This window comes from Gammaproteobacteria bacterium (assembly GCA_030949385.1).
Classification (GTDB): domain Bacteria; phylum Pseudomonadota; class Gammaproteobacteria; order JAUZRS01; family JAUZRS01; genus JAUZRS01.
Window position 1 is genome coordinate 57,672 of record JAUZSP010000007.1, and the last position, 230,686, is coordinate 288,357.

230 protein-coding genes, 2 tRNA genes, 7 pseudogenes and 1 riboswitch (2 of these 240 only partly in view) are annotated in these 230,686 nt (G+C 49.5%); of the genes and pseudogenes, 81 read left to right on the forward strand and 158 right to left on the reverse strand.

Annotation, left to right across the window (positions count from 1 at the left end; all coding sequences use genetic code 11):
- Positions 1–383 carry the 3' portion of an adenylate/guanylate cyclase domain-containing protein gene (locus Q9O24_09690; GenBank protein MDQ7075401.1) on the forward strand. It extends 1,855 nt beyond the left edge of the window, so only the last 383 of its 2,238 coding nucleotides appear in the window; the start codon falls outside the window, past its left edge; the stop codon is at positions 381–383.
- 2 nt (positions 384–385) lie between these two features.
- On the opposite strand, the gene Q9O24_09695 is transcribed toward Q9O24_09690, so the two are convergent.
- Together Q9O24_09695 and Q9O24_09700 are read right to left on the reverse strand one after the other, a co-directional pair.
- On the reverse strand, positions 386–799 hold the full coding sequence (locus Q9O24_09695; GenBank protein MDQ7075402.1) for a hypothetical protein: 414 nt from the start codon (positions 797–799) through the stop codon (positions 386–388).
- Positions 799–2,070 (reverse strand): DUF1566 domain-containing protein, encoded by a 1,272-nt coding sequence (locus Q9O24_09700; protein ID MDQ7075403.1) that lies wholly within the window; start codon positions 2,068–2,070, stop codon positions 799–801. The genes Q9O24_09695 and Q9O24_09700 overlap by 1 nt, the downstream gene beginning before the upstream one ends.
- Before the next feature lie 334 nt (positions 2,071–2,404).
- Here Q9O24_09700 and Q9O24_09705 point away from each other — a divergent pair, with 334 nt between their 5' ends.
- Together Q9O24_09705 and Q9O24_09710 are read left to right on the forward strand one after the other, a co-directional pair.
- Positions 2,405–3,463, forward strand: a complete 1,059-nt coding sequence (locus tag Q9O24_09705; GenBank protein ID MDQ7075404.1) for a folate-binding protein YgfZ — start codon at positions 2,405–2,407, stop codon at positions 3,461–3,463.
- Between the two features lie 41 nt (positions 3,464–3,504).
- Positions 3,505–4,122, forward strand: coding sequence for a DUF924 family protein (locus tag Q9O24_09710; GenBank protein MDQ7075405.1), 618 nt, complete (start codon positions 3,505–3,507; stop codon positions 4,120–4,122).
- Here the strand turns inward: Q9O24_09710 and Q9O24_09715 are convergent.
- Positions 4,117–4,875 (reverse strand): GGDEF domain-containing protein, encoded by a 759-nt coding sequence (locus tag Q9O24_09715; GenBank protein ID MDQ7075406.1) that lies wholly within the window; start codon positions 4,873–4,875, stop codon positions 4,117–4,119. The genes Q9O24_09710 and Q9O24_09715 overlap by 6 nt on opposite strands.
- Positions 4,876–5,033: 158 nt before the next feature.
- Between Q9O24_09715 and Q9O24_09720 the strand changes: the two genes are divergently transcribed.
- Positions 5,034–5,681, forward strand: a complete 648-nt coding sequence (locus Q9O24_09720; protein ID MDQ7075407.1) for an adenylate kinase — start codon at positions 5,034–5,036, stop codon at positions 5,679–5,681.
- 79 nt (positions 5,682–5,760) lie between these two features.
- Here the strand turns inward: Q9O24_09720 and Q9O24_09725 are convergent, their stop codons facing one another.
- From Q9O24_09725 to Q9O24_09745, 5 genes are all read right to left on the reverse strand, one after another.
- Positions 5,761–7,053: a chloride channel protein gene (locus Q9O24_09725; GenBank protein ID MDQ7075408.1), complete on the reverse strand. Its 1,293-nt coding sequence runs from the start codon at positions 7,051–7,053 to the stop codon at positions 5,761–5,763.
- 5 nt (positions 7,054–7,058) lie between these two features.
- Complete coding sequence (locus Q9O24_09730; GenBank protein ID MDQ7075409.1) at positions 7,059–8,210, reverse strand: FAD-dependent oxidoreductase; 1,152 nt, start codon at positions 8,208–8,210, stop codon at positions 7,059–7,061.
- Positions 8,211–8,213: 3 nt separating this feature from the next.
- Positions 8,214–8,378, reverse strand: coding sequence for a rubredoxin (locus Q9O24_09735; protein MDQ7075410.1), 165 nt, complete (start codon positions 8,376–8,378; stop codon positions 8,214–8,216).
- A 126-nt stretch (positions 8,379–8,504) separates the two neighbouring features.
- The gene (locus Q9O24_09740) at positions 8,505–8,873 is read right to left on the reverse strand and encodes a DoxX family protein (protein ID MDQ7075411.1); all 369 of its coding nucleotides are present in this window, start codon (positions 8,871–8,873) and stop codon (positions 8,505–8,507) included.
- A gap of 43 nt (positions 8,874–8,916) precedes the next feature.
- The gene (locus Q9O24_09745; GenBank protein MDQ7075412.1) at positions 8,917–9,777 is read right to left on the reverse strand and encodes a pirin family protein; all 861 of its coding nucleotides are present in this window, start codon (positions 9,775–9,777) and stop codon (positions 8,917–8,919) included.
- Positions 9,778–9,911: 134 nt separating this feature from the next.
- On the opposite strand from Q9O24_09745, the gene Q9O24_09750 reads away from it, so the two are divergent.
- Positions 9,912–10,817 carry a LysR family transcriptional regulator gene (locus Q9O24_09750; GenBank protein ID MDQ7075413.1) on the forward strand — a complete coding sequence of 302 codons (906 nt, stop codon included), beginning with the start codon at positions 9,912–9,914 and terminating at the stop codon, positions 10,815–10,817.
- A gap of 80 nt (positions 10,818–10,897) precedes the next feature.
- Entirely contained in the window at positions 10,898–12,214 is a 1,317-nt protein-coding gene (locus Q9O24_09755) for a TRZ/ATZ family hydrolase (protein ID MDQ7075414.1), read from the forward strand.
- Positions 12,215–12,305: 91 nt separating this feature from the next.
- On the opposite strand, the gene Q9O24_09760 is transcribed toward Q9O24_09755, so the two are convergent.
- Together Q9O24_09760 and Q9O24_09765 are read right to left on the reverse strand one after the other, a co-directional pair.
- Entirely contained in the window at positions 12,306–12,566 is a 261-nt protein-coding gene (locus Q9O24_09760) for a helix-turn-helix transcriptional regulator (GenBank protein ID MDQ7075415.1), read from the reverse strand.
- A 1-nt stretch (position 12,567) separates the two neighbouring features.
- A complete protein-coding gene (locus Q9O24_09765; protein MDQ7075416.1) occupies positions 12,568–12,849 on the reverse strand; it encodes a type II toxin-antitoxin system mRNA interferase toxin, RelE/StbE family in 282 nt (93 codons plus the stop codon).
- Between the two features lie 153 nt (positions 12,850–13,002).
- On the opposite strand from Q9O24_09765, the gene Q9O24_09770 reads away from it, so the two are divergent.
- The 5 genes and pseudogenes from Q9O24_09770 (at position 13,003) to Q9O24_09790 (ending at position 19,627) form a co-directional block, all read left to right on the forward strand.
- Positions 13,003–14,625, forward strand: coding sequence for a diguanylate cyclase (locus Q9O24_09770; GenBank protein ID MDQ7075417.1), 1,623 nt, complete (start codon positions 13,003–13,005; stop codon positions 14,623–14,625).
- 136 nt (positions 14,626–14,761) lie between these two features.
- The gene (purB, locus tag Q9O24_09775; GenBank protein ID MDQ7075418.1) at positions 14,762–16,132 is read left to right on the forward strand and encodes an adenylosuccinate lyase; all 1,371 of its coding nucleotides are present in this window, start codon (positions 14,762–14,764) and stop codon (positions 16,130–16,132) included.
- A 78-nt stretch (positions 16,133–16,210) separates the two neighbouring features.
- The gene (locus Q9O24_09780) at positions 16,211–17,359 is read left to right on the forward strand and encodes a cupin domain-containing protein (GenBank protein MDQ7075419.1); all 1,149 of its coding nucleotides are present in this window, start codon (positions 16,211–16,213) and stop codon (positions 17,357–17,359) included.
- Positions 17,349–18,326, forward strand: coding sequence for a GNAT family N-acetyltransferase (locus Q9O24_09785; GenBank protein ID MDQ7075420.1), 978 nt, complete (start codon positions 17,349–17,351; stop codon positions 18,324–18,326). Before Q9O24_09780 ends, Q9O24_09785 begins: the two co-directional genes overlap by 11 nt.
- Positions 18,327–18,412: 86 nt before the next feature.
- Positions 18,413–19,627 (forward strand): annotated as a pseudogene (locus tag Q9O24_09790) (S8 family peptidase).
- 794 nt (positions 19,628–20,421) lie between these two features.
- On the opposite strand, the gene Q9O24_09795 reads toward Q9O24_09790, so the two are convergent.
- The 5 genes from Q9O24_09795 to Q9O24_09815 form a co-directional block, all read right to left on the reverse strand.
- The gene (locus tag Q9O24_09795) at positions 20,422–20,904 is read right to left on the reverse strand and encodes an NYN domain-containing protein (GenBank protein ID MDQ7075421.1); all 483 of its coding nucleotides are present in this window, start codon (positions 20,902–20,904) and stop codon (positions 20,422–20,424) included.
- A complete protein-coding gene (gene tsaB, locus Q9O24_09800; protein ID MDQ7075422.1) occupies positions 20,901–21,590 on the reverse strand; it encodes a tRNA (adenosine(37)-N6)-threonylcarbamoyltransferase complex dimerization subunit type 1 TsaB in 690 nt (229 codons plus the stop codon). The genes Q9O24_09795 and tsaB overlap by 4 nt, the downstream gene beginning before the upstream one ends.
- 94 nt (positions 21,591–21,684) lie before the next feature.
- Positions 21,685–22,599 (reverse strand): glutaminase, encoded by a 915-nt coding sequence (locus tag Q9O24_09805; GenBank protein ID MDQ7075423.1) that lies wholly within the window; start codon positions 22,597–22,599, stop codon positions 21,685–21,687.
- 156 nt (positions 22,600–22,755) lie between these two features.
- Positions 22,756–23,802 carry a CAP domain-containing protein gene (locus Q9O24_09810; GenBank protein ID MDQ7075424.1) on the reverse strand — a complete coding sequence of 349 codons (1,047 nt, stop codon included), beginning with the start codon at positions 23,800–23,802 and terminating at the stop codon, positions 22,756–22,758.
- Positions 23,803–23,963: 161 nt separating this feature from the next.
- Entirely contained in the window at positions 23,964–26,747 is a 2,784-nt protein-coding gene (locus tag Q9O24_09815) for a metallophosphoesterase (protein MDQ7075425.1), read from the reverse strand.
- 113 nt (positions 26,748–26,860) lie between these two features.
- Here Q9O24_09815 and Q9O24_09820 point away from each other — a divergent pair, with 113 nt between their 5' ends.
- From Q9O24_09820 to Q9O24_09840, 5 genes are all read left to right on the forward strand, one after another.
- A complete protein-coding gene (locus Q9O24_09820; protein ID MDQ7075426.1) occupies positions 26,861–27,094 on the forward strand; it encodes a hypothetical protein in 234 nt (77 codons plus the stop codon).
- Between the two features lie 66 nt (positions 27,095–27,160).
- The gene (locus tag Q9O24_09825; GenBank protein MDQ7075427.1) at positions 27,161–28,318 is read left to right on the forward strand and encodes a hypothetical protein; all 1,158 of its coding nucleotides are present in this window, start codon (positions 27,161–27,163) and stop codon (positions 28,316–28,318) included.
- Positions 28,315–29,412: a glycosyltransferase gene (locus Q9O24_09830; GenBank protein ID MDQ7075428.1), complete on the forward strand. Its 1,098-nt coding sequence runs from the start codon at positions 28,315–28,317 to the stop codon at positions 29,410–29,412. Before Q9O24_09825 ends, Q9O24_09830 begins: the two co-directional genes overlap by 4 nt.
- A gap of 42 nt (positions 29,413–29,454) precedes the next feature.
- Positions 29,455–30,585 carry a glycosyltransferase gene (locus Q9O24_09835; protein ID MDQ7075429.1) on the forward strand — a complete coding sequence of 377 codons (1,131 nt, stop codon included), beginning with the start codon at positions 29,455–29,457 and terminating at the stop codon, positions 30,583–30,585.
- 14 nt (positions 30,586–30,599) lie between these two features.
- Positions 30,600–31,757 carry a glycosyltransferase family 2 protein gene (locus tag Q9O24_09840; protein ID MDQ7075430.1) on the forward strand — a complete coding sequence of 386 codons (1,158 nt, stop codon included), beginning with the start codon at positions 30,600–30,602 and terminating at the stop codon, positions 31,755–31,757.
- 12 nt (positions 31,758–31,769) lie between these two features.
- On the opposite strand, the gene fliJ is transcribed toward Q9O24_09840, so the two are convergent.
- The 25 genes and pseudogenes from fliJ to Q9O24_09965 form a co-directional block, all read right to left on the reverse strand.
- Positions 31,770–32,201, reverse strand: coding sequence for a flagellar export protein FliJ (fliJ, locus tag Q9O24_09845; GenBank protein ID MDQ7075431.1), 432 nt, complete (start codon positions 32,199–32,201; stop codon positions 31,770–31,772).
- A gap of 43 nt (positions 32,202–32,244) precedes the next feature.
- A complete protein-coding gene (locus tag Q9O24_09850; protein MDQ7075432.1) occupies positions 32,245–32,493 on the reverse strand; it encodes a DUF2442 domain-containing protein in 249 nt (82 codons plus the stop codon).
- A 2-nt stretch (positions 32,494–32,495) separates the two neighbouring features.
- A complete protein-coding gene (locus Q9O24_09855) occupies positions 32,496–32,744 on the reverse strand; it encodes a DUF4160 domain-containing protein (GenBank protein MDQ7075433.1) in 249 nt (82 codons plus the stop codon).
- A 422-nt stretch (positions 32,745–33,166) separates the two neighbouring features.
- Positions 33,167–34,525, reverse strand: a complete 1,359-nt coding sequence (fliI, locus tag Q9O24_09860) for a flagellar protein export ATPase FliI (GenBank protein MDQ7075434.1) — start codon at positions 34,523–34,525, stop codon at positions 33,167–33,169.
- Positions 34,515–35,231, reverse strand: coding sequence for a FliH/SctL family protein (locus Q9O24_09865; protein MDQ7075435.1), 717 nt, complete (start codon positions 35,229–35,231; stop codon positions 34,515–34,517). Before Q9O24_09865 ends, fliI begins: the two co-directional genes overlap by 11 nt.
- A 17-nt stretch (positions 35,232–35,248) precedes the next feature.
- Entirely contained in the window at positions 35,249–36,256 is a 1,008-nt protein-coding gene (gene fliG, locus Q9O24_09870) for a flagellar motor switch protein FliG (protein MDQ7075436.1), read from the reverse strand.
- On the reverse strand, positions 36,246–37,979 hold the full coding sequence (gene fliF / locus Q9O24_09875) for a flagellar basal-body MS-ring/collar protein FliF (protein ID MDQ7075437.1): 1,734 nt from the start codon (positions 37,977–37,979) through the stop codon (positions 36,246–36,248). Before fliF ends, fliG begins: the two co-directional genes overlap by 11 nt.
- A gap of 12 nt (positions 37,980–37,991) precedes the next feature.
- On the reverse strand, positions 37,992–38,294 hold the full coding sequence (gene fliE, locus Q9O24_09880; GenBank protein MDQ7075438.1) for a flagellar hook-basal body complex protein FliE: 303 nt from the start codon (positions 38,292–38,294) through the stop codon (positions 37,992–37,994).
- 201 nt (positions 38,295–38,495) lie between these two features.
- The gene (locus Q9O24_09885) at positions 38,496–39,968 is read right to left on the reverse strand and encodes a sigma-54-dependent Fis family transcriptional regulator (GenBank protein ID MDQ7075439.1); all 1,473 of its coding nucleotides are present in this window, start codon (positions 39,966–39,968) and stop codon (positions 38,496–38,498) included.
- A gap of 213 nt (positions 39,969–40,181) precedes the next feature.
- A complete protein-coding gene (locus Q9O24_09890) occupies positions 40,182–40,517 on the reverse strand; it encodes a hypothetical protein (protein MDQ7075440.1) in 336 nt (111 codons plus the stop codon).
- Positions 40,510–40,884 (reverse strand): flagellar export chaperone FliS, encoded by a 375-nt coding sequence (fliS, locus tag Q9O24_09895; GenBank protein MDQ7075441.1) that lies wholly within the window; start codon positions 40,882–40,884, stop codon positions 40,510–40,512. Before fliS ends, Q9O24_09890 begins: the two co-directional genes overlap by 8 nt.
- Positions 40,885–40,909: 25 nt before the next feature.
- Positions 40,910–42,265, reverse strand: a complete 1,356-nt coding sequence (fliD, locus tag Q9O24_09900; protein ID MDQ7075442.1) for a flagellar filament capping protein FliD — start codon at positions 42,263–42,265, stop codon at positions 40,910–40,912.
- 102 nt (positions 42,266–42,367) lie between these two features.
- Positions 42,368–43,849: a flagellin gene (locus tag Q9O24_09905; GenBank protein MDQ7075443.1), complete on the reverse strand. Its 1,482-nt coding sequence runs from the start codon at positions 43,847–43,849 to the stop codon at positions 42,368–42,370.
- A 107-nt stretch (positions 43,850–43,956) separates the two neighbouring features.
- The gene (flgL, locus tag Q9O24_09910) at positions 43,957–45,168 is read right to left on the reverse strand and encodes a flagellar hook-associated protein FlgL (GenBank protein MDQ7075444.1); all 1,212 of its coding nucleotides are present in this window, start codon (positions 45,166–45,168) and stop codon (positions 43,957–43,959) included.
- Positions 45,169–45,177: 9 nt separating this feature from the next.
- Entirely contained in the window at positions 45,178–47,055 is a 1,878-nt protein-coding gene (gene flgK / locus Q9O24_09915) for a flagellar hook-associated protein FlgK (protein MDQ7075445.1), read from the reverse strand.
- Positions 47,056–47,085: 30 nt separating this feature from the next.
- On the reverse strand, positions 47,086–48,018 hold the full coding sequence (gene flgJ / locus Q9O24_09920) for a flagellar assembly peptidoglycan hydrolase FlgJ (protein MDQ7075446.1): 933 nt from the start codon (positions 48,016–48,018) through the stop codon (positions 47,086–47,088).
- Positions 48,019–48,028: 10 nt separating this feature from the next.
- A pseudogene (locus Q9O24_09925) lies at positions 48,029–49,106 on the reverse strand (flagellar basal body P-ring protein FlgI).
- Positions 49,107–49,151: 45 nt separating this feature from the next.
- Positions 49,152–49,841, reverse strand: a complete 690-nt coding sequence (locus tag Q9O24_09930; protein MDQ7075447.1) for a flagellar basal body L-ring protein FlgH — start codon at positions 49,839–49,841, stop codon at positions 49,152–49,154.
- Positions 49,842–49,873: 32 nt separating this feature from the next.
- Entirely contained in the window at positions 49,874–50,659 is a 786-nt protein-coding gene (gene flgG, locus Q9O24_09935) for a flagellar basal-body rod protein FlgG (GenBank protein MDQ7075448.1), read from the reverse strand.
- A gap of 23 nt (positions 50,660–50,682) precedes the next feature.
- Positions 50,683–51,423, reverse strand: a complete 741-nt coding sequence (flgF, locus tag Q9O24_09940; GenBank protein MDQ7075449.1) for a flagellar basal-body rod protein FlgF — start codon at positions 51,421–51,423, stop codon at positions 50,683–50,685.
- A 13-nt stretch (positions 51,424–51,436) separates the two neighbouring features.
- Positions 51,437–52,666 (reverse strand): flagellar hook protein FlgE, encoded by a 1,230-nt coding sequence (gene flgE / locus Q9O24_09945; protein ID MDQ7075450.1) that lies wholly within the window; start codon positions 52,664–52,666, stop codon positions 51,437–51,439.
- Between the two features lie 18 nt (positions 52,667–52,684).
- A complete protein-coding gene (locus tag Q9O24_09950; protein MDQ7075451.1) occupies positions 52,685–53,365 on the reverse strand; it encodes a flagellar hook assembly protein FlgD in 681 nt (226 codons plus the stop codon).
- Between the two features lie 18 nt (positions 53,366–53,383).
- Positions 53,384–53,794: a flagellar basal body rod protein FlgC gene (flgC, locus tag Q9O24_09955; protein ID MDQ7075452.1), complete on the reverse strand. Its 411-nt coding sequence runs from the start codon at positions 53,792–53,794 to the stop codon at positions 53,384–53,386.
- Positions 53,795–53,796: 2 nt separating this feature from the next.
- Positions 53,797–54,192 (reverse strand): flagellar basal body rod protein FlgB, encoded by a 396-nt coding sequence (flgB, locus tag Q9O24_09960; protein MDQ7075453.1) that lies wholly within the window; start codon positions 54,190–54,192, stop codon positions 53,797–53,799.
- Positions 54,193–54,250: 58 nt separating this feature from the next.
- Complete coding sequence (locus Q9O24_09965; GenBank protein ID MDQ7075454.1) at positions 54,251–55,192, reverse strand: chemotaxis protein; 942 nt, start codon at positions 55,190–55,192, stop codon at positions 54,251–54,253.
- A 192-nt stretch (positions 55,193–55,384) separates the two neighbouring features.
- Between Q9O24_09965 and flgA the strand changes: the two genes are divergently transcribed.
- From flgA to Q9O24_09980, 3 genes are all read left to right on the forward strand, one after another.
- Positions 55,385–56,131: a flagellar basal body P-ring formation chaperone FlgA gene (gene flgA / locus Q9O24_09970; protein ID MDQ7075455.1), complete on the forward strand. Its 747-nt coding sequence runs from the start codon at positions 55,385–55,387 to the stop codon at positions 56,129–56,131.
- Positions 56,132–56,225: 94 nt separating this feature from the next.
- On the forward strand, positions 56,226–56,543 hold the full coding sequence (flgM, locus tag Q9O24_09975; protein ID MDQ7075456.1) for a flagellar biosynthesis anti-sigma factor FlgM: 318 nt from the start codon (positions 56,226–56,228) through the stop codon (positions 56,541–56,543).
- A complete protein-coding gene (locus Q9O24_09980; GenBank protein MDQ7075457.1) occupies positions 56,543–57,040 on the forward strand; it encodes a flagellar protein FlgN in 498 nt (165 codons plus the stop codon). Before flgM ends, Q9O24_09980 begins: the two co-directional genes overlap by 1 nt.
- On the opposite strand, the gene Q9O24_09985 is transcribed toward Q9O24_09980, so the two are convergent.
- The 12 genes from Q9O24_09985 to Q9O24_10040 all read right to left on the reverse strand — a co-directional run bounded on the left by Q9O24_09985 (position 57,041) and on the right by Q9O24_10040 (position 67,538).
- The gene (locus Q9O24_09985; protein MDQ7075458.1) at positions 57,041–57,256 is read right to left on the reverse strand and encodes a hypothetical protein; all 216 of its coding nucleotides are present in this window, start codon (positions 57,254–57,256) and stop codon (positions 57,041–57,043) included. It lies immediately after the preceding gene.
- A gap of 21 nt (positions 57,257–57,277) precedes the next feature.
- Positions 57,278–57,353, reverse strand: a tRNA-Ala gene (locus tag Q9O24_09990).
- 23 nt (positions 57,354–57,376) lie between these two features.
- Entirely contained in the window at positions 57,377–58,168 is a 792-nt protein-coding gene (kdsB, locus tag Q9O24_09995; GenBank protein ID MDQ7075459.1) for a 3-deoxy-manno-octulosonate cytidylyltransferase, read from the reverse strand.
- Between the two features lie 4 nt (positions 58,169–58,172).
- Positions 58,173–58,364, reverse strand: coding sequence for a Trm112 family protein (locus tag Q9O24_10000; protein ID MDQ7075460.1), 192 nt, complete (start codon positions 58,362–58,364; stop codon positions 58,173–58,175).
- On the reverse strand, positions 58,357–59,241 hold the full coding sequence (gene lpxK, locus Q9O24_10005; GenBank protein MDQ7075461.1) for a tetraacyldisaccharide 4'-kinase: 885 nt from the start codon (positions 59,239–59,241) through the stop codon (positions 58,357–58,359). Before lpxK ends, Q9O24_10000 begins: the two co-directional genes overlap by 8 nt.
- Before the next feature lie 98 nt (positions 59,242–59,339).
- Positions 59,340–61,106, reverse strand: a complete 1,767-nt coding sequence (gene msbA / locus Q9O24_10010; GenBank protein MDQ7075462.1) for a lipid A export permease/ATP-binding protein MsbA — start codon at positions 61,104–61,106, stop codon at positions 59,340–59,342.
- Positions 61,107–61,111: 5 nt separating this feature from the next.
- Positions 61,112–61,525 carry a biopolymer transporter ExbD gene (locus tag Q9O24_10015; protein MDQ7075463.1) on the reverse strand — a complete coding sequence of 138 codons (414 nt, stop codon included), beginning with the start codon at positions 61,523–61,525 and terminating at the stop codon, positions 61,112–61,114.
- On the reverse strand, positions 61,522–62,157 hold the full coding sequence (locus tag Q9O24_10020; protein ID MDQ7075464.1) for a MotA/TolQ/ExbB proton channel family protein: 636 nt from the start codon (positions 62,155–62,157) through the stop codon (positions 61,522–61,524). The genes Q9O24_10015 and Q9O24_10020 overlap by 4 nt, the downstream gene beginning before the upstream one ends.
- A gap of 65 nt (positions 62,158–62,222) precedes the next feature.
- Complete coding sequence (locus Q9O24_10025) at positions 62,223–64,787, reverse strand: methyl-accepting chemotaxis protein (GenBank protein ID MDQ7075465.1); 2,565 nt, start codon at positions 64,785–64,787, stop codon at positions 62,223–62,225.
- Positions 64,788–64,839: 52 nt separating this feature from the next.
- Positions 64,840–65,748: a hypothetical protein gene (locus Q9O24_10030; GenBank protein ID MDQ7075466.1), complete on the reverse strand. Its 909-nt coding sequence runs from the start codon at positions 65,746–65,748 to the stop codon at positions 64,840–64,842.
- 87 nt (positions 65,749–65,835) lie between these two features.
- Complete coding sequence (rnhB, locus tag Q9O24_10035; GenBank protein MDQ7075467.1) at positions 65,836–66,405, reverse strand: ribonuclease HII; 570 nt, start codon at positions 66,403–66,405, stop codon at positions 65,836–65,838.
- The gene (locus tag Q9O24_10040; GenBank protein ID MDQ7075468.1) at positions 66,402–67,538 is read right to left on the reverse strand and encodes a diguanylate cyclase; all 1,137 of its coding nucleotides are present in this window, start codon (positions 67,536–67,538) and stop codon (positions 66,402–66,404) included. Before Q9O24_10040 ends, rnhB begins: the two co-directional genes overlap by 4 nt.
- A gap of 167 nt (positions 67,539–67,705) precedes the next feature.
- On the opposite strand from Q9O24_10040, the gene thrC reads away from it, so the two are divergent.
- The gene (thrC, locus tag Q9O24_10045) at positions 67,706–69,175 is read left to right on the forward strand and encodes a threonine synthase (protein MDQ7075469.1); all 1,470 of its coding nucleotides are present in this window, start codon (positions 67,706–67,708) and stop codon (positions 69,173–69,175) included.
- Between the two features lie 38 nt (positions 69,176–69,213).
- On the opposite strand, the gene Q9O24_10050 is transcribed toward thrC, so the two are convergent.
- The 10 genes from Q9O24_10050 to Q9O24_10095 form a co-directional block, all read right to left on the reverse strand.
- On the reverse strand, positions 69,214–70,098 hold the full coding sequence (locus tag Q9O24_10050; GenBank protein ID MDQ7075470.1) for a hypothetical protein: 885 nt from the start codon (positions 70,096–70,098) through the stop codon (positions 69,214–69,216).
- An 83-nt stretch (positions 70,099–70,181) separates the two neighbouring features.
- Complete coding sequence (locus Q9O24_10055; protein ID MDQ7075471.1) at positions 70,182–71,474, reverse strand: NAD(P)/FAD-dependent oxidoreductase; 1,293 nt, start codon at positions 71,472–71,474, stop codon at positions 70,182–70,184.
- A gap of 14 nt (positions 71,475–71,488) precedes the next feature.
- Positions 71,489–72,079: a c-type cytochrome gene (locus tag Q9O24_10060; protein MDQ7075472.1), complete on the reverse strand. Its 591-nt coding sequence runs from the start codon at positions 72,077–72,079 to the stop codon at positions 71,489–71,491.
- Positions 72,080–72,150: 71 nt separating this feature from the next.
- Entirely contained in the window at positions 72,151–72,693 is a 543-nt protein-coding gene (locus Q9O24_10065; GenBank protein MDQ7075473.1) for a NapC/NirT family cytochrome c, read from the reverse strand.
- A gap of 224 nt (positions 72,694–72,917) precedes the next feature.
- Positions 72,918–76,187, reverse strand: a complete 3,270-nt coding sequence (locus Q9O24_10070; GenBank protein MDQ7075474.1) for an efflux RND transporter permease subunit — start codon at positions 76,185–76,187, stop codon at positions 72,918–72,920.
- Between the two features lie 91 nt (positions 76,188–76,278).
- Entirely contained in the window at positions 76,279–77,463 is a 1,185-nt protein-coding gene (locus Q9O24_10075) for an efflux RND transporter periplasmic adaptor subunit (GenBank protein MDQ7075475.1), read from the reverse strand.
- Between the two features lie 135 nt (positions 77,464–77,598).
- Positions 77,599–78,783, reverse strand: a complete 1,185-nt coding sequence (locus Q9O24_10080) for an MFS transporter (protein MDQ7075476.1) — start codon at positions 78,781–78,783, stop codon at positions 77,599–77,601.
- A gap of 27 nt (positions 78,784–78,810) precedes the next feature.
- Positions 78,811–79,908 carry a chorismate synthase gene (aroC, locus tag Q9O24_10085; GenBank protein ID MDQ7075477.1) on the reverse strand — a complete coding sequence of 366 codons (1,098 nt, stop codon included), beginning with the start codon at positions 79,906–79,908 and terminating at the stop codon, positions 78,811–78,813.
- A 54-nt stretch (positions 79,909–79,962) separates the two neighbouring features.
- Entirely contained in the window at positions 79,963–80,256 is a 294-nt protein-coding gene (locus tag Q9O24_10090) for a hypothetical protein (protein MDQ7075478.1), read from the reverse strand.
- Positions 80,210–80,623, reverse strand: a complete 414-nt coding sequence (locus Q9O24_10095) for a hypothetical protein (GenBank protein ID MDQ7075479.1) — start codon at positions 80,621–80,623, stop codon at positions 80,210–80,212. Before Q9O24_10095 ends, Q9O24_10090 begins: the two co-directional genes overlap by 47 nt.
- Before the next feature lie 196 nt (positions 80,624–80,819).
- Here Q9O24_10095 and fusA point away from each other — a divergent pair, with 196 nt between their 5' ends.
- The gene (fusA, locus tag Q9O24_10100; GenBank protein MDQ7075480.1) at positions 80,820–82,904 is read left to right on the forward strand and encodes an elongation factor G; all 2,085 of its coding nucleotides are present in this window, start codon (positions 80,820–80,822) and stop codon (positions 82,902–82,904) included.
- A 75-nt stretch (positions 82,905–82,979) separates the two neighbouring features.
- Here the strand turns inward: fusA and Q9O24_10105 are convergent, their stop codons facing one another.
- Positions 82,980–83,591 (reverse strand): dUTP diphosphatase, encoded by a 612-nt coding sequence (locus Q9O24_10105; GenBank protein ID MDQ7075481.1) that lies wholly within the window; start codon positions 83,589–83,591, stop codon positions 82,980–82,982.
- Positions 83,592–83,698: 107 nt separating this feature from the next.
- Between Q9O24_10105 and Q9O24_10110 the strand changes: the two genes are divergently transcribed.
- The gene (locus tag Q9O24_10110; GenBank protein ID MDQ7075482.1) at positions 83,699–84,970 is read left to right on the forward strand and encodes a methyl-accepting chemotaxis protein; all 1,272 of its coding nucleotides are present in this window, start codon (positions 83,699–83,701) and stop codon (positions 84,968–84,970) included.
- A gap of 7 nt (positions 84,971–84,977) precedes the next feature.
- On the opposite strand, the gene Q9O24_10115 is transcribed toward Q9O24_10110, so the two are convergent.
- From Q9O24_10115 to rnr, 14 genes and pseudogenes are all read right to left on the reverse strand, one after another.
- A complete protein-coding gene (locus Q9O24_10115; protein ID MDQ7075483.1) occupies positions 84,978–85,799 on the reverse strand; it encodes an SDR family NAD(P)-dependent oxidoreductase in 822 nt (273 codons plus the stop codon).
- A 416-nt stretch (positions 85,800–86,215) separates the two neighbouring features.
- A complete protein-coding gene (locus Q9O24_10120; protein ID MDQ7075484.1) occupies positions 86,216–86,572 on the reverse strand; it encodes a MerR family transcriptional regulator in 357 nt (118 codons plus the stop codon).
- The gene (gene ihfA, locus Q9O24_10125; protein ID MDQ7075485.1) at positions 86,553–86,852 is read right to left on the reverse strand and encodes an integration host factor subunit alpha; all 300 of its coding nucleotides are present in this window, start codon (positions 86,850–86,852) and stop codon (positions 86,553–86,555) included. The genes Q9O24_10120 and ihfA overlap by 20 nt, the downstream gene beginning before the upstream one ends.
- 3 nt (positions 86,853–86,855) lie before the next feature.
- The gene (gene pheT, locus Q9O24_10130) at positions 86,856–89,225 is read right to left on the reverse strand and encodes a phenylalanine--tRNA ligase subunit beta (protein ID MDQ7075486.1); all 2,370 of its coding nucleotides are present in this window, start codon (positions 89,223–89,225) and stop codon (positions 86,856–86,858) included.
- Between the two features lie 47 nt (positions 89,226–89,272).
- A pseudogene (pheS, locus tag Q9O24_10135) lies at positions 89,273–90,273 on the reverse strand (phenylalanine--tRNA ligase subunit alpha).
- A 175-nt stretch (positions 90,274–90,448) separates the two neighbouring features.
- Positions 90,449–90,808 (reverse strand): 50S ribosomal protein L20, encoded by a 360-nt coding sequence (rplT, locus tag Q9O24_10140; GenBank protein MDQ7075487.1) that lies wholly within the window; start codon positions 90,806–90,808, stop codon positions 90,449–90,451.
- Positions 90,809–90,824: 16 nt separating this feature from the next.
- The gene (gene rpmI / locus Q9O24_10145; protein MDQ7075488.1) at positions 90,825–91,022 is read right to left on the reverse strand and encodes a 50S ribosomal protein L35; all 198 of its coding nucleotides are present in this window, start codon (positions 91,020–91,022) and stop codon (positions 90,825–90,827) included.
- A gap of 148 nt (positions 91,023–91,170) precedes the next feature.
- Positions 91,171–91,689, reverse strand: a complete 519-nt coding sequence (gene infC, locus Q9O24_10150; GenBank protein MDQ7075489.1) for a translation initiation factor IF-3 — start codon at positions 91,687–91,689, stop codon at positions 91,171–91,173.
- Positions 91,690–91,692: 3 nt separating this feature from the next.
- Positions 91,693–93,618, reverse strand: coding sequence for a threonine--tRNA ligase (gene thrS, locus Q9O24_10155; GenBank protein ID MDQ7075490.1), 1,926 nt, complete (start codon positions 93,616–93,618; stop codon positions 91,693–91,695).
- 88 nt (positions 93,619–93,706) lie between these two features.
- Entirely contained in the window at positions 93,707–94,873 is a 1,167-nt protein-coding gene (locus Q9O24_10160; GenBank protein ID MDQ7075491.1) for a hypothetical protein, read from the reverse strand.
- A gap of 6 nt (positions 94,874–94,879) precedes the next feature.
- Positions 94,880–95,122, reverse strand: coding sequence for a DUF3565 domain-containing protein (locus Q9O24_10165; GenBank protein ID MDQ7075492.1), 243 nt, complete (start codon positions 95,120–95,122; stop codon positions 94,880–94,882).
- A gap of 2 nt (positions 95,123–95,124) precedes the next feature.
- Positions 95,125–96,537, reverse strand: a complete 1,413-nt coding sequence (locus Q9O24_10170; protein ID MDQ7075493.1) for a diguanylate cyclase — start codon at positions 96,535–96,537, stop codon at positions 95,125–95,127.
- 9 nt (positions 96,538–96,546) lie between these two features.
- Positions 96,547–97,305 (reverse strand): 23S rRNA (guanosine(2251)-2'-O)-methyltransferase RlmB, encoded by a 759-nt coding sequence (gene rlmB, locus Q9O24_10175; protein ID MDQ7075494.1) that lies wholly within the window; start codon positions 97,303–97,305, stop codon positions 96,547–96,549.
- The gene (rnr, locus tag Q9O24_10180) at positions 97,305–99,638 is read right to left on the reverse strand and encodes a ribonuclease R (GenBank protein MDQ7075495.1); all 2,334 of its coding nucleotides are present in this window, start codon (positions 99,636–99,638) and stop codon (positions 97,305–97,307) included. Before rnr ends, rlmB begins: the two co-directional genes overlap by 1 nt.
- A 195-nt stretch (positions 99,639–99,833) precedes the next feature.
- Between rnr and Q9O24_10185 the strand changes: the two genes are divergently transcribed.
- Both Q9O24_10185 and Q9O24_10190 read left to right on the forward strand, forming a co-directional pair.
- Positions 99,834–99,920: transfer RNA gene (locus Q9O24_10185), tRNA-Leu, on the forward strand.
- A gap of 158 nt (positions 99,921–100,078) precedes the next feature.
- Positions 100,079–100,789, forward strand: a complete 711-nt coding sequence (locus Q9O24_10190) for an urease accessory protein (protein MDQ7075496.1) — start codon at positions 100,079–100,081, stop codon at positions 100,787–100,789.
- 6 nt (positions 100,790–100,795) lie between these two features.
- Here Q9O24_10190 and Q9O24_10195 read toward each other — a convergent pair.
- Positions 100,796–101,189 (reverse strand): annotated as a pseudogene (locus tag Q9O24_10195) (ribonuclease R).
- Positions 101,190–101,238: 49 nt separating this feature from the next.
- Between Q9O24_10195 and Q9O24_10200 the strand changes: the two are divergent.
- The 3 genes from Q9O24_10200 to Q9O24_10210 are packed head-to-tail and all read left to right on the forward strand — an operon-like array spanning position 101,239 to position 103,572.
- Positions 101,239–102,126 carry an ABC transporter ATP-binding protein gene (locus tag Q9O24_10200; GenBank protein ID MDQ7075497.1) on the forward strand — a complete coding sequence of 296 codons (888 nt, stop codon included), beginning with the start codon at positions 101,239–101,241 and terminating at the stop codon, positions 102,124–102,126.
- Positions 102,123–103,142: an ABC transporter permease gene (locus tag Q9O24_10205; GenBank protein ID MDQ7075498.1), complete on the forward strand. Its 1,020-nt coding sequence runs from the start codon at positions 102,123–102,125 to the stop codon at positions 103,140–103,142. Before Q9O24_10200 ends, Q9O24_10205 begins: the two co-directional genes overlap by 4 nt.
- Positions 103,143–103,200: 58 nt before the next feature.
- A complete protein-coding gene (locus Q9O24_10210) occupies positions 103,201–103,572 on the forward strand; it encodes a helix-turn-helix domain-containing protein (protein ID MDQ7075499.1) in 372 nt (123 codons plus the stop codon).
- Between the two features lie 12 nt (positions 103,573–103,584).
- On the opposite strand, the gene Q9O24_10215 is transcribed toward Q9O24_10210, so the two are convergent.
- From Q9O24_10215 to Q9O24_10365, 31 genes and pseudogenes are all read right to left on the reverse strand, one after another.
- Positions 103,585–103,929: a DUF4144 family protein gene (locus tag Q9O24_10215; GenBank protein ID MDQ7075500.1), complete on the reverse strand. Its 345-nt coding sequence runs from the start codon at positions 103,927–103,929 to the stop codon at positions 103,585–103,587.
- Between the two features lie 3 nt (positions 103,930–103,932).
- The gene (can, locus tag Q9O24_10220) at positions 103,933–104,529 is read right to left on the reverse strand and encodes a carbonate dehydratase (protein MDQ7075501.1); all 597 of its coding nucleotides are present in this window, start codon (positions 104,527–104,529) and stop codon (positions 103,933–103,935) included.
- A gap of 90 nt (positions 104,530–104,619) precedes the next feature.
- Positions 104,620–105,036, reverse strand: coding sequence for an alternative ribosome rescue aminoacyl-tRNA hydrolase ArfB (arfB, locus tag Q9O24_10225; GenBank protein ID MDQ7075502.1), 417 nt, complete (start codon positions 105,034–105,036; stop codon positions 104,620–104,622).
- Between the two features lie 17 nt (positions 105,037–105,053).
- The gene (locus Q9O24_10230) at positions 105,054–106,001 is read right to left on the reverse strand and encodes an AgmX/PglI C-terminal domain-containing protein (protein ID MDQ7075503.1); all 948 of its coding nucleotides are present in this window, start codon (positions 105,999–106,001) and stop codon (positions 105,054–105,056) included.
- 3 nt (positions 106,002–106,004) lie between these two features.
- Positions 106,005–106,502, reverse strand: coding sequence for a biopolymer transporter ExbD (locus tag Q9O24_10235; GenBank protein MDQ7075504.1), 498 nt, complete (start codon positions 106,500–106,502; stop codon positions 106,005–106,007).
- Positions 106,499–106,999, reverse strand: a complete 501-nt coding sequence (locus Q9O24_10240; GenBank protein ID MDQ7075505.1) for a biopolymer transporter ExbD — start codon at positions 106,997–106,999, stop codon at positions 106,499–106,501. The genes Q9O24_10235 and Q9O24_10240 overlap by 4 nt, the downstream gene beginning before the upstream one ends.
- Positions 106,999–107,685 carry a MotA/TolQ/ExbB proton channel family protein gene (locus tag Q9O24_10245; protein MDQ7075506.1) on the reverse strand — a complete coding sequence of 229 codons (687 nt, stop codon included), beginning with the start codon at positions 107,683–107,685 and terminating at the stop codon, positions 106,999–107,001. Before Q9O24_10245 ends, Q9O24_10240 begins: the two co-directional genes overlap by 1 nt.
- A 311-nt stretch (positions 107,686–107,996) precedes the next feature.
- Entirely contained in the window at positions 107,997–108,377 is a 381-nt protein-coding gene (locus tag Q9O24_10250) for an aspartate 1-decarboxylase (GenBank protein ID MDQ7075507.1), read from the reverse strand.
- Between the two features lie 77 nt (positions 108,378–108,454).
- Complete coding sequence (gene panC, locus Q9O24_10255) at positions 108,455–109,333, reverse strand: pantoate--beta-alanine ligase (protein MDQ7075508.1); 879 nt, start codon at positions 109,331–109,333, stop codon at positions 108,455–108,457.
- Positions 109,334–109,338: 5 nt separating this feature from the next.
- Positions 109,339–110,151: a 3-methyl-2-oxobutanoate hydroxymethyltransferase gene (gene panB, locus Q9O24_10260; GenBank protein ID MDQ7075509.1), complete on the reverse strand. Its 813-nt coding sequence runs from the start codon at positions 110,149–110,151 to the stop codon at positions 109,339–109,341.
- Positions 110,148–110,654, reverse strand: coding sequence for a 2-amino-4-hydroxy-6-hydroxymethyldihydropteridine diphosphokinase (folK, locus tag Q9O24_10265; protein MDQ7075510.1), 507 nt, complete (start codon positions 110,652–110,654; stop codon positions 110,148–110,150). The genes panB and folK overlap by 4 nt, the downstream gene beginning before the upstream one ends.
- Positions 110,654–111,019 carry a hypothetical protein gene (locus Q9O24_10270; protein MDQ7075511.1) on the reverse strand — a complete coding sequence of 122 codons (366 nt, stop codon included), beginning with the start codon at positions 111,017–111,019 and terminating at the stop codon, positions 110,654–110,656. The genes folK and Q9O24_10270 overlap by 1 nt, the downstream gene beginning before the upstream one ends.
- A gap of 17 nt (positions 111,020–111,036) precedes the next feature.
- Entirely contained in the window at positions 111,037–112,017 is a 981-nt protein-coding gene (gene pcnB, locus Q9O24_10275; protein ID MDQ7075512.1) for a polynucleotide adenylyltransferase PcnB, read from the reverse strand.
- A gap of 83 nt (positions 112,018–112,100) precedes the next feature.
- Positions 112,101–112,439 carry a P-II family nitrogen regulator gene (locus tag Q9O24_10280; GenBank protein MDQ7075513.1) on the reverse strand — a complete coding sequence of 113 codons (339 nt, stop codon included), beginning with the start codon at positions 112,437–112,439 and terminating at the stop codon, positions 112,101–112,103.
- A 57-nt stretch (positions 112,440–112,496) separates the two neighbouring features.
- Positions 112,497–113,693: an ammonium transporter gene (locus Q9O24_10285; protein ID MDQ7075514.1), complete on the reverse strand. Its 1,197-nt coding sequence runs from the start codon at positions 113,691–113,693 to the stop codon at positions 112,497–112,499.
- A 398-nt stretch (positions 113,694–114,091) separates the two neighbouring features.
- A complete protein-coding gene (locus Q9O24_10290) occupies positions 114,092–114,664 on the reverse strand; it encodes a hypothetical protein (protein ID MDQ7075515.1) in 573 nt (190 codons plus the stop codon).
- Positions 114,665–115,143: 479 nt separating this feature from the next.
- Positions 115,144–116,409 carry a virulence factor BrkB family protein gene (locus Q9O24_10295; GenBank protein MDQ7075516.1) on the reverse strand — a complete coding sequence of 422 codons (1,266 nt, stop codon included), beginning with the start codon at positions 116,407–116,409 and terminating at the stop codon, positions 115,144–115,146.
- Between the two features lie 3 nt (positions 116,410–116,412).
- Positions 116,413–117,795 (reverse strand): leucyl aminopeptidase family protein, encoded by a 1,383-nt coding sequence (locus tag Q9O24_10300; GenBank protein ID MDQ7075517.1) that lies wholly within the window; start codon positions 117,793–117,795, stop codon positions 116,413–116,415.
- Between the two features lie 158 nt (positions 117,796–117,953).
- Positions 117,954–119,756: an Ig-like domain-containing protein gene (locus Q9O24_10305; GenBank protein MDQ7075518.1), complete on the reverse strand. Its 1,803-nt coding sequence runs from the start codon at positions 119,754–119,756 to the stop codon at positions 117,954–117,956.
- 378 nt (positions 119,757–120,134) lie between these two features.
- Positions 120,135–120,803, reverse strand: a complete 669-nt coding sequence (locus Q9O24_10310) for an HAD-IA family hydrolase (GenBank protein ID MDQ7075519.1) — start codon at positions 120,801–120,803, stop codon at positions 120,135–120,137.
- Between the two features lie 39 nt (positions 120,804–120,842).
- Positions 120,843–121,226, reverse strand: a complete 384-nt coding sequence (locus Q9O24_10315) for a YajD family HNH nuclease (GenBank protein ID MDQ7075520.1) — start codon at positions 121,224–121,226, stop codon at positions 120,843–120,845.
- Positions 121,227–121,256: 30 nt separating this feature from the next.
- A complete protein-coding gene (locus Q9O24_10320; protein MDQ7075521.1) occupies positions 121,257–122,171 on the reverse strand; it encodes a hypothetical protein in 915 nt (304 codons plus the stop codon).
- Positions 122,168–123,160 carry a serine/threonine protein kinase gene (locus tag Q9O24_10325; GenBank protein ID MDQ7075522.1) on the reverse strand — a complete coding sequence of 331 codons (993 nt, stop codon included), beginning with the start codon at positions 123,158–123,160 and terminating at the stop codon, positions 122,168–122,170. Before Q9O24_10325 ends, Q9O24_10320 begins: the two co-directional genes overlap by 4 nt.
- A gap of 3 nt (positions 123,161–123,163) precedes the next feature.
- Complete coding sequence (locus Q9O24_10330) at positions 123,164–124,294, reverse strand: FAD-dependent oxidoreductase (GenBank protein ID MDQ7075523.1); 1,131 nt, start codon at positions 124,292–124,294, stop codon at positions 123,164–123,166.
- Positions 124,295–124,317: 23 nt separating this feature from the next.
- Positions 124,318–125,910 (reverse strand): peptide chain release factor 3, encoded by a 1,593-nt coding sequence (locus Q9O24_10335; protein ID MDQ7075524.1) that lies wholly within the window; start codon positions 125,908–125,910, stop codon positions 124,318–124,320.
- Between the two features lie 112 nt (positions 125,911–126,022).
- The gene (locus tag Q9O24_10340; protein MDQ7075525.1) at positions 126,023–127,132 is read right to left on the reverse strand and encodes a hypothetical protein; all 1,110 of its coding nucleotides are present in this window, start codon (positions 127,130–127,132) and stop codon (positions 126,023–126,025) included.
- A gap of 13 nt (positions 127,133–127,145) precedes the next feature.
- The gene (locus tag Q9O24_10345; protein ID MDQ7075526.1) at positions 127,146–127,460 is read right to left on the reverse strand and encodes a DUF2442 domain-containing protein; all 315 of its coding nucleotides are present in this window, start codon (positions 127,458–127,460) and stop codon (positions 127,146–127,148) included.
- Positions 127,426–127,509, reverse strand: a pseudogene (locus Q9O24_10350) (DUF4160 domain-containing protein). Before Q9O24_10350 ends, Q9O24_10345 begins: the two are co-directional and overlap by 35 nt.
- A gap of 13 nt (positions 127,510–127,522) precedes the next feature.
- Entirely contained in the window at positions 127,523–128,803 is a 1,281-nt protein-coding gene (locus Q9O24_10355) for a VWA-like domain-containing protein (protein MDQ7075527.1), read from the reverse strand.
- Between the two features lie 7 nt (positions 128,804–128,810).
- Entirely contained in the window at positions 128,811–129,857 is a 1,047-nt protein-coding gene (locus Q9O24_10360; GenBank protein ID MDQ7075528.1) for a MoxR family ATPase, read from the reverse strand.
- 3 nt (positions 129,858–129,860) lie between these two features.
- The gene (locus Q9O24_10365) at positions 129,861–130,268 is read right to left on the reverse strand and encodes a tetratricopeptide repeat protein (GenBank protein ID MDQ7075529.1); all 408 of its coding nucleotides are present in this window, start codon (positions 130,266–130,268) and stop codon (positions 129,861–129,863) included.
- Between the two features lie 291 nt (positions 130,269–130,559).
- Between Q9O24_10365 and Q9O24_10370 the strand changes: the two genes are divergently transcribed.
- Both Q9O24_10370 and Q9O24_10375 read left to right on the forward strand, forming a co-directional pair.
- Positions 130,560–131,687, forward strand: coding sequence for an anthranilate phosphoribosyltransferase (locus Q9O24_10370; protein ID MDQ7075530.1), 1,128 nt, complete (start codon positions 130,560–130,562; stop codon positions 131,685–131,687).
- 71 nt (positions 131,688–131,758) lie between these two features.
- Positions 131,759–131,941, forward strand: coding sequence for a hypothetical protein (locus Q9O24_10375; protein MDQ7075531.1), 183 nt, complete (start codon positions 131,759–131,761; stop codon positions 131,939–131,941).
- Positions 131,942–132,052: 111 nt separating this feature from the next.
- Here the strand turns inward: Q9O24_10375 and Q9O24_10380 are convergent.
- The 3 genes and pseudogenes from Q9O24_10380 to Q9O24_10390 all read right to left on the reverse strand — a co-directional run bounded on the left by Q9O24_10380 (position 132,053) and on the right by Q9O24_10390 (position 135,055).
- Positions 132,053–133,172: pseudogene (locus Q9O24_10380) on the reverse strand (ISAs1 family transposase).
- A 106-nt stretch (positions 133,173–133,278) separates the two neighbouring features.
- Positions 133,279–134,781 carry a hypothetical protein gene (locus tag Q9O24_10385; GenBank protein MDQ7075532.1) on the reverse strand — a complete coding sequence of 501 codons (1,503 nt, stop codon included), beginning with the start codon at positions 134,779–134,781 and terminating at the stop codon, positions 133,279–133,281.
- An 82-nt stretch (positions 134,782–134,863) separates the two neighbouring features.
- Positions 134,864–135,055 (reverse strand): hypothetical protein, encoded by a 192-nt coding sequence (locus tag Q9O24_10390; protein MDQ7075533.1) that lies wholly within the window; start codon positions 135,053–135,055, stop codon positions 134,864–134,866.
- 269 nt (positions 135,056–135,324) lie between these two features.
- Here Q9O24_10390 and Q9O24_10395 point away from each other — a divergent pair, with 269 nt between their 5' ends.
- The 7 genes from Q9O24_10395 (at position 135,325) to Q9O24_10425 (ending at position 140,738) form a co-directional block, all read left to right on the forward strand.
- The gene (locus Q9O24_10395; GenBank protein MDQ7075534.1) at positions 135,325–135,585 is read left to right on the forward strand and encodes a DUF2282 domain-containing protein; all 261 of its coding nucleotides are present in this window, start codon (positions 135,325–135,327) and stop codon (positions 135,583–135,585) included.
- 84 nt (positions 135,586–135,669) lie between these two features.
- On the forward strand, positions 135,670–136,503 hold the full coding sequence (locus Q9O24_10400; protein ID MDQ7075535.1) for a DUF692 domain-containing protein: 834 nt from the start codon (positions 135,670–135,672) through the stop codon (positions 136,501–136,503).
- Entirely contained in the window at positions 136,500–137,276 is a 777-nt protein-coding gene (locus Q9O24_10405) for a DNA-binding domain-containing protein (protein ID MDQ7075536.1), read from the forward strand. Before Q9O24_10400 ends, Q9O24_10405 begins: the two co-directional genes overlap by 4 nt.
- A 12-nt stretch (positions 137,277–137,288) precedes the next feature.
- Positions 137,289–137,756, forward strand: a complete 468-nt coding sequence (locus Q9O24_10410) for a DoxX family protein (protein ID MDQ7075537.1) — start codon at positions 137,289–137,291, stop codon at positions 137,754–137,756.
- Positions 137,743–139,287, forward strand: coding sequence for an ATP-binding protein (locus tag Q9O24_10415; protein ID MDQ7075538.1), 1,545 nt, complete (start codon positions 137,743–137,745; stop codon positions 139,285–139,287). Before Q9O24_10410 ends, Q9O24_10415 begins: the two co-directional genes overlap by 14 nt.
- Positions 139,265–140,014, forward strand: a complete 750-nt coding sequence (locus Q9O24_10420; protein ID MDQ7075539.1) for a response regulator transcription factor — start codon at positions 139,265–139,267, stop codon at positions 140,012–140,014. The genes Q9O24_10415 and Q9O24_10420 overlap by 23 nt, the downstream gene beginning before the upstream one ends.
- A gap of 55 nt (positions 140,015–140,069) precedes the next feature.
- The gene (locus Q9O24_10425; protein MDQ7075540.1) at positions 140,070–140,738 is read left to right on the forward strand and encodes an OmpA family protein; all 669 of its coding nucleotides are present in this window, start codon (positions 140,070–140,072) and stop codon (positions 140,736–140,738) included.
- Between the two features lie 34 nt (positions 140,739–140,772).
- Here Q9O24_10425 and Q9O24_10430 read toward each other — a convergent pair whose 3' ends face one another.
- The gene (locus Q9O24_10430; GenBank protein ID MDQ7075541.1) at positions 140,773–141,294 is read right to left on the reverse strand and encodes a Slp family lipoprotein; all 522 of its coding nucleotides are present in this window, start codon (positions 141,292–141,294) and stop codon (positions 140,773–140,775) included.
- Positions 141,295–141,447: 153 nt separating this feature from the next.
- Here Q9O24_10430 and Q9O24_10435 point away from each other — a divergent pair, with 153 nt between their 5' ends.
- Genes Q9O24_10435 through Q9O24_10445 form a run of 3 tightly spaced genes read left to right on the forward strand, consistent with a single transcriptional unit; the run spans position 141,448 to position 142,873 of the window.
- Positions 141,448–141,996 carry a hypothetical protein gene (locus Q9O24_10435; GenBank protein MDQ7075542.1) on the forward strand — a complete coding sequence of 183 codons (549 nt, stop codon included), beginning with the start codon at positions 141,448–141,450 and terminating at the stop codon, positions 141,994–141,996.
- A 23-nt stretch (positions 141,997–142,019) separates the two neighbouring features.
- Entirely contained in the window at positions 142,020–142,571 is a 552-nt protein-coding gene (locus Q9O24_10440) for a hypothetical protein (GenBank protein MDQ7075543.1), read from the forward strand.
- A gap of 47 nt (positions 142,572–142,618) precedes the next feature.
- A complete protein-coding gene (locus tag Q9O24_10445) occupies positions 142,619–142,873 on the forward strand; it encodes a YebG family protein (protein ID MDQ7075544.1) in 255 nt (84 codons plus the stop codon).
- A gap of 44 nt (positions 142,874–142,917) precedes the next feature.
- On the opposite strand, the gene Q9O24_10450 is transcribed toward Q9O24_10445, so the two are convergent.
- Positions 142,918–145,215, reverse strand: a complete 2,298-nt coding sequence (locus Q9O24_10450; protein ID MDQ7075545.1) for a Tex family protein — start codon at positions 145,213–145,215, stop codon at positions 142,918–142,920.
- A gap of 194 nt (positions 145,216–145,409) precedes the next feature.
- On the opposite strand from Q9O24_10450, the gene Q9O24_10455 reads away from it, so the two are divergent.
- Together Q9O24_10455 and Q9O24_10460 are read left to right on the forward strand one after the other, a co-directional pair.
- Positions 145,410–146,132, forward strand: a complete 723-nt coding sequence (locus Q9O24_10455) for a DUF4395 domain-containing protein (protein MDQ7075546.1) — start codon at positions 145,410–145,412, stop codon at positions 146,130–146,132.
- Positions 146,133–146,172: 40 nt separating this feature from the next.
- Positions 146,173–147,147: a YncE family protein gene (locus Q9O24_10460; GenBank protein MDQ7075547.1), complete on the forward strand. Its 975-nt coding sequence runs from the start codon at positions 146,173–146,175 to the stop codon at positions 147,145–147,147.
- Between the two features lie 4 nt (positions 147,148–147,151).
- Here the strand turns inward: Q9O24_10460 and Q9O24_10465 are convergent, their stop codons facing one another.
- Positions 147,152–147,697: a hypothetical protein gene (locus tag Q9O24_10465; GenBank protein ID MDQ7075548.1), complete on the reverse strand. Its 546-nt coding sequence runs from the start codon at positions 147,695–147,697 to the stop codon at positions 147,152–147,154.
- Between the two features lie 113 nt (positions 147,698–147,810).
- On the opposite strand from Q9O24_10465, the gene Q9O24_10470 reads away from it, so the two are divergent.
- A complete protein-coding gene (locus Q9O24_10470; protein ID MDQ7075549.1) occupies positions 147,811–148,191 on the forward strand; it encodes a hypothetical protein in 381 nt (126 codons plus the stop codon).
- Here Q9O24_10470 and Q9O24_10475 read toward each other — a convergent pair whose 3' ends face one another.
- Positions 148,192–148,512 (reverse strand): hypothetical protein, encoded by a 321-nt coding sequence (locus tag Q9O24_10475; GenBank protein MDQ7075550.1) that lies wholly within the window; start codon positions 148,510–148,512, stop codon positions 148,192–148,194.
- 120 nt (positions 148,513–148,632) lie between these two features.
- On the opposite strand from Q9O24_10475, the gene Q9O24_10480 reads away from it, so the two are divergent.
- Positions 148,633–149,307, forward strand: coding sequence for a Fe2+-dependent dioxygenase (locus tag Q9O24_10480; protein ID MDQ7075551.1), 675 nt, complete (start codon positions 148,633–148,635; stop codon positions 149,305–149,307).
- Positions 149,308–149,381: 74 nt separating this feature from the next.
- On the opposite strand, the gene Q9O24_10485 is transcribed toward Q9O24_10480, so the two are convergent.
- The 6 genes from Q9O24_10485 to Q9O24_10510 all read right to left on the reverse strand — a co-directional run bounded on the left by Q9O24_10485 (position 149,382) and on the right by Q9O24_10510 (position 152,383).
- A complete protein-coding gene (locus Q9O24_10485) occupies positions 149,382–149,717 on the reverse strand; it encodes a TusE/DsrC/DsvC family sulfur relay protein (protein ID MDQ7075552.1) in 336 nt (111 codons plus the stop codon).
- 176 nt (positions 149,718–149,893) lie between these two features.
- Positions 149,894–150,097, reverse strand: a complete 204-nt coding sequence (locus Q9O24_10490; protein ID MDQ7075553.1) for a hypothetical protein — start codon at positions 150,095–150,097, stop codon at positions 149,894–149,896.
- A gap of 84 nt (positions 150,098–150,181) precedes the next feature.
- Positions 150,182–150,520 (reverse strand): TusE/DsrC/DsvC family sulfur relay protein, encoded by a 339-nt coding sequence (locus Q9O24_10495; GenBank protein ID MDQ7075554.1) that lies wholly within the window; start codon positions 150,518–150,520, stop codon positions 150,182–150,184.
- Between the two features lie 66 nt (positions 150,521–150,586).
- Positions 150,587–151,276 (reverse strand): type I-MYXAN CRISPR-associated protein Cas6/Cmx6, encoded by a 690-nt coding sequence (gene cas6 / locus Q9O24_10500; GenBank protein MDQ7075555.1) that lies wholly within the window; start codon positions 151,274–151,276, stop codon positions 150,587–150,589.
- Between the two features lie 9 nt (positions 151,277–151,285).
- Positions 151,286–151,477 carry a sulfur relay protein DsrC gene (locus Q9O24_10505; GenBank protein ID MDQ7075556.1) on the reverse strand — a complete coding sequence of 64 codons (192 nt, stop codon included), beginning with the start codon at positions 151,475–151,477 and terminating at the stop codon, positions 151,286–151,288.
- Between the two features lie 21 nt (positions 151,478–151,498).
- Positions 151,499–152,383 carry a TauD/TfdA family dioxygenase gene (locus Q9O24_10510; GenBank protein MDQ7075557.1) on the reverse strand — a complete coding sequence of 295 codons (885 nt, stop codon included), beginning with the start codon at positions 152,381–152,383 and terminating at the stop codon, positions 151,499–151,501.
- Between the two features lie 549 nt (positions 152,384–152,932).
- On the opposite strand from Q9O24_10510, the gene dsrA reads away from it, so the two are divergent.
- The 20 genes from dsrA to Q9O24_10610 all read left to right on the forward strand — a co-directional run bounded on the left by dsrA (position 152,933) and on the right by Q9O24_10610 (position 172,393).
- Positions 152,933–154,189 carry a dissimilatory-type sulfite reductase subunit alpha gene (gene dsrA / locus Q9O24_10515; GenBank protein ID MDQ7075558.1) on the forward strand — a complete coding sequence of 419 codons (1,257 nt, stop codon included), beginning with the start codon at positions 152,933–152,935 and terminating at the stop codon, positions 154,187–154,189.
- Positions 154,190–154,274: 85 nt separating this feature from the next.
- Positions 154,275–155,351 carry a dissimilatory-type sulfite reductase subunit beta gene (gene dsrB, locus Q9O24_10520; GenBank protein ID MDQ7075559.1) on the forward strand — a complete coding sequence of 359 codons (1,077 nt, stop codon included), beginning with the start codon at positions 154,275–154,277 and terminating at the stop codon, positions 155,349–155,351.
- A 14-nt stretch (positions 155,352–155,365) separates the two neighbouring features.
- Positions 155,366–155,758, forward strand: a complete 393-nt coding sequence (tusD, locus tag Q9O24_10525) for a sulfurtransferase complex subunit TusD (GenBank protein MDQ7075560.1) — start codon at positions 155,366–155,368, stop codon at positions 155,756–155,758.
- Between the two features lie 11 nt (positions 155,759–155,769).
- On the forward strand, positions 155,770–156,177 hold the full coding sequence (gene tusC / locus Q9O24_10530; GenBank protein MDQ7075561.1) for a sulfurtransferase complex subunit TusC: 408 nt from the start codon (positions 155,770–155,772) through the stop codon (positions 156,175–156,177).
- 13 nt (positions 156,178–156,190) lie between these two features.
- Positions 156,191–156,499, forward strand: coding sequence for a sulfurtransferase complex subunit TusB (gene tusB, locus Q9O24_10535; protein MDQ7075562.1), 309 nt, complete (start codon positions 156,191–156,193; stop codon positions 156,497–156,499).
- A 49-nt stretch (positions 156,500–156,548) separates the two neighbouring features.
- On the forward strand, positions 156,549–156,881 hold the full coding sequence (locus Q9O24_10540; GenBank protein ID MDQ7075563.1) for a TusE/DsrC/DsvC family sulfur relay protein: 333 nt from the start codon (positions 156,549–156,551) through the stop codon (positions 156,879–156,881).
- 84 nt (positions 156,882–156,965) lie between these two features.
- Entirely contained in the window at positions 156,966–157,706 is a 741-nt protein-coding gene (locus tag Q9O24_10545) for a respiratory nitrate reductase subunit gamma (GenBank protein MDQ7075564.1), read from the forward strand.
- A gap of 43 nt (positions 157,707–157,749) precedes the next feature.
- Positions 157,750–159,288, forward strand: a complete 1,539-nt coding sequence (locus tag Q9O24_10550; protein ID MDQ7075565.1) for a (Fe-S)-binding protein — start codon at positions 157,750–157,752, stop codon at positions 159,286–159,288.
- 66 nt (positions 159,289–159,354) lie between these two features.
- Entirely contained in the window at positions 159,355–161,310 is a 1,956-nt protein-coding gene (locus tag Q9O24_10555; protein ID MDQ7075566.1) for an NAD(P)-binding protein, read from the forward strand.
- Between the two features lie 22 nt (positions 161,311–161,332).
- Positions 161,333–161,749, forward strand: a complete 417-nt coding sequence (locus tag Q9O24_10560) for an Hdr-like menaquinol oxidoreductase cytochrome c subunit (protein MDQ7075567.1) — start codon at positions 161,333–161,335, stop codon at positions 161,747–161,749.
- A complete protein-coding gene (locus Q9O24_10565; protein MDQ7075568.1) occupies positions 161,746–162,483 on the forward strand; it encodes a 4Fe-4S dicluster domain-containing protein in 738 nt (245 codons plus the stop codon). Before Q9O24_10560 ends, Q9O24_10565 begins: the two co-directional genes overlap by 4 nt.
- Before the next feature lie 24 nt (positions 162,484–162,507).
- Positions 162,508–163,731, forward strand: a complete 1,224-nt coding sequence (gene nrfD, locus Q9O24_10570) for an NrfD/PsrC family molybdoenzyme membrane anchor subunit (GenBank protein ID MDQ7075569.1) — start codon at positions 162,508–162,510, stop codon at positions 163,729–163,731.
- 75 nt (positions 163,732–163,806) lie between these two features.
- Complete coding sequence (locus Q9O24_10575) at positions 163,807–165,186, forward strand: cobyrinate a,c-diamide synthase (protein ID MDQ7075570.1); 1,380 nt, start codon at positions 163,807–163,809, stop codon at positions 165,184–165,186.
- A 27-nt stretch (positions 165,187–165,213) separates the two neighbouring features.
- Entirely contained in the window at positions 165,214–165,531 is a 318-nt protein-coding gene (locus tag Q9O24_10580; GenBank protein ID MDQ7075571.1) for an iron-sulfur cluster assembly accessory protein, read from the forward strand.
- 201 nt (positions 165,532–165,732) lie between these two features.
- A complete protein-coding gene (locus Q9O24_10585; GenBank protein MDQ7075572.1) occupies positions 165,733–167,250 on the forward strand; it encodes a serine/threonine-protein kinase in 1,518 nt (505 codons plus the stop codon).
- 416 nt (positions 167,251–167,666) lie between these two features.
- Complete coding sequence (locus Q9O24_10590) at positions 167,667–168,314, forward strand: response regulator transcription factor (GenBank protein MDQ7075573.1); 648 nt, start codon at positions 167,667–167,669, stop codon at positions 168,312–168,314.
- Between the two features lie 252 nt (positions 168,315–168,566).
- The gene (locus Q9O24_10595; GenBank protein MDQ7075574.1) at positions 168,567–168,809 is read left to right on the forward strand and encodes a hypothetical protein; all 243 of its coding nucleotides are present in this window, start codon (positions 168,567–168,569) and stop codon (positions 168,807–168,809) included.
- 143 nt (positions 168,810–168,952) lie between these two features.
- On the forward strand, positions 168,953–171,577 hold the full coding sequence (locus tag Q9O24_10600; protein MDQ7075575.1) for an HYR domain-containing protein: 2,625 nt from the start codon (positions 168,953–168,955) through the stop codon (positions 171,575–171,577).
- 134 nt (positions 171,578–171,711) lie between these two features.
- Positions 171,712–172,029, forward strand: coding sequence for a DUF6516 family protein (locus Q9O24_10605; protein ID MDQ7075576.1), 318 nt, complete (start codon positions 171,712–171,714; stop codon positions 172,027–172,029).
- On the forward strand, positions 172,019–172,393 hold the full coding sequence (locus Q9O24_10610; protein MDQ7075577.1) for a transcriptional regulator: 375 nt from the start codon (positions 172,019–172,021) through the stop codon (positions 172,391–172,393). Before Q9O24_10605 ends, Q9O24_10610 begins: the two co-directional genes overlap by 11 nt.
- Positions 172,394–172,655: 262 nt before the next feature.
- Here the strand turns inward: Q9O24_10610 and Q9O24_10615 are convergent, their stop codons facing one another.
- Positions 172,656–172,805, reverse strand: coding sequence for a hypothetical protein (locus tag Q9O24_10615; GenBank protein ID MDQ7075578.1), 150 nt, complete (start codon positions 172,803–172,805; stop codon positions 172,656–172,658).
- Positions 172,806–172,972: 167 nt separating this feature from the next.
- Between Q9O24_10615 and Q9O24_10620 the strand changes: the two genes are divergently transcribed.
- From Q9O24_10620 to Q9O24_10635, 4 genes are all read left to right on the forward strand, one after another.
- A complete protein-coding gene (locus Q9O24_10620) occupies positions 172,973–173,971 on the forward strand; it encodes a hypothetical protein (protein ID MDQ7075579.1) in 999 nt (332 codons plus the stop codon).
- Between the two features lie 80 nt (positions 173,972–174,051).
- On the forward strand, positions 174,052–174,708 hold the full coding sequence (locus Q9O24_10625; protein MDQ7075580.1) for a rhodanese-like domain-containing protein: 657 nt from the start codon (positions 174,052–174,054) through the stop codon (positions 174,706–174,708).
- A 165-nt stretch (positions 174,709–174,873) separates the two neighbouring features.
- Positions 174,874–175,104: a DUF350 domain-containing protein gene (locus tag Q9O24_10630; GenBank protein MDQ7075581.1), complete on the forward strand. Its 231-nt coding sequence runs from the start codon at positions 174,874–174,876 to the stop codon at positions 175,102–175,104.
- Between the two features lie 2 nt (positions 175,105–175,106).
- A complete protein-coding gene (locus Q9O24_10635) occupies positions 175,107–175,709 on the forward strand; it encodes a transglycosylase SLT domain-containing protein (GenBank protein MDQ7075582.1) in 603 nt (200 codons plus the stop codon).
- Here the strand turns inward: Q9O24_10635 and Q9O24_10640 are convergent.
- From Q9O24_10640 to Q9O24_10670, 7 genes are all read right to left on the reverse strand, one after another.
- Complete coding sequence (locus Q9O24_10640) at positions 175,706–176,395, reverse strand: SH3 domain-containing protein (GenBank protein ID MDQ7075583.1); 690 nt, start codon at positions 176,393–176,395, stop codon at positions 175,706–175,708. The genes Q9O24_10635 and Q9O24_10640 overlap by 4 nt on opposite strands.
- Before the next feature lie 190 nt (positions 176,396–176,585).
- A complete protein-coding gene (locus tag Q9O24_10645) occupies positions 176,586–177,380 on the reverse strand; it encodes a class I SAM-dependent methyltransferase (protein MDQ7075584.1) in 795 nt (264 codons plus the stop codon).
- Positions 177,381–178,154, reverse strand: coding sequence for an ABC transporter permease (locus Q9O24_10650; protein MDQ7075585.1), 774 nt, complete (start codon positions 178,152–178,154; stop codon positions 177,381–177,383). It lies immediately after the preceding gene.
- A complete protein-coding gene (locus tag Q9O24_10655; GenBank protein ID MDQ7075586.1) occupies positions 178,151–179,080 on the reverse strand; it encodes an ABC transporter ATP-binding protein in 930 nt (309 codons plus the stop codon). Before Q9O24_10655 ends, Q9O24_10650 begins: the two co-directional genes overlap by 4 nt.
- 73 nt (positions 179,081–179,153) lie before the next feature.
- Complete coding sequence (locus Q9O24_10660) at positions 179,154–179,492, reverse strand: SaoD/DsrE family protein (protein ID MDQ7075587.1); 339 nt, start codon at positions 179,490–179,492, stop codon at positions 179,154–179,156.
- Between the two features lie 92 nt (positions 179,493–179,584).
- The gene (locus tag Q9O24_10665; protein MDQ7075588.1) at positions 179,585–179,782 is read right to left on the reverse strand and encodes a hypothetical protein; all 198 of its coding nucleotides are present in this window, start codon (positions 179,780–179,782) and stop codon (positions 179,585–179,587) included.
- 125 nt (positions 179,783–179,907) lie between these two features.
- On the reverse strand, positions 179,908–180,378 hold the full coding sequence (locus Q9O24_10670; GenBank protein MDQ7075589.1) for a hypothetical protein: 471 nt from the start codon (positions 180,376–180,378) through the stop codon (positions 179,908–179,910).
- 256 nt (positions 180,379–180,634) lie between these two features.
- Here Q9O24_10670 and Q9O24_10675 point away from each other — a divergent pair, with 256 nt between their 5' ends.
- From Q9O24_10675 to Q9O24_10685, 3 genes are all read left to right on the forward strand, one after another.
- Positions 180,635–183,238 (forward strand): efflux RND transporter permease subunit, encoded by a 2,604-nt coding sequence (locus tag Q9O24_10675; protein ID MDQ7075590.1) that lies wholly within the window; start codon positions 180,635–180,637, stop codon positions 183,236–183,238.
- Entirely contained in the window at positions 183,238–184,110 is an 873-nt protein-coding gene (locus Q9O24_10680) for an outer membrane lipoprotein-sorting protein (GenBank protein ID MDQ7075591.1), read from the forward strand. The genes Q9O24_10675 and Q9O24_10680 overlap by 1 nt, the downstream gene beginning before the upstream one ends.
- A 188-nt stretch (positions 184,111–184,298) precedes the next feature.
- Positions 184,299–185,612, forward strand: coding sequence for a hypothetical protein (locus Q9O24_10685; GenBank protein ID MDQ7075592.1), 1,314 nt, complete (start codon positions 184,299–184,301; stop codon positions 185,610–185,612).
- Between the two features lie 327 nt (positions 185,613–185,939).
- On the opposite strand, the gene Q9O24_10690 is transcribed toward Q9O24_10685, so the two are convergent.
- The 6 genes from Q9O24_10690 to hrpB all read right to left on the reverse strand — a co-directional run bounded on the left by Q9O24_10690 (position 185,940) and on the right by hrpB (position 193,266).
- Entirely contained in the window at positions 185,940–187,070 is a 1,131-nt protein-coding gene (locus Q9O24_10690) for a hypothetical protein (GenBank protein MDQ7075593.1), read from the reverse strand.
- A 69-nt stretch (positions 187,071–187,139) separates the two neighbouring features.
- The gene (gene cobO / locus Q9O24_10695; GenBank protein ID MDQ7075594.1) at positions 187,140–187,730 is read right to left on the reverse strand and encodes a cob(I)yrinic acid a,c-diamide adenosyltransferase; all 591 of its coding nucleotides are present in this window, start codon (positions 187,728–187,730) and stop codon (positions 187,140–187,142) included.
- A 57-nt stretch (positions 187,731–187,787) separates the two neighbouring features.
- Positions 187,788–189,413 (reverse strand): ATP-binding protein, encoded by a 1,626-nt coding sequence (locus Q9O24_10700; GenBank protein MDQ7075595.1) that lies wholly within the window; start codon positions 189,411–189,413, stop codon positions 187,788–187,790.
- A gap of 25 nt (positions 189,414–189,438) precedes the next feature.
- Complete coding sequence (locus Q9O24_10705; protein MDQ7075596.1) at positions 189,439–190,170, reverse strand: CbtA family protein; 732 nt, start codon at positions 190,168–190,170, stop codon at positions 189,439–189,441.
- A 132-nt stretch (positions 190,171–190,302) separates the two neighbouring features.
- The gene (locus tag Q9O24_10710) at positions 190,303–190,482 is read right to left on the reverse strand and encodes a CbtB-domain containing protein (protein MDQ7075597.1); all 180 of its coding nucleotides are present in this window, start codon (positions 190,480–190,482) and stop codon (positions 190,303–190,305) included.
- A 32-nt stretch (positions 190,483–190,514) separates the two neighbouring features.
- A riboswitch (cobalamin riboswitch) is annotated at positions 190,515–190,652 on the reverse strand.
- 67 nt (positions 190,653–190,719) lie between these two features.
- Complete coding sequence (hrpB, locus tag Q9O24_10715) at positions 190,720–193,266, reverse strand: ATP-dependent helicase HrpB (protein ID MDQ7075598.1); 2,547 nt, start codon at positions 193,264–193,266, stop codon at positions 190,720–190,722.
- Positions 193,267–193,286: 20 nt separating this feature from the next.
- Between hrpB and Q9O24_10720 the strand changes: the two genes are divergently transcribed.
- A complete protein-coding gene (locus Q9O24_10720; GenBank protein MDQ7075599.1) occupies positions 193,287–193,676 on the forward strand; it encodes a TlpA disulfide reductase family protein in 390 nt (129 codons plus the stop codon).
- Between the two features lie 375 nt (positions 193,677–194,051).
- Positions 194,052–194,252: a hypothetical protein gene (locus Q9O24_10725; GenBank protein MDQ7075600.1), complete on the forward strand. Its 201-nt coding sequence runs from the start codon at positions 194,052–194,054 to the stop codon at positions 194,250–194,252.
- A 196-nt stretch (positions 194,253–194,448) separates the two neighbouring features.
- On the opposite strand, the gene Q9O24_10730 is transcribed toward Q9O24_10725, so the two are convergent.
- The 4 genes from Q9O24_10730 to Q9O24_10745 form a co-directional block, all read right to left on the reverse strand.
- The gene (locus tag Q9O24_10730; GenBank protein MDQ7075601.1) at positions 194,449–194,658 is read right to left on the reverse strand and encodes a BrnA antitoxin family protein; all 210 of its coding nucleotides are present in this window, start codon (positions 194,656–194,658) and stop codon (positions 194,449–194,451) included.
- A 4-nt stretch (positions 194,659–194,662) separates the two neighbouring features.
- The gene (locus Q9O24_10735; protein ID MDQ7075602.1) at positions 194,663–194,944 is read right to left on the reverse strand and encodes a BrnT family toxin; all 282 of its coding nucleotides are present in this window, start codon (positions 194,942–194,944) and stop codon (positions 194,663–194,665) included.
- Between the two features lie 150 nt (positions 194,945–195,094).
- Positions 195,095–196,126, reverse strand: a complete 1,032-nt coding sequence (locus Q9O24_10740; GenBank protein MDQ7075603.1) for a restriction endonuclease — start codon at positions 196,124–196,126, stop codon at positions 195,095–195,097.
- 7 nt (positions 196,127–196,133) lie between these two features.
- Positions 196,134–197,411: a DNA cytosine methyltransferase gene (locus tag Q9O24_10745; GenBank protein ID MDQ7075604.1), complete on the reverse strand. Its 1,278-nt coding sequence runs from the start codon at positions 197,409–197,411 to the stop codon at positions 196,134–196,136.
- Positions 197,412–197,519: 108 nt separating this feature from the next.
- Between Q9O24_10745 and Q9O24_10750 the strand changes: the two genes are divergently transcribed.
- Positions 197,520–197,741 (forward strand): hypothetical protein, encoded by a 222-nt coding sequence (locus Q9O24_10750; GenBank protein MDQ7075605.1) that lies wholly within the window; start codon positions 197,520–197,522, stop codon positions 197,739–197,741.
- On the opposite strand, the gene Q9O24_10755 is transcribed toward Q9O24_10750, so the two are convergent.
- The 9 genes from Q9O24_10755 to Q9O24_10795 all read right to left on the reverse strand — a co-directional run bounded on the left by Q9O24_10755 (position 197,727) and on the right by Q9O24_10795 (position 208,132).
- Positions 197,727–198,512 carry a hypothetical protein gene (locus Q9O24_10755; protein ID MDQ7075606.1) on the reverse strand — a complete coding sequence of 262 codons (786 nt, stop codon included), beginning with the start codon at positions 198,510–198,512 and terminating at the stop codon, positions 197,727–197,729. The two genes, Q9O24_10750 and Q9O24_10755, sit on opposite strands and share 15 nt — an antisense overlap.
- Position 198,513: 1 nt before the next feature.
- Positions 198,514–199,554: a DNA (cytosine-5-)-methyltransferase gene (gene dcm / locus Q9O24_10760; protein MDQ7075607.1), complete on the reverse strand. Its 1,041-nt coding sequence runs from the start codon at positions 199,552–199,554 to the stop codon at positions 198,514–198,516.
- Positions 199,555–200,533: 979 nt separating this feature from the next.
- On the reverse strand, positions 200,534–200,974 hold the full coding sequence (locus Q9O24_10765; GenBank protein MDQ7075608.1) for a hypothetical protein: 441 nt from the start codon (positions 200,972–200,974) through the stop codon (positions 200,534–200,536).
- A gap of 115 nt (positions 200,975–201,089) precedes the next feature.
- Positions 201,090–201,776: a GTPase gene (locus tag Q9O24_10770; GenBank protein ID MDQ7075609.1), complete on the reverse strand. Its 687-nt coding sequence runs from the start codon at positions 201,774–201,776 to the stop codon at positions 201,090–201,092.
- A gap of 1 nt (position 201,777) precedes the next feature.
- Positions 201,778–202,734 carry a GTPase gene (locus Q9O24_10775; GenBank protein MDQ7075610.1) on the reverse strand — a complete coding sequence of 319 codons (957 nt, stop codon included), beginning with the start codon at positions 202,732–202,734 and terminating at the stop codon, positions 201,778–201,780.
- 399 nt (positions 202,735–203,133) lie between these two features.
- Positions 203,134–204,075 carry an MBL fold metallo-hydrolase gene (locus Q9O24_10780; GenBank protein MDQ7075611.1) on the reverse strand — a complete coding sequence of 314 codons (942 nt, stop codon included), beginning with the start codon at positions 204,073–204,075 and terminating at the stop codon, positions 203,134–203,136.
- 86 nt (positions 204,076–204,161) lie between these two features.
- Positions 204,162–204,827 carry a hypothetical protein gene (locus Q9O24_10785; protein ID MDQ7075612.1) on the reverse strand — a complete coding sequence of 222 codons (666 nt, stop codon included), beginning with the start codon at positions 204,825–204,827 and terminating at the stop codon, positions 204,162–204,164.
- Positions 204,828–204,897: 70 nt separating this feature from the next.
- Positions 204,898–206,742 (reverse strand): exodeoxyribonuclease V subunit gamma, encoded by a 1,845-nt coding sequence (locus Q9O24_10790; GenBank protein ID MDQ7075613.1) that lies wholly within the window; start codon positions 206,740–206,742, stop codon positions 204,898–204,900.
- The gene (locus Q9O24_10795; protein MDQ7075614.1) at positions 206,639–208,132 is read right to left on the reverse strand and encodes an exodeoxyribonuclease V subunit gamma; all 1,494 of its coding nucleotides are present in this window, start codon (positions 208,130–208,132) and stop codon (positions 206,639–206,641) included. The genes Q9O24_10790 and Q9O24_10795 overlap by 104 nt, the downstream gene beginning before the upstream one ends.
- Positions 208,133–208,281: 149 nt before the next feature.
- Between Q9O24_10795 and Q9O24_10800 the strand changes: the two genes are divergently transcribed.
- From Q9O24_10800 to serS, 4 genes and pseudogenes are all read left to right on the forward strand, one after another.
- Entirely contained in the window at positions 208,282–209,778 is a 1,497-nt protein-coding gene (locus Q9O24_10800; protein MDQ7075615.1) for a hypothetical protein, read from the forward strand.
- Positions 209,779–210,040: 262 nt separating this feature from the next.
- Positions 210,041–211,492, forward strand: coding sequence for a hypothetical protein (locus Q9O24_10805; protein MDQ7075616.1), 1,452 nt, complete (start codon positions 210,041–210,043; stop codon positions 211,490–211,492).
- 65 nt (positions 211,493–211,557) lie between these two features.
- Positions 211,558–211,929, forward strand: a complete 372-nt coding sequence (gene crcB, locus Q9O24_10810) for a fluoride efflux transporter CrcB (GenBank protein MDQ7075617.1) — start codon at positions 211,558–211,560, stop codon at positions 211,927–211,929.
- Between the two features lie 72 nt (positions 211,930–212,001).
- A pseudogene (gene serS, locus Q9O24_10815) lies at positions 212,002–213,258 on the forward strand (serine--tRNA ligase).
- Between the two features lie 72 nt (positions 213,259–213,330).
- Here the strand turns inward: serS and Q9O24_10820 are convergent.
- Together Q9O24_10820 and Q9O24_10825 are read right to left on the reverse strand one after the other, a co-directional pair.
- On the reverse strand, positions 213,331–215,337 hold the full coding sequence (locus tag Q9O24_10820) for an ankyrin repeat domain-containing protein (protein ID MDQ7075618.1): 2,007 nt from the start codon (positions 215,335–215,337) through the stop codon (positions 213,331–213,333).
- Positions 215,324–216,655, reverse strand: a complete 1,332-nt coding sequence (locus Q9O24_10825) for an NAD(P)-binding domain-containing protein (protein MDQ7075619.1) — start codon at positions 216,653–216,655, stop codon at positions 215,324–215,326. The genes Q9O24_10820 and Q9O24_10825 overlap by 14 nt, the downstream gene beginning before the upstream one ends.
- Positions 216,656–216,914: 259 nt before the next feature.
- On the opposite strand from Q9O24_10825, the gene Q9O24_10830 reads away from it, so the two are divergent.
- The 4 genes from Q9O24_10830 to Q9O24_10845 are packed head-to-tail and all read left to right on the forward strand — an operon-like array spanning position 216,915 to position 222,958.
- On the forward strand, positions 216,915–217,790 hold the full coding sequence (locus Q9O24_10830; GenBank protein MDQ7075620.1) for a hypothetical protein: 876 nt from the start codon (positions 216,915–216,917) through the stop codon (positions 217,788–217,790).
- A 37-nt stretch (positions 217,791–217,827) separates the two neighbouring features.
- A complete protein-coding gene (locus tag Q9O24_10835) occupies positions 217,828–219,411 on the forward strand; it encodes a cytochrome C (protein MDQ7075621.1) in 1,584 nt (527 codons plus the stop codon).
- 56 nt (positions 219,412–219,467) lie between these two features.
- Positions 219,468–220,883: a hypothetical protein gene (locus Q9O24_10840; GenBank protein MDQ7075622.1), complete on the forward strand. Its 1,416-nt coding sequence runs from the start codon at positions 219,468–219,470 to the stop codon at positions 220,881–220,883.
- Positions 220,883–222,958 (forward strand): SPOR domain-containing protein, encoded by a 2,076-nt coding sequence (locus Q9O24_10845; GenBank protein MDQ7075623.1) that lies wholly within the window; start codon positions 220,883–220,885, stop codon positions 222,956–222,958. Before Q9O24_10840 ends, Q9O24_10845 begins: the two co-directional genes overlap by 1 nt.
- 88 nt (positions 222,959–223,046) lie before the next feature.
- Here the strand turns inward: Q9O24_10845 and lpxA are convergent, their stop codons facing one another.
- The 7 genes in view from lpxA to ispC are tightly spaced (at most 34 nt apart) and all read right to left on the reverse strand, a layout consistent with a single transcriptional unit that may run on beyond the window.
- Complete coding sequence (gene lpxA / locus Q9O24_10850) at positions 223,047–223,817, reverse strand: acyl-ACP--UDP-N-acetylglucosamine O-acyltransferase (protein ID MDQ7075624.1); 771 nt, start codon at positions 223,815–223,817, stop codon at positions 223,047–223,049.
- A complete protein-coding gene (fabZ, locus tag Q9O24_10855) occupies positions 223,814–224,254 on the reverse strand; it encodes a 3-hydroxyacyl-ACP dehydratase FabZ (GenBank protein MDQ7075625.1) in 441 nt (146 codons plus the stop codon). Before fabZ ends, lpxA begins: the two co-directional genes overlap by 4 nt.
- A gap of 34 nt (positions 224,255–224,288) precedes the next feature.
- Positions 224,289–225,296, reverse strand: coding sequence for a UDP-3-O-(3-hydroxymyristoyl)glucosamine N-acyltransferase (lpxD, locus tag Q9O24_10860; GenBank protein MDQ7075626.1), 1,008 nt, complete (start codon positions 225,294–225,296; stop codon positions 224,289–224,291).
- A 29-nt stretch (positions 225,297–225,325) separates the two neighbouring features.
- Complete coding sequence (locus Q9O24_10865; protein ID MDQ7075627.1) at positions 225,326–225,853, reverse strand: OmpH family outer membrane protein; 528 nt, start codon at positions 225,851–225,853, stop codon at positions 225,326–225,328.
- A gap of 27 nt (positions 225,854–225,880) precedes the next feature.
- Positions 225,881–228,181, reverse strand: coding sequence for an outer membrane protein assembly factor BamA (gene bamA, locus Q9O24_10870; GenBank protein MDQ7075628.1), 2,301 nt, complete (start codon positions 228,179–228,181; stop codon positions 225,881–225,883).
- Between the two features lie 9 nt (positions 228,182–228,190).
- Positions 228,191–229,555 (reverse strand): sigma E protease regulator RseP, encoded by a 1,365-nt coding sequence (rseP, locus tag Q9O24_10875; protein MDQ7075629.1) that lies wholly within the window; start codon positions 229,553–229,555, stop codon positions 228,191–228,193.
- Positions 229,556–229,557: 2 nt separating this feature from the next.
- Positions 229,558–230,686, reverse strand: the 3' portion of a protein-coding gene (gene ispC / locus Q9O24_10880) for a 1-deoxy-D-xylulose-5-phosphate reductoisomerase (GenBank protein ID MDQ7075630.1). It continues 77 nt past the right edge of the window; 1,129 of the gene's 1,206 nt are visible here — the last part of the coding sequence; its start codon lies off the right edge, out of view — the gene reads right to left on this strand; its stop codon occupies positions 229,558–229,560.

A 230,686-nucleotide genomic window follows, 5' to 3' on the forward strand; every position in this document is an offset into this window, starting at 1 on the left:
CACGACTGGAAGGATTAACCAAGGTCTACGGTGTCAACATCATTGTCAGCGACACCACCCGTCACTCGGTACACGGCTACCTCTACCGAAAACTGGATCATGTGCGAGTCAAAGGCAAACAACAGCCCGTGGCGATCTACGAACCACTGGGGCGCAAAGAACAGGTGCGCCCTTCGATAAAAAGTGAACTCTCTCGTTATCACAAAGCCCTGCGGCTCTATCAACGCCAACAGTGGGATCTGGCCGAACGTGAATTTTTTGCCCTCACCCAGCAAAACTCAGCGTGTTACGTCTATCAACTCTATCTTGACCGTGTGATCTATTTCAAAACCCGCCCTCCAGAGCCGGATTGGGATGGGGTGTTTACCCACCACCACAAATAACCTCACCACGTACTTTTTAACAGCGTTAATTTGACCCGCAAACGACGCAGCTGCTGCGCATCGGCACTGTCTGCCCATAAAACTAGAGAGCACCGTTTGCCATTTTCGCCAACAAAAGACAACAACAGCAACGCTCCCAACATGACACCGCCACTCAACTGCACGGATTGACGTAGCCCCTTTTTATCCGTCAAAGCCCACTGCCGTTCATGCAGACAAGAAAGCGAGCGATAACCCGCCAATGACCGCCAAGAAAAAAACAGACTGACCCACAATAATAAGCCGATCCCAAACAGCCAAAGAGGCTCAAGCACAAACACAAGCGCCAAAAAGGCGCTCAGATGCAACAACAATAAAAACAGAGAAAGACCATAGGAAGGCGAGAGATCCAGACAAAGAGGCTCTGCTGTTTGCATTAACTTAAACCGTCACGCACACAACGCACAAACGCCACCGTACCTGACCACGGCAACAGAGCCCCCACCGAAGATTGCTCATAAGGAACCGTCAAAACACCATAATAAGCGCCATCCAGCGCCACCGAAATCGTCGCCGGACACCAGCTGGGAGCCGAATAATCGAACTGAATGCCCTCATCTGCGTTCACTTTTCTAACGATCTGACTCAGCTCAGCTGGGCGCGGCAAACGCCAATCGGAATAACCGGCGGAAACCAAATTATCGCAATACACTGGGGCATTATGAAAATCACCAATGTTCTTATTCCAACTGGAAATCGATGCATCGGCGTTATCCAACCAAGTCAAATTACTGCCACTGTCCTCAATAACACCGCGATTAAAATCCGCCACCAACTCCGCCGAGACATTCAAACCACGAGGGTAAAAGGGTGCCGGTGTTCCCGCCATCACCGGCACACGTTGAGTCAAGCGGTAATCCCAGTTGGCATTAGCATCAAACGCGTTCAGCACCACCACCGCCGCAAAACGATAACGATGCCCATTGATACTAAACGACCCCTTCGCCACTCCCAATCCCATCACACCCTCCTCGCCTTGCAGAGCCGTGTTGTCGTTATAACCGGTATAAAGGATAAAGTGGCGATGCTGCCAACCTTCACCAGCGTCATTATAGAGCCAGTTAAACAGAGACCGCTCCACCAACATCTCTGGCAAAACCGAATCACTGGCAAAATAAGCCAAGTTTTCGCCAAAATGAATCTTCTCACGTCCGCGTTTAATCTCGTCATTTCTGTCCATACGCAACCAAGGCGTCTGGCCATCGGCACTGTGTCCCTGCTGATCCCTACTCTGTAAAAACTCGGCATACTGTTGCGACACCTGATTCAAACGTGAATCAAATCCAGCCAAAACCGCTTGACCGCGATCCAGGCGTTCACTGTTGATTAAATACAACATTTTCTCAACGGGCGTGTATGAATCCCACACACTTTGTGCAGGCAACTGCATGTCTTTAATAACCGAACTGTCTTTACGACGCGCTTTATTAAAGGCATTGGCAATCTCCAGAACCGAACGGCTCTTGGCTTGCCAAGGCACATCATTTTTAGGGTCGTCAGGATAAAGGCATTGACAACGTTGAGCGTAATCCGAGCTGCTCTGTTCAGCGCTAAGCAGTGGATTATAAGAGACTTCTAAACCCTCACAGGCCAGAACCAACAGTGCTGAGCCAACAATAAAAACCACGCGACTTATTTTTGAAATCATGACAAACGTTCCCAACGTTGCCACATCCTTGTGTGAATAGTAACCCTAAATGGCAGCTTAACGCTGCTCTAATGAACGGCAGCTTAACGCTGCTCTAATAGAATCTATGCTAAATGAAACAGAGCACTAAGAATGCCAACCCCATCCCACTTTTGCCAAAACACAACAACAACGTACCATAAAGACAACCAATTACCAATAAATAACAACAACAGTTGCTAAAAAGATACAACACACGATCTTTAAACCGAATTTAGCACTAAAATCCCTACTGACAGAGTCAGGAATATTCACTAAACTCCAGTTTTCTCTAACAAAAATAGCCACACACCTTATGAAGACTCACACCCACACTGACTGGTACGACTTTCTAACTGATCTGGGCGCTGTTGTAACAGACGATCACGTTCAACACTACGGCTCTGCGACCGACGAGCAACAGGCCGCACTTAACGGCGCGGTGCTCTGCGATCTCAGCCATGAAGCGGTTATTTGTGCCAGCGGCGAAGAGGCCGAAACCTTTTTACAAGGCCAACTCAGCAACGACACCCGCTTGATTGATGCACAGCACAGTCAACTGAGCGCCTACTCCACCCCCAAAGGTCGCATGTTGGCACTGCTGCGCCTCTTTCGGCACACTGACAGCCTTCATCTGCGTCTGCCTCACTCATTGTTGGAGAGCACCCTCAAACGCCTGCGCATGTTTGTTATGAGATCCAAAGTCACATTGGAAGACCACAGCACGCAGTTGATTCGTTTTGGCCTCAGCGGCGCGCAAACAGAAGCGTGGTTAAACACGCACTTGGGGTCGGTGGCCAAAAACAATGATGACGTAGTGACAAGCAACGGCATCACTCAGATTCGAGTTGCCGGAGCCGTACCGCGCTTTGAACTCTACGGCGAGCCAGAGGCGATGATCGCCCTCTGGAAAAAACTGCAACAACACGGTGCCCTGCCCGCAGGCGCAGACGTTTGGGCGCTGCTGGAAATTCAAGCGGGCATTCCCAGCATTCACCCCGCAACCCAAGAAGCCTTTGTGGCGCAAATGACCAACCTGCAATTTCTCAACGGCATCAGCTTTAAAAAAGGCTGTTACACCGGCCAAGAAATCATTGCGCGGATGCAATATTTAGGTAAAGTCAAACGCCGCATGTACCGCATTCATATGGATACCGACAGCGCCAAAGCGGGCGACGGACTGTTCAGCCCGACAGAAAAATCAGCGCAAGGCACCGGTAAAATCGTTGATGCGCGACCTCACCCCGACGGCGGTATGCACGCCTTAGCGGTCATTGCCATCGCCAGCGCAGAAAACCAGAGCGTGCATCTGCACAGTATTGAAGGCCCCAAAGTAACTATTTTAGATCTGCCTTACTCACTGGAGGAACAGTGAGATAAAGCGTTACAGTTCTCTTTTGAGTTGAGGTGAAGGTGATGGAAAACAGCGCAGCAACAGAGATCAATTCCGTCTTACATTTTTGGTTTGGTAAGCTGGAAAAACCAGCAGACTACCATCCGGCTAAAATGGACATGTGGTTTAAAAGCGGTGCCGAGTACGACCATGAAATCAGCACTCGCTTTGGCCAACTGCACGCCGCCGCTGTTGCCGGTGAATTGAATCACTGGTGCGACCACGCTCAAGGCAGATTGGCGCTGATCATCCTGCTCGATCAATTTTCACGACACATTTATCGAGGCAGCTCACAAGCCTTTAGCCAAGACCACAATGCACAAGAATGGGTGATTACGGGTTTGGAAAAACAACATGACTTAGAGTTGCGTTTTATCGAACGCAGCTTTTTTTATCTGCCACTGGAACACGCCGAGAACATCACCCTGCAAAATCTCGCCGTGGAACGCTACGCCCATTTGCTGGAAGCGGTACCTGAACCCCTCAAAGAATATTATCAAGGCACCTTGGAGTACGCCGAAGCACATCATAAAGTGATTGAACTGTTTGGCCGCTTTCCAGAACTGAATCAAATCCTAAATCGCCCCAGCTACCCTGAAGAGGAGCAGTTCCTGCACAACCACAAATACCACTTTTTATGAAATGCTCACCACCCGATCCAAACGCTGACGCACCCGATTTCGACCGGCTTTTTTAGCCAATACCAGCGCGTCACTGGCCAACTGAATCATGGCATCCACACTGGAACCTTGCGGGTAACGACAGATCCCCACCCCGACGCTGACGGTCATCTCTAGCTCAAACCCAATTTTAGGGCAGACCACTTGCTCCGCCACACAGCGACGAAAACGATCACCCAGTGCCAACATCTCTCGATCATTGCCCGCCGACAGCACCACCAAAAACTTACCGCCCGAATAACACCCCACACTGTCCTCTTTGCGACAGACTTTCAACAACCGCTGAGCCACGGTTTTCAAAACCTCATCGCCCATCTGATGACCGTAATAATCATTAACCCGTTTTAGGTCATCCACATCCACCATCACCACCGCAAAACTGCGCTGCTCACGAACGGTGCGCGCCAACTCTTTGGCCAACAGCTCCTGAATGCTGCCTCGACACCACAAACCGGTCAAAGCATCGCGGGTGGACTGTCGCTGCAAACGCACATCCGTCTCACGCAACTGACGCTGCAACTCTGCAATACGCAGCTGAATGGGCTTGATCAACAACAACAGTGGCTCTAACTCTTCAGCAGCCAAACCCGACTTCTGCAATAGCAATTGCAACTGTCGGGTCAGATCAAGCAACACCCCTTGATTTTCATCAACACACTCAGTCGCCAACATCGACTCCAGACCATCCACTTCGGCATTCTCCCAAATCAGCACAACAAGGGATTCAAAGGAGCAAACATTACGCCAGTTAAATCAGTGCATGAACCATAAAAAAACTAATAGACCCATAGGTTAATTCAAACGGACTCTGAAAGAAAAAACGGGTATATTTCCCCCTGACTAAAATTCTCACCCACTTAAGGTAAATCACCATGAGACTGATTCTGTTAGGCGCACCAGGCGCTGGTAAAGGCACCGTTGCCAAGCTGTTGACCGCCGTTGACGGTTCCGTACAAATTTCCACAGGCGACATCCTGCGTGCCGCAGTGAAAGCCGGTACCGAACTGGGTAAAAAAGCCGAAGCAGCCATGAAAGCCGGTGAACTGGTCTCTGATGATCTGATCATGGGCATTATGGGTGAGCGCCTGCTGGAAGACGATTGCAAAGCGGGCTTCTTACTCGACGGCTTCCCTCGCACCATTCCCCAAGCGGAAGCACTAAAAGTGTTGCTGACCAAACTGAACATCGAACTTGATGCAGCGGTCAACCTTGACGTGCCTCGTGACGTGATTTTGGATCGCCTCACCACCCGTCGTACCTGTGTTGATTGCGGCGCGATCTACAACGTCAAATCCAGCCCTTGCAAAGTCGAAGGTGTGTGTGACGTAGAGGGATGTGGCGGTAGCGTAGTACAACGTGACGATGAGACCGAAGAAGCGATTTCCAAACGCCTCGACGTTTTCAACGAACAGACCGCACCTCTGGTGGGTTTCTACAAAGGCGAAGACATGCTGCTCGACATCAACGCCACCTCCAGTGATGCCGTTGTTGATGCGATCAAAACCAAAGTGGGCATCTAAACTCTTCTGCTCGCAGTTGATTGATGCAAAAAAAGGCGGCCAAATTGGCCGCCTTTTTTATTGCCCTCTCAATCAAAAATCAACTGTGAAATTTCTTTCCTTCCGGCAAAAAGTTATCCGCCAAGGTGCTGTAAATCGGCGTGTGACAGATCATTTTAGAGAATGCGGTACCAATAAATGCCGCCACCATCAACGGCAAAATCAACTCATGTTTGTCGGTCATCTCCATCACAATCACAAACGCGGTAATCGGCGCTTGCACCACCCCAGAAAAATAAGCCACCATGCCAAACAGAACCAAAGCTCCGTGTGGATACATGCTCAACCAATCGGCAATCAGAGCCCCCACACCCGCTCCGGTGGCCAACGACGGCGCAAAAATGCCACCAGGAATGCCACTGAGATAAGAGATCACTGTAGCCAAAAATTTCATCAAGGCAAATTCAGCTCCCAAAGAGTCATCATTGGTGACCAGATGAGTCGCCTCCAAATAACCTGTTCCATAGGTCAAATGACCTGAAAAATAGCCCACAACCGCAATCCCTAAACCGCACACCCCCGCCACCAAATAGGGTTTTTTAAGGCGAATGGGGGCCACCCAGCGATTGCCTCGAATCAACAACAGACTGAACAAGCCACCTAAAATACCGCCAATCACACCACAAATCAGCACCGGCACAATCGCCTCTTGCAGCTCAATCAACGCCGATGTTTGGCCAAAATAGGTATAATTTCCCTGAATGCCCAGCGCCATAATGGAAGCCGCCATCACCCCCGTCAGCATCAGCGCACGGGTGTGAACCTCAAAGGAGCGACTCAGCTCCTCAATGGCAAAGACAATGCCCGCCAACGGGGTGTTAAACGCCGCCGAAACCCCCGCTGCGCCACCAGTCAAAATCAAGACCCGATCTATGTCGTAACGGCGCATGGAGATCCAACCCCGCAAGGAGTACATTACCGCCGCCCCCACATGCACCGTCGGCCCTTCACGACCAATAGAGGCCCCGCTCAAGAGCCCCAAAATACAGAGAAAGATCTTACCAAATGCGATCCTCAACGACAGCAACGCTCCGCGCTGCTCCGCGTGTTCCAGAGAAGCCATCACCTGTGGAATACCGCTGCCTTCGGAACCAGGAAAATACTTACGGGTCAGCCACAACACCAAAATCAGCCCCAGAGGCGAGACCACAAAGGGCATCCAAGAGTAATGTTCCACACCGGTTAAAAACAGCTCATTCGCCCACTCGCTGCTCCACGCCATAAACACCGCCAGCAGCCCCACCACCGTGCCGCCAAAGGCAAAGGTAAAATGAGCACGCCAATCCTTATGCTTGCGTAACCAACGGCCACAACGCTTTATCGGTTGCAACATAGACGTTACTCCTGAGCCAGCCAAGCGGGCAGCACTCGTACCCATTTTTGCTTTTCAGCCACACAGCTGCCGCTCAAGACAAACCCTTGCAACACCCTGTTTTGGTCCCAATAAAGGGCACGTTGGCCATCCGGCAACGTCTCTAACTCCAACACGCATTTCTCAACCTGAGGCGGCGAAACCACCAGCGGCACACTTTTGGTTTTCACTGCCACCGGCATTGCCGGATAAACCACCTCTGTGGAAGTGCCAGCCAAAGTGTTGGCCAAGACTTGAGCTGATTTCATTAAGGGCAGCACAAAAGGCAGATGCAAACCGTCCACCTGAGCACAATCTCCCAAAGCATAAACAGAGTCCTGGCTGCTGCACAGCAGTCGATCCACACAGATGGCACGCTCGGTCTGCAAACCGGCCTGTTCTGCCAACGTCGTATTGGCGCGCAAACCCAGCGCAGAAAGAATGAGATCCACTTGTAAAGAAGTACCGTCCGCCAACCGCACCGCATAACCTTGAGCGGCTCTATTAATGCTCGTCACCTGATTGGATAATCGCCAGACAACACCGACCTGTGCCAATTTTTGTTGCAGATGCGTTGCAATGGCCGCAGGCAAAAGACGCTTCAATGGCCTTTCAGCTCGACCGACCAACGTCACTTGTTTGCCACCCAACGCCAAATCATTGGCAAACTCACAACCCACCAAACCACTGCCAATCACCAGCACCGATTTTGCGGTCTGTAAACGCACAAAAAAGCGCTGATAATCATCCAAATTATTGACCTGTAACACCTCGCCAACGGCATCACCGGCACACTCCAATTTCAGCGGCGAAGCCCCCAAGGCCAGCACCAGCTTGTCATAAACCACCTCCTGACCATCCAACAACAACTGCCGTCGATGAAGATCAATGGCGCGCACAGAGGTTTCAGTCAACACGGTCGCATTGAGCTTTTCCGCCATCTGCACTGCCGATGCCATGCCCAAAGCGTGTTTATCTTTGCCTGCACTGAAGGCATTGGAGAGCATCGGTTTTGAGTAAGACTCACCCCCATCGGCGGTGATCATCAACAGCGGCTGGTCGGAGTTTAATTTACGAAACTCCCGTGCCACGGTGTAACCCGCCAAACCGCTACCCACAATCACCAGGGGTTTTGTCACTCGTTAAAACTCCATCATCTCAAAATCAGACTTGGAAACACCGCAATCGGGACACTGCCAATCTTCAGGAATGTCATCCCAACGGGTACCGGCTGGAATACCTTCACTGGGCAACCCCTGCTCTTCATCGTAAACAAAACCGCATACGGCACAGATGTACTGTTTCATTGTCATCTCCTTTATCAAAAAAAAGACCTTACACAATTTATTCCCTTCCACCAAGCACAAAAAGCCCAAGAACGCCTTTAAATCGGCACTCTTGGGCTTTTTGTGATGCAAACCTCGCTTTGAGCGTTAACGCTTATCGAGGCTAAACGCTCCCGCACCGTGAACCACCACCAGCAACAACCCTCCTGTAATAGAAAGGTTTTTCATAAACATAATCATTTGCATTTTATCTGCAAAATCGTTGTGAAACAGAGCTGCTGCCACCAAGGTAAAAATCGCCAGAGCCCCAGCCATACATTTGGTTTGCCAACCGACAATAACGGCCAAACCCGCACCCGCTTCCAACAAAATCACAAAAGGCAGTAGCATCCCTGGTACACCCACCGAATCCATATACGCCTGTGTAGCAGCGTAATCAGCAATCTTACCCAAACCAGCCAGTAAAAAAATATGCCCCAAAAACAGACGTGCGACCAACTGTGTTACTTTTTCCATCTTCAATCCCCTTACTTAAAACTCAGCATTCAATAAAAACAGACTAGCGCGTTTTTATCCACGCGCGCTGACGAACAAAATTATTCTCTTGAAAATCCAATAGCGCTTGATCAATCTCTTCACGGTTGTTCATCACAAACGGACCGTATTGCACCACCGGTTCATTAATCGCCTGACCTGACACCAAAATAAACCTCGCCCCCTCTTCTGAGGCAATCAACTCAATGGATTCCTCATCGGAATCCAACACCGCCAAGGTATTCAAACCCAAATAACGGTCATCCAGACGCGCCTCACCCTCAAACAGGTAAACCAACTGCTGACGTTGATCGGACAGAGAAATTTGAAAATGCTGTCCTGCTTTGAGTTGCAGGTCGAAATAACGCACCTGAGTAATCTCATCCACAATCGGTGCATCTTGACCGGCAAACGAGCCGATCAACACCTTAAGCCGGTAGGCATCGGTTTCAATCAGCGGAAAAGAAGAGGCTGCGTATTCTTGATACTCAGGCTGCTCCATTTTGTGCCGTGCAGGCAAGTTAATCCAAAGTTGAAAACCACGCATCAAACCCTCTTTCTGCTGCGGCATCTCCGAATGAATTACACCGCTGCCCGCTTTCATCCACTGCGCATCGCCAGAGGAAATTTTGCCCCGATTGCCCATACTGTCTTCATGCTGCATCTGACCATCAATCATGTAAGTAAAGGTGACAAAACCTCGATGCGGATGAGAAGGGAAACCGGCCAGATATTCATCGGGTTTATCGCTGCTAAAATAGTCCAACATCATAAACGGGTCTCGGTTACGCAGTGCTGGAATACCGATGCTGCGATAGACCTTCACCCCTGAACCCTCCTGCACTTCCATCGCGGGAAGCAAACGTATTCGATCCGCTGTTGCCATTGGCTTCGCTCCTCAATCTGTGAAACAGAATCAAACCGACTCTGGATAGGGAGCAGTATCACTGTTGCAAAAAAGAAGATAAACAGCGAATATAAAAACTGTTTGTTCTCAAAATAGCAACAATTGGTCAGATTATGAACCGTTTCGAAAATATGGAACACTTCGTCAAAGTGGTGGAAACAGGCAGCATCACCGCCGCTGCCGAGCGACTGGAGGTAGCAAAATCAGCCGTCAGCCGTCGCCTAAAAGAGTTAGAAACCCATTTGGGCGCAGAGCTGTTTCATCGCACCACCCGCCGCATGACCCTCACCGACACAGGGCGTACCTTTTATCACCAATCGGTACACATTCTGGAACAACTGCTGGAAGCAGAACAGAGCACCACCCAAGCCCACGGCATTTTAGAGGGTCGGCTAAAGATCGCCCTGCCCTCCAGTTTTGGCCTGCTGCACATGGGCACTGCAATTGATGATTTTTTAAAGCTGCATCCGCAGATTACGTTTGAATTGGATTTTAACGACCGAGAAGTCAATCTGGTGCATGAAGGTTTTGATCTGGCGCTGCGCATCGCCAACCTACCCGACTCCAGTTTGATCGCACGCCGCTTAGCCAACATCAAACTGCACATCTGTGCCACTCCGACCTACCTCAAAAAAAGAGGCACACCCCATACCTTGGCGGATCTGGCACAGCATCAGTGCCTGCTCTACAGTTTGATGCGCGACGGCGATGTCTGGCAATTTGATGATCAAGAAGGCAACACCGAACGAGTCAAACTGAACGCGGCGATGCGCGCCAACAGCGGTGATTTTCTCAAAGAAGCGGCACTGGCAGACAGAGGCGTTGTTTTTCTGCCTACCTTTATGACCTATACAGAAATTCAAGCAGGCCGCTTAGTGCCTCTGCTAACCCACTACAAACCGTTTCGCTTATCCGCCTACGCCCTCTACCCACAAACCCATCATCTCTCAAAACGGGTGCGTGCTTTTGTGGACTTTTTGGCCAAACGCTTTGCGGGGATCCCTTATTGGGATCAATAAACACGTTACCCTAGACCTTCTCCAAAGATCGTCGTATCGTTCCCGCTTTCAATTTCCAGCTCATCAAGGCTCATTACATTATGAAACAGGTGGATCAACTGCTGCACGCACGTTGGATTGTCACAGTCAATAAAAACAACGAGCTGTTGCAACAGCACACTCTGGTCGTTGATCAAGGCAAGATCATCGACATTCTGCCCACCGAGTTGGCCAAACAGAGCTACCACGCCACACAGGTTGACGATCTGGGCGAGCAACTGCTGATGCCCGGCTTGATCAACGCCCACACCCATCTGGCGATGAATCTGTTGCGCGGTTTTGCCGACGATCTGCCCTTGATGGAGTGGTTGGAACAACAGATCTGGCCTGCCGAAGGGCGCTGGGTCGATGAACAGTTTGTCGCCGACGGCAGCGAACTGGCGATGGCAGAGCTGATCCGCAGCGGCACCTCCTGTTTTAACGACATGTATTTTTTCCCCGAAATCACCGCTCAGGTCGCGCAGCAAGTCGGGCTGCGTGCCAGCATTGGCCTGATGATGATCGACTTCCCCACCGCGTGGGGCAGCGGCCCTGAGGAGTATCTGCAAAAAGGCCTCGCCCTCCAGCAGCAGTACCAAGATCACCCGCTGATCCGCACCGCTTTTGCCCCTCATGCCACCTACACCGTCTCCGATGAACCTCTGTTGCAGCTCAAACAGGCGGCGCAACAACACAACAGCGCCATCCACATTCATCTGCACGAAACCGCCGCTGAAATCGCCCTACACCAAAAACAGCACGGCTGCCGTCCACTGGCACGGTTGGATAAGCTGGGGATGCTGAACGCCAACCTGCAAGCGGTTCACATGACCCAACTCAGCGACGAGGAGATTCAGCAACTGGCCGACAACGGGGTGCAGGTGATTCACTGCCCTGAATCCAACCTCAAATTGGCCAGCGGTTTTGCCCCCATCGCCAAGCTGCTGGCAGCCGGAGTCAATGTGGCGCTGGGTACAGACGGAGCCGCATCCAATAACGATCTGGATCTGTTTGCTGAGATGCGCACCGCTGCGCTGTTGGCCAAAGGCGTGGCGGGCGATGCCAGCGTCGTGCCGACCACCACCGCTCTGCGCATGGCCACCATCAACGGCGCTGAGGCTTTGGGTATTGCCGATCAGACCGGTTCACTGGAAGTTGGCAAAGCCGCCGATGTGATCGCCATTGACCTCAATACCATCGAGACTCAACCGCTCTACGATCCTGTTTCACAGCTGGTTTATGCCAGCAGCAGAAATCAGATCACCCACCTCTGGGTAGCCGGTAAACAGCTGCTCAAAGAGCGTCAATTGACCACTCTGGATGAGACGGAGATCATCAGAAAAGCGCAACTTTGGCAGAAGAAAATTGGCGGTCAATGATTTAAAGGGGGTTTGTTGGGGTGGTTACTCCCTGAACAATGAGTTTACTGATTCAACTCACCTGACAACGACACAAACGGTGTTTAGATCGTTATGCCGCTATTTCATGATCAACATCCCAACCAGGAAAGACTAAAACTGCTGGGTGACATTTTAATGCTCTGGCCAATACTTTCGCTCTTTCCACGCCTAGTTTTATTTTATCGTGCTCGATGGCTGAAAGCGTTGATTGCGGTATGCCCGTTATTGAAGATAAATCGTTTTGACTTAACTCCTGTAGCTCACGGATAATTTTTACAGACTCGCCAATAGAAACATCTGTTCTTTTTTTTGCTTCTTTATAGTCTGTCATGTTATTTCCTCTGGTAGTCATGTGCTGTGACCTTGATTACGTTTACAAACAGTTGATCATTTTCAATTTTGTAGATAATGCGATATTGAATATTCAGGCGTGAAGATCGATAGCCTTTCCATTCACCGCGCAATGCTTCATCTTTAAAACCCTTAATCTGTTTAAGACCTGAAGGGCCTGATATTATTACGATATCTTTCCATTTCTCATATCGTTTAAGGATGTCGATAGGTAACGATCTTAGTCCTTTCAATGCACTTTTGTGCTCATATATTTTCCACATACTAAATAGTAGCATATATACCATATATGGTATGTCAAATTTTATTACGTTAGTGTCGCCCTACGAAGTCCATTCCATTTTTTTAAGAAAAAGACAAGCGATTCGCGCTAGGATGGGAACCACATCACCTGTCCCACCTTCAAGGACGATTCCATGCAACAGGCATCCGCAGACAACCACTACCGACAACAACTCACCCTGTTACAGCAAAACTATCAAAAACAACTGCCCGAACAACTGACTCAACTGGAATCCGCTTGGCAAGCCTTTCGCCTGAATAACTTCGACCAACAAGCAAAACATCATTTAGAACAAACCCTTAGAAAACTCACCCCCTCCAATCTTGCTCACCTTTTGCCCGACATCAACCTCAGCATCAGCCAGCTACAAACGCTGTTTCACGACTTTCTACAAGGTAAAAAGAACGACAGCAACCAAAAAAAAATTCAACTGATTCTAAACACACTGCGACATCAGGTTGAACAGCAACACCCACTGGAAAAAAGCCCTCCAGCCAAAACCCACATTCCCCACAACCCCACCACCCTGCTGCTGGCACTCGATCCCCTCAGCGAAGCGGCACTCTGGGAACCGCTGCAACAGCAGGGCTATCGACTCAAACGAATGCAGCACGACACCCCCTTATTGGAGCAGATCGAACAGCAGAACATCGACCTGCTGTTGCTCAACGTTGACCTCCACCACGATCGCCTACCTGCACCGCATAATTTACAAAAACTCTTGCCCCAATTGCCGGTTAAAACCCTGCTGATCTCCGACGACGACAGCATGAAAAACCGTTTGTCAGCGGTTAAAGCGGGCGGTTCGGCTTTTTTTGCCACCCCCATCGAAGTGCCCACGCTGCTGGATAAAATAGCCTCGCTCTGCGGCAGCAACAGCACCCACCCCTACCGTGTAATGATCATTGAGGATGCCATCGAACAAGTGCAGTTCTATACCAGCCTGTTAAAAGCCTACGATTTTGACGTGACCGTCTGCACAAAACCCTTGGAGATCAATCGCTATCTGGCCAAATACGACCCAGAGTTGATTCTAATGGACCTCTATATGCCCGACGTTAACGGCTACGAATTGGCGCAGACCCTTCGACAACAAGACGCACTCTTCAGTCTGCCGATTGTATTCCTCTCCAGTGAACACGACCCACAATTACAGCTGCAAGCGTTGCAGTCCGGTGGCGATGATTTTCTCAGCAAGCCCGTTCACCCGCGCCAGCTCTGCCTCACGCTGGCAGGGCACATTGAACGCTACCGGAAAATGTGCCGTCACAGCGAAATTGACTCCATGACAGGGCTATTAAAACGGGATAAATTTCAGCAACGTCTGGAAAGTGAACTGCTCAGAGCCTATCGCTACACACAGTCGGTTTCACTGCTGCTGATTGATACGGATCATTTTAGAGAGATTAATCGAATTTACGGCTTCAGCATCGGTGATCAGGTCATAAAAACCCTCGCCAATTTACTCCGACAACGGCTACGCTCCACAGACATCATCGCCCGCTACAGCGGCGAAAAATTTGCCGTTATTCTGCCCGAAACAGATAAGCAGAGCGCCGAACAGTTAAGCAACCACCTGCGCGACAGTTTTGCCACCACCCCTTTTCAAGGTCAGCAACAGAGCTTTTTCACCAGCTTCAGTGCAGGGGTCAGCGATAATCACGGCAACCACTCTTACCAACAACTGCTGGAGAGCGCCGAAGAAGCGCTGAATAAAGCCAAGCAGAGTGGGCGAAATCGGGTTGCTATGCAGTAAAGGAGTTGCGGGTACCACAAAAACAGCCTTAATCTGCACTGACGGATCAATCCAGTGGGCTTTATTGAGCGCTCAGCAACCCTGTATACTCCCCACTTTTTGACCAATCCCAAAATCGCGGAGTTTTTGTATGAGCTTGGAACTTTCATCCCTCAGTGCCGTTTCCCCTATTGACGGTCGTTACGGCAGTAAAACCGCAGATCTGCGGGAAATTTTCAGTGAATATGGCCTGATCCGCTATCGGGTGCGGGTCGAAGTGCGCTGGCTGCTGGCATTGGCCGATGATGTCGCCATCACCGAAGTGCCTCCCCTAAGCGACTCTGCACGGAAATTCTGGACAAGCATCGACAGCAACTTTAGCTTGAATGATGCCGAACGGGTCAAAACCATCGAGGCCACCACCAACCACGACGTTAAAGCGGTGGAGTACTTCCTTAAAGAGAAGATCAAAGGCAACGCTGAACTGGAGGCCGTCTCCGAATTCATTCACTTCGCCTGCACCTCCGAGGACATCAACAACCTCTCCTACGCCTTGATGCTCGCCGATGCTCGCGAACAGATTTTGCTGCCTCAAAGCCAACAAACCATCGACGCACTGACGCAGAAAGCCCAAGAACTGGCCGAGGTTCCGATGTTGGCGCGCACCCACGGTCAACCCGCCTCTCCCACCACTTTGGGCAAAGAGATGGCCAACGTCGCCTACCGTCTGCAACGCCAGCGCCAACAGATGGAAAACATCGAAATCCTCGGCAAAATCAACGGTGCCGTAGGCAACTACAACGCCCACTACAGCGCCTACCCCGATCTGGATTGGCCTGCGTTTGCACAAAAATTCGTCGAAGATTTGGGTTTGGCTTTCAACCCCTACACCACCCAGATCGAGCCTCACGACTACATCGCCGAGCTGTTTGATGCCAATGCGCGCCTCAACACCATCTTGATCGACATCAGCCGTGATATTTGGGGTTACATCTCACAAGGCTATTTCAAACAGAAGACCATCAAAGGCGAAGTCGGCTCCTCCACCATGCCGCACAAGGTCAACCCCATCGACTTTGAAAACGCCGAGGGAAATCTGGGGCTGGCCAATGCCCTATTCGGACATCTGGCCAGCAAACTGCCCATCTCTCGATGGCAGCGGGATCTGACCGACTCCACCGTACTGCGTAATCTGGGCGTAGGCGTGGGTCACTCCGTGATCGCTTACAGCTCCTTCCTACGCGGCATGAGCAAATTGGAGGTCAATCACACCGTACTAGCCGCCGATCTGGAGAACAACTGGGAAGTGCTGGCAGAACCAATTCAAACGGTGATGCGCCGTTACGGGGTAGAAAACCCCTATGAAAAACTCAAGGAGATGACCCGAGGTCAGCGCGTTGATGCCGCTGCCATGAGTGCCTTTGTGGAAAGCTTGGATATTCCTGCTGCTGCCAAAGTGGAGCTGCAAAAACTAACCCCCGCCAATTACATTGGCAATGCGGTTAAACAGGCTAGGAACATTTCTTAAGCCCAATATTTTCGCCAATTTTATGTTGGGTTTCCGCTGCGCTGTAACCCAACCTACACCTCACGGGTCCCCTCTCTCATGCAGATCCAATTTCCGCCTCATCTGAATATCGACCTCTTTCTGCGCGACTACTGGCAAAAAAAGCCGCTGCTGATTCGCAATGCCTTCCCCGACTTTATCAACCCCATCGAGGCCGATGAGCTGGCGGGTTTAGCCTGTGAAGAAGAGATCCCCTCACGGATTATTCAGCAACACAGCCCAACAGATTGGCGCTGCCGCATGGGGTCTTTTGAAGCATCGGATTTTGCTCAACTGCCCGAAAGCGATTGGTCGCTGCTGATCAGCGATGTGGAAACACATCTGCCAGAGTTTCAAGCCTACCTTGAACCGTTTCGGTTTATCCCCGACTGGCGCATTGATGACTTGATGATCAGCTACGCGCCCGAAGGCGGTTCCGTCGGCCCCCACAGCGATCAGTACGATGTTTTTTTGCTGCAAACCTCTGGGCGAAGACGATGGTCGATTCACAGCCAACCTCTGAGCGAGGCCGATTTTCTGCCTGATCTGGAGTTGAAAATTCTGCGTGAATTTGAAACCGAGCAGAGTTGGATCACCGAGCCGGGCGATCTGCTCTATCTGCCTCCAGGAGTGGCACACTTTGGCGTGGCACTGGAACCCTGCATGACGTGGTCGGTGGGCTTTCGTGCCCCCAGCCAGCGCGATCTGGTCAGCGCCTATCTGGACGATTTAATCCCGAGCCTAAAAGAACAGCGCTACAGCGACCCAGAACTCAGCCAACAGCCCCACCCCAGCGAAATCACCCCTCACGCACGGCAAAAACTGCGTGACACCCTGCGCCAACAATTGAGCCAAAATGACGATCAACTGGATCTTTTTTTAGGTCGCTACCTGAGCGAAGCTGGGCGTGAATATGCGCTTGAGGTATTCGACGAGCTGTCTCCTGAACAGATTAAAATCGAGTTGGAACAAGGCAATACACTGCAAAAAGTCGCCGGAATTCGCTGCTCTTATATGCAGTTTGAACAGGAAGCTCAGCTCTTTATCGGCGGTGAAAACATCCAAATATCCCTTGAATTGGCACAACTGATCGGAAAAGCAGCAAAAATAGACAAAAAAGCCCTGACAACGGGTCACACTCCCTCTACCCTTAGGCTTCTGAGCCAACTTTACAATTTTGGTTTTTTGGAGTTCTGCGATGACCTTTGATGTACAGATTCGCCACGCCGACTGGCACGATACCGACGATCACAAACAACTGAGTCACCTACGCCGCACCGTCTTTATCGACGAGCAGCAAGTACCGGAAAAACTGGAATGGGATGACGATGACGAAGAGGCACTGCATCTGATCGCCTTCCTCGACCAAGAGCCCGTCGCTTGCGCTCGGCTGCTGTCCACAGGACGGGTAGGACGCATGGCGGTGCTCAAACATCTGCGCGGCAACGGCATTGGCCACCAACTCATGAGCGAATTATTAAACCAAGCCGACCATCAAGGCCTATTAAGGCTGACGCTGCACGCCCAAACTCATGCCGCTGATTTTTATCTTAAACACGGTTTTATCAGTGAAGGCGAACCTTTTTCAGAGGCGGATATCCCGCATCAGAAAATGAGCTTAGAATTGCAAAATCGGCGCTCAAAAACGATCCTGCCTTTTGACCAGCTCAATCCCAAACAGCATCAATTGGGTATCACCGGCCTCACCTTTCAAGTGGACTCGCTCAAGGATTCACAACAAGCCGCTCTCTTTCTCGCACAGCAGGCCAAACGCACGATACGCATTTTGACCCGCACCATGGATCCCATGCTGCTCAGCAACGAAGCCTTTGTGGATGCCCTCTCACAGATGATTCGCAGTGGCCAACGCGCCAATGTACAAATCTTGATCAGCGACCCAAGTAACGCCATTAAAGCCGGTCATCGTCTGACCCAACTCTGCCAACGTCTCTCCAGCTTTATCCAAGTGCGACGGCTGCAAAAAGAGCACAACGACCTGAACCGCGCCTTTATTATGGCCGATGACACCGGTTTACTGCTGCGCAATCAAGGAGAGCAACCACAGGGGTTACTCAAACTGCACGCCGGAGCCGAAGCCAAAGAGATGAACCACTTCTTTTTACAAGCGTGGGAGATGAGCAGCCCCGACCCCGAGTTTCGCCAGCTCTCTATCTGAAGCCAATTAAGATAGGTAAATACCATTTTGTGAAGCAGTGAACATCCCAGAAACACCCTTTCCGTTAGGATTTTAGAATGGAATGCATGGCAAGACTATCGAACAGTCTACTGCTGATCGCCCTGATCAGCCCCCTCGCTAGCGCCAAAAATCTCATTTCACAACCGCTTTACGAGGGTGTTTTAGTTCAATATAAAAACCAACCCAACGCACGCCAACTGCAACAATCTCTACCGAAAAACGTCACCCACCAACCCCGTCGCCTCAGCGCTACAGGCAAGACCTTTCACATTGCCACCGAAACCACCAAACAGGCGAGGCAACTGATCCAACAGCTGGCACAACAACACAATATCCGCTACGTCGAACCCAACTACCGCCGCTCTCTACGCCAACTGCCCAATGATCCACGACTTGATCAACAATGGGCGCTGGAAAACAGCGGCCAATCGCTCTCAACCCAAATAAGCCAGAGCGCACTGGCCGGTGCCGATCTCAATCTGCGCGCCGCTTGGGATCTCACCACCGGCAGCTCAGAAGTGGTGGTGGCCATTATCGACGACGGCTTTTTTCTCGATCACCCCGACCTGCAAGAGAACATCTGGATCAACACTGGTGAAATTGCCGACAACGGCATTGATGACGACGGCAACGGTTACATCGACGATCTTCACGGCTGGAATTTCAGCGCCAACACGCCCGACCCCAGCGCCAGCCCAAACACGTTTGAAGGCCACGGCAATCGTGTCGCAGGAGCCTTGGGCGCGGTGGGTAATAACGGCATCGGCATCAGCGGTGTCGCTTGGAAGGTAAAACTGATGCTGCTCAAATCATCACAGTTGAGCCTTGATGAACTGATTCCCGCTATGGAATACGCACGCAACAACGGTGCTCACATCATCAACGCCAGTTACGGCGGACCTGGTTTCTCCAGAATCGAAGCGGACACCATTGAAGCGTTGCAAAAAGCAGGCATTTTACTGGTGGCCGCAGCGGGCAATAACGGCTACGACAACGATCTATTGAAAGACTATCCTTCGGGCTACGCACACGACGCCATTCTGGCCGTAGCCGGTTCTGATAACCAAGACCGACTCAGCCGCTGGTCACAATACGGGGCTTTGAGTGTCGATGTGGCCGCACCGGGGGACAACATTCTGAGCTTAGATGGCACACTCGATTACCGCTTTCAAACGGGCAGCTCCTTCTCTGCTCCTCTGGTCAGCGGCGTGGCCGCTCTGCTCAAAGCCTACGACCCCAGCCTTGATGCCCTGGCCATCAAAGCGCGCATTCTGAGCAGCAGTCAAACCCTGCAAACAGAACAGAATCTCATCGTTGCCGGTCGGGTCGATGCCCACAACGCCCTGATTGTAGCCGAACAACCGCTGCTGTTAATCGAATCAGTGCAGATCAACGATACCAGCAACGGCGACCGTTACAACGATCTGGATGCTGGCGAGCGGCTGACGTTGAACATCACCTTGAAAAACCTTTGGCAGTCGGTCACCTCGCTGCAAGCCACGCTCAGCAGCGATAGTTCATTTGTCACCGTCCTCAGCAACAATGACAATTTGGAACAGCTGACAGAACAAAACAGCAAGGTGGTGAGCTTTGAGATTCAGCTTGCAGAAACCATGCAAGAGCAGCAAACGCTGAAGTTTAGTCTGGACCTACGGGCAGGCAGTCATCAAGTCAGACGCAGTTTTTCACTGCACTTTGGCAGCCTTGAAAACAATCAAACCTACAGCGGTACTTTGCAACGCCACGACCGCGACCAATTTCAGCTCTTCTACATCAATGTACCTCCCAACAGCGGTACATTGACCTTCCGCAGCAACGCCGTAGAAGACATCGACCTCTACGCTACTTACGGCAAACCCGCCAGCCTCATCAGTGAATTTGCCAGCAATGCAGAAGGCGGCAACGAAGAGATATTTTTCCGTTTCACTCGTGCCGGTACTTATTACGTTACCGTACACAACTTCAACAATAAAAAACAGAACGTCGAGTTTAATCTCACCGCCAGCTACAGCGCCAAAGAAGTTATCAGTGGTGGTAGCCTCTCCTTTTTTACTCTGTTTCTGCTCGGCTGCGGCTATCTTTTACGGTGCATCAACAGTCGTTCATCAATGGGCACAAAGCGTGTCGCTTCATTTATCAATGAGTTGGCGGTCAATTCTGCTACACCGTACACCTCTGCTTCAATGCCGTATTTGGTACGAACTTTGTGCAGCAGAAGGTCAAAATCACCGTCCCCCGAAAGTAGAACCACGCGATCCACATAGGGCGCTTCTTCTAGCACATCAATGGTCAAACCCACGTCCCAATCGCCTTTGGCCGAGCCGTCACTGCGCTGGATATAGGGTTTGAGTTTGATCTCAAAGCCAATCTGCCTAAGGATATTTTGAAACTGCTGCTGTTTATTGTCACTGCGATGAATCGCATACGCAAAAGCGTTGACGATCTCACCTTGAGCGGCAATTTCAGCCCAAAAAGCGTTGTAGTTAAACTGGTTCTGATAGGCTTGACGGGTGGTGTAGTAGATGTTCTGCACATCAACAAAAATAGCGATCTTCATGTTTTTGGCTTCGGTTTCTGAGCAACGTTATCGCGTAAATAAACGGGCAAGGCGTTCTCTGCACTAACCCCTTTACCCGCCCGTAGATCCACCACAGCCAACGCCGCCAGATCTTGCGCATGGGGCAATAACGCCCCTAAAACCCGATCCAAACAACCTTCCAGCGGAGCCGACAAAACAGCTTCATAAGTCCCCCAACCGGTACCGGCACCACACCAGAGACCCTCTTTGGGCATCTGGAGAGCTTCCGGCTTCATTACCACCTCGGTAGCAACAGAACGCATCACCGCAAACTCATCCAGCACATAAGCGCCCCAATAGACCTCTTGCATCCGTGCATCAATGGCACTCAAGACCTGTTTTGCACCCGACTCACGATAAGCACGCTGCGCCAAGGTGGCCAGCGTGGAGACCGCCACCACCGGCAGATCCACCCCATACGCGATGCCCTGCACCACACTCGTGGCAATACGCACCCCAGTAAACGCGCCCGGTCCACGAGCAAAGGCAAGCCCATCAAGCTGCTTTAGCGTCACACCCGCTTCGGCCAACAGTTGATCTAACATGGCTAAAATCAAGTTGCCGTGCTCCCGTGGAGCCACTTGATAACGAAAAATAACCTCACCGTCCAGCCAGAGGGCGGCAGAACAGGCTTCGGTGGTGGTGTCGATGGCAAGCAGTTTCATTTAAACTCCAGACACAAAAAAGGCGCTGCTAAGAGCAATCTGGCATTGTAAATTTATTCGCTTTCCCTGTCATCACATCCTACAAAATCAAGCTCTAAAAGATCGAGGATTGCGTTTTTGTGGTCATTAACTCAAGTGCCTTAACACCTTTATAAGAGTTGCCTTTTTTATTTAATTTAGGGCTCCACACCGCAACACTGTATTCACCTGGATGAATCGCAATGATGCCACCTCCAACGCCGCTCTTCCCTGGCAGGCCTACTTTGAAAGAAAACTCCCCCGCTTCATCGTAAAAACCACACAACTGCATAATGGAATTTATCCGCTTGGTTTTACTTTTACTCAACACCTCTTCTTTTGTGAAGGGGTTCACCCCATCAGAAGCCAAAAATAGGAAGGATTCCGCCAGCTCTTTACACGACATTTCAAGCGAGCACAAACAAAAATAGAGGTCTAAAACCGCATCAATGTCGTTATGTATATTGCCAAAATCCTTCATAAAATGAATCAGGGCGTGGTTTCTAAACCCCGTTCTTTGCTCTGATGCTGCCATTTTATCGTTATAGAGCAGGTGATGATTTCCAGAAACGGTTCTGGTGAACTCTAATATTTCGCGTTTAGGGTCTGAAAAACAGCTCAACAACACATCGCACACCACAATGGCACCGGCATTAATGAAGGGGTTGCGTGGGATGCCTTTTTCGTACTCAAGCTGCACCAAAGAGTTAAACGCCGAGCCAGAGGGTTCAACCCCGACGCGCCGCCAGAGCTTATCTCCCTCGGCCTGAAACGCCAGCACCAAAGAGAGTACTTTTGCGATACTTTGAATGGAAAACGTGTCGCTGGCATCACCGGCTGAATAATGGCTTCGATCAACGGTGATCAGATGAATCCCCAGTTTATTGGGGTCAATGCGCTTCAGCTCGGGAATATAATCAGCAACCTCACCTTTGTCAGGTGTCTCTTTTTGCAGCCGTACGATCTCTTCAAGAAGCCGTTGATAATCCATCTTGTTTGTCCGCTGTTTAGTTTACCTATCAATACAGTTGCTTTAATTCATCGGCGCGCCGAATGGTCTCCTCCAGCATACATTGCGGCTCATCTACTATTCCACTACAACCAAACCCACAGTGCTCATGGTAATAAAAAATACACTGCATCAAACTCACAACGGCAACGTCCGAAAACGCCACTGCACACTCTCCTGCACACCCCGATCTTCAAACACCACCTCAGCCACATAATCCGCTCGCTCTTGCAGCAACGCCAAGGGAAACAGGGCGTACTCATAAACGCTGAATTTGCCGTTCACATCCGTGGCTTGCGAAATCAAGCGGGTGTTCGTCACCTCGCCTTGATCATCAAAGAGGCGAAACGAGATCAGTTTCACCTGCTCGCTAACATAGTAGGGGTTAAATTGAATCGAAAGTGGGTTGCCCGCCTGTTGATAATCGGGCAGCGGATTAGGCACTTCATTGCCCCAAAAGGCCGGATAAACATCGGTGGCTTGATCCATTGGCCAAAGCACGTAACGTGGGTTTTGGCTCGCTACGCCATCCAAGGCGGCTTGATAATCGGCGGTGGCTATTTTCAAATTTTCATCGGCACAAACAGCATAATAATAGCCGCCAGAAACAAACGTGCTGTTCAGACACACATTATTTAACCCACTGCTGCCGCCGTTATGCACAAAACTGTAGAGGCAATTATTCTCCTGTGCGGTAAAACCAATCCCCACCTCATCCCGATAAAAATCCAAAATAGCAAAACGGTGATAAATGGCCGTCATCAAACCATCAATGGACGCCACCACCGTACTGCCCTGCCCCACCACCCCTTCGTTGACATTGGTACTGCGATAACCAAACCGAAGCGCCCGCGCAGCGGCATCCACCCCACTAAAACCAACCCCAGTTTGCACCTCAGCATGACCGGCCTGCTGATTGAGTTTTAAATAACCCGCATGGCTGCCCGCCGCCCCTTGCAAGGCATCACTGACCGTCACCGCAATCAAACCCGTCTGTTGACGCACGTCATTAAAATACCGATACGCCCGCGCTAAAGAGGGAGCCGTACAGCTGCGGCTGTCAATAACAGGGGGTTTTAAGACTAAATTTTCAGCAGAGGGCGACACATCCGTGCCGGAATCGGAGGAACAGGCCACTAAAAAAGAGACCACGAATAAAATAAAAAACCTTCGGAACAGACCCATTTTAAGACTCCTTGTATCGCTGCATCCCTAGGCAACAGACTAAACAAAAAGATTAAAAAGGCACAGCGACCGCTTCACACTCTTTTGGCCGATCCTGTGACCTCGATCTAAAAAAGCCAAAACAGTCGGGTTTTTATCCGAAAAAACCGAGTTACGCCGCCTCAACGCCGCAACACAAACTCATCCATCACCTCGTGCAAATAGTTGTACGCCACCACCTTAAGCTCATCGCCCTGCACTTGAATGTGAGTGAATCCCCAACGTTTTTCAGGCGCTTTTGGCTCATCATCGCCTTTATTGGCGTTATCAAACAGCACCGGCTGGCCATCGGCACGACGGGCAATAAAGTCATAACCAATGCCCCACTTGCGTTTCTGCTCAAGCCACAACTCGCTTTCATACTCGCTCGGTTGTGTGGAACGGTTGTGCAGATCCGCACCGCCGTTACCGATGCCAATGTAGGTGATGCCCTCTTGAGTATCAATTTTACCGCCCGAAATACGGATGATCTGACCATCAGCATCAAACTTCAGCGGCTGCGTACGCTGGTACATGTGATCGTGACCAAAAAGAACAAACTGCACCCCCAATTTTTGCAAACGGGGGAACAATTTCTGTCGCATACGTCGATTTTCGCTGCGATCCCCATAGGTGCCGTGGGGCTCGAACGAAAGCGGCGAATGGTGAAACAAAACCAATTTCCACGGCTGCTGGCTCGCTTTCAGATCCGCCTCCATCCACGCCAACATCTGTGGCAGACGCGCCCGCTCACTGTTTTTGCTGGCAAACTTCATCGAATCCAACACCACAAAATGCACCGGCCCTGAATCAAAACTAAAGTAACGCTCCCGGTCCTCCTCTGGCATCCCAGTGGAGCTGGGATAGGCAAACGAGGCCAAATACCCCTTGGGCAGATTCTGCTCTTTATTGGCGTATTCGTGATTGCCCAGAGAGCTGAAAAAAGGCCGGTGCATTAAAATACCGCGTTCCGGCTGCTTTTTACCCTTACCGCTGAGTTGATCAAAAAACTTCTGATCAAACTGCTTGTAGCTGCCGCTGGAATAGGCAATGTCCCCCACCCCAATGCTAAAGTCATGCGGGTATTTCCAGATGCCGTTCTCGCGGCTGGAAATGGCATCGCGCACCTTGCGCGGCTGACTGTATTTGGTACCCGAATCACCAAAGGCGATAAAATTAACTGCTTTACTGCTCGCATCGGGCAAGGTCTTAAAAGAGACCGCACTGGCCAGCAGCAAGCCGTTGTGCAACAGATCAAAACGGTATTCCGTATCCGGCTCCAGATCAAACAGCTGCACCAAATGCTGCTCAAAATCCTGTTTTAGCCCCGTCTCCTGCTTGGCAAAATGCTGCTGACGGGAAGGGAAATCACGCCATGTGGTTTCGCCTTTTTTCCAAAGCCGCAACAGACCGTGACCGGCAGCGTAACTGCCCCAGAGAATCTTTACCTCCGTGGCCGACTGCGCTTGCAAGTAGGGGTAACGAAACAAAATGCCTTTGGCCTCTTTACGCGGCATCACCTCTTTTTGTTGGCTGGGCTGCAACTCGCCAATTCGATGCTCTCGTTCATGCGCCCCCAGATCTGGGTGTTGGCGATCAAAGCGCGACACCCCCGAGAAATCGGTCAACAGACCGTCCATCCCCTCCGCCCTCTCCAGCGCGGGGCTGCCTTGCTTCAGTTTCAATACGTTCAAATCCGCAAACAACGGGTCTTTAATCTCACTGTTTAAATCAAAGCCGGTTTTTTGCTGCCAACGTTTTAGGGAGACCTTCTCTAAACCGTGCTGCTCCCAATTGAAACGGAGTTTTGCACCTTTATCCGTCCAATAAAGATTGTTATCCAACTCTAGGGTTTTGGGATCGACCAAAGCATTACTGGAGATTTTCACCGCTGGGCGGCCTTTTGCCGAGGAGACATGCACAATGTTATTTTTGATTGTGATGTTCTCACCCGCCTGCCCCACTTCCGACTCATTGGAGAGAAAAATCGCCCCGTGCGCCCGCGTAGAAGCGTTGTAACAACTGTTGTTGTAAATCAACACCCCAGAAGAGGAGGCGCTGGCCAAACAGGCCTCGCCTGTGTTGATAATGACGTTGTTGCGAATGATGCCATCGTAACTCTCGAAATTGCCATCCCGCAGACGCTCTGCGTCTGTGGATTGACCCAACATAATGCCGCGTTCGTAAATGTTGCGCAGCAGATTGCCTTCAAACACCGTGTCACGGGCGTTACCCTTGGCGTACATACCGATGGAGGGGATGTCATGCACAACATTGCGTGCCACCCAAGTGCGCGCTGCACCCACGATGTCCACCCCTTGCGCGTTGGCACCGAGCTTGGCATCAGGGGAATAAATCTCATTTCCGTAGATCACCACATCGTCAGCGGTATGAACCAGCTTGACGATGTCGCGCTTGGAGCCGTGCAGTTTGTTGCGAATCAGATGCACAAACGGCGTGTCGATCTTCACCACATAATGCTTGCCGCCCACCACCTCCAGACCCTCCACACTCCAGTACATCGGCTTGAAGTCGTCGTTGTAAAAATAGAGGGCTTGTGTGCGTCCCTGCGCTTCGATAACCACCGATTCATTGCCAAAAGCACGCAAATTGATCCACGCATCAGCGCGACCTGGGCGTTTAATGCTCACCCCTTTGTAACGACCTTCGCGCAAAAAGATCGTCTCGCCTGGCAGCACTCGTGACACCGCTTCTTTGAGGCTGCGCAAGGGAGTTTGCAACGTGCGCCCCTCGTTGTCATCGTCACCCTTAGGTGAAACGTAATACCGACGAGGCTGCGGTATTTTGATCCTTCCCAACGACGGCGAGACCTGCAAAGGAGACTGCTCTTTGGCAACCGCCACCTCGCTGAACGGCGCAAGCGGCGGCAACTCACCACACGCAACCAAAGACAGCAACAGCGACATCCACATCAACCCCACCCATTGAAACGTGCTCCGACCTACTCTCAACCCGCCCATTCGCATTCGTTCTGCCCCCTCAAGTGAAACCGCAGTGTATCAATTAAACACTTGTTTAGATGAAAACAGCCGTGCAAACAAAACACCAATCAACAATAAATCCAACAATTATCCGATATTCCCTTAAGCTTCTGCGCAAAGTAGACGAATCTAGACAAAAGCTCGCCTTTATCGGCTACCGCAACGGTTTGAAATCTTCTAGAATGCAGGGCACCAAGGAAGGGAAATTAATGGCTATCACTGCCGATGAGTCTAAAATTCGCACTCATAAAAGCAACAATTTTATCTCTTAATTACACACAGCATGTCAGTAGACGTCCAACCTGTGACGCAGCTGATAGACCACAGAGGGAAGAACGATGCTCAAACTGTTACCTCGTAATGCCGGTATTTGGGTTGGCGACTATCTGCGCCAACGTCTTAGCTGTCCCACACCCAAACCGACCCCAGAGAACCCGACACACATTCTCTTCTGTTTGGTCGATCATTACGAACCGCGCTGGGGCACCCCCCCCCGCGAGCAAGAGTTCGCCCGAGTGGATTACTGGCTGGAACAGTACCCAAAAATGGCCGCTCAGTTCACCGACAGCGACGGTTTTAACCCGCGCCACAGCTACTTTTTCCCCTACGACGAATACGAAGCGGAACACATCGAATCCCTCGCTCAGCTCTGCGAACAGGGCTACGGCGAGATCGAAGTACACCTGCACCATCGTCACGATACAGACGCCGGTTTTCGCCAGAAAATGAACGACTTCGTCGAAATTCTGCACCAGCAACACAACGCCTTGGGCATCAACAAAGAGGACGGCAAGCCCAAATACGCCTTTATTCACGGCAACTGGGCGCTGAACAACTCACGCCCCGATGGCGATTGGTGTGGGGTCGATAACGAGAGTCAAATTTTAGTCGAGACCGGCTGTTTTGTGGACATGACCATGCCCTCCGCTCCCAGCGACACCCAGACCCAAAAGGTCAACAGCATCTATTACGGCAACGAATTTAATGGCAAAGCCAAATGCCACGACTTTGGCGATGACATTCGAGTCGGCACCCCACAGCAAGAAAAACTCATGCTGATTCAAGGTCCCTTAATGCTGAACTGGAAAAACCGCAGCAAAGGCCTGATTCCCAAAATCGAAAACGCCGAATTGGACGCCGACAACCCACCCACTCTGGATCGGGTCAAACTCTGGCCAAAAGCCAACGTGCATGTGATGGGGAGACTCGACTGGCAGTTCATCAAACTGCACACCCACGGAGCGGGTGAAGCCAACGCCACCACCCTACTGGAAAAAGAGGGCGTGGAGATGCACCAACATCTGGCCACACTCTACAAAGACGACCCCTGTTATCGCCTCCACTACGTCACCGCTCGTGAAATGAGCAACATCGCGCTGGCGGCGCAAGACGGCAAAAGCGGCAACCCCAATCAATACCGTGACTACAAAATATTGCCTTCAAGCCGCTGGACGCAGCAGAGTGCCAAACCCACGAAAAAAGTCTCCGGCTTATGAGTGAACAGCCCAAAATACGGGTGATGCTGATGAACGATTCGCTCAATATGGGCGGCGCTGAAACCATGATTTTCAGCCTCATCTGTGATCTGGATGCCCAACGCATCACACCCTACGCCCTCTCCATGTCCGTTGATGATGCCCTCAAACAGACCTTTTTAGACACAGGCATCCCCGTCTATGAGTGCCCGAAAGGATCCGGCTTAGATTGGAAACTGCCGCTGCGCATCGCCAAAATTTTACGCCGCGAAAAAATCGAAATCCTACACACCCACAACTTTGCCTCATGGCTCTGGGGCGGGCTGGCCAGCCTCTTTGCCCCACGTTGTAAATTGGTACATACACAGCACTCCAACATCGTCCTCAACCGCCTACCACCCAAACCGCTGCGCGCCTTGCTGGCACGGATCAGCAAAAAAGTGGTGACGGTCAGCGACCCCGTGGCCGAGCATCTGCAACGGGACGGTTTTGCCCCCGCCAACAAACTGCAAGTGATCTACAACGGCATCCCTCTCAAACCCGAGCAGCACGCCAAAGACCCTGATTATCGTCATCTGGCCATAGTGGCGCGTTTGGTGCCAGTGAAAAACCACGAATTATTGATTCGCAGCTTTGCCCAAGCCTGCCAACTGCAAAACAACATCAAACTGGACATTCTTGGCGATGGCCCCTTGCGAGATGAACTACAGCACCTCAGCAACAGCCTCGGCATGGACAGCAAAATCAAGTTTTGGGGCGAAGTCCCCAACGCCCGCGCTCTGATGACCAGCTTTGATGCCTTTGTGCTTAGCTCCCTCAGCGAAGGGCTTTCCATCTCCATTTTGGAAGCCCTCGCCGCCGGTCTGCCGGTAATCGCCACCGATGTGGGTGGCAATGGCACCTTGGTACAGCATCAAAAAAATGGCTTACTGGTGCCGTCAGAAGATCAAGATCAACTGGCGGCGGCCATCAATCGCCTCTTAGGTGATAAAAAATTGCGCGAACAGATGAGCAAAAAAAGTCTGCACATCGTCACCGAAGGCTTTTCCAATCAGACCATGGTTGATCATTACCAACAGATTTACGCCCACGCTTTGGGACGAACCACGTTGTAAACCCATGTTGATCTTCATTAAAATAAGAGGCTACCGCCAACCATGCCAACCCCGCTAAAACTGATTCACGTCATCAGTGCCAACGATGTCTTTGGCCCTGAAAAAACCACCATCAACGAATGCCGCGCTCTGATCAAAGAAGGCTGGGATTGCCAGATCATCAACTTCTGGGACACCGACGACATTCCCATTCGCGCCAAAGCCGAGGCAGCCGGTGTCCCTTATCGCTGCATTATCAGCAAAAAACGCTTTGATAACGGCGTGGTCGCGAAGCTGAAAAAGACCTTTAAAGAGACCGGCTGCGATCTGGTTCACAGCCACGGTTACAAATCCGACCTCTACTGCCATTTGGCGGCGCGCAAACTGCCCACCAAAACCGTCACCACCATTCACGGCTGGACCTCTGAAGATTTTAAAGTGCGCCTGTATGAAAAAATGCAGGCCTTTATTTGGCGTTTTTACGACCGTGTGTTTGCCGTCTCGCGTCAGTATCGAGACATTGCAATCAAAAAAGGCGTGCCGCACAACAAATTGCACATTCTTTACAACGGCATCATCTACGACCCCAAAGCGCCCCGCTCCAGCGCAGAAGACAAACAGCACGCCCGCAAAAAATTTGGCCTTAAAGAAGGCGACATCAGCATCGGCATTGTGGGGCGACTCAGCATTGAAAAAGCCCACGATTTTTACCTAGAAGTCGCCGCTCTGGTGGTCAAAGAGCAGCCGCAAGCCAAATTTTTGATCATCGGTGATGGTTTGCAACGAGATGCCTTAGAGCGGCAGGTGCAGAAACTGGGCATCGCTGACAACGTGATTTTTGCCGGTCATGTGGACGACATGCAAAGCGCCTACGACGCGATGGACATCGAGGCCATTTGCTCTCATCGTGAAGGGCTGCCCAACGCCCTACTGGAAGCGATGTTAAACGAAATCCCCGTAGTCTCCGTCGCCGTGGGCGGTGTTCCCGATGTGGTGGAAGGTGAACAGGGCGGGATCATTATCAACACCCGTGATCAGAAAAAGTTTGCCCGCAAACTCAAAAAACTGATCGAAAGCAGCGAACTACGCCAACAACTGGGCAAAAAAGGCCGCCGCCAGATCAAACAGAACTTCACCTTCCAGCGCCGTTTGGAACTGGTAACCCAACACTACCGCGAACTGATTGGCGCTTAATTAAAGGATCTCTTATGCCCATTGCCGCTTACCCGCTGCTGCTGCTGTTTTTTCTGCTCGGCGGCTTTTTCCTCTATCTGCTGTTGCTCGCCTTTTGGGGGATCAAAGTTCGCCCCACAAGCAGTGAACCCCCCGCCTACCGTTTTAAACTGTTAATCGCCGCCCACAACGAAGAGCACAGCCTTGATGGCCTGATGCAGTCGATCAAAAACGCCAACTACCCCAAAGAATTAATCCAAACTCAATTTATTGCCGACCACTGCGACGACGCCACCGTCGAGGTCATTCGTGGGCAAGGCTTTGAGGTCATTGACCGTCAGCAAGGGGCGCGAGGCAAATCCGCCTCCATTGCTGAGGCGATGAATAAGCTGATCCCCGATCTGGATGAAGAGAAAGACGTGGTGCTGATTTTTGATGCAGACAACCTTATTGACCGCGAATTTTTTAATGAAATGGCCAAAGCCTTAGCCAACGGTGCCGAGGTGGTACAAGGCAACACCGGCATTCACAATCGCTACGCCAGCCTCTTTACCAAACTCAATCACGTTAATTTTGCCGTCACCAATCGTTTTAAAGAGCTGGCGCGCAGCCAAGCCGGTCTCACCTGTCGTTTGCGTGGCCACGGCATGGCCTTTCGTCCCTCGTTGATCAAGCAGCTCAACTGGCAAGCGGGTACTTTGGTGGAAGATCAAGAGATGGTGTTGCAGTTGGTGCTCAAAGACCAGCGGGTTCGATGGGCGCATCGAGCTGAAGTCAACAGCGTCATTCCCGACTCACCCAAAGCCGCTGCGGCGCAGCGCAAACGCTGGGCAGGAGGCAAAAGCGAGCTGACCAAAAACGCCACCCGAGTGTTATTCGACAAAGCCCGCACGGATAAAAGCCCGATTGCCTTTGATCTGATGATGGATTATATAATGCCCTCCTACGCCATTCAGCTCGGCCTGATTATGCTCTCGACGCTGGCCGCTTGGTTTTTCCTCGGCAACGAAAACTGCCTAACGCACGGCTTTATTCTGCTCACCGTGGCCTTTTTGAGTTATTACTTTATCGCCAGCCTATTGGAAAAAGTGCCGGTTTTGGTCTTTGCCACCTTTCTGCTCTCGCCCTTTTTCATCTTCTGGCGCGTCTGGATCTTTATCAGCAGCCTACGCGGAGCCAAAAGCTGGGATTGATGCCCTACACGCCTATTCCCGCCTACGCGGGAATTGACGACCGGCCAAATCATCCAACTCCTTCTGCTCTTTTTTATCCGCCTGTTGCCTCTCACCCGCCACTAAATTCTGTTGATAGGTGTCAATCACACTCTGTTTTTGATGAGCTGCTCGCCACAACAACAACTGCTGCTGATATTTTAATTCAAAATCAACAATCACCTGCTGTTGAATCTCAACGGTTTGGCTGATTTTAGCCACAAAACCTTGGTACGACTGAAACTGGTTTACCGAACAATCCGTAGGTCGTTGGGTGACGTATTCATCACGATAATCCAATAATTGTTGTAACTGGGTTTGTTGTTGAAACAGCGCGTTTTTGGCTTCTGCCAACGCACATTCGGCCTGCTTTTCTTTCTGTATATAAATCGACTGAATGCCCTGAATACGCTTTGATGCCTGCACACGTCACTCCATTAGCTTCATTTTGTCCGCGTGTAACACCTTGTTATGAAATTTCTTGCCCATGACTCCATAGCTCATACTCACTAATATCAATACTGTTATTCCAAGCTACGGCATAACCACCCTGCTCTACTTGAACCGCCTTGAATAAAGCTTGATTTTTTAATGGAGAAAACATCTCTTTAGCCAGCAATGGAGTTATATCATATTTTCTTTTATGATTATTATTAAACTCAACGATCAAGGTATGATCATCAATAGCTTTTACCGATTTTATTTTTGGATATGTCATTTTTAATTCAATGGTTGTAGTTTGTGGAATTCCTGACTATCCCACATCTGTTTCAATTCATGCTTGTTAATGGTAGCCCACTCAACAACCAGTTTTTTGGCTCTTTTTGGTAAATCTCCTTCTATCATTTCAAGGGTGTTTATGCTGAACAAGCCAACATACTCACCATAAACCGCATGAAAATGTGGTGGCGGATGATCTCCAAAAAATAACTTTATGACTATTCCGTAAAATCTTGCTATTTCAGGCATGTTGCTTCCTCATATTTTTTTCTGTAACGACTGCAATAATTGGCGTTTTATAAAAATATTTCTGAATGGACGACCCACAGCACCCACTCCGCCTCTGTAATAAATAGCCAATTCTTAAAGGCCAACCACCTCTTCTGTAAGCAGAAACATATACATCAAATAGAACAATATTACCATAAAAAATACGGCCATTGGCCATTATCAGTAAAATCAAAATAATCTATTAAAACCTAATATTGCACCCTGAGTGAAAAAACATGCAAACAATTCCCCTCCCCTGGAGAGGTGACTCAAAAAAGTGGGGGCTAATTTCTGCAACCAAGGGAAATAATGAGGAACGTTCAGCTAAGCCTCACAATTAAGTAGCACGAAAGCCTTGTCAAGGCATAACATCCATTTAGGAGCCTGCACACGTCACTCCGTTATTGTGCCTCCGGCAGGGCTTGTTTTAACTCCGCCAAAGACTCGACCAAGGTTACTTTTTCTGACATATTTTGCGCCAAAAAAGCCATCAACCTTGGATGCTGTTCAATCGCTTCATCAATGCTCGGATCGCTGCCTTTTTGATAAGCCCCCACATTGATTAAATCTTCATTTTGCAGGTATTTTGAGTACATTTTCCGAAACCGCTGCGCGCTCTGCTGATGATCTTGATCGGTAATCGCTGTCATACAACGGCTAATAGAAGCCTCAATGTCAATGGCAGGAAAATGCGCCTGCTCGGCCAGCCTCCTTGCCAACACAATGTGACCATCCAAAATGGCGCGCGCCGAATCGGCAATGGGGTCATTTTGATCATCGCCCTCCACCAGCACGGTATAAAACGCGGTAATCGAACCGCCTTGATCACCGCCGTTACCGGCGCGCTCCACCAACTGCGGCAGTTTGGCAAACACCGACGGCGGATAACCTTTGGTGGCTGGAGGTTCACCAATGGAGAGGGCGATTTCACGCTGCGCTTGGGCAAAACGGGTCAACGAATCCATCAACAACAGCACGTTTTTGCCTTGATCACGAAAATATTCCGCAATGCTGTTGGCCAACAGCGAACCGTGAATGCGCATCAAAGGCGACGTGTCCGCTGGAGCCGCCACCACCACGGCTTTTTTCATCCCTTCGTCGCCTAAAATCTCTTGGACAAACTCTTTTACCTCGCGCCCTCGTTCACCGATCAACCCCACCACCACCACATCGGCGCTGGTATGCCGAGTCATCATGCCAAGCAAAACACTTTTACCCACCCCGCTGCCTGCAAACAACCCCAAACGCTGACCTCTGCCAACGCTGATCAGGCTGTTGATCGCTCGCACGCCCACATCCAATACATCCCGAATCGGTTCACGACTTAAGGGGTTAATGGCCTTGGCATCCAGCGAAACAAACGCCTCTGCTTTGATGCTGCCTTTCAGATCCAGAGGCTGGCCGTGACCGTCCAACACCCGCCCTAAAAGCGATTCACCAACGGCAATTTTATACACCCCCTGATAGGGAATCACGCGCGCATTGGGTACCAAACCTTGCAATGAGGTGGTGGGCATTAAAAACAGTTTGTCGCCACTAAAGCCCACCACCTCCGCTTCAATCGTCACGCCACCAGGAGCCACAACCTGACACCGAGCACCGATGGGGGCATGACAGCCCACCGCCTCCAAGGTCAAACCCACCATGCGGGTTAATATCCCCTCCACTGGCAAGGTCGGCAGCGGCGCTAAATGAGTCCGAATGGCTTTTATCCGCAATGGCCAGCGATAACCATCGGCTAAAACCGATTCATCGACCATCGGCTTCTCTCACACCGCCCAACAATGACGCTGAAAGCGCGGTCAGACGCGCCTCCAAGGTGGCATCAATTTTTGAGGTTTCAGTAAAAATCTTACAGCCACCCCGAGTCAGCATAGGGTCTTCATAGAGATGCCAGTTTTGATTGCCGTCCTCGCTCACCGAGAGCAGTTCTCGCACCAAAAGAGCATCATCGGGGTGCAAATGGATGCGTATTTCAGCGCTGGAAGAGGGCAGCAAAGCAATGGACTCCCGCAACACCGCAATCACCTCCCCTGGCGCTGTTTTAATCTCGCGGCGCACCAACTGTTTGGCCAAGGTCAGCACCAACAACAGCAGCTCTTCTTCCGCCTGCTCAGCCAGCTCATCAAACGGGGCGTTCATCTTATGCAGCAGGCGTTCAAAGGCGACTATTTTTTCCTGCGCGCTGGCTTTTGCCTGACTCAAACCCTCCGCATAACCTTTTTTATAACCCTCTTCGTGCGCTTGACGTTCGATGCTCGCAATCTGCTCCACACTCGGCAAAACACGCCGATCATGGCACGGCTCCAGCGTGACCTCTTGCTCTTCTCCAATAGGCGTTTTTCTCGGCGCTGGTACTGCTGGCTCTCCTTGTTCAAAATCTTCAATCACCACCCCATTAACATTGGGCAGATTCCAAGCCTGAGGCGGCCGATTTTTTTTGGCATAACTTTGATTAAGCACCACGTTAGAACGCCCTCTCGCTAAACAAATTCATCTCCCGCACTCAAAACAATCTCACCGTTTTGCTCTTTTTGCCGCGCAATACCCAAAATTTCTTTTTGCGCCGCCTCCACATCACTCAATTTCATCGGCCCTTTGGCTTCCATGTCTTCCAACAGCAAGGTCGAGGCGCGTTTTGACATATTACTCAAGAATTTATCCCGTAAATTTTCATCCGCGCCCTTTAAAGCACTGACCAACACATCGGTACTGATGTCGCGCATCAAGGCTTGAATAGCGCTGCTGTCCACATCAATTAAATTTTCAAAGACAAACATCAAATCTTCAATGTCATCGCCCAACTCTTGATCCAACTCTTTTACAGATTCAATGATCTCTGACTCCAATGAGGAATCAACCAAGTTTAATATCTCAGCAGCGGATTTAATTCCACCCACATTGGCTGATTTCATCGTACCTTCGGTGGAGAGGTATTTTTCAAAAATAATATCCAGCTCTTTTAAAGCCGAAGGGGGAATGCCATCCAACGTGGCAATTCTCATCAACACATCCGGACGCGTTCTCTCCGGCAGCCACTTAAGCACCTGTGCCGATTGATCACTGTCAAGATAAGAGAGCACGATAGCAATGATTTGCGGGTGCTCCAGACGAATCACTTCCGCCACTTCTCGCGGCTCCATCCATTTTAAGGCTTCCAAACCTTGGCTATTACCACCCAACATAATGCGATCAATGACGTTACCGGCTTTATCCTCACCCAAAGCTTTGGTTAACACGTTTCTCACATAATCATTTGAACCGATGCCTAGAGCGGTCTGATTTTTCAAATCTGTTAAAAATTCATCTAAAACCTTCTCTACTTTATCGCGAGTAATGTTGCTCATTGCACTCATACACGAACCAATACTCTGCACCTCTTTTGGGTTCATGTGAGTTAATACCGCCGAGGCCTCACCCTCACCTAAAATCATCAGCAGAACCGCCGAACGTTCTGCACCGCTTAAGCCTTCACCCTCTTCAGCTTTCATCAACCTCCAACCACCCTTTAACCATATTGGCTACTTTTTTAGGATCTTCTGCCACCAATTCCCGTGCATACTCTATTTTTTTCTCATACCCTTCTTGAGATTTATCCGTCAACAGAGCCGTCAATTTTTCATCGCCACTGAGTATCACCTCACCCTCGGTCAACTCTCCTTCAATGCCCTCAGATTTGGCTTGCTCTCGTGCCTCTACTTGATTTTTCTGCGCGGTGAGTTGCTGCTTCTGCTTTAACTCAGCTAACTTCTGACTGTGAGAAACCGCTTTAATCAGTGGCCGCACGATTAACAACATCACGATTAACAGAAAGAGTCCAGATAAAACCTGTTTAATCAACTCTTGCAACCACACCTCTTGCCAAATAGGCAATTCTGGAATGACTGCAATCTCCTCTTTATGGAAGGCAGAGCTCACCACCAAAACGCTGTCACCACGCTCTTTGCTAAAACCAATCGCCTCTTTAACCAGAGCGGTAAATTTATCCAACTGCGCCTGATCGTAGCTTGAAGGCTGACGATTGCCCTCTTTGTCCAGTAGAGTGGGCTCATCAATAATGACCGCAGCGGTTAAACGGGTCAATGTGCCAGAAGCGTGACGAGTACGACTGATCTGTTTATCCACTTCAAAATTACGCGTCGCACTGTGAGTCTGAGTACCCTCGCCTTGCACTTCATCAAACGCCTTTTTATCAGTGCTTCCCTCTCCGGGGGGCTGATTACTCAACGCCCCAGGAATGCCCATTGGCTGGTTTGCCCCATTACGCTGATCAGACACCTGCTCACTGCGCAGCGCCCGCTGTTTCGGATCAAATTGCTCTTTACTGCTCTCACTGCTGGAAAAATCAACCGCCACGCTCACTTGAGCGCGTACACGCCCCAAACCCACCATCGGTTCCAAAATACCCAGAATCCGTTGTGCAAAAGAGTCCTCGACTTTTTTGCTGTAATCAAACTGTTTGCCCGTTAAAGAGAGGTCGCTGTTGCCGCCGTTGTTGGTTAACAACGTGCCATATTGATCAATCACCGTAACCTGCGACGGTTCCAAATAAGCAATACTGGATGCCACCAGATGCACAATGGCACTCACTTGTGAGGACTCCAGCGAACGCCCCTGATACAGCTTTACTAATACCGAAGCCGTTGGTTTAATTTTTTTTCTAACAAACACCGATTGTTTGTTGATGGCCAAATGCACTCGCGCACTTTCCACCCCCAGCAAGGATGAAACAGAACGAGCCAACTCAATTTCCAAAGCGTGTTTGTAACGTGCTGATTCAATAAATTGACTGGTGCTCAAACTTTGGTCTTTTTGCAACATCTCCAGACCATTGGCTTTTCCTTGCGGTAAACCTTGAGTAGCTAAATTAAGTTTAATCTCTCTAATTTTAGCCGTTGGCACCAAAAGATTACCCGTTGCTGGATCAACCCGATACTCTATTTGGCTGCTTTGCAACGACTGCATAATGGCCGAGGTATCCGCATCGGCCAATTGGGTAAACAGCGCCTGATAACGCGGCTCAACAGTCCATAAAGCCACCACCACCCCGATGGCAATCGCCAGAGCAAGCGCGATCAATAAACCGACTTTTTTAATCGCCACCGATTCTGAAACACGCTCAACCGTCGCAACAAAACCTTTATCTGCTGAACCATGATTGCCAGCAAGAGCCGTCGCACCCTCAAGAACCACCGCTTGATCTAAGGCAGGCATCTATAACAACACTCAGACCGGCATGTTCATAATGTCTTGATAAGCCGATAGGGCTTTATTTCGGACTTGCAACAGTGCCTGAAACGCCACCGTCGATTTTTGTCCCGCCACCATCACTTCAGCCAATTCCACCCCCTCAATACCACGCTCAAATTTATCCGCTAACGAGCCAGACTCTTTCTGCAAATGGTTTACTTGGCCAATCTGCTCTTGCACCAGCTTATAAAAATCGATGCCAGTAGCTTGTTTTGCGGACAGCTCACTGTTGGAATTCAAATTCAGATTAATGCTCTGTATTGGATTAATTTCAGACATGAGTAACCTCGAAAAATATCAAATAACAGCGAAGAAAACCCTCTAGAAAAAAGTTAAAGGGTCGTTAAGGTGATAACAGGAGGAGAAGACAACAACGCTCATCGACCGTTAAACACAATCGATATAAAGCAGAATCAGTGCCAATAAAAAATATACTTATGTAACAGTAGCTTACTTAGACTAGGTGAGCAAACAACCGCTTTATGACGCTTCCTCTCGACGGCTGATGCCGTATTTTCGCATCCGCTCGACCAGTGTGGTGCGCCGCACGGTTAGCAGCTTGGCGGCATGAGCAACCACACCCATTGAATCCTCCAAAGCTTGCTGAATCAGATCTACTTCAATTTTCGCCATGTGCTTTTTCAGATCCATGCCACTGCTCGGCAAGCGCACCGCCTGACTCTCAACCATAACCTGAACCTGTTCTGCCATGTGTGAAGCAGGCTGAATGTCAGGCAACACTGGCAGGCTTTCTATATCCAAATCATCCGGTACGTATTTTTCGGGCAAATCACGCACATCCACCACACCGTAAGGGTGCAAAATGGCCATACGCTCCATTAAATTGGCCAATTCACGCACATTACCAGGCCACGAGTAGTGACATAAGGCCGTCACTGCTGCCGGTGTCAAACGCACTGAGCTATGGAACTCATGCTCCATTCGCGCAATCAACTCCTGAATCAACAGCGGCAGATCATCAATGCGTTCGGCCAAACTGGGCATATCAATGGGGAAAACGTTCAAACGATAATAGAGGTCTTCCCGAAAATGACCCGCTGCAATCAGCTCACTTAAATTACGGTGAGTCGCAGTCACAATGCGCACATTGGTTTTGATGCTTTTATTGCTGCCCACCCGCTCAAAACAACGCTCTTGCAACACCCGTAACAGTTTTACCTGCATATTGAGCGGCATATCCCCAATCTCATCCAAAAACAGAGTGCCGCCTTCGGCCATTTCAAACCGCCCTTGACGAGTGCTGATGGCTCCCGTGAACGCGCCTTTTTCATGGCCAAACAGCTCGCTTTCCAGCAGCTCTGCGGGAATCGCGCCACAGTTGATCGGTACAAAAGGACCACTGCGCCGAGAAGACAGGTAATGGATGTTGCGCGCTGCCACCTCTTTACCGGTACCCGACGCGCCCAAAATCATCACCGTGGCTTCGGTGTCCGCCACCTGTTCGATCATTTTACGCACCGCAACAATGCCACGACTGTTGCCCACCATGCTGCGGAACAGCTCCAAAGAACGCTCTTTTGATCGCTTTTCATCGTCCAATGGCTGCTGCTCTTTGCGACAAAACAGTTCAGCTCGATGCAACAAGTCATTTAAGGCTTCGTATTTCAAACCGTGTTTGGCCTGAGTTAAATAACGTTTCCCCAGTTTTTCTCGTCGCCGCTCCATCTCACCCTCTTCTGCTAACAGAATAAAGGGGGGGCAGCTTTTGTCAGCACTCACTGGTTCCAATTCCTGCAATGAGAATTCATCATAAGCAACAAACACCGCCAAATAATCCTCACCCAGCGCCATATCTTTGACTAATGTGGCATCAGAAATCACTTTCGGCTCGTAGTCTAAAAAGGTTAACACCGTTGCTAACGCAGCAGATCGATCTAAATTTTCGTCTAAAATCAATATCTTGCTTGGGATTGACGCATTTTTTTCAGACATAAAGTACCCATTCCTTCGATAAATGAAGCTTGGTTCACATACGGGAGAGCCTTACAAAGGCTCGAATGACAGACATTATTAACGAATCTCCTAAGAAACACAAATCCTAGGAAATACAACATAGATATTTAAACTCAATCAATTTTCAGGCCAAACGCGCCATCTTAATAAGAAAAGATGATTGAATTCTTAAGAGAAGGGATGGGATAGAAATTATTTTTTACACCTGTCGTACGCCGCTGCTGCGGAACGCGCTTGTTTTGATTTTGAAAATTGCTTCGTCACATGACTTCGTTCTGCCTTAGCTCTTTCGATACCAGACAGCAACACGCCTAAACACGCTTGCAAAGACTCTATCTGCTCTGTTTGCAAGTCCTGATGTAAAGAGCCATCAAAGACTCGCTGGATTAGGCGCAACAACTCTTCATCTCGCACGATAAGCTCTTGCCATGACTGTTTTTCAATCAGGTCACTGACCTCTTGGCTCAAAGAGGCAATGTGCTGCACAAGATCACTGTCAGCCTGACCCTCTACATTACACTCAAGCAATTTGATCCCAAGCCCCCTTGATCTCCAGTAGCAACCCCGTGACCTCATCCAAAATAGCCACATCGTTGGCCAAACTTGCGCTCAACAATCGTCTTTCAATGTAGTCGTACAACGCCTCAAGATGCTGAGAAAGTTCTCCGCCTTTATCCATATCCAAATACGACTTCAAGCTGGCCACAATGGTAATGGCTTGACCTAAAAGCAGCCCCTTTTCCGCAAAGTGCTTTACTTCTAACTCTTTCTTAGCCGTTGCAATCCGCTGCAACACCCCGTCAAACAGCATCGAAATCAACTTATGTGGGCTAGCTTCCTCAATTTCACCGTACAAACCGACCGACTTATACATTTGTGCCGCTGATCCAAGCATCACACCTCCTTTAAGGCATTCATCATCATGCATTATCACTGGCTTGCAAACTTTCTAACTGCTGAGTCAGGAACCCACTTGTGGCTTCCATACCCGCAATCAGCGTATCCAAAGCAGTAAACTGTTTACTCAAGGTGATTTCACGATTCACCAAACGACGTTGCATACTTTCAATGCTGGTATCCATATATTTAATTTGATTACCCAGCCCCGTCGTCACCGAATCAATAAACCCTTCTGAGCGGACATAGAGATCCATCGCGTCTGTTATCTTGGTTGCCAAGCCTTCACGGGGATCGGAAAAAAAATCCAATGCGTTCTTTTTATCCACCACAGAAAGGTCATTAAATTTTGAACCATCGAATGACATCTTGCCATAACGATCAAATTCAATGCCCAGCTTATATGCGTTCATACCATTGGCTGACGAACCCAAAGATGAAAATGAATTTCTTAATTTTTGCTCAATAGAAGAAAGCATGCCTTCCCCCTTCAAACCGTCTGATTTCAAACCCACCATGACATTTTGTAAATTATTATAAGAAGAAACCACATCAGCAATGGAGTTTTTAAAAGCAGAATCATCTGAATTCACCGTTAATACCGACGTACCAATGCTTTTTAAATCAAAGCTGACATCCGGAATGGTATCTGTCAGTGTATTGGAACCTGACGTAACTAAAAAACCATCCACTTTTACTTCGGCATCCAGTGCTGCTGAAATCTCCGTCATATTTTGAGCCCCTAATGGATCAAACACCAATTGTGACAGTCCATTGGTGTCCGTATCATTGCCATCAGCATCACCACTCACCGTTATTTTTATCGCATTATCCACCCCTGTGTTTTGGGTAGAGATCATCAAACGACTGCCACCATCCACATTAACAATGTTAGCGCGCACTCCCTCAGCCAACAACGTATCGTTCAAACGGTCACGCAGGTCTTCTAGTGAGTTAGAACCGGCAACCAAATCAAAATCAAAGGTACTGGTTCCAATGCTGACAGAAAGCCGCCCTTCACCCACAGGATCAGTCGCACTGGCATAAAGTGGCGATGCAATTTTATGGGATTGAGCAAGGGATAACACATCAATACTGTATTTTGAAACCGAAGGAGTGCCGCTAATCGAAGCCGTAAGCACTGTTTTATCTGAACTGTTTACCGAGTGAGATTTAATCTTACTGACATCAGAAAATTTTTCTAAAGTAGAATTAAAATTTGACATCATACTTTTTAACATGCCAAACGAACTTATTTTAGATTGAATATTACCTTGACGATTTTGCAACTTTACCAGTGGTTGCCGCTCCACATTCATCAACTGACCAATAATGGTTGGCACATCCAAGCCTGAACCCACACCTGCCGAACTTAACATAACGAATACCTATTCATAAAATGACCAAGTTACCCCGTAAATAACCATCATCAAAAAAACCAGGCCTAGAAAACGAATTCTAGGCCAATGTTTATCCTGCGCTTAACGCAACAACGCCATCACAGACTGCGGGGCTGAATTCGCCTGTGACACCATCGCCATACCCGCTTGTTGCAAGATCTTTGCCTTACTCATATTGGCGGTCTCCATCGCAAAATCCGTATCCTGAATACGAGAGCGAGCAGAAGAGATGTTCTCTTTGACGTTATCCAAATTACGAATCAGTGATTCAAAGCGGTTCATTTTTGCACCCAACACAGAACGGTCTGTATTCACACTGTCAATCGCTTTTTCGTAAGCCAACATCGCCAGACTGGATTCAGCCGCACTGTTAACGGTCATACCACTGACCGAAGCGTTGGTTAAATTATAAGTAACCGGAGTCGCCAAAACATTCGCCACCCCAGTCATCGCCTCTGAAGCAACACCGGTACTGAAATTAACCGCCGTTGCGTTAAGGTCTTGATTAAGCACCATTAAACCATTAGCACCGGCATCCACCGAAGTCGTACCGGCTGCAAACCCCGTCACCGCTGCCGCATTGACACCGTTGACGTTCATCTCTACCGCTGATCCAGAGGTGTTGTACAACACCAAACGACTTTGATCTGCCGCCAAACCCGTATCAATCATGGCTGTAACGCCATGCTGACCTGATTTTGCATTAATATTAGCAACTAAATCCGTCAACCCTGTAGCACCGTCAATGCTGATACCGTTAACACTCACTTCCCCCGTGGCCACCACCGCACCGGTAGCAGCGACCAAATTGGCATCGGTTACATCCAAACTGCTGATGGCTGCATTACCATAACCGAACGCATCCACACCGTGCGCCGAAGATTGACTGTTAATGGCATTAATTTTAGCAATGGAGTTGGTATTGGTCGCAATGGTTGAGCCTACCGCCACACCGTTAATGGTATCGGTGGACGCTACTGCACCTTGAAACTGATTGCGCATTCGATCAGCCAGTGCCATTGAACTCAAGGAAGAGACATCGGCGTAATTAGACGCCACACCCATCCCAGTAGGAGAGAGATTGGAGACATCCACACTGATGGTTTCACCGGTTTTTGCGCCCACTTGAATATTGGCGCTAAAACCACCGGTCAAAAGCTGCTGACCGTTATAACGTGTTTGACTCGTAATACGACTCAACTCATCTTTCAGCTGCGTCACTTCATGGTTCATTGAATCACGATCATTGCTGTTATTATAACTCGCGCCCTGAACTGAAAGGTCGTGCATTCGATTTAAAATATTACTCATTTCATCCATTGCACCCTCAGCGGTTTGCGCAATGGATATTCCGTCATTGGCATTTCTCATCGCAACAGTCAAACCACCAATTTGGGTGGTCATCCGAGTACTGATTGCCATCCCTGCCGCATCATCTTTTGCACTGTTAATGCGCAGACCCGATGACAAACGCTGAATTGCGGTTGTCATCATGGACTGTGATTTATTCAAATTACGCTGTGCATTCAATGATGCAACATTGGTATTAATTGTTTGAGCCATCTCTACTTCTCCTAAAAAAGAATCACACTACATTCTTTTATGCTATCGGTTTATATCTAAGAATCTTTATAAAAAAGAAGAGAGGTCATGAAGATTGTTGAAAGTTTTTATCTTAGAAAATCAAACAGAGATATTTTCTCTACTTTCATAAAAGCCGCTTGCGATGCTTGCAACACCATGCTCTCTTGAGTTAGCTGAGAAATAGCAGCGGTATAATCAAGATCATGAATTTTTGACAGCGATGTTTTAAGTTGAATCAAGTAAGCATCGTTCTCAATGCTTTGTGAATCCAATGAGCTTAAACGCCCCCCCACTTGGGTCTGAAACTCAATGCTTTTTGAGATTGTCGCATCAAATTCAGCGATGCTCTCTGCCAACACCCCAGACAAACGTGTATTGCTGTTAGAGACCGACGAACTGGCCGCCAACGCATCAATAAACTTATTCATGCTGGTAAACACATCCTGCTTAACAGACGGCTCCAAAATCAATTGATCACCTACTTGAGCCGCACCGTGCAACACCACTTTCAAACCATCAAATTCAATCGCCTGCCCAGCAACATAGGTGCTGTTTACCAATACCGTGGTTGCCGTGGTTGTATCCACAAGATCAAATTGAGTGGGCGTATTGAACGTAATCTGATAGCGATTTTGAGTTTGCAAACTCACATCCGTAACAAAAGCCGTACTGGCTGCCAGCGTACCGCCATTATTCAGACCCGCCGTTACCGCCACTCCAGCGGGAGAGTCCACATTCAAAAACAGATCACTGCCCGAATCCGCATCTTTTACTCGCCGAGAGGGGCTGACCTGAATCTCTCTGATGCCTTGATCGCCTTGAAAAGAGACCCCAGCAAGATCACCACTGCCGCTTTTCGCAAACGCCTGTGTCCGGCCTTTAAAACCAGAAAAAAGAAAATCGCCGTTAGCATCTCGCGTATTCACCAGCGACAACAGCTCCTCTTTACGCTCCACCACCTCCTGAGAAACAGCGCTCATCTCCGCCGATGACAGTGAGCCATTATTCGCTTGCAACGCCAAATCTTTCACCCGTTGCAGCAACGAGGTAACATCTGTTAACACCGTATCTTCCAGCTCCAAACGCCCTTGTGCCTGATTAATGTTGCTCTGATATTGCTGAGTCTGATCCACAACCTGCTGCAAATTCAAACTTCGAGCCGCATCAGCTGGATTATCAGACGGACGTAAATTTTTCTGTCCACTGGCTATTTGATGTTGAATATCCGCCAATTTGGTCTGTTGTGCTTGCATTGAACGTAAACTGTGCTGAAACAACTGCGAGGTAGAGACGCGCATTTTTTTCTCCTATCGAACCGCATTTAACAGAGTTTGAAACAGACTTTGTGATGTCGAAATCACTTGTGCTGCCGCTTGATAGGCTTTTTGATAACGCACCAAATTAGCCGCCTCTTCATCCAAATTAACCCCCGCCACCGATTCTCTACGAGCCGTCACTTGATCAAACAACGCTTGTTGAGCATCACGATTCATCGCCGACTTACGAGTAACCGACCCCACATTAACCACCAATTCGCTGTACGCTTCTTGAAAACTGCTTGCCCCTTGATTTAAAACACCTTGAGACTGCAAGGCCGAAATGGACAACATGGCGCGATTGTCTGCCGTACCCCCAACATTGCTGCCAATATTAAAACGATCTCCAGCGTTGGCTTGCCCCTGTAGATTAACCTGCCAGCCGTTTAAATTAACATTATCATTACCACTGTACGCCTGCGCTGCGACCAACACCGCTCCCGTAGTGCCATCCAACAGAGAATAACGGGTCGGAGGAGCATCAAAAACCAAAGTCACCGGAGCCAAAAGAGCCGCATTACCCACATCATTAATGCTCAAACCCGACAGACGTGCAGTGCCGCCATTATTAATCTCTGCTGAGGTTTTTAGCGGTGAAGCCGCCGCAATCTCATTGCCGTTTTTTAGCACCGTTGTCAGTGAGGAGGCGGCCTGTTCCAATGGGTTAATTTGAAAACGATCACCGGCCACTGCGGCGTTATTCACAATCGAAACTGTCACGCCATTCAAAACCAGATCAGGCCCAACACCACTCACTTGCGATGCGCCATTGTCACTTGCCAGTGACCAGGCTGCCCCATCGTAAGAGAGCTGATAATTTTGCGTCGTAAGCTGACTCACATCACTGATTTGCACCGCAACGTTGGCGTTGCCCTGATTGTTTCTATTCGCAAGGGCGCTTGGTTGTGCTGTGCTAAAAAAATCACCGCCCAAATTGCCTTGCAGATCCATACCTTGACGGTGCAGTTGATTTACACTCTGCTCGATACCAACGGCAACACGGCCTAAATGGTTTTTCGCCACCGACAACACTTCATTGCGAAAATCCATCAAACCACCCATCTCCCCGCCCCGAATTTGACTGCTGATGTCACTGCTGCCACCAACGCCCTCATAAACCACCACCAGCTCTCTGGCATCCTCTGCCGACGGTTTCGTGGTTAATTTAAAACTTTCCACACCACTGACCAAAGTCTGACCATTACCAATAAACACGTTCACTGTGCCATCGCCGTTATTTGAGGTTTTTACCGCCACTTTATCGGCCAACAGGGTCAGGAGGTGATCCCGTTGATCCAACAAATCTGGTGAAGCACCCTCTGCGCTGCCCATTAATTTTCCATTCAAACCCTGAATGCCTTCTGCCAAACCGTTAATTTCATTTACCAATTCAGACACACGACCATTAAGGTATTGGCCTTGGTCGTTAAACTGACGATCCAAACTTTGAAAACGGCTGCTCAACGCCTCAGATTCACTCAATAAAGCAATACGTGTCGAACTGGCACCAGGGTCACTGGCCACATCTTGCAACGCCGAAAAAAAGTTTTGCAACGCGGGCGTCATACCCCCTTGAGGATCAGCCAAAATGTCATCAATCGTACGCGCCATATCGTTAAAGGTCTGCAAACGGCTGCTCTCAGAACCGGACTGCTGTAATTGACTGCTCCAAAACCCTTCATACACTCTCTGTGCATCACCTCCAAAAACCCCTGAGCCGGTATTTTTGCCACTCACAGCGGCCTGTAATTCAACACTCTGACGGCTGTAACCGGCCGTACTCACATTGGCAATGTTATGTCCCGCCGTTGCCAATGCGCTTTGGTTGGCCAGCACACCCGACAAGCCTATTGATAATAAATCACTCATTACAGTCCCACCTTTTTCATTTTATAGGTATTAACTTTTCGTCTGCATCGAATCTGCTGCAATAAAACGTCCGCGCATAATACGAATTATTTTATGATCGTATTCAGGGTCAGTGGCATATCCAGCTTTTTTTAGCTCATGCAAGTAACGTTCTGCATCGTTGCTGTTAGCCAACGCCATTTTGTAACGCGGCTGTCTTTTGACGAACTGAATGTAATCATCAATGGACTCTTTCACCGAGCCATACGCACGAAACGCAGCCTTTTCAGTGACAAAACGATCCCGTTTAAACTCAACGGTGTTTATCACCACCCGTTCACCCTGCCAACGCTGATCGGCTTTGATACCAAACAGATTAAAGCTGCTCTGACCTGAGGCCTTTTTTGGAATCTTCTGCCCCCAACCGGTTTCCAAAGCCGCTTGGGCAATCAAAACATTGGCATCAATGCCTATTTTTTTCGCAGCGGCAACGGCGTAAGGTCGAAGAGAAGCGACAAATTCCGCCGGTGACTCTGCGGAAAAAGGCCGCTTCAACTCAGCCATTTCAGCCATTGGCCGTGTTGTTATGGGCTGTGCCTGAGGCGCTGTTTTTTCAGCTTGGAAATGACCTCTTTCAGGCACAGAAAAAAGCCTTTTAGACTCTTTAGCCTCTGTTTCGGGAGTGGTAGAGAGCTGCTGTTGCAGCAAATTTGAGATACCAAAACTGCCCCGCGAGGCCATTGTTACCGACAATTGATCATCGAACATCTGTTGGTAAAACTGAGTCGCTTGACTGTCAAAAAGACCTTCGCCACTGCTAACACTGGCATCGCGCATACTTTTTAACATGATCTTGATAAAAAAAGCTTCAAACTGCTGTGAGACTTTTTTTAAGGTTTCCTGTTGACCGCCTGCCGCTCTCGCTTGGTATTTCAAACTGCTCAAAGAACGGTTATCAAAATAAAAGTCACCATTCAGACTCACAATACACTCCTTAAATCACAATCAATTGCGCCTTCAACGCACCCACCTGTTTTAAGGCTTCTAAAATCGCCACCAAATCACCTGGAGCCGCCCCGACCTGATTAACCGCTTTCACAATTTCACTCAAGGTCACCCCAGAATCAAACAAAAACATGCGATTGTTCTCTTGAGTCACTTCAATATCCTCTTTAGGCACCACCACCGTTTCACCTTGAGACAACGCACCAGGCTGGCTGACAATGGGGTTGGAAGTAATGCTGACCGTCATGCCGCCGTGGGTCACCGCTGCCGGAGAAACGGTGACGTGGCTGCCAATCACAATGGTTCCGGTGCGGGAATTAATAATGACTTTTGCCGCAGCTTCCCCAGGCACCACCTCTAAATTTTCTAAAAAAAGAGATAAAACCCACCCGCTGACCGCTCTCTTTTGGCGCTGAAACCCGAATGCTGGCCGCATCCAACGCCACGGCGGTCTTGGCTCCCAAGGTACTGTTTAAGGTATCGGTCAAATGTTTGGCGGTGGTAAAATCAGGTGAGTGCAGCAGCAGTTGAATGTAATCAGTTTGATTTAAAGCGGTTAACACCTCGCGTTCCACCATCGCCCCATTAGGAATACGGCCTACACTGGGAATGTTCAACGTCACACTGGAGCCGTCTTTGCCCTCGACACCAAAGCCCCCCACCACCAAACTGCCTTGAGCAATGGCGTAAATATTACCGTCAACGCCTTTTAAAGCGGTCATTAATAAACTGCCGCCACGCAAACTTTTCGCGTTACCCAAAGATGAGACGGTAATATCAATGCTTTGCCCCACCTTAGAAAACGCGGGCAACTCCGCATGCACAATCACCGCCGCAATGTTTTTCACCTGCGCTTTAACATTCGAGGGTAAGGTGACACCGTACTGACTTAACATCGACTTTAAACTTTGCAGCGCAAAAGGCGCTTGGCTGCTTTGATCTCCCGAGCCATCCAAACCCACCACAATGCCATAACCAATCAATGGATTACTGCGCACGCCCGCAATGGAAGCCAGATCTTTAATCCGTTCTGCTGAGCCGATCGAAGGCAGCAGCGCTACACACATAAAACCGAACAAACCCACTCGCTTCAATACACGCATAATCATTCTCTAAAAAAACCAATATTCACTGGATATGAGACGCGATAACCAGCCTTGACTGTTAGCATCGCCAATGGTGCCGTCGCTGCCGTAATAAATTTTGGCATTGGCCACTTTTATCGAAGCGATGGTGTTGTCAGCACTGACGTCTTGCGGACGCAGCACTCCAGAAAAGCGCACCGATTCAGAACCTTGATTAATACGTATCAACTTTTCCCCTCTCACCCTCAAATTGCCATTGTTTAAAATCTGTACTACCGAAACGGTAATATCACCTTTGAGGCTGTTGCTCTGACTGCTGTCGCCGTTGCCTGAAAAACCTCTCTTGGCCTTCACCCCCGCATCCAATACCGGCAGACCACGATAGTTACCGGCACCGCCAAACAGAGTAGCAACGCCAATGTCAATTTGATCGTTCTTCGAGGTGCTGGTGGAAGCCAAAGTTGAAGCGTTGGTTCTTTCACTCAATAAAATGGTTAAAATATCGCCCACCTGATAGGCTTTATTATCTTTAAAGAGCGAAATCGAACTGTTTTGTCGATAAATAGCACCGTTCAGCAGTGTATTTTTTTTACTCTCTGGCGTGCGATCAATGGTTTCAAATTCAGTAGCCGCAAAGCGTTTTTTTTCATGGCTGGCACACGCACCAATGGACAAGATCAAGACGCTAATAAAAGCGCTTCGAATTAAAAACCACATAATCGACTCACTCCATAAGGGTAATGTAAAATTTATACATTATTATTCAAAAACTTCAACATGCCATCTGCTGCCGAAATGGCTTTTGAATTCATCTCATAAGCACGCTGAGTCTCAATCAAATTCACCATCTCTTCCACCACATTCACATTGGACGTTTCGAGTGAGCCTTGGTTTAAACGACCTATGCCATTAAAACCCGGTGTGCCGGTCTGTGCTCCACCACTGGCTGCGGTTTCCAAATAGAGATTTTCACCAATGGATTGCAAACCAACGGGATTAACAAAATCCGCCAACTGAATGTTACCCACTTGAATCGGATCACTGTTACCTGGCAACATCACCGACACCGTACCGTCGTCACCGATGGTGATGCTCTGCGCCCCAGATGGAATGGTTATATTGGGTTGCAAAGCGTAACCGCTGGAGGTCACCATCTGACCTTGGTTGTCCAAATTAAAACTGCCATCACGGGAGTAAGCTAAATTGCCATCGGGCATCGCAATCTGAAAAAACCCCCGACCGTTAATCGCCATATCAAAAGAATTATTGGTCTGAACAATATTACCTTGAGTATGCAGCTTTTCCGTCGCTACCAGACGTACACCGGTGCCAATAGACAACCCTGAAGGCAGTTGCGTATCTTGCGAGCTCTGCCCCCCTGCTTGACGTACATTTTGATACAGCAGGTCTTCAAATACCGCTCGGCTGCGTTTAAAGCCGGTGGTGTTCACATTAGCTAAGTTATTCGACACCACCGACATTTTTGCCTGCTGTGCATCCAAACCTGTTTTTGCCACCCAAAGTGCAGGGTTCATAGGTGCTCCTTTTTTAGTCTCTTTTAGCCCATACGCAACAAGCGAGCCGAAGCAGCGTCGTTATCTTGAGCGGCTTTCATTAATTTAATCTGCGCCTCAAATGCACGAGAATATTCGATTAAATTAACCATCGCTTCAATGGCGTTGACATTACTCGATTCCAACGTGCCACTGCTCAACCGCACGCGGGCATCGGCCTCCAACAACTCCCCTGATCTTGGGTGAAACAGCGCATCATTGCCCTTATACAGCTCACCCTCATTGGGCTGCACCAATTTAATCCGATCAATTAACACCATTGAGGTTGCCGGTTGCCCCAAAGGTTGAATGCTGATACTGCCATCCGCCGCAATCAGCACATTGTCGTGGGGCGGTAAACTGATCGGCCCACCCTCTCCCAATATCAATTCACCAGAACCGTTACGCAACAAGCCATTGCTGTCCAAACGCAGATCACCACGGCGACTGTAGGCCTCTTCACCTTGGTCTGATTCCACTGCCATCCAACCTTTACCCGTAATGGCCACATCCAAAGCCCGCCCTGTGGACTGAAGATCCCCAGCTTGAAAATCAGCACCGGCTCGCTCCGTTTCCGCATAAACACGGCTGGGCTGACCTGGGCCGTAAACGGGCAGCTGTTTAAAATAATCAATATCAGACTTAAAACCGGTGGTATTTAGATTGGCCAAATTATTACTGTTACTGGTCTGCGCTAACATAATATTTTTAGCGCCGCTCATCGCCACATAAAGCACACGATCCATAAATCACTCCAGCCTAAATGTTCATAATCGTTTGCGTCAGCGAACTGGAGGTCTCAATCGCCTTAGCATTGGCCTGAAAATTACGTTGCGCGGTAATCAATTTAACCAATTGCTGGGTTAAATCCACATTGGAAGCCTCCACCGCGCCACCTTTGACCGCACCGAGACGACCGTTATTGGCCTCACCCGCCATCACCGCACCAGAATCAATCGTTTCCACCCAAGCACTGTTACCCACAGACTGCAATCCCTGAGGATTACGAAAATCAGCCAAGGCTACTTTCCCCAAGGGACGACTTTCTCCGTTACTAAAATTGGCCTGCACTAAACCATCCTCAGAAATACTCATACCACTCAATGAACCAGTGGTATTGCCATCTTGCGCCAAACTCAGAACCGCAAATGCAGAAGAAAATTGGGTGCTGCCACTGTAATTGCTGCTCAAAGTCAAAGGGTCGGCACCGTTGGACAAAGGAAAACCGGCAAACGAAACAGCACCGCCTACAGGCGCAGTTAAAGCCCCTGTAGGGTCAAACTGCAAGGTCTCACTGCCATTTGCGGTTAAAGCAGCACCATCCAAAAAACTGCGACTCTCCCAGCTGTTATTTACCGCACTGGTTTTAAAAAAATAATTGGTCATTACATGGGTATTACCCAAAGAGTCATACACCGTCGCCGAAGTTGAGTGGTTATAGGTGGTGGCATTCAATGGATCAAATCCCGCCACAGGCAATACCGGAGCAGTCGCCGGAAAATTAGCCGACAATGAGATAGAAGTCGTCGCCGTTGGCGCACCGAACTCTTCTGGGATCAACAGCGGCCCTGCTGAGGAAAGATTAGAAGAAGAGACCGTGCCATCGGGGTTAACCGGAAAAGCCTGCATAAATTGGCCGGAGCTATTAACCACATAACCGTCCTGATTGACATGAAACCCTCCGGCGCGGGTATACACTCGATCAGCACCATCGGGCGTATTTGATGCCACAAAAAAGCCGCGTCCACTGATGGCCAAGTCCAAACTGTTGTTGGTGAATTCCAAATTACCCTGACTGAAATTTTGATTCACCGCAGCCAGCTGAGCACCGGAGCCAATGTTGCTGGCACCGGTTGCGCTGAACACATCGGAAAATTCCGTACGCGAGCCTTTAAAACCAATCGAACCCACATTGGCAATGTTATTACTGGTTACACTCAGATCTGAGGCAGCAGCATTTAAACCACTCAACGATGTATTAAATGACATTTTTCACGCTCCAAAAAATTACTGAATTCGTTTGGCTTGGCTCAAGGGCAACAGACCCATGCCTTCCAAATCCAACATAACCTCACCACCACCGTTGGCCATCGTCACACTGTTTACCCGTGCGGTGGCAAAGGTTGGGTAACTCTGTGTCAGCCCATTTTGCTGGCCTTCTGCCACCACGCTGTATTCACCCAATGGCGCCGTGGATCCATTTGCGGTGAAACCATCCCAGTGGTATTTCAATAGGCCGCCACCGTCATTAACCACCGATACGCTCTGCACCAACTGACCCGCTGCATCGTAAATATTTACCTTTATGTTCTGCGCTGCACTGCCAGCCCCAATCTCACCGCGCATTCCAACGTCCACTTGCAGACTGTTTCGATCACTGCTGACCAATACATCTCGACCGATCAGGCTGGCCGCTTGCAAGGTCTGATTGGACTGCAAAACCGAACTCACCTCAGAAAAAGAGTCTTGCAAACCTTGAATGCCATTAACCGTACCAAACTGAGCCATCTGCCCCAAAAATGCGCTGTTATCCATCGGTGAAAACGGATCTTGATTTTTCATCTGGGTGGTCATTAACTCTAAAAAAGCATCCTGACCCAGCTCTTTTGCACTGCCATTGTCTGTTTGGGCTGCGCTGCTCAAACCGGCCTGCTCATAAATCGTTGTTGCATTACTTATTGCCACCATCACTCATCTCCTAAACGTTTATTCACCTAACATCAACGTGCGTAACAGCAATTTTTTGGAGGTATCCAAAACATCAATGTTATTTTGATACGAGCGTGAGCTGGAAATCATATTGGCCATCTCCTCCACTCGATTCACATTGCTCGCATAGACATTTCCCTCGCCATCGGCCAAGGGGTGATCCGGAGCGTAACGCACATCAACAGGCGCATGGCTCTCCACCACCCCACGCACCTGTACGGCAACCGAAGGATTATTTTTCACCCCATTTAAAACCGCCTGAAAAATAGGTGCGCGAGCATGATATGCCTCCTTTGCAGAGCCACTGACCGTATCGGCATTGGCCAAATTACTGGCGGTGATGTTCAAGCGCAGAGATTGCGCACTCATGGCGGAACCCGCCACATCAAAAACAGAAAATAGAGACATAATCAATTGCCCTTAATGGCCGTTAACAGGCCTTTGAATTTACCGCCAAGCAATTGCAGAGTGGCTTGATAACGAACCGAATTTTCCGAAAAGGCCGCTTTTTCCAATTGAGGATCCACCGTATTGCCATCCAAAGAGGCCTGATTCGGATTACGATATTGCAACACCGTAGAAAACGAACGGTTGGAAGCAGTGATATGCCGTGGATTGTTGTGCGACAGTGGCAATGGAGACGCCTGCTGTGATTGTGATAATATTGATCTGAAATCAATATCTTTGGCTTTGTAATTCGGTGTGTCCGCATTGGCGATATTAGAAGCTAAGATCACCGTACGCTGCGAACGCAAATAGAGCGCTTTCTCATGCACTCCTAATACTTTATCAAAGTTGAACCCCATTTCAGCTCCTTGTCACTGTAATAACAATGCAGGGGCAGTATGTATGCCAACAAGGAATTCAACTCATCTCTTGCAACGCTTTCATATTTTTAATAATCGATTTAGCCAAGGCATCGGAACTGAATTTAGAGATAAATTCATCAGCGCCCACTTTACTCACCATCGACTGGTTAAATCCGCCACTTAATGAGGTGTGCAAAATGACTTTTAGATGCTTTAGATCGTCGTTTTTACGGATGTTTCGAGTTAAAGTATAACCGTCCATTTTTGGCATTTCGATATCTGAAATAATCATTGCCAAACGTTCAAACTCAGGATCAGCGTTGCTCGCCCAGCCACTCAACAACGTCAGTGCTTCTTCACCGTCCAATGCCAACACCGTTTCACAACCAATTTGCTCTACGGTGCGTTTGATCTGGTTGCGTGCCACCACCGAGTCATCAACGATCAAGATCAGCTTTTTCTCACAGTGATCCAAACAATCCGATTGAATGTACTTATCGGAGAGAGACTCATCTGTACCGATCACCTCGGATAAAACCCGCTCCACATCAATGATCTCAATCATCTCACCGTCAATTTTAGTCACCGCCGTTAAATAACTGGAGTTGATTCCTCCCTTAGGCAAGGGCAAGATATCCTTCCAACTCTGGTTGACAATACGATCCACCGCAGAAACCAAAAAACCCTGCATATTATTATTATATTCAGTAATAATTAGGAAGGATGACTTCTGCTCATCCATATTCATCGCACGTAAACCGATAGAGAAACTCAAATCCATCACTGACATGGTGGTGCCTCGAATGTGCGCCATGCCTCGAATCACTGGATGAGCTTTGGGGATCACAGTCAAAGGTGGGCATTGAATCACCTCCCGCACTTTGAACACGTTGATACCAAAACATTGCTTACCAGAGAGACGAAACAACAGCAGCTCCATTCTGTTTTGCCCTGCCAGCTGCGTACGGGTATCTACAGAAGCGATAAATCCAGCCATATAAAAAATTTCCGTTAATGTCTTGACACCAAAATGATCCTGAGACCTTGAACCTATTATTATTTGAGCAATAAACAATCCAGCTCAAACACAACAACTTGATCTGGAACAGCTATTGCTTGGTAACAATACAAGGCTATTTTAAACAGCCAACCAAAACAAATAAGACATTATTTATCAAGTAGTTAGAAAATGAATTCAATAACCGTCAAATTTTCACCACTCAATATCAAGTCTTTCATAGGCTGGTTAAGGGTCACTCTATTCGCCTCTGTGCTGTTTCACAGTCCCAATATATTTGCGGTTAATCAAACACTATCTTTAGAGATAGAGCACGAAATCATAAAATTTATTCAAAAAAACAGCAGGCTATCTGCAACCAACCTTGAAATCGAAGTCAATACATTAGATCAAAACCTGAAACTAAAACCCTGCGATAAAAAAATAGAAGTTGCCTATGCAGGTAAACAGAACAATACCGGCAGAGTGCTGCTTAAAGTACATTGCTCTGCTCCACATCGCTGGAAAATTTATTTAAGCGCCAAAATAGACTACAAAGTCACAGTCCTCATGACTCGTCGCTCTTTACCTAAAAACAGTATTTTGACTTCAAAAGACATCAACATAACCGAGCAAAAATTATCAAACCTACCTCGCGGTTATTATTCAAGTCTAAGTGAATTGAACGGATTACAAACCAAACGAATCTTACGAAAAAATCAAATCATCTCACCGTATCAACTGACAAAACAGGATCTGATTAAATCAGGAGATACAATTTTACTGATTGCTCAACGGGCGGGAATTAGGGTTAGCATGCAAGGACGTGCGCTAAACAAAGGTGCAAATGGTGATAAAATTCGAGTTAAAAACAGCAGTTCTGGACGTATTATAGAAGCCACGGTGATTCGAAATGGTGTTGCATCGGTTGTTTATTAATATGAACACGATGACTGTTTGCTCAATATGAGCAAATTTCAGCCGTTACAAGACCGTGATTCTTAATTACCCCACTCTATTGGAGCAACCTAACATGTCTTACACAGTCCCCAGCCTTACAAACAACCGTACTGCTACTCTACCCAGCAATTCACAGACCAATAACGAATCCAGCAGTGGCAACAGCAAAATAACCGCCATCCAACCTACCACCAAAACCGATGTGCTTACTCTCAGCCAAACCGCCAAAAGCCTCAACAGCAACGAGCAACTTCTCTCTGCCAAACCAGAAATAGATCTAGAAAAAGTCGCCAGTATCAAACACGCATTGGCCAATGGAACCTACCCCTTGGATGCCGAAAAAGTGGCTGCCAAGTTCATAGAAATAGAAGGTCTTTTAGGAAAACTGTAATGCACAACCACGCAGCCCAAATTCAAGATGAAAACCTATACCGCATTCTTGGCAAAGAGTACGATACCAGTCGGCAATTGCTGAGTTGCCTAGAAAAAGTCTCTGTGGCGCTGAAAAGCGGCGATATGGAGCCGCTTTCCGACCTGATTCAGGCTGAAAATCGCCTCAGCCAACAACTGGAACATCTCTCCGATAAACATCGACGTCTCATCAGCAAAGAAGGTTACGCTTTTAGTAATAAAGGCATGAACGATTATCTGCGTGACAAACAAGCCCCCACAGCAGTCAAAGAGGAGTGGCGCACAACCGTAGAGCTACTGGCAAAATGTGAGCATGAGAACCAACAAAATGCACTCCATACCCATCAACAGAAAAATTTAATCGAAGACGCACTACGCGTGCTGCAAGACAATTCTGATGCACCACACATCATCTACAACGCTCAGGGCAAGTCACAACTGAATGAGTGGAGAAAAAGAACCTTAGGCAATGCCTAATTATTTAGAAGAGGAGTTATTATCGTCATCGGATTTACCGAACAAAAACGAGGTCATGCTGCCCATAAACAACAGCAACATGCCGTACGGAGTTAGAGCAAGGATATTAACACCCCAGCTGTCTGGATAAAGAAACAGAACGCTAAAACCGACAACAAAACCAAAAACCGTCACAAACAAACCGATATAGGTCATTAAACGCCCTATCAGATCCATAACGACGATCTCAAAATGAAGTGGTGGAGCTAGGCGGGATCGAACCGCCGACCTCTTGCGTGCCACGCAAGCGCTCTCCCAGCTGAGCTATAGCCCCACAAATGTGGAAGAGCGCGCAGTCTAAGTGGAGGAGACTTCGCTGTCAATAGGATTTTTCCCCACTGCCAACAGCGCCTCCACTTGACGTAGATCCGCCTCTGTATCAATGCCATGTCCTGGCACCAACAAAGACTCACCGCAATGGATTTTCACCCCATTCCAGAGCGCACGAAGCTGCTCCAAAGACTCCAACTGCTCCAACTCACACAATTCCATATCACGATAGGCATGTAGAAAACCAACCCGATACGCATAGAGACCAATGTGGCGAAAGGCCGTATTCACCGAAGTGCTCTCTAACTCCAGAGCATCCCGCTCCCACGGAATCGGCGCACGACTGAAATAAAGCGCGTAATCCTGACGATCTCGCACCACCTTCACTACATGAGGGTCGTGCAGCTCACTGGCACTGTGAATCGGCCAACAGAGCGTAGCGATGCCTGCTTGCGGATGTTGATGCAGATTAAGCGCCACCTGATTGAGAATCTCCGGCGGAGTCAGAGGTTCATCGCCTTGCAAATTGACCACCAGCGTCTCATCAGGCCAAGCGAGTTGTTGTGCCACCTCCGCAATGCGGTCGGTGCCCGAACGGTGCAGATTCGAAGTCATGCAGACCTTCGCGCCCAATTCCTCGGCCAGCCGATAAATACGCTCATCGTCCGTGGCAATCACCACCTCACTGGCCTCGCTTTTTAGCGCCTGTTCGTAAACGTAGGTCAACATCGGTTTGCCTGCCAACAGCGCCAACGGTTTACCCGGCAGACGGCTAGAAGCGTAACGGGCTGGAATCACAATACGAAAATCACAACTCATGATTCTAACTCCGCAAGCCCTCAACCTCCTCCAGCGTCAATTTGCGCGCCTCCTCTTCCAACATCACCGGCACATCGTCGCGCACCGGATACGCCAACGCATCGGCTTTGCAAATCAACTCCGCCGCTTTTTTATCGTACATCAGCGGGCTTTTGCACAACGGGCAAACCAAAATATCAAGCAGACGTTTATCCATCACATTTCCTTTTCACTGCCGCCAAAAACGACGTTATAAACGGTTGATCCAACTCTGCCGTAACCGGCAGATAATACATGTTCTGTGGTGTTTGCAAAGCCTGACACTTCACCGCGTCTTTTTCCGTCATGATCACCGCGAAATCGTCTTCAAAGTACAGATCCTCCGCTTGCAAAGCGTAATGATCCGGCAGAGGGTGTTCTATCACCTGCAGCCCTACGGCACGCAACTGGGCAAAAAAACGTGCGGGATTACCAATGGCCGCCACCCCATGCACCTGCTGACCGATAAAATCAGCCAACGGGCGAGAAGCCGCATCAGAGAGGCAAACCAATCGCTCACCGCGCAGATCAAAGCCCAGCTCATCACGGTCACGAGCGCCGTTAATCAAAACCCAATCCACCGAATTTAAACGCGCGGGCGACTCTCGCAACGGACCTGATGGCAAGCGCCAACCGTTACCCAAGCGCCGCTCACCGTCCAGCACCGCAATCTCAAAATCTCGCTGCAAAGCGTAATGCTGTAAACCGTCATCGCACAAAATCAGATCACATTCCGCTTGCGCCAACAGATGCAGCCCCACCTCGTAACGCTGCGGCCCCACCGACATCGGGCAACCGCTGCGACGCACAATCAACAGCGGTTCATCCCCCACCCAGCTTGCCTCACTGCCAGCCGAAACGCTCTGTGGCCAACAATCGGCATCACCGCCATAACCACGGCTGATGATCCCCACCCGATAACCGGCTTGTGTAAGCTCTTTAGCCAAAGCCACCACCAGCGGTGTTTTACCCGTGCCACCCACCGAAATATTACCCACCACCACCAGCGGTACCGGCAATCTGTTTGATTTCAACCACCCCCAGCAGAAAAACACTCTGCGCAGCCAAGCCAATAGGGCAAACAACTGCGACAATGGCCACAAAAGAACAGAGAGCCAACTGCGGCGATACCAGTGCGACTCGATAACCAAAACTACAGAGTCTTTTCAGTAGCGAATTGCAATTGGTGCAGCGCCGCGTACGCGCCCTGTTTCGCCAACAGATCGTGATGACTGCCGCGCTCAACGATCTCACCCGCCTCCATCACCATGATCTGATCGGCGTGTTCAATAGTAGAGAGTCGATGAGCGATCACCAAGGTGGTGCGGTTGTGCAACAACGCCTCTAAACCCGCTTGAACATGGCGTTCAGAATGAGTATCCAGTGCTGAGGTGGCCTCATCCAGAATCAAAATCGGCGCGTTTTTCAAAAAGGCACGAGCAATAGCCAAACGTTGCCGCTGCCCACCGGAAAGCAACACACCGTTCTCGCCCACCTGAGTTTGATAACCATCAGGCAACGCTTCGATAAACTCATCGGCGTGTGCCGCCTTGGCCGCCTGCTGAATCGCCTCCAGACTTGATTCCGCCAGTTTTCCATAGGCGATGTTATTGGCAATGCTGTCATTAAACAGGGTCACATCTTGACCCACATAGGCCAACTGATCCCGCAAGCTGGCCAAACTGACCTCGGTAATGGGCTGATCATCGAGTAAAATATCACCCGCTTGCGGTTCATATAAACGGGTCAGCAAATTGGCCAAAGTAGATTTGCCGCTGCCCGAACGCCCCACAAAGGCCACCGTCTGCCCTGCTTGCATCTCAAAACTGATGCCTTTTAGCACCTCGCCTTTGTCCGCTTGGTAGGCAAAACGCACCTCACGAAAAGCCACCTTGCCGGTGACCTTCTGCAACGCCATCTGGCCTTGATCCGGCTCCGACTCTTGATCCAGCAGCTCAAAAATACTCTGCCCCGCTGCGATGCCTTTTTGCAGCTCTTCATTGACCATCGTCAGCCGTTTCAAGGGCGCAAACAGCATCATCATAGCGATCATAAAGGACATAAAAGTGCCAACAGTAACCTCATCAATCATTCTCTCACGGGTAGCTGCAAAAATAATCGACGCCAACGCCAACGCCGCCAAAGACTGCACCAAAGGCACACTGATGGCGCGGGTTTTAATCATCTTCATCTGTTGCGCGCGATTCTCTTCATTGAGTTTTTCAAAGCGCTCATTCTCGTACTCAGTGCCACCGAAGATCTTCACCACCCGATGGCCCTCAATCGCCTCTTCCACCACATGGGTCACCTGCCCCATAGAGCCTTGAATGCGGTGGCTGATGCGGCGAAAACGGCGCGTAATGGTGCCAAAAATCCAGGCCATAAACGGCCCCACCAGCAAAAAGCCGAGGGTCATATAGGCATTGAGGTAAAACATCCAAGCCAGCAGCCCAAAAATGGTCAAGCTGTCACGAATCAAAACCGTCAAAGAGTTGGTGGCCGCCGAAGAGACGCGCTCCACATTGAAGGTCAGTTTGGAGATCATCTCCCCCGCCGAACTGCGGTCGTAGATCGCCGTCGGCAAGGTGATGAGTTTATGAAACATCTGCTGGCGCAACTGCTTAATGATATGCCAACCCACGTAGGCCATAAAATAGGTGGCAAAAAACCCCGCCACACCACGGGCGACAAAGATCCCCATCAGCACCAGTGGCAACCAAAAAATGACCTCGGGATCCCGCTCAACAAAACTGCCATCCAACAGCGGCTTCATCAAGGCTGCAAAAGCCGTATCCGTAGCGGCATAAACCGCCAGACCCAAAACAGAAACGCCAAAATAACGCCAGCGTCCGGCAACATAAGAGAGCAGACGACGATAGGTATTCAGCCCCTGAGAAGAGGCTGTTTCAGAAGAAGCCACCCACCTTACTCCGAGCTGCGGGTCGTGGCGATGGAGAGACGCACCAAACCGAGCTGCGCCGCCGCATCCATCGCCGTGATCACCGCTTGATGCGGTGTCTGCGCATCAGCACGAATCACCAAAGGTAGGTCTTTATTAGCCGAGGAGAGTTTAGCCAACGCCGAAACCAAAGTACTCAGCTGATTGTTCACCAATTCCTGACCGCCAATAAAGTAGTCTCCAGTGGCATTGATGACGATCTGCAACGGCTGCACTTCAACGAGTGTATTGGCTGTGGCTTCGGGTAATGACACCTTCAACTCCGACTCACGCTGAAAAGTAGTGGATACCATAAAGAAGATCAGCAATAGAAACACCACATCAATCAATGGCGCAATATTGACATCCAGTTCCTCTCGTGGCCGAGACTGGAACTTCATCCCGCATCCCCCGCATCACGGCTACGCTCGCCGTGCATCACCTCCACCAGCTTGATCGCCTCTTGCTCCATCTCAATCACCAACTCATCCACTTTGCCACGGAACAAGCGATAGAACATCAAGCTCGGGATGGCCACAGACAGACCTGCAGCAGTAGTAATCAAAGCTTGAGAAATCCCTCCCGCCAATTCACTTGGATTGCCCACACCGGCACTGGTGATGGTGGTAAAAACGCTGATCATGCCCACCACCGTACCGAGCAAACCCAGTAGCGGCGTAATAGCGGCAATGGTGCCGAGCGCATTGAGAAAGCGTTCCAGCTCGTGCGCCACATGCCGCCCCGCTTCTTCAATACTCTCTTTCATTACCTCACGGCTGTGGTGACGGTTTTGCAGCCCAACAGCCATAATACGCCCCAACAAAGAACCTTGTTGTAACTGGCGAGTAGCCGCACCATCCAGGCTGGTGGTACCATTCCAGAGCTTCCAAATCTGTGCTGCACGGTGCTGCGTTGGCAAGACATTACCAAAGCGCAACGCCCAAAAACGCTCCACCACAATCGCCAAAGCGACCACGGAACAGAGCAGTATTGGCAACATCAACCAACCGCCTGCTTTTACCAATTCAAACACAGCTGCACACCCTCGTTGTGATTCTTAAAATAAGGTCAGCAATGATACTCTGTTTCGCTGCCTTTTTAACACACTTCCAAAGAATCTCGGCGCTCTAACTCCGATTGATCAAGCGACCCCTCACCGCTGCGCAGCTGGAAAAAGCCAATCAACTGTTGCAATTGCACCGACTGACCGCGCATCTCTTCCGCCGTTGCCGCCAACTCTTCCGAGGCCGAGGCGTTCTGCTGAGTCACCTGATCCAACTGCCCCATCGTATTGGCAATCTGCCCTACCCCAACAGACTGAGACTGAGACGAGAGGCTGATCTCCTCCACCAACGTGGCGGTTTTATTGATGCTCGGCACCATCTCTTCCAGCACCGCCCCCGCTTGACGGGCAATATCAACGCTCGAACTGGCCAACGCACCGATTTCCGATGCGGCGGTTTGGCTGCGTTCCGCCAGTTGACGCACTTCGGAAGCCACCACCGCAAACCCTTTGCCGTGTTCACCGGCACGTGCCGCTTCAATGGCCGCATTGAGCGCCAAAATATTAGTCTGAAAAGCGATCTCCGCAATCACCGAGATTTTCTCCTCAATCTGACTCATTGCAGTCACGGTCTCTTTGACCGCCTTACCGCCTTTTTTAGCCGATTCAACCGCCAAAGTAGCAATGCCTCCCGTGGTTTTAGCGTTGTCGGCATTCTGTCTAATCGAGTCGTTCATTCGTTCAACACTGGCCGAGGTCTGCTCCATACTGGCCGCCTGCTCACTTGCACCGTGGCTCAAACTCTGTGCCGTGCTGCTGACCTGTTTCGAGGCATTGGAAATCGCATCGGCATTTTCACGCACATTACCGATCACCTGTGAAAGCCGGTCAATGGTGGTATTGGCGTCTTGTTTTAGCTGTGCAAACACGCCTTGATAATCGGCCTCAATGCGCTGGGTCAAATCCCCTTCCGACAACGCTCGCAACACCCGCATCACATCGCCAATGCCGGTTTCGCTGGTCTGTAAAACGTCGTTAATACCCGTTGCCAAACGCTGATAAAAACCCGACTTATCTTGCACATCAATGCGACGGCTGAAATCACCGGCCACTGCGGCATCCACAATCGCGCTGACCTCTTTTTCCACTTCCGCTTCAGCGGTACGATTGTTCCATTCCGCCACAATCCCCACGCGCTGACCGTCATCATCCAACACGGGGCTTACAATCAAATCCAAATCCAACCCCGCCACCTTAATATTCGACTCAGTGCTGCTGTTCAGGCTCGCCAACAGGGAACGCTGATGGCTTGGGTTACGGTGAAACAAGTCGATGTTTTGCCCCAATAAAAAATCGGGGTTAAAGTTTTTAATCACGGTTTTCAGTTGCGGGGCAATCTCTCTCATCAAGGTACTGGCGGCGTCGTTCATATAGATAATATTCAGATCCGCATTGGTTAACATCACATTGGCAGAGGTGCTGTCCAGCGCTGATTTAATCCGCGCATTGGCCGCCGATATTTCGCGTTCCGATTCAATGCGCTGTTTCAAATTATTCTGCATAATTTGAAACGCCTTCAATAATTGACCGGTTTCATCTTTGGATGACACATTAATCGTAGAACTAAAATCATCATTGGCAATACGGTTGGCCACCGAGACGGCGGCTTTAATCGCTTTGGTAATGCCCGAGGTAACAAAGAAGGCCAGTGATAAACCCACCAACAACGAAACAACAATAACAGCCAACAATAACAAATGGGTACTGCTCACCACCGATTCTACCGTTACACCCACATCATCTAATTCATTCCAAGCGATGGCCTGAATGCGCAATGCAGCATCAGCAATCCTCTCACGCAGGGGGTCTAACACAGCAGAAATCAGTCGATCACGCTCTTTAATCGCAATCACCAAATCTTCAAAATCTGTTCCATAATGATGCAGTTCTTTCTCAATCTGCTCTAACCACTCTCGTCGACGCGGATCGGTAATGGCATCGTCCATCTCATAAAAACCGCTTTCTGTGGCCAGCATTTCCATCCGAAATCGCTCTGCATCTTGCCCAAGATGACTCACCACATAATGCTCTAGAAAAACACTGGCGTTCATAAAAGACTTTAGGGACACCAAAGCCGCCTCAGCCACCACCATTTTTTTATCGACAAAGGCCATCTCAGCAATATCAATTAATAATTTTTCCGTTTCAGGGCCGTGTTGCTGCAACAGTTGTTGCAACAGATCACGCTGCTGATTCATCTGTGGCACCACCTGTTGTAAAAAAATACGATTGTATTGCTGATCTTGAGACAACAATAAAGCAACCACTTTTTTCTCTTCGTCACTCTCCACCAACGCGGTTAAACGCTCGCCAATCTCCTCGCTACTCATCTGTAAAACCTCGAAACGCCCCGCATCAAACGGATCACCGGTGCGCAAATACGTCTCTACCACGGTCTCTTTTTTCAATAAATTATGCAACAGCGCCGTGGCCTCATTCGCCTCGGGCACCAACACCGTGGTCAACAGGGATACATCCTCACCTATCGTATTGAGCTTCCACCACGTCACCCCACCCGAGAGCAGCAGAAACAGCGCCACCACAGCAGGCAACGCCATAATTTTGCTGGCCAATTTCATATCCATCATTTTTAACAACATGGTTCAACTCCAAAACCAACATGAATCATCTCATTCACTCGAAAAACCAACCTTAACTTTTCGTCAAAGCCCTGATGTTTTCTGCAATCAACTGCATCTGAGACAACACATCAGCAGGGTGTTTTCCTTCCAACAGTTCAACCTCAGGACGAGGCGTATTGATTTCCAGTGCCACTTTAATGCGCACCAGTTCCGCCAATAAAATATGGGTGGTGTCGTACACATCAGAAGGGGTGATTTTGCCATTGGGGAAGCTCGGTGCGCGCAGTGGCTCGATGTTTAATTTACGCTGCAAACGAGCCAGCAGGTGCATGTTTTTAAAACTCTGTAAATTGACATCTTTGGGCTGCTTATTCGCAACGGATTCAGGTGCTTTTGTTAATACAGAAAACCCCAACTTAGTTGAAATTTGCCCCAGCTCCGCCAAAATCAAGCGACTGTTGCGAAACACAAATGAAGGCTTAATCTCACCGGCTACAGCATCCAAAAGATAAGAGACATTCCACATATTTTCATACGCATCGGAGGGACGTTTACCCGCCACAAATTGCGGCTCTTGAATCTCTTCAGCGATCTCTAGTTTTTTCTTCAAACGACGCAACTCAAGCAAAATACGCTCACTGACGGCAAACACCTCCGTTGGCGATATGTTTCGAATCGGAATACTGCCAACCTCTGTCGGAGTCAGTCCCTGCCGCGTTTGCGCGCGCGCCACTTTCTCCATCACCTCTAAGGCTTTGGCATAGACATGGATCGGTTTTTTCTTTACCTGTACCCCAGAATGACGAGGCGTGTCCTGCGCGCCCAATTTCTGCCGAATTAGGCTGATTTCAGCCATCATACGTTGTGTATTTTGATAGACATGGCTGGGAGAGATCCCCTCCGCAAGCGCCAAATGGGGAAAAAACAGGGAAAAACAAGACAAAAAGAGAGCAACAGCAAGACGTTGTACAGATTTCATAATACACCTCAAAGACAGCACAAATAAAAGACCAGAAAGCCTTATTTGTAGCAATGAGGCAAAACGCTTGCCATAAAGTAAACGTGTTTATTCAGATCTGAGCCGTTGAGCCACCGGACGAAAGCTGCGTCGATGTTCATCAATCACACCAAATTCCAGCAGCGCCTGACGATGGGCTTTGGTGGGGTAGCCTTTGTGCTGGGCAAAACCGTACTGCGGGTATTTTTGATCCAAAACCCGCATCTGACGATCTCGATACACCTTGGCCAAAATCGACGCTGCACTGATCTGTGCCACCAACGCATCGCCTTTCACAATCGCTTCACAAGGCAAATCAATATCAGGACAGCGATTGCCGTCCACTTGCACCAAGTGCGGAATAATCGTCAAACCTTCAACGGCACGCTTCATCGCCAACATCGTCGCCTGCAAAATATTGATTTTATCAATTTCCGCTGCCGTTGCCTCCGCAATGCAAAAGGCCAGCGCCTTGTCCTGAATCTCGGCAAACAGTGCTTCACGTTTTTTTTCACTGAGTTTTTTTGAGTCCATCAAACCCACAATCGGACGATCTGGGTTTAAAATCACCGCCGCTGTCACCACCGAACCCACTAATGGCCCTCTGCCTACTTCATCCACACCGGCCAAATATGTCACGAGGCCAATACCACTCGATTTCGCCCCTCAGACTTGGCCGCATAAAGCGCCTGATCGGCGCGTTTTATCAATTCCGTTGCCGGTATATCAAGACGAGGCACCATTGAAGCCACCCCAATACTGACCGTCACCACCTTGCCCTTAACGTGTGGAATCGCCAACGCTTCGATCAACTCATTGCAACGCATGGCGTCGTTATAAGACTCCACGCTGTTGGGCAAAATAACGGAAAACTCCTCACCGCCAAAACGCGCCACCAAATCTGCCGGTCGTCTAAAGGCACTCGCCAAAGTAGTCGCAATCTTGATCAGGCATTCATCACCGGCCAAATGACCGTAGTGATCATTAAAAGCTTTGAAATAGTCCACATCAATCATCAACACCGAAAGCGGCGACTTTTCCCGAATCGCTCGCTGCCACTCATTTTCAAAACAGTCGTCAAAATGACGACGGTTGGCAATGGCGGTTAAGGCATCCATCATCGACAAGCGTTTTAGAGCATCATTGCTCGCATGAATTTGCGCTAAATTTTTTGCTCGCTCCCGTTCATAACGAAAAAAGAAGCCAAAAACAATCGTCGCCAGCAACAGCAAAAACAAGATCAATAGAATATGCACCAGCTCAAATTGCCTGAGCTTCACATCAACATTGTGTTGTAAACCCGCCTCTAACTGGTCTGCGCTAACCAGCAACCTTTTAAAGAGAGCGTCATAACGTTGATCAATGTCACTGCCAATACCTGAGCTTTTGACGTTTTGAAAACGCTGTAGAGTCATGCTTCTAAACCGTTGCAACTGCACCACAATCTTCTCAGCGTCGTCGATCAACAGAGGATCTTGCAGTGCTAGAAAACGCCCCTCATGATTTTCTCCACCGTGCAACATCGCGTTCGCATACCAAACCGCACGATCAAGGTGAGACAAAACCGTATCAATACTTTCTGCTTCATCGTTGCTGATCAACTCTTCAAACCACAAATGAGCGGAAGCCGCCTCCAATTTGATCACCATCGAAGCGTCCAGCAGCGGCACGTAACGCTCCATGATTCGATAACTAAACGTAAAGCTGATGTTGAGCATTGAGATGATTAACACCGTCGCCAAGGAGATAAGCAACAACAATTTTGACGGCACACGATTACGCCAACCGCCCGTCAATGCTCTTTTTATTCCTAAAAATATTGTAAAACACCCACCAATACAACATAAAATTAATAATAACAGCAACAACGGCCAATATCTGCGCTTTGTAATATCGGGTACAATTGCTCTCATCTTTAAACATCAGATGACCTACAAACATGAATTTTATCGAAACGCGCGGCAACGACGGCCAACAGGCTTCAGAAGTCAGTTTTTCTTCCGCCATTCTCAGCCCCATGTCCTCTTTTGGAGGGATTTACGTCCCCGATAGCCTACCCGATCTAGGCACAACCTTTTTGCAAACCCACCTCAACAGCAGCTACAAAACCTTAGCCAAAGCACTGCTAAATGCCTTTGAGATCGACATCGACCCAGCGGTGATCGATGAAGCCCTCAACACCTACGACGCTTTTGACGATGCCAACAACCCTGTGCCGGTGGTCAAAGTGGACGATGACACGTTTGTCAGCGAGCTCTATCACGGCCCCACTCGCGCCTTTAAAGACATGGCACTGCAACCCTTTGGCGTGGTGCTCTCCCGACTGGCACAACAACGGGGTGAACACTATTTAATTATGGCTGCCACCTCCGGTGACACCGGTCCTGCTGCACTGGAAACCTTTAAAAATCGTGCTAACGTGAAAGTGGCTTGCCTCTATCCCGACGGCGGCACCTCCGATGTGCAGCGTTTGCAAATGGTCACCGAAGACGCAGCCAACCTCAAAGTCATCGGCATTCACGGCGATTTTGATGACGCACAATCGGCACTGAAACAGTTGCTCAATTCAGAAAAATTCGCCGCCAAACTGAAACAGAAAAACACCCGGCTTTCAGCGGCCAATTCGGTCAATTTTGGCCGCATTATTTTCCAGATCATCTACCACATTCACAGCTACTTAGAATTGGTGCGCCAACACGCAATCAAGCTCGGTGATAAGGTTTATCTGGATGTACCCAGCGGCAACTTTGGCAACGCACTCGGCGGTTATTACGCCATGAAAATGGGCTTGCCAGTAGAAAAAATCCTCATCGCCTCCAACAGCAACAACGTACTCACCGAACTGATTCAAGAGGGGCGTTACGACCTGCGTGAACGGGAGGTCATCGGCACCACTTCACCAGCGATGGACATTCTCAAATCTTCCAATGTGGAACGCATTTTATTTGATCTGTTTGGCGCAGAACGCACCAAAAAGTTAATGTTGCAACTGGACAGCGACAACCATTACCAATTAAATCCCGCTGAGCTGGCAAAGCTACAAGCCATTTTCAATGCCGATTTTTGCAGTGATAACGAAGGCAAAGAGGTAATTCAGAACCGTTTTAAACGTGGCTATTTAATGGATCCGCACACCGCCACCTGCTTTAAAACCCAGCAGTCCTACGCCAAAAAGGGCATTAAAACCATCATCTACTCCACTGCTGAGTGGACCAAATTTTCACCCACCATTGCCAACGCCCTCACCGGTGAAGAAGATGCTCACGATCTGGATGCGCTGAAAAGCATCTCCCATGAAGCCAACACGCCAATTCCAGCCACGATCAGCGAACTGTTTAATAAAAACATCGCGCAAAAGAGTGTGATTGATAAAAACAACATCGAAACCGAGGTGCTGGCCTTTTTATAACCGATTTGTAGCGGCTGACCCATGTGTCAGCCCTCGCTTTACCCCCCCACCTTTCTGTGACACGCCACCACAGTGTGCTCGCTGTCCAGCTCAAAACACCAATCCGCTCGCTGCGGCAAGGTCTTTAAACAGTGTTGTGTTAAACGTTCAAAATGTTGTATAAAACGCCGCAGTTCTGTTTCATTCATCAAGCGATTTTTTTTATCAGACTGTTCTGATAGCTTCTGCTCCTGTAATAAACGCCACTGATAAACCCTCTCAAAGGTGGGTGGGTTCAGCAGTGCCAGATAATCTATTTTTTTAAACAACTTCTGATACTCATCCGCCAAACAGTCGTTCACATACGTGCGCCAAACGCTGCTTGAATCCTCATTTTTTTCCAAATCATTTATAGGCAAAGCCACCTCAGCTGCTGTTTGCGCTTCAGCGCCCAAACACCACCCTTCTAAAATAATTAGATCCACTTTTCCCCGCACAAGCGACCATTCAGATTCGGGTAAACGGTCATCAATGCTTTTATCAAAACGGGGAATTAAACAGTCGTCGGTAGGCGCTGTCTGCTGCAATTGTGCCAGCGTCCGCAAGGCCAGTACCACATCGTGGGTTCCCGGCACCCCACGAGTGGCCAACAAAGGATGAACGTGCTGGGCAAGCTCTTGGCGCTGTTGATGGGTTAAATAAAAATCATCAAGCGAAAGCGACACCACCGAGAGTGGTTTTAATAACAGAGCAAGCAACTTTGCTAAAGTGGATTTTCCCGAACCCTGTGAACCTTGCAGACCAATCACAAGAGGTTTATCCGCCTTTTTATACAACAAAAAAACATCGTCAGCCAAGTCCTTAAACCAAGGGAAAACAGTATGGCGATACTGTTCAGGCAGTCGTTCTTGTTTTAAAAAATCATCAATTTTTTTATTATTCACATCCATAGCACCAAATTTTAAGCACAAAAAAAGCGGAGCACAAAGGCTCCGCTTTTTAAGTCAATAAATTGACTTAACTGGCTTTAGCCAAACGTATCAGAGGTGATATTTTTGAACCAGCTGTGTGCATAACCCACTTCACGCTTGCGGAAAGCAGGAGTTGCATCCATAGGTGTCAGGCCACCAGAGCCCTTAACCTTAATGATTTTACCTTCTGCACCGAGACGGTAAACCATTGCAACAGAAATACCCCAATCTTCGCCAGGCACACTGTAACAGGTGTTAACGTAAGAAGGCGTAGGCGCATCATTGCCATTCAACATAGCAACGATGGCTGCTGCACAGACTTTGGCTTCAGAACTGGCCGCATAACCGGATTTCGGCAGAGGGCTAGCAACTGAGGAGTCACCAATGACGTGGACATTTTTGTGAATGGTAGACTCGAACGTCTTCTGATTCACAGGACACCAACCTTTATCGTTGGTCAAGCCCGCAGCAAAGGCGATTTTACCGGCTTTCTGAGCAGGGATAACGTTTAATACGTCAGCCTTATGATCAGTAAACTCAGTAAAGGCCATGCGCTTGTCGGCATCAACACGATTAACCAGACCGTCGTTGGCTTTAGAAACCCACTCGATCATGCTGTTGTCGGTACCGTAACCGTACATTGCTTTCCAAGACTGAACAAACAGGCCTTTCTTGGAGAACTTATCTTTAGAATCCAAAATCAAGATTTTTGATTTTGGTTTGTGTTTCTTCAGATAATGTGCGATTTGACCGGCACGCTCGTATGGCCCAGGAGGACAACGGAAAGGGTTAGGAGGAGGTGCAATAATCACCGTACCGCCGTCTTTCATTGCTTCCAGCTGTTTGCGCAGAATGATGGTTTGTGAACCGGCTTTCCAAGCATGTGGCACTTTTTCAGCAGCAGCCTCATCGTAGCCTTCAATGGTATCCCATTTGAAGTCCACACCAGGAGAAACGATGCAATGATCGTAAGCGAAAGATTTTCCGCTTTTGGTGTTCACTTTTTGTGCTTTAGCATCAATACCGGTTACCCAGTCATTGACCACTTTAACACCGTGAGCTGCTAAACCACTGTAACCGAACTTGATTGAATCCATGCTACGGCCACCGCCCAGCACTTCATTACTCATGAAACAGGTGTAGTAATGTTTGTTGGCTTCGATCAGGGTCACTTCGATTGAAGAATCACCCATGCGAATGTATTTAGCAGCTGTTGCGCCACCCATACCACCACCAATTATCACAACCCGCTTGGTTGCACCCAAACTCAAGCCAGGAGCACCCAGCGCGCCAACGGCGGCGGCAGCACCTGTAACCTTGAGGAAATTACGACGTGTAAATTGACTCATATTAGTCCTCTCCCCTACTTCTCGCTGGCATAAAAGTTCATGAGTTGATCCATACCAGCATCACCCGCTTTTTTATGCATTTTTTCCAGTTTTTTCTTCATTTTTTTCGGCATTTCACGACTGCCGTCCATGAAGTCCTGCATCGTGTAATGCAAGTAAGGTCCCCACTGACCAGCTAGGATACCTGCATCGTCTTCACTGGAAGTACCGCCATCTTCGTGGCATTTTTCACAGTATTTATCGTGCAGTTTTGCACCTTTTTTGGCTTTGCCTTTATCAGACACCTGCATACCGGCTTTGAATTTTTGCTCGGCAAAAAATTTCGCCATCGCTTCAAATTCTTCTTCAGTGTAGCCTTTTGCGATACGACCCATAATGGTTGAGGGGCGTTCGCCACTCTTATAGGCTTTCATTGCATCGACAAAGTAGTCTTTGGAAATACCCGCAATGGTCGGTGTCGCAGGCCCTTGGCTATTGCCATTGGTACCATGACAACCGGCACAGGTGTTGCCCAACATTTCACCACTGGGTGTCGCGGCCCAAGCCGTTGCACTCAATACCAAACCACCAATCAACAAGGCAAGTTGTCTCTTTTTTTGCCTCATAGTCTCCCTCCTCTCGCATTACAGCGTGGGTTAATAAAAACAGCGTTTATCTTACTCTTTGACCTGCAGACCTACTCTGAATCTTCCGGCTCATCCGGCTCTTCATGAGCAATGCCTTTATGACAATCGATACACGTTTTTCCCTTTTCAGTCGCACGACGATGCTTTTTAGCAGCCATCTTATCCTGCTCGTCAAAATCCATATGTTCAACATTATGGCAACTGCGACACTCGCGAGAATCGCTGGCTTCCATTTTTGCCCAAACCCGAGAGGCCATATCCCAACGATGCGCTTCGTATTTTTCCGGCGTATCAATGGTGCCTAAAATTTCATGGTAAACGTCTTTGGCCGCCATGATTTTGGCGTAAAGTTTAGGTCCAAATTCCTTAGGAACGTGGCAATCGGCACAGGTGGCTTGCACACCGGAACGATTTTTAAAATGGGAGGTTTCTTTATACTCGTTGTAATTGGTCTGCATCGTATGACACGAAATACAAAACTCCATACGGTTGGTATAACTGAAAAAAGCATTAACACTGGCCAGTGCTGCTGCACCCGCCAAAAAAATTAAGACACCAATCCAGAGGCCTTTTTTAGCCGCACGATCTACCATAGAACTTCATCCATAGAACAAAAATTATTTATCTAGAAAAATGTTTTCAATAGTCTCCGCTCTGTCTGAAAACCATTTAGCTCGTAATTGCATTTAAACAACGAATTAACCTCTGGGAATTATTTATACCACGGCTTATTCATAGAAACCACAACTTTCAGCTTTTTTTAAGTTACAAGCACCGTTGAGTAAAGGTCTCTACTCAACGGCCTATAAAACCACGTTTAAACGTGGCTCTGCTTCTCAGTGCTGTCATCAGACATGCTTGAACCCACACTGATGCACCCCAGTGGTATCACGATCAAAGTCAAAATCGTCGAGATCATCACCCCAAACAGCAGTGAAACCGCCATACCTTGGAAAATCGGATCACTGAGGATCACACTGGCACCGCCCATCAAAGCCAATGCCGTGATCACAATCGGACGGGTACGGGCTTTACACGCACGCAACACCGCCTCTTCCACGGGAGTACCCATTTTCACTTCGGCAATAGAAAAATCCACCAGCAAAATAGAATTACGCACAATAATGCCCGCCAAAGCAATAAAACCGATCATCGAGGTGGCAGTAAATTCAGCCCCCATAATCCAGTGACCCGGCACAATGCCCAACAGAGTTAAGGGGATCGGAGCCATGATCACCGCTGGCAAGACAAAGTTACCGATCATGCCCACCACCAACATGTAAATAAGGATCAGAGCCACACCAAAAGCAATGCCCATATCACGGAAGGTGACGTAGGTAATCGTCCACTCACCGCCCCACTCAAACGCAGATTCACCGTTATCCTCAGGCGCGCCGGTCATAAAACCGGACATCGTTACCCCATCGGGGGTAGTGTAGTTTTCCAATAAGGTATCAATGTCACTCATCGGATAAATCGGTGCGGCCAAACGCCCCACCGCATCGCCCACCACATACTCCAAGGGACGCAAATCTTTGTGGTAAATCACCGGGTCTTGGGTCACTTGAACAAAACGCCCCAGCTCCGCCAGCGGAATCAGCTTGCCATTGCTGTTGGCAATGGGCAGTTCATTGAGATACTCCGTGCGCGAACGCATAGAAAGCGGTATTTGCAACACAATGTAAGTCGGCTCCAGCGCCGCACCTTGTTTGATATCATCCACACGGTACTCGCCCATGGCCATACTCAGGTTACGAATGATACTCTTCACTGAAATACCCAGACGGCTGGCTTTTTGCGTATCCACCTCAAAATGCCACACCTGATGCTCTTGCTGCATCAAGTTATTCACGTCAGCCAAACCGTCCAAGCTCTCAAACATCTTGGTCATATCCGCCGCTACTTGGCGGCGCGTCTGCGCATCTGGGCCATAAATTTCTGCCACCACCGACTGCATCACCGGAGGGCCTGGAGGCATCTCTGCCACCGTCAAACGCCCACCAGCCGCCTGCACGATGGGCAACAACAGACCCCGCACCTCTTGGGCAATCTCATGACTGGAGCGATCACGTTCGGTTTTGTGCAGCAATTGCACTTGCAACTCACCCTGCCACGGCTCTGAACGCAAATAGTAGTGACGCACCATGCCGTTAAAATCAAAGGGTTTCGCTGTACCGGTGTAGGTTTGCACCGCCGTTACTTCCGGTACCAAACGAATCACTTCCGCCATCTGCAACACCGCATTGGCGGTACTGGCCATGGCGCTGCCCTCGGGCATATCCAAAACAACACTGAACTCTTGTTTGTTGTCGTAAGGCAACATCTTCACCGTTACCGCCGTGGTGTAAAACATTGAACAAACCAAGAAAAACGACACCACCAAACCAATCAAAAAGACCTTACCGTAAAACCGGTTTTCAATCAGAGGCACCAAGACACGACGGTAAAGTGAATCAAGACGTTCCTGCTCGGCGTGTTCTTTGTCTTCCATCTCTCGCAACTGGCTCAGAGAGGGTTTAATCCGCATGATCAACCACGCAGTAAAGGCAAACGCGGCAAACAGAGAGATAATCATCGCCACCGAACCCAGCGCCGGAATCGGCCCCATATACGGCCCCATCAAACCGCTCACAAAGGCCATCGGCAACAGCGCCGCCACCACCGCAAAGGTCGCCACAATCGTCGGGTTGCCCACTTCACGAATCGCATCCACCGCCGTATCCGTGTCCATCGCGCCTTTCATTAACCAACGCCGGTAGACGTTTTCCACCACCACGATGGCATCATCCACCAAAATACCGATAGAGAAGATCAACGCAAACAGACTCACGCGATCAATGCTAAAGCCCATCAAAAAGGCAGCAAACACCGTCATCAAGATCACCACCGGAATCACCAATGTGACCACAATCGCCGGACGGATGCCCAAGGCGTACCAAACCAACAAGGTCACAATGCCCGTTGCGATCACCAGTTTAAACAGCAGTTCATTGACCTTATCCGCCGCGCTGGCACCGTAATTACGGGTCACTTCCACATGCACTTCTGCTGGAATCAAACGCCCTTTCAAGGATTCAACTTTGGCCAAAATTGCATCGGCCACCGTCACCCCATTAGCACCCATTTTTTTCGCAATCGCCACCGTCACTGCTTGCGCGTTGTTTGCCTGATGATTGCTGCCCGTGGCTTGCTGATACGCCACCCCCGTCGAATAGGTCACCAATTGATTTGGCTCCTGCAACGCGCTGGTTACCGTGGCCACATCTTTAATGTAAACCGGCTGACCTTGATGAGTTGCAACCAACAAATTACCCACATCGCTGGCCGAAGCCAAAAATCCACCGGCATAGAGTGCCATGTGATGATTGTTCGACTCCATTGAACCGGTTTTGGCCTCACTGTTGGAAGCACGAATGATCTGCGCCACCTGCTCCAAACTGACCCCAAAGCCCGCCAAACGCTCTGGCAAAACGTCCACCTGAATCTGCTCACTGCGACCGCCCACCACAAAACCCTGGCCGGTATCCGGAATCTGTTTCAAACTTTGCAGTAAATTCAAAGAGAGACGACGCAACCCCCCGCCGTCCACCACATCGGACCACAGAGTCACGGTCACCACCGGCACATCATCAATGCCTTTGGCCTTCACCAACGGCGGGCTGACCCCAGGCGGCATCTGATCCATATTGGACTGCAATTTATCATGCACTTTTACCAGTGAGGCTCCTGCTTCTTCACCGACGATAAAGCGCACCGTCACCACACCTTGGCCGCGTTGACTGGCAGAGTAGACGTGCTTCACACCAGGAATTTCACTCATAATACGTTCGAGTGGTTCAATGGCCAGCGCCGCCACCTGCTCCGAAGAAGCCCCCGGATAGGCCACAAACAGATCCACTATTGGCACCGAGATCTGAGGATCTTCTTGACGTGGAGTAACCATTAAGCCAATCAGCCCCATGGCCATCATGGCTAAAAAGAGCAGAGGTGAAAGAGGAGAGTGAATGAATGCTTGTGCCGTTTTGCCTGCCAGCCCCAGAGGAGCGTGCGTCTCAACCGCGTTTTGAGCTGATGCGTCCTGTGCCATATGAATTGTCTTTATCAAAAAATAGGTGAGCCAAAACAGTGAGCCAAAACATACGCTTGCTCACCGTTACTGATTGTTTTTACAGAAAAAATTATTCTGCTTCAGTCGCTGCTGCTTGAGGCACGACCGTATCGCCACTTTTCATTCCTGGCAAAGGTTGCTTAACAATGGCAGCCCCCTCCTGCAAACCGGAAATCACCACCACAGAATCATCTGTCGTCGCCCCCAAACGCAGCAGGCGCAACATCGCTTGCCCCTTCTCGTCCATCACGAACACCAAGGGCAGGCCGCCTTTAATCACCACCGCCGAACGCGGGATCACCAAATCACCTTGCGCGCCACTGTTTGCTTCTGGAATCATCACTTCGGCGTACATACCGGCAACGGCACTGGTCTTCTCAGGCAGCAACAACTCCAAAGGCACGGTATGACGCACCGAGTCCGCCACCGGGAAAATACGACTGATCACCGCCTGCACCACCGGGCGGCCATTGGCCACATCATCCAAGCGCACGTCCAAAGTCATACCGACTTTTAAAGCCGAACGCAGGCGCACCGGCACTTCGATTTTGACTTCCAAACGCGAGGTGTCCGCAAAAGCCAATAAAGCCTGTCCTGGTTGCACCGTATCACCCAGCTCCACATGGCGTTTGATGATCACGCCATCAAAGGGAGCCACACTTTGACTGTCCCGCAGCGCCGCTTCGATCTGTTGAATTTGCGCCTGAGAGCGCAGCAAATTGCTCTTGGCCTGAGAAAGCGCCACCTGACGTGCCACTAAATCACTGTGGCGTTCCGCACCCGTATCGCGGGTGCCCATCACCGACTGCATGGGATCCGTAAACATCTGATCCATCATCGAGGGCATCGCCATGCCACCGGGGGTTTTGGCCACCACACTCGGGGAGTTAATCTCACGATTCAGTTTTGCTTTTGCATCCTGAATAGCCGCTTGAGCCGAGGAATAGTCCGCTTGAGCCGCTTGTAACTGCGCTCGCAAAGCGGTGTTATCCAAACCCAACAACAACGCGCCTGCTAAGAAACGATCGCCTTCGTTACCGGCAAGGTAACGTACCCGACCTGGCAATTGCGCCGCCAGAGAGACGGTTTTCAAGGCCGTCACACTGCCACCGATGGTACTGGTCAACAGCGATGCGTTCTGACGTTTCACCTGCACAACTTCCAACTGGCTCTCAGCCGCGATTGGCTCGATTTCTGCTGCATTCACAGTACCAAGTAACATTGTGCCAACCAGCACACCCCACGATTTTGTCATAATCCGTACCCAACAGCCCTAGCAAAACGCCAACTGTATTATTCAAAGTGATGAAAACCGCTCAGTATAAACGGTGCTTTTGTGACAAACCCCGCAAAAGCGGCTGAATATGCGGGAATAGTAACCATTTGTCTATTAGGGATTTCCCTTGCTCTTCACGCTTAAAACAAACTCACCCCTGCCAAACAAGCCCCAATACGCAACCAGAGCTGCTAACAAAGCCACTCCTCCCGCCACCGAGAAGGTCAGCGCCGCGCCCCATGACTGCCAAAATTGCCCCGCAAAATAACTGCCCACTGCCCCACCAGCACCAAAACTGACACTGGCATAAATCGCCTGCCCTCGCCCCTGATGACGACCGACAAAAAAGCGGTGAATAAAGGAAATGGCCGCCAAATGATAGAGACCAAAGCTGGCCGCATGCAGCAGTTGAGCAAACAGCAACACAACCTGCACCTCAACAAAATAGGCGATCAACAACCAACGCAAGGCGGTTAAAAACAGACTCAACGCCAACAACGTACCCAAAGGAAAGCGACGCAACAGCTGCGGTGCCCAGATAAAGACCCCAATCTCCGCCACCACCCCCAAAGCCCACAGCAGACCAATCACTGTTGTACTGTAACCGACCTGCTCCAAATAGATGCTGTAAAACACATAATAAGGGCCATGACTGGCCTGCAACAGAAAACAGGCCAGCAACAACGCCAGCACTTTTGGCTGCTTCAACACCGACCAAAGACTGGCCGCAGAAGAGGGGTGCTCAGAGGCCGGAGCTTCCGGCACCAGCAAGGAAGAGAGCCACAGCACCACAAACAGCCACAACACAATCCACGGCAAAGTCTCGACACCAAAACGATCCAACAGCGGCCCCAACACCACCACCAGCAGAATAAAACCCAAGGAACCCCAAAGGCGAATGCGACCGTAAGCGTGGCTGTTTTTGCCCAGATGAGAAAAGGTGACCGCTTCAAATTGCGGCAAAGAGGCGTTCCAAAAAAAACTAAAGAGCGCCATTACCAGCGCCAGCCACAAATAACTGTTGACCCACAACAGCAATGAAAAACTCAGCAACGCCAACAGACTGGTGATGCGCACCACCCACATGCCCTTGCCGGTGTGATCCGCCACCCAGCCCCAAATATTGGGCGCAATCAACTTGGTCAACGCCAAAATGGCAATCAACTCACCAATTTCAGCGGCAGAGAACCCCAACGATTGCAGATAAAGCCCCCAGTAGGGGATCAAAGCACCCAGGGTGGCAAAATAGAACAGATAAAACGAGGAGAGTTTCCAGTACGGCAGATCAGAAGAGGTCACAACAGAGCCGCACCAGAAAAGAAAAAATTACACGCCCGCCGGAATCACCGGAGTATCCACCATCACATCGCCATTTTGCGCTCGATGTCGCAGATAGTGATCCATCAACACCAGAGCCAACATCGCCTCGGCAATTGGGGTGGCACGAATGCCGACACAAGGGTCGTGCCGCCCCTTGGTGACCACCTCAATCGGCTCGCCTTGCAAATTCACACTGCGCCCAGGCAGACGCATACTGGAAGTGGGTTTCATCGCAATGGAAGCCACAATCGCCTGCCCTGAAGAGATCCCCCCCAGCACCCCACCCGCATGATTGGAGAGAAACCCTTCAGGAGTGATCTCATCGCGGTGTTCCGTGCCTTTTTGCGCCACACAATCAAAGCCCGCGCCGATCTCCACCCCTTTGACGGCGTTGATGCTCATCAAGGCATGAGCAATATCCGCATCAAGACGATCAAAAATCGGCTCACCCAAACCTGGTGGAAGACCTTCGGCTACCACGGTCACTTTTGCCCCCACCGAATTGCCCTCTTTACGCAAGGCATCCATATACGCTTCCAGCTCAGGCACCTGCGCGGCGTTCGGCCAGAAAAAGGGGTTATCACCCACCACCGACCAGTCCAAACCTTCGGCTTTAATCGGCCCCAACTGAGAAAGATGACCACGAATCGTCACCCCCAACTGCTGCGCCAGATATTTTTTCGCAATCGCACCAGCCGCCACTCGCATCGCCGTTTCACGCGCAGAAGATCGACCGCCGCCACGGTAATCGCGGAAACCGTATTTTTGTGTATAAGTGTAATCGGCGTGACCGGGACGGAACCGATCCATAATATCTGAATAATCTTTCGAACGTTGATCGACGTTTTCAATGATTAGGGCAATGGGTGTACCGGTGGTTTTACCCTCAAACACCCCTGAGAGAATTTTGACCTGATCCGGTTCGCGGCGCTGGGTGGTGTGACGCGAGGTACCTGGGCGACGACGATCCAGATCTCCTTGCAGATCCGCCTCGCAAAGCGCTAACCCAGGGGGGCAGCCGTCCACAATGCAACCGATGGCGGGGCCGTGACTTTCACCGAAACCGGTGGTCGTAAACAATTTTCCAAAGCTATTTCCTGACATGGTGCGTATTGTAGCGATTCTGCCCTGAAACAACAGGAGAAATTTCCAGCACCGCTATTTTGAACCACGCCATTTATGCGATGGCTGTTCTTGGCAATAACCCCAGTAACCGTCAAAATGGGTGCGCGCATCATCGAAACTAAACAGCACTTTCCCCCAATAAAACGAGCCGTCTTTTTCTACCTCACAACGTTTACGCGACTTCGCTTCGACCCAATAACCATCCAAAACACCGCCGCGATACTGACCCAGTATGCGACCTTGATCACTGCCATACTCGGCCAGATGACCACTAGAGACATCACCTAAAAAAAACCATTTCGCCTTGACTGGTCTGCCATAGATCACTCTTACCGCCAGTAACCGATTTTGAACCCGTATAACTGAGTAATTTTTTACAGGTGGCGTTACTGATACTTTTGCCATCACAGCCACACTGCAACTGACGGTATTGAAAACAGCCACTAAAGTAGGTGTCATCTCGCACTCCATACAAAGCGCACATGCCTGGACCACTCTGATTAACCCAGTCTCCGGTCAAGATTGAAAAAGAGCCATCGGGCATCACATAATAAGGTGTCGGATCACCGCTCACCACATCATTCACGTAGGTCGGTTGCCAATCGTTACCGCGACAGAGGCGCACATCTGAGGCCAACACCCACTGCGGAAACAGCAAAAAAACCAGAGCCATTACGAAACCACGAACCATCACACTCACCTCCAGACAATAAACAATCAGACTTTCTTTGATTCTGTGAGGAATTATCCCTATCCCTCGGCATTTTCTTGTACAATGCCGAACTTTTCGGGGCTGACGGGTCCCGATACTCAGGGCAGAGAGTTTAACCCAAACTCGGATGCCATCGACAAAGACTTTTTTACCCGAAATCAAGATCTAGAGCACACACATGACTGAACTACTGAACTACCGCAACATCGGCATTTTCGCGCACGTGGATGCGGGCAAGACCACCACCACCGAACGCATTCTTAACCTTACCGGTAAGACCCATAAAATCGGTGAAGTCCACGACGGTGAAGCCACCACCGATTTCATGGATCAAGAGCGCGAACGCGGCATCACCATCCAATCTGCGGCCACCACCTGCTACTGGGACGACCATCGTTTCAATATCATTGATACCCCTGGACACGTTGACTTCACCATTGAAGTTTATCGCTCCCTTAAAGTATTAGACGGCGGCGTTGGCGTTTTCTGTGGCTCTGGCGGTGTTGAACCTCAGTCTGAAACCAATTGGCGTTACGCCAATGAGTCTGCTGTGGCTCGGGTCATCTTTGTCAACAAGCTGGATCGCATCGGTGCGGATTTCTACCGTGTGGTGGATCAAGTTACCAAAGTACTGGCTGCCAACCCACTGGTCATGACCCTGCCCATCGGCATCGAAGATGACTTTATCGGTGTAGTCGATGTCCTAACCCGCAAATCGTGGATCTGGGATGACTCTGGTGACCCCCACAACTACCGCATCGAAGACGTGCCTGCGGACATGGTTGATAAAGTGGAAGAGTACCGCGAACAGATGATCGAGACCGCCGTCGAACAAGACGACGATCTGATGGAATCCTATTTGGATGGTACCGAACCTTCCATTGATGAGATTAAACGCTGCATTCGCAAAGGTACCATCGCGCTGGACTTCTTTCCCACCTACTGTGGCTCCGCCTTTAAAAACAAAGGCATTCAGTTGATCCTCGACGGCGTAGTGGACTACCTGCCCAGCCCCACCGAAGTACCACCTCAGCCTGAAGTGGACATGGAAGGCAACGAAACCGGCGAATTCGCCCTTGTTGCGCTGGACAAACCTCTGCGCGCGCTGGCATTCAAAATTATGGATGACCGCTTTGGTGCATTGACCTTTATCCGCATCTACTCCGGCAGACTGGAAAAAGGCACCTCGGTGCTCAACACCTTCACCGGCAAAACCGAACGCATCGGTCGCATCGTTGAGATGCACGCCGACTCTCGTGAAGAGCTGAGTTCAGCCCAAGCCGGTGACATCGTTGCCATCGTCGGCATGAAAAACGTGCAAACCGGTCACACCTTGTGTGATCCTAAATTCCCAGCCACTTTGGAACCCATGGTCTTTCCTGATCCAGTCATCTCCATTGCTGTTGCGCCCAAAGACAAAACCGCCTCGGAAAAATTAGGCGTGGCACTGGGAAAAATGATCGCAGAAGACCCTTCTTTCCGTGTTGAAACCGACGAAGACAGCGGTGAGACCATCCTCAAAGGCATGGGTGAGCTGCATCTGGACATCAAAATCGACATCCTGCGCCGTACCCACGGAGTTGATGTTGAAGTGGGCAAACCACAGGTGGCCTACCGTGAAACCATCACCCAACTGATCGAAGACAGCTACACCCACAAAAAACAGTCCGGTGGTTCTGGTCAATTCGGTAAAATCGACTACACCATCGAGCCTGGCGAAGCGGGCAGTGGTTTTGTCTTTGAATCCAAAGTCACCGGCGGTAATGTTCCTCGTGAATACTGGCCTGCGATTGAAAAAGGCTTTAAAAACAGCATGCACCAAGGTGTCTTGGCTGGCTTCCCGTGTTTGGACTTCAAAGTCACCTTGTTAGACGGTTCATTCCATGCCGTTGACTCCTCTGCCGTTGCGTTTGAAATTGCAGCCAAAGGCGCTTACCGTCAGTCCATGCCCCGAGCCGGTGCTCAGCTGATCGAACCGGTCATGAAAGTGGACGTCTTCACCCCTGACGATCACGTCGGTGATGTCATCGGTGATCTGAACCGTCGCCGTGGCATGATTCAAGGCCAAGATTCCACTCCTACCGGCGTGCGCATCAAAGCCAACGTACCATTGAGTGAAATGTTCGGTTACATCGGTGATCTGCGTACCATGACCTCTGGTCGTGGCCAGTTCTCAATGGAATTTGACAACTACTCACCCTGTCCTAAGAACGTGGCTGAAGCCGTGATCAAGGAGACCAAAGAACGCAACGCCAAAAAATAAGGCGTTTGTTCTTCCAAAAAGACCCGCTTGGCCGTAAGGCCAGCGGGTCTTTTTTATCCCCTCAGAAAAATCAGCTCAAGCCGGATAAACCGCCTCCAACGCCCGATAAACCCCAGCAGCAAACTCATCAGCGTTTGCATCCAAGCGCGTCAAAATATCCACCAAATGTTCGTTATCCTCTCGTCCCTGCCAGACTTTGATGTAATTTCCTTGCTTATAACCGTGATCTTGGCGAAATACATTTAACACATTCTTGCCCACATAAGATTTAAACAGCTCATCAAAATCCATCTTCAACAGCTGCATCAAACGGATAAACACCCCCATATCCACTTCATGAGTCTCAAGCGAACGCTGCGCCAATTTTTCGATCAACAGACGAACATCATCACTCTCATCGGCTTTTTCCAAGGCAAGCACAATCTGCTCGGCTGTCTGTTCCAGTGACAAACCAGCCATCAATTTGGCACTCAGAGCAAAATGCCAAATATCGATCAACTCCAGCTTCACTTGTTCCAGATCCGGCTCCTGATGTTTCCACCACTTCCAACCGTAATGATCCAACATCTCAGCACACTCGGTCCAGATGGCTCGATACCACTCACAACCAGCACTGCGCCACTCGGGATTAACTCTGACATTCATCGACTCTTGCAACGTTAACATGGTGATGATTTTGGCTTGCATACTCAGGCCTCAACTGTAAAAAATTTGCCTATTTTACAAGATCGGAGCCATTTTTGCTTAGCTCCCATTAAGAGATTTTGACAGAGCATAGGGAAGTCAGACAGATCGTGAAAACTCGTTTCTACTCCAGCCTCATCGTAATTGCTCTACTTATGCTGGCTCTCAGCAGCCTCTTAGCACTGCAAGGCATCGCTTCTCTGTGGCAAATCAGCCTCCAAGGCAGCGTCATTGTATTGCTCTTATGGGGCATAATTGGTACAACGCAGCGTTATAAAAAAGCACGCACCACAGATGAAAAACGCTACCAAGACTTGCAAAGCGCCATCCAGAACTACGAAACACTCTCAGGCCAACTCATAAAAGAGAGCAACCAAGAACTCAGCGCACTGCGGGATTCTCTTGCCCAAGTAACCAGCGTCATGAACGACGCGGTCAGCAAACTCAGCAACAGCTTCACCGGCTTGCAAAGCATCTCCATTAACCAACAGCAGCAGCTGGAAACTTTAGTTAATGAACTGGTCGACATCGCCTCATCAGACAAAAAAACCGCCCATAAACAGGGCATTCATCACCTCACACAAGAGACCGAAGTGATGATCAAGCAGTTCATTCAAACCATATCCGAGATGAAAACCTCCAGCGATGCGGTGGGAAAAAAATTCAACCACATGCATCAGCAAATCGACTCCGTGGTAAAACTACTCGACGAGGTCAATGCCATCACCTCTCAAACAGAATTGCTCTCCCTCAATGCCGCCATCGAAGCGGCTCGCGCCGGAGAAGCGGGGCGTGGTTTTGCTGTGGTAGCCGAAGAGGTACGCAACCTCTCACAGCGCACCCATGAATTCAGTGGTGAAATTCGTTCTCGCATGGAAGAAATTGAAAAATCCGTCAGCGAAGTGGACGAATCCATGGAACAAGCCTCTGCCACCGACATGAGCGTTGCTCACCACTCACAAAAAAGTCTGGCCAAAATGTGGCAAGAGGTACAACGCATCAACTCCCGAGCGGGTGATCAGTCAAAAAACATCCACCTGCTCTCCGAACGCATTCATCAATTGATTATGGACGGCGTTATCTCACTGCAATTTGATGACATTGTCAGCCAGCTCATCGTGCAAACCGCCAACCGAACTGAATCTTTAGAAGAGCACCTAAACCACTACCTTGACGCTCAACAAGAAAACCACCCAGGAGATCTGGCCGAACAATTCAATCAGCGCAGTGAAAAGATACAACAGATAATTGAAAGTAAAAACGCATACAATCAACAATTTAATCACGATGCGATTCAACAACATAATGTTGATCAAGGCGACATCGACCTCTTTTTTGATCTAGACGACAGCCCCAACAAAGAATCTGTCGAACTGTTTTAACCCAAAACTACACCTCATCAATCTCATCGGGCAGAACGGGCAGCTCCGGCTGCGGTCGTTTTGGCATATCCATTCGCGCCGTCATGCCACCGTCGGCCACATAGGATTGCCCCGTCGTCCATGCCGACACATCTGAGCTTAAAAACAGGGTCAAATTGGCAATCTCCTCCACCAAACCATAGCGCTGCAAGGGCAGATGAGGTAACCACTGACCTTCAGCCGCCTTAAGCGCCACATGAGTCCGCTCCACTGGCACCACCCCTGGAGCGACTGCATTAACTCGAATGCCATGCTTTGCCCACTCCAGAGCCATCACTTCGGTTAAAGACTCCAATCCTGCTTTGGAAGCAGCGTAAGCCGAAAAATTTTCCACACTCTTTTTTGCGTGAATGCTGCTGTTATTAATGATCACACCGGCAATCTCTGCCGCAATCATACGTTTGACCACCGCTCGGCTGAGCAAATAAGGCGCTCGCAAATTAATGTTCAATACATCATCCCAATAGACCGAACCGGCATCCAACATGCTCGCTTTAAGAACAATACCGGCATTATTGACCAAGATATCAATGCCGTCCCACTTTCGCCAAGCCTCTGACACCAACCGCTCTAATGCCATTTCCGAACGCAAATCAGCGTAAAAGAGTGCGCCTTTGCCACCCGCAGTTTGAATCTGCTGCAACACCCTCTGCGCACCTGCTTCACGACTTCGATAGTGCAACAACACCTTAGCCCCTTGTGCAGCAAACGCCTTGGCCATGCCCGCACCCAAACCACCGGAAGCACCGGTAATCAAAACCCGTTTGCCACGCAGATCATCAAATTGCATTTTTTACTCCCGTTACCGTTCACTATTGGAGCGGCAGTTTAACCGAGAGACAAGCAAATAAAGCATTTCCAAGACATAAAAAAACCCCTGCTGAGCCACGCACAAACAGGGGTTTTAGAAACAAAAGTTCTAGGTCTTACTTGGCCGCAGGTTCAACAGCAGTCACAGTAGAAGAAGTGGTGTCGGTTTTGGTAGCAACGTCGCTGCTGCTTTTAGCAAAAACATCCATGCCAAAGCTCATAGCACCAGCACCGTTTAAAGTTAAAAAGTGTTTATTTAGGTTGTTGGCAGTGCCTACCTAAACGATGAAATAAAGTATATTAGCAAACACTTTTTTACTTATTTTCTAAAATAGACTGAAAAAAGGTTAGATTAAATGAACCGAGAAATCAAAAAAAGAACGTCAAAAAGAAACTTCAACTCTTCAAAATAGTCAAAATCGCTTCCAACTCAATGCGAATTTGCCGCACCATCTGATGAGACTGAGCGCTATCCTCTTTGGCAGCTTCCCCTGAAAGCTGCAAACGCGCACCACCAATGGTGTAGCCTTGCTCGTAGAGCAAGCTGCGAATTTGACGGATCAACATCACATCGTGACGCTGATAATAACGCCGATTACCGCGTCGCTTGACCGGCTTCAGTTCTGGGAACTCTTGCTCCCAATAACGCAAAACATGCGGTTTAACCCCGCACAATTCGCTGACCTCACCAATGGTGAAGTAGCGTTTATTCGGTATCGGTGCCAGTTCGCTGTTATTGCTGATTTCCAGCATACGCTTCAACCCGTGCTTTCAGTTTCTGCCCTGGCCTAAAGGTCACCACCCGCCGTGCGCTGATGGGGATCTCCTGACCGGTTTTGGGATTACGTCCCGGACGTTGATTTTTAGTACGCAGAATAAAGTTGCCAAAACCGGAAAACTTCACATCGTCTCCCGTTTCAAGTGCTTGGCGAATCTCCTCAAAAAACAGCTCCACCAACTCTTTGGCTTCACGTTTATTAAGACCCAATTCCTCAAACAACATCTCCGACATTACTGCCTTCGTCAACGCCATGAATTACTCCCTCAGTGTTGCGCCTAAATTCTCCTGCAGATGCGCCAAGATTTTCGCAACAGCCTCTTCCACGTCATCTTCTTTAAGAGTGCGCGATAATTCCTGTAAAATCAAGCCTAAAGCGAGACTTTTTCGTCCTGTTTCGATGCCCTTACCACGGTAAAGATCAAACAGACGCAACTCAATCAGGTAACTCGGCGCAACCTCATGCACACAAGCCGAGACCTGTGCCATGGAAACTGACTCATCCACCACCAGCGCCAAATCTCGACGAATGGAGGGAAAACGCGACAGCGGTGCAAATTTTGGCAACACCCCTTCCAGCAACAGATCCAGCTCCAACTCAAACAGCAGCGCCGTTTGACTCAACCCCAAAGCCTTTTCAAGCCGTGGGTGCAGCGCACCGATCCAGCCCAGTGGCCGACCGTTTTTATACAGCCGTGCCGATTGCCCAGGATGCAAACTGGGGTGCTCTTCAACTCGGTATTCAACCTGTGCAGCCGAGCGCCCCAACAACACCTCCAGATCACCCTTGAGATCAAAAAAGTCCACCTGCCGAGCCGACTCGCCCCACTGCTCGGTCACAATCGGGCCGCTGATCAAACCGGCCAAACAGCGCGTCTGCTCTAAACCGTCCTTGGTTTGAACAAATTTCAGGCCGCTCTCAAACAGACGCACCCGCGACTGCTGACGGTTCAGGTTGTACTGCAACGTTTTCAACAAACCGGTAAACAGCGTGGTGCGCATCACCGCCAAATCCGCCGACAACGGGTTAGCCAAGGGCAACGGCGTTTTATCCGGCTCCACCAAAGCCTGTAGCTCAGGATCACAAAAGGTGTAACAGACCACCTCTTGATAACCGCGATCCACCAAGGTGTTCTGCAACTGCTCCAGACCCACACTCGCTTCGGGATTGACTTTCATCTGCGGGCGCAAAGAGGGCTGGGTGCGCGGAATGCGGTCGTAACCGTAAATGCGCGCCAACTCCTCCACCAGATCCGCTTCAATGTTCATATCAAAACGGTAGCTGGGGGGCTGAATAGACCAGCCGCCCTCTATTGGCTCCAGTTGCAGACCCAAACAGGTCAACATCTCCTCCACATCCACAGCGGCCAGATCCAGACCGAGAATCCGCTTGATGCGCTCTGCGCGCAAAACAATCGCCGACTTTTTCGGCATGGCCGCGCTCTCCAGCGCCTCGATGACTGGTCCCGCTTGCCCCCCGACGATCTCCAGCAACAGCGCCGTGGCGCGTTCCATTGCGGCACGTTGCAGTTCAGGATCAACACCGCGCTCAAAACGGTGCGAAGAATCGCTGTGCAAACCGTAACGACGCGCTTGACCGGCCAATGTATGCGGCACAAAAAACGCGCTCTCCAAGAAAATATCTTCGCTGCGGGCGGTCACACCAGAGGCCAAACCGCCCATAATGCCCGCCAGCGCCAGCGGCTTGGTCTCATCCGCAATCACCAGACTGTCGCCCTTCAGCGTCACCTCGTTGCCATCCAGTAAGGTCAATTTTTCACCGTTTTCAGCCAGACGTACCACAATGCCGCCACTGACGGTGCTGAGATCAAAGCCGTGCATCGGTTGACCCAGCTCCAACATGACGTAGTTGGTCACATCGACAACGGGCGAAATGGCCCGAATGTCGGAACGGCGCAGACGCTCCACCATCCAGAGCGGCGTTTGTGCCTGCACATCAATGTTACGAATCACGCGGCCAACGTAGTGCGGGCAGCGATCAGAGGCTTGCAGTGAAACCGGCAGCACATCCTCAATCTCAGCCATCACCGCTGGAATTTCAATCTCTTTTAGAGTCAAACGATTGCGAGCGCAGAGATCCCGCGCCACGCCACGAACACTAAGGCAATCGCCACGATTGGGGGTCAGATCCACCTCAATGATCGTATCTTCAAGCTGCAAATAGGTGCGGATGTCTTCGCCCAAAGGCGCATCGCTGGGCAGCGCCAGCAAACCATCGGCACTTTCAGCCAAACCCAACTCTTTCTCTGAGCAGAGCATCCCCATGGACGGCACACCGCGCAGCTTGGCTTTTTTGATCTTAAAACCTGACAGACGTGCGCCCACTTTGGCACAAGGCGCTTTCATCCCCAGATGCACATTGGCTGCACCGCAGACAATCTGCAACAGCGCGTCTTCCCCCACCGCCACCTGACAAATGCGCAACTTGTCCGCATCAGGGTGTTTTTCCAACGAGATCACTTCCCCCACCACCACACCGCTGAACTCTGCCGCAGCGGGCGTAATGCCCTCCACTTCCAGACCCAACATGGTCAGCTGCGCTGCCAATTCAGCGCTCTCAATATCGGGATTTACCCATTCTCTCAACCAGCTTTCGCTTAATTTCATGACTGTTTTTTCACACTAAATCGTTGATTATTCGGGAGCCGTGGCGACTATTTAAACTGCTGCAAAAAGCGCAAATCGTTCTCGAAAAAGAGGCGTAAATCGTTAACGCCATAACGCAACATCGCCAAACGCTCCACCCCCATGCCGAAGGCATAACCGGTATAGACTTCGTTATCAATGCCAACCGACTTAAACACCTCAGGGTGAATCATGCCGCAGCCCAGCACCTCCAGCCAACCGGTGTGGCTACAGACACGACAGCCCTCACCAGAGCAGATCACGCACTCGATGTCCGCCTCAGCGGAAGGCTCGGTAAACGGAAAATAAGAAGGGCGGAAACGAATTTTCAGATCATCACGCTCGAAGTAGAGGTGTAAAAAGGTCTCTAAATGCCCCATTAAATCGGTGAAGGAGACGTTCTTATCCACCATCAAACCCTCGACCTGATGAAACATCGGCGTGTGAGTCACATCGGAGTCACAACGATAGACTCGACCTGGGGCGATGATGCGCAGCGGCGGCTCTTGGTTCTCCATCACCCGCACCTGCACCGGTGAGGTGTGGGTGCGCAACAGACGACCGTCGTCAAAATAGAAGGTGTCGTGCATGGCACGCGCCGGGTGATGCGCCGGAATATTGAGTGCCTCAAAGTTGTGGTAGTCGTCCTCCACCTCCGGGCCCCTCTGCCACCTCAAAACCGAGTTGAGAAAAAAGACTGTGGATACGGCGAATGGTGCGCGTCACAGGATGCAGACCACCGCTGTTAAGACCACGACCTGGCAAACTCACATCTACCGCTTCAGCGGCCAAACGGGCGCTAAGCGCCTCTTGCTCCAGAATCTGCTTGCGCTGCTCCAGTAGATGCGCCAGTTCACGTTTAGCCGCATTAATCGATTGACCGGCCTCACGGCGATCTGCCGCTGGCAGTTTGCCCAAGGCTTTGAGCTGCTCCGTTACCAAGCCTTTTTTACCCAAAAAAATCGACACGAATTTGATCCAGATCTTTGAGCGTACCGACCTGCGCAATCTGTTGTTGCGCGTCCGCCATCAATTCCGACAGTTGAAGAGACACAGTGATAATCCTAACTAAAAACGAGATTTTGACAAAACAGCCTTATTTGAATAACAAGGCCAAGCTACTTTGCCAAAATCTCAACAAAAAGGGGAAAGGTTTCCACCTTTCCCCCAGACGAAGCGATAAAACATCGGCAATAAGCGACGCTTTAATCGTTCAGGCTTGCTTTCGCTTTTTCAGCAATGGCGGCAAACGCAACGGCGTCACGCACGGCCAAATCAGCCAAGACCTTACGATCCACTTCGATGCTGGCTTTTTTCAGGCCATTCATAAAGCGGCTGTAAGAAAGGCCGTTGATGCGAGCGGCGGCGTTGATACGCACAATCCACAACGCACGGAACTGACGTTTTTTCTGACGACGATCACGATACGCGTATTGACCGGCTTTGGTGACCGCTTGTTTGGCAACGCGCAAAACACGACTGCGCGCACCACGATACCCTTTGGCTTTCTTCAGAATCTTTTTATGGCGGGCGTGAGCCGTTACACCACGTTTTACTCTAGGCATTTTCTATTCTCCCAACTTACGCAAAAGGCAACATGCGACGAACCATAGCGGTATCGCAATGAGCAACTTGTGAAGGCGCACGCAAATGACGTTTCCGCTTGGTGCTCTTCTTGGTGAGAATATGACGGCGATGGGATTGACCCCGTTTAAAGCCGCCGCTGGCGGTGCGTTTGAAGCGTTTCGCAGCACCACGGTTGGTTTTCATCTTTGGCATAGTATAACTCCCGTTACTATATATAAAGTTTCTGTCCGGCTCAGTCGGAGTCTACTGAAGCTCGAACGATGTTACCCACACAAAAATCGCCCCAGCCAACCGCAGTTGAGCAGGGACGACGTTTTCAAGGTTCGGTACGTTTTGCTGACTACCTCTTTCGAGCTGCCATCACCATCACCATCTGACGGCCTTCCATTTTAACGTGTTGTTCAATCACCGCCAACTCATCCAAATCTTGGGCAACACGAGCAAGCAGCTTAGCGCCCAAGTCACGATGCGCCATCTCACGACCACGGAAACGCAGGGTGATTTTGGCTTTATCGCCATTTTCCAAGAAGCGAGTCAAATTACGCAGTTTGACCTGATAATCTCCCTCCTCAGTCCCAGGGCGAAACTTGATCTCTTTGAGCTGGATCTGCTTCTGCTTCTGCTTCGACTGGTTGTGTTTCTTGCGTTGCTCAAAACGAAACTTACCGTAGTCCATAATTCGACAAACAGGCGGCTTCGAGTTGGGCACAATCTCAACCAGATCCAATGTAACAGCCGTTGCAGCGGCAAGTGCTTTCTCTATAGAAACCACACCAACTTGTTCACCTTCAGCGTCAATCAAACGCACTTCAGGCGTGGTGATATCACGGTTTCTACGATGCTTTTTTTCAGCAGCGATATTTCAATCCTCCAAAATGGCAAGACCGTGGTTTGCGATTTCGTCCTTCAGACGTTCGGTCAGCGCTTCAACAGTCAAGCTGCCCAGCTCCTGACCGTCTCGCGCACGCACGGCGACGGTATGTGTTTCTACCTCACGATCCCCCACCACCAAAAGATAGGGAACACGTTGCAAGGTATGCTCACGGATTTTAAAGCCGATTTTCTCGTTTCTCAAGTCCACATTGACCTTAAATCCACATTTTCTCAGCTTTTTTTCCACTTTTTTAACGTAATCGGCCTGATTGTCGGTAATGTTCATCACCACCAACTGAATCGGCGACAACCACGTCGGCAATTTACCGGCATGATGTTCAATCAAAATACCAATAAAACGCTCTAAAGACCCCAAAATAGCCCGATGAATCATCACCGGAACCTGTTTTGAACCGTCTTCGGCAACGTATTGCGCGCCTAAACGGCCTGGCATGGAAAAATCGACCTGAATAGTACCACATTGCCAAGCACGACCGATGCAGTCTTTGAGAACAAACTCAATCTTAGGGCCATAAAAAGCCCCTTCACCTGGTTGCAGCTTCCATTTGATACCTTTGTCATCCAGTGCAATCTGCAACGCCTCTTCCGCCCGATCCCAAAGTTCATCGGCACCCACACGCTTTTCAGGCCGAGTTGAGAGCGCCACTTCAATCTCATCAAAACCAAAACTTTTGTAGGTCAGATAGGTGAGATCAATCAGATCCGCCACTTCCGCTTGCAACTGCCCTTCGGTGCAAAAGACATGGGCATCGTCTTGGGTAAAACGACGGGCGCGCATCAAACCGTGCAAGGTACCAGAAGGCTCATTGCGATGCACCACCCCAAACTCGGCGATGCGCAGCGGCAGATCACGGTAGCTTTTCAGACCTTGGTTGAAGATCTGAATGTGACACGGGCAGTTCATCGGCTTGATGGCGTAATCCCGATTCTCCACATGAGTGCTGAAAATCATGTCACCGAACTTATCCCAGTGACCGGATTTTTCCCACAAGCTGCGATCCAGCACCTGCGGCGTGTGTACCTCTTGATAACCAAAATCCTCTAAGGTCTCGCGCATGTGGGTCTCCACATTGCGATAAAGCTGCCAACCCTTCTCATGCCAAAAAACCATACCTGGCGCTTCTTCTTGGAAATGAAACAGATCCAACTGTTTGCCCAGTTTACGGTGATCGCGTTTTTCAGCCTCTTGCAAACGGTGCAAATAACCTTTCAACTCTTTTTTATTCGTCCAAGCGGTGCCGTAAATGCGCTGCAACATCTCGTTCTTAGAGTCACCACGCCAATAGGCCCCCGCCACTTTGGTTAACTTAAAGGCTTTCAAAAAGCCCGTAGAAGGCACATGAGGGCCGCGACAGAGGTCAATAAAGTCACCCTGTTGGTACAAAGAGATCTCTTGCTCACTGGGAATATCAGCGATGATTTTCGCCTTGTACTCTTCACCTAAGCCTTTGAAGAACTCCACCGCTTCATCGCGAGGTTTCAAAGAGCGTTCGATTTTGCTGTTGGCCTTGACCAACTCCTTCATCTTCTTCTCAATCGCACTCAAATCATCGGTGGTAAACGGACGCTCAAAAGCAAAGTCGTAATAAAAACCGTTTTCAATCACCGGTCCGATGGTCACCTGCGCGGAAGGGAACAAAGACTTCACCGCCTGCGCCAACAGATGCGCGCTGGAGTGACGAATCACCTCCAACGCCTCATCGCTTTTATCGGTGACAATGCTCAACCGTGCATCGGCACTCATCACGTGGGAGCTGTCCACCAGCACCCCATCAACCACACCCGCCAAGGTTGCTTTGGCCAATCCTGAGCCAATATCCGCTGCAACATCAAACACCGTCACCGGCTGATCGAACTCGCGTACGCTGTTGTCCGGCAAAGTAATGTTAGGCATCTCTTTAATCCTTTTTTGTTGTGTAGTGACCCATACGAAAGGCCACGGTTTATGTGGCGGCGATACTAGCGCAGCCGTCCAGTGGGAATCAACTGGCATCCCAGTATTTGGTGGCGATGCCCTCACCCAAATCCGCTTCGATCAAACGACTGCGTACGTCCAACAGCTTCTCCAGCAGTGCCGGTTCCGCTTGCTCATAGGCATCGGCATCAGGCACACGCTTGACGACCACACCAAGCAGTTCAGTAATGGCGTTGCCAACGGAGTTCTGACTGATGGTGACAATCAATTTGCCCTCATCGTTGCGATAAATGAGCTGCTTGAAGGCCGGTTGCCAACGAATGGAGTTGGCGTATTTGGCGTCTCTAACACAGTGATCCCGCACTTTTTTCGCCGCTTTCATAAAGTCGTTGTTAAACAACAAAATGCTTTCGACTTCTTTAGGGAAATAGATATCCCGAGGCATGGCCGCATTGCGAGTCGACACCTGCGAGAAAAAAGCCCGATAGAAATCGATAAAGCCCTTTAACACCAGATCATATTCTGCCCAAAAACGCACGTCCTTCAGTGCATCCACCCCACCTTGAACTTCCCAACAAGGCAAACCTTGTGGGTAGCCCGTCAAAGAGAGGTTTGACTCATCGCCGTGCAGCGGTTTTAAAATCTCCAGATGCAAGGCCTGATCAAAAAAGTCCCGATAAACCGCTCGCATGTAGGCCTGAAACAGGCTGTGCTGACCGCCATCAGTCAAATTAGGGTTATCCGCATCCGCCAGCTTGGCCTCACGCAAGCCTTGCATGGGAAAGACAATAAAATGATTGTGCAACATGCGAATGCTCGGCACCCCTGGAGAAGTCAGCGGCCAAGTGGCATCCAAGCTCGCCTCGCCCGCCAACACCAGCGCCTCAGTGGGGTCAGGGTACTGCTCGATCATATATTCGATCATGATCTGATTCATGCGGTTCCAGACCGACTTCACTCCAACGTCAATCTGAGTTCGACGCACAGGCCGCCCCAAGGGGTTCAAAATACTCTGCGAGGTGTTGTAGATGATCGAGGCATCAAAGGCGTTGCTGTGACCCAAGGCTTTGCGATACAGCAGCAGATTTTCAGGGTTGAGCAACAGGCCGTTATTATTGACCAGATCGTTTAGGTTTTCGGTGCTGTTAAAAAATTCATTGGGTTTCATTCCCTCCGGCACATCCAGAGGAATAGGACGAAAAGGCGTAATTATTTCACGTGAGCCGATCTGCATACAACGTTATCCTTGTTCCGTTTTTTGACAATATTTTGCTTTGATCTGCTCATTGGCAGCTTCACCACGATCACAACGAACGCAGTTTAAAACACGATTTAACCTCTTTTTCCGACCAGCGACGGTTACAACCCAAGGACGGTTCACAAACGGCGGTTTATGGCGAACGTGCTGACCGTGATGACAGGCCAACTCTGCGACCCAATCGCCCAATTCATCTTGGTGATAACCGATGATTTTTTGCTGCACGTTTAAGAAGCCGTCTTAATCCGGTTGCGCCCCGAATTTTTTGCTTCATACAAAGCCTTGTCCGCACGCGCCATCAACTGACTCAAATCATCATCGGCATCATTGGGAATCAAGTCAGCCACTCCCGCACTGATGGTGACAGAGATCACCTCCCCATCAGAGAGGCTAATTTTTTCCGCTTCAATCGCACGACGAATGCGCTCAGAAGTTAACCACGCTTCATCAACACTGGTTTTGGGAAAGACAATACAGAACTCTTCACCACCAATGCGAGCGGCAAAATCCGTGTCACGAATCAGCTTCAGCAACAACTGACAAACTGCGATCAAAACACGATCACCCGACTCATGACCGTAACGGTCGTTCACCTGCTTAAAATGATCCAGATCCAAAAGCAACATCGAAAACGGTTGTGAACTGCGTTGCGCAGCGACAATGCATTGTTCCGCACGAGAGTGAAAATAACGGCGATTAAACAACCCTGTCATGGAGTCTGTGACCAATAACGTATGCGTCGTATTACGACTGGCCAATAAAAAATGGCTCAAATAACCGGCCAATAACACCACCAGCAGACCCAAAGACCAAAACAGAGCACGTCCTTGCCACTGCCCACCCCAGCCCGCCAACGGGCGGCCTGCCAGCTGCCACTGACCATTGGGAAAATTCACCGCCAGCAACAATGACTCACTCTTCGGCGCAAACAACTCAGCTTGACCCCAAAAAAGCGCACCCTGTGCGCCTTTACCATCCACTCCGCGCAAAGCGATCTCTATACCCGCCTGTTGCGACTCCAACACGACGTCATTCAATAACCGGTCGAGATCGATCAAAATTACCGCCAACCCCCAATAACCGTCTGCACTAAGATTGCCTACCACAGCAGGGAAAAACAGCGGATAACGAGCAATAATGGCGCGACCGGTTTGACGCAGTTCCACCGGGCCTGAAATCAGCAGCTTTTTTTCGCTTATGGTTTTACGCACCACCTGCGCACGTTTTGGATCAGCCAACAAATTATGGCCGACAGCAGCTTCATTGCCTTTTAAGGGATGGATAAAGGTCACCACCGAACGGGGTGCCAACTGTAAACTGCGAACACCAGGCACCTCTTTCAGCAGCACTTTGGCGTAACGTTCAAAATAGACTTGGTTTAAAACAGGACTGGTACGCACCCAAGCGGCCAGACTGTAGACCAAAAAAATGCGTTTATTGATTGCTTGCTCAAGGTGAATGCGGCTCGCACTCAAATCTCTGTGCAATGTTATTTGCGCCGCTTGCTGAGCCAAGTCGCCCTGTTTTAGATCCCACAGGCGCAACAGAGTTAATAACGCCAACACCGTAACCGCACCGAGAAAAATCGGTAACCACTTACGACACCAACCTTTTTGGTTATGCAGCTGACAGCCAAACACCGTTCTGCATCACCCCAATGAACCCGCATTTTGTTGCCGTTTCACCTCAAACAGGGTGATTCCTGTGGCGACGGAGACGTTCAAACTCTCCACCTGCCCCTGCATTGGAATTTTGACCAGTTGATCGCAACCGTCACGCGTCAATCGGCGCATACCACTGCTTTCTGAACCCATCACCAAAGCCAGCGCGCCTTTTAACTGAACGTCGTATAAGTTCTGTTCAGCCTCACCCGCCAGCCCCACCACCCACAAATCCAAATCCTGCAAGGTTTTCAGGGTACGGGAAATATTGGTCACTTGGAAAAAAGGCACACTCTCCACCGCACCGGCGGCCACTTTGCGCACCACAGGAGTAATGCCCACCGCACGGTCTTTGGGCACCACCACCGCATGTGCGCCCACCGCATCGGCACTGCGCAGACACGCACCCAAATTATGCGGGTCTTGAATGCCGTCTAAAACCAAGACCAAGGCATCTTCTTCGAGCGCCTGAATCAGCTCAAACAACTCCCCCTCACCGCGCATCTGTACGCTGCGGTATTCCGCAACTACCCCTTGATGATTTGGATTGCCAAAACGATCCAATTCTCGTTTTGAACACGAGACCACAGCAACCTGAAGAGAGTCGGCCAATGCCCGTATCTTTTGCAGACGTTGATCACTGCGCGCCTCATCCACCGAGAGCTGCACGACGTTTTTAGGGTCGTTACGCAGCGCCGCTTCCACGGCATGCAGACCGTAAATCAACGGCCTACTGCTTTTGGCCATTAACTGGCACCAGAGGGTTTACGCGCCGGACGTTTGCGACGACGAGGACGACGCGCCGGACGCTCAAACTCAGATTTAGGTTTGGCTTCGACAGTGTCATCGGCCAGCGGCTCAAAATCAATTTTTCGATCATCCAAACTGACTCGCGCCACTTTGACCTTAATCGCATCACCGATGCGATAAATTTTGCCCGAACGCTCACCGATCATACGGTGACCCTTGGGATCAAATTTATAATAATCTTTGCTCAGCGAGGTGACGTGTACCAAACCCTCAACGTAAACGTCATTCAACTCCACAAACAAGCCAAATGAGGTCACCGTGGTGATAATGCCAGGGAATTCTTCACCCACTCGATCCAGCATGTATTCACACTTAAGCCAATCGGTGGCATCACGGGTCGCGTCATCGGCACGGCGCTCCGCCATAGAACACTGCTCACCCAAACGCACCATCTGATCGGCGCTGTAATCGTACGCTCGCACCCGTTTGCCACGCAGTGCCAGCAAGGCCTTTTTCGGCAACGAGGCAACTGTGCGCTGATCACCGCCGTGAATGATGTGGCGAATGGCACGATGCACCAGCAGATCAGGGTAACGACGAATCGGTGAAGTGAAATGAGCGTAGCTGTCCAGTGAAAGACCAAAATGCCCTTGAGAACCATCTGGACTGTAAACCGCTTGACTTAAGGAACGCAATAAAACCGTCTGGAACAGACGCGCATCGGGGCGCTCGGCTACTGCGCGCAGCACTTCGGCGTAATCTTCCGCTGAGGGGCTGTCACCGCCTTTGAGGCTCAAACCGTGCTCTTTTAAGAAGGTGTGCAGATCTTCCAACTTGGCTTTTTTCGGTCCACCGTGAACACGAAACAGACCCGGCACCTTTTTATTTTGCAGGTACTCAGCGGCGGCCACATTGGCCAAAATCATACACTCTTCGATCAAGCGGTGAGCGTCGTTGCGCCCCACCGGCACAATCGCTTCGATCTTTTTATTGGCATCAAAACGAATCACCGTTTCACGACTGTCAAAATCAATCGCGCCCCGCTTCTGGCGACGTTTCAACAGCGCGTGATAAAGGTCGTAAAGACGCTCTAAGTGGGGAATCAAAACTTGGTTTTGTTGGCGCAAGGTCTGATCTTTATCCACCAGCATCGCCGCCACATCGGTGTAGGTCAGACGCGCATGAGAGCACATCAAACCTTCAAAAAAGCGGCTGCGGATCATCTTGCCGCTGGGATCAATGATCATCTCAGCCACCATGCAGAGACGATCCACATGCGGGTTCAATGAACAGAGACCATTGGAGAGCACTTCCGGCAGCATCGGCACCACCCGTCCAGGGAAATAGACCGAGGTGGCACGCAGCTGCGCTTCGTCATCCAGTGGTTCACCGATTTTGACATAATGTGACACATCGGCAATCGCCACCAGCAACCGCCAGTTTTCGCCTTGTTGTTCACAGAAGACCGCATCATCAAAATCTTGTGAATCGGCACCGTCAATGGTCACCAAGGGCATGTTGCGCAGATCTTCACGACCGACCTTATCCGCCTCCAACACCTCTGGCGAAAGGCCGACAATGTCGGCCTCCACCGCATCGGGCCATTTAACCGGAATATTGTGGGCGTTGAGCGCCACCTCAATCTCCATCCCCGGCATCATGTGGTCACCCAGCACTTCGGTAATGTGGCCGATGGGCTGATGACGGCGGTTAGGCTGCTGCACAATGGTGGCCATGACAATCTGGCCGTGCTGAGCTTCACCCCGTTGATCGCTGGGAATAAAGACTTCTTGATGAATGCGTTTGTTGTCGGCAATCACCAACGACAAACCATCTTCACAATAAAAACGCCCCACCACTTGTTTATTGGCGCGCTCCAGCACCTCCACCAAGACCCCTTCACGGCGACCTCGGCGATCAAAACCGGACACACGCACCACGGCACGATCACCGTGCAACAAAGAACGCATCTCTTTCGGCCCTAAAAAAAGGTCATCGCCACCTTCATCGGGTACCAGAAAACCGAAACTGTCGGGATGAGCAATCACTCGTCCTCGCACCATATCTTCATCGTTAACCAACATATGGCCACCACGGCGGTTCTTCACCAGCTGACCGTCACGCACCATGGCAATCAGCCTGCGCCGCAGCGCTTCCAGTGGCTCATCACCGGTCAGCTTTAAGATTTCAATAAAACCATCGTAGGTCAGCGGAGCACCGTGCTTCTCTAAAAGTTCCAGCAACAGCTCTCGGCTGGCAATGGGATTGTCGTAATGGCGCGCTTCACGCTCAGCTTGGGGGTCGCGAGGGGTGTTTTTATTAATACTCATTCCAGATAACTTCAATAACCGATACACCACGATTCATGGCAGGAGACATTATGGCCGAAATTTGCAGCAGGGCATAATATTTCTCTGCTTAATCTGCCATTAAACACTATTTTGCACAAAAACATTGACATATCAGGAGGAGATGGGTAAATTGCGCGCCACTTCGAGTGGCAACACTGAAGTAACCGCACTTTTGCCGAGGTGGCGGAATTGGTAGACGCGCTAGCTTCAGGTGCTAGTGAGCTTTGGCTCGTGGAGGTTCAAGTCCTCTTCTCGGCACCATATTTATAGAATCCTGCCAGATCAACACAAGTCACTTTCAGCATTATTTTACACACTCTGCCTATTTTGTATTCCCCTTCCGCTTTGATTACGCCCTCAGCGCATGTCTGCTCGAAAGCTCTCTTACACCAAAGTTCAAATAAGACAGAAGCAACTTGATTATCAGTCTGTTATTCATGGGATTTCTGATCGGCATGCGCCATGCGCTGGAGGCTGATCACATCGCCGCCATTGCTACCCTTGCAACACGCACGAATTCGCTGCGAGGAGCCCTAAGGCAAGGCGCAGCCTGGGGGCTGGGTCACACCGCCACGCTGTTCTTGTTTGGCTCCGTCGTCATCCTGATGGACTCGGTCGTCCCTGAAACGTTCGCCCTAAAACTCGAATTTGCCGTAGGCTGTTTATTGGTGATTTTAGGTTTAGATGTGATGCGCAAACTGATTCGTGACCGAATCCATTTCCATAGCCATAAACACACCTGCGGCGTACAGCATTTCCATGCTCACTCACACGCCGGTCAACGTAACCACAGTCCTGCGACGCATCAACATCAACATCCTGAAGGATTTCCTGTTCGAGCCTTGTTTATTGGCCTGATCCACGGCATGGCAGGTTCTGCCGCACTTATATTATTAACGCTGGAAACAATTCAGTCTCCTCTGCTTGGCTTAACGTACATGGCCTTGTTTGGCTTAGGTTCCATGCTCGGCATGGCCGTGCTGTCGGTGATCATCGCCATCCCGCTACGCCGATCTGCTCAAGGCCTGACTTGGTTGCATAATAGCCTGCAAGCCATCGTCGGTATCATCACCATTGCGTTAGGCGCTCATCTGATCATGAACATCGGCACTCAAATTATCGTCTTCTGATTTTTTCGCCGAGACCATAAAATGCCGTCGCTTGATCACCACCCGATGAAAGAAAATCACCGACATGGCGTTTTCCAACACCGTAAAGGCCATTGAACTGAAAAACAGCAGCACCACGATCAACAGCCAACCAATCTTCTCACGCTGCGACAACACCACGGCCAACTGTTCCAGCAACGCCTGCGATTCACCCGCCACCACCAAATTCAGATGCTGCCCTAAGGTATAGAGAGTGCCAGCAGGATCAAAATCAACAGAGGAAAATGGATAACAGCGAGTAATAAGCCACCGCTCCCGAAAGCAACATGCCTTGATTGGCACGAAAACCTACTAACACTCGCCAGAGAAACTTAAAGGGATGAGAGATCACCCAACGCAATCGGAAAGAAGAGAGGGCCATGAATTAACAGTAGCCGAAAAAGCGCCAAAAAATCCAGTATGCTACGCCCATGAGAGCCGACCCCATTATCCAAGTGAACAACTTGAAGAAAAAATACCCGCGCGTTTACGCCGTGCAGGGCATCCATTTTGAACTGCACCGTGGTCACTGCCTCGGGCTGCTTGGCCCCAACGGTGCGGGCAAAACCACCACCATTGAAATGCTGGAAGGCATCACTCCGCCCAGCAGCGGTGAGATACTCTACAAAGGTAAGCCGCTGGGGAAAACCTTTCATAATCAAGCGGGGATTCAATTTCAAGCCACTGCCTTGCAAGAGTTCCTCACTGCCAAAGAACATTTAACTCTGTTCCAAAACCTCTACCCACAGAGCCTGCCCCTTTCAGAGGTTGTCGAGCTCTGTTCACTGCACGAATTCCTCAACCAAGATGCCAGTCAACTCTCCGGCGGCCAACGCCAACGTCTGCTGTTGGCCATAGCCATGATCAACGATCCCGAAGTGCTGTTTCTTGACGAACCGACCACCGGCCTCGACCCGCAAGCACGGCGCAATTTTTGGAGCATGATCGACGGCATCAAACAACGCGGCAAAACCGTCTTGCTCACCACCCACTACATGGAAGAGGCCTACCAGCTCTGTGACCAAATTTTAATTATGGATCACGGCAAAATCATCGCCAGCGGCTCCCCAGACGAACTGCTGAAAAGCCATTTCCAAGAGTCCATTATCACTCTACCAAGTGAGGACTTTAAGGTTCAAAACGATTTTCCTCTACAACACCAAAACCTCGGTGACAACATTGAAATTCGCTCCAGCAACATCAACCAAACGCTGCAAACCTTACTGGAACACAAGATTCCACTGCAACATCTACAAATCCGAAAACACACACTGGAAGACCTCTTTTTGGCTCTGACCGGTAAGGAGCTACGCCAATGATGCGCCGCATTGCTGCCCTGTTTCACGCCCGTAACTTAGAATTTATCCGTGACCGCGCCTCCTTGAGCTGGAATTTGCTCTTCCCCGCCCTACTGGTCTTAGGCCTTGCGTTTGTTTTTTCTGGTGATGACAAGAGCCTATTCAAAGTGGCTCAGCTCACCACCGCCACAGAGCAGATTAACCCTCAACAACACCCCTTTTTAAGCACCGAACACATTCAATTTTTTATCCTCGAAGATCGAACAGCCGCACTGAAAAAAGTCGCCACCCATCAAATTGATCTGCTGTTAGAAATACACGATAAACAGATCCATTACTGGGTCAATTCAGAATCGGCCAACGGTTACATCGTAGAAAAATTGCTATTAGCCCGTGATCCAAAGGCACTCAAACAAGTAACGCAGGGGCAGCCCATGCGTTATGTGGATTGGTTACTGCCTGGCATATTAAGCATGAACATTATGTTCAGTTGCCTGTTTGGAGTCGGTTTTATTGTGGTACGTTATCGTAAAAATGGTTATCTGAAACGCCTTAATGCCACCCCAGTTACGGCCATTGAGTTTTTAATTGCCCAAGTTTTGTCGCGTCTGCTGCTGCTGCTCAGCGTCACCGTACTGGTTTATATGGGTACCAATTATTTTCTCGATTTCAGTATGCACGGCAATTATTGGCACCTGCTTCTGCTCACCGCCTTGGGCATTTTTTGCATGATCAGTCTCGCCTTAACGCTGGCCTCACGCACCTCCAGCGAGGAGCTGGCAGGCGGTCTGCTGAACGTCATCAGTTGGCCGATGATGATGCTCTCTGGGGTCTGGTTTTCCCTAGAGGGCAGCCCAGAAGCCATTCAGATATTGGCAAATTTTTTCCCGCTGACGCATTTAATCGACGGCGCACGGGCGATTATGTTGGAAGGGGCTGATCTGAGTGACATTCGTTATTCATTGCTGGCATTGAGCATCATGAGTTTGGTTTTTCTGCTCACCAGCACCAAGCTGTTTCGCTGGAAAGCAGAGTGAATTTATTTTTCTTAAGGAATCAAATCGCCAAATTTTCAGCGGTTATCTGACCCACCCTATGACAAATTACATTTTCGGTGACCGCTGGAGCTTGCTTATCATTCGTGACCTGCTGTTTATGGAAAAACAGTACTACGGGGATTTTTTAAATTCTACAGAAAAAATATCAACCAATATTCTGGCCAATAGGTTAGAAAAATTAGAGGTCGATGGTCTGATTACAAAAAAAGTAGATGCCAAAAATAGATCGAAGAAAATCTACAGATTAACGGAAAAAGGACTTGATTTACTGCCAATGCTGTTAGAGATGATCGTTTGGTCTGCCAAATACGATAAACAGACTCTGGCACCAAAAAAGTTTATCGAACAGATTCAAACAGATCGGGATGATTTTATGCAAGAAATAAGAAGAAAGCTTAATGTACTGTAGTCGCTGGGTCATTCAGATATTAAAATCCGTCACCTCCTGCACAAATAGCATACCCTGTGCAAACGAGCCTAACTGAATTTTTTCCACACAGCATTGATTCAGTGCCACTAAATGGGCTTTTACCAGCCCTTCAAACTCGTGCAGAGAAAGTGACTGCCCAGTGGCAATACACTCAATGAATTTTTTATCCTGACTCGGTTTAAGGGTATAAATTGCCCCCGCTGAATCAACCAAACGATCCTGATCGGAATAACCATAAAAATGCAGATCTGGGTCATTATTCCAGTGCGCTTCATCGGCAATAAAGATCAATTCGTCATCATGTTCGTACTGAATAAAAGCAGGCCAAACAAGCATTGTTTATAACTCCGAGACCGAAGTCTCTAGATCCTTAATAATGCCATTATGAATATCGTAAACCCAACCGTGTACCGCCAGCTCGTAACCTGCCCGCCACGCTTTTTTTACCACTGTGGTATGACAAACGTTTTTCACCTGTTCCATAACGTTCAACTCGCACAGTCGATCCAATTTTTCCTTGCCTTGCAAGCCTTTCAGTTCACCTTCATTAAACCGTGCCACGTCTTGAATGTGACGCAACCAGTTATCAATCAAGCCGTGGTCACAGCTCTCTTGCGAAGCCGCTACCCCACCACAACCGTAGTGACCACAGACGATAATGTGCTTCACTTTTAACACTTCCACTGCGTAGTGAATCACCGACAAGCAGTTCAAATCCGTATGCACCACCACATTGGCAATGTTGCGATGCACAAACACTTCACCCGGTGGCAACGAGACAATTTGATTGGCAGGCACACGGCTGTCCGAACAACCGATCCAAAGGTATTCGGGAGCTTGCTGCTTAGACAGAGTAGAAAAAAAATGGGGATCTTTGTCCGTAACCGAGGTGGCCCATTCAAGGTTGCGGTTCAAGAGGTGCTGTAAGGTGGTCAAAAGAAACTCACTTTCTCTGCTGTAGGTGAGCTATTGAACGTCAAAGGTCACAGAATGGCAAGCACAATTCACACGTCCCGCCACCACACCTCAATACTCCTTCACCTTACCTCGCAGCGTCTTGAGCCGCCCACGCTTGGTTTTGCTCTCCATACGCCGAACTTTTGCACCCTTGCTCGGTTTGGTGGCACGACGTGTTTTTTGCACCACCGTCACCGCTTTAATTAACGTTTGCAAGCGCATCAACGCTTCCGTACGGTTTTTATCTTGGCTGCGATGGATCTGTGCTTTGATCACCACCACACCTTCTTTATTGATGCGATGATCATTTAAATTAAGCAATTTTTCTTTGTAAAACTCAGGCAACGAAGAGGCTCGAATATCAAACCTAAGATGCACCGCCGAGGAGACCTTATTCACATTTTGGCCACCCGCCCCTTGAGCACGAATCGCCTGCAACTCAATTTCAGAGCTGGGAATAACCACATGATGTGAGATAAATAACATAAGAGTTCACATTCAAATTATGCTGGGAAAAAATCAATGGTATGGCTGACCGTTGTCACCGAAACCGGCTCGCGTCCAAAATTGATCATCTTCAAACGCGCCACCAATTTACGCTGCAAACGCCGATCAGACAACTCACTGGAGAGAATTTTACAGCGAATCACCTTACCCGCCGCAGAAATCGTCAACTCAAACACCACCCTGCCCTGCAACGATGGGTCTTTACGGGTGGCACGATTGTAAAGCGACTCCAACGAACCTTTATTTCGATCCAAACTGCGTCGAATCGCATCCACATTGCGCCCACCTTGCCTGCCAGCACGGCTCACCGATGCCCCTTCCGCACGAGCCAAACGGCTGCCGACTCGCCGTACCCCAGCATCACGCAAACTCGAATTTCCGGCCTCACGACTAAAGGAGACGTTTTGCATACCACCACTGCCACGCCCCACCGCAGAAGTAAGCACACCCCGTGACGAACCTCGGCTGCTGCTTATCGCTCCATGGGATAAACGTTGTGGTGAGTTAAGTGAATTCAGCTGAGGCCGTCCAAGATCGTGTAAAGCACGGGCATCAGAAAACAGCCCCACACTGGCCGCCCGTTGACGAGCCGTTTGAACGGGGCGCGTAACACTTTGGCGTGGTTTTACTACACGTTTTATTTTACGGATGGCTTTAGTTTGACGTTTTACAAGCCTCTTTTTGGCTTTAGTTACCTTTTTTAGCACTGGTTTTTTATTGCTAACCACCGGCGGTGTAACTGCACGCTCTTTTAGCAGCATCTGCACCACGACGGGAGGTAACATATTTTTTTTCTCTTGTTTAATTTCGGGCAAGTTAACCAAAGGAATCAATAGACCCAAAAAGAAAAAAACAGCAAAACTGATGCGAACAATTTTTTTAAAGCGCCGCGTCTCTTCTTCAGAATCACTCCACGGCAGATCGGGCGTTGCATAAACACTCATGATTTACCCCCTCGCCTTTTGCAAAACGGGCAGCGAGATTTTACTGAACCCCGCTTGACTGCAACTGCGCATCACTTTTTTCAACAACTTATAGGGAATGTCCTTATCCGCCATAATCATAATCTCTCGTCCCTCTGTTTCACTGTCTTCTTTCAGCACACGTCGTTTTTTTTGGTTCTGCAATGCAAAAACCAACTCAGGAATGGCCTGTTTCCCACTGCGTTTCACCCGCTCAAGCGTGATGATATTTCGATCTTGCAATAAAATCTCTGTCTGCGTCACCATCACACGTAATACCTGACGAGGTTTCTGCTCAGCCACCGATTCTGGCAACTGCAAGACTTTTAAGTTAGGCAAGACCTGTTCACTGGAAGAGTTCACCAGCAGAAAAAAGACCAAAATGGTAAAAATATCCATCAAAGAAACCAAATTGAAACCGACGCTGTTTTTCGCTCGCGTGTGATGCCGCTGCATACGACGCGCCCGACGAGAGAGCTTCATTGACCCATTCCAGCCAGAGGTGCATCACCCAGAGAGATCTGCGGAAACAGCTCCAGCATCACACTGCCCCCCACCTGCACCACTTCGGCTGCCCGAACTTGATCCATCAACGCAACCAAACGCTCATAAGAGACCGATTCGGCCAGCAAAATCGACACGGATTTTTTCTCTGGATAACGAGACTTAACCTGTTGCAACACCCCTGACAAACGCTGCAACACCTTCTCATCAGACCAACGCAACTGTTTGATGATCTGCTGATTTTGGCCAACCACAGTCAAATTGTTGGGTCGCACCACCAACTGCAAAACCCACTCCTTGGCATCTTCTGCCGCCGCTGTTTTACTGGGCAGATTCAATTCCAAAATGGTGATGCGAGAAAAAACAGCGGTAATCAATAAAAAAGGCACCAGCACCACCATCAAATTCATAAACGCGGTAATGTTCAGCTCCTCCGCCTCTTTACGACGCTGAGCTCGACGCTGATGCCGACGCATTAGAGCTGTATTCCTTGGGTCTCATTCGGGCCTGCTTGAGTACGGGTTTTACGTTTACGACCGGCACGCAAGGTAATGACGTTCACCAAGCGCACCGCCGCCATCTCCAAACTGTCCACCAACTCCGTGGTTTTGGTCTGCAAAAAAGCGTGCGCCAACAACAGCGGAATGCCCACCATTAACCCAAGAGCCGTGGTGTTCATGGCCACCGAGATACTGGCCGAAAGCAGGTCGGCTTTTTCCGCCGGATTGGCGTTGGCCACCGCAGTAAAGGCTTCGATCAAACCGATAATCGTACCCAACAGACCCAGCAAAGTCGCAATATTGGCCAGTGTAGCCAGATAATGAGTGCGCCTCTCCAACTGCGGCATCACCTCCATCAAACCCTCTTCCATCGCCAGCTCAATGTCTTCCCGATGCCGTGCTGTGCTAATCCGACTCAGACCGTAACCCAAAATTTTTGCCAAGGCCGTTTGAGAATTGTCCGCCACCTTCAAGGCTTCTTTGTATTTGCCCTGCTCCAAGACCGGTTGCAACAGCCCCCAATCCTGACGATTGCGACCTTTGGCGCGATCCAGATAAAGATAACGCTCTACCGCAATTGCCGTCCCCACCGCCATTACCAGCATGATCGGGTACATAAACAGTCCACCGGTTTGAAAAAAGTGGATAATGACATCAAACATTATTTTCTCCTACACGACCCTAAACCGCCCATCGGTTTAAAAGATCCGCAACGGTTTTTGCTGCATCTTTCGGGCTAGAGTAAAACAAACTTACCGATAAAACTGTGAAGGAAAAGACAAAAGTAGCGAAATAGCAGACGGCACTGCCTGTTTTGTGAAGGCCGTTGACTTAGAATAGCGGGGCGTTATCGATAAGGATGTAAGCCAAACCGGCAACGGGTTGGCCACAAGGAAGAGGAAGGATTCTGATCGCTACCAACGAATTAGCAGGGAGCCTGATTCATTGGTATTTTTATTTTATCCAAAAAAATTCAAGCCACTTGCATCGGAATAGCATTGGCACTGCGTACCATCTCATTGGCTTCATTGACATAAATCAAACGGGGTTTAAAGGCCTTCGCTTCTTGAGTAGACAGCTGTGTATACGCACAGATAATGACCCTGTCATTTGGGTTGGCTTTATGCGCTGCTGCACCGTTCACCGAAATCATCCCCGAACCCGCTTCACCCCGAATCACATAAGTGGTAAAACGCTCGCCATTATCAACGTTGTAAATCTGGATCTGTTCGTATTCCAAAATACCCGACGCATCCAATAAATCCGCATCAATCGCACAAGAGCCTTCATACTCCAGCTCCACTTGAGTAACACGCACTTTGTGCAATTTTGCCTTTAACATCGTGACCTGCATGACTCTTTAACTCTTCTTCAAAGGGGAATAAAACTCAACAACCGAGGTGACAATTATGAAAGATAATGACCACCGCATCAATGCTCTTGATGCATGTCAACCTCAGCTAGAATCAGATTATCAATCAATCGCGTTCGTTCTAATTGCACCGCCACCAACAACACCCAGCTCAATGGGTCGGAACTCAGCGCCACCTCTGATAAATCGGCAGCGCTGCGAACAGCCAAATACTCCACCCGCAAACCAGCCTCATTGAGAGCCTCCACCGTCTGCCGCAAAGCCGTCTCTCGATCCATCTCACACTTAAGTAAGGTCTTCGCCAAACGCGTAAGCTTCTGATACAACAGAGGCGCTCTTGCACGTTCATCCGAGCTTAAATAGCCGTTACGCGAACTCATGGCCAAACCGTCGCTTTCCCGCTGCGTCGGCACCGAAACAACCTCAATGGGATAATTAAGATCGTCACAAAGCCTGCGAATCACCAACAGTTGCTGATAATCCTTCTGGCCAAACAACGCCACCTGCGGCTGCACCAAGTTAAACAGCTTACTCACCACCGTGGCCACACCAACAAAATGGCCAGGCCGATGCACACCACAGAGCTGCTCCGTCAGCCTCTCCGGCACCTGTACTTGTGTGCTTGATTCAGCCCCACGCGGGTAGATCACCTCATTCGTTGGCATAAACACCAGATCCACCCGCGCCTCTTCTAGCCGCTCTAGATCAGCCAACAAGGTTCGAGGATAGGCTGCCAGATCCTCATCCGCGCCAAATTGCAGTGGATTAACAAAAATACTCACCACCACTCGAAACGCCTGTTTTTTTGCCTCGGCCACCAAACTCAGATGCCCCGCGTGCAAATTACCCATCGTCGCCACCAGTGCAATGGACTCCCCATCACTGCGCCACTCCGATACCTGCTCACGCAGATCCTCAATGTCATCGGCGAACGTCATCAGCATCAGGCTAAAACCTGTTCAGGTGCGGGAAAAGAGCCCACTTTGACCGCTGCAACGTAGGCCGCAATCGCAGCTTGAATCGAATCGTGTCCCAAGAGGAAATTTTTACTGAAACGTGGCGCGTTGTGACTCAAACCCAACAAATCGTAAAGCACCAAAATTTGGCCATCCACTCCAACACCGGCTCCGATACCAATCACCGGAATATCCACATTGGCTGTAATTTCGCTGGCCAACAACTCGGGAACACACTCCAATATCAATAGATCCGCACCGGCCTCCGCCAGCAACACCGCGTCTTTTAATAAAATCGCCGCACTCTGATCATCTTTGCCTTGCAGCCGATAACCGCCCAATTTATGCACTGCTTGAGGCTGAAGCCCCAAATGCGCGCAGACCGGAATGCCCTTTTGCGCCAGCAATTTCACGGTCTGCACCTGACTGGCACCGCCTTCCAGCTTCACCATCTGCGCGCCACTCTCTTTCAACAGACGACCGGCGTTGTGCAACGCACTCATTGGATCGACGTAGCTCATAAAGGGCAGATCCACCACCAACAACGCCTGTGACAGCCCTCTGCGCACCGCCTGTGCATGATAAACCGTCTCATCCATCGTCACGGGCAACGTGGTTTCATGACCTTGAATCACCATGCCGAGAGAATCACCGACCAAAACCAGATCCACACCCGCCTGATCCAAAATTTTGGCAAAACTGGCATCATAGGCGGTCAAACAGGCGATTTTTTCACCGGCCTGTTTCATCGCTTGCAGACGAGTTACGCTCATTTTTTGTGGTTTTTTTTCTGCACTCACGCCCTTTGCACCTCATCACTCTCATCTGGCAAACGCCACAACGTCTCTTTTTCTATCTTCAGTAGCAGGTCTGTAAGGCAGCCCTGTTTTGGAATAAACAGCTCATCCACAATCTCAGACAACGGCAACAGCACAAACGCTCGCTGCGCGATACCGACGTGAGGCACCTGCAGACGCGGATGATCAATGATCTGACCTCCATACAACAGCAGATCCAGATCTAAAACCCGTGCTCCCCAGCGTTCGCCCTTCAATCGCCCAAAGTTCACCTCAATGGCTTGCAGCTGATCCAGCAACGCCAGCGGAGCAAGAGCGGTCTCAATATTCACCACGGCATTGACGTAATTCGGTTGATCTTGTGGCCCCATCGGCACACTGCCATAGAAAGAGGATGCGGCAATAAAACGACTCTCTGGCAGCCGCTTTAAAACTTCGATGGCGCGCAATAACTGTTGAGCGGGTTGCTCTAAATTACTGCCCAAGGCAATGTAACACTCAACCATTACTGCTCACTGTCAGACTTTTTAGCGTATTTTCGCCGCCGCTTACGCTTTCGAGGCTGATCCGGTTTGGGAGCCTGACGCGCCATCTCCTCTTGCTGCTCGGCGGGCAACTCTTGAATACGAGTCCACCAATCGCTGCGCTCTTGCAACGAGGAATCCAACTCAGCTCGCAGACAAAGGAAATCGTAACCGGCACGAAAACGAGGCTGCTCCAGCAAACGCAGGGCTCGTTTGCCGGTGTAGGTCAACAAACGTCCTTGCATCATCCAAATTTCCCGCATTGGGAAAGAAAACCGTTTTGGCAATGACGTGTGTGTCAATTGCACCGCCAAAGCGTCATCACCGGCACGCTGCATCGCCACCATTGGCGCTTCACCTTTTGCTAACCAAAGCTCATAACGCTCAGAGACATCAGGCCAAAGAAAAACGGCATATAAAAAGCCGGAGTCACCGATTTGCCTGCACGAATGCGCTGATCGGTGTTATTCAAGCCCCGCTCCAGCAGATCCCAAGTTGACTCATCGTCGTCACCCAGCTTTTTTGCCGCATGGGGAAACAGATAATCCAACAGATAATAGTCGTGCAACAACTCCAAACTCTTCACCGCATGACCGCTGTGAAACAGCTTCAGCACCTCTTCAAACAGACGCGCTGGTGGAATCTCTCCCAATTCAGAAGCAAGATCAGCAATGGGATCGCTGGCTTCAGGGGCAATTTCAAAGTCCAATTTAGCCGCAAAGCGTACCGCGCGTAACATCCGCACGGGATCTTCTTTATAACGGGTCACCGGATCGCCAATCAGACGCAAGAGACGCGCAGACACATCAGCCATGCCACCGGCGTAATCGTGAATAGAATAGTCTTTAATATCGTAATAAAGTGCGTTAACGCTGAAATCTCGGCGCAGGGCATCCTCAGCAATGTCACCAAAGACGTTATCGCGCATGATGCGGCCACCGGCATCGGTACGACCGTCTTCACCGTCACGATGACTGGCACGAAAGGTGGCCACTTCAATCACTTCACGCCCATACAGCACATGCGCCAGACGAAAGCGGCGACCAATCAAACGACAATTGCGAAACAGCGCGCGAACCTCTTCAGGACTGGCGCTGGTGGCAATATCAAAATCTTTAGGTTTCAAGCCGAGCAGCAGATCACGTACTCCGCCGCCGACCAAACAGGCTCGAAAACCCGCATCATTAAGACGATAGAGCACTTTTAACGCATTTTTACTGATGTTATTCCGTGAGACACCGTGCTCTGAACGAGGAATAATAGTTGCCACTGGCGCTTTTTTCACCCTTTCAACCCTCTCCACTGCAACCGTACCCTTTAGTCGCTGCCAAATCCGCGCAATCATACCATTACCGCTCTCTCCCAGGAAAAAAAAAGCCTAGCATTCAGCTAGGCTCTGTTCAATCAAAACGATGCAATCAATTGCATTTAAAGTATCTGATCGCCCTCTTCTCCCGTACGAATGCGTACCGCACGTTCCACACTGTCAACAAATATTTTGCCATCACCAATCTTGCCGGTACGGGCAGCCGTTGAAATCGCCTCGATACAGCCCTCGACATGAGCGTCTTCCACCACCACCTCCAGCTTGATTTTTGGCAGAAAGTCGATCACATACTCTGCTCCACGATAAAGCTCTGTATGCCCCTTCTGGCGACCAAAACCTTTGACCTCCGTCACGGTCATGCCATTAACGCCGTTAGCAGAAAGCGCCTCACGCACATCATCCAGTTTGTACGGTTTTATAATTGCGGTCACTCTTTTCATCAGTTCTACACCTCAAATTTGATCTTCATTGAACTGTCTCACAGAAAGCACGTACCTTCAGCTGTCGTATTTAGGCGAAGCAGAGATCTTATGGATACTCAAATCAGCGCCCTGATGCTCTTCCTCTTCTGACATACGAATACCCATGGTCTTTTTCAGTAAGCCATACACCACAAGCCCACCAGCGAGTGCAATCGTAGCACCAACGACCGTTCCTACCAGCTGAGACATAAAGGTCACACCACCTGCTCCACCTAAGGCCGTTAAACCAAAGATACCAGCGGCAATACCTCCCCAAACACCACACAAACCATGCAGAGGCCAAACACCCAATACATCATCGATTTTCCAACGATTCTGAGTCAAAGTGAAGCTCCAAACAAACAAGCCACCAGCAACGACACCTGTGGCCAAAGCGCCCAGGGGATGCATCAAATCTGAACCTGCACAGACCGCGACCAAACCAGCCAAAGGCCCGTTGTGGACAAAACCCGGATCATTACGACCAGCCACAAGTGCGGCCAAAGTGCCGCCCACCATTGCCATCAAGGAATTCACTGCCACCAAACCACTCACGGCATCAATGGTCTGCGCAGACATCACATTAAAACCAAACCAACCCACGGTAAGTACCCAGTCCCCCAAAGCCAAAAAGGGAATACTGGAAGGGGGGTGAGCCACCACCAGACCCTCCTTGGTGTAACGCCCTTTACGTGCCCCCAACATCAAGACCGCACCAAGGGCAAGCCAGCCCCCCATCGCATGCACCACCACAGAACCGGCAAAATCATGAAACTCGGCTCCAAACGTAGATGCCAACCACGCTTGAAAGCCCAGTTGACCGTTCCAAATCATACCTTCAAACGTAGGATAGATCAGAGCGACAATCACGAAAGAAGCCAGCACTTGTGGATAAAACTTAGCCCTCTCAGCAATACCTCCTGAAATAATCGCTGGAATGGCTGCTGCAAACGTCAGCAGGAAGAAGAACTTAACCAGCTCGTAACCATTTGTTTGGGCTAAAACATCCACCCCAGAAAAGAAGTCGATCCCATAAGCGATGCTGTAACCGATAAAGAAATAAGCAATCGTTGAAACACAAAAATCAATCAAGATCTTAACCAACGCATTGACCTGATTCTTCTCTCTTACTGTCCCCACTTCCAAAAAAGCAAAACCGGCGTGCATCGCCAGCACCATCACAGCACCGATCAAAATAAACAACACATTTGAACCCGACTGCAAAACCTCCACAAACATCCCCTTTCAGTGCCAATAAGCACCAATGTTATAAAAAAAGATCAAGGTAAAAAAATATACCTTGAAAATCAATATCTTAATAAAAAACAAGAGCGCACCATTTTTGATCACAGGCGCACCAAGACACTTTATGTCAAAACCTGTTACAAAAATCAAGGATAAAATAGGAAGTGGGTTAAAAACTCAAGAAAAAAGAAACAAAAGGATTAATAAAGAGTCTGAAACTTCTAGAATAAGATCACAGTATATGGGGAATTATCTGCGTAGAATGACGTTTCTTTAAGCCCAAGCAGTTAAAACAACAAATTGCGGGCAAAAAAAAGGGCACATGATGTGCCCCAAAGTCGCGTGGAAACTGTATCCAATGATGTTTACCCTGTTAACTCACTCCGTCAAGAACGATGCATATTCAGAGCAAGACGATTTACGTCACTTACACCAACCAAATAAATTTGGTCATCAATGGCGTAATTTTGCTCACAACGTCTTGTTAAGGTCAGCTCACCAACATCATCACTGAAACTAAATTTGGCCTTACCCAGTACATCCAACTTCACCAAGTTGCGACGCACTGTTTTGTCACTGACATTCTCTGCAAATGTCCAACTCTGCAACACACTTTGATGACTGGAGCGGCGGGGATCAATGCGCCGCTTGTCAACACGACGATAATCAACTCGGCGTGGATCAAAACGACGCACATCAACTCGGCGCTGATCGAAACGACGTGGGTCACTAAACCGGATCTCACCGTTATGATAACTCGTCATCAAATGCACGCTTGCCACCTTAAGGCTCCGGTCACTGGAAAGAAAAACCGACCATAAAGCAACCAACACCATAATTGCAAAGAGTGGCAAAACAACATTGAGTAATGAGCCGGTTACCGTCTCTTGTGCAGCGTAAGACGGTTGATCTAAATCATTTTCCAAACCAGGAAAAAACCGTGCAGTTAAAACGTCCATAATTTTTCTCAATCTCGCCACTCTGTGGCATAGGAAACTTAGTTCCTGATCGCGATAGTACACGACCAGTCTGATAATTTTCGGATAACCCGACTACTGTGACTTTACTAACAACACAGGTAAAAGCAGGATCTGTGCCTTGCTTGCCAAATATATTAGTAGAAGTAATCCTACATATTTCAAATTCAATGACTTAAGGTATTGTTAAGGCATTTAACCACGATCAGAAAATAGTAAATGCAATGGTTTAGGAGGGAAAACAGCCACACTAAAAAAAAACAAAATAATCATTAAAAACAGTCATTTGAAGCGCTAAAATGCACCTATCATCAGCAGAATTAGGCCTTACATCACTAAAATACCAGCAAAGAAAGATAAAGCCCAGAAACGAAACACATTAAAAATCTCAATAAAAAGAGATAATTAGTATTTAAAAACCTTATTACTTAATTTTTTTAATCTGCTAAACGTGATTGTGGTCACACAACCGTGCAATTTTCAGCATACAAAGTACTCAGTGGGTCACACATCGCTTCACCCAAATAGGGCTGCAAGCTCTGCATACGTAAATAAAAACTTTGATCCCAATCATCATCAACCGATAAAGCTGCCTTTACTTCTGTCTCAGGCAAAACAAAACGGTGCGCTTGGTACAGATCCAACAACGTCACCTGACTCAAATCTCGCGCCAAAAGCCACTCACCCATTTCGGTACGATGCACATACCGGGCTTTTTCCAGCAGCCGTAACAGCACCTCTAAATTCTCATGGCTGATCGCTTCACGCTGCAACAAGGTTTTTTCAGAGAGGCTTTCACCCCTCTTTTGTGCCAACCAAAGGTGACCCAAACAGCGATAAGCCAAATGAAAATCAGCATCATAAGAGGCTTTACCATCAGCAGAGGTATGAAAACTGCTGAACGCCTGCGTCACCTCAGCACCAAACAACGCCACCATCCACGATAAATAAATCCAAACCAAAAAAATCGGTACCGAAGCCATAGCACCGTAAATCGCCTCATAAGTAGGAAAATTGGTCACATAAAACGCAAAGCCTTTTTTTGCCACCTCAAACAGCAACGCCGCCACCACCCCGCCTGCCAACGCATGTTTAAAGGGCACCCGACAGTGCGGCACGATGCTGTAAATCAAGGTAAAGGCCAGCGCCGAGAGCATAAACGGCACCGTTCTCAACAGACCAAAACCTTTGCCCAAATTAGCCGCATCGGAAAACAGCGGCATCGAGACCACATAAGAGCTGAGCGCCAACCCCGCCCCCATCAACATCGGTCCCAAACTCAGCACCGCCCAATAGACCATAAAACTGCCTAAGGTGCTGCGTTTGCGCCGCGTACGCCAGATGTTATTAAACGCCTTATCAATCGCCGCCATTAACAGCAACGCCGTCATCACCAAACCGATGATGCCCACCGCAGTCAAACTCGATGCCTTTTCAGAAAAGGTCTGCAAATAACCCTGCACCACCTCACCCGAAGAAGGCATAAAGTTTTCAAACACAAAACTTTGCAAACCACCACTAAACTGTTCAAAAACAGGAAACGCCGCCAACACGGTAAAAATCACCGCCATTAACGGCACCAAAGAGAGCAGCGATGTGTACGCCAAGGACGAAGCGTACTGCACACAGCGATCTTCGCCAAAACGACAGCCCACAAAAGCAATAAACTGCTTGCTCAGCCGCACTTTTTGGCGCCAACCCACCGCCTGACTCCACCCATTAAACATGGCTCAAACAGCCTTTGTATAACGTTGCTGAAGATAGGCAAACACGGTGCGAATGCCCATCGCCTCACCGCCTTCAGGCCGCCCAGGTCGAGGACGGTTGTTCCACGCCATGACATCAAAGTGCAACCATTCGATTTCATCAGGTACAAACGCCTGCAAAAAGAGCGCAGCGGTAATCGCCCCACCTTGAGGCACCGTAGCCGAATTAAGCAGATCGGTAATTTTGCTCTCAATAAACCCTCGGTACTCCTGATGCAACGGCAAACGCCAAGTAGGGTCTTGCAGCTCAGCAGAGAGACTCATCAACTGCTGGGCAGTATCGTCATTGGTAGCAAAAAAGGCCGCCACCTCCGTCCCCACCGCTACCCGTGCCGCACCGGTCAACGTAGCAAAATCGAGCAACAGCTCCGGCGACTCTTCCGCCGCCAAGGCCAAGGCATCACACAACACCAAACGCCCTTCCGCATCGGTGTTATCAATCTCAATGCCTAAGCCCTTACGAGAAGCCAATACGTCACCAGGCCGAAACGCATTTCCAGAAATAGCATTCTCTACCGCAGGCACCAACACTCGCAATCTCACAGGCACTTTAGCCGCCATAATCATCGAGGCCAGAGCCAGCACATGCGCGCCACCGCCCATGTCCTTTTTCATCCAACGCATAAACTGCCCGGGTTTGATGTTCAGCCCACCGCTGTCAAAACAGACCCCTTTGCCCACCAAGGTCACCTTGGGGTGAGACACATCACCCCAATTCAGATCCAACAGACGCGGTTCAAACACACTCGCCCGACCCACGGCATGAATGGCTGGAAAATTATTCTCCAACAACTGCTCACCCACCACTTCGGAAAATTCAGCACCAAACTGTCCAGCCAACGTGCGCATCACCTCCGATAGGTCAGCAGGCATCATGTCTTGAGCGGGGGTATTGAGCAGATCACGACAGAGACAGGTGGCCTCCACCTGCTGCTGCACTGCGGCCAAATCACCTTGTTTCATTAACAATCGCGCAGGTTGGCGAGCAAATTTACGATACCGATCAAATTGATACGCCCCTAACCCCCAACTCAAGGCCAGCTTTTCTGCCAAAGGTACATTCACACTCGCCTCTAACGCATAAACCCCCTCAGGCAAAGACAACGACAGTGAGCCAAACGCCCAAAAATCAGCATCATCGTTCAAACAGACCAACACCGCTTCCAGCCCACCTTCTGAATCAGACAGCAGAGAAAATTGCCCAGAACGCGGCTCAAAGGCCGAATTAAGCAACCACCGTTGCCGCACTTTGGGCTGTGCCGCCACCCAGCTGTCGTAATCACCAGCAAATACCACATGCAGAGGCACAGTCTGCTCACTGGTTTGACTCAAAAGCACATCAGACATGGAGAATCCTTTTTAATCGGCTCTAAAAATGAAAGCCATTCTAACCCGAGTCATAAAATTCAGGCGAAAAAAAAGACCCTCAACAGAGGGTCTTCTTAGATGAACGTCTTACCTTAAAAGAGGTAAGAGCCGCTGCATCAAACTACAACTTTAAACGATTACTCGTCATCGTCATCGTCATCGTCATCGTCTTCGTCATCGTCTTCGTCTTCGTCATCATCTTCGTCATCATCTTCGTCATCATCTTCGTCTTCGTCTTCGTCTTCGGCGTGACGATCCAACTCAATAACTGGAGCAGCAGTCACAACCGGAGCTGTCACAACTGGAGCTGTCACAACTGGAGCTGTCACAACTGGAGCTGTCACAACTGGAGCTGTCACAACTGGAGCTGCCACAACTGGAGGAGCAATCGTAACCGTAGCTGCCGCAGAAACCGCGCTAAGGTTACCTGCAACATCCGTTGCTGTAGCCGTCACGCTGTAAGTTCCATCAGCCAGTCCCAGCAGATCAGTTGTCCAATTGCCAGCCGCATCAGAGGTCACCAAAGCAGCCGCAAAGGAACCGGCAACCGTTACATACACCGTACTGCCAACTTCGGCACTGCCAGTGATCGTCACAACCGCACCCGAAAGCAGGTTAGCTGCGGTGCTCACAAGCGGTGCCGCAGGAGCCACAGTATCCAATGTGATGCTTGAGGTTACCCGCGAGCTGTTACCAGCCATATCGACCAGAGTCACTGTGACCGTTTGAATGCCTTGAACCGCTGGATCCAACGCACACGCCGCCAAAGTAGTCGGAGCCAAAGCACCCACGGTGCAGGTAAAGGCCGCTGCATCACAACCGCTCTCTGCATCGTTACAGGTCGCTGTTACGTTGATGGTCGTGCTGTTGGTCAGAGTCGCACCTGCATCAACAGTCACGCTGCCGGTAGGTGGCGTAATATCAGCCGGAGCAAAGACATAACTTTGCGCGGCATCAGCAATATGAACCGTACCATCCGCCGCAATATCAAACCCCGTTGCAGTACCCAAAGTTGGTGCAGGATTGGCTAAATTAGGAATTGCTTCCACAACCGTTGCAGCTGCAAATCCAGTAGCTGGATTCATCTGCATTACATCGCCACCACGACTGTAATAAAGGGTGCCCGCATTTAACTCTAGATCTGTATTAGCATCTATTGATGCACCCACTGGTGAAAATGCAATGACTGAAGACCCAGCCGCAGTCACTTTGCGAATAAAAGAAGTATCTGGCGTTGTTTCAACAACATACATATTATTGGCATCATCAATAGCAACACCTGATGGTGCTAATAGCCCTGAAGCTGCCGTAGTTACGACACCAGCCACATCAATTTTAGCAACACAGCCCTCTCGGACATTGGAAACATACAGGTTTCCTGCCGCATCCAAAGCCATATCATTGGCACTGGAGGCATCAAAGATTAAGGAACACATTACAAAACCAGTACGATAATTGGCTATCTGCTGACCTGTCGGCGCATATTTATACACACCATGAAACACAGTAGTAAATGTGGCTGAATCCCAAGACGCACCTGCATCAATAACATACAGATTATCCGCACCATCCAGCATAATGCTTACAGGCACAGCGTTAGCATCAAGCATTACGGTCGATAACACACCCGCTGCATCAATCTTACGCAGCGCCGTTTGACCTGGCGCAGAAGGATCAAGACCCGCCGCAACCGTCTCAATAAAATAGACGTTACCCACCGAATCCACCGCCACATCAATGGGTGCATTAACTGACGCACCTAATGCCACAGCCCCATCAACCGTCTGAATTGCATCACCACTGCCTGCAATTTCTGTCACCGCTGCCGCTGCCGGTTGCGCCGCTGCAACCGCCAAGGTCAAAACACTTATTTTTCCCAACGAATTCAAACCGTTCACCGTTCTACTTATTGCAGAACGCAACATCGAGTGCTCACTCATCCTCAACCCCCTCCTAGAAAAAAAAATCGTATATCCCTACTTTTCATCATTAAACTCATTAAGCTGGGTCTCCCTACCCCATACCGTGATAAAAAAAACAGCTACTGTTACCGCTCCTTCTCTTATTACCACTAATTTCTTACTTTAGTCTTAAGAAATCAGCAACCTAATGATAATCCTAACAATTTAAAAAGTAGGTTTTCTCTCAAGATCCAATATCAAGCGATCAATTTTGCAATCTACAGCACAAAACTTAAGCTACCATTCTAGTATAAATGTTAAGGAATTTAAACGTAAAAGCCAGAAAAAATACCGCGTGTGAGACGATTGCTCTCTATTTTTCCAAAAGCCAAAGCTATGTTTCAACCAAGCCGCCCTTTATCCTAATAAGGCTACCGTTGATAGGCTTTTTTCCAATTCGAACAAGGTTTTTACCGTCAAGGGCTGAGATTCACACCTCGACCACGGGGCTGCAAAACGGTTCATCCACACCGCCTGAAGACCCGCTTGCTGCGCCGCCCAAACGTCTCGCAAAGGATCATCGCCCACATGCAACAGCGACGATGGCGCAAGTTGCAAACGCTCACAGGCCAGATTGAACATCTGCGCATCCGGCTTGCCCAAAGTGACCTCCTCAGCACAAATCGAAACCTGAAACAGGTGATCAATACCGATGCGCTTCAAATTCGCATTGCCATTGGTCAACGCCACCAGCGGATACACCTGCCCCAAAGCGGCCAACACCGGCAACACATCGTCAAACAACGTCACCTCGTTGCGCGCCGCGATGAACACCTCAAACGCCTCACTCACCAACGGCTCCTGAGAATAACCCGCCTCATCGGCGTGTTGACGCAACGAGACTCGGCGCAGCTCACTCAAATCGTGCTGCAAATGAGGCTGCTGCTGAGCCAGTTGAATACGAACCTCACGCATCTGCTCGCTGCTGTAACCCGCACTAATCCGCCCCGCATGATGTTGCAGCCAAGCATACAACGTCGCTTCAGCCCGTTGAATCACCGGCTGACAGCTCCCACAGAGTGTCATCCAGATCAAAAGAGATCGCCCGAATGGCCGCAAAATCGGTCACTTTTTGCCCATCATATCTTTCAAACCCGCAAAGGGATTAAACGTGTCCTCCTCTTTAGCGCCATCGGTATGGCTGCTGTTGCCGTACTGCAACTGCTCTTCCAATTTGGAGTGCTCGTTGTCGTGGCAGAAATGGCAAAGCAACTCCCAGTTGCTGCCATCTTCGGGGTTGTAGTCGTGATCGTGATTGCGATGGTGCACGGTCAGTTCACGCAAATTTTCACGGTTAAATTCGCGGCTGCAACGACCACAAACCCAAGGGTACATTTTCAGCGCCCGATCTCGATAACCGCGCTCTTTCGCCTCTTGACTGACACGGGCATTGGCCACCAAATCGTCTAATCGACCCTGATCCAATTTTTTCTTGGTCACTTTAATCATCGTAATGCTCCTGTTAAACGCGCCGAACCGTCAATTCGGCAACCTGACAAGGTGAATGGATTGATCTTTCGCTTTACAGCGTCTGTTCTGCTTCGATTTTTTGCGCCGATCCGACACCAGCAGCAGACGGGATTTTGATAACCACGCAACCCCTTCAATATTACAGTAGAGCCGTTCTCCTGCCGCGTTTGTTGGTAAACGGTACACCTCACCGTCACCTTTCAACGACCATGAGCGCTTCTTCAAGCGCCCCACCCAGAGCCGCGACGAAGCCTGAGAAGTGATGGCAATGCGATTGTCCTGTACCGCCAGCCCCGAATAATCCACAAACCGCAGCGATTTAGGCAGCTTAATTTTGCGTTCAAAAGACCAGCGACCGGCACGTTTGGCAAACAACAACAGACGCCCTTTGCCCGCCTTACGCCCCTTTTTACCCGACGTGCAGCGATTACCTTCACAGAGCGCCAACAGATACTCTGCTCCGCCACGACTGAAAAAAGCCAAACCCTCCAAGCCTTTGTTGCCACTTGGCAGCTCAAAATCCAACCACTGGCTCTGCAATTCAGTGTCGTTAAGAAGAGTGCCACTGCTCAATTTGGCAAAAAACCCCGCATCCCTTTTGAGCGACTCCTGCAACAAATAAAACCGTTTTTCCGCTGGATCGAAGCTCAGCGCCTCGTAACCCACCCCAGACGTCTCCCCATCCAACAAGTGATTGGACGCTACTTTAGACAATGAAATTGACAGTTGAGCCACCGCAGGGCGATTATCAAACACCACATAAGCCTGCTCAGCCACCACCGTCAGGCCACTGGCTTCAAAACGCTTATCTCCTCCAACATCGGGCAGCAGTTGAACAATTTTGGCCTCTTTCTCCACCAACAGCAGACCCTCTGCCATCAGCGGAGAGAGCCAAAAAAGCCACAACAGTAACAAAAATCTCATGCGTTAAACAATTGCAACGGCGGCTCCATCAAAGCCGAATACTGCTCCCGCAAGGTCAAAATATGTTCTTCCCAATATTTAGCCGTATTGAACCAAGGAAAACTGAAGGGGAAAGCCGGATCAGACCAGCGCCGCGCCAACCATGCTGCGTAATGCATGATGCGCAAGGTACGCAACACCTCGATCAAGGGCAATTCCCGTGGCTCAAAGTGGTGAAACTCATTGTAACCTTCAACAATTTCAGCCAACTGCACCGTTTGGCGCTGACGATCACCGGACAACAGCATCCAAATATCCTGAATCGCCGGAGCCATGCGCGCATCATCAAAATCCACCAAAAAAGGCTTCTCATCGCGCCACAAAATATTACCCAAATGGCAGTCACCGTGAACGCGCAGATGAGTCACCTCCCCCACCTCCGCCAAACGCTGCTCCATCACCTTAAACAGATCCACACAGAGCGTGTCGTAAGCCAACTTTAAATCCGAGGGAATCATCTGTTCGCTGATAAACTCAACACTGTCATAACCAAAGTTTTTAATCGTCAGCGTTGGTCGTACCGCAAACGGCTGGCGTGCGCCAAGGGCGTGCATCCGCCCCAACAGCTTGCCCATAATGTAGAGGTTATCGAGATTATCCAGCTCCGGCGCATGGCCGCCTTGACGAGGATAGAGAGAAAAGAAAAAACCGGCGTGCTGAAAAATAGCCTCGCCATCCTCGCTCCTGAGAGGCGCAATCACCGGCAACTCCGCCTCTTTTAACTCAAAACAGAACGCCTGCTCCTCCTCAATCTGCGCCTCGCTCCAGCGTTCGGGGCGATAAAACTTAGCGATAATCGGCAGCTCACCCTCAATTCCCACCTGATAAACGCGGTTTTCATAGCTGTTTAAGGCCATCACATGACCATCACAACGAAAGCCGTGCGCCTCAATGGCGTCCATCACCGAGTCTGGGGTTAGACGCTCAAAGGGGTGTTGAGAATTGCTCATCAACTAACGGTACTGACGCAGATAGAGCTTCTCAAACAGAATTTTTGCCCAATGCAGCGGTTTCATCGAGGGCAACATAAAATTGCGTTTCGGCGTACGCGTCACCAACATGCCCGAATCCAACGAATCAACAATGCAGGCCAACTCCACTTTAAAGGTGTGGCTGGCGCTCTCACCGTTCAACTCGGCCAAGATGTTTTTCGCCGCTGCCGCCGCTTGCAGATCCGCCATGTGCGCCTGCTTGGGCATCCAAGCCGGTCCTGGGAAGCTGCCACAATCACCCACTGCGTAGATACGCTCTTGGCCTTCCACTTGGCAAAATTCGTTGGCAGGCAACAAACCACCCGCCGATTTAGGCAGATCGCTCTGCATTAACCAAGTGCTGCCGCTCATCCCCGGCATAAAGACGATCAGATCGGCGGCAAATTCACCGCCTTCGGTGACCACCGCGCTGTCACTGAAACGTTTCATCTTATGACCCAGATGGGTTTCAATGTCCCGATCCGCCATCGCTTTGAGCAAACGCCCAACGGCTTTCTCACCAAGACGTTTGCCCGGCTCCGCCGCAGGTGAGAAAAAGACCAGCTTGAACTTATCTCGACGGCCTTCATTTTTAAGCTGAGTGTGAATACCGAAGAGAAACTCAAAAATCGGCCCACCGCGCATGGCGCTCGGTTCATTGGGGTTGCCACCAAAACCACAGGCGATGGTGCCACCGTCCATCTCTTTGAGACGATCTCGAATTTTTTCAGCGGCTTCCATGCCCTCACAAGGAATTGCAGCGTTTTCGATCCCCGGCAATTTGCGCAGGTAGCGCCCACCAGAGGCAATCAACAGCGCATCGTTCTCAATCTCACCGTTTTCTGTCAGCAGCAGACGACCGCCGTTTTTCACCTCTTTGGCCGCACCTTGATGAAACGTGACCTGCATCTTTTTAAAGAAGTTATCCAGATTGACGGTCAGATCTGCCGCCGTACGTCGCCCAGAAGGCACCCAAATCAAGCTGGGGTAATAAAAAAATTCCGCTTTTTTGCCCACCACAGTAATCTCCACTTCAGAGTCCTGTTTACGCAGGGTACGCACGGCGGTCAAAGCACCAAAACCGGTGCCAACGATGGTAATACGTTTTGTCATAATTCAAACTCCAAAAGGGGGTCTCAAATTCCGTTCTGTTCGCGGGTGGCCAAAAACTGCACCTCCGGCCAACGCTCTTCGGTCATCTGTAAATTAATCCGTGTACTGGCCAAATAGACCCATTCACCGGAGTGATCCTGTGCCAAATTGGCCGCCACTTTGTTCTGAAACTGCTGAAATAGCTTGTCGTCGTCGCACTTGACCCAGCGAGCCGTCTGCACCGTCACCGCTTCAAACTGACACTCCACTTTGTATTCGTCTTTGAGCCGTTGCGCCACCACATCAAACTGCAATATTCCCACCGCACCGAGAATCAAATCGTTATTGATGCGCGGTTTAAACAGCTGTGTCGCGCCCTCTTCACAAAGCTGCGCCAAGCCTTTTTGCAACGCTTTCATCTTCAAGGGGTCTTTGAGGCGCGCACGACGAAACAGTTCAGGGGCAAAATTGGGGATGCCGGTAAACACCAACTCCTCATTGATACTAAAACTGTCGCCGATGCGAATGCCACCGTGGTTGTGCAAGCCGATGATGTCGCCCGGATAGGCGGTCTCAATGTGACCGCGATCCGAAGCCATAAAGGTCACCGCATCGGCAAACTTGACCTCCTTTTTGATCCGTACATGACGCGCCTTCATGCCCTTTTTATACATTCCCGAACAGATGCGTAAAAAGGCAATGCGATCCCGGTGCTGCGGATCCATATTGGCCTGAATTTTAAAGACAAAACCGCTGAATTTATCGTCTTCCGGTTTGACTTCACGCAGTGTGGTCTGCCGCGCTTGCGGGGCGGGGGCATGCTGGACAAACTCGTTCAACAGCTCTTCAATGCCGAAGTTATTGATCGCCGAACCAAAAAAAACCGGGGTTAACTCCCCTTTGAGATAGGCCTCTTTATCAAATTCATGACTGGCACCGCGCACCAACTCAACCTCCTCGCGCAGCTCCTCTGCCACCGACTCACCCAACACCTCATCCAAACGCGGGTTATGCAAACCTTGAATCACCTCGCCCTCTTGCATCTTGCCACCGTGAGTGGCACTGAACAGATGCAGGGTTTCGTACCAGAGATGGAACACCCCTTTGAGACGCTTGCCCATGCCAATCGGCCACGTAACGGGGCTGCAACGGATTTTCAACACCTCTTCCACTTCGTCCATCAAATCAATCGGATCACGGCCTTCACGATCCAATTTATTGATAAAGGTCATCACCGGCGTATCACGCAAGCGGCAAACCTCCATCAATTTTTTCGTGCGCGTTTCCACCCCTTTGGCTACATCAATCACCATCAAGGCGGAATCCACTGCGGTCAAAGTGCGATAGGTGTCCTCAGAAAAATCCTCATGCCCCGGAGTGTCGAGCAGATTGATAACACACTCTTTATAAGGAAATTGCATTACAGAGGAGGTGACGGAGATGCCACGCTCTTTCTCCATCGTCATCCAATCGGAGGTGGCATGGCGCGTCGCTTTTCGGCCTTTAACGCTGCCCGCCATCTGAATCGCACCGCCGTAAAGCAGCAGTTTTTCAGTCAGGGTGGTTTTACCCGCATCGGGATGGGAGATGATGGCAAACGTGCGACGACGCTGCATCTGTTGCAGAAAATCACTCATAAAGGGTCACGGCAAACTTGGCAATAGAAAGGCGGCGGATTATAACAGGAATCCGCAGCAGCCCAATGATGGCTGTTAATCGTCGGGCTGAACATGTTCAGCCCTCTCACTCTCAACGCAACAACGCACACACCTGCAACAGAGGCTCCGTCACCGGCTCCAATTTACGCCGCATCAATGAACCGATAGCATCGCTCTGGCCAAAAATGGGGTTGACCAGATACTCACTCACCAAAGAGAGCACCATCACCGCTTTCAACTGCGGCACAAAATCAGCCACATGCCGCAACGCTTCGGACAGATCGGGTTGGCACTGTTTGTCACACAACAGATCCACATCCGCTTGCATGATCTGCAAAGAACGCCGCCGCTCTCCATCTTCATAGGGACGCACATCAGCAAAATAATCACCGATGGCGTTCATCAAAGAGACCACTTCATCCTGATTGGCCGGTTTTTTCATTACCAATTCAACGGTCTTTAAAAAGGCTTGTCCCTGCGCTGAAAGCACCTTTTCTAACAGGGTTAGGTACGGGTTCTCCTGTTCCAACAACGTCTCTTGCAACTCAGACCACCGGCCATGAGCAGCGGCTTCCATCGGCAATTCATGAGGTTGAGCATGCAGAAAACCAACGTAATAGGTGGTTTTACGTTTGGCTTTTTTCCACAGAGTGGCGCGCTGCTCTTCGCTGATCAGATCGGGCTGCAACACCGCGTGAATGGAGTCGATCATCGCCTTTGGCGACTCTTCAAAGGGCAAAAATTCCAATAAGAACTCCGCCAACTCCGTCCCCATTGCCCCTTGTGCCACCGCTGGTTTTTTCAGCATTCGGCGCGCGTTGTCGGCGCTCTGGCCACACCACCAGACCCTTCGTGCCAGCTCATCGCTCAAAGCCGGAGACTGCGCCACCGCCACCACCGCTTCGGGTTCCCCCAGCAGCAGCAGCTTTTCCAAGCTGTCTGCTTTGGCCTGCCCCATGCGCGTCCAGCGTCGCAGATAGACCGGATAGCCGCTCGGTGAACCCAGAAAATGGCTGGAGAACATCTCCCGCACCCATTTGATGTAACGGTCTGGGCGACAGGTGGGCGTTAACGCCACCCGCGCCTCACCCCGTTCGGTGAGGGCGTAGAGCATCGGTTTTGATTCATCAATGCGCACCGCCTGTAGAGGCTGTGCTAACAAGACATTGAGACGTAAACTGTCTTCTGGAGAGAGTTGCATAACTAAAATAACCTTAAAAGATAACTCGCTTTGGTGATTGAATCTGACTTAGGCTCTTTACTACTCTCTCATACAGTGTTTCAGGAGAAACATCCGCACCATTTGGCCAAGATATTGTTCCACCTTCAATCATGGCCTTTTTAAAAAAAGACCTCTTTCTTAAGGGGAAAAAAACGGGCCCTTTATCCAGATACTTAGAGAAATCAATCTCACCAGAAACGCCATTGTCAAATGTGATTTGATAAACATAGTCATTCTTATAATCTATTTCTATCACATCATTCATATTCCACATAATCTGCATGAAAATGCGGTGGATTATGTTCATCGTAGAACATCCTAATTATAATCCCAAAAAACCTCGATATTTCTGGCATCAGTACGCTCCCACTAATTGAGTTGAACCCGCTGCCCCCAAGGCACCCTTTTTTTACCTTTAATCAACCAGATCACCTGATAGGGCGGCGCATATTCAGGAAATTTACCCAACCCATCGGTGAAATAGATCAACAGGTCAGGCTGACGATCCTGTGTTTCCCACCAGGAAAACATCGGTTTAAACGCCGTACCACCGCCACCTTTAAAACTTTTTGGCAACACGATCTCTTCCCACGGCTCAAAACACCACGGGCCCTCTTTTGCCAATTTGGCATCGCAGGCGTGCAACGTGATGCGGGCGCGCATCTGGCCTTTAATCGCGTTGATCTCGGCCAGAAACGTGGCCAGTTCCTTGTCGCCCACGGAACCGCTCACATCCAGCGCCACCGCCAGATTAATCTGCGCGCTGCGCAAACTGGGGTAGATGGCCGGATCACCACGGCGAGTGGAAGGACGGGTGTAGCTGTAATCGTCCCGTGCCGTGGCCGAAACGTAACGCGCCAACATCATTCGCCACGGCAGTTGCGGCTGCAACATAAAATCCACCGTGCGCGCCATGTTGCCGCCCATTTTACCCGCCTGCATCGCCTGTTGAGCCGCACCGGCCAACCGCTGTTGCCACTGCACTGCCAGAGAATCCCGCTCTTCTTGCAGCAGCGGTGGCGGACGTTTGGCCAAACCATCTGAGCCTTGTTCGGGCGAATTGGACTGCCCCTGACCGCCGTTGTTTTGCTCTGTGTCTAACTCCGGCTTTGTCTGCCCACCGTCACCTGCGGAAGGTGAGTTACTGGAGGGTGGTTTATCCCCCACGCCGCCCTGCTGACCGCCACCGTCTTGGTTTTCTTGATCGTAAATATGATCGTCCAGCGGTTTAAGATTCTCCTCCTCTTTGATGCAAGGGTAGATCTCTTCGGCGCTCATGCCTTCAAATTCACGCAGCAGCAAGCTACCAGGTGGCGGCATCAACCCCTCTTTCAACAGCAGTGGGTTGATGGCGTAATCACAGGCCACATCCCAACGGGCTTTGAGCCGATGTTGACGGCGAACAAAATGAGACAAACCGCAGTGCAGCGCCTCATGGCAGAGGACAAACTGCACCTCTTCAGGTCGCAACGCTTCGATGAATTCGGGATTGTAATAGAACGTACGCGCATCGGTGGCGGTGGTTTTACACCACTCTGGCTGCGCGGCCACCATCGGCAGCCGCAGCACCAACGCACCCAAAAAAGGCTTGTCCAAAATAAGACGGGTGCGAGCGGCGCTCAGACGTTGTTCAATCGCTTTCAGATCCATAAACGGCTCAATTGTCAAACAACATCAAATCCGCAATGTCCTTCGCCCAGTCGGCAAACTCCGGCACACTGAACAGTTCAGCACCGATGGCACGGTGCATGTCCGAAACCAACATCACCCCCATCTCTTTTTGACGAAACTGTTTCGCGTACTCCAAAATAGCGCCGAAAACCGCCTGCGCGTGCTCGCTCTCTTTGGCGCGAATCGCGCGCCCCACCAAGGCCGTGGCCACGGCGTATTGCAGATCAATCTCTTCTGGTACCAACACCGCTTCGCCACGCAAAATGGCATCCAGATCAGGCATCTGATCCAAGCTGGCGATAAAGGCATTCAACTCAATGCCCGCCGCCGGGCCGACACAAGCTTGCAGGGAGCCGAGCAACAACTGCGGATGGTGCAGAAATTTCTGCAACGCCCGATGGGTAAATTCCCACGAACGCGGCGAAGGAAAGGCCATCGGGTTGTGTGCTGGATCAAAATCAAACAGCAGTTCAGGACGGAAACGCAAAAAGGCGATCACCCGCTCATCAATGCCCTCTTGGTAAGCCCAAGCGACCCAATCGTCCAGATTGACCTCCACCTCAAAATGAGAAAACCGATTCGCCAAGGGTGCGGGCATGGCGTAAGTCACGCCGCGATCCCCTTGCCGATTGCCCGCCGCCACAATCGCCCAACCTTCCGGCACACGGTAGTTGCCCAGACGACGATCCAAGATCAACTGATAAGCCGCCGCCGACACACTCGGTGGCGCGGAGGTGATCTCATCCAAAAAAAGGATGCCTTTCGGGCCATGAGTTTTTGAGTTGGGCAGCATGGAGGGCACCGCCCATTCCACCTGTTCACCGTCCCGAAAAGGAATGCCACGCAGGTCTGATGGTTCCATCTGCGAAAGACGAATGTCAATCACTGGCACTTGGTGGGATTCCGCCACCTGAACCACGATCTGCGATTTGCCCACTCCAGGCGGACCCCACAACATCACAGGGGTGTGATGACCCGTCGAGGCACCGAGAAACTCTTGATCCAAGACCGAAGCGATAAACGCGGGGCGCATGACTTAAAAGCCCGCCTTTTTGTACCACTCTTTCGCCGCTTCGGGGTTTTTCTCAATCCCATTGCCCTCTTCGTACATCATCGCCAGCGTGGTTTGGGATCCCACCAAACCTTGCTCCGCTGCGAGGGTGAACCATTTCACCGCTTCTGCGCCGTTTTTCACCGCACAGTCGCCCTCCATAAACATAAAACCCAAACCGTGCTGAGCAATGGCCAGACCTTGCTTCGCTGAGGCTGTCATCCAGCGATACGCTTCCGCCTGATTCGGCGGTGTGCCTAAACCGTTCTGATACATGATCGCCACCCGATGCTGTGCATCGGCGTCACCCTGTTCGGCGATGGCGGATAAAAATTGCATCGCACGGGAAAATTCTTTGGCCTCAAATGCGGCCATGCCACTGGCCAGCTCCATATTAATCTCGTTCTCACTCACCGCAGGTACTCCTCAATTTTTGTCAAACGACCCAGTTTCGGTCACAATAGCCAAGTCTTTTACTCGGACATTTGCGCACGGATCATATATAAACCTATCCCTTTTAGGTATATCCCCGAAGGGAGAAAGACAGGATTACTGCCTTCCCCCCTCTATGGGGATATACAGCCTAAGCCTAGGGTTTTGTATGCTTCCTGCCCCAAAATGTGAGTTTGTGGTGTCATTTTCCCATTCACTCAAATTGAAACCCTTTTTTACTGAGGAATCGCCATGTCGGCGCAATTGATCGAAACCAGTGACCTGCAAGCCAATATGCGCACCTGCATCCAAAAAGTCGCTACCGGCCCCGAGTACAGCAAGGACCTCTCCTTTGAAGAAGCTCATGCGGCGCTCACTTTGGTCATGCAAGGCGAAGCCGATCCGGTACAGACCGCCGTATTGCTGATCGCCATGCGCATGAAGCGCGAAGTGAACGAAGAGTACATGGGTACTCTGCAAGCGATCATCGACCACAGCAGCACCGCCATTGCCGAAGTGGACGAAGTGATTGACATCGCTGACCCTTACGATGGCCAAGTACGCGGCCTGTTGATTGCGCCCTTTTTGCCTGCGCTGTTGGCCGCCTGTGGCTATCCGTCGGTTTCTCACGGTGCGCAGAGCATCGGGCCTAAATTTGGTGTCACTCATCGCCAAGTGCTGCACGCGGCTGGTGCCAATGTGGATCTCTCACCAACCGCTGCCGCTCTGCGCCTCAGCGATGAGAACGTCGGCTGGGCCTATGTGGATCAAAGCCATTATTGCCCAGCGATGCACAATTTGGTTGAGCTGCGCCAGCGCATCGTTAAACGCCAAGTGCTGACCACGGTAGAGGTTTTGGTCGGGCCGATTCGCGGTCGCCAAAAGACCCATCTGCTCACCGGCTTTGTGCATAAGGCCTATCCGCCCATCTACGCCCATCTGGCACGGTACGCAGGCTTCAGCAGCGCAGCGATTGTGCGCGGCGTGGAAGGCGGCATCATCCCCTCTTTGCAACAACCCGCCAAAGTACATCACTACCACGATAAAGGCGAAGAACAAGAGTGGCAGATCACGCCACAAAGTATGGGCATTGAGCAAAGCACCCGCGCGGTGCCGCTGCCCAAAGACCTGCCCCCCGCTGTGGCGCAGAGCAACTCCAGTATTAATCTTGATGCGGCAGCGGAAGCCGCCGCAGAGACAGGTGTCGCTGCTCTGCAAGGCACAACAGGTCCCGCTTTTGATGCACTGGTTTACGCCGCTTCGATTATGCTTACCCACCTCAAAAAGTACGACTCACTGGCGGATGCCGGTCAAGCCGTGCGTGAGGTGATCAACTCCGGTGCTGCCATTGCTCGCTTTGAAGCGGGTCTGGCGGACTGATTTTTTTTACTAACCCCTGTGTTTTTAATTTCGTTGACTCAACGAATCCAGACTCTCTAAAGGAGATTACAATGGATCAAGCTTACCGCGACGCAATCACCAAGATGGAAGACAACAACGTGCAAGACGAGTACATCATCGGCTGGCAGGGTGGCTACTTAGGTCACCCCGAACGTGAAGAGCAGCGTGCAAGCGATGCCTACACCGCCGGTTATGAAGCCGGTCAAGAAAAAAAGCACCGACGATATAAGTGAGTGGACCAAATAAGTCGCTGTTTTTGCTGTAGCTAAAAAAGCGGGCTAAGCCCGCTTTTTTGTGCCTGTTTAAACTAGAAGCTAAATATACACCAGGGCAAACGCATCAAATTAAGTGCCATTAAGTACTATTTTCAAATATTCCTCATCCCACCCTGCTCTTAAACGTTTATTTTTTACACCCAACTTTAAGCTCTTTTCCTGTTTAAGAAGGTTTAATGCCATATGCCTCATTACTGCAAAATTTTGTGCTGAATACCCCTTGCGAATTCGAGACTCATCTTCTCGAAAACTCACATCCAACTGCCAATGCAGTGAGTTTTCCACCCCCCCAGTGCTGGCGAAAAGATCGACCAAACAGTTCTGCGTTATTCTCAATGGAGCTAATGTAATAGCGGTGCTCTATCGTCGTTTTTCCCTTTACCGTTCGTTCGGATTCCACTCGGCCGAGGGTGTTTAAGGATGCCCACTGCTTGGCCTCTTCCAATGTCTCATCGCACGACAATGTCCAATGTCGTCGAATCTCCGTGCGATCTCTGGAAACCTCTTTCGTCTCATGATAACTAAAATCGCAACCTTCAAAGCCGTTTGTGTCCGCTTGATCAAACAGGGCTTCCACTGCTTTGGATAGTTTTTCCTGATTGCCTTTCAATGCCAGCAGATAATCCCCTTCTTGATCAATGATTTGCTGAGCAATTGATCGCTGACAACCCATGGCATCAAGGGTGATAATACAGCCTTTGATCGCCAGCATATTGAGCAACTTGGGGATCGCCGTGATCTCATTTGACTTCTCTTCTGTTTTTACTTGCCCCAATACCAACTGATTTTCTACGCTCCACGCACTCACCATGTGGATCGCTTTTTTCCCCAGCCGCCGATCGTGAGAACGTCTCAGCGTCTTACCATCAATGGCAATCACACCTTGAACTAATCCCGCTATATCTCGAACCCACTCTGTAAAAAAACGCTCAAATGCCTCTGGGGAGAGCATGAAAAAAAGACGCCGAAACGTATCGTGCGATGGGATTCCATGGGGCAACTCAAGAAAACTTTCGAACCACGACTGCTTTGTTTGCCCAAACTCTTCAATAGAGTTCCAATCCTCAGCTCCACAGATGATCGCACAGATTGAAATCGCGATGATATCGACCAATTTGTGACTGCATTTGCCTTCGATTCGAGGATCAGGGATTGTACTGATATGCTTTATTAAAGATTGGGTTTGCATGAACGATTCTCGCTTGATTAGCTGAGAAACAATTATAACCCTATACTTTTCCCTTTTAAATCAATACGTTTTCGTGCGTTTGCCCTGAAATATACACCCCTAAATATTACTCAATATCCTGAGGAGTTAAGCTATCTATATAAAGATGCGTCATTGAACTGCTACTAAGATCAAAATAAAATTTTAAATTACCTCCTAGAACAAACTTACCCTTTATTTTTTCAAGATCACTCTCATCCATTTCCAAACGACTCAGAGCCTCGTTTTTATCAAAAGCAATAATAACTCCATCACTTTCCAAACCATCCTTAAATTCAAGATTGTACCTTATTTTTGATGGTTCAATAAATACATATGGACACTCATCTGACACCCCTTTATCCAATGATTCAACACTCCCATCAACACAAACAATATTCTTGTTAACAAGTAACTCTGACATTTCTGGGTATTTCATCGCCAAATTAAATCCTGTTATTTCACAATAGCTGTCCATACAACGATCCAATTCAGAACTACTGGATGCTTCTTGAATATCCAACACAATAGACTCCAGTTTCATGCGTGTATCTTCTTTGTACCTTGAAAGAGAGTCATACCCATAAATATTATGAATATCTTTATCCAACCCAACATCAAACCACCAAACCGATGGAATATTAAGCGACACCTGCTTGTATCTTAGTTTTATTGCAAGCTCACACATAACCAATAAATTAATTTGATCAGAAGACAAAAGGCTAAATTCGCAATCATTCTCAGTCACACCACTATCACCAATCTTGTAGGGGTTAAGCAAAGAAACAATATCAGAACGCCCACTTATTTTATCAAACAATCTCTCTATTTTTCTATATGGGCTTCTTGTATCACTAATATCAAAATCAAACTTATCCAAGAATCCATCAATAGATGCCCTTTGGTATCCTGATAGCTCTCCTCCCTCATTATGAACCCACCCAAGAATATACTCCCTTATTTCATCAGAGATAGATTCCCTATACTCAATATTTTTATACTTATTTCTAATCGAATTAATTTCATCTATAAAATCAATATAAATCCTCCCTATCGGATGATCTTCATTTAAAACACGACCTAGAGACCACCGCGAAGTAACCCACCCATAGGCATCCAATTTAATTGCAAAGTGCTTTTTAATTTCATTCTTAAACTCCTTCTCTTTTTTCAACAGCAAAACCCTATCATCATCTTTTAAAACGGAAATACTGAGCGACCGTTTTGACTTTATATTTACCACACCCTCATCACCTGAATCAGACACCCTTAAATCAGAAATAATTTTTTTAATACCACTTGGGGATACAAAAATACACTGCCTCATTTTGCTTTCATCCAGCGCAAGAAACAACAACTCACTATAGAAGTGAGAATACATTGACTTTCTTATAATATCTTCAACTGAACTTTTCGCCTCACATTTCCCTATCAATTCATTTATATATTCCATGCTCTTTTTTGTTTCAGCAATCGTCAACAAAACACCTGTTTCAATGTTTGACTTCACAGCCCTGTTAGTAAGATTACCAGACCCTAAATAAATACACATACTTTCTTTTGATTTAGCAGCAAACAATTTTGCATGCATCAATGGACTCTTAACGAGAGTGAATTTGAAATATGGCAATGTAGTCATATGAATTATTTCATCCACCACCTCATGAAACGGATTAACCGATTCCATCGAAAAAATAACATTCACCACTGCTTTTTTTATTTCTTTTTTTCATCAAGTCCAGTATGTCTAAAACCAAATCTTTCGAAAAATATGCAAAAGCCAACCATAACTCATCAACATCTTCATCCTTAATTAAACTCTTCAGTTTTTCATAAGGAAAGCCATGCGTATACTCGTAATTCACAAACCACCCCTTTTATAATTTAAAACACTATTCACAAATCACTTAAGCTAATCAACACTTATACCTCAAAGAGAACAAAATTACCATAAAAAAATCACACCCCAAACCCACTCTCCCTTCACACTGTGCAAAAGCACACTCCACTCTGTTTGTTATCATCTGGCCATAGCCCCGCTGATGGAGGAAAGTAAGCCCATCGGAAACGCAGGGTGGCCTTCAGCGGCACTTACGTTTTATCCGATAACCCCAAACACTCTAGGAGCGTAACAATGAAAGCATCAAAAATCATCGCAGCCTCTTCTATGGCAACCGTATTGGCAGTTGGCCTGATGGCCGCTTCTGGCACTGCTCTGGCAGCAAAAGAAGGTTTTGAAAAATGCTCCGGCATCGTCAAAGCAAAACAGAACGATTGCGGCACCAAAAAACACGCCTGCGCCGGTCAAGCCTCCAATGACGGTGCCTCCACTGACTGGATCTACGTACCCACCGGTACCTGTAGCAAAATTGTGAATGGCAAGGTGAAAAGCTAAGCCCTTACGCTTTTTTTAAAACTTGAGGTTCTCTCCGCCTCAAGTTTTATTTTATTCACAAAAAAACTCAATAGGCACAAAAAAATGACTCAATCTCTCAGGGGTGTCGGTGTTGGCCTGCGTGTCGAACACTTCAACGAACTGCTTGAAAGCGCAAGCAACCCCGTGCCTTGGCTGGAAATACTGGCGGATAATTTTCTCTCTGCCGGAGGGCCAAGCATTCGCAATCTTGAGCGCGTGGCACAACGTTACCCACTCAGTTTTCACTGTGTCGGCATGTCTCTCGGTTCCACCGACCCCATTAACAAAGCCTATTTCAAACGCCTAAAAGAGCAAGTAGACCGTTTTCAACCCGCGCTGATCTCTGACCATCTCGCTTGGGTCAGTGTCCACCACCGCTATCTACACGATTTAATCCCCCTGCCCTACACTCAAGAAAGTCTGGCGCACATGGTCAGCCGCGTTCAGCACGCACAAGAGTTATTGGGTCGTACTATTATTATTGAAAATCCATCGGCTTATTTAAGTTTTAAAGAGAGTGAAATCAGCGAAACAGAATTTTTACGCCAATTACACCAACAGACCGACTGCGGCTTATTAATAGACGTTAATAATATCTACGTCAGCGCGGTCAACAACGATTTTTCAGCTCATGATTATTTAAATGACCTTCCCGCCTCAGCGGTGGCCGAACTTCATCTGGCCGGTTACGAAGAGCAAGCCGGTTATCTGTTTGATAGCCACGGACAACGAGTGCATCAACCGGTCTGGGATCTCTATCAACAGGCCTTGCAACGCTTTGGCGACACCCCCACCTTAATCGAATGGGACACCGACATCCCCCCCTTTAGCGTTTTAGCCGAAGAGGTGGCCAAAGCGCAAGCCTACCAACAGCAGTGCCAAGAGGTTGAAGCATGACCTCCCTCGTCGAATTACAAAACGCCTTTGCAGAAGCCGTTTTTGCCCCTGCCGACGATCAGCACCCAATTGTGCAGCAGATCGACAGCAAACATGGCCCCGCTGCCACCGAGCGATTAAACATTTATCGAGACTCCATTTTAAGCAGCTTCAGCCGTGTTTTAGCCAGCACCTATCCGGTCATCGAAACACTCTTGGGGGAGGAGTTTTTTGCTGCAATGGCACGCCACTACGCCTCCCTAAGCCCCTCTTTACAGCCCGATCTGGGTGAATTTGGTCGTCAGTTTGCTGAGTTTTTAACCGAATTTGAGCCGGTAAAAGAATTTGTGTATCTGCCCGACGTGGCGCGCTTAGAGTGGTTATGGGAAGAGGTCTTTTACGCCGCTGACGATGCCGAAGCCAATTTTGCAGCCTTGGCAACCTTAAGCAACGAGGCACTGCAAAAGGTACGTTTTACTCTCTCCGCCTCAGCACGCCTGCTGCACTCCCCTTATCCTGTGCTGGCCATTTGGCAGGCCAACCAAAAAGGTGAAGAGAACGCTGAAATTGATCTTGATAATGGCGGCGATCAACTGCTGCTGCTCAGACAAGGCGACGAGTGCCGCATGGATCGCCTCACCCCAGCGGAGTGGTCACTGCTCAACGCCCTGCATTCGGGTCACTCTTTTGCACAACTGGTCGAGCTTGCCGGTGGTCTTGAAGCACTGAATAAAACATTACCCCTCTACGTGCAACGGGGTTGGATTGTCGGTTTAAATTTAACTCACCTTTAGGAGTAAATTAATATGTCTGCTTTACATCTGATCGCCAAAACCTGCGAAAAAGGCAGCAACGTTACCGCTTTATTAAGCCCCTTATTGGATTTTGGTCTGCGTTTTTGGGTCGCCTACGCCTTTTTTCTCTCAGGTCTGACCAAAATTCAGAGCTGGAGCACCACCGTGATGCTGTTTGAATACGAATACGCCGTGCCACTGCTCTCACCCGTGACCGCCGCTTGGACAGGTGCAGCCACAGAATTAATTTTACCTATTTTTTTACTCTTAGGTTTTTTAGCACGCCCCGTTGCGCTGGCGCTGTTTATCTTTAATGCAATTGCGGTCTACTCCTATGGCTCCTTCCTGTTTGGCGAAGACGGCGGTGCCGGTCTGCAACAACACATCTTGTGGGGCGTAATGCTACTGGTCATATTTGTTCATGGGCTGGGGAAATTATCACTGGATGCACTGGTAGCCAAACGATATGGCGCAGCGTAATTCACTCTTTGTTATTGCCACCTTGGCGCTGGTATTCCTGCTTCTCGCTTGGCAGGGATACAGTCGCTACCAGCAGTTTTCACGTTATCACCAAGGCATGGCAACCCATTCGGTGACGGCGGTGGCCGGTGAAATTTCCAACCTGATTCAAAGTTATCGCCGACTGGCACGACTTTATGCCGTTCAACATCGTCAGACCTTAACCTCTTTATTGGAACAGCCCGACAATCAAACATCAGCCAAGCAACTGGCAACGTCATTGACGCAGTTTTTACCCGAATACAGTGATTTTGCTCTGGCCGATGCCCAAGGAATACCGAACTTCACCCTAAACTCCAAAAACTTAGCTGAACCGTGCCGCTTACAGCTGCTCGATTTTGCCCGCTCTCGCTCCAAACAGCAGCCGATAAAAATTCACAGCAACAAAAAGGGCAGCCACTTTGACATCGTCACCGAGTTTGGCATGCACAATCGCACCGGCCTGTTTTTTATCAGTTTTCATATCGAACGACTGAACACCATTTTAAAAAATGGTCATATTCGTGGCCACAGATTACAACTGCTCACCTATGATAATGCAACACAAGAGCCATCTGAGCAGAGCTTAAAAAAATCACTCAACACGCTTTTCAGTGTCTTTGCTAAAAAGGCACACGCGACCGAAAAAAACAGCCCCACCCCCACCAACCTAAATAAACTGCTCGCGCTGCAAAAAGTATCGAATACCCCGTGGGTATTAATCGACACACCGGACACCACCTTATTTCAACAAGAAAAGTCCAAAATAATCTTTGAAATGAGCCTGATTTTTCTTGTTTTTTCTCTTGTTGCTTTCACCGTGCTGAGATTGAAGCGTCGTGAAATTCGTCAAACCGGTGAAGCCACTCTGACCATTGAACGAATTGAAAGTGAACGAACCCGCATTGCGATGGATCTGCACGATCAGGTCTTGGGCGAAATCACCCATCGAATCCGTGAAACAGACAACTACCTAATTTCATGTGAAAAAAATAACCCTCTGCATCAGCAAGTGTCCGCCCTAACCAACAGCCTCAATACCATGAGTGAAGGCATTCGTGGCATTATTGATGACTTGCACCCGCAAGCACTCAGTATTTTAGGTCTGGAAGCGACCCTTTCTGATGCCCTTGAAAAACGAATTCAAATAATAGATCGACTCACATGGTCACTGACCATTGAAGCTGAAATAGATCAACTTCTGGGCAGCGTAAATCAACTGAATCTGTATCGAATTTTACTGGAATTGAGCCAAAATACAGTACGCCACGCCCAAGCCAGCGCACTCCACATCACGCTAAAAAAACAGAGTGAAGATAACATTCGAGTTTTAGTCTCCGATGATGGCATCGGTTTTAACAAAAGTGACATTGGCATTAATTCACACGGACTGGCCAACATTCGCACCCGCGTCAGAAGCATGAACGCCGACATTCGCTGGCAGTCCAATCCCAACGGCAAAGGCACCTGTGTGCAATTGGACATTCCTTATGAACGGAGGCAAAAAGGATAAAATGGATCATAACAACCCACTCTTAATTGCAGAAGACAACCCGCGTGATCAAGAGTTTTTACGCACCAATCTGAGAGACTTTAACGCCGAGTTAATTCTGTTTGATAACGGCATGGATCTATTAGAGTCACTGTCTAACTTTAACCAGCCCCATATTTTGAGCGACATTCAGATGCCAAAATTAAACGGCATTGCCATGGCCACCGAAGTTTGGCAACGTGCGCCTTTAGCACGGATTGTTTTTTGGTCACAGTATGAAGATGAAATCTACATCCGCTCGCTGAGCAAAATCATTCCTGCCGAAACCGTCTACGGTTACATCCTGAAAAGCAACCCCGCCAAAACGTTACTCAAAGCACTGGCACAGGTCTTTCACGAAGAGCAGTGTTGGATTGATCCCAAACTCAGACCGGTGCAAGCGCGCACCGGCCAATCTCGTGACCTGATTTCCGATGCCGAGTTTGATGTCTTGCTCGACATCGCCTTAGGGTTGACTGACAACCTGATCGCACAGCGCCGCTTTTTATCTCGACGCGGCGTACAGAGCCGTTTAAAATCCCTCTACCAAAAATTGGGCATCGAGCGCATCACCCTAAAAAACGGCTGTGAAACCCTGAACCCTCGTTCACGAGCGGTAAGCGTGGCTTTGCAACGCGGCCTATTAAACCCATTTGAACTGCAACAAGCGGAAACACAATTTGCACTTTGGATGGAAAAACACGGCTGACAGATGAACGCTCTCCCAAACTTTATTTCCATCCCTTTGAGAGAAAAACAACCCCATGAGTAAAAAAACCTTCCTGCTGCCCATCACCCTTCTGAGCAGTTTAATCATCAGCTCCAGCGCGTTTGCCGCCATCAAAGGCAACGCCGGTTACGTTACTGACAGCTCTGGTAACGTTGTCAGAGACCCCTTTGGCGAATGCTGGCACACCGGCAGTTGGAGCCCCAAACTGGCCATTGCCGAATGTGCAGGTGGTAAAGCGGTAAAAATGACCACAAAACCGGCTCCCAGAGCAATACCTGCCCCCGTTACAAGACTCGCTGAAAACACACCCCCACCTGTCACACAGCCCAAAAAACCGGCTTTTGAACCCGTGGTGCTGAAATCCGGTGCGCTGTTCGCCAGTGGTAAAGCCTCTCTGGGCAATGCCGGTCTGAGTGAGCTCGATGCACTGGCCAAGAGAATCAAAGCAACCGACACCCTTCGTTCCATCGAAATTGTTGGTCACACCGACAGCATGGGCAATGCAGAAATGAACCAGAAACTCTCTGAATCACGCGCAGCAGCGGTGAAAACCTATTTGGAAAAACAGGGCATTGCGGCTGCACGTATTACGTCCATCGGCATGGGTGAAAGCAACCCCGTTGCCGATAACGACACCGCCGAAGGTCGTGCGCAAAACCGCCGTGTTGAAGTGATTTTCAAAGGCAAACAGCAGATTAAATAACGAAGCTTAAAACAACACTCAAAAATAACCAACCTCAATGCCAATAGATGTGACGGCGAAAATAAGGCCGATAAAAATAGAACGGATCAACGTAAATTTGCACGTCACTGCGCACCCTCTGAGGCTGTTTCGACCACAGATGCAAAGCTTGTGAATGCAGCAGTACATAACGATAAGGATGCTCTCCTACTTCTCCTTCGCGCTCACCGTCCACCACCCCTTTGATTGTCACCGCTCGCCCTTTGGCGTAAATATCTGGGTCTAAAAAACCTGTAACTCGCACCAAAAAACGGCCATGAGTACGATCACTGCGCCACGGGCGAGCACTCTCTGCCAAAGGCCGTTCTACCACCTCCAGCAGCGTCTCCTTTTCACCGTTTTCAATCGAGGCCACCGTGCCACCCCAACGCACGATGCTGCCGACGTAATGATCCGTCTGCGCCAACACCGCTTTCAGTGACGGGTTCTCCGCTGGCTCCATCTGCAAAGATTTTGGCAACGGACTCACACAACCTGTTAGGAACAACATTAATCCAACAACACCCCAACGACTCATAACCCTCTCCTTTTGTTTAGCGCCTAAACTTATACTCTATCGTTTTACCCTACCACTTTGCAATTAATTCCCATCAATACAATTCATCGCCCCGACGAATAACACGTTTGTTATACTCGGCTCTTCTCGCGTCTAATCCCACAAACAGGTCATATGGAAAACAACAGCAAATTTGAAGAGCTCACCAGCTCCGTTCGCCACTTTGAGCGCATTATTCGCACCATCATCACGGTGCAAGAACATCAAGGAAAGCGGATTCGGCTAAGCATACGCATCGGTATGCTGTTTCTTGGCATCATCGGCATCGGCATGTTTTTGATGCTCTACACCGTCTCCACCCAGATGAACCAAGTGGCCACCGTCATTGCTGAAATGAACCAATCGTTTGAAGTGGTCGATGACCGGATGCACAACATTCGTGACATTATGAAAAAACTGGAAGTCAATGTGGCGCGTTTACCCCACATCAGCCAATCCATGCCCATCATGGAGAGCAATATCAAAGAACTTAACAACAGCATGAAATTAATGCGCGATGAAATTGACGACATCACCGTCGATGTCACCTCGATTCAACAACAGAGCGTCGCCATGCACGAACGTTCACAGCAGATGTCACAGAACATCCAGCGCATGACGAGCGAAGTCAACCACATGGCACAACCGGCTCGCACTCTGAACCGGTTTATGCCCTTTCCATAGCGACGTGATAGAGAGAGCAAAATATGAATGAAAAGCAACAGCGTCGCTTTCAACAGCAATTTAACCTCACCCTCACCAAGCTGGAAAATGAGGCTGAGCGACACCGTGGTGCGCGTTTTTACCACATGCGCCGTACCAATATCTGGGTGCGTTTTGTCACCATCGTGACCTTGGTTCTGACTCTGTTTAACGTCTACTACATCAGCAATCTCTACGACCACTTTCTCTCAATCGTTGATAATGTCTCATCGCTCAACAGCAAAGTGGTCAATATTTCCTCAGACATGATCAGCCTCACCGATACCATGCAACAGTTCGACAATCACCTAACGGTGATGCCCGTTATCGACGACTCCGTTGCCGCCATGGCCGAATACACCGTCGATATGAACGCCAGCGTTGCCGACATGTTGCACGACATGGAAACCATGAATGACGACATGGACTTGATCTACACCGCCATTTATGGGGTCAATCACAACTTTGGCGACATGGTGCAAGGCATCCGTTTAATGAGTGGCAATGTACGCCAGATGTCTCGCCCAATGGGCTTTATGAACCGATTTTTACCCTAAACCGTTTTAAACTCAGGCCAACCGGTCTTTAAAAAAGAGGAAAAAAGATGGCCGTCATCCCCATGTGGAAATGCGACAGAGACAACTCTATGTTTGAAAACAAAAAAGACGCTGATGCGCACGACAAAGAGCTGGAGCTGGGCAGCGCCTTTAGCCAGCTATTGGAACAGATCATCCCCGATGTGGATGAAAAAAAATCAGAAGAATTTGGTCTCTTTTTAGCGCGACATAAAAACCAAATTGTACAAGCCTGCAAAGGCAAACCCGATGCCTTGGAAGCCCTGCTAACAGAACAACACTAGCCCCCACCTAAGCGCTCTCAAGCGGCGCTTAGATTACACCCTGATTAACCGCGTTTTAACGCCCCGCGTAACGCATCCGCCATCGCACTGCCCAGCGCCACATCTTGATTGGCCTGTTTTAAGGCTTTTTTCTGCTGACCACCGTAACGATCACTCTTTTTTTCCACTCGTTCTGCATCACGGGCTTTTTCATTCAACTTCATCGACAAGGCAATACGCTGGCGTTTAATGTCCACCGCCACCACCCGCACGTTAACAATGTCACCGGCTTTGACCACATCCCGTGGGTCTTTAACAAAGCGATCTGCCAACTGAGAGATGTGTACCAACCCGTCTTGATGCACCCCCACATCGACAAACGCACCAAAATTGGTCACATTGGTCACCACCCCTTCAAGACGCATGTCTTCGAGCAGATCTTTCATCGTCTCGACACCCTCTTTAAAGGTGGCGGTTTTAAATTCGGGACGCGGATCACGACCGGGTTTTTCCAGCTCTTTAAAAATATCCACCACCGTTGGCGCACCGAATGTGTCATCGCGGTAGTCATTGACGTTCAAGCTGTTTAAAAAAGCACTCTCACCCAAAATTTGCTCGATTTTACGCCCTGATTTTTGCAGAATTTTTTCCACCAGAGAATAAGCCTCGGGATGCACAGCTGAGGCATCCAGTGGATTTTTCCCTTTAACAATGCGCAGAAAACCCGCTGCTTGCTCGTAGGCTTTTGGCCCAAGGCGAGACACGTTCAGCAGTTGTTTACGCTCTTGATACGCGCCATTTTGATCCCGATAAAGCACAATATTTTTTGCCATATCGCGGCTCAACCCCGCCACTTGAGTCAACAGCGCAGGCGAGGCGGTGTTCACATCCACCCCCACTGCGTTAACACAATCTTCCACCACCGCTTGCAAACCGCGATTCAGTTGCACTTGATTCACGTCGTGCTGATACTGCCCCACACCAATCGCTTTTGGCTCGATCTTCACCAGCTCCGCCAAGGGGTCTTGCAGACGACGAGCAATGGAAACCGCTCCGCGCAAGGAAACGTCCATATCAGGCAGCTCATTGGAGGCCAACTCCGAAGCCGAATAGACCGAAGCCCCCGCTTCAGAAACCACTATCGGGGTCATGTTCAACTCCGGCAGTGCCTCACACAGCTCCCGCGCCAATTTTTCCGTCTCTCTGGAAGCCGTACCGTTGCCTATGCTGATCAAACTGACCTGATGCCTTTTGGCCAGACGTGCCAGTGAGGCGAGCGCCGTATTCCACTTTTTTTGCGGTGCGTGTGGGTAAATGGTATCGGTGTCCAAAACTTTACCGGTGGCATCCACCAGCGCCACTTTGACTCCGGTGCGCAAGCCGGGATCAAGACCTAAGACGGTTTTAGGCCCTGCAGGAGCGGCCAGCAGCAGGTCATTGAGGTTGTTGGCAAAGACCTTAATCGCCTCCGCTTCCGCCTGCTCCTTGAGTTTGAGTTTCATATCCACGTCAATGCGACTAAAAATCTTAATCTTCCAACTCCACTGCACCGTTTTCCACAACCACGGTGAAGCGACTTCAGGATCAATCTTAAACTGCGTTGCTACTTCGTTTTCACACCGACTCTGGCCAACGGCCTCCTCTTCGCTCACCTGCAACTTGAGGTTTAATACGCCTTCGTTACGGCCTCGAAACAGCGCCAAAACACGGTGCGAAGGCATTTTATGCAGCGCTTCACGGTAGTCAAAGTAGTCTTTGAATTTGGCTCCCTCTTCCTCCTTTCCCTTCGCCACCTGCGAAGCCATCACGCCTTCATCCCAGACCAATTGACGTAAGCGCATCACCAGATCGGCATTTTCGGCGAACTGCTCCATTAAAATCTGCCGCGCACCGTCCAGAACCGCAGTCACATCGGCCAGCTCTTTTTCGGCATCGACGTAACCTGCTGCAGCCGCTTCGGCATCCAGATCCTGCTGCGCCAACAATTGATCTGCCAACGGTTGCAAACCTCGCTCACGGGCAATCTGCGCTTTGGTACGCCGCTTGGGTTTGTAAGGCAGATAGAGATCTTCCAGACGGGTTTTGCTGTCGGTTTCGCGGATCGACTTTTCCAGTGCGGGAATCAGTTTTCCTTGCTCAAAAATGGTCTCTAGCACCAGCACACGGCGTTTATCCAGCTCACGCAAGTAAGTCAGACGTTCGTCCAATTGACGCAGATGGGTATCAGTAAGCCCGCCCGTGACCTCTTTACGATAGCGGGAGATAAAAGGCACGGTGTCACCGTCATCCAACAAACCCACAGCCGCAGCCACCTGTTTGCGCTCCACCATCAGCTCATCAGCAAGACGGGAAAAAATATCCATAGACCAATTCCAAAAGTAACCAAGGGAAGTTTTAGGGGCGCATCTTGGAATATCCAAAAGGGCTTTGCAAGAGGAGAAACAGGGTAATCAGCAGCGTGTTTTATTAGAGATGGTGAACATTTTTGATGAAGCGATCCCATAAAAATTTCGGGTGTATACTTTAACACCTACAAATCACACGCTGGACAGCGAGCATGTTAACCGCCCTCAAAACATTATGGTTCCGCGACCCCAAAGAATCGCCTCTCTACATCAATGACGTTGCAGTGCGCATTCGCGCCGGTATGCTGCTCATCATCCCGCTGTTTATGGGACTGACGCTGTTTAATGTCGCCTACACCTCAAAATGGGTGGTGGATGGCAACACCGCCAGCGACACCTACGAAACCAACTGGGATGGCGATATTATTTACGCCGTCGAGGCCAGCAAACGCACCTACGAATACAGCACTCAAACAATTGTGCTGTTTTACGCCCTGTTCGAGATGCTAGCGGGCATGTTTCGCCTCACCGCTCGCCTCTCACCGACGATTTTATTGGCCAGTCTGTTGGCCAAAAACAGCCCGCCAGTTTGGAAGCCCCTACTGCCCAAGCGTTTTGCCTGGAGCATCGGAGCCTGCCTGATCAGCATCTGCTTGGTGTTTTTCAACCCAGACACCTTTGCTCAATGGGTTAATTTTTTATCAACCAGCCCGCTGCTGCCCACCACAGAAAACTACATGCCCGCCAACACCGGAACCACCTTGGTCTGGGTTTGTCTCGGTTTTATGTGGTTGGAAGCGATTTTGGGTTTTTGTGTCGGCTGTAAACTGCACGCCTTGCTGGTTTGGATGGGTGTGCTAAAAGAAGAGTGTGAGGCCTGCAATAACATTGACTGGCAAAAAATTGCTGAAAATCAGCAGAAAAAAACACGTTGATTGCCTTAAAATAACCGCTTTAATCAGACTCAGGAACATCATGAACAGACACTCTGTTTTACCCCGCCTTGCCCTACTCGCCCTTATTGGCCTCAGCTCACCCAACCATGCTGCAACGGAAAAAACAAGTCACAGCCTATTTCCAAGCGACGTTTTTATCAGCATGAAAGCAGACGCGACCGTACAACACTTTCCCGTGCAAAACAGCTGGAAAGGCGGAGCAAACATGCTCTACACCGCCATCAGCCCCGATGGCAAAACCGTCTTGGCCACCAGCCCCTCCAGCCAATCACTGTACGTTTTTGATGCCAAAAGCGGCCAACAACGCGCCATTATTACCGTCGGCAAAGCCCCCAAAGGAGTCAAAATCAGCCCCGATGGCCAGTGGGCTTATGTGAGCAATCAAGGTTCGGCAAACATCAGTGTGGTTGAGTTAAACACCTTGAAGGTAATCGATACCATTCAAGTTGAAAAAGAGCCACATAATGCACGTTTCAGTCACGATGGAAAATGGGCGTACGTCACCCTGCAAGGCGGTGCTGGGCTGGGCGTGATCAACACCAAAAAACGTAAAATGATCCAAGTCATCCCGCTGCCGGGTTTAACCGGCCCGCACAATTTGGATCTCTCTAAAGATGGCAAAACCGCCTTTGTGCGCGACTTTGTTCACCATGTGGCGGTATTGGATTTAACCACGAATAAGGTTAAAAAAATCATCACCGTTGGCAACGGTCACGGCGGCATTGACGTCAGCCCCGACGGTCGTTACGCCATCACCACGGCAATTGGCGATACCGTACTTTCTGTGATCGACACCCAGACTTTAGAAGTCACCAGAATCGAACTGGGCAACGGCTCCCACGGCGTTCGCAGCAGCGCCGACAGCCGTTGGATTTACGTCACCTTACCGCAAGCCAACGAAATCGCGGTTATCAACAGCCGCACATTGAAAATCGAGCGGAGAATTAAGAGCGGTAAATTCCCTTTCTGGATCGCACTGCAAGGCAACCCATAAAACCCTATTTCAACATCACCAAAGCGCGTTTTAACACCGGCAACGCTTTGGGAACTTGAATGTCCATAATGTAATCAGGTACCCATTTATTGTCTTTTTCACCTAGAATTTTGGCAACATTGTTGCCAAAATTACGCCGCATAACGTAACTCGGACCGTCCTCTTCGCTAAAATCCGACTGAGCATAATCGGCCATGCGCTCATTTAACAGCGCCACAAAATTGCTGCGGTGATCAATTTCTGGCTCAAAATCAGCGCGGTTTTCCGCATAAAAATCGACCATATACAGCGCCAAGGCACTAACAAAAATCTGTCGCTCTTCTTCGCTTTTTTTACCGTAAATGCTGCGATCCACCACCTGAATTAAAAAGGCAGAAAATTCCGCCAACACATCCAGACGTTGGCATTGCGTGTCGGTTTGAAAGCCTTCGTTTTCAATTTCCAACAACGCCGTTTGACCAATTTTCCAGATAGCAATGCCAATGGCCGTCGCCACATGCTCTGTTGAACGATCCCGATCTTTTTGATTCCAGCGAGTTTTAACGCGCATTGATGTATCTCCTCTAAAAATGATTCGACTGGAACAGTGGAGCACTCACGCCAGCCCGTGCTAGCATGGCCTCACTGCTTAAACTCATATTCCTAAACTTAGAAAAAGTCCTCATGTCTGACAACAAACACCTGCTCGCCATCATTGAACACGGCGGTTACCCGAATTTATTACCCCTCTACCAAGAGCTGGGGCTGACCACTCACACCGCACCCTCGATGCGTAAAGGTCTTTCGCTGTGCAAAAAACACAAACCGGATATTGTGGTAGCGGAGTTTATCTACGCCCCCACTTACGGCTCTTACATCTGTAATTTAGAATCGCTGTTTGCTTTTTTGCAACGCAGCAAACCCGACACACAATTGATTGTCTTTATTGAAAAAGAGCATCTGCACCATCTGGAAAAAGTCGCGGATCGTTTTCCCATTGCGGCGGTGATAACTCACCCCATTCAACCGCATGAGGTCGAAGCAAAACTGCGACAGCACTTATAATTAGACAACCAGTTCCGTCTCACTCATTTCACCGCTCGTATCCACCAGCACCTCTTGAATGCCCGGCACCCGTTTTAAAATGTAAGCGGCCAGCAACACCCCCATTTTTTGATTTTGGCGATGAATGGCACTGACGATTTTATCCGCTACAATTTGGCAGCGCTGATATTGATCTGGTGCTTCAACCCAATCGCGGCTCATCTGCCAGCCGCGATCCATATCCGCGTCCAGTTGGCGAAAAAACTCATCGGCACTGGTTAAAATAGATTCCGGCACTTCAATCGGAAAACTTTCGCCTTCCACTGTTATTTTTAATTTCATTTCTTCTTTACCTTATTCACTCGGCCCAGCACATGGCATCCGGCACTTTCATAATTTAATTCAATCGGTATGATAACCGCGAGCCTCACGACACGCTGTTTACCACCGGAGACCCGTCCCATGCTGATCGAAATCCCCAATGTATTGACCCCAATGCAGCTCAAACAGATTCAAGATAAACTTGCACACGCCACCTTTATCGACGGCAAACTCTCCGCTGGCAGCGCCGCTCAACGGCAAAAAAACAACGAAGAGCTCCCGCCAAATTCACAACTGCAACAGGAGCTGAACGCACTGGTGATGAATAATCTGCTGCGTCACCCCATCTTTCAAAGTGCGGTTTTGCCCCACCGTGTTGGCAGCCCATTTTATGTGCGTTACAGCACGGGGATGCACTACGGCGAACACCTCGATGACCCCATCATGGGACCGATGGGGCAACAGTACCGCAGCGACGTCTCCACTAGCCTGTTTCTCAATGAGCCGGATGACTACCAAGGCGGTGAACTGGTGATCAAAACCCAATTTGGTCAACAAAAGATCAAACTGGCGGCGGGCAGCGCCATTGTCTATTCCTCCACCAGCCGCCATCACGTTGCGAAAGTCACCGCTGGCGAACGTCTGGCGGCGGTCACGTGGAGTCAAAGTCTGATTCGAGACCCCGACAAACGCCAACTGCTGTACGAATTGAGTTTAGCGCGCGACAGTCTGCTGCGCAGCGCTCCTGAAAGCCAAGAGTCCCAATACGTGGACAGCAGTTACATGAACTTAATGCGCATGTGGTCAGAGCTTTAACACAAAAAAAGGGGTCAAAGCTCGCAGCCTCACCCCTCTTTTTTTCCGACCTAAACAGTTAAACCCTGAACGGTTTAGCTACAGCCTTTAGGGCGAGGCAAACCGGCAATTTTATTTGCCGATTTCACCAAACCACCCATTGGGAACAAACCGTAGATGTATTTGCTGGTACTGCGGTCTTTGCCGTATTTTTTCTTCATGACTTTTGCAAAAATACGCGGCTCGGCAACGGTACTGTTGGTCTCAAAGTAATCACGCGCTTCGTTGACCACCACCCAATGCTCTTCACTCATCTCTACATCTTCAATTTTGGCCACTTCCAGAGCCACTTCCACTGTCCATTCATCCAGATTTTCCAACCAACCCGCTTCGCTCAACTCAATGGTTTTGCCGTTTGCTTCAATTTGCATCACTTTATCCTCATCAAAATGCCTGACGGTATCGAAATACCCAACCGTAATGGTCAACTTTATCCTAAAGACAGGATAATGGCCTGAATTTTTTTTTCAATCTTTATTTGAACAACACACAAAAAAAGCCGCAGCCCAACTGGGTTTACGGCTTTGAACAGCACCGAACGTTTTAACTAACGTACAGAACCTTTTTCTGCATGAGCAATATCAACCAATTTCACTGCCATGTCATCGTACTTTTTACGGTAACCGAACAATTTATCATCATCTTCAGGCATGAAGTATTCTTTCATGCCAACACCGTGTTCACGCTCGTACGCGGAAAAATCGTTCTGCATTGCGATCATCTCTTTGATCAAATCTGTTTTTTCACTCATGGTCTTATACCTTTACCTTAATGGAAATTTCAGACCGCTTAATCAGCGGTTGGTTTCAATCACAGTCACACCAGCAAGGCTGGTTTAGTAACCGCCTTTACGGCGACTTTCTGGCAGACCAGAGAGACGCCCCCCTTGTTTGCTGGGATCACCAGGGAAAAGATCGTACAAGGTTTTTGCATTGATCTTTTCGCCCCATTTTTTGCCCATGGTTTTCACCATCGCACGGGTGTTCGGCTGATTAGCGCCGTTATTAATGAACTCATCACGAAGATAATTCATCAAATCCCAATGTTTGTCGGTCAATTCCAGTGTTTCAGAAGCTGCCATATGGGTTGCCAAATCTTCACTCCAATCTTCAATATTTACCAAGTAACCGCTTGCGGTGGTTTCAATGCTAGCACCGTTAAATTCAAGAGCCATAAACCGTCTCCTTAAGTCATTTAATCACTGATGGTTAATAAAAAATGAGCTTATAAAAAAGCCCTGTTACTTCATCTGCTGTGTTTTGTTCACCGCCTCAATGCCTTTATGCGGAATAAATAAACCACAACCAATTTTACGCCCGCCACCCAAACCCATACGCTGCAAACGCACCGACTCTTCTATATCTAAGTCAGCCAGCATCAAACTGCGCGTAAATAAAGGCCCTTTCGGGGTTTCAAAACGGTGTGAAAGACCACTCAACATCTTGCGCACCGTAATATCCATTGCGCTCAAACGCGCCACAACGGAGGTTAAAAACTCATCTTCATCCTGATTTTTATCCACCTCAATGTAGCGGGAAAAAACCGTGGTTAATTTGCTCAATTTTTTACGCGAGGTCTCGCCCAACGTCAATTTCCCTAAAGACATATTTAATGTCTGACCCTGCAACTGCTCCGCCTCTGCCAAGCGGTGCTTGGGCAGACGCAAGGTCAAACGCGCACGACGTGACAAGTGCAACAGATCTTCTGGGTTTTCTGGGCGCTGCCAACCGTTGGCCGAATTTGCCACATGAATCAGGTGAATACCCGCCTCTGGTTCGTCTTCCAACCAAGGCAAAACCTCGCACAAGGATTGAGACAATACATAAGCGTGATCCACGGGAATCGAAGAGCCAATCAGTTTAAAAGAGAGGTCCATGACCTCATCAGTAAGCTCATATTCCTGCTCTTCTGGGCTCTCTTGCCAATACATACGCTGCCTCTAAACCTTGTTCGCAACGGTAAACGCTGCCTCAAGTCGATTTTCCCAATCAGCTGGGGTGTCACTGAAAGGCGGTTTCACATCCATACTGAAGTGAATCTCGCCTTTAGCACGCTGTTTAATCAGCTGCTCCAGATCTTCAAACCCTTCCAAAGCAAATTCTTGAATCAATACTTCACTCAAACACAACATTCCACACTCTCCAAAATTGTTTCATACCGCACTCATTTCAATAGCACGATCGTAATAACGCGCCCGATAGAGCAGCCGTTGTTGCTGCTCAGAGTTCTGAAACGAGGATCGACCATGCAAGACGTTATTGCAGATAATCCCTTGCCCTGCTTGCAAACGAAAACGCAGCAGAGCGTCGTTCTGTTCAGACATCAAGCGCCGTAAAGCCGCTTCTGCAGCCTGAGTTAGTGCATCGTGCGCCCAAATCACATGGCGCAGACGTGCGCTGTAACGCATGTGCAGATGACCGCTGGCCAAGATCGAAAAGACCGGCCCACTCTGCTCTGCCCGCAGGCAAACGCCCTTTTGCACATTCTCCGGAATGGTCATCGCATCCGGTCGCATCAAAGCCTCAATGTACGCGGGGTTCAAGTCTCGTAACTGCAAATAAAGCAGCTCGTGATCCATTAAAAAATTTTCACCACCCTCCGCTGCCGGTTGCACACAGTGCATCACAATGGCACGAATCTGCCGTGACACCGGGTTGTAATAGCCGTCCGTATGCCAATTCAAGCCTTTATTACTGTAGGGGATGTACTCACCCTGAACCGCACCAGGTTTGCGCACCTGCAACGCCGTGATCGCATCGTTGTCCGCACAGAGATTGCCATCCAGACGCTCCAAACCCAGCGACAATCCCAACTGACGCACAAAGGCTTTATCACCCACCACACCGTCAGGTAACTGATAGAGCACCGCATTATTCTGCTGCAAACAGATCTTTAAACATTCTATCTCTGCTTCACTCGGCTTAAGCTGAGCAAAACAGACCAACAGTTCCTTCACCGAGTTCGCTCGACTCGACAACTTCTCTTCGCGCCAGGATTGATAAGCCAGATTATCACCCAGATTAAAAGGCGAGACCATCAATCTGCACCCAACCTCATTATTAAGGTTACAAACGGCTTGCTGCATAACCCGCAACCACTCTCAACTTTGATGGCCAGTATTCTATTACAGCTTCTACACATTGTGACTACCCACAAGGCAAGAGACGCACAATGAAACTGAACAAACGCCAGACCAAGAATAAAAAGGTATAAAAAAGCAGAAAAACCACCACTCTAAATTCATAAAAAAAACACAACCACCTGTTTTTAAACAAAAAAATAAAGACAGCTGCGCAAACATAAAAACACCCCCTCCTGCCCAAAACCACATCTAAAGCAGGTCTCTATATAAAAAACTTATGCCGACATATCCCCTTAGGGATAAATATCCCTCCTCATGCCACCCCATCGTGAAGGTAGCCGACACGCGCTCAGGAACCTAGACTTATCCCACCTGCTATCGGACAGCCCTGTGTGTGCTCGGTAACAGTACAAAATAACGTTTTATTTTAAATAGCCAGGACACAGCTCGCGGGCTTTGACCGCGTCCACCAATCCTGAATCCTTAAGTTAAGGGAGATTTAGTATGGCTACAAATCAGCATGACACCCCAATGCTCGACGAGTTGGAAAATGGCCCATGGCCCAGTTTCATCACCGGAATTAAACGTCTGCGTGACGAACATCCCGATGAGCGCATCAACGCCGTAACCAACGATCTGTTGGGGCAACTGGAACACTCTTACGAAACTCGTAAAGGGTATTGGAAAGGCGGCACCATGAGTGTCTTCGGTTACGGCGCAGGTATCATCCCTCGCTTTTCCGAAGTTGAAAAAGCCTTCCCTGCTTCTAAAGAGTTCCACACTCTGCGCATTCAGCCTCCACCCGGAAACCACTACAGCACCGACATGCTGCGCCAACTGGCTAACAGTTGGGAAAAAAGCGGTTCTGGCTTGGTGACCTTCCACGGTCAAACCGGCAACATCATGTTTATTGGTGCCAGCAGCGCCAGTACTCAAGTCTTCTTCGACGAAATCAACGACTACGGTTGGGATCTCGGCGGTGCAGGCCCTGACGTGCGTACCGGCATGTCGTGTGTTGGTGCAGCACGTTGTGAGCAGTCTTGCGTTGATGAGCAAAAAGTTCATCGCCTACTGCAAAACAACTTCACCGATGACGTTCATCGTCCCGCTCTGCCTTACAAGTTCAAGTTCAAAATTTCCGGTTGTCCTAATGACTGCCAGAACTCCATTGAGCGTTCTGATTTCTCCGTCATTGGTACTTGGCGTGATGAGATGAAAGTGGATCAGGAAGCCTTCAAAGGCTACATGAGCACCAAAGGTCGTGAGTACATCATCGACAACGTCATCAGCCGTTGCCCTACCGATGCACTGGCACTGAACGACGACGACACCCTCAACGTCAACAACCGCGATTGTGTTCGCTGCATGCATTGCTTGAATGTTATGCCTAAAGCCCTCTCTCCTGGAGATGACAAAGGCGTGATCATCAGCATGGGCGGCAAACGTACCCTGAAAATCGGTGATTTGATGGGCACGGTCATCATCCCGTTCAAAAAACTGGAAACCGAAGACGACTATGAAACATTAGTTGAGTTGGCTGAAGAGGTCATCGACTTCTGGGCTGAGAACGGTCTTGAGCACGAACGTTGTGGTGAAATGATCGAGCGTATCGGTCTGGCCAACTTCCTTGAAGGCATCGATGTTGATGTTGATCCGAATATGATCAACAGCCCACGCCAAAGCTCCTACGTTCGTATGGACGATTGGGACGAACAAGCCGAGAAGTGGTTCGTACGTCAAGCGGAAAAAGAAGCCAGCTAAACGCAGGCTCAGAACGAGAAGGTGGATCACACCTTCTCCTCTCCGTTTATTCGGTTTTTAACCCCCACATATTTCAGGAGTTATCATGGCTAAAGCAACACCTCGCTCTCCTATCGAGTCCGGTTGTCCGGACGCATTCCAGTATATGCATCCCATGATGCGTAAACACTACGGTAACTGGGCATACCACGAAGATCCACAGCCTGGCGTGCTACTGCACGTTGCGCACGGTGGTGACAAAATTTGGACCATCAAAGTCGGCACCCAACGTATTCTGGATGTCTTCACCATTCGCAAATTATGCGACATCGGTGATGAATTCGCTGAAGGTCACATTCGTTTCACCCTGCGTTCCAACTTGGAATACATGGTCACCGACGAAGCCAAAGTCCAACCTCTGATCGAAGCCATCGAAGCCGAAGGTTTTGTGGTCGGTGGAACACGTAACTCCGTGACCACTCTGTCTCACACCCAAGGTTGGTTGCATTGTGATATTCCTGCCACCGATGCTTCTGGTGTTGTGAAATCCATGATGGATGAGCTGATTGGTGAGTTTAAAGCGTGGAATATGCCTAACCGCGTACACATGACCACCTCTTGCTGCCAAATCAACTGCGGTGGTCAAGGCGACATCGCGATCAACGTTCAGCACACCAAGCCACCGAAGATTAACCATAATCTGGTTGCCAACGTTTGTGAACGTCCTTCGGTTGTTGCTCGTTGCCCTGTGGCTGCTATTCGTCCTGCAATGGTCAATGGTAAGCCGTCTTTGGAAGTCGATGAGAAGAAATGCATCTGTTGTGGTGCCTGTTTCCCACCTTGTCCTCCGATGCAGATCAATGATCCAGAGCACAGTAAACTGGCTATCTGGGTGGGTGGTAATCACTCCAACGCACGTGGCAAACCGACCTTCCAAAAATTGGTTGCTGCCGGTATCCCCAACAACCCCCCTCGCTGGCCTGAAGCAACGGCCATCGTGAAGAAAATCCTCAGTGTCTACAAAGAAGACGCCAAAGATTGGGAGCGCATCAACGAGTGGGTTGAACGCATTGGCTGGCCTCGTTTCTTCGAAAAAACCGGTCTGCCCTTCACGAAATACCACATCGATAACTGGCGTGGTTCGCGTGCGAGCTTAAACTCCTCTGCACACATTCGTTTCTAAGACAGGGTTTATCGATGAAATTCGGAATCATGATCAACGAAGGGCCTTACAACCATCAAGCGGCTGACAGCGCGTATCAATTCGCCAAAGCCGCTCTGGAAAAAGGCCATGAAATCTTTCGTGTTTTTTTCTACCACGATGGTGTCAACAACGCGACTCGTCTGGCGGTTCCACCGCAAGACGACCGTAACGTGACCAAAATGTGGCAGGAGTTGGCGGAAGCGCACAAGCTTGATCTCGTCGTCTGTATTGCTGCGGCTCAACGCCGTGGCATCCTCGATGCAGATGAAGCAAAACGTCAAGGCAAAGATGCCGATAACATCGCCTCCGGTTTTCGTATCTCCGGTCTGGGTCAGCTGATTGAAGCAGGCATTCAGGCGGATCGTTTACTGGTCTTTGGTGATTAAAGGAGCCTCTTATGTCTACGATTAAAAAGTTTTTCTACGTTAACAGAAAAGCGCCTTACGGCACTGTTTACGCTCTGGAATCATTGGAGGTGGTACTGATTGGTGCCGCTTTCGAACAAGACGTCACCTTGGCGTTTATCGACGACGGCGTATATCAGTTGATGAAAAACCAGAGCACCGCAGGAATTGGCATGAAAAACTTCTCGCCAACCTACAAAGCGCTCGGTGATTACGACGTCACCAAACTGTACGTCGAAAAAGAGTCTCTGGAAGCGCGAGGCCTGACCATTGATGATCTGATGGATCTAAAATGGGAAGATGAAGATGACGACTGGGCAGAAAGAGATTCTATCCGCCTGGTCACCTCCGCCGAACTTGCTGACATCATGTCTGAGCAAGACGTGGTCTTGAGCTTCTAAGGGGTATTGAAAAATGGCGATGTTACACACCGTTAATAAATCCTCTTTTGATCGCAACACCTTTGAAAGTTGCTTGCGCTTGGCAAAAGAGGGTTCTTCCGTACTTCTCATCGAAGACGGCGTTTATGCAGCAATGAAAAACACCACCGCTGCCGAAAAAATCAACAGTGCAATGGGCACGCTGACTTTTTATGTTCTCGGTCCAGACATGGACGCTCGTGGAATAAAAGCAGACGCACTCATCGACGGCTTTAAGGTTGTGGACTACAACGGCTTTGTGGATCTTTCCATCGAGCACGACAGCGTACAATCTTGGCTTTAAATTTAACCCAATTTGAGATTACCTCGGTAGTCTCTAGGAGAATAAACACATGGCTATTGAACTGAATGGCAAGACTTACGACACCGACGAAGAAGGCTACTTAGCGGATCTGTCCCAGTGGGACGAAGATATCGCAGCTGAAATGGCTCGTCTGGATGACGCAGAACTGACCTCCGCTCACTGGGAAGTGATGAACTTTCTGCGCGAATACTACGAAGAGTACCAAATTGCTCCCGCAGTTCGCGTTTTGACCAAAGCGATTGGCAAAAAACTGGGCAAAGACAAAGGCAACAGCAAGTACCTGTACGAGTTGTTTCCTTACGGTCCTGCTAAGCAAGCCTGTAAATATTCTGGCCTGCCTAAGCCTACCGGTTGCGTGTAACACTGCGCTGCCTAAGTGGGGGACTCTTCCCCCACTGTTTTCATTACTGTCTTTAAAATTTTACACCTGAGGAGTTTCAGGAGCATGCTTCTGTCTGTCTTGTTCACAATTTTGTTCTACGCCGCAGCCCTTATTTTCTTTGTCGGTGTGGGTAACAAGATCTATCAATATGCCTCCACTCCTGCTCCATTAAAAATTCCGACCACACCGGCTCCGGTGACTCGTGGTGGTGTGGTCTTGCGCATGTTGCGCGAAGTGACGCTGTTTGAGAGCCTGTTTAAAGCCAATAAATGGATCTGGCTGTTTGGCTGGTTGTTCCATGTGGCACTGGCGCTGATCGTCATTCGCCATCTGCGTTATTTTACCGACCCTGTTTGGCCTCTGGTTGAGATGCTGCAACCGTTCGGTAAATACGCCGCCTTTGCCATGTTGGCCGGTTTAGCCGGTCTCTGGGCCCGTCGCTTCTTGGTTGACCGGGTGCGTTACATCTCAGCCCCTTCCGATCACCTGATGCTGGCGCTGCTGATCGGCATCGGCATCAGCGGCGTGATGATGAAATTTGTCTCACACACCGACATCGTGGCGGTCAAAGTGTTCTTTATGGGCTTGATGTCCTTTGACTTCAGCCACCCGCTGCCCGCTGACGTGCCTTTGATCGTGCATTTGTCACTGGTGGCACTGCTGGCGATCATCTTCCCCTTTAGCAAGTTGCTGCACGCCCCCGGCGTGTTCTTTAGCCCCAGCCGCAACCAGGTGGACAATCCACGTGAAAAACGCCATCTGGCGCCTTGGGCAGCCGAACTTGAAGCCGGTGAAAAGCGCTAAGCGCCTTCACCGCAGAGCCTCAATAAACGACTAGGAGCAGCACGTGGCCAATTTTGAAACACCTGAATTTAGAGAATACCCCATCATTCCCAAGCTGCAAGAGGGAACGATGGCGCACAGCAAACCCTTTATCTCACGCGTGCCTTTTCAGGAGCCTTTGGGTTTTCCTGACGAATTAGTGGACAACTGGCAAGAGAAAGCCATCGCAAAAATCGGTGAGCTAAAAGGCAAATACCGTGGTTTACAGGTCTACCTTGACTCCTGCGTCAAGTGTGGCGCGTGTACCGATAAGTGCCACTACTACCTTGGCACCAACGATCCGAAAAACATGCCGGTGGCACGTCAGGATCTGTTCCGCAGTGTCTATCGTCGTTATTACACCGTGGCTGGCAAATATTTCCCCAAACTGGTGGGCGCGAAAGATCTGACCAAAGAGGTGCTGGACGACTGGTACAGCTACTTCCACCAGTGCTCACAGTGTCGCCGCTGTTCGGTGTTTTGCCCCTACGGCATTGATACCGCCGAAATCTCCATGGCGGCGCGTGACGTAATGAACCACATCGGTGTCGGGCAAAAATACTGCAACGAGATCATTGCCAAGGTTTATAAGATTGGCAACAACCTCGGTCTGCCCGAACCCGCTCTGCTGGATACGTTGGAAGGTCTGGAAGAAGACATCGAAGACGAAACCGGCGTAGCAGTCAAACTGCCACTGGATCAAAAAGGCGCAGACGTGCTGCTGGTCACCCCTTCCGCTGATTTTTTTGCCGAACCTCATGTTGATGGTTTAATGGGCTACGCCAAAGTGTTCCACGAAGCGGGCATCAGCTGGACCCTCAGCTCCTACGCCTCAGAAGGTGCCAACTTCGGCATGTTCATCGGCAACTACGACAACATGCGCAAAATTTCACTGCGCATTCGTAAAGCAGCCCAAGATCTGGGCGTGAAACGCATCGTCTTTGGCGAGTGCGGCCATGCGTGGCGCGTCGGTTACAGCTTCCTCAACACCTTGGCAGGACCGTTTGATTTCTTGGATCAACGTTACCCTGTACCACAGCACATTCTTGAAGTGACCCACGGGCTGCTGCAAGAGGGCAAGCTGCGCATGAATCCGGCGGTCAACGATCACATGACCTTGACCTTCCATGATTCCTGCAACGTGGCACGCGCCAGTCGCATGGGCGACAAACCCGGCGGCCAATTCACCTTCCCACGGGATGTGATCAAAGCCGCCTGCAATAACTATTACGACATGGATCCCACCACCACCCATCAGAACACCTTCTGTTGTGGCGGTGGCGGCGGTCTGTTAACCGATGATCTGCTTGAGCTGCGGGTTAAAGGTGCTCTCCCACGAATGGAAGCTTTGAAAGAAGTAACCGAGGAGAAAAAAGTAACTCACATGGCGGCTATTTGCGCCATCTGTAAAAGCCAGTTCAGCAAAATGCTGCCCTACTACGGCTTCGAGATGGATCAAATTGTCAGTGTTCACCAACTGGTGAGCTCTGCGCTGGTGATGAAAGGCAGTGAACAAGAAGCAGAACTCGACGCAATTGAAACAGATAACGGTGAAGCCGCCTAAACGGCGCTTCACTTGTACCTTATTTACACAATTTAAAGATTAAACAGACCTCACAGGAGGACGGGCATGGCCACTTCTAAAGACGATATGAACCAAAAACTGACTTTTCGACGTTTTGAGGACGGTGATAGTGAATACCGCTCCGCAGGCGACATAATTTTAAACGAGGACACATCGTACAAATGCCCGACTTACGTGCATCGTACGCCTCCTTGCCAAGGCAGCTGCCCCTCTGGTGAGGACATTCGTGGCTGGTTGGACATCGTTCGTGGTATCGAACTGCCTCCCGAAGGCATGGAAATGTCGGAATACGCTTTCCGTCGTTCCACCGACGCCAACCCCTTCCCCGCCATGATGGGTCGTGTTTGCCCAGCACCGTGTGAAGACGGCTGTAACCGCAACAACGTCGAAGAGTTTGTCGGCATCAACTCCGTTGAGCATTTCATCGGTGATGAAGCGTTCAAAAACGGCTACACCTTTGACGTACCCGCCTTCAACGGCACTCGCATCGCCATCATCGGTGGCGGCCCTGCGGGCATGGCTGCCGCTTACCAACTGCGTCGCAAAGGCTACGGCAGTGTGATTTTTGATGATCATGAGCAACTTGGCGGCATGATGCGTTACGGCATCCCAGGATACCGTACCCCTCGTGAAGTACTTGATCACGAGTGCAAACGTATTTTAAACATGGGCGAAATCGAATTCCGCGCCAACACCCGCGTCGGTCGTGACGTGGCCGTGGCTGACTTGGAAAAAGAATACGCTTCTGTTTTATGGGCCTTGGGTTGTAAATCCGGTCGTGGCTTGTTTGTGGACGGCTGGGAAGGCACTCCTAACTGCGTCTCCGGCGTGGCGTTCTTAGAAGCGTTTAACACCGGCAAGCTGCACGTTGCAGCGGACAAAGTGGTCTGCGTTGGTGGTGGTGATACCTCCATTGATGTGGTCTCTGTGGCACGTCGTCTGGGTAAAATCACCAACTTGCCTGAACATGAAAAACCCGAGCATGTGATCGGCGGTTACGTCGCCCACGATTCAGCCTACGCTGCGGCTCGTGAAGGCGCACAGGTCACATTGACCTCCTTGTTCCCGAAAGAGAACATGACCGCTGCCGAACACGAAGTCACCGACGCACTGACCGAAGGGGTTACCATCCTTGAAGGTGTGATGCCCATTGCGTTGGTTAAAAACGCCGAAGGTCGTGCCACCGCTCTGCGCGTTGCCAAATGCACCGTGGACAGCGCCGGTCGTCCGACCCCAGTTGAAGGTTCTGAATACGACATCGAAGCCGATCTGATCGTCTCCGCCATCGGCCAAGGCGGTGATCTCACCGACCTGGAAGAGATGAACAACGGTCGCGGTCTGATTGACGCCGACAAATTTTACCAAGTACCTGGTAAAGCCGGTCACTTCGTCTGTGGTGACATCGTCCGTCCTCATCTGTTGACCACCGCCATCGGCCAAGCGTCCATCGCCGTTGACAGCATCATTCACTACCTCAATCAAGAAGAGCAGAGCAAACGTCCAAAAGTGGATGTGCATCACTTCAACCTGCTCAGCAAATTGCAAGAGACCGATTTAGCACCAGAATCCTTTGACGACAGTGACGGTGATCTGCGTGGTACCGATGATGCAAAATTTGCCATCCACAACTACGAAGATCGCTCCAATCAAGAGATCATCTCTTCTGACAAACTCTTCTTGGGTCATTTTGGTCACACGCCTCGCATCCATCGTGATGAAGTGGTTCCCAGCTCTGAAGAAGTTTTGGGTCACTTTGAAGAACGACTGATTGCCCTCAGCGACGATCAGGCGGTTGAAGAAGCCAAACGCTGCATGAGCTGCGGTATGTGTTTTGAGTGTGATAACTGCGTCATTTTCTGCCCTCAAGATGCCATCTTCCGCGTCAAGAAATCCGAAAAAACCACCGGCCGTTATGTGGACACCGACTACTCTCGTTGTGTTGGTTGCCACATCTGTTCCGATGTCTGCCCCACCGGCTACATCGACATGGCTTTGGGTTAATCAACAACAACGGAGCATCATTATGGCCGGTTCTTACCGAGGCATAACGTTGCTGTCCACTCTGCTAGGGGGGCTGCTTATGGCAGCCTCCCTGTTGGCATCTGCGGGAGTTTCGGCTCCCGTTGTGCCGCAAGGCAAAGGTGAACAGTGCGTTGAACCCACCGCTGACATGCGCAAAAATCACATGGAGTATCTGCTCCATCAACGTGATAAAACCGTGCGCCAAGGCATTCGTACCAAACAACACAGCCTGAAAGAGTGCATTAACTGCCACGTTCAAGCCAACAAAGCGGGTGATTATCCCAGCGTTCACACCAATAACAGCGAACAACATTTCTGCGACAGCTGCCACAGCTACGCGGCGGTTAAAATCGACTGTTTTGATTGTCACGCCGACCGCCCTGCATCTCCCTCTGCCGCCAAAGGTGCCAAACCATGAGCGATCAGCACATTAACGCCTATCGTCGCCGTTTTCTCGGCGGTGCCGGTGCTCTTGCCGCCCTAACCGTCGCGCCTGGCTTGCTGCTTAACGTTGTGAAAGCCAAACCGGCGGCTGAAGCGGTCAGCAACACAACCCGCTGGGGTCTGTTAATCGACGCCAATAAGTGCGGTGAAGGCTGTAACGATTGTGTTACCGGCTGTAATGAAGAGCATGGCCTAAAAGAAATTCACGGCCCCGCCACAGACGCACAGTGGATTCGTACCGTCAAAGTGCGTGATACCAGCACCCAACACGTGACCCACTTGCCGATGATGTGTCAGCACTGTGAAAGCGCTCCTTGTGTAGACGTCTGCCCAACGGGTGCCTCTTTCAAACGTGAAGACGGCATCGTTTTGGTGGACAAACACACCTGCATCGGCTGCCGTTACTGCATGATGGCCTGCCCATATAAAGCACGTTCTTTTGTGCATGAACATCTGACCGAACAGAAACCCGACGTGCCTCGCGGCATCGGTACCGTTGAATCCTGCACGATGTGTGTTCATCGGGTGGACAAAGATGGCGATCAAGCCATTACTGCCTGCGCAGAAGCCTGCACCCACGACGCCATTTTGTTTGGTGATCTGAACAATCCCGACAGCGACATTTCCAAGCGTCTGGAAAAAGAAGGCGGCACCCGCATCCGTGCAGATCTTGGACTCAACCCTGGTGTGCGTTACCAAGGTATTTAACCGTTATTGTTTGGGAAAGCTGTTATGAAAATAGCCTATCGTACCATTGAAGGCCGCAGTCGCGGCTACTTTGCCCTGTTTGGGGTTCTTGGCCTGTTCGTTCTGGCCGGTCTGGGAGCCGCTCACCACATGGAGAGCGAAGGTCACTGGATCACCGGCATGAACAACCAGATCGTCTGGGGTATGCCCCATGTGTTTGCGGTCTTTTTGATCGTCGCCGCCTCTGGCGCGCTCAACATCGCCTCGATCTCTTCGGTGTTTGCCAAAACCGCCTACAAACCGCTGGCGCGCCTCTCAGGGCTGCTCTCCATCGCCTTGTTGGCCGGTGGTTTGATGGTCTTGGTTTTGGATTTGGGTCGCCCAGATCGCCTCATCGTTGCCATGACCACCTACAACTTCAAGTCGATTTTTGCTTGGAACATCATCCTCTACAACGGCCTGTTCGCCATCGTAGCGATTTACATCTGGATGATGATGGAAGGGCGTTTTAACAAATACAGCCGCACCGTTGGTATGGCCGCCTTTATCTGGCGGCTGCTGCTCACCACCGGTACCGGCTCCATCTTTGGTTTTTTGGTGGCACGTCAAGGCTACGATGCGGCCATTATGGCGCCGATGTTTGTTGTCATGTCCTTCTCCTTTGGTTTGGCCATCTTTCTGCTGGTTCTGATGGCCTCGTACAAATGGTCTGAACGCCCTCTGGGTGATGCCACGGTAAAGCGTCTGAAAAACCTGTTGGGTGTGTTTGTTGCCGGTGTGCTCTATTTTGTCTTGGCCTACCACCTGACCAACCTCTACGCCACCGAACACCACGGTTATGAAGCGTTCTTGTTGTTGGGTGAAAACGGCGGCGGCATTTACAGCAACCTGTTCTGGATCGGTCAAATTCTGCTCGGCAGCTTGGTGCCATTGGCGCTGCTCTACCACCCCGTCACCGGTAAAAACCGCGTCATGCTCGGTTTTGCCTCGGTGCTGATCATCTTGGGTGGTCTGGCACAGATGTACACCATCATCATCGGTGGCCAAGCCTTTCCAATGACGATGTTTCATGGCATGGAAGTGAGCAGCAGCTTTGGGGACGGTGTCACCGCCAGCTACGCTCCCAGCACTTGGGAAGTGATGCTTGGCGTGGGCGGTTTTGCCATGGCTCTGGTGATCGTCACCGCAGCGGTCAAAATTCTGGCCTTTTTGCCTGAAGACCTCAGCGATGAAGTCGCCGATCCGCACACGGCCTCCAAAAGCACATAAGCCACACCGTTCAACTCCCCAAGCGCTGCCCAGCGTTTGGGGTTTTTCTATTTTTAAACTGCCAAAGTTACCTTCATGGCTCATATTCTACTGTCAGCTGCCCATAAATCTTCGGGCAAAACCACCATCAGCATCGGTCTCTGTGCCGCCTTTAAAAGCCGAGGTTTAGAAGTTCATCCCTTTAAAAAAGGCCCTGATTACATCGACCCCATGTGGCTCAGTCGTGCTGCTGAACATCCCTGCCATACCTTGGACTTTTACACCTCAAAACACAGCGAGATCTTACAAACCGTTGCTCAATATCATCATCAATCGGACCTCTGCCTGATCGAAGGCAATAAAGGTCTCTACGACGGCCTTGATCTGGAAGGCAGCAACAGCAACGCCGCGCTGGCCAAATTTTTGCACGCACCGGTGATTCTGGTGCTCGACGCGCGTGGCATGACCCGAGGCATTGCGCCGTTAATCTTGGGTTATCAGCAATTTGATCCCGAGGTCAACATCGCTGGCGTGATCCTCAACCAAGTGGGTGGCAGCCGTCACGAAGGCAAGCTGCGCCGAATTATGGAGCACTACACCGACGTTACGGTTTTGGGTGCGGTGCAACGTGACCCTGCTCTCGATCTGGAAGAGCGCCATTTAGGGCTGATGCCAAGCAACGAAGATCATCTGGCAACAGAAAAAATCAGCGCCATCGGCAGCGCCATTGCCAAGCAGGTCAATCTGGATCAGCTGCTGGAAATTGCCCAACAAGCGCAATTGCCCACCCCCGCCGTTCCAGCGCCCCTCCCTCTCAACACACAGAAAAAGGTGCGCATCGGCATCGCTCAAGATGCCGCCTTTGGTTTTTATTACCCCAGTGACCTGCACGCCTTGCAAGACGCTGGAGCCGAGTTGATCAGCATCAACACGCTTAAGGATACTCAGCTGCCTAAGATTGACGGCCTCTTTATCGGCGGCGGTTTCCCTGAAACCCAGATGAAGGCGTTGGAAGCCAACACTCAGTTGCGTCTTGAGATCCATCAAGCAATTGAAAACGGTCTGCCCTGTTACGCCGAATGCGGCGGTCTGATGTACCTTTCAAACGCGATTCATTGGCAAGGTCAACGCTGTGAAATGGTCGGCATCATCCCCGCTGAAACCGAAATGCACCCTCGCCCACAAGGACGCGGTTACGTTCGTCTGCAAGAGAACAGCGACAGCCTCTGGCCACGCGCGGGCAGCGCAGAAATCGCCGCTCATGAGTTTCACTACTCGGCGCTGTCCGGTTTGGAGCATAATCCAGCGTTTAAATTTGCCTACCAGGTGAAACGCGGCGTCGGCATCGACGGCCAACACGACGGCCTGATCTACAAAAACCTAATGGCCTGCTACAGTCATCAACGTAACAGCCAACAAAACCCGTGGACGGGGCGTTTTATCGACTTTGTACGCCACTGCCAAACCCCTGAATAGACCCCTTAACCTAATGAGACCAACCTTATGATTACCGTAACCCCCGCTGCTGCCGTTCAAATTCGCATCGCCGCCAAACAAGGCGAAATGGAAAACATGCCCCTGCGTCTGGCGGTGAGCAAAAGTGCCACCGGCGAATTTCAATACGCCATGGGTTTTGATGACGACGAGCACGAAGGCGATCAAACCACCGTCACAGAGGAGATTTCCGTGGTGGTGAACGTCACCAGTTTTGCCCTCTTAGAAGGCACCACCATTGATTACGTTGAGCTGGAACCCAGCAAATTCCACTTTATCTTCCTCAACCCCCAAGATCCCAACTATTTAGAGCCATCCGAAGATTAGCCCTTAGGGGCGCAGGTCAGAATGCGCCCCTAACACAATCCAAAAGCCTTACAACACGCTTAATTTTGTGTGAGAATATCACCGTTCATAACGAATTATTGGACTTTTGTCAGATGCGATCAGGAGAATATCGCTACATGGAGGAAAGTCCCAACGGAATAGGGAATATTATTCATAACAACGTAATAGGAAGAGCGACGCGTGGAAAGAGAACAAGCATTAACCGTTCTAGGTCTGGATTCTGAAGCCAGCCTACAAACTGCCGAAATGGCCTATCAATTGATGTGGGATGAGTGCAATTTCACCATTGACCAATCCGACTCGGCGCAAGAACGCTTAGAAAGTCTCGATACCATGCAGCACCTAGACAGTGCCGTCACTCTGTTGCGCAATGCCGCCAACCAAAAACACGACGATGATGAATTTGCCATCGAAAGCGCTGAAACGGTGATGATCCCTCCAACGGGCGTCACCCTACGTCGCACTTCCGCTCCCAATTTAACCTTGGCAGACACCTCCGCCATTGACCTTGAGTTAAATCATTCTCGCATCCAAAAAGCCACGCCCAATGATGAGGCTCATCTCCCAATGGACGATGAAGACCACAACCCCACCTTGATGGCACCACAACAAGGCGAACTTGAACAGCAACTGGCACAAGACGCACGCAAAACGTCGCTCTCAAAACATCAACACAAGCGCAAAGAACAGACCCAGAGCGCCCCGCTTGATCTGAACATGGACAAAACCTTGCTGGGCAAGCGCAGTACGGTCAGTGCCAAACACAAAGCCGAACACGTACTGGAATTAAACCAGACCCTGATCAATGGACGCTACACCATCCAAGCCTTTATCGACAAAGGCGGCATGGGCGAGGTTTATCAAGCCTACGACAACATCCGTCGCCAAGAGGTGGCCATCAAAGTACTGCTGCCCGATCTGGACAAAGACGCTTACGAACGTTTTTTCAATGAAGCGCGCCTTTCCAGCCAACTCAGCCACCAAAACATCGTCAACGTTTACGACGTGCAAAAAGACGGCGAACTGATCTTTATGAGCATGGAGCTGCTCAAAGGTGAAAACCTACGCCACCGTATGCGTCGTCATCAACGCGCCAATGAGGCCATGCCACAAGCTGAAATCCATCAGCTCGCCATTGCCATGAGCAGCGCTCTTCAATACGCCCACAAAAAAATCATTCACCGCGACATCAAACCAGAAAACATCTGGGTCTGTGACAACGGCGAAATCAAACTGATGGATTTTGGCATCGCCCGCACCTTCTCTCACGAACAAGCGATTCAGACCCGCACCGTCGCCGGTTCCGTACGTTACATGGCTCCCGAGCAGTTGGGCAGCGGCGACGGCTCTCAAATGCTGGAGATCGACAGCCGCGCCGATCAATACGCCCTTGGGGTTATTCTCTACGAACTGCTGAGCAACACCCCACTCTCTGGTCGCATCACGCCCTTGTGTGAGATCAACAGCGACATCAACGAACAGTTGGCTGAGATTGTGGAAAAAATGCTCGAAGGCAAAGCCGATAATCGCTTCGCCTCGACCAAAGTACTGCATCACGCCCTCAAAACACCCTTGAGCAGCAACAGCCTGTTCTCACAGTTCTCATCCAAGATGAACAAGCTAGCGCATGAGTCATCCAAAAGTGGATTAATATCAAATCTTGCTCCCAAACTAAGCAGACTCTTTTTACGTAAGTAGTTGATGTTACTCAGTGGGTAAGAAACCAAAAGAATCCCACCGCCCTACAGATCAAGACGGCGTAGGGCGCACTAACCAAAGGGCAGTGCGCCGATAAAACCAAGCAAGAGCACATCCCCCTCAATCCCCCCCAAAACAACTGCACCAACTATTTCTAACTTATTTTCCTTATAGATAAAAAAGTAATTAATTTCCTATGTTATTTTTATACCTAAGTCAATAGACTACGATCATCCCATTCAAATAAAGCGACCAAAGGTAATTCGAGTCGTATGAGTTGCACGGAGCAGAGGATAAACGGATAGGGAGATAACACAGCGGACTGGAACTGTCCGTTGTCAGGAATTAAAGAATGGATTCTTTTTGATATTTGATGAGCTTGCTTCTCATCACAGGAATTGAAAAGGAAAACAGCTATGAAAATTGGTGTAGTAGATGACCATGAAATGTTCAGCGACTCATTGAGCCTCACCTTTCACTGCCTTTTAGAAGGCAGTGAAGTATCCAGCTTTTACGACCCCGAGGTGTTCCTCAACTCCATTGATCAAGGCAGCCGTTTCGATCTGCTGCTCATTGATATGAACATGCCCAAAATGGACGGCCTAAGCCTGTTGCAAGCCTTGCAGGCACGTCATATTGAAACCCCCGTCGTCATTCTCTCGGCGACGGATAACATCGAGATCATTCGTAAGGTCTGGGATCAAGGCGCAGCGGCTTTTATCTCCAAAACCGGCGGTTGCAGAACGTTGGTCGAAATCCTAAAACGGATTTTAGAAGGCGAACGCTATTTATCAGAGCCGATCAAAAAGTCGATCAAACAACTGAAAAAATGCTCAGGTACAGAAGAGGATCAAAAAACCCTCCAGCACCTAGGCATCACCAAAAAACAGTTGTCAGTACTAAAATTGATCGTGAAAGGCCACACCAATCAGCAAGTGGCCTCGGTAATGAACGTCAGTGAACATACGATTAAATCCCATGCCAGCGCCATTTATCGCACTGTTGGGGTACCCAATCGCAGCAGCTGCATTGCTCATGTTAGAACGATGGGGTTGGGCTTTTAAAGCCATCCAAACTAAACCCTAGGGCAGAAAATTTTCTGCCCCTACGCTCCTCCACTCAAAACAAAATCTCCAACAAACCCATAAAACTTCCAATATTCGCCTCAATACGCCCTTTTTTCATTTTAATTACGCAAAAAAGTTCAAAAATTCATACTTTAGGATGAGGTTTTAAAGTTCTTTTTTCTATAAAATTCTGTGAATCAGTTCTCATATCCAACCGGTAAAAAATAAAATTTTCTCAAGGAATATCAAATGATACTAAAAATAATCCCTCTAATGGTGGCCTTTGCAGCCATCTCAGTGACCACATCGTCCCTGCAAGCGGCCTCACTCACTGCAAGTCACCAAGTGCTGTCACAACAGCAGGGAACAAACGGCTTTGACGTCACATTGGCTCTTACGGTAAGCAATACAGGAGCAACCCCTCTCAGCGCCCTCTCACTGACCTCTATGGAATCCATTTCATTCGAAAGCCAACTCACTCTCCTTGGGTAGCATGGCGGCAGGAAGCAGCGTTTCTGTAAACTGGAGCCTCACCCTACCGGCTCCTGATCTTCCCCTGCTGATGCTTGATGCCTCTGATATCGATGCTAATGGCACTGTCAATCACACTCCCGTTATCAGTGAGGCACAGTAAAATGAAATCCTTCAACTCTTTTAAACTCATTCAGCTGCTGGCCTTTCTATTTTTAGGTCTGCTTTCTGCACTCTCCACAGCTCAAGCCGCTCCCACTGTTTGGGGAGCCAACTGGCACGGAGAACTGGGCGACGGTACAACCACTCAACGTAATAGCCCCGTTACTATTGTAGGGGGACTGGAATACAGTCAAATTTCTGCTGGATACACACATACACTAGCCCTCAGGGCAGACGGCACGGTCTGGAGTTGGGGCAATGGTACCGCTGGTCAATTGGGTCATGACAACCGCTCAAACCAATACCGCCCTGTGCAGATCGGTGGCCTAAATAACGTTGCTTCACTCTCCGCAGGGACTTTCCACTCTCTGGCCGTGAAAACAGACGGCACGGTCTGGAGTTGGGGCTATAATGACTCTGGTCAATTGGGTCATGGCAACAGGGCAAACCAATACCGCCCTGTGCAGATCGGTGGCCTAAATAACGTTGCTTCACTCTCCGCAGGGACTTTCCACTCTCTGGCCGTGAAAACAGACGGCACGGTCTGGAGTTGGGGCTATAGTCTCTATGGTCAATTGGGTCATGGCAACAGTGCAACCCAATACCGCCCTGTGCAGATCGATGGCCTAAATAACGTTGCTTCACTCTCCGCAGGGGGTTACCACTCTCTGGCCGTGAAAACAGACGGCACGGTCTGGAGTTGGGGCTATGGTAGCGCTGGTCAATTGGGTCATGGCAACCGCTCAAACCAATACCGCCCTGTGCAGATCGGTGGTCTATCATCCACATCGATAGAAGCAGGCTCGCATCACTCCTTCACTTATACCGGAGGCGTAAACAATCAAGCACCGGTTGCCCATGCGGGTGCCAATCAAACCCTAGAAAGCACCGGCAGCTCCAGCGCCAATGTGACCTTAGATGGTTCTGCTTCATCTGATGCCGATGGCGACACCTTAACCTATGCATGGTCGTGGGCAGGCGGTTCAGCTACGGGCGTCAGCAATTCAGTCTCTTTGCCTCTGGGCACAACAGTTGTGACTCTGACCGTCGATGACGGTACCGACAGCACAACCGACACCGTTTCCATCACCGTTCAAGACACCACACCACCCACCGTCAATGCCGGTGCTGATGTCACTCTGGAATCCACCGACGCGGCCGGTGCTGCCTTTAGTGTCTTGGATCAAACCACCTCCGATGATGTCGGTTGTGGTTCGCCATCACTGAGTGCGGCTCCCACCCCCGCCTTCTACCCGCTCGCAGGTACCACGGTTACCGTTACCGCCACGGATTGTGTCAGCCTCACAGCAACCGATACCATGCTGGTAACGGTTCAAGACACCACCGCGCCGGTTCTCACCGTTCCAGCCAATGTCAGTGTTGAAGCCAACGCGGTCTTAAGCACCGTCGCCATCGGCAGCGCTTCTGCAACAGACATCTTTGCTGTAACAGTAACCAACGACGCTCCGATGACTTTCCCATTGGGTGATACGGTGGTGACCTACACCGCCACTGATGGCAACGGTCTCACAAGTACTGCGACTCAAACCATCACCGTGACGGACACCACTGCGCCGGTTCTCACCGTTCCTTCAGCGATTACTTCTGAAGCCAGTGCAGTAGAAAGTCTCATTGCGCTGGGTACTGCCACCGCAACGGACATCTTTGGTGCTACGGTTACCAACGATGCGCCAGCAACCTTCCCTCTCGGCGATACGGTGGTGACCTACACCGCCACTGATGGCAACGGTCTCACAAGTACTGCGACTCAAACCATCACCGTAACGGACACCACTGCGCCGGTTCTCACCGTTCCTTCAGCGATCACTTCTGAAGCCAGTGCCATCTCCAGCCTCATTGCTCTGGGTACCGCAACCGCAACGGACATCTTTGGTGCTACGGTTACCAGTGATGCCCCAGCTACTTACAGCTTAGGCACCACGGTAGTCACTTGGACCGCAACGGATGTGAACGGCAATGTCAGCACCGCGACGCAAAACGTGGTGGTGGTCGATACAACCGCCCCAGTACTGATCGCTCCAGCAGCCATCAATATTGAAGCCACCGGCGCTCAAACCCCCGTCGCCATCGGCACCGCTACCGCTACCGACATCTTTGGCTTCAACATCACTAACGATGCCCCTGCCACTTACGGCTTAGGCACCACCGTGGTCACTTGGACCGCCACCGATGTGAATGGCAACGTCAGCACCGCGACACAAAACGTAGTCGTGGTAGACACCACCGCACCCACCGTGACCGCCAATCTGAACCCCGTCAGTCAGGGTGATGATGATCATGATTCCGATGAAGGTCGTTTCACTGTCTCCTTCAACGTCTCTGACATTGTCGATGCCAACCCCACCGTGGTAGCGGAGCTGATCGTCGCCGGTCACGCCACCGCCATCGCGGTTACCAAAGGTCAACTCATCGAGTTTGAATACGAAGATGAAAAAACCGAAGTGGAGATCGAAGACGGCATTCTTGAGATCGAAGCACCCAGCATGGTGTTGCGGATCACCGCCACCGACGCCAGCGGCAACGTCACCGTGGTTGAAGTTCAACCTCAAGGCCTGAGCCGTGATAACGACGATGATTATGATCGTAACGACGATCACGATGATTGATCGCTAACCCTCCTGCTTGAGTCGCTCTGATTCAAGCAGATCCTTAAAGGTAAAAGCCCGCTCTTGAGCGGGCTTTTTTTTGTGGGTAACTGTTTCAGGTTTATAAAAAAATAGATAGCTGATAAGATCTGTTTATGGTCAAGAAAAAAAAGTCTAAGCACAACAAGGTTGTTGATGAGCGTTATACTTTCTCGAAAAATAGGGGTGGTGGTTTGATCAAAATTGAAGTGTGGGAAGATCAGTACGGAGCGGTGGTTCGATACAATATGGCTTACATCAATTTTGCCCTCTACTCTGGAGATCATGGTCGCGTAATTGGGTACGATAATGCCCATAACTATCACCATAGACATTGTTTTGGTGTGGTCTCACCTGTGAACGATTTTGTAGGTTATGAGGTTTTGCTTGAACATTTTGAAGCAGAAGTAAGAGGCTATTTAAATGAGCATTGAAATTAAATCGGGCACCCTGAGTGACTTCTTTCATTCAGCAAAAAAAACGGCAAAAGCGGTGGATAACGGTGAATCTTTGACACAAAAAAGAACGCTCTGGGTTGAAGGTGATGATCTTGTCTCGTTATTAAAACCGGCAAGGAGGCGTTTGGTTCAATACCTACGCCAAGAGAAAAAAGTCTGTTTTTCTGATTTGATGCTGGCGATGGAACGAAGCCCTGTTAGCTTGAACAACGACTTAAAGTTATTAGCCAAATATAATTTAGTGCGCATTTGTCGAGAAAGTAACCCAGGTCATGGTGTTCACAAAGTGATTGAGTCGGTGTTATCAAATGAAAAAATTGAGTTTCGAGTGGATGTGTAGCGAAACAGTCTAAAACCAGTGCAGTAGACAACGTCAATGCTCTGGGTACCACAACTGCAACCGATCCCAATGGCAATATCAGTACTGCAATAGCTACTGACTTTTTTCAAAGCTAAAAGCCCGCTCTTGAGCGGGCTTTTTTGTAGATCTGAGTTACGCACTGCTTTGAATTCCCACGACACTCTCTGGGGAAAAAAATAAAATCTCCCTCGACCCCTCTTCCATTGAAGAGGGGTCGAGGGAGATTTGCTCTTGCTTGGTTTTATCGGCTATCAGGATTTAAATAACGGTAAACAAAGTCATTAAATTTGCCGAGATGAAATAAAGCAGTCGCACCAATCTCAATGGATAAAAACAGACAAGGAATCATCATGCCCCCCTCTTTAGCCACATCATTAAATGTAATCTTCATCGTAATCTCTTTTTTTTCACACAGCCTTTACGCGCTGCCCATCTCATGGGGAAAAAAATGACAACGGTCAACTGGGTCACAACGCCGCCGGTGGTCCTGTTCCCCATGCCATTCTTAACTCTGACCCATTCAGCGCGATTGAGCTTGGCGCTCATGCCTCCATTGCACTGAAAACAGACGGCAGCGTCTGGAGCTGGGGAGGAAACTGGCACGGCGAATTGGGCGATGGAACCACAACACAAAGCACTCGACCCGTACAGGTCGTCGGCCTAAACAACGTCATTGCCGTGAGCCGAGCAGCAAAAACAGATACGGTGGCCGCCCTGAAAGCCGATGGCAGCGTTTGGTGCTGGGGGCAGAATCAATATGGGCAGTTGGGCAACGGCACTCAGATAGACTCACTGACCGCCGTGCAGAGCAACATCTCCAATGTGATCGCCATCGCCACCGGACCTGCGGATGTCATGGCCTTAAAAAAGGACGGCACCGTTTGGGCTTGGGGAGACAACCTCTATTGGAAATTCGGCTCAACTTCTACGGCATCCGCTGGCGGCGTTTTTCAGGTTTTGGGCATCAGCAATGTGGTGGCCATCGCCTCCGGCAGTTATCACGCCCTCTACTTAAAAGCCGATGGCAGCGTTTGGCTGTCAGGACGTATGGGCAGTGTCTCTCACAGAACCCCCACACAGGTGGCCAATTTATCCCAAGTGGTTGAAATCACTGCTGGCCAAGAGTACAGCCTTGCCCGCAAAAAGGACGGCAGTGTCTGGGCGTGGGGTGCCAATTATTATGGCAATTTGGGCGATAACACAACCACCGAACGCCTGACTCCCGTTCAGATCACAGGATTAAACCAAGTGGTCGATCTGGCCGCAAACTTGTTCCACTCTCTCGCTGTGAAAGCCGACGGCACTGTCTGGAGCTGGGGTTCAAATACAGCCGGTCAACTCGGCCACCGCAAGGCGCAACACAAAACGCCTCAGCAGATCATCGGCGTATCGCAATTCAATGCCGTTGCCACGGGCGGCAATCACTCTGCGGCCTATCAAAGCCACTCAGCGATGAGCGGTTTGCTTATGTTTAATCCCCCAGAAAACCGTGACAAGGAAGAGGAGAGTGAGGATAACGATGAAGAAGAGGATCACGATGACGAGCAAGATGATTGAACCTTATTTCCATCCCATCTTGATTTTTAATCTCAGGCCTTTATCCTCTAAAGGTGATTTTCAACCAAATGGGGTTCCTTATGTCTTTTGCTCGATTCGCACCACTGCTGTTTCTCTGCACTTTTACTGCCCAAGCTGGAGAGTTTGACAGCGACAGCTTACCCGTTGGCATCAGCGCGAATATCAAGCAGGTCAGCATCAAACACGCAGGCAAAGAGGTGATCATCAAACGCAACCCCGATAACGCCCACACCGTCGATGACAACTACGCTAAAACTTCACGCCCCTGCCCGCCCTTTTGCATTCAACCCATGACTCTGGCACCCGGAGTGGAAACCATCGGTGAGTTGGAACTGATCGACTACCTGCAACGCCTCAGCAGCGGCGATAACACCCTTCTCGTTATCGACTCTCGTACCCCAGTTTGGGTCGATCTGGGCAGCATTCCTGGTGCCATCAACATTCCGTGGAAAAAACTCAGCCTCAACCACGGCACTGACCCTCTGAGCCTAATTGAGATTTTGGAAGCACAGTTTAACGTCCAGCAACACAGTGATTTTCTCGACTTTAAAAACGCCAAAACCTTAGTCATGTTCTGCAACGGCATGTGGTGTGGCCAATCTCCCAGCAACATCAAAACCCTGTTGCGGCTCGGTTATCCCGCTCACAAACTCAAGTGGTATCGTGGCGGCATGCAGAACTGGAACAATCTCGGTTTAACCACCGTTAAACCGTAAAAGATCAACAAAAAACCAATAAACTCAAGTGATTATAAATCCACAATTCATAGGCTCTGACGGGGAATAGCAATTTCCTGTATGATGCCAACCCACTAAGACAAACTCTACTCAGCCCTTCATGGACGAGTGGCCACAATTTTTGATTACGGGGAAACCAAACCCATGAGTGAAAGTCTTGATCCTATCGTGCTTAATATTCTGTACGCCGTTACCGGTGGTACCTTAACCCTACTGTTTATGTGGCTCGGATGTAAAATGTTCAATCACCTTGTCTGCTTCGACATCAGTGACGAACTCGCCAAGGGCAACATCGCCGTTGGCATTATGCTGATGGGCATTTTTGTCGGTGTTGGCACAGGCCTCGGTCTCGTCATAGGGCTTGGGTTAAACTGATCGTGTTCAGACCCCTACTTCTTTCCCTCTGCCTTTGCATCGGCGCAGCACCCTCGACGCTCTACGCTGCCAAAAGCATTGATCAGTGGACAACGAAGTACGACCGTTATTTTAAAAAATACACCAAACGCTATTTTGGACCGCACTTCAATTGGAAGTGGTTTAAAGCTCAGGCCATTGCTGAGTCTGGTCTCAAACCCAAAGTTAAAAGCCACGTTGGCGCACGGGGAATCATGCAGATCATGCCCGCCACCTACGCTGAAATCCGCAGCAAAAACCGTCAGTTTCTCAACATCGAAGAACCGCAGTGGAACATCGCAGCAGGGATCTACTACAACCGTGGTCTGTATCGAAAATGGCGGCTGCCTGCGCTCTCTAATATGGAACGCCTGCTTCTCACCTTCGCCAGCTACAACGCCGGTTATGGTCGAATTCTAAGAGCCAAACGGCGAGCTGGAGGAGAGATTAAAGCATGGAAAGATGTGGAGCCTTATGCGCCCACCGAAACGAAAAACTACGTCAAACGCATCTCCAGACTGCTCAATGGCAAACGTGACAAACGCAAACGCCGCCTGCACGGCATTGAAAAATGGAGCAGATCTTAAGGCGTTGGGATGGGTCGTGTCTGAGTAAGCAGCTTACGATAGACCCAACCGATTTTTTGCGTACCAATAATGCCCACCTTGACCCATTTTCCCTGCCGACTCAGCTCCACCAACACTTCACCTGCCCTTAATTTAGCAATACGTTTGTGATGTACCGCCGGTCTGCGACGAATATTAGCGGTGCGACGGGTATACACTTGGCCAGCAAACAGCTCACCCTCCTCCTCCAACAGCTCTTTCAAGCGCCCTCTGGAGGGATAGTCTCGTTGACCCAGACGTGCGCGTAAAATCGCTTGCGCATCCTCATTACCCCGCCGAGCGGCGCGAGCGTAATAGGCCACCGCCACATCGTAATCTTGCTCACCAGAATCCCCAAATTCAAACAACATCCCCATGGAGAACATCGCATCCACATGATTTTTATCCGAGGCACTTAGCCACCAACTCATCGCCTTTTCATCGTTAATCGCCAAGCCGTAACCGTTGTGGTACATCCAGCCCAAACTGTATTGAGCATCGGCATCACCTGCTTCTGCCATCGGTCGCAAAATGCAGTAAGCAATGGCGTAGTCGCCATCACGCATCGCCACTGTGGCACGTTCATACTCGCCTTCAGCCCAGAGAGAGCCGAGATGAAATAGAACGGAAAACAGCAACAGTGCCGCTATTATTTTACTTTTTTTCATATGATTTGACGCTTAACCCCGTTTTGTAAAGACACTCCCTCTTCGATCCCTCTGCCCACTCCCAAGCAACAGCTGAATCTAAAACATACTACAACGAGAGTCCAACAAAATAGACAAAAAACAGACATTTGTTGCTTAAATACAACTCAACACCCTAAAAAAACAGTTTTTTCGACCTAAAAGGCACGGCCTATTTTTCTGCCACCAAATAGGCAATCCAACAAGCCACATCCTCACACCGCTCACTTTCCACAAACTCATCCAAGGGTTCATCGGTTTCGGGATCAAACGCCTGCAGGTAGATCCGTGTCTTAGAAAAACCACACTCAAGCAACAACTCACGAATTTCTTTCGCTCCCCAGAGTCGCCAACGATAGGCATACGCTTGATTCAGACGCGAACCGTCCTCAAACTCAAAATGGATGTAGCACTGCATGTCAGCAGTGACTGGGTTGTATTCCGCCTGCTGCCAAATGTAAGTAAAGCCCTCCAGCTCACGCACCTCTTCTTGGGTTTGATGCGCTTCAAAACCACCAAAAGAGTCCAGAAAAAACAGGCCGTCTTTTTTCAAACAAGAATGAACCCGCTGAAAATAAGCCTTCATCTGCGCTCGTTCTTGAAACAGCCAATAACTGAAATTCAACGCCTGACAGATGTCCACCCTATCCGTCTCGACCGTCAAGACATCCGCACTCAGAAGCTCAATTCGCTGCTGCTCGTCAACGGACATCTCTGCCACATTGTGGGCTTCTCCCCAAGCCAGCACCTCGGCATCAATGTCCACCGCCACCGCGCTGTGAGCGGGGTTTAACTTGACCCATTCACAGGCCGAAAGCGCCGTACCACAAAAGTCCTCGCGCAAACGGTGCGGCCAACGCCCTCGCAGGGCTTTAAACGTCTCTTGAACAAATTCCAGCTCAAACTCAACCCCCTGCACCGAACGCTGATAGAGATCGTGCCGATCTGCTTTTTCTGCCAAACTCATTTAACTTTTAATCCCCACACCCCGATTCAACAGGCTCATGGAAGCGGCAAATAAAACCAGAATAAAAAAGCCAATGATCAAAAAGGCACTGCTCATCGAGACATCACTGACCCCCAAAATGGCGTAACGAAAGGCGTTGACCATATAAAATATCGGGTTAAACAGCGAAGCGGTTTGCCAAAAGTCCGGCAACAGCGTGATGGAATAAAAAATACCCCCCAGATAGGTCAAAGGCGTTAAGACAAAGGTGGGGATAATAGAAATATCATCAAAACTTTTGGCAAACACCGCATTGATAAACCCCGCCAGAGAAAACAGAATCGAGGTCAACAGAGCAACAAAAATCGTCAGCGGAAAATTATTAATCTGCAAGTCAGTAAAAAACAGCGTCACCAGCGTCACCACCACCCCCACCAGCAAACCCCGCGCCACGCCCCCCAAAACGTAACCCAGCAAAATCAGCACATTGGGCAGAGGCGAGACCAACAGCTCCTCAATGTGGCGCTGAAATTTAGTGCTGTAAAACGAAGAGACCACATTGGCGTAGGAGTTGGTGATGATCGACATCATAATAATGCCTGGAATAATAAAATCGGTGTAGGAATAACCGTCCATGTCCCCCAAACGTTGGCCTAACAACTCACCAAAAATCAACAAATAAAGCACGGTGGTAATGGCAGGCGGTAAAATGGTCTGCATCCAGATTCGAGAAAAACGCAACACCTCTTTGATTACCAAAGTCTGTAAGGCGATCCAATAATTTTTCCAGTTCATAATTTTTCCTGCGCGTTTTTATCAATCAGCCGCAAGAAAAACGCCTCCAGACGGTTGCTTTTGTTTTTCATGCTCAACACCTCAATGCCCTTCTCAGTCAGCTCTGCAAACAGGGCATTAATACTTTGACCTTTATTCACCTCCACCTCCAAGGTACGACCGTCCTCTTGACAGTGCAAAGAGAAGCCCTTTAGCTCCGGCAACGAGGGCAAGGGCTGAGCAATGTTCAGCAGAAAGGTCTCTGTTTGCAGTTGCTTGAGCAGCGTTCGCACCTCTCCCTGTTCAACAATTTTACCCTGATCAATAATGGCCATATTGCGACACAGGCTCTCCGCCTCTTCCAAATAATGGGTAGTGAGAATGATCGTCGTGCCTTGATGATTAATCTCACGCAAAAAGCCCCACATGGAACGGCGAATCTCAATGTCCACCCCAGCGGTCGGTTCATCCAAAATCAACAGTTTTGGCTCATGCACCAACGCTCTGGCAATCATCAAACGGCGCTTCATGCCACCGGACAACTGACCCGCCATCGCAAAGCGCTTGCCCCACAGATCCAATTTTTTTAAGAAATACTCCGCTTTTTCAGTAGCCTGTTTACGGGCAATGCCGTAATAACCGGCCTGATTAACGACGATCTCCAGCACCGGCTCAAAAACATTAAAATTAAACTCTTGCGGCACCAAACCAATCATGCGCTTAACCGCCATCGGCATCGCATCCAAATCTTCGCCAAACACCCGCACCGAACCAGAGCTTTTGTTTACCAAAGAACAGAGAATGCCAATAGCAGTGGATTTACCGGCACCGTTCGGCCCCAGCAAGGCAAAAAAATCGCCCTGCTCGACTTTCAGATCTACCCCTTTAAGCGCCACCACGCCGTTGGCGTAAAATTTCTGTAACCCATTAATTTCAACCGCATTCATATTTTTTAACCAAACCTATAAAAACAGAGCCACAGAGGCAAGCAACACCCACCGCTGTGGCAATCTGACAAAATTACAAGGTGATGATTTGATCGGGCATGTTACCCGCCAACGCCCCATACAAATTGGGGAAACAACCAATCACCGCGCCTTCCACCAACTTATCTTCGATCTCACGCTCTTCGCAACACTGATCACAGCCCATCAACAACATGCCTTTCTCCTTGGCCACTTTGGCCAAACGCTCGCCAATGGGGTTGCCCTCCAGCAAGACGTAGTTGTTGTCTTCAAAAAAGAACATGCCCACCACTTCGACACCGTGTGCGTCGTCTTCCAATTGAGGCAAAATCATTTTACCCAATTTAAACGAAACAGAGTGGCCTTGACTGGAAAAAATATAAGCAACTTTCATGGTTTAATCCTTAGTTTATGTAGGTATTTATTAAAAAACGCGCTCTTTTAGCGCGCCTCATTTAACACCAAGCCCAACACAAAGGCAAAACCCTAAAGTAAGCTGTAAACTACAGACAAGCTGTGGCTCTGTTGCGGCTGCACAGTAACCACGTTATCAAAAGCGTTGGCGCTCTCCACACAGAGCATTTTTCGCCAACCCTCTGCGCCCAGGTCTCCCATGCGTTCGGCCTTAGCAAACCACGGATTCCAAACCACAGTGGAATCGCTGCCGCTTTTTTTCAATAACAATTTTACGCTTTAAACCCAGATCATGAATCACGCACGTAGCAGGGCTGTTGATGTAAACGCGATCGGTCTCACTGGCAAAACGAATATCACCCTGCTGCATTTGCGCTACAGCCTCACTCACCTTGTCATAATAGGTCACCCCCCTCCAGACCGCTGACCGAGACCTGCTCAATGTCGCTGATCTGAAAATAGGTGTGCAGTGCTTCACTGATGACAAAGGCTCTGTCACTTAAATTACGGCTGCTCAGGTTGATCTCCAATTTTGTCCCAATGCGAAACTCCACCTGCAACAGCGTTGCATACGGCCACCATTTCGAGCCGCCATCACAGACCAGCTCCAGCAGCAGCGAAACCGAACCGTCAGCCAACAATTGACTGCCTTTGCACGCCCAATCGGCCACACGAGCAAAACCGTGCGCAGGGAAATCAGCCTCGCTGTCATGCGGACCAAACCACGGCCAACAGACCGGCACCCCACCGCGCATCGCTTTGCCCACAGTAGGTCGTGCCTCTTCTGACATCCAAATCACCGGCTCTGCGCCTTTGGGTGTCCAGCTCAATACCTGCCCCCCTTGCAGGCTGATTTCCGCCTGCACCAGCGCGTGTGTTGATCTGGGCGATCACAAGCTCCATCAACCTCTGCAAAAAGAGGGCATTGGGTACACCGTATTGCTCTGCTGCTTGCATATTCTGCATGGTAAAACCTCTGTTTTATCGGTTTAAAAACGAGCCCATCCGTAGGTTGGGGTAATAACCCCAACATCAAACACAGCCTTTTTGTTGGCAGATTAAACTCAGACCTTTTATGATGCCGAAACATCTTCGTCACATTGTTCACCATAGGTATGAGTTATGGCTTTGAATGCATTGCAATTTATCAACCGTCTGCTGATGAAAACCTCCGACGGCATGGCAAAAATCCCCGACTTCACCCGCCAGCACCGCAAAAAAGCGCTGCTCTCACTGCTGCTGTTGACGGTCTTTTTTGCCGCTGGAATTCCACGCATCAAGCTGGACATGAGCATGGAAGCCTTTTTCCGTGACGACGACCCGACCCTACACAACTTCAATATCTTTCACCATCTGTTTGGCAGCGATCAAGTCTTGATGCTGATGTTCCAACCGCAAGACGACGATGTGTTCAGCACCGACTCCCTGAATAAAGTCAAAGCACTGGAAGAAGATCTAAACCAGCAACGCCTCAAAGCCAACACACCGCTGAATCGCATCACCCGTGTGCGCAGCATCTACAGCGCCGATTTTTTAGAGGCCAATGACGATGCCCTGATCAGCCGCAAATTCATCGGCCCCGACGGCCTTCCTCTCACCGCTGCCGAAAGCGACGCTCTGCGCCAACTGGCAATGCAGCAACGCGACTTCCCTGGGCAACTCTTCTCCCGTGACAGCAAACTGGGCATTTTAATGATCCAGACCGATTACGGCGCACGCTTTAAAATCGCTGACAAACACACCGAAACGCTCGACTCCGCCGATAACGATGGCAGCGGTTTTGAAGACGATTTCTCCGCCCCCGACACGGCAAGCAACAGCGGCTTGGCTCTGACCGCCGCCGAACTGCCCGAATTTGAGCGGGTGGAGATGGAAGAATACAGCGTCTTTATGAGCGCCTTTAACGACGTACTGGCACGACACCACTGGCAACACCAGCTCAACAACCCCGATGCCGATGCGACCCAATATCTGGCCGTGGGCAACCCGTGGATTATGGATCTCTTTTTCAGCGTGGTGATGCAAGAGATGGCGTTGATCTCCCTGCTTTCCATTTTACTCATCATCATCGTGCTCTATTTCACCGTCGGCTCCTTGGCGGGTACCGTCTGGCCTACGATGCTGATCATCACCGGCATCATCTGGACCTTGGGCATCGTCGGCTGGTCTGGGGTAGCGGTGAATATGATGATCAACATCACCGTCTTTTTGATTCTCACCGTCGGCATCGCCGCCTCGATTCACATTCTGTCGGTCTTCAAACAGATGACCGAAGCGGGTTTAGAGGAGCAAGAGGCACTCACCGAAACCCTGCGTAAAACCGGCCTGCCCATCATGTTGGCGGCGCTAACGACGATGGCAGGGATGCTCTCCATGTCGGCAATTCCCATTGCGCCGATCAAAGCCTTTGCCCTGTTCGCCTCTGTGGGCGTGTTTGTCACCTTCTGGCTGACGGTGCTCTATCTGCCCACCTTGATGGGCATCTGGTCGCCGATCAAACGCAACGCCGACGGTAAGGTGACGCAGAAAAAACGCGACGCCTATCTGCAAGCCTTTTTACGCTGGACCGATCACTGCGGGCGCACCTACCCCAAAACCATCATTGCCACCTTTGTCATTGTCTCAGCGGTCTCCTTGATGGGGCTGCCCAAGGTCTACATCGACACCAACCTCATGACCCTGATCAAACCTGGGGTCGGCATGAGCGAAGCCATCACCGCCATTGATGGCAACTTTGGTGGCAGCTCCAACGCCGAAATTTTGATCGACAGTGGCCGTGCCGACGGCATCAAAGACCCACAACTGCTCAAAGCCATGCAGAGCCTGCAAGAAAAAATCATCGCCGGTGAACCGGAGCTGGTAACGCGGGTGGACTCCATCGTCAAATTGGCCAAGGAATCCTATAAAAACCTACTCGACGGCAAAGAGAGCAACTACCGCATTCCCGACTCACAAGAGGTGTTGGCGCAAACCCTGTTCAGTTTTGAATCCGCCGACCCCGCCACGCGCAAACTGTTTGTCGATGATGAATGGCAAGTGGCGCGCATGACCATTCAGGTCAAAACACGCGGCTCGCGGGATTACGAGCAGTTCAATAAAAACCTGCAAGGTTGGATCGACGACAGTTTTGCCGAGATCAAACAACAAAACCCCGACTTTAAAGCGGGCATCACCGGCAGCATTCCCTTAATGATGGAGATGATGAGCTACGTCTCCAAAGCGCAGATCAACTCCTACTTGCTGGTAATCGCGGTAATCGCCGTGCTGCTGCTGGTGATTTTTGGCTCCTTGCGCTTTGGGCTGATGGCGATGATTCCCAACCTGTTCCCTATTTTGGTGCTGCTCGGGGTGACGGGCTGGCTCGGCATTGCTTTGGACACCGACACCTTATTAGTCATGCCGCTGGCCATCGGCATCGCGGTGGATGATTCGATTCACTTTTTGACCCACTACCGCACCGAACTGCTGCGCGGCAAAAAATCAGAGGAGGCGATTCGCTCGGCGTTGACTCACGTCGGGCAAGCGATGATCTATACCTCGGTGGTGCTCTCTCTGGGTTTCTTGATCTTTGTCTTCTCCGTGCATCAAGGCTTGACCAACTTTGGCATTCTCTCCGCCATCGCCATGTTCTCCGCTCTGCTGGCCGATCTGTTCTTGCTACCTGCGATGATTCATCTGTTCAAACCCTTCGAAAATCAAAAACACCTCACCACGGAGGCGGCATAATGTTCAAACTCACCGTTAGCCTATTGGCACTCTCTCTCACCGCCCTGCCTCTGCACGCCGCGCCCAGCGCACGGCAAATCATGCAGCACAGTTTGGATCTGGACGACGGCAGCAGCCGTTACAGCCAAGCCCGTATGATGAGCTGTGCGTTTGTGATCAAAAAGGGCAAACGCAAATGCCGCAGCAAACCGCGCCTCAAACTGACCGAAAGTCTGGGCAAAGACGTAGGAGCAGAGGGCAAAGACAGCCTCTCTCTGAGCCTGATTCTGAAACCGAGCAGCGAAAAAGGCATGGCCTTTTTGCAAAAAGATTACGACGACACAGACAAAGATTCGGAGCAGTGGATGTATTTACCGGCGATGAAAAAACTGAAACGCATCGTCTCCGAAACCGACGACGGACCCAAAACCGGCACCCTGTTTGGCTCCGAGCTGGCCTACGAAGACATTGAAAAACACCACATCAACGACTCCAGTTACAAGCTGCTGGAAAAGAACCTCAGCTACGGAAAACGCACGGTCTGGAAGATCAAAGCCACCCCCACGGAAAAATTCGCTCCCAAAACCTCCTACGGTCACTCCGTCGTTTGGATCGACCAGCAGCATTATCTGCCCTTAAAAATAGAGCTGTACAATCGCCAAGGAAAATTGGCCAAAACCCTGTTGCAACAAAAAATACAACAAATCAACGGCATCTGGATCGCCAAACGGATGCAGATCATCAACCACAGCAATCAACGCATGAGTCTGATGGTAACGGACAAACTGGCACTCAATGTGGACGTGCCTGACGGCCTGCTGGAGTCTCGTGCGCTCAAAGACAGCAACTACCGCGAAACGCAGATGAAGGCTCTGCGGATGTTGGCGAAATAAAGGTGAAAAAGGCAACACGGTTTCCATTCACATCGTCATTGCTTCCATTCACGCCGTCATTCCCGAAAATTACGCTGTCATTCCCGAAAATTACGCCGTCATTCCCGAAAATTACGCCGTCATTCCCGCGAACGCGGGAATCCACACGCAGATGCAACATCAACAAATGGATTCCCGCCTGCGCGGGAATGACACAGCGTGTTAACCCCCTTTATCATTCTGTCTCGTTCACCTTTGCGCTTTGCTGGGCATTGCTGCCCAGCCTACTCGCCGCACCTTTTATTTTATCCGCTGCCGAAGAAGAATTTGACGATTTTGGTGGTTTTTCTGATGTCGGCGAAACAGAGTCAACGTCCTCCGAGCCGTGGCTGCGCGGCAGCCTTTCGCTGGATCTGGCACGTCAAATCGGCGCTCCCAACCGCTGGGTTCGCAACGGCGTGAGCACTCAGCTGATCCTCGACCGAGAGACTCCGATCGGCCATCTTTACGCGGAAGCCACCGGCCTCTACAACGCCGCCTACCGACTGGAAAAGGATCCACAAGCCATCATCGACCGTTACGAAGTAGATGGCCTGCTGCGGGAGTTCTATTGGCAAAAAGCCTTCGCTCAGTTCAGCCTCAGCGTGGGCAGAAAAATGCTGGTCTGGGGCAAAGCCGACCTGCTGCCGGTGGTGAATATGATCACCCCCCAAGATCGCAGCGCGGCGCTGTTTGCCAAACCCGAAGAGACCCGTTTAGGCCAAGATCTGATTCAACTCGACTGGTACGGCAACGGCCAACAGCTCAATGCGGTGCTGATTCCGCAGCCGCAATTCAATCTTCAAGTCAACAGCGGCCACCCCTATGCAACGCTCTTTTCAGACAGTACGGATCGCATCAAAGACAACGATGTGGAATACGGCCTGCGCTGGAACCAGCAACTGCCACGCGCTGAGCTGGCTCTGATTGCGGGGCATTTTGCCAATCGAGATCCGTTATTTGATGGTTTTGAGCAAACTCACCGAGCCAGCGATGTTCTGGCGCTCAGTTACAACCGTGCCGCCGATCCCTTTCTGTTTAAAACCGAACTGGCCTATCTGCCTCGACATCCGACGCAAATTTTTAGCCCACAAGAAAAACCACAGATTGAGGAGAAAGAGAGTTATCGCGCCATGTTGGGGGTGGATTACGTCAGCCAAAACTACGGCAGTTGGATTACCGAACTCTACGCCGAATGGCCCTCTGTCAATTATCCTGGCAGCAGCGCAAAAACCAGCTTTGGTCTGTTGGCAATCAACTGGAGCGAGCGTTATTGGCGTGATGATCTGCTGCTCGGTGCCACCGTGATGTTTTTCAGTGACCTTGAAAATCGAGTGGTGCATTTGAGCAGCCGTTATCAATACGACGACCGTTGGAGTGTGAGTGGCCAATACAGCCGCATTGATGCCAACGGTGATTCGTTTTTACTTACGCCATTAGAGGGATTTGATCGGCTTGATTTCAGCTTGAGTTACACTTTTTAGTGGCTCTTAACGGATTCCTAGGTCTTAGGAAAACAAGAGTTCCAGCAGAGAGGGCAATAACCCTTTGCCTCGTTTTCGCGCATTATGCGTAAACTCAAAAAAACTCAGGTACAACGGTAACTGCTCTTGAGAAATCCCCCTGATTTGTCCATGTTACACCACGACCTAGGAATCCGTTAAGAGCCTTTAAAGTTATCTTCATGGCATTGTCCCGTCAGCTACAGAGTCTATTGCTCTCATTTTTGCCCGTTACTGCTTTTACTTCCGCCAATAGATCAGAAAATTTGCCGTAGTTGATCTTCATACCACCACCATTATTTTAACCCACTAATCAATTAACTCAGCACTGCTCAATTTTCGTAACAGAGCAGATCGGCCAGGATAACAACGTTTAATTTCAACAACCTGTTCCTTAAAAGATTGCCAGTCATCTTGATGATGAGCTAAATCACACAGCCCTTTTAAAATCGCCACGGCTTTATCGTATGATTTTGATTTTTTCTCTTCGATTAAATCATAAACCTCCTGCCATGCCTCATCCTGTCTCGTTGCCAACACCGCCAATCGCTGTTGGCGAGCAATCTCCAATTGACGTTGATGCTCTGCCTGTTGATCCTGTTTGTGTTCATCCTTCCGCTCAAGCAATTCTGCTATCGAGCGGTTTGTTGATACATCTTTAGCGCCGTCAATCTGCCCCTTTTTTGCCATTTTTTCCAGCTTTCTGTTCAACAAAGCAGATAAATTTTCTTCACCATGAGCAAGACGCAGAAGAAATTTACGCTGCTCCTTAGCAGGCAATTTATCAAGCCAAAGAGCCACATTAATTTTTTTCTCCTGCCGTGGCTTGCTTAATTCTGCGGCAACAGCAACTAAGGCTTTATCAACGCCTAAAAACTTACACCACGCCACCTGCGCTGTGGAAAGCCTTTGTAACCCCGCAGGCAACGGTGGCTCCAAGAGATCAGCATCCACCTCACCATCATCCCAAATATGTGCAGCGGCGAGCAACCAAGCCAAATACAAAGCACGAAAATCACCTTGCATTAACTCTGCTCTTAAATCCACCAAATCATCCAACCAACTCTCAGCATGCAACCAATCATCACTGCCATCATCTTGGAAATTAAAATCCAAAATAATGTGTTTTTTATCTTCCGAGAGAATACAATCAATCTCCTCCGAAACAGAGAACAGAGCCACCTTTTTTATATCAACCAGCGAAACCGGCAAGCGAATCATTAAACGAAGTGATCCCCAGTCTGCCATATAAAGCATGATGTCAAAACAACGCTCCATCAGCTGTACTTCATTGCCTCGAAAATCTCCGTAGTTATAAACAAAGGAGGCCTGATGAGAGGTGATTCGCGCTCGGCTGGAAAGTGTAGAAAGTTCCTTTTTTTCAACCTCACTCAAAGCACGGTCAATGGCACGAAACTCATAATATTGATACTCACTCATGGCCGCCTCTCCTTTACCCCTAAAATAATTAAACGCTTGTAATTAATAAAAAACACCCCGTTCTTCATCTCACCACTCAATTCCCGCCTGCGCTTTCACCCCAAGACGAAACGCATGGCCGTCGTCTTTGATTGTGCTGATGGTATCGCCAATGGCCAACAGCTCCTCCACCATCGTCCGTCCGGTGATGATCACCGTCTGGTTTTTGGGGCGATGTTGCAACGCCGCCACCACCGGCTCAATGGGCAAGTAACGGTACTTAAACATGTAACTCATCTCATCCAGAACCAACATGTCAATGTTTTCATCTTGCAGCAGTTGTTCTGTCACCGCCCACGCTTGCTGCGCCGCCTCAATGTCCTGCTGCTTATCTTGGGTTTCCCAAGTAAAGCCATGCCCCATCACATGCCACTGCACCCTTGGATGATCGTGAAACAGTTTATATTCACCGGTTTGCACTCGACCTTTAATAAACTGCACCACTGCCACCCGCTGACCGTGTCCCAGCGCCCGTGCCAAAGTACCAAAAGCGGAACTGCTTTTACCTTTGCCGTTGCCGCGCAGCAGAATCAACACCCCGCGCTCCTCCGTCGCCTTAGCAATGCGCTCGTCGATGACCGCTTTTTTGCGCGCCATGCGCTGTTGATGATCTTGACTCATAAAACCAACTCCAATTGAGAAAGGGGCAAGTAATCCGCCTGCAACAGGGTCGCTACCTCACGACAGCGCCCACGTTTGACCGTCGCCACTTCGCTGTCGATCACCAATGTGCGCCCAGGCAAGCGCACCGGCGACAAACTCTGCCGACTGCGACCGTCGCTGATCAGATAATTCACCAACTGCAACTCCGGTTCCATCTGCAACCAGCGTTGAGTGCGCTCCTGTAGGTAGCTCAAAGCCTCGCGCAGCGGCGTACCTCCGGCAGCGGTCAAGCCATCCAGAAACAGCAATGGATTTTTGGGTGCGCGCTGGCGCGGTAGCAGCTCCTGTGACCTCTTGATTACCAAAACCAATCACCAACAACTGCTGACGCGCCAAATAGGCCTGCCGAGCAATGCCCGCCACCACCCCTTTGGCTTGAGCAAACGCCGACTCGCCCAACGTAGAGGCGGAACGATCCAGCAGCACCACATGCAGCCGTTGTGGACGTTGACGCGCCCTCTGAAAAGCCAAACTCTGCCACGGCCAGATGCCACGATTGGCAACAACGGTGGCAAACCAATTTGGTTTGCTGTGCGTTTTCTGACTGCGTTTGCCTTGCGGCGCAGGGTTTGCGGATCTGGGCAACTCGGGCAGATCCACGCGACGCACAGCGGCGCTGGGCTGTGACTGTTCTCGTGCCATGCCGCCCCAATCTCCCGCCGCTTCGGTCTGTTTATCCGTCTGGTTTTGCTCCGGCGGACGGCTAAAGGGAGGCGGTTCAGACGGCGCTGAAGGAGGTTCAGGTGGCGTTTTACGTCGATGCAGCAGCACCAACTCTTGCACCGCCTCCAGATCCGCCAAAGTCACCTCCACACGCCCCTGCCAAGCGGCGTGGCTTTTAGCCGCTCGACACCAAACAATATCGGCACGCAACCCCTCCACCTGCGCCGCTGTGCAACGTTCGGCAATGATTTCACGATGCCCTTCATCGCACTGCACCGACGGCAAACGCCGCCGAGCGGCCAGAAGTTCATCGGCCAAGGCCTGTTGTTGAGCCTGATAACGATGACAAAAAGCGGCTGGATCATCATCAAACTGTTCACGCTGGCGCACAATCTCGATCCGTTCCGCACGACTGTGCTGACCACTCAGCGCCACTGCCAGACCAAACCGATCCTGAAATTGGCTGCGCAGCTCCCCCTCATCGGGGTTCATCGTCCCCACCAGCAAAAACCGCGCGTCGTGTTGATGGCTGATGCCGTCCCGCTCAATGCGATTGATGCCGCTGGCGCTCACGTCCAGCAGTTGATCCACCAAATGATCCGCAAGCAGATTGACCTCATCCACATAGAGCACCCCCCGATGGGCGTGCTGCAACAGACCGGGCTGAAATTCAACCTGCTGCTGATCCAGTACCCGTTGCAGATTCAAGCTGCCGATCAACGCCTCTTCGCTGCACCCCAGAGGCAGATTGATAAACGCACCCTCGGGCAACAGCTCCGCCAAACTGCGCGCCAAGGTGGATTTAGCCGAACCCCGCGGACCGCTGATGCAAAGCCCGCCCAGACGCGGGTCGATGGCCAGCAGCAGCAAGGCGGTTTTCACCGTCTGCTGCCCCACCACCGCTGAAAAAGGAAAGTAACTCACAAAACAAACCGCCGACCACGTTTGCTCGTCATTCCCGTGAATACGGGAATCCATTGCTTACACGACAACAAGCTAAAACTCACTGCGAAGCTTCAGTAGAAAACATTAAACCACGGCGCAAGCCCCACGCAGCGAGCAACCCCATCGCCAACCAGAAGAGCAGATTGGCCACGCCCGCCGAAAGCACAAACTGATGATGCAGCTCAACCAAGGAAGCCACGGCGGCGGGATCGGGGTGAATAAATTCGGGGCCGTTAAGCTGCGGCGCACCAATCAAATGCGGCAACAGCAGCAGCAAAACACCCAAGACTTTAAAAGGCAGCTGAGCAAAAAAGAGCAGATAAAAACCCGCTCCACTGACCAGCACCGTCAGCAACCACCACGTTTGACGCGATTCCAAGGCCGCCGCTTGGGTACCTGGAATCTCCGGCAACAGCCCCAGACTGGGCGCAACGAAGAAGGTCAAAAAACCCACCAAACCCCAGAGCAGACCGGTGCCCAAACTGAACGGCGCACTGTTTTTAAGCTGCATGTAGGCCATCAGAGCCAGCAACATGGCAGCAAAACCAATCGCCGCCAATACATTGGAGAGCAGACTGTACAGCGTCCGCTCCACACCTTCTGCCGGTGCCCACGCTTCATCGCCATGAGAATGCGCACCGTGGTTATGGCCATGACCGGCCTCGGCCTGTTCAAATTGCTCAGCAGCAATGATAATCGGGGTCACTTGCCACTGCTGCACAGCGGTTAAAAAGGAACCGCTCAACAGACCCACAAACAGCGATAACAGAATCAATCGACGAAACAGCATCGTCCTCTCCTCACATTAGAAAGACGTTTTAAGAGCAAATCTCCAAGACCCAAGCCAAACGTTGCCCTAAAACAACCAACGCTTTTCTCCCCTCTTTAATCAAAGAGGGGTTGGGGAAGATTTATCTTTTAATCAGTGACAGGGAAAGGTAACGCTGTGACGGGTGTCATGAGCGGCGTTATGCACCGCTTCGGTGGGTAAAAACCCCACCAGCAGCATCATAACAGCGCCAAACAGAAAGCTGCCCAACAGGGCGACTTTGGCTTGATCCAGCTCAAGAGGAGCAGCATTAGAGAGAGTGTTGTTTGACATAATAACCTCGGGACACCAGCCGTGCCGTAAATGAATGAAGTCTGAGCAGAGGCCGGTCTCCGGACTTGGGTGAAGACCCTTTACCGTTGCGGTGGCAGTGTTAGAGTCGCACTAAGCTTCCCGATTATCCCAACGCCACTGCGTCAGGCACCTCTTACCAGCAGAGTATGATACCGAAATTTGCTTGAGGTGGCATAATAAATGTGGAGCAGGTTAGGAGAGGCATCATTTTACCTCTTATTTGCTGGAGAGATTCACTCTGCCTCTATAAACACCCCGAATCGCCACCGCCTGCAAAGGGTCATCAGGCCAATAATGTTTCGGGTAACGTCCCTTCAACTCTTTTTTCACCTCATGATAGGTCGTCGCCCAAAATCCCGCCAGATCTTGGGTCAACTGCACCGCTCTGGATGCCGGTGACAGTAACTCAATTTTTAATGCAACTTGGCCATTGGCAATTGTTGGTGTCTCCAACAGACCAAACAGCTCCTGAATCCGCGCCGATAACATGGGCGGTTGCTGGCGGTAATCAATTTTAATCTGTGAGCCGCTCGGCACTTGAAAGGTCGCTGGAGCCATTTTTTGCACTGCGTGCTGTTGCGGCCAATCCAGTTGTGCTAACAAAATCTCCTCCAGATTCAAACTCTTCAACTGCTCCAAACGGCTCATGCCTGCTAAATAAGGAGCCAACCAGCGTTCCAGCGTTTCCAACAAAGCCACATCCGAACAATCTAACCACTTTTTTTGATCCAACTGAAACAGAAAGTTCAGCCGCCCTTGCAGCAACCTCGCCCCCTTTTGCCACGGCAGACACGCCAGCCCCAAGGAGCGAATGCCCGCCAACAACCCCTGAAGCAGCAACGCCTCTGGCACCGGCTGCAACGGCTTTTGCGCCAATACCAGCGCCCCCAAACGGCGCACCGTCATCGCCTCCACCCGCCGTTGCGTGGCCGACCAACGCACCGACGGCTCCGTGACGATCTGCTCAGAAAAATGCGTTTCCAATTCCAGCAAAACCAAAGGCGCGGCAATCTGAACGTACGGCTCTTTGGCCGCCGCCGAAAGCTGGGCTACGGCCAAATAAGGCTGAGCCAACAAGCTCGCGCTGGGGTGCAGCACCGCCCCACCGCCGCCTCGCAAGCGATACGAACCGTCACGCTGACCGCGCAATTGAGCAATGCGATCGGGATAGGCCACAGCCAATAAAAGCCCCAATTGATCCACGGGCTGGAATTGCAGCTCAACCCGCAACGCCATTGTCCAACGACGCGCTGCCTCCAACACCGCTTTCAACGCCACTCGATTCGCCCCCGATTTCAGGGGGCGACGCTGCGAATAAGCCTGCAACAGCGCCAAACGCGGCGCTAATTCCACCTCGCCCCGCTGAGTAAACACATCCCGCTCCGACAACAACGCCGCCACCGCACAGGCCAGCCCCGCCAACCCCAGCGGCTGCGCGACGATCATCATTTGCGCCAAACGCGGGTGTGCGGCCATGCGCATCATTTCACGGCCATGATCCGTTATTCTTCCCTTTTGCAACGCGCCCAACTCCGCCAACAACTGCTCTGCTTGCGCCAAAGCACCGTTGGGCGGGGCATCCAACCAACTCAACTCATCGGCAGAGCTGCCCCACTGCGCCAACTCCAAAGCCAAGGGAGCCAAATCCGCCTGCAACATCTCGGCGCTCTCCTGCTGCGGCAAGCGGCCTTGCAACTCCTGCGGCCAAAGGCGATAACAACAGCCCGCTTCCAACCGCCCCGCTCGACCACGGCGCTGCTCTGCTGCTGCTTGTGACACCCGCACGGTCTGCAAACGGCTCATGCCACTGCGCGGCTCAAAGGCAGGCACCCGTTTGTAACCGCAATCCAGCACCACCCGCACCCCTTCGATGGTCAAACTGGTCTCCGCCAAGGTGGTGGCCAAGACGATTTTGCGCTCGCCCTCCGTTGCGACCTGAATGGCACGATCCTGCTCCGCTGTGCTCAGGTTGGAATAAAGCGGCAACACCACCACACTGGCATCCTCAATCTGCGCCAGCAACCGCAGTTGCAGGGTGCGAATCTCTGCCACTCCCGGCAGAAACACCAGCAGACTGCCCGTCTCCGTAGCCAAAATCTGCATCACCACGTTGGCCACAAAGCTCGCTTCATAAGCCAGTACTTTGGCAGGCGGTGGCATATAATGCAGCTCGACGGGATAACAGCGCCCTTCGGAGGCGAGCGCCACACAATCGGGCAGCAGATTGGCCAAGGCCATGCCTTGCAAAGTAGCGGACATCACCAACAGACGCAGATCCTCCCGCAACACCCCTTGCGACTCCAAGCAGAGCGCCAACCCCAAATCGGCGTGCAGACTGCGTTCGTGAAACTCATCGAAGATCACCAGACCCACCCCTTGCAGCTCAGGGTCGTTCTGTAACATGCGGGTCAAAATGCCCTCGGTGATCACCTCGATGCGCGTTTTCGAGCCAATGCGACGCTCACCACGCATTCGATACCCGACCCGCTCACCGAGCGACTCACCCAGCAACATCGCCATCCGCCGTGCCGCAGCGCGCGCAGCCAAGCGACGCGGCTCCAGCAGCAGAATTGTCTGCCCCGCCAACCACGGCGCATCCAGCAGCGCCAACGGTACCAAGGTGGTTTTGCCTGCTCCCGGCGGCGCTTGTAAAATGGCGTTGCTGTGCTCTGCCAAAGCGCGTCGCAGTTGCGGTAGAATGGCTTCGACTGGCAAATGGCTTGATGTTTTGATCTTCAATCCCCTTATTAAATCCAAACCCATTTTTTACTCAAGAGTCCTTAATGTCCAATAACAACAGCATGGTCCAAATCGGCTTGATCTTTTTCGTCATGGTGGTGATCTCCATGGGAATAAAAACCTTTCAAGACCCCCCCCCCTTAAGCCATGCACTCGACAGCCTCAACGACATGCCCACCCCAGAACTAAAACTGGAACACAGCAACGGTGAATTACTCGATCTCAACAAGCTGAAAGGCAAAGTGGTGATGGTTAATTTTTGGGCCAGTTGGTGCCCGCCCTGCAAACGTGAAATGGCTTCATTAGAGCGACTCTACCAAAACAGTGGCCAAGCGTTTGAATTGCTGGCGGTGAACGTCGGTGAAGATCGCGCCACCGTGCTGCCTTTTTTTACAAGGTTTAAACCCCTCACCCCATTTTTCCATTCTGTTTGATTATCAAAAAGAAGCCTCCAACGCTTGGCAGATCCGTAACCTGCCCACCACCTTTATTCTCGATGCAAACGGCAAGATACGTTACAAAGCGGTGGGCGAACGTCAATTTGATCACCCTTATATTCAAGACATCATTACTGAATTAAGTGATCCTGACTGCTGTAACACCCTGACCGAAAAAAACTATTCTGATCTGCCTCGATGATGGGGAAAACCTCCACTAAGAAAAATAAGATTGACACAATAGAACACCATCACTTATATTTTATTCGGCTAGTTGAAACTTTTTAGAAAAAAAGTAGACCAATACAAACACATACGAATTAATAACGTATTTTTAATCCGTGTTAAAAATAACAGAGAGTAAGATTTAATATGAATAAATACCTTATTGGTCGCAGTATGCAGATTTTTTTCTTGCTGATGTCAGTGATCATCTGGCTGGGAATTTGGTTAACAGGCTTTGATGTGGTTCACTGGGTACTCTATCTACCAGCGGTCTTTTTTGTCTTTGCTGGTGTCACCCGTATTTGCCCTGGCATGATCATTCTTAATAAGCTAACAGGCAACAACTAAAATCATCGCTCGCCCATCCAACGGGTGTGCGAGCAAACATAAGTACGATAAAGACTACATTTATATCTTTGCTGTTGGCGGACATTATGATCAGTTGTAATCTGCAACGGTGTGCAATTATGAGCGCAGCGAAACACAAAAATGCGCGCTGAAACAAATGTCCGTGTTTAACTTTTTGTTAGCTGCTTTTTCAACACTAATCCCACTTAGTTTGCAGCTCTCTATGCTCACTCGCACAATCTCTAAGGTACAGATTAATAAGGCTTTGATATGGAATCCCTTTATCTTTCGCCATTTCCTTAAAGTATGAAATTGTTCCTTCATCCAAACGAATTGTGATTTGTTTTTTTATGCGCTTGGCATAGGGGTTTGGAGCAGAATTTGAAAAATCGTATGATTCGCGCATAACCTTAGCCCTCGTAGTATTTAAGTTCACATTTATCTGCTTTACGAGCAGAAATGATACGAATAGTGTTTAATTTTCTTTCGCAATGACAAACAGTTAAGAGCTTGTTTTTATTACTTATTCCCATAAGAATAAAGCGCTCTTCATTTTCCGAATGATCGGGGTCTGGGATTAATCGACCTAATTCATCACTAAATACAGATTGAGCCTCTTCAAAGCTCACACCATGCTTATTTTGATTGGATGCATTTTTCACCTCATCCCATTCGAAATTTATACTATCCATAGCTAGATTATAACTACAATGTAATTATAATCAAGGTAGGTCTGTTTTTGTAGCTAACGCTTTGCTCAGCGGCAGTTTAAAGTGGCACGTTTTTGCGTATGCAAAAAAAAGTGACGCTTTAAATTGTCCGCTGGAGCTATTTGTTAGCACTTATGTACGATTAACTAAATAGCTATTTTCTGCGCTCGATATTTCTATAGCTTCTTCTGACCAGCTTAGATTAATAGATTGCAGCACTGGCATTTCAACTTCTTCTATATCTTGTATTGCAGGCTTAATATAATTTTCTATGAAAACTGATACGACCGCACCAGCTTCTTGCTCCATATGTTCCCAAGCGTCTTCACCTTGATAGAATTCACCTCCGCTTTCCAAATATTTATTTGATAATTCAGTTAATCTAGACGATGGAGTCGGATCTAAAACCAGTAGCACGGGTATAAATCCTGCGGCTTGGCTCTCTACAGGAAAAGAAAGTTCTTCGCCAAACCTACCTTGACCACTAGCAGCAATTGTAACTCGTAATTTAAGTTCATAGGTGCGGTTATTTGTTGGTACCAAGCAATCAATCTGCCGCCCTTTATTTGTAGGCTGCCCATTAGAATCAAGTCTTTTAACTGGGGAGTTTCTTGAGCCTACAGGCTCACCACCCAAACAACTCGCTAAAAGAGGCTCAAATAGATAACCTGTTTCTTGTGCTGAACGATTATCAATATCGTAAATCCACTTACGCCACACCATCCAGTTAGCTAAGAGAGTTGTATCACACCCTCCATACTCTAATAGAACTCTAGGGCCAATCTGATCCATATTTGGCATAGGTTGAGTGGACAAGATTCTTTTGTACTTAACTCTACGACGATGCAATGCTGATAAGTTTTCTATAAATAACCCAAAATCATTATCTTTGCCAAAACACGTTGATAAAGCATTAACAATAACGTCAGATGATATATCTAAATTTTCTTGGTTATCAAACCAACTTAATGGGATTTGATAATATGAGTTATTAGGAAGATCGGAGGCGACAATACCAAGCTCATCAAATGACCATCCCAAATCATTTATTGTTATGGAAATTAAAGATAAAAACTCACCATTAGAAATAACCACCTGAGCATCACCAGATCCGTGCATTTTACATTTTGAGTATAAATTTCTAATAAAAGCTGTATTTGTCATATTCTTATTAAAACAGGTTGCCCTGTTGCTCCTTATTTTTATTTAAAATCCCACTGAGCATCATATCTGTTCGTTTAAGCGCAGGACTCATAGCTCCTGCTTTTGTGAGTAGAAAGCCAAGCATTTTACCTGAACTTACAGCACCACCATTAAAACCATAATCACCTTTAATATGCTCGGCAAAAATACGCGCTAAGAGAGGTGGGATGGCATTCCCCACCTGCTGAATTTTTTGGGACGCATTACCACAAAAACTAAAGCTGTCAGGAAATGTTTGTATCCGAGCCGATTCACGGATAGTTAAAGGACGGTTTTCAAGGGGATGTATAAGTTCTCTTGTTGCTGCACCAGTTATTGTCAGGCAGGGTTCGTTTAAATGCAGTTTTTTTAGCCCTGAAGGTGCGCCACCACGCTTTTCTGTTGGCGTTCCATCAGCAACTCGTCTATTGGCTCTTTTTTTGAATGACTCATGCTGAAGCTCAACTGGTAAGTCTTTCATTGTTTGCCCTGGCTTTAAGGCGGAAATTCTTTTTAGTTGGATTCCTTCTATTTTCGGAGAGTAATGATCGGTTATTTCATTAGAATTCTCTCGAAGAAAAAAATCAAAGTTGTCAACTGGTGAGTCTTCTACTGGCTTCAATACTTTGGTTTTATCGTTTGTCGCAGGAGGTAAGCTACTAATCGCGTGATTAATGGTAACATCAGAATTTCTAAATATCTGACCGGACACTTTCAAGGTTGGTTCTGGCATTTTGAATTTATGCCCAATGCGATTACCAACAATCAATACACGCTTTCTTCTTTGAGGCACACCATATTCTTGAGAATATATTTTTTCAATTCTAATGTCGTACCCAAGGCTAATAAAGGCATTGGCAGCTTCAAAAATATATTTTCCTTTATTTGAAGTAAGTAAACCCTCAACATTCTCCATTATGAACCATTTAGGATTTAATGTTTTTAGTGCTTTGACATAACTTTTTAGAAGGTGATTTCTAGGATCATCCCAAAAACGTGTTCCAGCAGTTGAAAATCCTTGGCATGGTGGGCCACCAATTAATATGTCAAGTTCTCCAGACTGCAACCCAACATTGTCCATAATTTCATAGAAATTTAGGTTGTCTATATCTTCGTGGCTACATATGGCTTCTGGGAAGTTTTTCTTATACGTTTCAACTGCGGCTACATCTTTGTCATTTGCATACAAAATGGCATAGCCCGCTTGTTTAAATCCAAGAGAGCAACCACCCGCACCACAAAACAAACTAATTGCTGTTGGTTTCATTTACGGCTATTACATCCTAAAAATATCATTGATCCATTTTACCTTGAGTTAATGCAATATGCTGATATGTTTTGAGTGCTAACGGTTCTGCGGATAACCGGCACTCCGTTGAAAATTTATTTTCATAAGGTTCGTCCGGTTCAGGCGCTTGATGGACTGCGCGCAGCGACGGCCAGCAAGGGGATGGACATCCGCAGAAGCGATGCAGCAGGCGCGGAGCGCCTGCTGCATCGCCCGCATCACTTGACCGTAAAAAGGGGCGTTTTTTTTGCATCGCAAAAAAATGACGCTTTTTACGGTCAAGTGATGCGTTTGTTAGGGCTGAACTAAGTTATAAAGAATGCCTTCGATTTCAGCACGAATCTTTTTTTGATTTTTCTTGAAAAATTCTTCTAAATCAAAACCCACAATATCTTTAAAAAATGAATACGTGCATTCCTTATTGTTTCCATTCATTATCCCAGAAAGAATTAGTATTTGTGAGCCTGCATAACGACTTCTAATTGTTTCATTAAGTTGATTGCTCATCACCATAACTACGGGGAGATAATCTTCGTTATAAGCTCTTACGGCATTTCGCAAATCAGCATTTTGCCTTTTTGAATCTGCACTTTTATAACCTTGACGCACCTCGAAAACAGCCCCCTTTATTCCAGCTCGGTTGTTGTTCAAGGTGGACAAGCTTTCTTTGCACCAATTATTAATTATAGAAATTCGTGCCTTGTCTTTTAAATGGTTAGTATCAATCCTAGCATCTAAAGAAAGCTTTGCTTTTTTCTCCTGAGGATTCGTATATTCATAAGACCAGTTAGCCTGATCTTCATTAATATTTAATGAGCTTTTTATTATTTCTCGAACCAGTCTTTCACATCCAATACCTAGCTGGCGGTAAAAACTAGTCATACCACCTGCGGCTTTATGTGCAGAATACATATAGTCAGAATCTAGTCCTACCCATGAATAAAGTGGGTCACTACCATACAATGCTCTAAACTCAGAAAGTGAGACCCCATTTTTTTTCTTAGTCCCAAATACTGGTTTGTAGTCCGCGCACTTTTTTATTGGGTCTGTAAATATTTTTATTAAATCAGCATCTGTCATTTTATTCTTTTCCTGGACGAATTTTATTGGTGCGTAAAAAACCTTCAATTTGTGTCATTATATGGTGACCTACAATAGGTGGTACTGCATTACCAATTTCCATGAAATTTTTCCCTGCGGCATGTGGGAACACAAATTCATCGGGAAACGATTGAAGTCTTGCAGTTTCTCTTACGGTAAGTCTTCTATCTAATTCATAATGGAAGTGAACACGCCCTTTGGGGTTTGCCCTAACAGTATAACCCAGCTCACCACGCTTAGATGTTTGATCTCCTTGCCCAGCACCTGCGGTTGCCTTAGTTGAAACAAAGTATTGGCTTTGATTTGATACTGTTTCATCTGTGATTTTTTCTAAACTTTGAAGTGCTTCATCAATAGGTACAATTTTAAAAACATGAGTTGGTGTTGGCTGTATAGGAGGAGTCTTTATAGTTAGATCATTCCTAAATCCAACAAGAAAGATTCGGGTTCTGCTTTGAGGAAGGCCGAAATCAGGGCAATATACTTGCCACACTGAAAAATCATAACCACACTCCCTAAAATCTTTTAGAATTTTTTCAACAATTTCGCCATTATGTAGAGATAAAAGGAATGGCACATTTTCACCAATAACCACTTTTGGCTGATGATGCTTCATATACCCAACCATTACTTTGTATAGCTTTCCTCTTTTGCCTTCAAGACCTTTTTTTGGTCCACATGAGGAAAAATCTTGGCACGGAAACCCTCCTGTAAGAATATCAACATAAGGCATCAAAGATGGATCCATTTCTACTAAGTCACAACAAGATATATTTTCCGAAATGTTTAGTTTATATGTTTCACATGCTCGCTCATCAATTTCATAGGCTTGCTTTAATTCAAATGGTAATTTTGGATAGTAATTATCCAGAAAGGTAAACCCTCCTTCTGCTCCTAGATCAAAGCCGCCACACCCTGTAAACATACTAGCAACTGACCATTTTATTCTATAGTTTTTATCATCTTTTCTTCTAGCTAAAACATTAGGGTTTTTTTTAAAGCCGAATTCATATTCAGGCATTCTTCTAAGTGCTTTTCTTTTGGGAAGCCCGCTTTTTGGTCTCAATTTCTATTCTCTTAATTCTATTGAATGATAAGTTATATTTTACTACAGGATGTGGATTTTTACTGAGCTCTAACGGTTCTGCGGATAACCGGCGCTCCGTTGAAAATTTATTTTCATAAGGTTCGTCCGGTTCAGGCGCTTGATGGACTGCGCGCAGCGACGGCCAGCAAGAGGATGGACATCCGCAGAACCGATGCAGTAGGCGCGGAGCGCCTGCTGCATCGTTTGAGACAACCTGCCCGCCGTGCAGCTACCGATAAACTTTATAAACGGCTATTCTCTTGAATCTACAAGAAAAAACGCCGACGAGTTGCGGGTCAGGTTAATTGACTTGTTATCCTTTTTCTTCATAATTTTCTGACGTTTTTTTCTTAGGGCTTCTTCTGCTCAGATAAATTCCTCCACCAATTGCTAACCCAGCAAGAACTATACTTACTCCATAAATCGTGGCGATTTTCTCCTCGGATTCACGGTCTCGGAAACTTTTTTCTGACGCTAAATTTACAGATAGAATAACAAGGAATAACAAGGAATAACAAGGAATAACAAGGCCAGTATAATCGATTTTATTTTCATAAATTTTCCTCCGAAAGTAATGTTATTTAGTTTCAAAAGACCTGCCATACTTCACAGCAGATTTTCTTACTTTTTCCAGATCAAGAAGAAGATCTTCGAAAAATTTTATTCCATCTTCTCCTTTGTATTTTAATGCAAGATATGATCTGTTTTCTGTGAATGATGGATCTGTAGGGTATCGTAACGCCTCGTATAATTTGTTTACTGTGAGGTTATTCATTTTGAGAAAGTCACTTAGTAAAGAAGGAAGTTGTCCAAGATGCGTATATTTTTTCAGAAAATTACAAATATCTTCTTCTTTTTGGTTGTCTTTAATAAACTCAGCACTAAGTCCTTCTATTGAGTGTTTTGCCTTTAATTAAAAACTATTGTCAAATTGCATCAAACCCTTTAGGAATAGCTCCAGTCCATGATAGAAATTAAATAAAACAGGGATGATTACTTGGTGGTCACTCCATGCTGTTTTTTTCTCATATTCTTCAATGGTTGCTTCATCATCTGATACAACTATCCATTCATTTTTTGACAAAATTATCTCTTGCAATGAATTTTGGACAAGTGAAAAGAATTGTAGAGATATTGTTAAAAATGATATTGCTGTGACGTATTCTTCTTTTTTCATATTTTCTCGACCTCTTTGCAGAGGATAACGGTTCTGCGGATAACCGGCGCGCCGTTGAAAATTTATTTTCATAAGGCTCGTCCGGTTCAGGCGCTTGATGGACTGCGCGCAGCGTCGGCCAGCAAGGGGATGGACATCCGCAGAACCGATGCAGTAGGCGCGGAGCGCCTGCTGCATCGCCTTGCTAACTTGCAGCTAACTCAGCCCAGTTTTTGTGTAATAATGAGCGATAGCGAATACACAAAAGCTGGGCTGAGTTAGCTGTCAATGTTGAGCAATTTGTTATGTTTTTTTAATTCATCATTAAATTTCTTTTTTTACTTGGCATATTATCAATTAATAAATCAAGTAAAAGATCAATATTATAGCCATGCTCAGCTGAATAATAGATTGGTTTTATAATATTAACTCCTGTTGCTTCTTTCACTCTATTTTGAATAGAATCTACTTGAGCCTCTAAAAAATCTTTCAATTTTTTCATGGGTTTATTATTATCATAATCCCAATGCCTACCTTTCATTGCCATATCAGCTTGATTTACAGCAACAAGTACTCTTTTTTTCTGAAAATTAGGAATAATTACTTCATTCAATAATTTATAGCTTGTTCCCATATCCCGATTAGAGCCTTCAATTATAATTAATACCATATCTATAAAGCCATGTTGCTTATCATCTACGGAGTAATCTTTATAAAGTAATTTAATTATATTTTTAGAGTGTTCACGGTCTTTTTCTATGCCATCCCCCAATCCTGGAGTATCCCATAAGCGGAAAGAACCATTTAAACAATAACTTGTTAAAGCCATCGTTTCAGGCTCAACACCTTTGCCAACTTTTGCAACTTCTTTTTGAAAAATACTATTTAAAGTTGTGGATTTTCCAGCCCCTGTAACACCAGTAACCATTACATCTAATGGATTAATCCCTATAATATTTAATTTAGTATCTAAATCAGATTTTCTGTAATTTCTAAACATCCTACCACCCAAATAAACTTTTCATACCACCCCATACTGCACCAGCTACAGACCCGACTGCTCGACCAATTGTTTCTCCAGCACTACCAAAAACACTACCAATTGTTCCACCTATATCAGCACCTTTAGTTGCATTTTCTTTGATACTCTCTAGAAAACTTTGTTTAATTTCTTTATTATAATCCTTAATTTCATCGCTATCTTCCCACATCTCTTTATCATCTGAAGTTGTATTCACATAAGCTAGCCGTTTTTCTGATGGCGTGTTTTTTACGATAAAATAGAGTAATTTAGATAAATTATAAGGTCGTTGAGCTTCTCCTTCCTCTTTAAATCCTGCTGAATAATAAATAGGCTCTATATTTACATCTGTTGCTTCTTGCACTCTATTTTTTACAGATTTAACTTTTTCTTCTAAAAATTCGACTAATTTAGGCTCTGGTTTATTTTTTTCAAAATCCCAGTACCTACCTTTCATCGCTACATCAGCTTGGTTAATAGCAATTAAAACCCTGTCTTTCGCATTTTTACCAAGGTTAGGAATAATTACAGAATTAATTAACTCGTAAGATGTACCTAAATCTCGACTCCCCCCATCAAGAATAATTAACACCAAATCAATTAATGGATCATTATTTTCATCCAGCTCATTAAGTTTTGAAATAATCCCCTTTGAATGTTTTATATCTTTTTCTTTACCATCACCTAAACCAGGACTATCCCATAAAATTAAATTATCTAGCTCATGTTTTTTAATTTCCATTGTTTCTGGGTCTACACCAATTCCAACTTTAGCAACATTCATATTAAACATTGCATTTATTGTTGAACTTTTACCACAGCCAGTAGCCCCAGTTATCATGAGGTTCACTTTTTTATTCTTTAAATTTAAGATGTTTTCAAAAAGTTTTTTCTTTGTGGCTTCATCTAAATTTGATGAATTGACATCATTTTCCATGTCTTTAAAAATATTGCTTTCTTTCAATTTAGTCTCCTTAACCTTTTATTAATCTACGAAACATAACGGTTCTGCGGATAACCGGCGCTCCGTTGAAAATTTATTTTCATAAGGCTCGTCCGGTTCAGGCGCTTGATGGACTGCGCGCAGCGTCGGCCAGCAAGGGGATGGACATCCGCAGAACCGATGCAGTAGGCGCGGAGCGCCTGCTGCATCTCTGTAATAAACGGCCACTGGCCGTTTATTTAGTTAACACGGCCAATTCTTAAAAACTGACTATCGCGTTAAAAACCAAATACTTACACGCCAACCCGAACAATATTGGCAAAAAAAAGTACGGCCATTGACGCTGTTATCAATCAAGCCTCAGAATAACAGAAAATAAATCTCTAAACAACTCTACTCAAACGCCGCCTGCTCATACTCCAAAGCCGCCAAAGAGATCTGTTTACCGAACTCCTCCTCAAACCCAGGCCAGTTGGCAAACGCTTGAAATTGAGGCAGTAACAAGGGTTTAATCTCAAAAGCACTCAAGCCCTCCTCCACCTGCTCGCCCACTTGCGTGTAAAGGTTGCTCAAATAATCACAAAAGGTCAGGGTCGAAGCCGCATCACCGCTGGGGCCATGCCCGGGCACAAACAGAGTTGCACCGCTGTTTTTGGCCGTTTCACACGCCGCAATGTTGCCCCTAAAACTGGCATCGTCCATCCGACCAATGCGCTGGTTTAAAATATTATCCCCCGTCACCAACAAACCGTCTTGCACCACCTTAATCATCGCATCGGTCTTGGTGTGCGCGTGCTCACTCAAGTAAACCTCAAAAGTCAGATTATCTACTTCAATTTTTTGAGCGTTTTTCAACACCTGCGTAGGAATCACCGCCTCGGTGCCTTTGGTTGCCCCTTCGGTCATGCTCAGCATCGCCTTCAACCACGACTCCGCCTCACCCTCGTGCGCCATTTTGATCATCTCAGGGTGGGCATAAAATTTCGCTTTAGGATAAGCCTGTTTAAACGCCTGATTACCCAACCAGTGATCGCCATGAACGTGACTGTTAAACACATGCGTCACCGGCTTATCGGTCAACTTACGAATCTGACGCAACACCATCTCTCCCGCTTGGCGACTCGAACCCGGATCCATCACCACCACACTCTTATCCGTCACCGTAAATGAGGGGTTGTTCATAAAACCTTGATTCTCTACCGAGGGCAAGCCAATGGGGCCATGAATCACCCACGTGTGCGCGCCTACTTTATCCGCTGGATAATTCCGCACCTCTGCCGCCATCACTTGACCGGCCAGCAACACCCCCAAACCCACACTCAACATCGTCTTCATAACACCCCCATTTGACAACGAAAAAACGAGCCATTATGGCCCGTTTTTCAATCCTGTGCTATTGGCACAAACACCTATAAAAAACCCTATTCGGCGTTCCAATCCGAGGGCGAAGCCCGATTAAAACGAGAGATCACCTTGCTCTCCCCTTTGAGCTGATAATAGGTATCTTGATAAATATTCCAGCGACAAAGATCAATCGGTGTCACCTCAGAGGCGTTAATGCTGCCCGTCGCACCCGCCACTTCCAAGCCTGCCGCCACCAGCTCCGAGCAGAAAAATTTGCTGAAATCCTCACGGTTATACCCCGGCCCTTTAATATCAAAGGGCAAATTATCCAAAGCATCAATCGCCGAACCAATCGCTTGCGGCATGTCGTAGGGTTTTTTCTCTTTGGCTTGTTTAAACAAGAAATCAAAAAAAGCCTTCTGCTTAAACCGCTGTTGACGCAGCTCAGCGGAGAGCGGCAACCACCAAATTTCCCCCTCGTACTCATCCAAACGATCACTCAGTCTAGACACACTCACTCCGCTAAACCCTCGAATGGTGGCCGACTCAATGATCTGATTAAAAAACCGACCGCTGTCGTCTTCTGGAATTTTTGTTTGCAGAATCGTCCCCACATGGGAGACGCTGGAAAACGTCGCCATTTTAATAATTTCAGAAAAATGACCTTTACCACCAAAGGCAATCACATCACCCGGTTGCATTAATTTTCTGGCATCCGTATACAACATCTGTTCTACAGGCATCGTCTTCTGTCCTTTTATAGTTTAATCCAACATCACTTACGATCTCATTATAGCTCACTCAAACAACAAATCACGTAAACTCAGCGACAGCAAAAATTGGCTGAAAAACCCTCTCCGCCAAGCCTTGAAACTCGGTATTGATCGGGTTGAATTTTTTAAACACCAACAGATGATACACATCGCTGGCCTCCGAAGGCGCTTGCCACTCATCAACCCACTTATTCCGACTCACCTGCAAAACCTCATCAGCAGACTTTGACTTTTTGCCATTTTTCTCTTTCTCCTGCTCTGCCAACATCGTCTCCATATAATGAAAGGCAAGATTTGGAAACAGGTTTAAAGGCATCCTTAAACCACCGGCAAACAGCTCCAACAAAGTCTCCAGCTGCACCTTCGCATCGGACAAAGCAGGAAAGATCACCTCACGATCCTCACACACAATATGCGAGACACGACACTGACCTGACCCCGCCACCAAATTCAAAATCAAATGTTGAATCCAACTCTCCAGCAACCGCTTGCCACTGAGCTTGCCAACAAAATAACGCTGCAACCCCCCTTCGGTTACACCCGACAACCACCCCGTTAAACCCACGCCGTTAACCTCTAAATTGACCTCCAGAGGCTCCAGTTCTGCTAACCGCCACTCTTTAAGATTCTGATAAAAAGACTCGACGCGCTCAAAACTGTGCTCAAAGGCCAGCTCACCGCTCAAACCGTGAGGCAAATTGCTGGCCGCCATTTGCAATGCCTGCACCTGCGCCTCATCTGCACCCGCTTGCCGTTGGCTCAACATCCGCTCACGCAGTTGGTATTGCTGCAAAGGATCAAGGTCAAACGGTTCTCGATCATCCCCTTCAGCCAGTGACAGCTCCAACTGAATGCCCAGACGATGCCGACAGAGAAAACGCACCGGATGACGGAAAAAACTCACCAACTGCGGCCAAGCCAACTGCGACCACTCATCGCCCAACTCCGCCAACGGCGCAGCAAAAAAGGCCATTTCTGACTCTGCTGCCTGTTGCAGATCCAGCAGCATCTCAGCGGCGTAGCTGAAAAGTTTTTCTTGCTGAGAAAAATAACGCGGGCTAAAAGGTTGCAGCGGGTGTTTTGTCACCAAATGCGACACCACATTAATCCCCTCTCCAACAACAAAACCGTGCTGCACATAATCCAGCAACTCATTGATCAGCACCGACGGCGGACGCGGTGTGTTTTGCCGAATGTCTTGGCCAACGTAACTGAGGTAAAACACATCCCGCGCCGAGATCAAGCTCTCTAAAAAAAGATAACGGTCATCGTCACGCCGTGAACGATCCCCACGGCGAAACTCTTTACTCATCAAGTCAAAACTGAGCGGCGTATTTCGACGTGGGTAATCGTCGTCGTTCATCCCCAGTAGGCAGATCACCCGCGCCGGAATGCTGCGCATCGGCACCATTGAACAAAACGTCACCTGACCACTGATAAAGCCCGCCGCACGCTGATTGCGCTCCAGCTCCGACAGCAAAAAGCGCCGCACCACCGCCAAGGATACCGCCTGTTCAAACTGCACATCAGCGGCGCTGCTCGACAGCTGCGCCAAGGCCTCCGAAAGCGCGTGGGCGTTCTGCTCGTTGTCGTCATCAATCACAAAAAAGTCTTCCAGCAACTGACGCAGACGCAGCTGCCACTCATCCACCACCAACACCTCAGCCAACTCGCTCTTCAACGCCACCAGTTGACGCATCAGTTTGGCCAGCGACCCCAACAGTTGCGCCGCTTCACCCTCAATTTCATCGTAAGGCAACAGACCGGCAAACAGATGCTGCTCACCGCCAGGCAGAGCGTAACCCAACACCATCCGCTCCAGCCCCGCCAACCAACTGTGCTGCTCCACCTCTGGCAGACCCCATCGCTCCTCGATCTGCACCATCAATGCCCCAACGCACCTGCGTCTCTTCCAGCCACTGCTGAATCTGCGGCAACTGATCGACACTGAAGCCAAAACGTTTTTGCAGCGCCTCGCTCTCCAACAGACTCAATAACAAACTCACCTCATAACGGGAGTTAACCAGATCCAACAGCAAGAAAAAATCATCCAGCAGCCGGTTTTCATCGGCGTAACTGCGATCCGCCAAGCTAAACGGAATGCGACGTTCATAGGGTGCGCTGGCAAATACCGCCTCGATTAAAGGGCCGTACTGCGCCATCAACGGCCCCATCACCATCACATCTCGGGGCTGCAAGGTGGGATCGTGCTCAAACAAGCGCAACAGTTGATCGTGCAGCACCTCCACCTCGCGCAGCGGCGAGTGGCAGCTGTGAATTTGCAGAGACAGATCCTCTTCGTCTATCACCTCTGCACCCTCTTCCAGAGGGCGATCTTGCAGTTCTAATATGTCTTGTTGCAGATGCCGCAGCAGGGTTGCCGGAACATCCTCCTCAAGCGGAGATTGATAACCCTCAAGTTGCATGGGATCAAAAGCCAACAGCTGATCAAAGGTGTCGCGCCCCTGCTTGCCCCACGAGGCCAGCAAGGTATTGCCGCGCTCAAGATAGAGCCGTTCACCGTCGCTGCGATTCAGCAAACGAGTCTCTGTTTTACGGTCGATGATGTCGCCCCAAAACTGCTCACAAGGATCGAGCAAAAACAGATGCACCTCCATCTTTTCGGAAAGCGCCTCAAACACCTGTAGATAAACCGGCGGCACCGCCGAAATGGAGAACAAAAACAATCGTTTGCCCAAACCGGCACGCTGAATCAGCTCTTCATTCAAATGCTCAAAAAAGTGCTGTTGCAGCTGCACCCGATGAGGGTTCTGTTCCAACTCCACCAGCGCGCGCCACAACTCTGCTTGCCAAAAACTCTCTTCACCGGCCTCCCACGCCATAATCCAGTCAGGGCGATAAACCAAATATTGATCGTAAAGATCAGCAATCCGCCAGGCCAATTGATAGAGCAGCAGATCATCGGCGTCCTGCAAATACTCTCGCAACGCCTCAAAACCAGGCTGTTGAATCTTCTCCGGCAGAAGCTGCATCAAACGCCAACTCATGTGCGCCGTATCCCAAGCTCGATTTTCCAATGATGCACTCTGGCTGGCCTGAAACAGTTTCCAAATCAAACTGGCGGGCAGCGGAAACTTGACGTTGGCACTGATCCCCAACCGCTCAGCTATCCACATGGAGAGCCAACGAGACATGCCGTTGCTCTGCACAATCACCGTTTCCGCCTGAAGAGATCTCTCTTTTGACTCACTCAACTGAGCACTTAATAGGTTTGCCAACTGCTCTAAACGATTACTGCGGTAAATTTTGATCATAAAGTAACCACTTTTGCGTGGTGAAAAGAAAAATTTCAGACATTTATCACAAAAACTGACAAAACATAACAACAGGTGCAAAAGTTCACGCTCAAGGAACCGTTATTGCTCAGTGTGTGGAAAGAACGCCAACTAAGAGCCTTAACAACATGAAAAAAAACCGTCGCATTACCCCCCTAACCCTGCTTTTCTGTTTCAGTCTCAGCTTGAGTCTGTTGTTGCTGGGCACAGCTCAAGCGAATAACAACCCATTTCAAAAAGTCATTCTAGATCACGAAGGCAATGCCTATGTGACGGATATTAACCGCTCTCGCATTGTAAAAATAGACGCCATCAACCAAAGTCAGCAGATCATCGCCGGTAACAACGTGGCGGGCTTTGAGGGCGATGGCGGACCGGCCACCGAAGCCAGCCTCTATGTGCCTGCCAGCCTTGTCTTTGATCTCTACGGCAATCTTTACATCGCCGATGCAGGCAACTCACGGATTCGCAAAGTGGATGCCGCCACGGGCATCATCAGCACCGTTGCCGGTAACGGCCAATTTGGTTTCAATGGCGATCATCAATACGCCCTCGATGCCCAGCTCAACATGCCCTACGACCTGCTCATTGACAACCAAAACAACCTCTACATTGCCGACAGCAACAACCACCGCATTCGCAAGTTCAATCTCGATAGCGGTGTCATCACCACCGTGGCAGGCAACGGCAACGCCGGTTTCAGCGGTGACGGTGGTTTAGCCACAGAAGCCAGCCTCAACTGGCCCGACGGCATTGCACTGGATGGAATGGGCAACCTCTACATCTCCGATGCCCTCAATCATCGGATTCGCAAAGTGGATGCAGCCACCGGCCTGATTCAGAGCCTCGATCAAGATCAAGCAGAACGGGTCAGCACTGAAACAGAAAGCACCTTTCAACTGCATTCAAAACAAAAATCTCCCCCACACACATCATCCTTTAAACACTCAACTGACAATGAAATTCAGCTTGTCCACTCTGCCTACAGTCAAACAACAGAAGCCACACAGACCTTCTACGCCTCTAACAGCCTGAACAGTCGCAGCCGAAAATTGGGGGTCACGGGCGACGATTTACCACCCAGCGGTGAGGTACAGATCAATAACGGCAGTGAAATCACCAACAGCCGTGCGGTGATTTTAAACCTACCTTGCCGTGATGATACCAGTGGTTGTGCCGAGGTACGCTTCAGCCATGACGAGCAACATTGGGGCGATTGGCAAACACACGATGACAATCTACTTTGGCGTTTGGCAGATAAAGAAGGCCAACAGACCCTCTACGCCCAATTTAAAGATCGTGCGGGCAATCTCTCTTCCAGCTCGCAGGCCAGCATCACGCTGGACCGTATGCCACCGCCAAACCCTTTTTTAGTCCAACCGGCCAATGGCTGGCTGAGTGGCAAGGGAAAAACCCGCATCGAGGGCTTTGCTGAACCTCACAGCACCATCGAGGTCTCTCTGGACAACCGCCCTTTGGCGCTGGTGAGCAGCGCCGTGGATGGCCATTGGTCTCTCGATACGGAACTGGATGATGCAGAACAGCACCACGTCACGGTGGTGGTCATTGATGTGGCAGGCAACCTCAACTCCGGCGCACTGCAATTGGCTGCAATGCAACCTTAACCCCCCATACCTTTATCACCTTTTCTGTAGCGAATTTAACAGGACTCTCCAGAACCTCATTTGCTACAGCACACATTGGCACAATAAAGTGTAATCACAACACCGCTAAAATTGTGCAGAAAAAAGATAAATTTCAGACATTTATCACAAAATAAGACAAAACAAATCGACTTAATCTGGGTCAACCTTGAAGATGCGACGTATTCGTTACCGTGCATGGAAGGCACACCAAACAACATCAAAAACACAAAGAATTCAGATCATGCCAAAAATAAATTTCCTAAAAAGTCTTCTCCTGCTTATCGGCCTTAGCCTCACCTTCTCACTGCACGCCGTAGAGTACACCCCCTTTCAAAAAGTGATTCTTGACTATGAAGGCAACGCTTACATCACCGACATCACCCGCTCACAGATTGTAAAAATCAGCGCGCTCGACGGCACCGCCGAAGTGATCGCAGGTAAGGGTCAAGTGGGGTTTTCCGGCGACGGTGGTCTGGCCACTGATGCGTGCCTCTATGTTCCCGCTAGCCTTGCCTTTGATCTCCACGGCAACCTTTACATCGCCGATGCAGGCAACTCGCGGATTCGAAAAGTGGACGCGGCCACGGGCATCATCAGCACCGTCGCCGGTAACGGCCAATTTGGTTTCAATGGCGATCATCAATACGCCCTCGACACTCAACTCAACATGCCCTATGACCTGCTGATCGACGGCCAAAATCTTTACATCGCCGACAGCAACAACCATCGCATTCGCAAATTCAATCTCGACAGCGGCATCATCACCACCGTAGCGGGCAACGGCAACGCCGGTTTCAGCGGTGACGGCGGTCTGGCCACAGAAGCCAGCCTCAACTGGCCCGACGGCATCTCACTGGATGCCATGGGCAATCTCTACATCTCCGATGCCCTCAATCATCGCATTCGTAAAGTCAACGCCGCCACCGGTCTGATCGAGAGCTTGAATGAGGAGCAAAGCGAGCAAGCCCGTCGTGAGAGCCATTCACAAACCCAATCTGCCGAATCAGATACGGCCGACACCTCCACCTCCTCCCTCTCAAAGAATGGAACTTATTCTGCTTATTTGACACTTTCTCCCGACTTCAAAGGCGGTAAACAGACGTTTTACGCCTCAAACAGCCTCAACAGCCGCAGCCTAAAATTAGGTGCAAGCGGAGATCGTGCGCCGCCCTCTGGCACAGTACGCATCAATCACGGCAGCGAGATAACCAATGATCGCTCCGTGCTGTTAACGCTTACGTGCCACGACGACCGCAGCGGCTGCGCCGAAGTACGCATCAGCTCTGACGAGCAACAGTGGAGCGACTGGCTACCCCATCATGGCAGCCTACTGTGGCAGCTGGAAGATCAAGAAGGTGAACAGTCCCTTTATGTGCAGTTTAAAGATCACGCGGGCAAAAGCGGTGCCAGCGCACAGACGCGCATTACGCTGGATCGCATCCCTCCCGCCCCCACTGTGTTGCTTCAGTCCGCAGACAGCGGGTTGATCGGCAAAGGGAAAAGCCGCATCAAAGGCGTTGCCGAGCCACACAGCAGCATCGAAATTTTACTCGACAACCGCCCTCTGGCCTTGATCAGCAGCTCCGCAGACGGTCGCTGGTCTCTCAACACAGAGCTGAGTAATGAACAGTGGCATCAACTTACCGTGGTGGTGATTGATCAAGCAGGCAATCGCAGTACCTCAGAAGGTTGACGCTACCACGTCGATGCGGATACTCTCCACCGTCCCCCTCAAAATATTCTGGTCTTTGGATCCCAATGAAACAACTGTTATTAATCGCCGTTGGCGGCGCTTTAGGCGCTGTTTCACGTTACGGTGTTTCCAACGGAGTCTACCATCTGATGGGGCGCGGCTTTCCTTACGGCACCTTGGTCGTCAACCTAATTGGCTCTTTTTTTATCGGCCTGCTTTCGGTCTGGTTTATCGAACGATTCAGCCTCTCCCCCGAATGGCGCGCCACGGTGATCATCGGCTTTCTCGGTGCCTTCACCACCTTCGCCACCTTCTCTTTTGAAACCCTAAACCTGCTGGAACAGAGCGCCTATCTGAAAGCGGGCTTGAACATGCTGCTCAGTGTCAGCACCTGCTTATTTGCCGTCTGGCTGGGCGTACTCACAGCGCGCCTCTAAGCGCCTGTTGGCAAGCCCCCCTATTCTGTACCATAATCGCCTCTTTCCATATCAGCCAGACGCCCGACTCCTATGCTTGATTCCAAACTGCTGCGCAACGATCTCAACCAGACCGCTCAACATCTGAGCAAAAAAGGCTATCAACTCGACACCGATGCCTTTAATCAACTGGAAACACAACGCAAATCACTGCAAATCCGCACTCAAGAGTTGCAAAGCGAGCGCAACAGCCGCTCAAAATCCATCGGCAAAGCCAAAGCCGCTGGTGAAGACATTAAACCGCTGCTGGCCGCAGTCGCCCAGTTGGGCGATGAGCTAAAAGCGAACGAACAACAACTGGCCGAACTGCAAGGAGAGCTGAACCAACTGTTGATGGGCATCCCCAATCTGCCCCACGAATCGGTACCCGAGGGCAAAGATGAAAGCGACAACCAAGAACTGCGCCTCTGGGGTGAGCCAAAAACCTTCGATTTTGAAGTCAAAGATCATGTTGATCTAGGCTTGCCCAACGGCTGGTTGGATTTTGAAGCGGGGGTGAAAATCGCCGGTTCGCGTTTTGTGGTCATGCGCGGAGCGATGGCACGTCTGCATCGCGCCCTGATCCAGTTTATGCTCGACAACCACGGCGATCACGGCTACGAAGAGGTCTATGTGCCTTATCTGGTCAACGGCGACAGCCTGCGCGGCACCGGTCAACTGCCCAAATTCGCCGAGGATCTCTTTGCCATCGGCGCTGACTCCGACTACTACCTCATCCCCACCGCCGAGGTGCCGGTGACCAACCTCATGCGCGATGAAATCGTAGAGGCCAAAAATCTGCCCATTCGTTACGTCTGTCACAGCCCTTGCTTTCGTTCTGAGGCCGGTTCCTACGGGCGCGATACCCGTGGCCTAATTCGCCAGCACCAGTTTGAAAAAGTGGAGATGGTGCAGTTGGTGCCTGCCAGCGAGTCGTGGCAAGCACTGGAAGAGCTGACCGGCCACGCCGAAGCCATTTTACAAAAATTGGATCTGCCCTATCGAGTGGTTAACCTCTGCGGTGGCGATCTCGGCTTTTCGGCGGCCAAAACCTACGATCTGGAAGTCTGGCTGCCTGGTCAGAACGCCTACCGTGAAATCTCTTCGTGCAGCAATTTCCTCGATTTTCAGACCCGCCGGATGCAGGCGCGCTGGCGCAACCCCAACAGCAAAAAACCCGAACTGTTACACAGCGTCAACGGCTCGGGTTTGGCCGTCGGTCGTACCTTGGTGGCGGTGTTGGAGAATTACCAGCAAGAAGACGGTTCGATTTTGGTACCAGAAGTATTGCAGAGTTACATGGGGGGGCTTGGCTGTTTTAGCGCCTTAAAAACGCAAAACGGCGACCAAGGTCGCCGTTCTATAAACCTAGCGAAACACGCGCTAGAAAATACCCAATATTTTCTGCTTAGAGGCAAACTCCTTCAGCATCTTCACCGTGCGCTTCTCCCCATGTTCTTCAGCCAAATCAACGGGCTTTTTCCGCTGTTTATTGCGCAAAGTGACCTTGGCTCCCGCCTGCAACAACATCCGTACCGAACCAGAGTGACCGCCGATCACAGCCAAATGCAGCGCCGTATTGCCCTCTTGATTGCGCAAATTCAGTTTGGCTTTCTTAGAGACCAAAATGGTCAACACTTTGTTGTAACCCGCACCAGCGGCCAACATCAACGAGGTGCTGCCTTTGGCGCTCTGATAATCCAACGTTGCCCCTGCGTCCAGTAACGCTTTTACCACCGCAGCTTGACCCAAGGCCGATGCCCGAGAAAGTGGCGTATGACCGTCTTTGGCTGCTTTATTGAGGCGAACTTTGTAAGCCAATAACTGCTTGACCGTCTTGGCATGACCCTCTTCAATGGCAAACCGCAACGGGCTACGACCACGACGATCCCGCGCCCGCACTCTGGCACCGGATTTAATCAAAGATTTCACAATGCTGGCATTACCCAAACGTGCCGCCCACATCAGCGCGGTCATGCCGTTCTTTTGGGTTTTATTCGGTGCCGCTTTGGCTTTCAGTAACTGATCAACCACCTTTTTGTGGCTGCCCTTGACCGCCTGAATCAGCGGTGTAGCTCCATCACTCTGCTGGGTATCCACTTTGGCTTTGGCTCTTAACAGCCGTTTCACCACCTTCGTATGCCCATTTTCAGCAGCCAACGCCAAAGGCGTACGCCCCTCTTTGGTGGCACTGTTAACCTGCGCGCCTTTTTTTAGCAGCACTCTGACAACGCTATCTTGCCCTTGCCAAGCGGCTCGACTGAGAGCCGTGTAGCCGTTTTTATCTTTACGATTAATCTTCGAGCCCTGCCGGAGTAAGGAAGCAACCAGTGCCGTCTGGCCACGCCAACTGGCCACCATCAAATTGCTCCAGCCGCTGTGCATGCCTTTTTCACGGCTGACGCCGGGTTTCAAATTCGCCACCCTGATCTTAGGCTTGCTTTTTACTTTTTCCAGCTTGGCACCTTTGGCCAACAATAACTGCAAGATTTTTTTCTTGCCTTTTACCTTAGCCAAATGCGCCGCGCTGCGTCCCTTTTCATCCTTCAGATTGACTTTGGCACGACTGGCCAAAAGGGTACTCACCATGTGGCGATCGCCCTTAACCACCGCCAACATCAACGGCGTGCTGCCGTTGTCATCCGCTTGATTGACTTTGGCACCGCTTTTCAACAAAGCGCTTAAAACCTCTCGATGACCTGCTTTGATGGCCAGATGCACCGACGTATCACCAAATTGATCTTTATGGTTACTGTTAGCACCCTTGCTCAACAACGCATCAACAATGCGTTTACTGCCCACCGCTGCCGCTTCACTCAAAGCAGTGCGACCAAATTTATCGGTTTTATTCGGGTTGGCTCCCTGCGCTAAAAGTTGATTAACACGTCCAGCATCACCAGACGCGGCAGCGGCGCGCAGCGCCACATCACGTTCACTGGAGGCCACTTTGACCCCTTCATCCCCCGCAGCAGCCATTTTCTTAAGCTTGTTTTTGGCCATGCGGTGGCCTTGATCGGCCGCCGCTTGCAACCAGCGCCGTTGCTGTGCTTTATCTTCTTCGGTACCCCAACCGTTGGCGTACATGCTGGCTAAATTGTATTGCGCCTTGACGTGTTTATTCTCTGCGGCTTTTTTCAACCAAAAAAATGATTTTTCGTGGTCCTTAGCAATGCCGCGCCCTGAACGCAGCAAATTGCCCAACTGATATTGCGCTTCGACGTTGCCGCCCCGTGCCAAGGGATAAAGCAATTTAACCGCCTTATCATAATCTCGCAGCCGAACCGCCGCTTTGACCTCATCCAAGGCCTCATCCGCCGCCATGCTCTGGCTAACAAAACCAGAACTCAGCAACAGAATAAAACTCAAAAGTAACGTATTAAGCCGTACCATGTTTGGTCTCCACCGTAATACCAATCTCTTTCAAAAAGGGGGTGGGTAAAATACCACCGGCATTCACAATCACCGCATCATTGGGCAATTTGATCACCTCACCCTGCTGATCAATCTGAATATCTTCTTTACCAATTTGTTTCACTGTTGAGTTCATCAACACCCTCAAACTGCCATTTTCTGCGGCGGCGGCCACCTTAAGACGGTTTTTCTCCTTGGCGCGACTGAAACCGCCACTTCGATAAGAGATCGTCACATCGGTACCCTCTTCCTCAGAGATGCTCACCGCCGCTTCCAGCGCACTGTCACCGCCGCCCACAATCACCACACTTTGACCTTTGTACTGCTCGGGATCCATGAGGCGATAAACCACCTTCGGCTGCTCTTCGCCCTCCACCCCCAGCTTGCGCGGTGTGCCCCTTCGACCGATGGCCAACAGTACGGTTTTGGTTTGATACGTGCCTTTGGAGGTTTTCACCTCATAGCCTTTATCCGTTTTGCTGATGCCATCGACCTTTTCGTGGTAACTGATCTGCATCCCTTGCTCTTTTTCAACCTTCTGCCAGAACGCCAACAGCGCCTCTTTACTGGTTTCGGTAAATTTTACCGACCCCACAATGGGCAACTTCACCGGAGCGGTCATGACCAACTTGCCACGAGGGAATTGAAACACCGTGCCACCCAACGAATCTTGATCGATGGTTTTGTGCCGCAAGCCTTTTTCCATTGCACCCAGAGTGGCAGAAAAACCTGCCGGTCCTGCGCCAACAATAACCACATCATAAACATCAGGGTCTTTGTTTTTCTTACCCACACCGGAAAAACCAGCAATCGACTCCATCGCTTGGCGTCCCTGCTCCACCGCATTTCGGATCAGCCCCATGCCACCCAGCTCACCGGCAATAAAAATGCCTTTCATATTGGTCTGGAAGTCGGAAGCCACCAACGGGATATCCAGTCCGCGCTTTTCAGTACCAAACACCAACTCAATCGCATCCATCGGACAGGAACGTTTACAGGCACCGTGGCCAATGCAATCCGTCGGAGAAACCAGATGCGCCTTACCTGAAATCAACCCTAAAACATGATGCAGCGGTTGTTCTGGACAGGCGTCCACACAGGAGCCGCAACCAATGCAAATATTCGGATTGATCAGCGGATGCAGCGAAGCCGGTTCCGTCATGCCCGCTTCTCTGGCCTCATCCCTGACCCGTACCGTTTTACGTTTTTTAAAATGACGCATCCCTAAGTACACCACCCAAATAAACAGCAAGGGCAGCGAATAAACCAACATAGCCAACGAGTTAGTGCTTTCCATAATGTCTTGACTCCCAAGTGCGATTGCTAAAAATGGCCTAAATATATACCATCCAGCGGCCTTACAGAGAAAAAGTTTCCCCATGATGTGATCTGTGTCATAGTCTCGACGGTGTCCCTTTCCTATTATAGTCAACACGTTGATATGTGATTAAAAACCTCAATATTAACAAAAACTTAAGCTTAATTTATAACGTGTTCAAGCCTATCCTACGGATCAGAATAAGCTTGCGCACCTTAACCATGATGTGTGATTTGATATGAGCAGCAACCCAACACAAACAAAACGCCTCGCCAGCGCACCCGCCCTTTCAACCACCGCCCGTGTTTTTGGTTTGATCATTATCACGTTATTGGCATGGGGCTGGATGAACAAGGACGAAAATTACCTCACTGCGGAAGAAGGTCTCGGTTACACATTGGGCATCGTTGGTGGCTCATTGATGCTACTGTTGCTGCTCTACCCAGTACGCAAAAAGCTCAAAGCCTGGCGCAATTGGGCACCGATTCGCTACTGGTTTCAAATCCATATGATGTTCGGTATCTTGGGCCCTGTAGCCATTATATTTCACAGCGGGTTTGGTTTTGGCTCCATGAACAGCAACATCGCCATGATCTGTATGTTAGTCGTCTCTGGCAGTGGCCTGTTTGGGCGTTACTTTTACACCAAAATTCACTACGGCCTGTACGGCGAACTGGCTGGCTTGAAAGAGCTAAAACAACAGACGGAAAGCAGTCGCCTTGGTTTTGAACCCATTTTTGCCGTCGCCCCTCACCTAGAAGAACATTTACACAATTTTGAGCGCGACATTTTGGCACCCTCAAAGAATTTTCTTCACGGCACCTATCGGCTGCTCTCTCTTGGCACGCGCATTCGCCACCAGCACAAAAAAATTCGAAAAGAGATCAAATTAGCGCTACATACAGCCAATGCAGACAAAAGTCGACGTGAACGCAAGCGCATCAATGCTCAGGCTCAGCTTCATCTGGACGACTATTTTGTTACACTGCGCAAAGCTGCGGAATTTAAATTTTACGAAAAAATGTTCGCTCTCTGGCATCTGATGCATTTGCCGCTGTTTTTTATGCTGGTCATCACCGGTATTTTCCATGTCATTGCCGTGCATTACTATTGAGCCAACAGATAAATAACCAAGGTTAAAAGGTGACGTTATGCGGACAAAGGGTTTTGTCTACCAAATTGTGCTACTCGGCCTGCTGTTATGGGCACCTCAAAGTTCAGCGATTAACTTTGAAACCTTGGTTATGCCTGGGCCATTAACAAAAAATCACGCCAAATTTGAAGAGAAGTGTGAAAACTGCCACGCCTCCTTTAAAAAAGAGAGCCAAAATAAATTCTGCCTAGACTGTCACGATCATAAAAACATCAAAGACGACATTCAGGCCAAAAAAGGCTTTCACGGTCGAATCAAAAACGCCAGCACCAAAGAGTGCAAAACCTGTCACAGCGACCACAAAGGGCGTGATGAAGACATCATGCGTCTTGACCCGCTCAATTTTAACCATCGCATGACCGATTTTCGCCTCAACGGCGCGCATCTGAAAGCCTCTTGTAATGCGTGCCATACCTCCGGAAAACCCCATCGAGAAGCACCGCACAACTGCATCGACTGCCACAAAGCCGATGATCGTCATCAGGGCAAATTGGGTGACAAATGCGCCGACTGCCACAGCGAACAATCGTGGCGTCAACAAGAGGTCTTTGATCACAGCAAAACCGATTTCCCCCTCAAAGGCCATCATAAAAAGGTCAAATGCAACCTCTGTCACGCCGACGAGCACTACAAAGACACCCCCAAAACCTGTGTCAGCTGTCATAAAATAAATGACACCCATCAAGGCCGCTACGGCAAAAAATGCCAAAGCTGTCACACCGAACGGGACTGGAAAAAGGTCAAATTCAAACACGACCGTGACACCAAATACCGTCTCACCGGCGCGCACAAAAAAGTCCAATGTGATACGTGCCACACCGGCCCCAAACTTTACACCAAGAAAAAACGCAAACAAACCTGCAACTCGTGCCACAAGCTCGATGACGTACACAAAGGACGTAACGGGGTAAAATGCCAAGATTGCCACACCACCAAGAGCTGGTCAGGCACCGATTTCAATCATGACAAAGACACCAAGTTTCCGCTGATTGGCAAACACACCGATTTGTCTTGCGAGGGTTGCCACAAAGGCGGTGTCTTTGAAGAACAGCTAAAAGCGGAATGTTATGCCTGTCATAAAACCCAAGACGTGCATCGCGGCCAACAGGGCAAACTGTGCCAAGAGTGCCATAATGAAAAAGGTTGGGGTAACGAGCTCTTTTTTGATCACGACATCACCCAATTTCCGCTCATTGGTCAACACGCCGTCACCCCTTGCGAAGAGTGCCACCTCTCTAATGAATACCAAGATGCCTCCAGCAAGTGCAACGACTGCCATGAGCAAGACGATGAAAAACACAAAGGCCGCCTCGGCGACAACTGTGCTCAGTGCCACAACCCCAATGATTGGAAAGCGTGGATTTTTGATCACAACAAAAACACCGATTACAAACTGGAAGGCATACATGACAAATTGGATTGCCACCTCTGTCATCGACGCACCCCCATCGGCGGGAAAATCCGTCTGGCTCACGACTGCTACAGCTGCCACCAAAGCGATGACATTCACCGTGGCAATTTTGGCCGTCACTGCGACCGCTGCCATACCGGTGACAGCTTCAGTGATATTGAGCTGCAATAAACACCGAACCCAATGACCAAAAACTGGGCAATGCCGCCCAACAAGGAGTAACGACCATGTGGAATTCTCAAAATAGGCCACGCCACGGCGGCAGCGCCATCAGCACGTTATTAATGCTGCTTTTGTGTCTGGCTTTTTTGCCCAGCACCGGCTCAGCCAAAGAAAAATTTGATCATTGGACCACCGGTTTTCCCCTCAATGGCGGCCATGTCAATGTCGAATGCGCCACTTGTCATGTGCGCGGTGTCTTTAAAGGCACCCCGACTCAATGTGCCCAGTGCCACAACGGCCGCATTGCATCTGGCATATCAGCCAATCACGTGCCCACCAATGCGGCCTGTGATGATTGCCACACCACCACCAGCATGTCCGAGGTACGATTTGACCACAACACCGTCGGCGGTGGCCAAGCCTGCACCAACTGCCACAACGGCTTGATGGCAGAAGGTAAAAACGCACGCCATATCAACACCAGCGACAGCTGTGAATCCTGTCATCGCAGCATGAGCTGGCGCAGTCTGCGTAACGTCGATCACAACGAAGTAAGAGGCTCCTGCTCCACTTGCCACAACGGCGTTACCGCGGAAGGCAAAAGCGCCCGTCACATCACCACCAACACGGAATGCGACAGTTGCCACACGGTTAAAAGCTGGAACGTATCCAACTTCAACCACGAAGGTGTGCTACCTGGAACCTGCTCCAGCTGTCACAACGGCAGCCAAGCCACCGGAAAAAGCAGCCGCCACGTTCAAACCAGCGCTGAGTGCGACGTCTGCCACAACACCAGTAACTGGTCAGCTCGGGTAGATCACAACAACGTCAGCACCAACTGTTTTGCTTGCCACAACGGGGTCAGTGCCACCGGTAAAAACCCGACTCACATTCAGACCAGCAACGTCTGTGAAGCGTGCCACAGCGCCACCCGCTGGGTACCTACGGTGCGCACCGATCACAACGAAATCAGCGGCTCTTGCTCAAGTTGTCACAACGGCGTGACCTCCACCGGCAAACACCCACAGCATTTGGCCACCACCGCCGACTGCAACGTCTGTCATCGCACCAACGCTTGGTTACCCGCCAGCTTCGATCACAGTACCGTGACAGGCGGCTGTTCTGGCTGCCATAACAACGTCACAGCCACCGGCAAAAGCGGCAACCACTTCATCACCAGTCAAGAGTGCAATGTCTGCCATACCAGCACCCGTTGGACACCCACCCTGCAATTCCGTCACAGCAGCCCCGCCTACCCTGGTGATCACGCTGCTCGACTTGATTGTCAGAGCTGCCATCGCACCAATAGCCAACAAATTCCTTGGCTGGCCCCAGCGTATCAGCCTGATTGCGCCGGTTGTCACGCCAAAGACTATGTTCCAGGCGAGCACAGAAATGCCAGTGTCAGCGCCCTACGAGATTGTGCTGGTGCCTGCCATAAATCCAGAGAACACAGTGTTCGAGACAGGAGCTTTGATTAATGAGTCAGCATCCACTCAATCGGGTGCGCTCTGCGCGCCTGCTTGGCTCAGCTCTACTGATGCTGAGCCTTCTTTCTGGCTTCTCCATATCCAGTGTAGAAGCGGCATCTGCTTATGCAATCAACCTACAATCATCACAAACACAGATTAAAAAACCATCTCAGGTCAAAGACTACGAGCGTTATCAACTGTATACCGTGCGTTTCAAAAGCAAAAAAGACGGTAAAATTTGGAACCGTCTGCGGTTGGGGTTTTTCCCCAGCTTGGCTGCTGCCCGACGAGCACTCAATGGCATTAAATCTCAATACCCCTCAGCCTGGGTTGCGAAAGCCTCGAAAAAAGAACAACAACTGGCCAATAAACAAAACAACCGCAAGGTTGCTAAACAACGCCCCAGTAAAAACCCCAGCCTCAACAAAAACACGCGCAACTCAAAAGCAAAACTCTCGGTAGCAGAGAGTCAACGCATTATGAAAGCAGCTCGCCAAGCGATGACCGGCAAAAAATACCGGCGAGCCATATCACTGCTCACTCATCTACACCAAAACGGTCACAGCAGTCAACAGAAAGACAGCCAAGAACTGCTTGGTCTTGCCTATGAACGCAAAGGTCAGCTGGCACACGCCAAAGCGGAGTATGAAAATTACTTGCGCCAATACCCTAAAGGCAAAGAGACCCAACGAGTACAACAACGCCTGTCTGGTCTATTAACCGCACAGGTGCAACCTCGGGAAAAACTGCGTGGCTCCGCCAAACAGCGCCAAGATCGCAAACCAAAATGGCGTTATTTCACCAATCTGTCGCAGTACTACTCTACTGCGAATCGAAATACCACCAGCAACGGCAGCTCCACTTCCGAGCAGACCCAGTCGGACCTCAACACCTACATCAGTTTTAGTGCCGACCGACGTGGCGGACGCTTCGAAGTCAGTACCGACATGAACCTCGACAGCCGTTACGAATTCCCGACCGACTCTTTAGACACTGCACGAGATCGCACTCGCCTACGCTCTCTTTATGCCGAAGTGGTGGATAAGGACACTCAACTGTCCGGCAGAATCGGTCGCCAACGGCTGAATAAATACGGCGTTTTAGGCCGTTTTGATGGCCTGCTCAGCGGTTATTCCATCACCCAAAAAATTCGTACCAACGCCGTTATCGGCTTTCCAGTCAACACCAGTGACTACGCGCAAATCAATACCGACAACCCTTTTTACGGTGCCAGCGTCGAGTATGGCCCCTATCAGGAAAACTGGGATTTCACCGGTTATTTTATCGAACAGAGGTTTGATGCGCTGGTTGATCGACGTGCCATCGGGGGTGAAGCACGTTATTTAGATAAAAACCGCTCTCTCTTCACCCTGTTGGACTACGACATCTTCCACAATGAACTCAACACCGTGTTAATTTTAGGTAATTGGACACTGGAAAATAAAGGCCGAGCGTATCTCTCCTACAGTCAACTGAAAAGCCCCACTTTATTAACCCAAAACGCCATCGGTAGCAGCGATCTTGCGGGCAATCAGCTTCTCACTTTGGCTGAACTGCAACAAAACTTCAGCGATGATCAAATTTATCAGCTCGCCAAAGATAAAACCGAAGAGAGCAGAAACCTCACCTTAGGCTGGGCACGTCCGATCAACAAAAAATATCAATACGATACCAGCCTCAACGTGGCCTCTTTGACCGGCAGCAGTGGCCAAGACATCTCCTACAACCTACAGTTGATTGCCAACAATCTACTGAAAAAAGGTGACTCCGGTATTGTCGGTTTGCGGGTGCAAAACAGCGACAGCAGTAACGTCATTTACCTCTCAGGGAACATGCGTTACCCCTATAACAAATGGCGTTTTAACCCTAGGTTGGTGGTGCAAAAACGCGATAATAAAAGCCTCAACAGCGACAGTGTTGTGCTCACCCCTTCGGTACGGGTGGATTATCGTTTCAAACGCGACATCAGTTTTGAAAGTGAGCTTAGAATGGACATCACCTCAGATACCGATAACGCTGGCGGCACAACGGATACTAATGAGTTCTACATCAATCTTGGTTATCGTTGGGACTTCGCCAACTGATCCTTCACAATTAACCACCCATAAAAAAACCCGCAAATTGCGGGTTTTTTTATGGGTACTATTAAAGTAGATTTACAACAGAAAAACCTTAACGAACAATACCACGCTCACTGCCTTCAATAAAGGCCAGCAGATCTTTAACCTGTTGATGTTCTTCGGCTAATAACTTTACTTTCAACAACGCCTCATCACGCGCGCCTCGATTTTTCACCAACAGCTTGAATGTTTGGTGCAGCGCTTGAATTAACTCATCGGAAAACCCACGGCGCTTCAAACCGCGCTTATTGATCCCATAAGCCGAAGCGTGATTACCGGCCACCATCACAAAAGGCGGCACATCCCGATTAATGATCGTGCCCAAACCTGAAAACGCATGAGTACCGATGTGACTGAACTGATGCACACAGGTAAAACCGCCTAAAATGGCATAATCATCCACTTTTACATGACCTGCAATGGAAGCGGCATTGGAAAAAATAGTATGATTTGCCACTTGGCAATCATGGGCAACATGAGCGTAAGCCATAAACAAATTATGGTCACCAATACGAGTGTATCCTCCCCCCTTCGCCGTACCTCGGTGCAAAGTGACGAACTCACGAATCACATTGTGATCACCGATCTCTAAAAAGCTCTCTTCACCGGCATACTTCAAATCCTGTGCAACTTCACCCACAGAGGAAAATTGGAAAATTCGATTGTTTTTACCGATCCGAGTCGAATCACCAATCACCACATGCGATGCAATCTCACAGCCAGAACCGATCTCCACAGCCGCACCAATAATGCTATACGGGCCAACACTCACATCTTCTGCAAGTGTCGCACTGGGATCAATAATGGCCGTTGGGTGAATCAAGAGTCAATTTCTCGCTCTGCACCCATTAATTCTGCGCTGCACGCCAATTCATCGCCCACCCACGCTTCGGTGGCAAACTTCCACATACCCCGTTTTTGTTTCAACAATTTGACTTTAATCGTCAACTGATCACCGGGTTCTACTTGACGCTTAAAACGCGCTTTATCAATGGAAACAAACAAATACAAACTTTTATCGGTGGGTTTTTTTTCTTGGGTTTTAAACACCAAAATACCCGTCGCCTGCGCCATCGCTTCCAACATCAACACCCCAGGAAACACCGGGCGATTGGGAAAGTGACCGGTAAAAAACGGCTCGTTAAACGTGACGTTTTTAATCGCGGTCAGATGACTGCCCAACTCAATATCAAGCACACGGTCAATCAATAAAAAAGGGTAGCGGTGCGGCAAATACTCCAGCACCTCATGAATACTCATCTCATTCAAAATACAATCCTCGAAATAATTTAATTTATTTTTTTTCTAAAGCCGCCAAACGGCGTGCCATCAAATCCAGTTGTGAAAAACGCACCCGGTTGCGTTTCCAGAGCCGATTGGGCTGCAAAGGCGTACCCGACGAATAGGTTCCCGCCTCGCCAATAGAGCTTGTCACCAATGATTTGGCGGTAATATTGACGTAATCGGCAATTTCCAAATGACCTAAAATACCCGCCGCCCCTCCCACTGTGCAGTGACGACCAATTTTAGCACTGCCCGCGATGCCAACACAGCCTGCAATGGCACTAAACGCCCCAATATGAACATTGTGTGCCACCTGAATCAGGTTATCTAAAATAACCCCCTCTTCAATCACCGTGTCCTCAAGCGCGCCACGATCAATGGTGGTGTTGGCACCAATTTCAACATCATCGCCAATCTGAACCGCACCGATCTGTGGAATCGCCAACCAACGCCCCTCTTCATTGGCGTAACCAAACCCCTCAGCACCAATCACCGTCCCCGACTGCACTTTCACTCGTTTGCCCAAGTAACAATCGTGATGAATCGTTACATGTGGGTTCAAATAGACCCGATCAGCCAAATGAACTCGCTCACCAAGATAGCTTCCTGCACCAACAAAACAGCCTGCTTCTACAACCACACCCGCCTCAATCACCACCTGAGCGGCAATGGAAGCCGTCGGATCTATCTGCGCTTTCGAATCTATCGTTGCAGACGCATGAATTCCAGCGGCTGGAATCGGCACAGAATGCAGCAACCGCGCAATTTTGGCGTAACTCAAATAAGGATTGTCTGAGAGCAGCACTGCCATCGGTGCAGACTCCGCCCACTCGGGTTTGAGAATAACGGCACTGGCTGCACTTTTGAGCAACAACGGCTGAAACTTCTTCTGCGATAAAAAGCTCAAGGCTCCCGCCGAAGCACTCACCAGTGGCTCCATTCGATCCACTTCGATGGCAGCTTCTCCAACCAGCTGCAACTGAAAACGATCAGCAAGATCAAGCAGAGAAAATCGCACACACATCCTATAATCTACGTTGTTATTTTTTATTCTGGCACGGAGTGCAATAAAAGCTGGCTTTTCAACACATTTAGCAGTTTTTGCGTCAGATCGGTGCGTTTACTGGCAAACAGCACCCCGTCACTGAGAATAAGATCATACTGCTCATCTTTTGCTAATTGCGCTATCGCCTCCATCACAGAACGCCGCACTTTTTTAAACTCATTGTTTTTTTGAATATTAAGATCTTCGCGAAAATCCTGCTCATTGCGATCTTTTTTGCGTTTTAAACGGCGGATCTCTTTCTCCAACAAACGCCGTTTTGGGATTGACATCACCAAACCCTCTTTTTCCAGCAGATAACGTTTTTCATCCAAACTCTTCTGCTGTTTTTGCAGCAGCAGTTGACGTGGAGCAAACTCTTTTTCCAACCTTAAAGCCGCTTCGACCGCCGTCGGCGCTTTATCAATCAGATAAGGAATATCAACAAAACCAAGTTTTAATGTCGATTCAGCCTGCAAAACCAAACTGCTAAACAGCAGAACAAGGGTCACTGCAACTCTATTTTTTCCCATACGCCCTCCTACTCGCTCTCAATTGGCTCAAAATAGGGTACCAATGGTGAATTGTACCTTATCTTCCGTATCACCTGAGCGAATATTGATCGGCTCTCCGTAACTGATACTCAAAGGACCGATGGGCGACAACCATAAAAAAGCCACCCCAATAGAACTGCGTAATTCCGTCAGTTGAAAATCTTCAGCTTTCGTAAACACATTGCCATTATCAATAAAAAAGCTGATCCGAGTTGAGCCCGGCTCTTCAACAAACGGCGGAGGGAAAATAAGTTCCAGAGTTGAGACCGTCTTAAAATCACCACCCGCCGGTTCGCCACGGGAATCTTTCGGCCCTAAGCTATAAGCCTCATACCCCCGCACCGAACGAATGCCGCCAGCGTAATATTTTTCAAAAAAGGGCAGGTCGATGCGTGAACCATAACCCTCTCCGTATTTTATTTCACTGCGTAACGACAACACATAACGATCCGTCACCGGATAATAATATTCAAAATCATAACCCAGCTTGTAAAACTCCAGATCACTGCTCGGCAAAGACCAGTCCAACGAGAGACGGTGCAACCAACCCTGCTCGGCAAACACAGTACGGTTACGACGATCGTAACTTAAACTGGCGTCGATATTAGAGCCGTCAAACCGCTGCTTACCGCTGCTACCAACAAAGGCTTTAATTTCATCAGAGCTGTTTTCAGTACTGAAAATATCACTGCGTTCTAAACCACCACCCAATTTCACCGTCGTGAACTCATTCACGGGAATGCCGTAACGCAGACTCAAACGATAACTGTCACGTCGATAATCTGCCGTTGTGCTCAACTGAGTCGCATCGGTTTTACGACTCAACAAGGAAAACGTGCGACTTACCCCATCCTCCGTATGATAGGGGTCGGTAAAAGAGAGGCTGTATTGTTCATTAGAAATGCTGTTATCAACCGCAATTTTAAGCCGCTGCCCCGTCCCCAATAAATTCTCTTGCGACAAACTGGCGTTAAAAAGCAAACCTTGAGTACTGGAGTAACCAGCACCAATGCTGAAAGAGCCTGAAGAGCGCTCCGTCACACTAACGTACAAATCCACTTGGTCCTCACGCCCAACCACCTTTGGGGTTTCCAAAGAGACCTGTTCAATGTAACTCAGACGTTGCAAACGAATCCGCGAGCGTTTCACTTTGCTGGGCGACAACCAGCCTCCCTCCAACTGACGCATCTCACGACGCAAAACCGTATCGTGGGTTTTTGCATTGCCCGAGAAAATAATCCGCCGCACATACACCCGTTTACCAGGATCGATGACGATGTTCAAATCCACTTGGCGCGCCTCGTCATCAATCGTTGGCACCACGTCAATATTGGCAAAAGCGTAACCATCATCGCCCAAACGCTCAGAGATTTTGCTGGTGGCATTGGTTACTTGGCGACGTGAAAAAATATCGTCTTTTTCAATCAAGAGTAACTTTTCTAAGCTCTCTTTGGGCAACACAAAACGCCCTGCCAAAACCACTTCACGCACACGATACTGCTCGCCCTCATCAATATTAATCGTGACGTAAATGCCCTGTTTATTCGGTGTAATGGAGATCTGCGAAGAGAGCACCTTAAAATTAATGTAACCCCGATCTTGATAATAGGAGCGTAAAATCTCCAAATCACCCGCCAGTTTGGTACGCGAATATTGATCTGCGCTACTAAAAAAACTGAACGCACTGGATTCCGATGATTCGATTTGATCCAGCAACACCGCATCGCTAAAACGCCGGTTGCCAATGATGTTGATCTGTTTAATCTTGGACTCTTCACCTTCCTGAATCATCACCTGAATATCCACTCGGTTACGTTCCAGAGGCACCACCGTGGTTTTGATGTTCATGCCGTAATTGCCTTGGCTGAAATAGAGACGACGAATCTCCTGCTGCACTCGCTCCAACACAGAACGGTTAAAAACCCGCCCCTTCGCAATACCCAAAGAATTCAGTGAAGCGGTTAACTGCTCGTCCTCCAGCTTTTCATTGCCCTCAATTTTGATCTCAGAAATAGCCGGTCGCTCCACCACCGTCACCACCAAAGTTGAATCGTCACGCGCCAAACTGACATCATTGAACATGCCAGTGGCAAAAAGCGCTCGAATCAACTTACCTGAATCACGTTCCTCATAACGTTCACCGACTCGCATCGGCAAATAGTTCAGCACCGTGCCAACAGAGACCCGCTCACCGCCTTTTACTTCAATGGCTTCAACCACAAAGGTATTATCAACAGCCCAAAGTACATTTGGGTTTAAAAAAACACAAATAAGCACAAAAAAACGCAATACAAAACGATAAAACATGAATTACCCTCAGCCCAGCAAACGCGCGAGATCGTTATAAAAAGCCAAGCCCATCAGGCAGATCAACAAAAACATCCCTATCTGCTGACCTATCATCTGTGTTTGCTCTGAAAGTGGCCGCCGTTTCACTACTTCAATAAAAAAGAAGAGCAGATGGCCACCGTCCAACACAGGAATTGGCAACAAATTTAATACACCCAAACTGATACTGATCAGCGCCAAGAAACTCAAATAATGATCCAAACCAACGCTGGCCGACTGACCGGCATACTGGGCAATGGTCAGCGGCCCACTGATGTTTTTCAGTGAGGCATCACCCACCAGCAGCTTACCCAGCATCTGCAACGTGATCACCGACATCTGCCAGGTTTTTTCCGCTGCCTGTTGCAGCGCCTCTAACGGTGAATATGAAATTTCCGTCATCAAACGCTGCTGACGCAGAGGCAAGGCACGGGTCTCAGCCGCCCCAATATAACCGATGTGCTGCGTTTTAAGCTGTTTCAGAGCGGGGGTTAGAAATAAAACAATCACATCGCCATTACGCTTCACCCGCAGTTCCATACGTTGCTCAGGGCGAGCACGGACGTAATTCACCCACGCTTGCCAGCTCTCAATATTGACACCGTCTGCACTCAGAATCAGATCATCCACCTGCAAACCGGCTTTTTCAGCCGCCCCACCTGACAACACTTGCCCGATTTGAGGCGGCACCTGCGGCCACCACGGTGACAGTCCCAATTGGCGCAGCGGGTCACCTTCTGCTTTTAAAAACGAACGACCTTGCAGATCCAACAAAAGCAATTCACTGCCACCAACCGCCCGTTCCACACGCAACGGCAACGGCTGATCGGTATCAAGCAACCCCTCCATTAACAACAAGCGCGCTTGATCCCAACTGGCCACCGACTGACCGTTAACAGAAATCAGCTGATCTTCGTTATGCAAACCCGCCTCAAACGCCGGTGTGCCTTTGGGTGGTTCTGCCACAATGGGCAACAATGAACTGATACCGATAACAAACATCAACCAATAAGCGGCGATGGCCAAAATAAAATTAGCCAAAGGACCGGCCATCACAATCGCAATGCGGGCATAAACGCTCTTGCGATTAAAAGCACGATCCAGCTCTTCGGCTGCCACCTCGCCTTCGCGCTCATCCAGCATCTTGACGTAACCACCCAAAGGAATGGCCGCCACCACAAATTCCGTACCGTCTTTGCCCTGCCATGAAAACAACGGTTTGCCAAAACCGATGGAGAAACGCAGCACCTTAACGCCCATTTTACGCGCCACCCAAAAATGGCCGTACTCATGGATGGTGATCAAAATACCTAAAGCAACAAAAAAAGCCAACAAACTGATGATAAAACTCACGATTAGGACACCTTCCGCAAACGATCGGCTTGTTCAACGGCCACATCACGCGCCAATTGATCTTGCTGCAAAATCAGCGACAAATCCGTCGCCTCTTGTACCGCGACCTCAGCTAAAGTCGCCTCAATTACCTGATGAATCTGCATAAATCCAAGCCGTCCATCCAAAAAACGCTCCACCGCAATTTCATTGGCGGCATTCAATAAAGTGCTAGCGGTACCGCCTTGACGCAAAGCCTCAAAGGCCAAACGCAAACAAGGAAAACGGTCTAAATTAGGTTGTTCAAAATTAAGCTGCCCCACCGCCAACAGATCCAGTGGCGCAACCCCAGATTCAATGCGCTCCGGCCACGCCAAAGCATGAGCAATGGGGGTACGCATATCAGGATTGCCCAACTGCGCCAACACCGAACCGTCACGGTAAGAGACCATAGAATGAATCACGCTTTCAGGGTGCAGCACCACCTCGATTTTATCGGCAGCGGCGGCAAACAGCCAATGGGCTTCGATCACCTCCAGACCTTTGTTCATCATAGTGGCGGAATCCACGGAAATTTTACGCCCCATGATCCAATTGGGGTGCGCACAGGCTTGATCGGGGGTCACCGCACTCAACTGCTCTACCGGCGTGGTTCGAAACGGACCACCTGAGGCAGTCAACAGCACTTTTTCTACTCCGACCCGCTGCAACCCCCCCGCGTACTCAAGTGGCATGCACTGAAACACCGCGTTGTGTTCACTGTCGATGGGCAGCAATTCTGCACCGCAGCGCTGCACTTCATCCATCAACAGTTGGCCGGTCATCACCAAGGCCTCTTTGTTGGCCAACAAAACACGCTTACCTGCCCGCACCGCCGCCAAGGTGGGCAACAGACCCGCCGCACCGACAATTGCCGCCATCACCATTTTGGCTTCCGGCAGAGCCGCAACCCGCTCCAAACCGGCCAAACCGGCCAGCACTTCCGTCGGTAGCCCCGCCTGCTGACAACGCTGCGACAACTGCTCTGCCGCGTTTTCATTGACCATCACTGCGTACGCAGGCCGCACCTGCTGACACTGCTGAAAGAGACGATCAACGTTGCGGTTGGCGGTCAGGGCGGTGACAAAATAGCGCTCTGGATGGCGTTTTAAT

Coding starts and splice junctions, on each gene's coding strand:
- Q9O24_10655 (MDQ7075586.1), bottom strand. CDS start 179,080: ATGAATGCGGTTGAAATTAATGGGTTACAGAAATTTTACGCCAACGGC.
- Q9O24_10205 (MDQ7075498.1), top strand. CDS start 102,123: ATGATGCGCCGCATTGCTGCCCTGTTTCACGCCCGTAACTTAGAATTT.
- Q9O24_10465 (MDQ7075548.1), bottom strand. CDS start 147,697: ATGCGCGTTAAAACTCGCTGGAATCAAAAAGATCGGGATCGTTCAACA.
- Q9O24_10345 (MDQ7075526.1), bottom strand. CDS start 127,460: ATGAACATAATCCACCGCATTTTCATGCAGATTATGTGGAATATGAAT.
- Q9O24_09950 (MDQ7075451.1), bottom strand. CDS start 53,365: ATGGTGGCAATAAGTAATGCAACAACGATTTATGAGCAGGCCGGTTTG.
- Q9O24_10650 (MDQ7075585.1), bottom strand. CDS start 178,154: ATGAACTGGAAAAATTATTGGATCGCCTTACAGACTTTGGTAATCAAA.
- Q9O24_09755 (MDQ7075414.1), top strand. CDS start 10,898: ATGAAACAGGTGGATCAACTGCTGCACGCACGTTGGATTGTCACAGTC.
- Q9O24_10000 (MDQ7075460.1), bottom strand. CDS start 58,364: ATGGATAAACGTCTGCTTGATATTTTGGTTTGCCCGTTGTGCAAAAGC.
- fliD (MDQ7075442.1), bottom strand. CDS start 42,265: ATGTTAAGTTCGGCAGGTGTGGGTTCAGGCTTGGATGTGCCAACCATT.
- hrpB (MDQ7075598.1), bottom strand. CDS start 193,266: ATGGGTTTGGATTTAATAAGGGGATTGAAGATCAAAACATCAAGCCAT.
- Q9O24_09765 (MDQ7075416.1), bottom strand. CDS start 12,849: ATGTGGAAAATATATGAGCACAAAAGTGCATTGAAAGGACTAAGATCG.
- fliG (MDQ7075436.1), bottom strand. CDS start 36,256: ATGAAAGCTGAAGAGGGTGAAGGCTTAAGCGGTGCAGAACGTTCGGCG.
- Q9O24_10735 (MDQ7075602.1), bottom strand. CDS start 194,944: ATGGATAGTATAAATTTCGAATGGGATGAGGTGAAAAATGCATCCAAT.
- bamA (MDQ7075628.1), bottom strand. CDS start 228,181: ATGTTTTATCGTTTTGTATTGCGTTTTTTTGTGCTTATTTGTGTTTTT.
- Q9O24_10365 (MDQ7075529.1), bottom strand. CDS start 130,268: ATGGAGCTGGCCAGTGGCATGGCCGCATTTGAGGCCAAAGAATTTTCC.
- folK (MDQ7075510.1), bottom strand. CDS start 110,654: ATGGTTGAGTGTTACATTGCCTTGGGCAGTAATTTAGAGCAACCCGCT.
- Q9O24_10825 (MDQ7075619.1), bottom strand. CDS start 216,655: ATGGAAAGCACTAACTCGTTGGCTATGTTGGTTTATTCGCTGCCCTTG.
- Q9O24_10800 (MDQ7075615.1), top strand. CDS start 208,282: ATGAAAAAAAACCGTCGCATTACCCCCCTAACCCTGCTTTTCTGTTTC.
- Q9O24_10280 (MDQ7075513.1), bottom strand. CDS start 112,439: ATGAAAAGAGTGACCGCAATTATAAAACCGTACAAACTGGATGATGTG.
- Q9O24_10675 (MDQ7075590.1), top strand. CDS start 180,635: ATGGCTTTGAATGCATTGCAATTTATCAACCGTCTGCTGATGAAAACC.
- Q9O24_10710 (MDQ7075597.1), bottom strand. CDS start 190,482: ATGTCAAACAACACTCTCTCTAATGCTGCTCCTCTTGAGCTGGATCAA.
- Q9O24_10300 (MDQ7075517.1), bottom strand. CDS start 117,795: ATGTCTGATGTGCTTTTGAGTCAAACCAGTGAGCAGACTGTGCCTCTG.
- Q9O24_10555 (MDQ7075566.1), top strand. CDS start 159,355: ATGGCCACTTCTAAAGACGATATGAACCAAAAACTGACTTTTCGACGT.
- Q9O24_09810 (MDQ7075424.1), bottom strand. CDS start 23,802: ATGGGTCTGTTCCGAAGGTTTTTTATTTTATTCGTGGTCTCTTTTTTA.
- Q9O24_10375 (MDQ7075531.1), top strand. CDS start 131,759: ATGGATCAAGCTTACCGCGACGCAATCACCAAGATGGAAGACAACAAC.
- Q9O24_10400 (MDQ7075535.1), top strand. CDS start 135,670: ATGACTCAATCTCTCAGGGGTGTCGGTGTTGGCCTGCGTGTCGAACAC.
- Q9O24_10740 (MDQ7075603.1), bottom strand. CDS start 196,126: ATGACAAATACAGCTTTTATTAGAAATTTATACTCAAAATGTAAAATG.
- Q9O24_10830 (MDQ7075620.1), top strand. CDS start 216,915: ATGAGCAGCAACCCAACACAAACAAAACGCCTCGCCAGCGCACCCGCC.
- Q9O24_10505 (MDQ7075556.1), bottom strand. CDS start 151,477: ATGTTGTGTTTGAGTGAAGTATTGATTCAAGAATTTGCTTTGGAAGGG.
- Q9O24_10250 (MDQ7075507.1), bottom strand. CDS start 108,377: ATGCAGGTCACGATGTTAAAGGCAAAATTGCACAAAGTGCGTGTTACT.
- Q9O24_10420 (MDQ7075539.1), top strand. CDS start 139,265: ATGAACGGAGGCAAAAAGGATAAAATGGATCATAACAACCCACTCTTA.
- aroC (MDQ7075477.1), bottom strand. CDS start 79,908: ATGTCAGGAAATAGCTTTGGAAAATTGTTTACGACCACCGGTTTCGGT.
- Q9O24_10410 (MDQ7075537.1), top strand. CDS start 137,289: ATGTCTGCTTTACATCTGATCGCCAAAACCTGCGAAAAAGGCAGCAAC.
- Q9O24_10580 (MDQ7075571.1), top strand. CDS start 165,214: ATGATTACCGTAACCCCCGCTGCTGCCGTTCAAATTCGCATCGCCGCC.
- Q9O24_10600 (MDQ7075575.1), top strand. CDS start 168,953: ATGAAATCCTTCAACTCTTTTAAACTCATTCAGCTGCTGGCCTTTCTA.
- flgE (MDQ7075450.1), bottom strand. CDS start 52,666: ATGTCATTTAATACATCGTTGAGTGGTTTAAATGCTGCTGCCTCAGAT.
- Q9O24_09710 (MDQ7075405.1), top strand. CDS start 3,505: ATGGAAAACAGCGCAGCAACAGAGATCAATTCCGTCTTACATTTTTGG.
- rplT (MDQ7075487.1), bottom strand. CDS start 90,808: ATGCCTAGAGTAAAACGTGGTGTAACGGCTCACGCCCGCCATAAAAAG.
- Q9O24_09705 (MDQ7075404.1), top strand. CDS start 2,405: ATGAAGACTCACACCCACACTGACTGGTACGACTTTCTAACTGATCTG.
- Q9O24_10405 (MDQ7075536.1), top strand. CDS start 136,500: ATGACCTCCCTCGTCGAATTACAAAACGCCTTTGCAGAAGCCGTTTTT.
- cas6 (MDQ7075555.1), bottom strand. CDS start 151,276: ATGTATTGGCAAGAGAGCCCAGAAGAGCAGGAATATGAGCTTACTGAT.
- Q9O24_10510 (MDQ7075557.1), bottom strand. CDS start 152,383: ATGGTCTCGCCTTTTAATCTGGGTGATAATCTGGCTTATCAATCCTGG.
- fliF (MDQ7075437.1), bottom strand. CDS start 37,979: ATGCCTGCCTTAGATCAAGCGGTGGTTCTTGAGGGTGCGACGGCTCTT.
- Q9O24_10730 (MDQ7075601.1), bottom strand. CDS start 194,658: ATGCGCGAATCATACGATTTTTCAAATTCTGCTCCAAACCCCTATGCC.
- Q9O24_10455 (MDQ7075546.1), top strand. CDS start 145,410: ATGTTAACCGCCCTCAAAACATTATGGTTCCGCGACCCCAAAGAATCG.
- Q9O24_10460 (MDQ7075547.1), top strand. CDS start 146,173: ATGAACAGACACTCTGTTTTACCCCGCCTTGCCCTACTCGCCCTTATT.
- Q9O24_10705 (MDQ7075596.1), bottom strand. CDS start 190,170: ATGCTGTTTCGTCGATTGATTCTGTTATCGCTGTTTGTGGGTCTGTTG.
- Q9O24_10790 (MDQ7075613.1), bottom strand. CDS start 206,742: ATGGTGCAGATCGAGGAGCGATGGGGTCTGCCAGAGGTGGAGCAGCAC.
- flgL (MDQ7075444.1), bottom strand. CDS start 45,168: ATGCGCGTCTCTACCTCGCAGTTGTTTCAGCACAGTTTACGTTCAATG.
- Q9O24_10560 (MDQ7075567.1), top strand. CDS start 161,333: ATGGCCGGTTCTTACCGAGGCATAACGTTGCTGTCCACTCTGCTAGGG.
- Q9O24_10240 (MDQ7075505.1), bottom strand. CDS start 106,999: ATGCGTCGGCATCAGCGTCGAGCTCAGCGTCGTAAAGAGGCGGAGGAG.
- Q9O24_10745 (MDQ7075604.1), bottom strand. CDS start 197,411: ATGAAACCAACAGCAATTAGTTTGTTTTGTGGTGCGGGTGGTTGCTCT.
- Q9O24_09825 (MDQ7075427.1), top strand. CDS start 27,161: ATGCTCAAACTGTTACCTCGTAATGCCGGTATTTGGGTTGGCGACTAT.
- Q9O24_10615 (MDQ7075578.1), bottom strand. CDS start 172,805: ATGAAGATTACATTTAATGATGTGGCTAAAGAGGGGGGCATGATGATT.
- pcnB (MDQ7075512.1), bottom strand. CDS start 112,017: ATGATTGCGCGGATTTGGCAGCGACTAAAGGGTACGGTTGCAGTGGAG.
- flgC (MDQ7075452.1), bottom strand. CDS start 53,794: ATGTCTCTATTTTCTGTTTTTGATGTGGCGGGTTCCGCCATGAGTGCG.
- Q9O24_10415 (MDQ7075538.1), top strand. CDS start 137,743: ATGGCGCAGCGTAATTCACTCTTTGTTATTGCCACCTTGGCGCTGGTA.
- flgA (MDQ7075455.1), top strand. CDS start 55,385: ATGAATTCAATAACCGTCAAATTTTCACCACTCAATATCAAGTCTTTC.
- Q9O24_10235 (MDQ7075504.1), bottom strand. CDS start 106,502: ATGAAGCTCTCTCGTCGGGCGCGTCGTATGCAGCGGCATCACACGCGA.
- Q9O24_10115 (MDQ7075483.1), bottom strand. CDS start 85,799: ATGCAATTTGATGATCTGCGTGGCAAACGGGTTTTGATTACCGGTGCT.
- Q9O24_10015 (MDQ7075463.1), bottom strand. CDS start 61,525: ATGAAGTTCCAGTCTCGGCCACGAGAGGAACTGGATGTCAATATTGCG.
- Q9O24_10355 (MDQ7075527.1), bottom strand. CDS start 128,803: ATGGATCTGAAAGCGATTGAACAACGTCTGAGCGCCGCTCGCACCCGT.
- Q9O24_09835 (MDQ7075429.1), top strand. CDS start 29,455: ATGCCAACCCCGCTAAAACTGATTCACGTCATCAGTGCCAACGATGTC.
- Q9O24_10630 (MDQ7075581.1), top strand. CDS start 174,874: ATGAGTGAAAGTCTTGATCCTATCGTGCTTAATATTCTGTACGCCGTT.
- Q9O24_09720 (MDQ7075407.1), top strand. CDS start 5,034: ATGAGACTGATTCTGTTAGGCGCACCAGGCGCTGGTAAAGGCACCGTT.
- rpmI (MDQ7075488.1), bottom strand. CDS start 91,022: ATGCCAAAGATGAAAACCAACCGTGGTGCTGCGAAACGCTTCAAACGC.
- Q9O24_10640 (MDQ7075583.1), bottom strand. CDS start 176,395: ATGAAAAAAAGTAAAATAATAGCGGCACTGTTGCTGTTTTCCGTTCTA.
- Q9O24_10295 (MDQ7075516.1), bottom strand. CDS start 116,409: ATGTTTAATGGGTGGAGTCAGGCGGTGGGTTGGCGCCAAAAAGTGCGG.
- Q9O24_09740 (MDQ7075411.1), bottom strand. CDS start 8,873: ATGGAAAAAGTAACACAGTTGGTCGCACGTCTGTTTTTGGGGCATATT.
- fliS (MDQ7075441.1), bottom strand. CDS start 40,884: ATGCTTGGATCAGCGGCACAAATGTATAAGTCGGTCGGTTTGTACGGT.
- Q9O24_10335 (MDQ7075524.1), bottom strand. CDS start 125,910: ATGAGTGATTTTCTGCAACAGATGCAGCGTCGTCGCACGTTTGCCATC.
- kdsB (MDQ7075459.1), bottom strand. CDS start 58,168: ATGAGTTGTGATTTTCGTATTGTGATTCCAGCCCGTTACGCTTCTAGC.
- tsaB (MDQ7075422.1), bottom strand. CDS start 21,590: ATGAAACTGCTTGCCATCGACACCACCACCGAAGCCTGTTCTGCCGCC.
- flgK (MDQ7075445.1), bottom strand. CDS start 47,055: ATGAGTGATTTATTATCAATAGGCTTGTCGGGTGTGCTGGCCAACCAA.
- Q9O24_10315 (MDQ7075520.1), bottom strand. CDS start 121,226: ATGATTAAAGTGACCAAGAAAAAATTGGATCAGGGTCGATTAGACGAT.
- Q9O24_10610 (MDQ7075577.1), top strand. CDS start 172,019: ATGAGCATTGAAATTAAATCGGGCACCCTGAGTGACTTCTTTCATTCA.
- Q9O24_10755 (MDQ7075606.1), bottom strand. CDS start 198,512: ATGACAGATGCTGATTTAATAAAAATATTTACAGACCCAATAAAAAAG.
- Q9O24_10475 (MDQ7075550.1), bottom strand. CDS start 148,512: ATGAAATTAAAAATAACAGTGGAAGGCGAAAGTTTTCCGATTGAAGTG.
- Q9O24_10385 (MDQ7075532.1), bottom strand. CDS start 134,781: ATGCATGCAAAATTGTTTGCTGCTAAATCAAAAGAAAGTATGTGTATT.
- Q9O24_10370 (MDQ7075530.1), top strand. CDS start 130,560: ATGTCGGCGCAATTGATCGAAACCAGTGACCTGCAAGCCAATATGCGC.
- Q9O24_10780 (MDQ7075611.1), bottom strand. CDS start 204,075: ATGAAGACGATGTTGAGTGTGGGTTTGGGGGTGTTGCTGGCCGGTCAA.
- flgB (MDQ7075453.1), bottom strand. CDS start 54,192: ATGGGGTTCAACTTTGATAAAGTATTAGGAGTGCATGAGAAAGCGCTC.
- Q9O24_09745 (MDQ7075412.1), bottom strand. CDS start 9,777: ATGGCAACAGCGGATCGAATACGTTTGCTTCCCGCGATGGAAGTGCAG.
- dcm (MDQ7075607.1), bottom strand. CDS start 199,554: ATGCCTGAATATGAATTCGGCTTTAAAAAAAACCCTAATGTTTTAGCT.
- tusC (MDQ7075561.1), top strand. CDS start 155,770: ATGTCTACGATTAAAAAGTTTTTCTACGTTAACAGAAAAGCGCCTTAC.
- Q9O24_09905 (MDQ7075443.1), bottom strand. CDS start 43,849: ATGGCTCAAACAATTAATACCAATGTTGCATCATTGAATGCACAGCGT.
- Q9O24_10430 (MDQ7075541.1), bottom strand. CDS start 141,294: ATGAGTCGTTGGGGTGTTGTTGGATTAATGTTGTTCCTAACAGGTTGT.
- Q9O24_09980 (MDQ7075457.1), top strand. CDS start 56,543: ATGCACAACCACGCAGCCCAAATTCAAGATGAAAACCTATACCGCATT.
- Q9O24_10450 (MDQ7075545.1), bottom strand. CDS start 145,215: ATGGATATTTTTTCCCGTCTTGCTGATGAGCTGATGGTGGAGCGCAAA.
- Q9O24_09985 (MDQ7075458.1), bottom strand. CDS start 57,256: ATGGATCTGATAGGGCGTTTAATGACCTATATCGGTTTGTTTGTGACG.
- Q9O24_10660 (MDQ7075587.1), bottom strand. CDS start 179,492: ATGAAAGTTGCTTATATTTTTTCCAGTCAAGGCCACTCTGTTTCGTTT.
- Q9O24_09855 (MDQ7075433.1), bottom strand. CDS start 32,744: ATGCCTGAAATAGCAAGATTTTACGGAATAGTCATAAAGTTATTTTTT.
- thrC (MDQ7075469.1), top strand. CDS start 67,706: ATGAATTTTATCGAAACGCGCGGCAACGACGGCCAACAGGCTTCAGAA.
- Q9O24_10590 (MDQ7075573.1), top strand. CDS start 167,667: ATGAAAATTGGTGTAGTAGATGACCATGAAATGTTCAGCGACTCATTG.
- Q9O24_10720 (MDQ7075599.1), top strand. CDS start 193,287: ATGTCCAATAACAACAGCATGGTCCAAATCGGCTTGATCTTTTTCGTC.
- Q9O24_09785 (MDQ7075420.1), top strand. CDS start 17,349: ATGACCTTTGATGTACAGATTCGCCACGCCGACTGGCACGATACCGAC.
- tusB (MDQ7075562.1), top strand. CDS start 156,191: ATGGCGATGTTACACACCGTTAATAAATCCTCTTTTGATCGCAACACC.
- fliI (MDQ7075434.1), bottom strand. CDS start 34,525: ATGGTCGATGAATCGGTTTTAGCCGATGGTTATCGCTGGCCATTGCGG.
- Q9O24_10490 (MDQ7075553.1), bottom strand. CDS start 150,097: ATGAGTGAAAAAACAGATTTGATCAAAGAGATGATCGCAATGCAGAAC.
- tusD (MDQ7075560.1), top strand. CDS start 155,366: ATGAAATTCGGAATCATGATCAACGAAGGGCCTTACAACCATCAAGCG.
- Q9O24_10805 (MDQ7075616.1), top strand. CDS start 210,041: ATGCCAAAAATAAATTTCCTAAAAAGTCTTCTCCTGCTTATCGGCCTT.
- Q9O24_09930 (MDQ7075447.1), bottom strand. CDS start 49,841: ATGTGGTTTTTAATTCGAAGCGCTTTTATTAGCGTCTTGATCTTGTCC.
- Q9O24_10105 (MDQ7075481.1), bottom strand. CDS start 83,591: ATGCAAGCCAAAATCATCACCATGTTAACGTTGCAAGAGTCGATGAAT.
- Q9O24_10330 (MDQ7075523.1), bottom strand. CDS start 124,294: ATGACAAAACGTATTACCATCGTTGGCACCGGTTTTGGTGCTTTGACC.
- Q9O24_10725 (MDQ7075600.1), top strand. CDS start 194,052: ATGAATAAATACCTTATTGGTCGCAGTATGCAGATTTTTTTCTTGCTG.
- Q9O24_10685 (MDQ7075592.1), top strand. CDS start 184,299: ATGACACAGCGTGTTAACCCCCTTTATCATTCTGTCTCGTTCACCTTT.
- Q9O24_10690 (MDQ7075593.1), bottom strand. CDS start 187,070: ATGAGTGAGTATCAATATTATGAGTTTCGTGCCATTGACCGTGCTTTG.
- Q9O24_10835 (MDQ7075621.1), top strand. CDS start 217,828: ATGCGGACAAAGGGTTTTGTCTACCAAATTGTGCTACTCGGCCTGCTG.
- Q9O24_10795 (MDQ7075614.1), bottom strand. CDS start 208,132: ATGATCAAAATTTACCGCAGTAATCGTTTAGAGCAGTTGGCAAACCTA.
- Q9O24_09840 (MDQ7075430.1), top strand. CDS start 30,600: ATGCCCATTGCCGCTTACCCGCTGCTGCTGCTGTTTTTTCTGCTCGGC.
- Q9O24_10425 (MDQ7075540.1), top strand. CDS start 140,070: ATGAGTAAAAAAACCTTCCTGCTGCCCATCACCCTTCTGAGCAGTTTA.
- Q9O24_10495 (MDQ7075554.1), bottom strand. CDS start 150,520: ATGGCTCTTGAATTTAACGGTGCTAGCATTGAAACCACCGCAAGCGGT.
- Q9O24_09725 (MDQ7075408.1), bottom strand. CDS start 7,053: ATGTTGCAACCGATAAAGCGTTGTGGCCGTTGGTTACGCAAGCATAAG.
- Q9O24_10545 (MDQ7075564.1), top strand. CDS start 156,966: ATGCTTCTGTCTGTCTTGTTCACAATTTTGTTCTACGCCGCAGCCCTT.
- Q9O24_10210 (MDQ7075499.1), top strand. CDS start 103,201: ATGACAAATTACATTTTCGGTGACCGCTGGAGCTTGCTTATCATTCGT.
- Q9O24_10840 (MDQ7075622.1), top strand. CDS start 219,468: ATGTGGAATTCTCAAAATAGGCCACGCCACGGCGGCAGCGCCATCAGC.
- crcB (MDQ7075617.1), top strand. CDS start 211,558: ATGAAACAACTGTTATTAATCGCCGTTGGCGGCGCTTTAGGCGCTGTT.
- Q9O24_10440 (MDQ7075543.1), top strand. CDS start 142,020: ATGAATGAAAAGCAACAGCGTCGCTTTCAACAGCAATTTAACCTCACC.
- Q9O24_10060 (MDQ7075472.1), bottom strand. CDS start 72,079: ATGAGGCAAAAAAAGAGACAACTTGCCTTGTTGATTGGTGGTTTGGTA.
- Q9O24_09780 (MDQ7075419.1), top strand. CDS start 16,211: ATGCAGATCCAATTTCCGCCTCATCTGAATATCGACCTCTTTCTGCGC.
- Q9O24_09820 (MDQ7075426.1), top strand. CDS start 26,861: ATGAAAACAGCCGTGCAAACAAAACACCAATCAACAATAAATCCAACA.
- Q9O24_10070 (MDQ7075474.1), bottom strand. CDS start 76,187: ATGGCACAGGACGCATCAGCTCAAAACGCGGTTGAGACGCACGCTCCT.
- flgM (MDQ7075456.1), top strand. CDS start 56,226: ATGTCTTACACAGTCCCCAGCCTTACAAACAACCGTACTGCTACTCTA.
- Q9O24_10785 (MDQ7075612.1), bottom strand. CDS start 204,827: ATGCCTGTAGAACAGATGTTGTATACGGATGCCAGAAAATTAATGCAA.
- Q9O24_10845 (MDQ7075623.1), top strand. CDS start 220,883: ATGAGTCAGCATCCACTCAATCGGGTGCGCTCTGCGCGCCTGCTTGGC.
- rnr (MDQ7075495.1), bottom strand. CDS start 99,638: ATGAGTATTAATAAAAACACCCCTCGCGACCCCCAAGCTGAGCGTGAA.
- Q9O24_10340 (MDQ7075525.1), bottom strand. CDS start 127,132: ATGCAACTCTCTCCAGAAGACAGTTTACGTCTCAATGTCTTGTTAGCA.
- Q9O24_10775 (MDQ7075610.1), bottom strand. CDS start 202,734: ATGGAAAATGATGTCAATTCATCAAATTTAGATGAAGCCACAAAGAAA.
- Q9O24_10565 (MDQ7075568.1), top strand. CDS start 161,746: ATGAGCGATCAGCACATTAACGCCTATCGTCGCCGTTTTCTCGGCGGT.
- fliE (MDQ7075438.1), bottom strand. CDS start 38,294: ATGTCTGAAATTAATCCAATACAGAGCATTAATCTGAATTTGAATTCC.
- Q9O24_10700 (MDQ7075595.1), bottom strand. CDS start 189,413: ATGGATTCCCGTATTCACGGGAATGACGAGCAAACGTGGTCGGCGGTT.
- Q9O24_10645 (MDQ7075584.1), bottom strand. CDS start 177,380: ATGAGTTTGGCAGAAAAAGCAGATCGGCACGATCTCTATCAGCGTTCG.
- Q9O24_10470 (MDQ7075549.1), top strand. CDS start 147,811: ATGTCTGACAACAAACACCTGCTCGCCATCATTGAACACGGCGGTTAC.
- Q9O24_10065 (MDQ7075473.1), bottom strand. CDS start 72,693: ATGGTAGATCGTGCGGCTAAAAAAGGCCTCTGGATTGGTGTCTTAATT.
- Q9O24_10540 (MDQ7075563.1), top strand. CDS start 156,549: ATGGCTATTGAACTGAATGGCAAGACTTACGACACCGACGAAGAAGGC.
- Q9O24_10770 (MDQ7075609.1), bottom strand. CDS start 201,776: ATGTTTAGAAATTACAGAAAATCTGATTTAGATACTAAATTAAATATT.
- Q9O24_10325 (MDQ7075522.1), bottom strand. CDS start 123,160: ATGAGCAATTCTCAACACCCCTTTGAGCGTCTAACCCCAGACTCGGTG.
- ihfA (MDQ7075485.1), bottom strand. CDS start 86,852: ATGGCGTTGACGAAGGCAGTAATGTCGGAGATGTTGTTTGAGGAATTG.
- Q9O24_10320 (MDQ7075521.1), bottom strand. CDS start 122,171: ATGAGATTTTTGTTACTGTTGTGGCTTTTTTGGCTCTCTCCGCTGATG.
- Q9O24_10625 (MDQ7075580.1), top strand. CDS start 174,052: ATGTCTTTTGCTCGATTCGCACCACTGCTGTTTCTCTGCACTTTTACT.
- fabZ (MDQ7075625.1), bottom strand. CDS start 224,254: ATGAGTATTCATGAGGTGCTGGAGTATTTGCCGCACCGCTACCCTTTT.
- Q9O24_09830 (MDQ7075428.1), top strand. CDS start 28,315: ATGAGTGAACAGCCCAAAATACGGGTGATGCTGATGAACGATTCGCTC.
- Q9O24_10575 (MDQ7075570.1), top strand. CDS start 163,807: ATGGCTCATATTCTACTGTCAGCTGCCCATAAATCTTCGGGCAAAACC.
- Q9O24_09805 (MDQ7075423.1), bottom strand. CDS start 22,599: ATGGATTATCAACGGCTTCTTGAAGAGATCGTACGGCTGCAAAAAGAG.
- Q9O24_10820 (MDQ7075618.1), bottom strand. CDS start 215,337: ATGGTACGGCTTAATACGTTACTTTTGAGTTTTATTCTGTTGCTGAGT.
- nrfD (MDQ7075569.1), top strand. CDS start 162,508: ATGAAAATAGCCTATCGTACCATTGAAGGCCGCAGTCGCGGCTACTTT.
- fusA (MDQ7075480.1), top strand. CDS start 80,820: ATGACTGAACTACTGAACTACCGCAACATCGGCATTTTCGCGCACGTG.
- Q9O24_10360 (MDQ7075528.1), bottom strand. CDS start 129,857: ATGCGCCCCGCGTTTATCGCTTCGGTCTTGGATCAAGAGTTTCTCGGT.
- Q9O24_10595 (MDQ7075574.1), top strand. CDS start 168,567: ATGATACTAAAAATAATCCCTCTAATGGTGGCCTTTGCAGCCATCTCA.
- Q9O24_10200 (MDQ7075497.1), top strand. CDS start 101,239: ATGAGAGCCGACCCCATTATCCAAGTGAACAACTTGAAGAAAAAATAC.
- Q9O24_10230 (MDQ7075503.1), bottom strand. CDS start 106,001: ATGAGTGTTTATGCAACGCCCGATCTGCCGTGGAGTGATTCTGAAGAA.
- Q9O24_09850 (MDQ7075432.1), bottom strand. CDS start 32,493: ATGACATATCCAAAAATAAAATCGGTAAAAGCTATTGATGATCATACC.
- Q9O24_10395 (MDQ7075534.1), top strand. CDS start 135,325: ATGAAAGCATCAAAAATCATCGCAGCCTCTTCTATGGCAACCGTATTG.
- Q9O24_10120 (MDQ7075484.1), bottom strand. CDS start 86,572: ATGCTGGAAATCAGCAATAACAGCGAACTGGCACCGATACCGAATAAA.
- Q9O24_10245 (MDQ7075506.1), bottom strand. CDS start 107,685: ATGTTTGATGTCATTATCCACTTTTTTCAAACCGGTGGACTGTTTATG.
- Q9O24_10160 (MDQ7075491.1), bottom strand. CDS start 94,873: ATGCAGATCGGCTCACGTGAAATAATTACGCCTTTTCGTCCTATTCCT.
- Q9O24_10075 (MDQ7075475.1), bottom strand. CDS start 77,463: ATGACAAAATCGTGGGGTGTGCTGGTTGGCACAATGTTACTTGGTACT.
- Q9O24_09735 (MDQ7075410.1), bottom strand. CDS start 8,378: ATGAAACAGTACATCTGTGCCGTATGCGGTTTTGTTTACGATGAAGAG.
- Q9O24_10025 (MDQ7075465.1), bottom strand. CDS start 64,787: ATGTTGTTAAAAATGATGGATATGAAATTGGCCAGCAAAATTATGGCG.
- Q9O24_10480 (MDQ7075551.1), top strand. CDS start 148,633: ATGCTGATCGAAATCCCCAATGTATTGACCCCAATGCAGCTCAAACAG.
- Q9O24_10605 (MDQ7075576.1), top strand. CDS start 171,712: ATGGTCAAGAAAAAAAAGTCTAAGCACAACAAGGTTGTTGATGAGCGT.
- dsrA (MDQ7075558.1), top strand. CDS start 152,933: ATGGCTACAAATCAGCATGACACCCCAATGCTCGACGAGTTGGAAAAT.
- Q9O24_10290 (MDQ7075515.1), bottom strand. CDS start 114,664: ATGGACGTTTTAACTGCACGGTTTTTTCCTGGTTTGGAAAATGATTTA.
- arfB (MDQ7075502.1), bottom strand. CDS start 105,036: ATGTTATTTATCTCACATCATGTGGTTATTCCCAGCTCTGAAATTGAG.
- Q9O24_09695 (MDQ7075402.1), bottom strand. CDS start 799: ATGCAAACAGCAGAGCCTCTTTGTCTGGATCTCTCGCCTTCCTATGGT.
- Q9O24_10030 (MDQ7075466.1), bottom strand. CDS start 65,748: ATGAAATCTGTACAACGTCTTGCTGTTGCTCTCTTTTTGTCTTGTTTT.
- pheT (MDQ7075486.1), bottom strand. CDS start 89,225: ATGAAATTAAGCGAAAGCTGGTTGAGAGAATGGGTAAATCCCGATATT.
- Q9O24_09795 (MDQ7075421.1), bottom strand. CDS start 20,904: ATGAAGATCGCTATTTTTGTTGATGTGCAGAACATCTACTACACCACC.
- flgF (MDQ7075449.1), bottom strand. CDS start 51,423: ATGGATCGTGTGCTTTATGTGGCGATGAGCGGCGCTAAAAATATTATG.
- flgG (MDQ7075448.1), bottom strand. CDS start 50,659: ATGAACCCTGCACTTTGGGTGGCAAAAACAGGTTTGGATGCACAGCAG.
- panC (MDQ7075508.1), bottom strand. CDS start 109,333: ATGACGTTCGCCGATGACATTGAGGATCTGCGTGAGCAGGTATCGGAG.
- Q9O24_09885 (MDQ7075439.1), bottom strand. CDS start 39,968: ATGTCTGAAAAAAATGCGTCAATCCCAAGCAAGATATTGATTTTAGAC.
- Q9O24_10485 (MDQ7075552.1), bottom strand. CDS start 149,717: ATGCAAATTGAAGCAAACGGCAAAACCATTGAGTTGAGCGAAGCGGGT.
- Q9O24_10865 (MDQ7075627.1), bottom strand. CDS start 225,853: ATGGGAAAAAATAGAGTTGCAGTGACCCTTGTTCTGCTGTTTAGCAGT.
- Q9O24_10680 (MDQ7075591.1), top strand. CDS start 183,238: ATGTTCAAACTCACCGTTAGCCTATTGGCACTCTCTCTCACCGCCCTG.
- dsrB (MDQ7075559.1), top strand. CDS start 154,275: ATGGCTAAAGCAACACCTCGCTCTCCTATCGAGTCCGGTTGTCCGGAC.
- Q9O24_09815 (MDQ7075425.1), bottom strand. CDS start 26,747: ATGTCGCTGTTGCTGTCTTTGGTTGCGTGTGGTGAGTTGCCGCCGCTT.
- Q9O24_10445 (MDQ7075544.1), top strand. CDS start 142,619: ATGGCCGTCATCCCCATGTGGAAATGCGACAGAGACAACTCTATGTTT.
- thrS (MDQ7075490.1), bottom strand. CDS start 93,618: ATGCCTAACATTACTTTGCCGGACAACAGCGTACGCGAGTTCGATCAG.
- Q9O24_10270 (MDQ7075511.1), bottom strand. CDS start 111,019: ATGGTGGCGATGCAGCGTGCCGGTGATGACGCTTTGGCGGTGCAATTG.
- Q9O24_09770 (MDQ7075417.1), top strand. CDS start 13,003: ATGCAACAGGCATCCGCAGACAACCACTACCGACAACAACTCACCCTG.
- Q9O24_09750 (MDQ7075413.1), top strand. CDS start 9,912: ATGAACCGTTTCGAAAATATGGAACACTTCGTCAAAGTGGTGGAAACA.
- Q9O24_10215 (MDQ7075500.1), bottom strand. CDS start 103,929: ATGCTTGTTTGGCCTGCTTTTATTCAGTACGAACATGATGACGAATTG.
- Q9O24_10765 (MDQ7075608.1), bottom strand. CDS start 200,974: ATGCAGCAGGCGCTCCGCGCCTACTGCATCGGTTCTGCGGATGTCCAT.
- Q9O24_10435 (MDQ7075542.1), top strand. CDS start 141,448: ATGGAAAACAACAGCAAATTTGAAGAGCTCACCAGCTCCGTTCGCCAC.
- rlmB (MDQ7075494.1), bottom strand. CDS start 97,305: ATGGCCAAAAGCAGTAGGCCGTTGATTTACGGTCTGCATGCCGTGGAA.
- Q9O24_09760 (MDQ7075415.1), bottom strand. CDS start 12,566: ATGACAGACTATAAAGAAGCAAAAAAAAGAACAGATGTTTCTATTGGC.
- Q9O24_09700 (MDQ7075403.1), bottom strand. CDS start 2,070: ATGATTTCAAAAATAAGTCGCGTGGTTTTTATTGTTGGCTCAGCACTG.
- Q9O24_10305 (MDQ7075518.1), bottom strand. CDS start 119,756: ATGAGTGAGCACTCGATGTTGCGTTCTGCAATAAGTAGAACGGTGAAC.
- cobO (MDQ7075594.1), bottom strand. CDS start 187,730: ATGAGTCAAGATCATCAACAGCGCATGGCGCGCAAAAAAGCGGTCATC.
- Q9O24_10310 (MDQ7075519.1), bottom strand. CDS start 120,803: ATGACACTCTGTGGGAGCTGTCAGCCGGTGATTCAACGGGCTGAAGCG.
- Q9O24_10055 (MDQ7075471.1), bottom strand. CDS start 71,474: ATGAGTCAATTTACACGTCGTAATTTCCTCAAGGTTACAGGTGCTGCC.
- Q9O24_09965 (MDQ7075454.1), bottom strand. CDS start 55,192: ATGGCTGGATTTATCGCTTCTGTAGATACCCGTACGCAGCTGGCAGGG.